Annotated in this window: 167 protein-coding genes and 2 pseudogenes; 100 read left to right on the forward strand and 69 right to left on the reverse strand. The window is 72.3% G+C overall.

All coding sequences use genetic code 11. The annotated features are described in order from the left end of the window. Positions 1 to 1,616 precede the first annotated feature (1,616 nt). On the forward strand, positions 1,617 to 2,168 hold the full coding sequence (locus tag ASG70_RS03390; RefSeq protein ID WP_156399800.1) for a hypothetical protein: 552 nt from the start codon (positions 1,617 to 1,619) through the stop codon (positions 2,166 to 2,168). Positions 2,169 to 2,203: 35 nt separating this feature from the next. On the opposite strand, the gene ASG70_RS03395 is transcribed toward ASG70_RS03390, so the two are convergent. The 8 genes from ASG70_RS03395 to ASG70_RS03430 all read right to left on the reverse strand — a co-directional run bounded on the left by ASG70_RS03395 (position 2,204) and on the right by ASG70_RS03430 (position 12,387). Beyond that, positions 2,204 to 3,100 carry a carbon-nitrogen hydrolase family protein gene (locus ASG70_RS03395; RefSeq protein ID WP_056882441.1) on the reverse strand — a complete coding sequence of 299 codons (897 nt, stop codon included), beginning with the start codon at positions 3,098 to 3,100 and terminating at the stop codon, positions 2,204 to 2,206. Next, a complete protein-coding gene (locus ASG70_RS03400; protein WP_056882442.1) occupies positions 3,100 to 3,759 on the reverse strand; it encodes a carbon monoxide dehydrogenase subunit G in 660 nt (219 codons plus the stop codon). The genes ASG70_RS03395 and ASG70_RS03400 overlap by 1 nt, the downstream gene beginning before the upstream one ends. Beyond that, on the reverse strand, positions 3,756 to 6,182 hold the full coding sequence (cutA, locus tag ASG70_RS03405) for an aerobic carbon-monoxide dehydrogenase large subunit (protein ID WP_056882443.1): 2,427 nt from the start codon (positions 6,180 to 6,182) through the stop codon (positions 3,756 to 3,758). Before cutA ends, ASG70_RS03400 begins: the two co-directional genes overlap by 4 nt. After that, the gene (locus ASG70_RS03410; protein ID WP_056882444.1) at positions 6,179 to 6,709 is read right to left on the reverse strand and encodes a (2Fe-2S)-binding protein; all 531 of its coding nucleotides are present in this window, start codon (positions 6,707 to 6,709) and stop codon (positions 6,179 to 6,181) included. The genes cutA and ASG70_RS03410 overlap by 4 nt, the downstream gene beginning before the upstream one ends. Further along, entirely contained in the window at positions 6,706 to 7,590 is an 885-nt protein-coding gene (locus ASG70_RS03415; protein ID WP_056882445.1) for a xanthine dehydrogenase family protein subunit M, read from the reverse strand. The genes ASG70_RS03410 and ASG70_RS03415 overlap by 4 nt, the downstream gene beginning before the upstream one ends. Beyond that, entirely contained in the window at positions 7,587 to 9,149 is a 1,563-nt protein-coding gene (locus ASG70_RS03420) for a uracil-xanthine permease family protein (RefSeq protein WP_056882446.1), read from the reverse strand. The genes ASG70_RS03415 and ASG70_RS03420 overlap by 4 nt, the downstream gene beginning before the upstream one ends. Before the next feature lie 369 nt (positions 9,150 to 9,518). Next, positions 9,519 to 10,334, reverse strand: a complete 816-nt coding sequence (locus tag ASG70_RS03425; protein ID WP_235531320.1) for a hypothetical protein — start codon at positions 10,332 to 10,334, stop codon at positions 9,519 to 9,521. A gap of 295 nt (positions 10,335 to 10,629) precedes the next feature. Continuing rightward, positions 10,630 to 12,387, reverse strand: a complete 1,758-nt coding sequence (locus ASG70_RS03430) for a CdaR family transcriptional regulator (protein WP_082590035.1) — start codon at positions 12,385 to 12,387, stop codon at positions 10,630 to 10,632. A gap of 163 nt (positions 12,388 to 12,550) precedes the next feature. On the opposite strand from ASG70_RS03430, the gene ASG70_RS03435 reads away from it, so the two are divergent. Genes ASG70_RS03435 through ASG70_RS03455 form a run of 5 tightly spaced genes read left to right on the forward strand, consistent with a single transcriptional unit; the run spans position 12,551 to position 17,437 of the window. Next, positions 12,551 to 13,303, forward strand: coding sequence for a DUF2877 domain-containing protein (locus ASG70_RS03435; RefSeq protein WP_162253886.1), 753 nt, complete (start codon positions 12,551 to 12,553; stop codon positions 13,301 to 13,303). After that, positions 13,300 to 14,850: an FdrA family protein gene (locus tag ASG70_RS03440; protein WP_056882448.1), complete on the forward strand. Its 1,551-nt coding sequence runs from the start codon at positions 13,300 to 13,302 to the stop codon at positions 14,848 to 14,850. The genes ASG70_RS03435 and ASG70_RS03440 overlap by 4 nt, the downstream gene beginning before the upstream one ends. Continuing rightward, entirely contained in the window at positions 14,847 to 16,253 is a 1,407-nt protein-coding gene (locus ASG70_RS03445; RefSeq protein ID WP_056882449.1) for a DUF1116 domain-containing protein, read from the forward strand. The genes ASG70_RS03440 and ASG70_RS03445 overlap by 4 nt, the downstream gene beginning before the upstream one ends. 52 nt (positions 16,254 to 16,305) lie before the next feature. Continuing rightward, positions 16,306 to 17,163: a bifunctional methylenetetrahydrofolate dehydrogenase/methenyltetrahydrofolate cyclohydrolase gene (locus ASG70_RS03450; protein ID WP_056882450.1), complete on the forward strand. Its 858-nt coding sequence runs from the start codon at positions 16,306 to 16,308 to the stop codon at positions 17,161 to 17,163. 4 nt (positions 17,164 to 17,167) lie between these two features. Beyond that, the gene (locus ASG70_RS03455) at positions 17,168 to 17,437 is read left to right on the forward strand and encodes a DUF3017 domain-containing protein (protein WP_056882451.1); all 270 of its coding nucleotides are present in this window, start codon (positions 17,168 to 17,170) and stop codon (positions 17,435 to 17,437) included. Between the two features lie 84 nt (positions 17,438 to 17,521). On the opposite strand, the gene ASG70_RS03460 is transcribed toward ASG70_RS03455, so the two are convergent. Continuing rightward, complete coding sequence (locus tag ASG70_RS03460; RefSeq protein ID WP_056882452.1) at positions 17,522 to 18,511, reverse strand: malate dehydrogenase; 990 nt, start codon at positions 18,509 to 18,511, stop codon at positions 17,522 to 17,524. Between the two features lie 136 nt (positions 18,512 to 18,647). Between ASG70_RS03460 and ASG70_RS20295 the strand changes: the two genes are divergently transcribed. From ASG70_RS20295 to ASG70_RS03480, 3 genes are all read left to right on the forward strand, one after another. After that, entirely contained in the window at positions 18,648 to 19,706 is a 1,059-nt protein-coding gene (locus ASG70_RS20295; protein WP_369818867.1) for a GNAT family N-acetyltransferase, read from the forward strand. A gap of 9 nt (positions 19,707 to 19,715) precedes the next feature. Beyond that, positions 19,716 to 20,204 (forward strand): hypothetical protein, encoded by a 489-nt coding sequence (locus tag ASG70_RS03475; protein ID WP_156399801.1) that lies wholly within the window; start codon positions 19,716 to 19,718, stop codon positions 20,202 to 20,204. A gap of 80 nt (positions 20,205 to 20,284) precedes the next feature. Next, the gene (locus ASG70_RS03480) at positions 20,285 to 20,686 is read left to right on the forward strand and encodes a DUF6855 family protein (protein ID WP_056882454.1); all 402 of its coding nucleotides are present in this window, start codon (positions 20,285 to 20,287) and stop codon (positions 20,684 to 20,686) included. 9 nt (positions 20,687 to 20,695) lie between these two features. Here ASG70_RS03480 and ASG70_RS03485 read toward each other — a convergent pair whose 3' ends face one another. Continuing rightward, positions 20,696 to 21,166 carry a DUF2867 domain-containing protein gene (locus tag ASG70_RS03485; RefSeq protein ID WP_056882455.1) on the reverse strand — a complete coding sequence of 157 codons (471 nt, stop codon included), beginning with the start codon at positions 21,164 to 21,166 and terminating at the stop codon, positions 20,696 to 20,698. A 101-nt stretch (positions 21,167 to 21,267) separates the two neighbouring features. Between ASG70_RS03485 and ASG70_RS03490 the strand changes: the two genes are divergently transcribed. Further along, the gene (locus tag ASG70_RS03490; protein ID WP_056882456.1) at positions 21,268 to 22,752 is read left to right on the forward strand and encodes a cryptochrome/photolyase family protein; all 1,485 of its coding nucleotides are present in this window, start codon (positions 21,268 to 21,270) and stop codon (positions 22,750 to 22,752) included. Positions 22,753 to 22,773: 21 nt separating this feature from the next. On the opposite strand, the gene ASG70_RS03495 is transcribed toward ASG70_RS03490, so the two are convergent. The 3 genes from ASG70_RS03495 to ASG70_RS03505 all read right to left on the reverse strand — a co-directional run bounded on the left by ASG70_RS03495 (position 22,774) and on the right by ASG70_RS03505 (position 27,870). Continuing rightward, on the reverse strand, positions 22,774 to 24,990 hold the full coding sequence (locus tag ASG70_RS03495; RefSeq protein ID WP_056882457.1) for an NADP-dependent isocitrate dehydrogenase: 2,217 nt from the start codon (positions 24,988 to 24,990) through the stop codon (positions 22,774 to 22,776). A 90-nt stretch (positions 24,991 to 25,080) separates the two neighbouring features. After that, a complete protein-coding gene (aqpZ, locus tag ASG70_RS03500; RefSeq protein ID WP_056882458.1) occupies positions 25,081 to 25,872 on the reverse strand; it encodes an aquaporin Z in 792 nt (263 codons plus the stop codon). Positions 25,873 to 26,316: 444 nt separating this feature from the next. After that, complete coding sequence (locus ASG70_RS03505) at positions 26,317 to 27,870, reverse strand: S10 family peptidase (RefSeq protein WP_082590039.1); 1,554 nt, start codon at positions 27,868 to 27,870, stop codon at positions 26,317 to 26,319. Positions 27,871 to 27,948: 78 nt separating this feature from the next. Here ASG70_RS03505 and ASG70_RS03510 point away from each other — a divergent pair, with 78 nt between their 5' ends. Next, complete coding sequence (locus ASG70_RS03510) at positions 27,949 to 28,752, forward strand: exodeoxyribonuclease III (RefSeq protein ID WP_056882459.1); 804 nt, start codon at positions 27,949 to 27,951, stop codon at positions 28,750 to 28,752. Here ASG70_RS03510 and ASG70_RS03515 read toward each other — a convergent pair. The 5 genes from ASG70_RS03515 to ASG70_RS03535 all read right to left on the reverse strand — a co-directional run bounded on the left by ASG70_RS03515 (position 28,737) and on the right by ASG70_RS03535 (position 34,335). Next, positions 28,737 to 29,153 carry a hypothetical protein gene (locus ASG70_RS03515; protein ID WP_056882460.1) on the reverse strand — a complete coding sequence of 139 codons (417 nt, stop codon included), beginning with the start codon at positions 29,151 to 29,153 and terminating at the stop codon, positions 28,737 to 28,739. The two genes, ASG70_RS03510 and ASG70_RS03515, sit on opposite strands and share 16 nt — an antisense overlap. A 112-nt stretch (positions 29,154 to 29,265) precedes the next feature. After that, the gene (gene galK, locus ASG70_RS03520) at positions 29,266 to 30,429 is read right to left on the reverse strand and encodes a galactokinase (RefSeq protein WP_056882461.1); all 1,164 of its coding nucleotides are present in this window, start codon (positions 30,427 to 30,429) and stop codon (positions 29,266 to 29,268) included. After that, positions 30,426 to 31,541: a galactose-1-phosphate uridylyltransferase gene (gene galT / locus ASG70_RS03525; protein ID WP_056882462.1), complete on the reverse strand. Its 1,116-nt coding sequence runs from the start codon at positions 31,539 to 31,541 to the stop codon at positions 30,426 to 30,428. Before galT ends, galK begins: the two co-directional genes overlap by 4 nt. After that, positions 31,538 to 32,350 (reverse strand): DeoR/GlpR family DNA-binding transcription regulator, encoded by an 813-nt coding sequence (locus ASG70_RS03530; protein ID WP_056882463.1) that lies wholly within the window; start codon positions 32,348 to 32,350, stop codon positions 31,538 to 31,540. Before ASG70_RS03530 ends, galT begins: the two co-directional genes overlap by 4 nt. Continuing rightward, a complete protein-coding gene (locus ASG70_RS03535) occupies positions 32,350 to 34,335 on the reverse strand; it encodes a beta-galactosidase (RefSeq protein WP_056882464.1) in 1,986 nt (661 codons plus the stop codon). The genes ASG70_RS03530 and ASG70_RS03535 overlap by 1 nt, the downstream gene beginning before the upstream one ends. A 363-nt stretch (positions 34,336 to 34,698) precedes the next feature. Here ASG70_RS03535 and ASG70_RS03540 point away from each other — a divergent pair, with 363 nt between their 5' ends. The 7 genes from ASG70_RS03540 (at position 34,699) to ASG70_RS03570 (ending at position 42,761) form a co-directional block, all read left to right on the forward strand. After that, entirely contained in the window at positions 34,699 to 36,045 is a 1,347-nt protein-coding gene (locus tag ASG70_RS03540) for an ABC transporter substrate-binding protein (protein WP_056882465.1), read from the forward strand. 70 nt (positions 36,046 to 36,115) lie between these two features. Beyond that, on the forward strand, positions 36,116 to 37,009 hold the full coding sequence (locus ASG70_RS03545) for a carbohydrate ABC transporter permease (protein WP_235531321.1): 894 nt from the start codon (positions 36,116 to 36,118) through the stop codon (positions 37,007 to 37,009). Then, positions 37,006 to 37,929 (forward strand): carbohydrate ABC transporter permease, encoded by a 924-nt coding sequence (locus ASG70_RS03550; RefSeq protein ID WP_056882467.1) that lies wholly within the window; start codon positions 37,006 to 37,008, stop codon positions 37,927 to 37,929. Before ASG70_RS03545 ends, ASG70_RS03550 begins: the two co-directional genes overlap by 4 nt. Beyond that, complete coding sequence (locus ASG70_RS03555; RefSeq protein ID WP_056882468.1) at positions 37,926 to 40,088, forward strand: alpha-galactosidase; 2,163 nt, start codon at positions 37,926 to 37,928, stop codon at positions 40,086 to 40,088. The genes ASG70_RS03550 and ASG70_RS03555 overlap by 4 nt, the downstream gene beginning before the upstream one ends. A 21-nt stretch (positions 40,089 to 40,109) precedes the next feature. Next, complete coding sequence (gene trpS / locus ASG70_RS03560; RefSeq protein WP_082590041.1) at positions 40,110 to 41,141, forward strand: tryptophan--tRNA ligase; 1,032 nt, start codon at positions 40,110 to 40,112, stop codon at positions 41,139 to 41,141. Positions 41,142 to 41,150: 9 nt separating this feature from the next. Further along, a complete protein-coding gene (locus ASG70_RS03565; protein ID WP_056882470.1) occupies positions 41,151 to 41,663 on the forward strand; it encodes a 2'-5' RNA ligase family protein in 513 nt (170 codons plus the stop codon). 3 nt (positions 41,664 to 41,666) lie between these two features. Continuing rightward, on the forward strand, positions 41,667 to 42,761 hold the full coding sequence (locus ASG70_RS03570; protein WP_056882471.1) for a YihY/virulence factor BrkB family protein: 1,095 nt from the start codon (positions 41,667 to 41,669) through the stop codon (positions 42,759 to 42,761). A 21-nt stretch (positions 42,762 to 42,782) separates the two neighbouring features. Here ASG70_RS03570 and ASG70_RS03575 read toward each other — a convergent pair whose 3' ends face one another. The 7 genes from ASG70_RS03575 to ASG70_RS03605 all read right to left on the reverse strand — a co-directional run bounded on the left by ASG70_RS03575 (position 42,783) and on the right by ASG70_RS03605 (position 49,889). Next, complete coding sequence (locus tag ASG70_RS03575) at positions 42,783 to 43,724, reverse strand: DUF389 domain-containing protein (protein WP_056882472.1); 942 nt, start codon at positions 43,722 to 43,724, stop codon at positions 42,783 to 42,785. Between the two features lie 67 nt (positions 43,725 to 43,791). Continuing rightward, positions 43,792 to 45,117 (reverse strand): D-alanyl-D-alanine carboxypeptidase family protein, encoded by a 1,326-nt coding sequence (locus ASG70_RS03580; RefSeq protein WP_082590043.1) that lies wholly within the window; start codon positions 45,115 to 45,117, stop codon positions 43,792 to 43,794. Positions 45,118 to 45,132: 15 nt separating this feature from the next. Then, positions 45,133 to 45,900: a succinate dehydrogenase iron-sulfur subunit gene (locus ASG70_RS03585; protein ID WP_056882474.1), complete on the reverse strand. Its 768-nt coding sequence runs from the start codon at positions 45,898 to 45,900 to the stop codon at positions 45,133 to 45,135. After that, positions 45,900 to 47,684, reverse strand: a complete 1,785-nt coding sequence (gene sdhA / locus ASG70_RS03590) for a succinate dehydrogenase flavoprotein subunit (protein ID WP_056882475.1) — start codon at positions 47,682 to 47,684, stop codon at positions 45,900 to 45,902. The genes ASG70_RS03585 and sdhA overlap by 1 nt, the downstream gene beginning before the upstream one ends. Before the next feature lie 31 nt (positions 47,685 to 47,715). Then, positions 47,716 to 48,192 carry a succinate dehydrogenase hydrophobic membrane anchor subunit gene (locus tag ASG70_RS03595; protein WP_082590116.1) on the reverse strand — a complete coding sequence of 159 codons (477 nt, stop codon included), beginning with the start codon at positions 48,190 to 48,192 and terminating at the stop codon, positions 47,716 to 47,718. Between the two features lie 10 nt (positions 48,193 to 48,202). Next, positions 48,203 to 48,580 carry a succinate dehydrogenase, cytochrome b556 subunit gene (sdhC, locus tag ASG70_RS03600; protein ID WP_082590045.1) on the reverse strand — a complete coding sequence of 126 codons (378 nt, stop codon included), beginning with the start codon at positions 48,578 to 48,580 and terminating at the stop codon, positions 48,203 to 48,205. Positions 48,581 to 48,749: 169 nt separating this feature from the next. After that, entirely contained in the window at positions 48,750 to 49,889 is a 1,140-nt protein-coding gene (locus tag ASG70_RS03605) for a glycosyltransferase family 1 protein (RefSeq protein ID WP_082590047.1), read from the reverse strand. Positions 49,890 to 49,989: 100 nt separating this feature from the next. Between ASG70_RS03605 and ASG70_RS03610 the strand changes: the two genes are divergently transcribed. Continuing rightward, the gene (locus tag ASG70_RS03610) at positions 49,990 to 51,123 is read left to right on the forward strand and encodes a mannose-1-phosphate guanylyltransferase (RefSeq protein WP_056882476.1); all 1,134 of its coding nucleotides are present in this window, start codon (positions 49,990 to 49,992) and stop codon (positions 51,121 to 51,123) included. Positions 51,124 to 51,251: 128 nt separating this feature from the next. Here ASG70_RS03610 and ASG70_RS03615 read toward each other — a convergent pair whose 3' ends face one another. Together ASG70_RS03615 and ASG70_RS19820 are read right to left on the reverse strand one after the other, a co-directional pair. After that, on the reverse strand, positions 51,252 to 52,856 hold the full coding sequence (locus ASG70_RS03615; protein WP_056882477.1) for an ABC transporter permease: 1,605 nt from the start codon (positions 52,854 to 52,856) through the stop codon (positions 51,252 to 51,254). A 391-nt stretch (positions 52,857 to 53,247) separates the two neighbouring features. After that, positions 53,248 to 53,719 (reverse strand): annotated as a pseudogene (locus tag ASG70_RS19820) (ABC transporter ATP-binding protein); the annotation flags it as partial. A gap of 54 nt (positions 53,720 to 53,773) precedes the next feature. Between ASG70_RS19820 and ASG70_RS03625 the strand changes: the two are divergent. From ASG70_RS03625 to ASG70_RS03680, 12 genes are all read left to right on the forward strand, one after another. Beyond that, positions 53,774 to 54,271: a GbsR/MarR family transcriptional regulator gene (locus ASG70_RS03625; protein WP_056882479.1), complete on the forward strand. Its 498-nt coding sequence runs from the start codon at positions 53,774 to 53,776 to the stop codon at positions 54,269 to 54,271. A 76-nt stretch (positions 54,272 to 54,347) separates the two neighbouring features. Beyond that, entirely contained in the window at positions 54,348 to 55,943 is a 1,596-nt protein-coding gene (locus tag ASG70_RS03630) for a methylmalonyl-CoA mutase (protein ID WP_056882480.1), read from the forward strand. A gap of 57 nt (positions 55,944 to 56,000) precedes the next feature. Next, positions 56,001 to 57,218: an amidohydrolase gene (locus ASG70_RS03635; RefSeq protein ID WP_056882481.1), complete on the forward strand. Its 1,218-nt coding sequence runs from the start codon at positions 56,001 to 56,003 to the stop codon at positions 57,216 to 57,218. 124 nt (positions 57,219 to 57,342) lie between these two features. After that, positions 57,343 to 58,395, forward strand: coding sequence for a BMP family protein (locus tag ASG70_RS03640; RefSeq protein ID WP_235531322.1), 1,053 nt, complete (start codon positions 57,343 to 57,345; stop codon positions 58,393 to 58,395). Positions 58,396 to 58,464: 69 nt separating this feature from the next. Next, on the forward strand, positions 58,465 to 60,129 hold the full coding sequence (locus ASG70_RS03645; protein ID WP_235531323.1) for an ABC transporter ATP-binding protein: 1,665 nt from the start codon (positions 58,465 to 58,467) through the stop codon (positions 60,127 to 60,129). Next, a complete protein-coding gene (locus ASG70_RS03650) occupies positions 60,126 to 61,244 on the forward strand; it encodes an ABC transporter permease (RefSeq protein ID WP_056882483.1) in 1,119 nt (372 codons plus the stop codon). Before ASG70_RS03645 ends, ASG70_RS03650 begins: the two co-directional genes overlap by 4 nt. Further along, complete coding sequence (locus ASG70_RS03655; protein WP_056882484.1) at positions 61,241 to 62,509, forward strand: ABC transporter permease; 1,269 nt, start codon at positions 61,241 to 61,243, stop codon at positions 62,507 to 62,509. The genes ASG70_RS03650 and ASG70_RS03655 overlap by 4 nt, the downstream gene beginning before the upstream one ends. Further along, positions 62,509 to 62,961 carry a cytidine deaminase gene (locus ASG70_RS03660; RefSeq protein ID WP_082590051.1) on the forward strand — a complete coding sequence of 151 codons (453 nt, stop codon included), beginning with the start codon at positions 62,509 to 62,511 and terminating at the stop codon, positions 62,959 to 62,961. Before ASG70_RS03655 ends, ASG70_RS03660 begins: the two co-directional genes overlap by 1 nt. A 167-nt stretch (positions 62,962 to 63,128) precedes the next feature. After that, positions 63,129 to 64,034, forward strand: coding sequence for a DUF559 domain-containing protein (locus ASG70_RS03665; RefSeq protein WP_056882485.1), 906 nt, complete (start codon positions 63,129 to 63,131; stop codon positions 64,032 to 64,034). A gap of 123 nt (positions 64,035 to 64,157) precedes the next feature. Continuing rightward, complete coding sequence (locus ASG70_RS03670) at positions 64,158 to 65,447, forward strand: thymidine phosphorylase (protein WP_056882486.1); 1,290 nt, start codon at positions 64,158 to 64,160, stop codon at positions 65,445 to 65,447. A gap of 9 nt (positions 65,448 to 65,456) precedes the next feature. Continuing rightward, on the forward strand, positions 65,457 to 65,819 hold the full coding sequence (locus ASG70_RS03675; protein WP_056882487.1) for a cupin: 363 nt from the start codon (positions 65,457 to 65,459) through the stop codon (positions 65,817 to 65,819). Continuing rightward, the gene (locus ASG70_RS03680; protein WP_056882488.1) at positions 65,816 to 67,006 is read left to right on the forward strand and encodes an adenosine deaminase; all 1,191 of its coding nucleotides are present in this window, start codon (positions 65,816 to 65,818) and stop codon (positions 67,004 to 67,006) included. Before ASG70_RS03675 ends, ASG70_RS03680 begins: the two co-directional genes overlap by 4 nt. A gap of 51 nt (positions 67,007 to 67,057) precedes the next feature. On the opposite strand, the gene ASG70_RS03685 is transcribed toward ASG70_RS03680, so the two are convergent. From ASG70_RS03685 to ASG70_RS03710, 6 genes are read right to left on the reverse strand one after another with little or no spacing between them, the layout of a single operon-like run. Beyond that, positions 67,058 to 67,684, reverse strand: coding sequence for a uridine kinase (locus ASG70_RS03685; RefSeq protein ID WP_056882489.1), 627 nt, complete (start codon positions 67,682 to 67,684; stop codon positions 67,058 to 67,060). A gap of 3 nt (positions 67,685 to 67,687) precedes the next feature. Continuing rightward, positions 67,688 to 68,602, reverse strand: coding sequence for an aldehyde dehydrogenase family protein (locus ASG70_RS03690; protein ID WP_056882726.1), 915 nt, complete (start codon positions 68,600 to 68,602; stop codon positions 67,688 to 67,690). Positions 68,603 to 68,610: 8 nt separating this feature from the next. Continuing rightward, positions 68,611 to 70,059, reverse strand: a complete 1,449-nt coding sequence (locus ASG70_RS03695) for an aldehyde dehydrogenase family protein (RefSeq protein ID WP_056882490.1) — start codon at positions 70,057 to 70,059, stop codon at positions 68,611 to 68,613. Between the two features lie 27 nt (positions 70,060 to 70,086). After that, positions 70,087 to 71,106 (reverse strand): deoxyribose-phosphate aldolase, encoded by a 1,020-nt coding sequence (gene deoC, locus ASG70_RS03700; RefSeq protein ID WP_369818868.1) that lies wholly within the window; start codon positions 71,104 to 71,106, stop codon positions 70,087 to 70,089. Between the two features lie 16 nt (positions 71,107 to 71,122). Continuing rightward, entirely contained in the window at positions 71,123 to 72,865 is a 1,743-nt protein-coding gene (locus ASG70_RS03705; protein ID WP_082590053.1) for a phospho-sugar mutase, read from the reverse strand. A 14-nt stretch (positions 72,866 to 72,879) separates the two neighbouring features. Further along, positions 72,880 to 73,701 (reverse strand): purine-nucleoside phosphorylase, encoded by an 822-nt coding sequence (locus tag ASG70_RS03710; RefSeq protein WP_056882729.1) that lies wholly within the window; start codon positions 73,699 to 73,701, stop codon positions 72,880 to 72,882. 151 nt (positions 73,702 to 73,852) lie between these two features. Here ASG70_RS03710 and ASG70_RS03715 point away from each other — a divergent pair, with 151 nt between their 5' ends. Next, positions 73,853 to 75,259 (forward strand): NAD(P)H-quinone dehydrogenase, encoded by a 1,407-nt coding sequence (locus tag ASG70_RS03715; protein WP_056882491.1) that lies wholly within the window; start codon positions 73,853 to 73,855, stop codon positions 75,257 to 75,259. A 102-nt stretch (positions 75,260 to 75,361) separates the two neighbouring features. Then, the gene (locus tag ASG70_RS03720) at positions 75,362 to 76,192 is read left to right on the forward strand and encodes an antitoxin (protein WP_056882492.1); all 831 of its coding nucleotides are present in this window, start codon (positions 75,362 to 75,364) and stop codon (positions 76,190 to 76,192) included. Positions 76,193 to 76,306: 114 nt separating this feature from the next. Here the strand turns inward: ASG70_RS03720 and ASG70_RS03725 are convergent, their stop codons facing one another. Next, positions 76,307 to 78,112, reverse strand: coding sequence for a biotin carboxylase N-terminal domain-containing protein (locus tag ASG70_RS03725; protein ID WP_056882493.1), 1,806 nt, complete (start codon positions 78,110 to 78,112; stop codon positions 76,307 to 76,309). 212 nt (positions 78,113 to 78,324) lie between these two features. On the opposite strand from ASG70_RS03725, the gene ASG70_RS03730 reads away from it, so the two are divergent. Beyond that, positions 78,325 to 79,110: a tryptophan 2,3-dioxygenase gene (locus ASG70_RS03730; RefSeq protein ID WP_369818871.1), complete on the forward strand. Its 786-nt coding sequence runs from the start codon at positions 78,325 to 78,327 to the stop codon at positions 79,108 to 79,110. Between the two features lie 40 nt (positions 79,111 to 79,150). Here ASG70_RS03730 and ASG70_RS03735 read toward each other — a convergent pair whose 3' ends face one another. After that, positions 79,151 to 80,536, reverse strand: a complete 1,386-nt coding sequence (locus ASG70_RS03735; protein WP_056882494.1) for a glucose-6-phosphate dehydrogenase — start codon at positions 80,534 to 80,536, stop codon at positions 79,151 to 79,153. Between the two features lie 102 nt (positions 80,537 to 80,638). On the opposite strand from ASG70_RS03735, the gene ASG70_RS03740 reads away from it, so the two are divergent. Continuing rightward, positions 80,639 to 81,592: a PfkB family carbohydrate kinase gene (locus ASG70_RS03740; RefSeq protein WP_056882495.1), complete on the forward strand. Its 954-nt coding sequence runs from the start codon at positions 80,639 to 80,641 to the stop codon at positions 81,590 to 81,592. Here ASG70_RS03740 and ASG70_RS03745 read toward each other — a convergent pair. Beyond that, positions 81,589 to 82,608, reverse strand: coding sequence for an NAD-dependent epimerase/dehydratase family protein (locus ASG70_RS03745; RefSeq protein WP_056882496.1), 1,020 nt, complete (start codon positions 82,606 to 82,608; stop codon positions 81,589 to 81,591). The genes ASG70_RS03740 and ASG70_RS03745 overlap by 4 nt on opposite strands. A 206-nt stretch (positions 82,609 to 82,814) precedes the next feature. Here ASG70_RS03745 and ASG70_RS03750 point away from each other — a divergent pair, with 206 nt between their 5' ends. After that, positions 82,815 to 83,711, forward strand: a complete 897-nt coding sequence (locus tag ASG70_RS03750) for a hypothetical protein (RefSeq protein ID WP_156399802.1) — start codon at positions 82,815 to 82,817, stop codon at positions 83,709 to 83,711. Between the two features lie 106 nt (positions 83,712 to 83,817). Here ASG70_RS03750 and ASG70_RS03755 read toward each other — a convergent pair whose 3' ends face one another. Continuing rightward, the gene (locus ASG70_RS03755) at positions 83,818 to 84,240 is read right to left on the reverse strand and encodes a MerR family DNA-binding transcriptional regulator (protein ID WP_056882498.1); all 423 of its coding nucleotides are present in this window, start codon (positions 84,238 to 84,240) and stop codon (positions 83,818 to 83,820) included. Between the two features lie 117 nt (positions 84,241 to 84,357). Here ASG70_RS03755 and ASG70_RS03760 point away from each other — a divergent pair, with 117 nt between their 5' ends. Beyond that, a complete protein-coding gene (locus ASG70_RS03760; protein WP_056882499.1) occupies positions 84,358 to 85,539 on the forward strand; it encodes an acyl-CoA dehydrogenase family protein in 1,182 nt (393 codons plus the stop codon). 56 nt (positions 85,540 to 85,595) lie between these two features. Beyond that, positions 85,596 to 87,194 (forward strand): acyl-CoA carboxylase subunit beta, encoded by a 1,599-nt coding sequence (locus ASG70_RS03765; protein WP_056882500.1) that lies wholly within the window; start codon positions 85,596 to 85,598, stop codon positions 87,192 to 87,194. A 20-nt stretch (positions 87,195 to 87,214) separates the two neighbouring features. Here ASG70_RS03765 and ASG70_RS03770 read toward each other — a convergent pair whose 3' ends face one another. The 3 genes from ASG70_RS03770 to ASG70_RS03780 all read right to left on the reverse strand — a co-directional run bounded on the left by ASG70_RS03770 (position 87,215) and on the right by ASG70_RS03780 (position 91,622). Further along, on the reverse strand, positions 87,215 to 87,877 hold the full coding sequence (locus ASG70_RS03770) for a nucleoside triphosphate pyrophosphatase (protein WP_056882501.1): 663 nt from the start codon (positions 87,875 to 87,877) through the stop codon (positions 87,215 to 87,217). A gap of 31 nt (positions 87,878 to 87,908) precedes the next feature. Beyond that, positions 87,909 to 89,792, reverse strand: a complete 1,884-nt coding sequence (locus tag ASG70_RS03775; protein ID WP_056882502.1) for a Na+/H+ antiporter — start codon at positions 89,790 to 89,792, stop codon at positions 87,909 to 87,911. A gap of 126 nt (positions 89,793 to 89,918) precedes the next feature. Next, entirely contained in the window at positions 89,919 to 91,622 is a 1,704-nt protein-coding gene (locus ASG70_RS03780; protein WP_056882731.1) for a DUF885 domain-containing protein, read from the reverse strand. 85 nt (positions 91,623 to 91,707) lie between these two features. On the opposite strand from ASG70_RS03780, the gene ASG70_RS03785 reads away from it, so the two are divergent. Beyond that, the gene (locus tag ASG70_RS03785) at positions 91,708 to 92,379 is read left to right on the forward strand and encodes an MOSC domain-containing protein (RefSeq protein ID WP_056882503.1); all 672 of its coding nucleotides are present in this window, start codon (positions 91,708 to 91,710) and stop codon (positions 92,377 to 92,379) included. 19 nt (positions 92,380 to 92,398) lie between these two features. Here the strand turns inward: ASG70_RS03785 and ASG70_RS03790 are convergent, their stop codons facing one another. Continuing rightward, entirely contained in the window at positions 92,399 to 92,620 is a 222-nt protein-coding gene (locus tag ASG70_RS03790) for an acyl-CoA carboxylase subunit epsilon (protein ID WP_056882504.1), read from the reverse strand. Further along, positions 92,620 to 94,284, reverse strand: coding sequence for an acyl-CoA carboxylase subunit beta (locus ASG70_RS03795; protein WP_082590057.1), 1,665 nt, complete (start codon positions 94,282 to 94,284; stop codon positions 92,620 to 92,622). Before ASG70_RS03795 ends, ASG70_RS03790 begins: the two co-directional genes overlap by 1 nt. Positions 94,285 to 94,308: 24 nt before the next feature. Between ASG70_RS03795 and ASG70_RS03800 the strand changes: the two genes are divergently transcribed. The 5 genes from ASG70_RS03800 (at position 94,309) to ASG70_RS03820 (ending at position 98,992) form a co-directional block, all read left to right on the forward strand. After that, the gene (locus tag ASG70_RS03800; protein ID WP_082590059.1) at positions 94,309 to 95,088 is read left to right on the forward strand and encodes a biotin--[acetyl-CoA-carboxylase] ligase; all 780 of its coding nucleotides are present in this window, start codon (positions 94,309 to 94,311) and stop codon (positions 95,086 to 95,088) included. Positions 95,089 to 95,231: 143 nt separating this feature from the next. Beyond that, on the forward strand, positions 95,232 to 96,461 hold the full coding sequence (locus tag ASG70_RS03805) for an adenylate/guanylate cyclase domain-containing protein (RefSeq protein ID WP_235531324.1): 1,230 nt from the start codon (positions 95,232 to 95,234) through the stop codon (positions 96,459 to 96,461). Further along, complete coding sequence (locus tag ASG70_RS03810; protein WP_056882505.1) at positions 96,458 to 97,249, forward strand: enoyl-CoA hydratase/isomerase family protein; 792 nt, start codon at positions 96,458 to 96,460, stop codon at positions 97,247 to 97,249. The genes ASG70_RS03805 and ASG70_RS03810 overlap by 4 nt, the downstream gene beginning before the upstream one ends. 30 nt (positions 97,250 to 97,279) lie before the next feature. Next, positions 97,280 to 97,957, forward strand: a complete 678-nt coding sequence (locus ASG70_RS03815; RefSeq protein WP_056882506.1) for a response regulator transcription factor — start codon at positions 97,280 to 97,282, stop codon at positions 97,955 to 97,957. 9 nt (positions 97,958 to 97,966) lie between these two features. Beyond that, positions 97,967 to 98,992, forward strand: a complete 1,026-nt coding sequence (locus ASG70_RS03820; protein ID WP_056882507.1) for a sensor histidine kinase KdpD — start codon at positions 97,967 to 97,969, stop codon at positions 98,990 to 98,992. A gap of 310 nt (positions 98,993 to 99,302) precedes the next feature. Here ASG70_RS03820 and ASG70_RS03825 read toward each other — a convergent pair whose 3' ends face one another. Next, positions 99,303 to 99,803 (reverse strand): GtrA family protein, encoded by a 501-nt coding sequence (locus ASG70_RS03825; protein WP_235531325.1) that lies wholly within the window; start codon positions 99,801 to 99,803, stop codon positions 99,303 to 99,305. 105 nt (positions 99,804 to 99,908) lie between these two features. Here ASG70_RS03825 and ASG70_RS03830 point away from each other — a divergent pair, with 105 nt between their 5' ends. Together ASG70_RS03830 and purE are read left to right on the forward strand one after the other, a co-directional pair. After that, entirely contained in the window at positions 99,909 to 101,105 is a 1,197-nt protein-coding gene (locus ASG70_RS03830; RefSeq protein ID WP_056882509.1) for a 5-(carboxyamino)imidazole ribonucleotide synthase, read from the forward strand. After that, the gene (gene purE / locus ASG70_RS03835; RefSeq protein ID WP_056882510.1) at positions 101,102 to 101,623 is read left to right on the forward strand and encodes a 5-(carboxyamino)imidazole ribonucleotide mutase; all 522 of its coding nucleotides are present in this window, start codon (positions 101,102 to 101,104) and stop codon (positions 101,621 to 101,623) included. The genes ASG70_RS03830 and purE overlap by 4 nt, the downstream gene beginning before the upstream one ends. 2 nt (positions 101,624 to 101,625) lie before the next feature. Here purE and ASG70_RS03840 read toward each other — a convergent pair whose 3' ends face one another. Beyond that, positions 101,626 to 102,636, reverse strand: a complete 1,011-nt coding sequence (locus ASG70_RS03840; protein ID WP_056882511.1) for a hypothetical protein — start codon at positions 102,634 to 102,636, stop codon at positions 101,626 to 101,628. Between the two features lie 94 nt (positions 102,637 to 102,730). Beyond that, positions 102,731 to 103,186, reverse strand: a complete 456-nt coding sequence (locus ASG70_RS03845) for a CoA-binding protein (RefSeq protein ID WP_056882512.1) — start codon at positions 103,184 to 103,186, stop codon at positions 102,731 to 102,733. Positions 103,187 to 103,385: 199 nt separating this feature from the next. On the opposite strand from ASG70_RS03845, the gene ASG70_RS03850 reads away from it, so the two are divergent. The 7 genes from ASG70_RS03850 (at position 103,386) to ASG70_RS03880 (ending at position 112,272) form a co-directional block, all read left to right on the forward strand. Continuing rightward, positions 103,386 to 104,690, forward strand: a complete 1,305-nt coding sequence (locus ASG70_RS03850) for a nucleotide sugar dehydrogenase (RefSeq protein ID WP_056882513.1) — start codon at positions 103,386 to 103,388, stop codon at positions 104,688 to 104,690. A gap of 3 nt (positions 104,691 to 104,693) precedes the next feature. Then, a complete protein-coding gene (locus ASG70_RS03855; protein ID WP_056882514.1) occupies positions 104,694 to 105,293 on the forward strand; it encodes an acyltransferase in 600 nt (199 codons plus the stop codon). Then, on the forward strand, positions 105,290 to 106,384 hold the full coding sequence (locus ASG70_RS03860; protein WP_056882515.1) for a DegT/DnrJ/EryC1/StrS aminotransferase family protein: 1,095 nt from the start codon (positions 105,290 to 105,292) through the stop codon (positions 106,382 to 106,384). Before ASG70_RS03855 ends, ASG70_RS03860 begins: the two co-directional genes overlap by 4 nt. Then, on the forward strand, positions 106,384 to 107,379 hold the full coding sequence (locus tag ASG70_RS03865; RefSeq protein WP_056882516.1) for a Gfo/Idh/MocA family protein: 996 nt from the start codon (positions 106,384 to 106,386) through the stop codon (positions 107,377 to 107,379). The genes ASG70_RS03860 and ASG70_RS03865 overlap by 1 nt, the downstream gene beginning before the upstream one ends. A gap of 10 nt (positions 107,380 to 107,389) precedes the next feature. Next, positions 107,390 to 108,850, forward strand: coding sequence for a lipopolysaccharide biosynthesis protein (locus ASG70_RS03870; protein ID WP_056882517.1), 1,461 nt, complete (start codon positions 107,390 to 107,392; stop codon positions 108,848 to 108,850). Between the two features lie 75 nt (positions 108,851 to 108,925). Beyond that, entirely contained in the window at positions 108,926 to 111,064 is a 2,139-nt protein-coding gene (locus ASG70_RS03875) for an acyltransferase family protein (protein WP_056882518.1), read from the forward strand. Between the two features lie 41 nt (positions 111,065 to 111,105). Then, complete coding sequence (locus tag ASG70_RS03880; protein WP_056882519.1) at positions 111,106 to 112,272, forward strand: glycosyltransferase; 1,167 nt, start codon at positions 111,106 to 111,108, stop codon at positions 112,270 to 112,272. Between the two features lie 27 nt (positions 112,273 to 112,299). Here the strand turns inward: ASG70_RS03880 and wecB are convergent, their stop codons facing one another. Next, the gene (wecB, locus tag ASG70_RS03885) at positions 112,300 to 113,367 is read right to left on the reverse strand and encodes a non-hydrolyzing UDP-N-acetylglucosamine 2-epimerase (protein ID WP_056882520.1); all 1,068 of its coding nucleotides are present in this window, start codon (positions 113,365 to 113,367) and stop codon (positions 112,300 to 112,302) included. 98 nt (positions 113,368 to 113,465) lie between these two features. Here wecB and ASG70_RS03890 point away from each other — a divergent pair, with 98 nt between their 5' ends. The 4 genes from ASG70_RS03890 (at position 113,466) to ASG70_RS03905 (ending at position 120,342) form a co-directional block, all read left to right on the forward strand. Next, the gene (locus tag ASG70_RS03890) at positions 113,466 to 114,524 is read left to right on the forward strand and encodes an LLM class F420-dependent oxidoreductase (protein ID WP_056882521.1); all 1,059 of its coding nucleotides are present in this window, start codon (positions 113,466 to 113,468) and stop codon (positions 114,522 to 114,524) included. A gap of 112 nt (positions 114,525 to 114,636) precedes the next feature. Beyond that, positions 114,637 to 115,803, forward strand: coding sequence for an acyl-CoA dehydrogenase family protein (locus ASG70_RS03895; RefSeq protein WP_056882522.1), 1,167 nt, complete (start codon positions 114,637 to 114,639; stop codon positions 115,801 to 115,803). Positions 115,804 to 115,904: 101 nt separating this feature from the next. Beyond that, a complete protein-coding gene (locus ASG70_RS03900) occupies positions 115,905 to 118,655 on the forward strand; it encodes a helix-turn-helix transcriptional regulator (RefSeq protein ID WP_056882523.1) in 2,751 nt (916 codons plus the stop codon). A gap of 151 nt (positions 118,656 to 118,806) precedes the next feature. Further along, positions 118,807 to 120,342 (forward strand): MFS transporter, encoded by a 1,536-nt coding sequence (locus ASG70_RS03905; protein ID WP_056882524.1) that lies wholly within the window; start codon positions 118,807 to 118,809, stop codon positions 120,340 to 120,342. Positions 120,343 to 120,397: 55 nt separating this feature from the next. Here the strand turns inward: ASG70_RS03905 and ASG70_RS03910 are convergent, their stop codons facing one another. Beyond that, positions 120,398 to 121,690: an alpha/beta hydrolase gene (locus ASG70_RS03910; protein WP_200949177.1), complete on the reverse strand. Its 1,293-nt coding sequence runs from the start codon at positions 121,688 to 121,690 to the stop codon at positions 120,398 to 120,400. A 256-nt stretch (positions 121,691 to 121,946) separates the two neighbouring features. Further along, the gene (locus ASG70_RS03915; RefSeq protein ID WP_082590063.1) at positions 121,947 to 123,158 is read right to left on the reverse strand and encodes an LCP family protein; all 1,212 of its coding nucleotides are present in this window, start codon (positions 123,156 to 123,158) and stop codon (positions 121,947 to 121,949) included. A gap of 176 nt (positions 123,159 to 123,334) precedes the next feature. On the opposite strand from ASG70_RS03915, the gene ASG70_RS03920 reads away from it, so the two are divergent. The 12 genes and pseudogenes from ASG70_RS03920 to ASG70_RS20300 form a co-directional block, all read left to right on the forward strand. Further along, positions 123,335 to 124,879 carry an LCP family protein gene (locus tag ASG70_RS03920; RefSeq protein WP_056882525.1) on the forward strand — a complete coding sequence of 515 codons (1,545 nt, stop codon included), beginning with the start codon at positions 123,335 to 123,337 and terminating at the stop codon, positions 124,877 to 124,879. Next, on the forward strand, positions 124,876 to 125,901 hold the full coding sequence (locus ASG70_RS03925) for a glycosyltransferase family 2 protein (RefSeq protein ID WP_056882736.1): 1,026 nt from the start codon (positions 124,876 to 124,878) through the stop codon (positions 125,899 to 125,901). The genes ASG70_RS03920 and ASG70_RS03925 overlap by 4 nt, the downstream gene beginning before the upstream one ends. Positions 125,902 to 125,971: 70 nt before the next feature. Then, positions 125,972 to 129,442, forward strand: a complete 3,471-nt coding sequence (locus ASG70_RS03930) for a bifunctional glycosyltransferase family 2 protein/CDP-glycerol:glycerophosphate glycerophosphotransferase (protein WP_056882526.1) — start codon at positions 125,972 to 125,974, stop codon at positions 129,440 to 129,442. Continuing rightward, a complete protein-coding gene (locus tag ASG70_RS19475; RefSeq protein ID WP_056882527.1) occupies positions 129,439 to 131,559 on the forward strand; it encodes a DUF6077 domain-containing protein in 2,121 nt (706 codons plus the stop codon). Before ASG70_RS03930 ends, ASG70_RS19475 begins: the two co-directional genes overlap by 4 nt. Further along, positions 131,544 to 132,740 (forward strand): glycosyltransferase, encoded by a 1,197-nt coding sequence (locus ASG70_RS19140; RefSeq protein WP_056882528.1) that lies wholly within the window; start codon positions 131,544 to 131,546, stop codon positions 132,738 to 132,740. Before ASG70_RS19475 ends, ASG70_RS19140 begins: the two co-directional genes overlap by 16 nt. A 107-nt stretch (positions 132,741 to 132,847) precedes the next feature. Then, positions 132,848 to 133,660 carry an ABC transporter permease gene (locus ASG70_RS03945; RefSeq protein ID WP_056882529.1) on the forward strand — a complete coding sequence of 271 codons (813 nt, stop codon included), beginning with the start codon at positions 132,848 to 132,850 and terminating at the stop codon, positions 133,658 to 133,660. Continuing rightward, a complete protein-coding gene (locus tag ASG70_RS03950; protein ID WP_056882530.1) occupies positions 133,660 to 134,409 on the forward strand; it encodes an ABC transporter ATP-binding protein in 750 nt (249 codons plus the stop codon). The genes ASG70_RS03945 and ASG70_RS03950 overlap by 1 nt, the downstream gene beginning before the upstream one ends. Continuing rightward, positions 134,406 to 136,481 (forward strand): DUF5941 domain-containing protein, encoded by a 2,076-nt coding sequence (locus ASG70_RS03955; protein ID WP_056882531.1) that lies wholly within the window; start codon positions 134,406 to 134,408, stop codon positions 136,479 to 136,481. The genes ASG70_RS03950 and ASG70_RS03955 overlap by 4 nt, the downstream gene beginning before the upstream one ends. Then, a complete protein-coding gene (locus tag ASG70_RS03960) occupies positions 136,478 to 137,290 on the forward strand; it encodes a CDP-alcohol phosphatidyltransferase family protein (protein ID WP_056882532.1) in 813 nt (270 codons plus the stop codon). Before ASG70_RS03955 ends, ASG70_RS03960 begins: the two co-directional genes overlap by 4 nt. 3 nt (positions 137,291 to 137,293) lie before the next feature. After that, positions 137,294 to 138,310 (forward strand): hypothetical protein, encoded by a 1,017-nt coding sequence (locus ASG70_RS03965; RefSeq protein ID WP_156399804.1) that lies wholly within the window; start codon positions 137,294 to 137,296, stop codon positions 138,308 to 138,310. A 123-nt stretch (positions 138,311 to 138,433) separates the two neighbouring features. Then, positions 138,434 to 138,596: adenylyltransferase/cytidyltransferase family protein (locus ASG70_RS20185; RefSeq protein ID WP_255353790.1), on the forward strand; the 163-nt coding region annotated here is incomplete at its 3' end. Between the two features lies 1 nt (position 138,597). Then, a pseudogene (locus ASG70_RS20300) lies at positions 138,598 to 138,838 on the forward strand (glycerol-3-phosphate cytidylyltransferase); the annotation flags it as partial. Here ASG70_RS20300 and ASG70_RS03975 read toward each other — a convergent pair. Together ASG70_RS03975 and ASG70_RS03980 are read right to left on the reverse strand one after the other, a co-directional pair. Continuing rightward, entirely contained in the window at positions 138,788 to 139,180 is a 393-nt protein-coding gene (locus tag ASG70_RS03975; RefSeq protein WP_056882535.1) for a DUF2304 domain-containing protein, read from the reverse strand. The pseudogene ASG70_RS20300 and the gene ASG70_RS03975 overlap by 51 nt on opposite strands. Continuing rightward, a complete protein-coding gene (locus ASG70_RS03980) occupies positions 139,177 to 139,842 on the reverse strand; it encodes a glycosyltransferase family 2 protein (RefSeq protein ID WP_056882536.1) in 666 nt (221 codons plus the stop codon). The genes ASG70_RS03975 and ASG70_RS03980 overlap by 4 nt, the downstream gene beginning before the upstream one ends. A 209-nt stretch (positions 139,843 to 140,051) precedes the next feature. Here ASG70_RS03980 and ASG70_RS03985 point away from each other — a divergent pair, with 209 nt between their 5' ends. After that, on the forward strand, positions 140,052 to 142,133 hold the full coding sequence (locus ASG70_RS03985; protein ID WP_056882537.1) for a SpoIID/LytB domain-containing protein: 2,082 nt from the start codon (positions 140,052 to 140,054) through the stop codon (positions 142,131 to 142,133). Positions 142,134 to 142,197: 64 nt separating this feature from the next. Here ASG70_RS03985 and ASG70_RS03990 read toward each other — a convergent pair whose 3' ends face one another. Continuing rightward, positions 142,198 to 142,836 (reverse strand): CoA transferase subunit B, encoded by a 639-nt coding sequence (locus ASG70_RS03990; protein WP_056882538.1) that lies wholly within the window; start codon positions 142,834 to 142,836, stop codon positions 142,198 to 142,200. Positions 142,837 to 142,839: 3 nt separating this feature from the next. After that, positions 142,840 to 143,625: a CoA transferase subunit A gene (locus tag ASG70_RS03995; RefSeq protein ID WP_056882539.1), complete on the reverse strand. Its 786-nt coding sequence runs from the start codon at positions 143,623 to 143,625 to the stop codon at positions 142,840 to 142,842. 308 nt (positions 143,626 to 143,933) lie between these two features. On the opposite strand from ASG70_RS03995, the gene ASG70_RS04000 reads away from it, so the two are divergent. Next, entirely contained in the window at positions 143,934 to 145,568 is a 1,635-nt protein-coding gene (locus ASG70_RS04000; protein WP_056882540.1) for a peptidoglycan-binding protein, read from the forward strand. On the opposite strand, the gene ASG70_RS04005 is transcribed toward ASG70_RS04000, so the two are convergent. Continuing rightward, complete coding sequence (locus tag ASG70_RS04005) at positions 145,565 to 146,299, reverse strand: TIGR03089 family protein (RefSeq protein ID WP_056882541.1); 735 nt, start codon at positions 146,297 to 146,299, stop codon at positions 145,565 to 145,567. The two genes, ASG70_RS04000 and ASG70_RS04005, sit on opposite strands and share 4 nt — an antisense overlap. Before the next feature lie 34 nt (positions 146,300 to 146,333). Here ASG70_RS04005 and ASG70_RS04010 point away from each other — a divergent pair, with 34 nt between their 5' ends. Then, complete coding sequence (locus tag ASG70_RS04010; protein ID WP_056882542.1) at positions 146,334 to 148,451, forward strand: hypothetical protein; 2,118 nt, start codon at positions 146,334 to 146,336, stop codon at positions 148,449 to 148,451. Positions 148,452 to 148,514: 63 nt separating this feature from the next. Here the strand turns inward: ASG70_RS04010 and ASG70_RS04015 are convergent, their stop codons facing one another. Further along, a complete protein-coding gene (locus ASG70_RS04015) occupies positions 148,515 to 149,306 on the reverse strand; it encodes an inositol monophosphatase (protein WP_056882543.1) in 792 nt (263 codons plus the stop codon). A gap of 205 nt (positions 149,307 to 149,511) precedes the next feature. Here ASG70_RS04015 and ASG70_RS04020 point away from each other — a divergent pair, with 205 nt between their 5' ends. The 5 genes from ASG70_RS04020 (at position 149,512) to ASG70_RS04040 (ending at position 155,675) form a co-directional block, all read left to right on the forward strand. Then, positions 149,512 to 150,528: a type IV toxin-antitoxin system AbiEi family antitoxin domain-containing protein gene (locus ASG70_RS04020; protein ID WP_056882544.1), complete on the forward strand. Its 1,017-nt coding sequence runs from the start codon at positions 149,512 to 149,514 to the stop codon at positions 150,526 to 150,528. Between the two features lie 124 nt (positions 150,529 to 150,652). Further along, a complete protein-coding gene (locus ASG70_RS04025) occupies positions 150,653 to 151,789 on the forward strand; it encodes a glycosyltransferase family 2 protein (RefSeq protein ID WP_235531326.1) in 1,137 nt (378 codons plus the stop codon). A 10-nt stretch (positions 151,790 to 151,799) separates the two neighbouring features. After that, entirely contained in the window at positions 151,800 to 153,818 is a 2,019-nt protein-coding gene (locus tag ASG70_RS04030; RefSeq protein WP_056882545.1) for a glycosyltransferase family 4 protein, read from the forward strand. After that, the gene (locus ASG70_RS04035) at positions 153,818 to 154,798 is read left to right on the forward strand and encodes a lysylphosphatidylglycerol synthase transmembrane domain-containing protein (RefSeq protein ID WP_056882546.1); all 981 of its coding nucleotides are present in this window, start codon (positions 153,818 to 153,820) and stop codon (positions 154,796 to 154,798) included. Before ASG70_RS04030 ends, ASG70_RS04035 begins: the two co-directional genes overlap by 1 nt. 10 nt (positions 154,799 to 154,808) lie before the next feature. Further along, a complete protein-coding gene (locus ASG70_RS04040; RefSeq protein ID WP_056882547.1) occupies positions 154,809 to 155,675 on the forward strand; it encodes a class I SAM-dependent methyltransferase in 867 nt (288 codons plus the stop codon). A 65-nt stretch (positions 155,676 to 155,740) separates the two neighbouring features. Here the strand turns inward: ASG70_RS04040 and ASG70_RS04045 are convergent, their stop codons facing one another. Next, positions 155,741 to 156,442 carry a DUF3105 domain-containing protein gene (locus ASG70_RS04045; protein WP_056882548.1) on the reverse strand — a complete coding sequence of 234 codons (702 nt, stop codon included), beginning with the start codon at positions 156,440 to 156,442 and terminating at the stop codon, positions 155,741 to 155,743. A gap of 88 nt (positions 156,443 to 156,530) precedes the next feature. On the opposite strand from ASG70_RS04045, the gene ASG70_RS04050 reads away from it, so the two are divergent. After that, entirely contained in the window at positions 156,531 to 157,475 is a 945-nt protein-coding gene (locus tag ASG70_RS04050) for a DNA-3-methyladenine glycosylase (RefSeq protein WP_056882549.1), read from the forward strand. A gap of 24 nt (positions 157,476 to 157,499) precedes the next feature. On the opposite strand, the gene ASG70_RS04055 is transcribed toward ASG70_RS04050, so the two are convergent. Both ASG70_RS04055 and cofD read right to left on the reverse strand, forming a co-directional pair. Further along, entirely contained in the window at positions 157,500 to 158,585 is a 1,086-nt protein-coding gene (locus ASG70_RS04055) for a coenzyme F420-0:L-glutamate ligase (protein ID WP_056882550.1), read from the reverse strand. A gap of 3 nt (positions 158,586 to 158,588) precedes the next feature. Further along, complete coding sequence (gene cofD / locus ASG70_RS04060; protein ID WP_056882551.1) at positions 158,589 to 159,581, reverse strand: 2-phospho-L-lactate transferase; 993 nt, start codon at positions 159,579 to 159,581, stop codon at positions 158,589 to 158,591. 162 nt (positions 159,582 to 159,743) lie between these two features. On the opposite strand from cofD, the gene ASG70_RS04065 reads away from it, so the two are divergent. The 9 genes from ASG70_RS04065 (at position 159,744) to ASG70_RS04105 (ending at position 168,957) form a co-directional block, all read left to right on the forward strand. Further along, on the forward strand, positions 159,744 to 160,094 hold the full coding sequence (locus ASG70_RS04065) for a hypothetical protein (protein WP_056882552.1): 351 nt from the start codon (positions 159,744 to 159,746) through the stop codon (positions 160,092 to 160,094). Positions 160,095 to 160,448: 354 nt separating this feature from the next. After that, positions 160,449 to 160,715 carry a hypothetical protein gene (locus ASG70_RS04070; protein ID WP_056882553.1) on the forward strand — a complete coding sequence of 89 codons (267 nt, stop codon included), beginning with the start codon at positions 160,449 to 160,451 and terminating at the stop codon, positions 160,713 to 160,715. After that, positions 160,712 to 161,791: an FAD:protein FMN transferase gene (locus ASG70_RS04075; RefSeq protein ID WP_200949178.1), complete on the forward strand. Its 1,080-nt coding sequence runs from the start codon at positions 160,712 to 160,714 to the stop codon at positions 161,789 to 161,791. The genes ASG70_RS04070 and ASG70_RS04075 overlap by 4 nt, the downstream gene beginning before the upstream one ends. After that, positions 161,788 to 162,348, forward strand: a complete 561-nt coding sequence (locus ASG70_RS04080) for a ferric reductase-like transmembrane domain-containing protein (protein WP_056882554.1) — start codon at positions 161,788 to 161,790, stop codon at positions 162,346 to 162,348. Before ASG70_RS04075 ends, ASG70_RS04080 begins: the two co-directional genes overlap by 4 nt. Further along, a complete protein-coding gene (locus ASG70_RS04085; protein ID WP_056882555.1) occupies positions 162,345 to 163,448 on the forward strand; it encodes an NADH-ubiquinone oxidoreductase-F iron-sulfur binding region domain-containing protein in 1,104 nt (367 codons plus the stop codon). Before ASG70_RS04080 ends, ASG70_RS04085 begins: the two co-directional genes overlap by 4 nt. Then, the gene (locus tag ASG70_RS04090) at positions 163,426 to 163,683 is read left to right on the forward strand and encodes a ferredoxin (protein ID WP_056882556.1); all 258 of its coding nucleotides are present in this window, start codon (positions 163,426 to 163,428) and stop codon (positions 163,681 to 163,683) included. The genes ASG70_RS04085 and ASG70_RS04090 overlap by 23 nt, the downstream gene beginning before the upstream one ends. Positions 163,684 to 163,900: 217 nt before the next feature. Next, the gene (locus ASG70_RS04095; RefSeq protein WP_200949197.1) at positions 163,901 to 164,116 is read left to right on the forward strand and encodes a WhiB family transcriptional regulator; all 216 of its coding nucleotides are present in this window, start codon (positions 163,901 to 163,903) and stop codon (positions 164,114 to 164,116) included. Positions 164,117 to 164,149: 33 nt separating this feature from the next. Beyond that, on the forward strand, positions 164,150 to 167,470 hold the full coding sequence (locus ASG70_RS04100; RefSeq protein ID WP_056882558.1) for a glycosyltransferase: 3,321 nt from the start codon (positions 164,150 to 164,152) through the stop codon (positions 167,468 to 167,470). Continuing rightward, on the forward strand, positions 167,467 to 168,957 hold the full coding sequence (locus tag ASG70_RS04105) for a DUF5719 family protein (RefSeq protein WP_056882559.1): 1,491 nt from the start codon (positions 167,467 to 167,469) through the stop codon (positions 168,955 to 168,957). Before ASG70_RS04100 ends, ASG70_RS04105 begins: the two co-directional genes overlap by 4 nt. A gap of 42 nt (positions 168,958 to 168,999) precedes the next feature. Here the strand turns inward: ASG70_RS04105 and ASG70_RS04110 are convergent, their stop codons facing one another. Further along, positions 169,000 to 169,347 (reverse strand): metallopeptidase family protein, encoded by a 348-nt coding sequence (locus ASG70_RS04110; protein WP_056882560.1) that lies wholly within the window; start codon positions 169,345 to 169,347, stop codon positions 169,000 to 169,002. A 168-nt stretch (positions 169,348 to 169,515) separates the two neighbouring features. Here ASG70_RS04110 and ASG70_RS04115 point away from each other — a divergent pair, with 168 nt between their 5' ends. The 4 genes from ASG70_RS04115 to ASG70_RS04130 are packed head-to-tail and all read left to right on the forward strand — an operon-like array spanning position 169,516 to position 172,832. Continuing rightward, on the forward strand, positions 169,516 to 169,926 hold the full coding sequence (locus ASG70_RS04115) for a DUF3499 domain-containing protein (protein WP_056882561.1): 411 nt from the start codon (positions 169,516 to 169,518) through the stop codon (positions 169,924 to 169,926). A gap of 19 nt (positions 169,927 to 169,945) precedes the next feature. After that, a complete protein-coding gene (locus ASG70_RS04120; RefSeq protein WP_056882562.1) occupies positions 169,946 to 171,403 on the forward strand; it encodes a phosphomannomutase/phosphoglucomutase in 1,458 nt (485 codons plus the stop codon). Further along, complete coding sequence (locus ASG70_RS04125; protein ID WP_056882563.1) at positions 171,403 to 171,606, forward strand: Trm112 family protein; 204 nt, start codon at positions 171,403 to 171,405, stop codon at positions 171,604 to 171,606. The genes ASG70_RS04120 and ASG70_RS04125 overlap by 1 nt, the downstream gene beginning before the upstream one ends. A gap of 17 nt (positions 171,607 to 171,623) precedes the next feature. Beyond that, positions 171,624 to 172,832 carry an SIS domain-containing protein gene (locus ASG70_RS04130; RefSeq protein WP_056882564.1) on the forward strand — a complete coding sequence of 403 codons (1,209 nt, stop codon included), beginning with the start codon at positions 171,624 to 171,626 and terminating at the stop codon, positions 172,830 to 172,832. Between the two features lie 22 nt (positions 172,833 to 172,854). Here ASG70_RS04130 and ASG70_RS04135 read toward each other — a convergent pair whose 3' ends face one another. From ASG70_RS04135 to ASG70_RS04145, 3 genes are read right to left on the reverse strand one after another with little or no spacing between them, the layout of a single operon-like run. Then, entirely contained in the window at positions 172,855 to 173,382 is a 528-nt protein-coding gene (locus tag ASG70_RS04135; protein ID WP_056882565.1) for a YbaK/EbsC family protein, read from the reverse strand. Between the two features lie 10 nt (positions 173,383 to 173,392). Beyond that, positions 173,393 to 174,877, reverse strand: coding sequence for a hypothetical protein (locus ASG70_RS04140; RefSeq protein WP_156399805.1), 1,485 nt, complete (start codon positions 174,875 to 174,877; stop codon positions 173,393 to 173,395). A 17-nt stretch (positions 174,878 to 174,894) separates the two neighbouring features. After that, entirely contained in the window at positions 174,895 to 177,147 is a 2,253-nt protein-coding gene (locus ASG70_RS04145) for a hypothetical protein (RefSeq protein ID WP_056882567.1), read from the reverse strand. A gap of 106 nt (positions 177,148 to 177,253) precedes the next feature. Here ASG70_RS04145 and ASG70_RS04150 point away from each other — a divergent pair, with 106 nt between their 5' ends. Further along, positions 177,254 to 178,210: a cation diffusion facilitator family transporter gene (locus ASG70_RS04150; protein WP_056882568.1), complete on the forward strand. Its 957-nt coding sequence runs from the start codon at positions 177,254 to 177,256 to the stop codon at positions 178,208 to 178,210. Then, entirely contained in the window at positions 178,203 to 179,492 is a 1,290-nt protein-coding gene (locus ASG70_RS04155; protein ID WP_156399806.1) for a lipopolysaccharide biosynthesis protein, read from the forward strand. The genes ASG70_RS04150 and ASG70_RS04155 overlap by 8 nt, the downstream gene beginning before the upstream one ends. A 12-nt stretch (positions 179,493 to 179,504) precedes the next feature. Here ASG70_RS04155 and ASG70_RS04160 read toward each other — a convergent pair whose 3' ends face one another. From ASG70_RS04160 to ASG70_RS04175, 4 genes are all read right to left on the reverse strand, one after another. Continuing rightward, positions 179,505 to 180,476, reverse strand: a complete 972-nt coding sequence (locus tag ASG70_RS04160) for a GDP-mannose 4,6-dehydratase (protein ID WP_056882570.1) — start codon at positions 180,474 to 180,476, stop codon at positions 179,505 to 179,507. Beyond that, entirely contained in the window at positions 180,463 to 181,209 is a 747-nt protein-coding gene (locus ASG70_RS04165) for a class I SAM-dependent methyltransferase (protein ID WP_056882571.1), read from the reverse strand. The genes ASG70_RS04160 and ASG70_RS04165 overlap by 14 nt, the downstream gene beginning before the upstream one ends. A 103-nt stretch (positions 181,210 to 181,312) precedes the next feature. Then, positions 181,313 to 182,623 carry a class I SAM-dependent methyltransferase gene (locus ASG70_RS04170; RefSeq protein WP_056882572.1) on the reverse strand — a complete coding sequence of 437 codons (1,311 nt, stop codon included), beginning with the start codon at positions 182,621 to 182,623 and terminating at the stop codon, positions 181,313 to 181,315. Continuing rightward, positions 182,620 to 183,660, reverse strand: coding sequence for a glycosyltransferase family A protein (locus ASG70_RS04175; RefSeq protein ID WP_156399807.1), 1,041 nt, complete (start codon positions 183,658 to 183,660; stop codon positions 182,620 to 182,622). The genes ASG70_RS04170 and ASG70_RS04175 overlap by 4 nt, the downstream gene beginning before the upstream one ends. 215 nt (positions 183,661 to 183,875) lie before the next feature. Between ASG70_RS04175 and gmd the strand changes: the two genes are divergently transcribed. Genes gmd through ASG70_RS04190 form a run of 3 tightly spaced genes read left to right on the forward strand, consistent with a single transcriptional unit; the run spans position 183,876 to position 186,632 of the window. Continuing rightward, positions 183,876 to 184,895, forward strand: a complete 1,020-nt coding sequence (gmd, locus tag ASG70_RS04180; RefSeq protein ID WP_056882574.1) for a GDP-mannose 4,6-dehydratase — start codon at positions 183,876 to 183,878, stop codon at positions 184,893 to 184,895. Next, positions 184,888 to 185,679 (forward strand): glycosyltransferase, encoded by a 792-nt coding sequence (locus tag ASG70_RS04185; protein WP_056882575.1) that lies wholly within the window; start codon positions 184,888 to 184,890, stop codon positions 185,677 to 185,679. Before gmd ends, ASG70_RS04185 begins: the two co-directional genes overlap by 8 nt. Next, positions 185,679 to 186,632 (forward strand): GDP-L-fucose synthase, encoded by a 954-nt coding sequence (locus ASG70_RS04190; protein WP_056882576.1) that lies wholly within the window; start codon positions 185,679 to 185,681, stop codon positions 186,630 to 186,632. Before ASG70_RS04185 ends, ASG70_RS04190 begins: the two co-directional genes overlap by 1 nt. On the opposite strand, the gene ASG70_RS04195 is transcribed toward ASG70_RS04190, so the two are convergent. Both ASG70_RS04195 and ASG70_RS04200 read right to left on the reverse strand, forming a co-directional pair. Then, the gene (locus tag ASG70_RS04195) at positions 186,629 to 187,027 is read right to left on the reverse strand and encodes a DUF2304 domain-containing protein (protein ID WP_056882577.1); all 399 of its coding nucleotides are present in this window, start codon (positions 187,025 to 187,027) and stop codon (positions 186,629 to 186,631) included. The genes ASG70_RS04190 and ASG70_RS04195 overlap by 4 nt on opposite strands. Then, a complete protein-coding gene (locus ASG70_RS04200) occupies positions 187,024 to 187,758 on the reverse strand; it encodes a glycosyltransferase family 2 protein (protein WP_056882578.1) in 735 nt (244 codons plus the stop codon). Before ASG70_RS04200 ends, ASG70_RS04195 begins: the two co-directional genes overlap by 4 nt. Before the next feature lie 251 nt (positions 187,759 to 188,009). Here ASG70_RS04200 and ASG70_RS04205 point away from each other — a divergent pair, with 251 nt between their 5' ends. Next, positions 188,010 to 189,689, forward strand: a complete 1,680-nt coding sequence (locus ASG70_RS04205; protein WP_082590072.1) for a glycosyltransferase family 39 protein — start codon at positions 188,010 to 188,012, stop codon at positions 189,687 to 189,689. Positions 189,690 to 189,706: 17 nt separating this feature from the next. On the opposite strand, the gene ASG70_RS04210 is transcribed toward ASG70_RS04205, so the two are convergent. Next, positions 189,707 to 189,946 (reverse strand): hypothetical protein, encoded by a 240-nt coding sequence (locus ASG70_RS04210; RefSeq protein ID WP_056882580.1) that lies wholly within the window; start codon positions 189,944 to 189,946, stop codon positions 189,707 to 189,709. A 200-nt stretch (positions 189,947 to 190,146) separates the two neighbouring features. Here ASG70_RS04210 and ahcY point away from each other — a divergent pair, with 200 nt between their 5' ends. After that, a complete protein-coding gene (ahcY, locus tag ASG70_RS04215; RefSeq protein WP_056882581.1) occupies positions 190,147 to 191,577 on the forward strand; it encodes an adenosylhomocysteinase in 1,431 nt (476 codons plus the stop codon). Positions 191,578 to 191,833: 256 nt separating this feature from the next. Further along, a complete protein-coding gene (locus ASG70_RS04220; RefSeq protein WP_235531327.1) occupies positions 191,834 to 193,567 on the forward strand; it encodes a hypothetical protein in 1,734 nt (577 codons plus the stop codon). 3 nt (positions 193,568 to 193,570) lie between these two features. Here the strand turns inward: ASG70_RS04220 and ASG70_RS04225 are convergent, their stop codons facing one another. Beyond that, entirely contained in the window at positions 193,571 to 194,029 is a 459-nt protein-coding gene (locus ASG70_RS04225) for a GtrA family protein (protein ID WP_056882583.1), read from the reverse strand. 192 nt (positions 194,030 to 194,221) lie between these two features. Here ASG70_RS04225 and ASG70_RS04230 point away from each other — a divergent pair, with 192 nt between their 5' ends. Continuing rightward, complete coding sequence (locus ASG70_RS04230) at positions 194,222 to 195,895, forward strand: hypothetical protein (RefSeq protein WP_056882584.1); 1,674 nt, start codon at positions 194,222 to 194,224, stop codon at positions 195,893 to 195,895. Positions 195,896 to 195,972: the final 77 nt, after the last annotated feature.

Below are 195,972 nucleotides of genomic sequence, written 5' to 3' on the forward strand. Positions count from 1 at the left end.
GCACGCACTGCCGCCGTCGCGGGGCGGTTGAACCGGGCGCAGGCCGAGCTGGTCGACATCGCCGCCGAGCTCATCACCGACCGGCACTGGGGTGACGGCGGGTCGAAGACCCCCGAGCACTACCTGGTGGTGCGGGCGGGGTTGTCGCCGGCGCACGCCAAGGACGTGGTGGCGGTCGCGCGCCGCCGGGCCGAGCTGGTCGACGCCGCGTCCGCGTTGGATGCGGGTGAGCTGTCGTTGGACCAGGTCGCGGTCATCGCCCACGGCGTCCCGGCCGGCTACCAGGCCTCGGTCACCGCGTTGGCCCGGGAGGCGACGGTGCCGCAGCTGCGCCGGGCCGTGTCCCGGCATGCGTTCCCCGCCGCCGCCGTCGCCGAGGAGGCAGGTGGGGGCGCGGCTGCCGAGGCGGCCGAGTCCTCGCCCGACGACTCGACCGCAGACTCGGGTGTCGACCCGCGTGCGGAGGTGGAGCGTGCGCAGGAGGCTGCTCGGCAGTCGGTGGCCGAGCAGCGGGCGTGCGCCAGGCCCGAGCTGTCGATGAGCTACGACGCGGACGGCCGGTTCCAGCTGCGGTACTCCGCCCCGGCCACCATCGGCGCCCTGGTCGAGCAGGCGGTCAAGGAAGCCAAAGACGCGCTGTTCACCCGTCGCCGCGATGATGCCGCAGTCACGCGTGTGGAAGAGCGGCATGCGGGGTTGCCGACGTACGCCGATGCGTTGGAGGAGATGGCCACCCGCTCCCTCGCCTCGGTGACCTCGACCAGCCGGGCAGCGCACTACCGGGTCTACCTGCACCTGGACACGGGCGGCGCCTGGGTGAGCGGTGGGCACGCGATCCCGCTGAGGCTGCTCGGCCGGTTCATCTCCGACGGTGTGGTCCAGCCCGTCTGGGAGACCGACGGCACCCCCGTGTCGGTCGGCCGGGCGATGCGGATCCTGCCCGAACGCACCCGACGCCTCATCGCCGACCGCGACCGCGGCTGCCGGTTCCCCGGCTGCACCACCACCGCCTTCACCGAGATCCACCACCTGCACACGTGGGCCGACGGTGGGAGCACGGACATCGCCAACCAGGTCTCCTTGTGCACCGCCCACCACGACGGCATCGACCGCGGCGACCACACCATCACCGGCGACCCCAACACCCCCGACGGACTCGTCGTCACCAACCGCCACGGCCTGACCATCAGACCACCCCGACCAGCCGACACCGCCCCACCACCCGGCGGCGACCCCCAACCACCGCCCGGCACCTCCCAGCCACCCAGCGGCGGACCCATCACCTGGACCGACATCGAGGTCCCACCCGACAGCCACCTCGGTCAGCGACGCCTCACCGTGGTGCCACCAGCCGATCCGGCACCCAAAGTCCCGCAAGGCCTCTACTCCGAACCTGAACCGGAACCCGAACCAGCCTCCGTCTCCTGGCTCGACGACCCCGCCAACCCCGACCGCGGACTCATCCGCGTCCTCTGAGCCCCAAGGCCCGCGCTTGCGCTGGCATGACTGGGCGGGCCCGAGCGAACCCGCCACCCGCAGGCGCGTCGCATGGGAACCTGACCGTGTCTCCTCTCCGTCACAGAGGAGTCGAGCAGTCCGGCCCTGGGGGAGGCGGCATGAGGCGCAAACGGGTGGTCGCAACCCTGGGCGCCCTCGTGGTGGTCGCCGCCCTCGGCATGCTGGCGTCGTCCGCGGGGTTCCCGCCGGGGTCACGTGTGCGCATCGAGCTGTTCGAGCTCCCCGGGCCGAGCGGCGCACCGGTCGGGCCGGTCCGTGACGGCCTCCTCGTCGACCAGCTGGTCGAGGCGGACCCCTCTCACTGGGCAGGGTCGTTCGCCGATGGCCACAGCCTCGTGGCGACCTACGTCGGCGTCGACCAGGCCACCGCTCGGCGTGCGCTGACCGATGCGGGGGTGTCGTCGGCCGTCCGGCTGGAGGCGCGGTCCGTCAGCCGCGCGGACGCCGACGCGGTCCGCGACCTCATCCAGGGGAGCGGGCTGTGGGGAAGCCGCATCTCCGGCCTGGGCTTCGACCCCTACCGCTGCGTGGTGGAGGTCGAGGCGCGCAGGCCCAGCCTCGAGCTGGTGCGCCGCCTGGAGGAGGTCACGTCCGGGAGCGACGTGCCGGTCCGCATCCACTGGCAGCTCCACGCGCCGCGCGCTGTCTGACGACACCAGGCCGCGACCGGTCCGGCCCGGCCCGTCTAGTGGGGGAACGACGTCCGGGCGGGGCGTTCGAGGTCGTCGCGGTGGTTGCGGATGAGGTCGAGGTTGCGGTCGCGCAGGTGGTCGAACCCCTGCCCGATGTTGGATCCCGGCGTCAGGGACGCGAGCGCCGTTGCGGGGTCGAGCCGGGCCGAGACCCATCCCTCGTGCGACGCGGCCTTGGCGACGATGTGGCCGACGGGTGTGACGATGTGGGAGTTGCCGAAGTAGAGGACCCCAGCCGCATCGACCCCGGTGGCGTTGGCGCCGACGACGAACACGTGGTTGTCGTAGGCCCGCGCGCGAGAGGTCAGCTCCCAGATGTCGGCCGAGCGCAGCAGCGCCGACGGCCGCAGGATCACCTCGGCGCCCTGGACCGCCTGGATCCTGGAGAGCTCGGGGTAGTCGCCGTCGAAGCAGATGATCATGCCGATGCGCCCGAGGTCGGTGTCGACCACGGTCACCGTGTCGCCGGGGGTCACCCAGCCGCCGCCGTCGACGTGCTCGGTGCAGAACGGGTGGGTCTTGCGGTAGACGCCGACCACCTCGCCGCGGGGGTCGATGAGCACCGAGGCGTTGTGGACGACGCCGCGCTCGGGGCCGCGCTCGTACGTGCCGAGGCAGACATGGACACCGAGGTCACGGGCGACCTGCTGCACGGGCTCGGTGACGGGGCCCGGGATCTCCGAGACCAGGTCCCAGAGCTCCTCGGTCGAGCAGTCGGGCGTGAACCCGGTCGTCGCCGTCTCCGGCAGGACCACGAGCTCGGCCCCGGTGGCGTCGACGCACCGTCGGGTGAGGTCGACGCACTTGTCGAGGTTCTTGCGGACGACCTCCGGTGACAGCGGTCCCTGGACCGGCGCCAGCTGCACGGCCGCCGCGGTGAATGCGCGCATCAGCGTCGCCTCCCTAGGTTCCACCCGACGATAACCCCGGCGAGGGCCACAGCCCCACCGGTGAGCACGCCGTACGCCCAGCTGCGGTCCGGACCGCGCCCGGCCCCGGCCCTGCCCAGCTGGGCAGCGGGCGTCGCGGCCACTCCCGCATAGACGGGTGCCCCTGCGGGGGCGCCGGGTGCTCGGGTGAGCACGGGCGACTCGATGGGTACGGGGCGCACGCCGGCGATGTCCGCGTCCACGGACGCGAAGAACTGGGCTGCCATCTTGCGGGTGGCTCCCGCCAACATGCGCTGGCCGACCCCGCCGATCACACCACCGACGGCCGCGTCGGCGTCGTAGGCGAGGTCGGTGCCCCCCGCCGCAGCCGGGCTGAGGCGTACGACCACGTCCGCGTCCACCGTGCCCGGCGCCCCGGAGCCGGTGGCCTTCATGGTGAACTGGCCCGGCGGTCGGGGGTCCTGCAGCGCGACCTTGCCGTCGTACGTGCCCTTGATCGCCGCGACCCCGGCAGTGACGGTCATGGCGTACTCGTCCTGGCCCACCTGCGTGAGGGACTCGCACCCCGGCAGGCACCGAGCGAGGACGGCGGGGTCGTGGAACGCGTCCCAGACCTGCTCGGGCGTGGAGGTCAGGGTGGCCGTGCCGGAGATCTTCATCGGGGCTTCCTCGTCGTCGCGTCGTGGTTGCGCAGGGAAGGGATCTCGCCGGCCTCGTGGCGTCGGCGCAGCTCCCACAGCTCCACGGGGGAGATGGGCATCGAGGTGATCGCGAAGCCCTCGGCGTCGGAGATGGCCGAGGCGATGACCGCGCTCACCGGTATGCAGCCCGCTTCGCCGGCGCCCTTGATCCCCAAGGGGTTCAGCGGCGACGGCGTCTCGAGGTGGTCGGTCTCGATGTGTGGGACCTCGGAGGCGTAGGGCATCAGGAAGTCCATGAACGAGGCGTTGAGCAGCTGGCCCGACTCGTCGTAGACCATCCGCTCGTAGAGCGCGCCGCCGACTCCCTGCGCGACCCCGCCGTGCACCTGGCCCTCGACGATCATCGGGTTGATCATGGGGCCGCAGTCGTGGACCACGCAGTAGCGCAGGATGCGGATCTCGGCCGTCACCGGGTCGGTCTCCACGATGGCGGCGTGCATGCCGTTGGCGAACGTCGCCTGCGTCGGGGAGTAGAAGTCGCGGCCCTCCAGCCCCGGCTCGTCGTCCTCGGCGACCGGGGGGCGGTCGGGGTCGTTGCCGTGGGCGAACTGCGTGGCCGCCTGGGCCGCCTCGTCGAACGCGTAGCGCAGCGGGTTGGACATGACCGACACGGTGCCGAGCGACATCTGGGTGTCGGGGGCGCCCTTGACGCGGACGACGCCGTCGACGATCTCGAGGTCGTCGGCAGCCACCTCCAGAGCGTCGGCGGCGATGCGCAGCGCCTTGGCTCTCACCTGTCGTGCCGCGAGGGCGATCGCGTTGCCACTCATCACCGCCGCTCGCGACGCGAAAGTACCCACGGCGTAGGGCATCCGGCGGGTGTCACCGGTGGTGACGAAGACGTCCTCGATGGGGACGCCCAGCTCCTGCGCGACCACCTGGGCGAAGGCCGTCTCGTGGCCCTGGCCCTGCGACGTGAGCCCTGTCGAGACATTGACGCGGCCGCTGGTCTCGACCTGGATGTGGCCGCCCTCGTAGGGTCCCACCCCGGTGCCCTCGACGTAGCACCCGATCCCGAGCCCCACCCTGCGCCCGGCAGCCTCGGCCTCCATGCGGTACTGCGCGAAGTCGTCCCAGCCCACGAGGGCCTTGAGCTTCTCGAGCGTCGCGGGGAAGTCCCCCGAGTCGTACTTCAGCGGTCGCCCGTCCTGGAACAGCAGCCCGTGGTCGTAGGGCATGTCCGCCGGGAGGATGAAGTTGCGCGCACGCACTTCGGTGCGGTCGAGCCCGAGCTCGTCGGCGATGGCGTCCATCGTCCGCTCCATCGCGAAGCAGCCCTGCGGCCGGCCGGCGCCGCGGTACGGCGTGACGAGGACGGTGTTGGTGTAGAGCGACCAGAACTCGCAGCGGTAGGCCCCCGGCTTGTAGGGCCCGAGCAGCTGTGTGGAGGTGATGATCGGGACGATGATCCCGTACGGCGTGTAGGCGCCGTTGTCGTGCCAGAACCTCACGTCGAGGGCCAAGAGCCGCCCGTCGTCGTCGAAGCCGACCCGCACCTGCTGGAGCTGCCCGCGCTCGTGCGCCGAGGAGATGAAGTGCTCGCGACGGTCCTCGACCCACTTGACCTCCGTGCCGAGCGTCTTGGCGACCCAGGGGACGAGCACCTCCTCGGGCCACGGGTGGTTGATCTTCACCCCGAACCCGCCGCCGACGTCGGGGGCGATGCACTCGACCTTCGCCAGCGGCATACCGAGCTTGGCGGCCACCGCGGCGCGCACACCGGTGGAGGTCTGGGTCGAGGAGTAGATGCGCAGCTCGTCGCGGTCGGCGTCCCAGCGGGCGTAGACCCCCTTGCCCTCCAACGGCATGCAGGCGCTGCGTTCGATGGCGAGGTCGAGGTCGAGCACGTGGGGGGACGCCGCCAGCGCGGCCTCGACGTCACCGACCTCCTGGAGCATGTGGGCGGCGACGTTGCCGGGGACGTCCTCGTGCACGAGCAGGTCGCCCGTGCGGGCGGCCTCGAGGCCGACGACGGGCGGCAGCGGCTGGTAGTCGACGCGGATGCGGGCACAGGCGTCCTCGGCGAGGTAGCGGTCGCGGGCCACCACCATGACCACGGGCTCGCCGACGTGGTTGACCTCGTCCTTGGCCAGGGCGTACTGGGTGCGGCCGTGGGTCAGGGTGGGGTGCGGGATCAGCAGGGGGAGGGGCTCACCGACGCGGCCAGGGAGGTCCTCGTGGGTGTAGATCGCGACGAGGCCGTCGACGTCGAGGGCGTCCGTGACGTCGATGTCGACGACCTTGGCGTGGGCGTGGGGGCTGCGGACAAAGGCTGCAGCCAGGGCGCCACGACCCAGGTCGTCGAGGTAGCGGCCGCCGCCGGTCACCAGGCGCGGGTCCTCGCGGCGACGGATGGGCGCCCCGAACATCTGGGTGGTCACGCGGTGCTCCCGGCCGCCGGGCCCTCGGATGCGGATGCTTCTGCCTTGATCTCGGCGGCGCGCAGGACAGACTTGACGATGTTCTGGTAGCCGGTGCAGCGGCACAGGTTGCCCGAGATCGCCTCGCGCGCCTCGTCGGCCGTCGGGTCAGGGTGGTCCTCGAGGTAGGCGGTCACCGTGGTGACGAAGCCCGGGGTGCAGAAGCCGCACTGGAGCCCGTGGCACTCGGTGAACGCCTGCTGCACCGGTCCCATGGCCTCGACCGTCCCGAGCCCCTCGACGGTGGCGACCCGGTGGGCCTGGGCCGTCACGGCGAACATCAGGCAGGACCGCACGGGGGCGCCGTCGACGAGCACCGTGCACGCTCCGCAGACACCGTGCTCGCACCCGACATGGGTTCCGGTGAGCCCGACGTCGTGGCGGAGGAAGTCCGACAGCAGCCGGCGCGCCGGCACCCGGGCGTGGCGGGGAACGTCGTTGACCGTGACCGTCACGTCGAGCAGCACCTCGGGCACCGGTTCGCTCATGCGGCTGAGTCTCCTTGTGCGGCAACGGCATCCGTGGCGGCCTCGGCGAGCACGAGGTGGGCGAGCTGCGTGGCCAGCATCGCGCGGTACTCGGCCGTCGCATGGATGTCGTCCTCCGGCGCGAGGTGCTCGCGGACGAGGTCGTCGCAGGCCGACCAGTCGATTTCTCCTGGCGCCTGCCCGCGGCACGCCTCCGTCACGTCGAGGATGCCGGGCACGTCGGTGACGGAGACGAACGACAGCCGGGCCGAGGACACGACACCGTCCTCGACGGCGACCGCGGCGGCCACCCCGGCGAGCGCGTAGTCGCCGTGGCGACGAGCGCGCTCGGCAAAGGCCGTCCCCGTGGTGGCGCCGAACAGGGGGAAGCGGACGCCGACCGCCAGCTCGTCCGGCTCCAACGCCGTCTCCATGGGGCCGAGGAAGAAGTCGTGGCAAGGGATCTCGCGCGCCCCCCGGGCACTTGCCACCTCCACCACGCCACCGGTGAGGGCGAGGACCGCCGGCATCTCCCCGGCCGGGTCGGCGTGGACGATGGAGCCGACCGTCGTGCCGCGGTTGCGGATCACGGGGTGGGCCACGTGCCGCACCACGCGGCGCAGCAGCGGCGACGCGCCGTACACCACCTGGTCGTGCTCGAGCCGTGCGTGCCGGACCAGGGCACCCACCCGTACCGCGTCCGCGGTCACCGTCAGGTCGTCGAGCCCGCTGACGGCGTTGACGTCGACGAGGTGGGCCGGCGACGCGAGCCGCATGTTGAGGATGGGGATCAGGCTCTGACCGCCCGCAAGCACCTTGCCGTCGTGCCCGACCCGCGCAAGCACCTCCACGGCCTCCTCGACGGTGCGAGGCGCGTGGTGCACGAACGGTGCCGGCTTCACGAGCGGCCGTCCCGCGTCCCCTCCGTGCGCGACGCGTCCCGGTCTCCGACCCGGTCTCCGGCCTGGTAGAGGTCGTCGACGTCGCTCTCGCCGTAGGTGTCGCGCCCGAGCACGATGCCGGCGCCGCCGGGGCGGTTCGCACGGTCGCGCAGCTCGCGCGGGGCCACCGCCTTGGCCAGGTGGTAGCCGCCCACCGCGACGATGGTGCCGAGGGCGATGCCGCTCAGGGAGAAGTTGTCGGTGAACTTGATGGCGACGTTGCCGATGCCCATGATGATGCCGGCGGCCAGGGGCACGAGGTTGATCGGGTTGCCGAAGTCGACCCCGTTCTCCTTCCAGATCTTGGCGCCGAGCAGGCCGATCATGCCGTAGAGGACCACGGTGATCCCGCCGAGGACGCCGCCCGGCACCGAGGCGACCAGCGCACCGAACTTGGGGGAGAGGCCGAACAGGACGGCCACGAGTGCGGCGACGTAGTAGGCGGCTGTCGAGTAGACGCGTGTGGCCGCCATGACTCCGATGTTCTCGGCGTAGGTCGTGGTCGGGGAACCGCCGACCGAGGAGGCGAGGGCGGTGCCGATGCCGTCGGCGGCGATGGCGCGGCCCATGTAGGGGTCGAGGTTGTGGCCGGTCATCTCGGCGACGGCCTTGACGTGCCCGGTGTTCTCGGCGATCAGCGCGATGACGGCGGGGAGCACCAGCAGGATCGCCGTCATCGAGAACGACGGGGTGTGCCACCCGACGACCTCCTTGCCGTCGGCAGCGATCGTCGTCTGCGACGGGAAGCCGAACCACGCGGCCTCCTTGACGGCCCCGAAGCTCGTGCGGAAGTGCTCGAACGGGGTGGCGACGCAGTACGTGCCGGCCGCCTGGCAGGCCTTGCCGGCACCGTCGAGGAGGTTCTGCCCGGGCAGGGCGCTGGTGAGCTGGCCCGCGGTCTTGTCGAGGACCCACGACAGGACCGTGCCGAAGATGAGCGCGAGGAAGACGGCGATGCGGCCGATGAACCCGCGGAAGGCGACCGCGCAGACGATGGTGAAGACCATGACGAGCAGGGCGACCCACTGGTCCTGCGGCCAGTAGATCCCGGCGACGACGGGCGCGAGGTTGAAGCCGATGAGCATGACGACCGCGCCGGTCACCGAGGCCGGCAGCACGCGGTGGAGCAGGCCGGAGCCCAGGAAGTGGATGAGGATGCCGACCGCGGCGAGCACCAGGCCCGCGACGAGGATCGCGCCGGTGACCTCCTTGGAGTCCCCGCCCTGGGCGCGGATCGCCGCGACACCGCCGACGAACGACGCGGACGTGCCGAGGTAGCTCGGCACCCGTCCGGAGACGATGAGCAGGAACACGATCGTCGCGATGCCGCTCATCATGATCGCGAGCTGCGGGTTGAGGCCCATGACGATCGGGAAGACGAAGGTCGCCCCGAACATCGCCACGACGTGCTGGGCGCCGAGCCCGACCGTCTTGCCCCAGCTCAGGCGTTCGTCCGGCGCGACGACGTCGTCCGGTCCGGCGAGGTTGCCGTCGCCGTGCAGCTTCCAGCCCAGTGCCATGAGGACTCCTTGTCGACAGCCGCGCGGCGGCGAGACCCTTGCGAACCCTTCAGATCCTTCCGGACCCCCGTCGCCGGGGATAGGCGCAAACTACTGGGACCGGCAGGTCCCGCGTTGGGCAATTGTTGCTATCAGATGCCACGCATCTGGTGGACCTCGATGGCGATGGCGTGGCGGCTCACGGGGCGTCGAGGCGTGGCGGCGTCGGGGCGTCGCACCCGCGCCCAGTGATCACAGTGAGCGCTCGGGACTCCTCCACCGCCTCAGCACCCGCGCCGAGTGATCACAGTGACCTGCAGGGACCCCTGCGCCGCGTCACGCCAGCCCCCAGTGATCACAGTGACCGGTGCCGTCGCGCCGTGGGCCGGCTCAGCCGCGGCCGGGGAAGTGCCCGCGCCAGCCGTCGCTGGTCCGGACGACCAGGCCGCGCTGCCGCAGGGCGACCGCGACCCGGTCGACCGTGGCGCCTGGTGTGCCGAAGACATCCACTGACAGGGCGACGAGCAGGCGCCACCCGCGCCCGTCCAGGTCCTCCCGCCTCCGCACGTCCCTGACCCACTGTCGTGAGTCCTCGGAGTGCTGGCGTCCGTCGTACTCGAGTGCGAGCTTCACCTGCGGCCAGCTCAGGTCGAAGCGGTAGGTCCAGCCGCCGTTCTCGTCGCGGAGGACGTGGTTGACCACGGGTTCGGGGAGACCGGCGAGGACCACGAGCAGTCGCAACCGGGTCTCCATCGGCGAGTCCACACCGCTGCGCACGAGAGCCGCCGCGCGACGGGCCAGGGCTGCCCGCGGTCCACGGTGCTGCCGCGCCTGCTCGACCAACAGTTCTGGAGTGGTGCGTCGGGCGCGCACGAGCGAGTCACCGAGGACCACGAGGTCGACCAGGTCCAACCTCGTCGCCAGGTCCAGGAACGTGCGCTCCGGCCCGGTGACCGGGAGCCCCCGCAGCCTCAGGGCCGGCGGCATGCGTCGCGCCCTGCGCGCCTCGAGCTCGGGACGGCGTATCGGGCGGGCGTAGGGCACGGTGACCTGCACCCGGGACCGCGACGGGACGACGCCACCCCACAGCCGTGCGGCGGTCTCGTGGCTGAACACCGCGCCCTGCGGCAGGACGAGGAGCGCGGCAGCGCACCGCATACGCAGGGTGTCGTCCACGCAGTCCTGGACGTGGACGCCGCGGAGCACGCGCCGGAACCGTGGTCCGCGGAGGGTGCTCCGCGGCACCGGAGACCGTGACGTCTCGAACGGTGTCGCCTCTGGGGTCGCGGGAGCCACCACCCGAGGGTGGACCAGGTGGGACAGGCCCGTCGCCGTTGTCCACAGGCCCTGGGCTGCTCACTGTGATCAGCTGGGGCTGTCGACGGGACGTGGACGGCTCCTGCACTGCTCACTGTGATCAATGGGGGCTGTTGGCGACACGGTCCCAGGGACGGGAGTGTTCACAGTGACCAGCCCCGTCACCGCACCCACCGAGCTGCTGTCAGATGCCACGCATCTGGTGGACCTTGAGGGCGAGGGCCAGCTTGAGTCGCAGCTGCGGGTCGGAGGTGAACGGCCCGAGCATCCGTTCGAGCTTGGCGATCCGGTAGCGCAGCGTGTTGTAGTGGAAGAACAGGGTGCGCGCGGTCTCGGCGACGTTGAGGTTGGTGTCGAGGAGCACGCTGAGCGTCTGGCGCAGGTCGGCGTGATCGGGGACGTCGTCGGTGGCGAGCGGGCCCAGCGACTCCTCGACGAAGCGGCGCAGGTCCGCGCTGTCGGGGATGAGCGAGAGCAGCCGGAAGATGCCCAGCCCGTCGAAGTGGGTCAGGGCCGAGGCGCCGTGCAGCTGCCGCCCCACGCTGACGGCGCTGAGGGCCTCCTCGTAGGCGGCGCGCAGGTCCGCGACGGAGTCGATGGGTCGTGACACACCGGTCGAGAACGTCCGCCGACCGCCGCCACCGTCACCGCGGACCACGCGTACGACGTCGCCTACCGACCGCATGACCTCGTCGGTGTCCCAGTCGGCGGGTACGGCGTGCAGGGCCACGACCTCCTGGCTGAACCCCACGACCGCCGCCCGCGGGTCCCGCACGCCGACGGCCTGGATCCACGCGCGCGCGAACCGCTGCTGGAGGGACGCGACCTCCTCGGGCGCCCGGGTGGTGCGGCTGTCGTCCTCGTCGGTCTCGGCGACCACGACCACGAGCCGCCGGTCGAGGTCCCACCCGAGCGCGCTGGCGTGGGCGACGGCGTCCGCGGGTGTCCCGGCGCGTCCGGACAGGGCGTCCCGGAGGAACTCCGCGCGGTACTTGCCCTCCACCGCCGACACGGCCTGCTCCTTGGTGATGGCCAGTGCGGCCACCGTCGCTGCGCGCTCGAGCAGGTGCACGTCGTCGGACGTGAGGTCGCGGTCGACGAACGCCACGAGCAGCCCGTGGTCGAGCTGGCCCGCGACGATCCGGACGAGGGCGCGACCTGCGTTGCCGGTCCGGGGGTCGCGGATGCCCACGGGCTCGTGCTCGGTGATGAGGCGCCCGGTGCGGTCGAAGCAGTCGAGGGCCAGCGCGGCCGCCAGGTCGTCCTCGGCGCCGGCGCTCGCGACGAGCCGCCCGTCGGTGGTCGTCACCATGGTGGCGCCCCCGAGGAAGCCGGCGAGCCGCTGGCAGAGGTCCTGGAGGCCGCCGCCCGCGAGCACCACCCCGACGAGGATCTGGTGCGCCTCGTCGACGCGCTCGAGGATCTCGGCCTGCTGGTCGAGCAGCGCGCCGAGGACCTCGGTCACGACACGCTCGGCGCTCGGGGCTGCGGTCAGCACGACCGGGGTGCCGACCTGCTCCCCGAACGCCTGCCACCCAGATGCCCCCGCGCCGCCTCCACGCGTGACGACGAGCGCAGCAGCGGTACGCAGCGCAGCCACCGCAGCGGGGGAGCCGAGGTCCCGTGGGGTGACCGCGGAGGGGTCCACGCACAGGAGCTGGTGGTCGAGGCGGAGGTCCTGCACGGGTGCCGCGTTGGTGGGCGAGGCGTCGAGCAGGCGCGCCCGGGTGACGACCCGAGCCGCACTGGCCGAGGACCCTGTGATGGAGTCCGCCGTGTCCACGGGGTGCAGGGCGCCGTCGCGCAGCGAGGGCAGCTCGAGCAGCCGCTCGAGGGGCAGCCCGGTCACGAGCTCGCGGGCCTTGAGCGCGCTCGACGGAGGGCTCGCGGCGGCTGTCAACTCCGCGTCACGGACGCCCGCATCGTTGGCAACATTCACCATGAGGGGACTGTAACCGCACTGGGTAGCGTCGCACCGTCGGTCCCACCAGCCCGAGCCAGACTCTTGCACCGGAGGTCCTGTGGCGCAGCGCGAGCGGTCGTGGCCGGCGGCTGCCTCGTCGCGAGCCACTTCCGCGCTCGCCGGTCCACGCAGGGCCGCCACGGTGCTCGCCGCGCTCCCGCACGCTCTCTACCTGCGGTGCCACGACGGCTCGGTGCTCCCGGTGGTCACGGGCTCGGGCCTTCGCCTGCCGACCGCCCTCGTGCTCGCCTCGCCGGAGTCGCCGCACGGCTGGGACGTCCAACCCGGCGACCCCGTGTGGGTGGGGGACGGCGAGGTCCGGCTGCCCCGGGCGACGGTGCGTGCCGTGCGGACCTGGGCGCCGGTGCCCTTCGGCGCAGCCCTGGCCCCGCCCGAGGCGGTGTCCTTGGTCGCCGACGGCGCGAGCGGGCAGTGGCAGGGCGTGGCCCTGTCGCTCGCCCGCGTGGCCCTGCGTGGTGACGACGTCACGGACGCTGTTGCCGGCCTCGTGGGGAACGGCCCTGGCCTGACCCCGAGCGGCGACGACGTCCTGTGTGGCCTCCTGCTCGGCCTGCAGCCCGTGGCCCCCGCCCGGGACCGCGTGTGGGCGGCTGTCGCGCTGCGGCTCGGCGCCACGACGAGCCTGTCCGCCGTACTCCTCGGCGAGTCCGCTGCCGGGTATGCCGTGCCGGCCGTCCTGCGGCTCGGCTCGGCGCTGGTGGGTGGCTCAGCCGGGTACACCGACGACGCGCAGGTGCGTCGCGCCGTCCGGGAGGTCGTGGCCATCGGGCACTCGTCCGGCGCCGACCTGCTCGCCGGGCTCGCCGCGGCCCTCCGGGCCCTCGCCGAGCCCGTGCGACGGTGTCCCCCCGCCGCCGTGGGGGTGCCCGCATGAGCGACCACGTCGAGCTGCGCTCGGGTGTCTACGTCGACTCCGTCGGCCTCATGCAGGTCTCGCGGCAGGTCGCCACGACGCCCGGCGTGCAGGCCGCGCAGGTTGCGATGGCGACCGACCTCAACGTCGAGGTGCTCACCGGCATGGGTTTCACCGTGCCCGGGCACGCGACCCCCAACGACCTCCTCGTGGCGCTGCGCGCCGACGGCGAGGAGGGCATCGCTGCGGGCCTGGCCGCCGTGGAGGCGGCGTTCGCTGCCCTCCGTCCGGCCGACGGAAGGGCCGGCGGCGCAGGCGGCGCGGGAGCGACGTTCGGGCAGGTGCCGTCACCGCGCACCCTGGGGCGGGCGGTCGCCGCCGTCGACGCCAACCTCGCGCTGGTGTCGGTCCCCGGGCGCCACGCCGCGGTCGAGGCGTTCGACGCGGTCGACCGGGGCGTGAGCGTGATGGTGTTCTCCGACAACGTCCCCGTCGAGGACGAGGTGCGCCTCAAGGACGCGGCCGCTGCCCGCGACGTGCTCGTCATGGGTCCCGACTGCGGCACGGCGGTGGTCGGCGGGGTGGCCCTCGGGTTCGCGAACGTGGTCGCCCGCGGCCCTGTGGGCATCGTCGCCGCCTCGGGCACGGGCGCCCAGCAGGTCATGGCCCTGCTCGACGCGGCCGGCGTCGGCACCAGCCACTGCCTCGGCGTCGGCGGCCGCGACCTGTCAGCGGCTGTGGCGGGCCGGTCGACCCGCCAGGCCCTGGCCGCCCTCGACGCCGACCCGGGCACGAAGGCCGTCCTCGTGGTCTCCAAACCGCCGGCTCCGGAGGTCCTCACCGCCCTCGAGGGGTATGCCGCGGGGTTGGCCACTCCGGTCCACTGGGCCACCCTCGGCGCCGGGCGCCCCGACCTCACCGAGGCCGTGGAGGCGCTGCTCGTGGCCACGGGCAACGCCGTACCGGGGTGGCCGCGCTGGGCGCCGCCGGTCGACGGACACGGCCCTGGCCCAAGCGCCGCGCTGCCGCGAGGACGCCACCTGCGCGGGCTCTTCTGCGGCGGCACGCTGGCCGACGAGGCGATGCTGGTCGCCTCGAGCGAGCTCGGCGGCATCCGGTCCAACATCCCGCTGTCGCCCGAGCTGGCGCTGGGACCCGACCTGGCCGCGGACGGCCACACCGTGGTCGACTTCGGCGACGACACGCTGACGCGGGGCCGTGCCCACCCGATGATCGACCCCTCGCTGCGCCTCGAACGCATCGCCGCCGAGGCCCTCGACCCGTCCTGCGGGGTGCTGCTGCTCGACCTGGTGCTCGGGTACGGCGCGCACCCCGACCCCGGCCCCCAGCTGGCTGCGGCGGTGAGCAGGGCGCGTGCGGCCGCGCGGGCCGGCGGGCGCGACCTCCCCGTCGTGGTCTCGCTGACCGGCACCCGCGGCGACCCCCAGGGGCTGGACAAGACGGCTGATGCGCTGGCGGCCGCCGGCGCCGTCGTCCACCTCTCCAACGCCGCCGCGACGCGGGAGGCACTGGCCCTGCTGGCCGCCGGCCGTGAGGAGCAACCATGACCACGCCGTTGCACGGGCTCCTCGAGCAGGACCCGGTCGTCGCCACGGCCGGGGCGGGGATGTTCGCAGAGGCCCTGAGGGAGCAGGCGGTCGTGGTCAGCGAGGCCGACTGGCGCCCGCCGCCGGAGGAGTCCGTCGAGGCACTGGGTCGGGTCCTGGCAGACCGGCGCAGGGCCGAGGCGAACACCCTTGCGCTGCAACGCATGACCGCGGCCGGTGCCGACCTGGTCGACGTGCGTCCCGCGCGAGAGGCGCTCGGCCTGGAGCGAGGGACGTTCCTGCACGCCGGGCCGCCGATCGAGTGGGAGCGCGCGTCCGGGCCCCTGCGGGGGGCGCTCGTCGGCGCGGTCCTGCTCGAGGGGCTGGCCGACACCTCGGAGGAGGCGGAGCAGCAGCTCGCGGCCGGCGTGCACGCGCTCGAGCCCTGCCACCACCGCGACGCCGTGGGCCCGATGGCCGGCGTCGTCTCGCCGTCGATGTGGGTCTACGAGCTGCGCGACGAGGTGCACGACCACACGTCCTGGTGCTCGCTCAACGAGGGCCTCGGCAAGGTTCTTCGCTACGGCGCCTACGGCCCGGGGGTCATCGAGCGGCTGCACTGGATGAACACCGTGCTCGGACCCCTGCTCCAGGAGGCCGTGCGGGCGCGGGGACCGGTCGACATCAAGGCGGTCATCGCCCAGATGCTCCAGATGGGCGACGAGGGCCACAACCGCAACCGCGCAGGCTCCCTCATGCTCCTGCGCGAGCTGCTCCCGACCCTGATCACCGCCGACGGCTCCTCGGCCGACATCGCCGAGGCGGTGCGGTTCTCCGGGGCCAACGAGCACTTCTTCCTCAACCTCGGGATGCCTGCGTGCAAGCTGTCGACCATGGCCGCCGAGGGCATCCCCGGCTCGACCGTGGTGACGACCATGGCCCGCAACGGCACCGACTTCGGCATCCGGACGGCCGGCACGGGCGACCGCTGGTTCACCGGCCCGGCCAACACCCCGGAGGGCCTGTTCCTCGGCTCGTACGGCCCCGACGACGCCAACCCCGACATCGGCGACAGCGCCATCACCGAGACCGCGGGCATCGGCGGGTTCGCCATGGCTGCGGCCCCGGCCATCGTGAAGTTCGTCGGTGGCGACGTCCCGTTCGCGCTGCAGGCCACACAGACGATGTACGAGATCACCGTCGGCGAGCACACGGCCTACCAGGTGCCGATCCTCGAGTTCCGGGGCACGCCCACCGGCATCGACGTCGCCGCGGTGGTCCGGACCGGCATCCTGCCGCAGATCAACACCGGCATGGCCGGCCGGGTCGCGGGGACGGGCCAGGTCGGGGCCGGGCTGGTGAACCCGCCCGCGGAGTGCTTCACCGCGGCCCTCGAGGCGCTCGCCGAGCAGCCCGAGGCCTGAGGGCCCGCGGCGGCGGTATGGCGCTCGGGCGGGCGTGGCAGGATACGGGACCGTGACAGCGCGCATCCTCGACGGCAAGGCAGTCCTCGCGACCATCAAGGGGGAGCTGCGCGGCAGGGTCGACGCGCTGCGCGAGCACGGCGTCGTCCCCGGGCTCGGCACGGTGCTGGTCGGTGACGACCCCGGCAGCCACTGGTACGTCAACGCCAAGCACAAGGACTGCGCCGAGATCGGCGTCACGAGCATCCGCCGCGACCTGCCGGCCACGGCGACCCAGGCTGAGGTCGAAGCCGTCATCGACGAGCTGAACGCCGACCCGGCCTGCACCGGCTTCCTGGTGCAGCAGCCCACCGGCCTCGACGAGATGGCCCTGCTGTCACGGGTCTCGCCGGACAAGGACGTCGACGGCCTGCACCCCACGAACCTCGGGTGGCTGGCGCTCGGGAAGCCGGCCCCGCTGCCATGCACCCCGATGGGCTGCATCGAGCTGCTGCGCCGCCACGACGTGCAGATCGCCGGCGCCAACGTCGTCGTCATCGGCCGCGGCCTCACCGTCGGCCGTCCCCTTGGTCTCATCCTGACCCGCAAGAGCGAGAACGCCACGGTCACGCTGTGCCACACCGGCACCAAGGACCTCGGCGCCGAGGTGCGACGGGCCGACATCGTCATCGCCGCGGCCGGGGTGCCCGGCATCGTCACCAAGGACATGGTCAAGCCGGGGGCGGCGGTGCTCGACGTGGGCGTCAGCCGGGTCGACGGCAAGATCGCCGGTGACGTGGCCCCGGACGTCGCCGAGGTCGCCGGCTGGGTCAGCCCCAACCCCGGCGGTGTCGGGCCGATGACGCGCGCGCTCCTGCTGACCAACATCGTCGTCGCCGCCGAACGGCAGCTCGCCGCGGCCACGGCCTGACACCGTGACCGCGCCGCGCCTGGGCTGGTGGTGGGTCGCCGCCCCGGTGCTGCTCGTGGGGATCATCGCCTTCCAGCTCGGGCACGTCCGCTTCGCCGGCTTCACCCTCGCCGCCGGCCTCGGCTTCGCAGCGGTGCTGCGCCTCGTGCTCCCCAACGCCCTGAGCGGGGGCCTCGTGGTGCGGTCCCGGCTCGTGGACGTGTTCACCATGGCCGTGTTCGGCCTCGTCCTGGCCGTCATCACCTACAGCCTGGACCTCCACCCGCGCCGCTGACGGCAGACGCGTGACGGCAGACGCGTGACGGCCGGCCCCGGGTGACCCGGGACCGGCCGTCGCTGCGTACGGGGTGGAGGCGCCTCAGATGAGGCCCAGGCCCTTGACTGCGTCGCGCTCCTCCTCGAGCTCCTTGACGGAGGCGTCGATCTTGCCGCGCGAGAAGTCGTCGATGTCCAGGCCCTGCACGATCGACCACTGGCGGTCCTTCACCGTGACGGGGAAGGAGGAGATCAGGCCCTCCGGCACGCCGTACGAGCCGTCGGAGCAGACCGACATCGACACCCAGTCGCCGTCGGGGGTTCCGAGCGCCCAGTCGCGGGCGTGGTCGACGGTGGCGCTGGCGGCCGAGGCGGCCGAGGAGGCGCCACGCGCCTCGATGATCGCCGCACCGCGCTTGGCGACGGTGGGGATGAAGGTGCCGGCCAGCCAGTCCTGGTCGCCCACGGTCTCGGCGGCGTTCTTGCCCGAGACCTCGGCGTGGAAGAGGTCGGGGTACTGCGTGGCGGAGTGGTTGCCCCAGATCGTCATCTTGCGGATCTCGGTGACCGGCACGCCGAGCTTGGCTGCGAGCTGGGAGATCGCGCGGTTGTGGTCCAGGCGGGTCAGCGCCGCGAAGCGCTCGCGCGGGATGTCGGGGGCGTTGCTCATGGCGATGAGCGCGTTGGTGTTGGCCGGGTTGCCGGTCACGGTGACCTGGATGTCGTCGGCCGCGACCTTGTTGAGGGCCTTGCCCTGGGGGGCGAAGATGCCGCCGTTGGCCTCGAGGAGGTCACCGCGCTCCATACCAGGGCCGCGGGGGCGCGCGCCGACCAGCAGGGCGTGGTTGACGCCGTCGAAGACCTTCTCGGCGTCGTCGCCGATCTCGACCTTGGCCAGCGTCGGGAACGCGCAGTCGTCGAGCTCCATGACGACGCCCTCGAGCGCCTTGAGCGCCGGGGTGATCTCGAGGAGCCGCAGCTCCACGGGGACGTCCGGGCCGAAGAGCGAACCGCTCGCGATCCGGAAGAGGAGGCTGTAGCCGATCTGGCCGGCGGCGCCGGTGACGGCGACCTTGACGGGGGTAGTGCTCACGGTGGGCCCTTCACGTCGGTGGGGTGGGACAGCTGTCCCGACGCTAGCAGGGGCGGGGTGGTGCGTTCGCGGTGGTGCGCCCGCCGGGAGCACGCACGGGGCGCAGGGCTCGGGACCCCGTGGCTAGGGTCGTGGCATGCCCACTCCGGACTTCATCCTGGCCCTGCGCGACAAGGTCGGCACCGACCTGCTGTGGCTCACCGGCGTGAGCGCCGTCGTCCGCAACGAGCGCGGCGAGGTGCTGCTCGTCCGGCGAGCCGACAACGGCCAGTGGGCGCTGGTCAGCGGCATCCTCGAACCGGGGGAGCAGCCCGCCGAGGGCCTGCGTCGCGAGGTCGAGGAGGAGACGGGCGTCGTCGTGACGATCGACGCACTGACCGGGGTCTGGACCCTGCCGCCGATCGAGTACCCCAACGGTGACGTCGCGCAGTACCTCGACCTCTGCTTCCTCGCGACCCACGTCTCCGGCGACGCGCGCGTCAACGACGACGAGTCCCTCGAGGTCGGCTGGTTCGCCGTCGACGCCCTGCCGTCGATGCCGGAGCGGTCGCGCACCCGGCTCGACCGCGCGCTCGCCCACACCGGCCGGACCTGGTTCGCCGCGGATGCAGCCGGAGAGTCCGTTCCCGGCCCGGACGGGCCGGAGGCGTATGCCGCCGGGCCGGCCCGCGGTGCCGCCCTCGCCACCCTGCGCGACGGCGACCGCGAGGTGGTGGTCCGCCGCGCCCGTGAGTCCGACCTGCCCGCCGTCGTGCGGCTGCTCGCCGACGACCGGCTCGGGGCGACCCGCGAGGACGAGGGCGACCTCACCCCGTACCGGCGCGGGCTCGCGGCGGTCGACGCCGACCCGCACCAGCTCCTGGTGGTCCTCGACGACGGCGGCGAGGTCGTCGGCACGCTGCAGCTGACCTTCATCCCCGGCATCTCGCACGGCGGCGCCTGGCGAGCCCAGGTGGAAGGGGTGCGTGTCGCCTCGGACCGTCGCGGCAGCGGTCTGGGTGGACGGCTGATGGAGTGGGTCGCGCAGGAGAGCCGTCGGCGCGGCTGTGCGGTGGTGCAGCTCACCACGAACACGTCCCGCACCGACGCGCACCGGTTCTACGAGCGGCTCGGCTTCGTGCGCTCGCACGAGGGCTACAAGCTCAGCGTGGTGGACGCCCGCCCCGCTGCGCCGGCGGAGGTCGCTGCCCCCTAGGTTGGCGCCATGCGCGAAGTGGGGGACATGGTCGTCAAGCAGGGTTTCTACCTCCGGCCGAGGTATCGCAACTACCTGGTGCTGTGGCCGGTCGTCCTCACGGTCGCCGAGGGCCGGCTGCGCCTCGTCGACCACAAGGACCGGGTGCACCTCGACGCGCCGGCGCAGGAGGTGTCGGCGCGGTTCAGCCGGTTCGGACTGATGCACCTGTCCCACGCGGGCCGCCGCCTCCCGCTGCAGCGCCACGGTGCCAACTGGTCGCCGAACTTCACGACGCGGCAGGTCGAGGAGCTCGAGGCGGCGGGGATGCCCGTGCCGGGGCTCGCTGGAGGCATGTCGGGCGGCGGCGGTGACGGGTTGCTCGACGCGCTCGCCGGCCTCTCGGCGCTCGGTGAGGCGGCCGACGCCGCAGCGTCGCTGGGGTCCGGTGGACCGCTTCGACGCAGCTGGCCCCCGATCCTGACGGCCCTCGGCTGCCGGGTCGAGACGCGCGGCTGACGCCCGGGGCTCGACCGCCCCCCAGCGGGCGGCTGGGGGAGTAGAACTGTCCTGACGGCTGGCACGGACAGGTGGGTGCGATGGGCAGCGGAACCAAGGACGACCCGTGGGTGCTCAAGACCCCGCCGGGCACGGCTGACTACACGATGTACCGAGACGACGACGCCGACCCCGCGCAGCTGGTCTGCCAGGTCGGGTCGACACGACTGACGTACGACGCGCGCGTCGTCGAGGACCTGCACGTCTGGCTCCGTGAGCAGGGCGACTGGGTGTCCCTCGGATCTGCCGACGAGCAGAAGCCCGCCAGGGAGGGGACGGTCGAGGCGTGGGCCCGGTCCGCCGACAACCCGATCGGCGGGTGGTACGGGCTGCGCAAGGGGTACCGAGGTCGCGTGGGGATGTACCTGCCGCCACTTCTCGAGGAGCTCGGCCTGGCCGAGGTCGAGCACCTGCCCCGCAACAACCGGATGCGCGCGCTCTGAGCCGGAGCGTCAGCGTCGCGCGTGCTCCTCGGCTCTCAGGACCATGCTGCGGTGCATCCACGCGTACAGGGCCACGTCGCCGAGCCGGGTCGCCTCACCGTAGAGGCGGCCCGCCGTCCCTTCCGGCCTGAACGCGTGGCTCAGCTTCAGGCGGGACCCGTGGCCCTCGGGAGTGACCTCCAGCTCGAGGTCCATGTGGCCTGGCAGGCGCGTGTCGGGCTTCAGCACCATGCGGTGGCCGGCCTCCACGGCCGTGACGGTCCAGAAGTCCACCCGGTCGCCGACCCGCAGGGACCGGTCGGGGCGCCCGCGGCGACGCCCCGGGCCACCGATGAGCCGGTCCACCCCGCAGCGCGCCTGCCACACGAGCTCGGGGGTGAACCATCCGGTGTCTCCGCCGACCGAGGTCACGACGTCCCACAGGACTGCGACGGGCGCGTCGACGTGCGAGCTGCGTGTGCCACCGATGACCGTGTCCACCCGGTCCACGGTAGGCGGCCGGACGGCGGACCGCTCGGCTCGCCGCCGCCGGGTGGGTCGCCCAGACTGGGTCGGGTGACAGGGCTTCCGGAGGTGCACGCATGACGCGGCGGTGGCTGTTCGCCGACCAGCTCGGACCGCACTTCGATGTGGGGCGCGACGGGGTGCTGCTCGTCGAGAGCCGGGAGGCCCTCGGCCGTCGCCGCTACCACCGCCAGAAGCTCCACCTCGTCCTCTCGGCGCTGCGCCACCGGGCAGCCGAGCTCGGCGACTCCGCCGTCCTGCTGAGGACCGCCACCTACGGTGAGGCGCTGCGCGAGCTCGGGGAGCCGGTGCGCGTCTACGAGCCCACGTCGCGCTCGGCCGCCGACTTCGTCTCCCGCCAGCTCGAGGTCGGTGCCATCGAGGCGGTCGACGCGACGCCTGGGTTCTCATTGTCCCGCAACGACTTCCAGCGCTGGGCAGGCGACCGGCGACGGCTGCGCATGGAGGACTTCTACCGGTTCCAGCGCCAGCGCCTCGACCTGCTCGTCGAGGGTGACGGGCACCCGGTCGGTGGACGCTGGTCCTTCGACGAGGACAATCGCGAACCCCCGCCCAAGGGTGCGTCGCGCCTCGACGTGCCCGCGCCGTACCGGCCCCGCGAGGACGACATCGACGCGCAGGTGAGGGAGGACCTCGACCGCTGGGAGCGCGACGAGGGCCTGGAGACCGTCGGCCGCGACGGGCCGCGGCTGTTCGCGGTCACCCGGCGTGAGGCGCTCGCGGCGCTCGAGCGGTTCGTCACCCAGCGGCTCGGGGCGTTCGGGCCCCACGAGGACGCGATGCTGCGCGGCGACTGGGCGATGGCCCACAGCCTGCTGTCGCCGTCGCTGAACCTCGGGCTGCTCGACCCGGTCGAGGTGGCGGAGCGCGCGGTACGGGCCTACCACGACGGCGACGCCCCGCTCGCGTCCGTCGAGGGCTTCGTGCGCCAGGTCGTGGGGTGGCGCGAGTACGTCTGGCATCTCTACTGGCACTTCGGCCCGACCTACCGCAGCCGCAACGGGCTCGGCGCCCGCGAGCGCCTTCCGCAGTGGTTCGCCGACCTCGACGCCGATGCGGTCGAGGCCGCCTGCCTGAGGGACGTCCTCGCCGGCGTCCGCGACCGCGGCTGGGTGCACCACATCCCGCGGCTCATGGTGCTGGGCAACTGGGCCGCCGAGCGCGGCTACGACCCCGACGCGCTCACCGAGTGGTTCCAGACCAGGTTCGTCGACGGGTACGACTGGGTCATGCCGGCCAACGTCGTCGGCATGAGCCAGTACGCCGACGGGGGCGCGATGACGACCAAGCCCTACGTGTCGGGGGGCGCCTACATCAACAAGATGTCGGACTACTGCGGCGGCTGCCGCTACCGCCCGACGGTCCGTGTCGGCGAGGACGCCTGCCCCTTCACCGCCGGCTACTGGGCCTACCTCGACCGCACCGCCGACCGCCTCGAGGGCAACCCACGCATGGCGCGTCCGCTCCAGCAGCGCCACCGCCTCGCCGACCTCGACGCGGCCGTGGAGCAGGAACGGGCCAGGGGAGCAGCTGCCCCCTGACCCGTTCCGGTGCTGCGTGGCTCAGCGCAGGGCGGCCAGCGCCTCGTTGAAGGTCTGCGACGGACGCATCACGGCCGAGGCCTTGGCCTCGTCGGGACGGTAGTAGCCGCCGATGTCGGCCGGGTGCCCCTGCACGCCGAGCAGCTCGCCGTTGATGGTGTCCTCCTGCTCGGTCAGCGTCTGCGACACCTGCGCGAACGCCTCGGCGAGGGCCGCGTCCTGCGTCTGCTGCGCCAGCTCCTGCGCCCAGAACAGCGCGAGGTAGAAGTGGCTGCCGCGGTTGTCGATCTGGCCGACCTTGCGGGCCGGGCCCTTGTTCTCGTTGAGCAGCCGCTCGGTCGCCTTGTCGAGGGTCTCACCGAGCAGTGCCGCACGGGCGTTGTCGGTCGTGGTGGCCATGTGGCGCAGGCTCTCGGCCAGGGCGAGGAACTCGCCGAGGCTGTCCCAGCGCAGGTAGTTCTCCTGCACCAGCTGCTGCACGTGCTTGGGCGCCGAACCACCGGCCCCCGTCTCGAAGAGCCCGCCGCCGTTCATCAGCGGCACGACCGACAGCATCTTGGCGCTGGTGCCGAGCTCGAGGATCGGGAAGAGGTCGGTGTTGTAGTCACGCAGCACGTTGCCGGTCACCGAGATGGTGTCCTCGCCCTTGCGGATGCGCTCGACCGACAGCTTGGCCGCCTCGACCGGGGACAGGACCTGCAGGTCGAGGCCCTCGGTGTCGTGCTCGGGCAGGTAGGCCTCGACCTTGGCGATGAGGTTGCGGTCGTGGGCGCGCTCGCTGTCGAGCCAGAACACCGCGGGCGTCTTCGACGCACGGGCGCGGGTGACGGCCAGCTTGACCCAGTCGCGGATCGGGGCGTCCTTGGTCTGGCAGGCGCGCCAGATGTCGCCCGGCGCGACCTCGTGCTCCATCAGCACGTCACCGGCAGCGTTGACGACCTGGACGCGCCCCGCCTCGGCGATCTCGAACGTCTTGTCGTGGCTGCCGTACTCCTCGGCCTTCTGCGCCATGAGGCCGACGTTCGGCACCGAGCCCATGGTGGTGGGGTCGTAGGCGCCGTGCTCGCGGCAGTCGTCGATGACGGCCTGGTAGACGCCGGCGTAGGAGCTGTCCGGGATGACGGCCAGGGTGTCGGCCTCCTCGCCGTCCGGGCCCCACATGTGGCCGGAGGTGCGGATCATGGCCGGCATCGAGGCGTCGACGATGACGTCGCTCGGGACGTGCAGGTTGGTGATCCCCTTGTCGGAGTTGACCATCGCGAGCTCGGGGCCGTCGGCGAGGCCCTGCTCGATGGCGGCGCGGACCTCGTCGCGGGTGCCCTCGGGGAGGGCGTCGAACCCGTCGAGGATGGAGCCGAGGCCGTTGTTGGCGGACAGGCCCGCGGCGGCGAGCTCGGCGCCGTACCGGGAGAACACGTCGGGGAGGAACGCGCGCACGACGTGGCCGAAGATGATCGGGTCGGAGACCTTCATCATCGTGGCCTTGAGGTGCACCGAGAAGAGCACGCCGTCGGCCTTGGCGCGGGCGACCTGCTCGGTGAGGAACGCGTCGAGGGCGGCGGCACGCATGACCGTGGCGTCGACGACCTCGCCCTCGAGCACCTTCAGGCCGTCCTTGAGGACGGTGGTGCCGGCGTCGGTGACGAGCTGGATCGTCAGGGTGTCGGCGGCGGGGAGGACCACGGACTGCTCGTTGGAGCGGAAGTCGTCCTTGCCCATGGTGGCGACCTGCGTCCTGGAGTCGCGGCTCCAGGCGCCCATGGAGTGCGGGTGCTTGCGCGCGTAGTTCTTGACGGCGGCAGGGGCCCGACGGTCCGAGTTCCCTTCGCGCAGCACGGGGTTCACGGCGCTGCCCTTGACGCTGTCGTACCGTGCGCGGGCGTCCTTCTCCTCGTCGGTGCGGGGCTCGTCGGGGTAGGCCGGGAGGGCGTAGCCCTGCGCCTGCAGCTCGGCGATGGCGGCCTTGAGCTGCGGCACGGACGCCGAGATGTTGGGGAGCTTGATGATGTTGGCCTCGGGCGTGGTCGCCAGCTGCCCGAGCTCACCGAGGGCGTCGCCGACGCGCTGGTCCTCGGGGAGCAGGTCGTCGAACGCGGCGATGATGCGGCCACCGAGCGAGATGTCACGCGTCTCCACCTCCACCCCGGCGGTGGACGCGAAGGCCTCGATCACCGGCAGGAAGGAGTAGGTCGCCAGCATGGGCGCCTCGTCGGTGAGGGTGTAGATGATCTTGGCCATGTCGGCGGCTCGCTCCCTGGGCTCGTGGGCGCCCGCACCGTGCGGGCGAGGCCTGCTCAGGCTATCGAACGGCCTCCGCGCCGCGACGGGTCAGGTCGCGGGCGTGAGGTCCTCGGGGTCGACCATGCCGACGATGTCCTCGTCGCGGCGGTCGACGCCGGTGACCAGGTGGTACGTCGCGCCGGCGATCGCGGCGCCGACCAGCGGCGCCACCCAGAACGCCCACAGCTGGCCGGGGGCGCCGTTGCCGTTGAAGAACGCCACGGCGGTCGAGCGGGCGGGGTTGACGGAGGTGTTGCTGATGGGGATGGAGACGAGGTGGATCAGCGTCAGGCCGAGGCCGATGGCGATGGGTGCGAAGCCCACCGGGGCACGGTCGTCCGTGGCGCCCAGGATGATGTAGAGGAAGAAGGCCGTCAGGATCGCCTCGGCGACCAGCACCGCGACGAGGGTGTAGCCGCCCGGGGAGTGGTCGCCGTACCCGTTGGCGGCGAGGTTGCCGGTGACGTCGAACCCGCGCACCCCGCGCGCGATCCCCCACAGGGCGAGCCCGGCCAGCAGGCCGCCGAGCACCTGGGACACGACGTAGGCGGGGACGTCACGCCACGGGAAGCGCTTGGCCACCGCGACGCCGAGCGTCACCGCCGGGTTGAAGTGCGCCCCCGAGACGTGGCCCACGGCGTACGCCATCGTCATCACGGTCAGGCCGAACGCCAGGGCCACGCCGAGGAAGCCGATCCCGAGCTGGACGCTCTGGCCGGCGACGACGTTGGGGGCCAGGAACTTGGCGGCGAAGACCGCGCTGCCGCAGCCGCCGAACACCAGCCAGAAGGTGCCGAGCGCCTCGGCGCCCAGGCGCGAGGACAGAGGGGGAGTGCGCATCACGGTCTCCTGACGGTGGAGGGACCCCCGTCGGCCCCCGCTTGGGTCCATGGTGGTGGGGACGGCAGGCGCCCACAAGAGCGGCGCGCTGTGGCGCCTCCAGGGGGCGCACCTCGTCCGAACGGTCGAGGCCGGGGTCGGCCGTTGGTCCGGACCAGTCGGGCGAAAACGGCACGAAAGCGACGAGGTGCTCCGGGCGTCTTTACCGAGTGCTGGTGAAGCCGACGCGCGCGCTTTACCTTTCTGTCATGGCTCCCGGGCTTTCTTGGGGGAGAGCTCGGGAGCCATGGACTTTGGGATCTGGCTCCGCACATGGGGGTGTGCGTGGGTCCGGGCCGGGCGGCGCCCGACGTGGTGCCGCCCGACCCGGTCTCGCAGGGCACGAGGGGCGGTGGCGTCGCAGCGGCGACGGCACCGCCCCTCGTGGCGTCTGCGGTGGTCCGCTCAGCGCCCGCTGGCGCGGGTGACGAAGTCGGCGAGGTCGCGGCTCTGCTGCAGGCGCGACGGCTCGTGGACGTACATCATGTGCCCCGCCTCGTAGTAGGCGTGCTCGATGTTGTCCTGCAGGGCTGCCGGCACCTGCAGGTGCGCGACGACGTCCTGTGCCCCGTAGTACGGGGTGGCGCCGTCGTGGTACCCGTAGGCGATGTGCACCTTGAGGTGGGGGTTGCCGCGCATCGCCCGGGCGAGCTTGTCCGAGACGTCGACCGGCTTGCCCTCGAACTCCTTGTAGGACCAGTCCGTGGCCGCCTGCCGGGAGAAGACGGCGTAGGGCAGCTCGTTGCGGTAGCCGAGCTCGTCGCGCACGTAGTGGTTCCATGCCGCGGAGTAGGGCCCGAGGATCGCGTCCATGGACGGGTCGGCGTCCCAGGTCTCGGCGTTGCCCGACGCCAGGGGGCCGGTGAAGCGGCTGTCGAGGCGACCGGTGGCCAGGCCCTGGTCGCGCAGCAGCTCGGTGAAGAACCGCACGTGCTCGATCCGCAGGTCGGCCCGGTCCACGTAGGTCGGGGACAAGCCGGTCAGCGCAGCGACCTTCGCGACGTGCTCCGCGCGCTCGGTCGCGGTCAGCCGCGACCCGCGGGACAGGGCCCACGGGTAGTCGCGCGCTGCATACTCCTCGGCCTCGGCGAGCACGGTGCGCAGCGACCTCCGGCCGTGCTTGCCGTGGTGGTGCGCGGTGGCGGCGTACGTCGGCAGGTAGTCGACGTGCGCGCGGTCGTTCCTGAACTCGAACTCCACCGTGGCCAGGTCGAGCACTGAGCTGATGAGCATGAGCCCGTTGAGGTAGAGGCCGTGGCGCGCCTGCAGGTGCTCGGCGAGCGCGGCAGCACGGATGGTGCCGTAGGACTCGCCGGCGATGAACTTCGGTGACAGCCAACGGTTGTGGCGCGTGGTCCACAGCCGGATGAGCTCGCCGACGCTCTCGATGTCGGCCGTGAAGTCGTGGTAGTCCTTGGCCTTGCCGCCCTCGACGGCCCGGGAGTAGCCGGTCGAGACCGGGTCGATGAAGACGAGGTCCGACACGGCGAGCAGGGAGTCGGGGTTGTCGAGCAGGCCGTACGGCGGCGGGGTCGGGGACCCGGCGTCGCCGGAGTCGACCCGACGGGGACCGAGCAGCCCGAGGTGCAGCCACACCGAGCTCGAGCCGGGACCGCCGTTGAACGCGAACGTGACCGGTCGCTGCGTGGTCCCCGGGGTGTCGACGACGTAGGACGTGATGCTCAGCTCCGCCTTGGCGTGGTGGCCCTTGAACACGGAGTCCTCGAAGACCTCCTCGCGCAGGACCACCCGACCAGTCGTGGCGGTGTAGCGCAGGCGACGTCGTCCCACCGCGAGCGTGTGGTGGGTCTCGACGAGGTCGTCCTCCGGCGGGGCGGGGGTCGTCGTGACGGTCCGCGTGTCGGTGGTCGTCGTCACCGTGGCACCGGGCTCGGCGGCCGTGCCGGGGCCGGTACCGGGCGTGGTGGCGGACGGCTGGGCGGAGGAGTCCTCGGGCATGCGCGTCACCCTAGTGCGCGGGAGCGGCCACAGGGGGCCGGTCATGAGGTACCGGGTGGCCCGCGCCAGAATGGTCGGATGCGCCTGATCACCGCCAACGTCAACGGCATTCGCGCCGCGGCCCGCAGGGGAGGCGTCGCCTGGCTGGCAGCGCAGGGCGCCGACGTGCTGTGCCTGCAGGAGGTGCGGGCCGACGACGACCAGCTCGCTGCCGCGCTCGACGCGGACGGGTTCGCCGGGTGGCACGTGGCGCACACCGAGGCAGCGTCGAAGGGCCGCTCGGGCGTCGCGGTGGTCTCCCGTGACCCGCACCTGCGCGTCGGGACGTCGGTCGGGCCGCAGGAGTTCGACGGCCTGGGCCGCTGGCTGGAGGTCGACCTCGCCACCCCGGCCGGCCCGGTCACGGTGGTCTCGACCTACGTGCACACCGGCGAGGCAGGCACCCCACGGCAGGAGGAGAAGCTGCGCTTCCTCGATGCCGTCGACGCTCGGCTGCGGCGGTGGGCCGCGGATGGGGCCCTCGCCGTGGTCACCGGTGACCTCAACGTCGCCCACGCGGAGCACGACCTCAAGAACTGGAAGGGCAACCTCAAGAAGTCAGGGTTCCTGCCCGACGAGCGGGCCTACCTCGACCGGTGGTTCGCTGACGGCGAGTGGGCCGACGTGCACCGGACCCTGCACGGACCCGGTCCCGGTCCGTACACGTGGTGGTCGTGGCGGGGGAAGGCCTTCGACCACGACGCGGGCTGGCGGATCGACTACCAGCTTGCCAGCCGGCCCCTCGCGGACCGGGCGGTGCGCGCCTCGGTCGGCCGCGCGGCGGCATACGACCAGCGCTGGTCCGACCACGCGGCCGTGACGGTCGACTACGACCTCGCCTGACCCGGTCCGTCCTCGAGGGGTGGTGCGGCGAGTGATGCCAGCACGCGCTCGCGCAGGAGCTCGTACTGCTCGCGGTGGCGGCGAGGGCCCTCGGGCGGCCGGACGACCACCGTGCCGCCGACGACCTCCTCCTCGGGGAGGAACTGGTCGCCGGTGAGGTCGAGCTTCGCCCCGTCCGGCAGCACGTTCCAGTAGTGGTGGCCCACCTTGACACCGTCCACGTGGACCTCGGCGAGGACCAGGTCGCCGCCCAGCACGTCCTGCACGACCAGCGCCGTCATGCCGCACTGGTCGCGGGACGGGTTGTCCGGGCTCCACTCGTCCCGGCTGTCGGGGTAGCAGGTGTCAGGGCCCCAGGCCGACCGGAAGTGGGGGAGCAGGCCCTCGGCTGTCGTCGTCATGCCCGCACCCTGCCACCGACCCCCGACAGCGGTTCGGTCCACCGAGACCCCCGCTGGGGCGGGTCGCGTCCGAGCCAGGGGCATCCGGACGCGACCCGCGGTCAGGGATGGTTCAGAGGTCGCGACCGGCCGGGTCGGAGGCGGACACCACGAAGCACTCGGGGGCGGTGAACCCCCGGTCGGCGAAGGCCTTCTCGACGGCGGCCCGGGCCGCGTCGGCGTCCTCGCGGCGGACCAGGGCGATGGCGGAACCGCCGAAGCCGCCGCCGGTCATCCGGGCTCCCAGGGCGCCGGCACCGGTCGCCGCCGTGACGGCGGTGTCGAGCTCGGGGACGGAGATCTCGAAGTCGTCGCGCATGGAGGCGTGCGACTCGAGGAAGAGCTCACCGAGCCGCTCGAAGTCGTCGGCCCGCAACGCCTCTCGGGCAGCCTCGACGCGCGCGATCTCGGTGACGACATGACGGGCGCGACGCCGGAGCAGGTCGCCGGACAGCGAGGACAGCGCCTCGTCCAGGCCCTCGAGCGGGATCTCGCGCAGCGTCGAGACCCCCAGCTCGCGGGCCGCCCGCTCGCAGGAGTCGCGTCGCTCGGCGTACTGCCCGTCGACCAGCGCGTGCTCGGCGCGGGTGTCGACGACGAGCAGGGCCAGGCCGTGGGCGTCGAGGTCGAAGGGCACCTGCTCGGTGGAGTGGTCGCGGCAGTCGAGCAGCAGCGCGTGGCCGGCGGACGCGAGGAGCGCGGCCGACTGGTCCATGCCCCCGGTGGGCGCCTGGGCGACGGTGTTCTCGGCCTCCACGCACGCAGCGGCCAGGGCGGCGCGGCCCCGCGTCGAGTCGAGGAGCCCGAGCCCACCGGTGTCGCTGACCGCCGCGGCGACCGCGCACTCCAGCGCCGCCGAGCTCGACAGACCGGCGCCCAGGGGGACCCCGCCGTCCACGGCGACGTCGAACCCGCCCACCTCGTGGCCGGCGCGGGCGAGGGCCCACGGCACCCCGGCCACGTACGCAGCCCAACCCTCGGGCGAGCCGGGTCCGACCTCGTCGAGCGAGGTCTCGACCAGCCCGTCCCCCTGCGCCGACACCATGCGCAGCCGGCCGTCGTCGCGGCGGCGGAGGGCGGCATACGTGCGGTGGGGCAGGGCGATGGGCAGGCAGAGGCCGCCGTTGTAGTCGGTGTGCTCGCCGATGAGGTTGACCCGCCCCGGCGCCGACCACACACCCTCCGGCTCCTCGCCGAACGTCTCGCGGAACAGCTCGGCCGCGCGCTGGGCCGTCACGGGGCGACCTCGCGCAGGCGGGCGGCGATGCGCTCCGGCGGGATGTCGTTGACCCAGCCGCCGACCCCGGACTCCGAGCCCGCGAGGTACTTCAGCTTCTTGGGGGAGCGCAGCACCGACATCACCTGCAGGTGCAGGCGCGAGACGTCGCGGCCCTGCTTGGCCGGGGCCTGGTGCCAGCCGGCGATGTAGGGCAGCCGGATCGGCGACCCGTCCTTGGTCACGTAGTAGCGGTCGAGGCGCCCGAGCAGGTCGAGGTAGACCCGGGCGAGGTCGTCGCGCTCGTCGTCGGTGAGGGCGACGAGGTCCGGCACATCGCGTCGGGGGGCGAGGTGCACCTCCACCGGCCAGCGGGCTGCATACGGGACGTAGGCGGTCCAGTGCTCGGTGTCGATGACCACCCGCTCCTTGGCGTGCAGCTCCGCCGCGAGGATGTCGGCCCCGAGGAGCCGTCCGGTGCGGGCGTGGTGCTCGGTGGCCTGCGCCAGGATCGTGCCGCTGCGCTCGGGCAGGTAGGGGTAGGCGTAGATCTGGCCGTGCGGGTGGTGCAGGGTGACGCCGATCTCCTGTCCTCGGTTCTCGAAGCAGAAGACCTGCTGCACCTCGTCGACCGCCCCGAGCTCGGCGGTCCGGTCGGCCCAGGCGTCGATGACCGTGCGAGCCCGCTCGGGGGTGAGGTCGGCGAACGTCGACTCGTGGTCGCTGGTGAAGCAGACGACCTCGCACCGGCCCAGCGCGGGGCGGCTCTGGATGAGGTCGCCGTCGCGCACCTCGCCGGCCGAGTGCGCGGAGACCGGGGCGTAGGAGGGGAAGCGGTTCTCGAAGACCACGACGTCGTACGTCGACTCAGGCACCTCCGAGGGCACGCTTCCCGTGCCGGTGGGGCACAGGGGGCACTCGTCCTTGGGCGGCAGGAAGGTCCGGTTGCTGCGGTGACCGGCGACGGCCACCCAGTCGCCGACGAGGGCGTCGTAGCGGATCTCGCCGGAGGCGGCGCGCTCGCCGAGGGGGCGGGTGTCCTCGGCGGTCCGTCCGGGCGCACCCGGGGTGTCGTCGAAGTAGATGATCTCGCGGCCGTCGGCGAGCCGCCGGCTGGTGCGTCGCAGCGTCATGCCTGGCTCCTGGTGGTCCTGGCCGCTCGGGCGGTCGTGGGGGCGGCGAGGACGATCTCGACCCCGGCGTCGGTGAGCGCCTGCTGGGCCCGCGGGCCGAGGCCCGGGTCGGTGACCAGCAGGTCGACCGAACCCAGCGGGATGATGGTGCTGAGCCCCACCGTGCCCCACTTGCTGTGGTCGGCGAGGACGCACACCTGGCGGGCCGTCTGGACGAGGGCCTGGTTGGTCTCCGCCTCGACGAGGTTGGGGGTGGTGAGGCCGGCGCGGGCGTCCATGCCGTGGACGCCGAGGAACAGCCGGTCGACGTGCAGCATGCGGAGGGCGGCCACGGCGACCGGCCCCACGAGGGCGTCGGACGGGGTGCGGACACCGCCGGTGAGGACGACGGTCTGCCCCGGCGCGCCGGACTCGTGGAGCAGCTGCGCGACGGGCACCGAGTTGGTGACCACCGTGAGGTCCGGCACCGTGCGCACGGCCCGGGCGAACTCGTAGGTGGTCGTGCCGGCGGAGATGCCGATGGCGGCCCCGGGCTCGACGAGCTGTGCGGCTGCCATGGCGATGGCGTTCTTCTGGACCTGCATGAGGGCGGACTTCGCCGTGAAGCCGGGCTCCTCGCTCGAGCGGCCGCCGACGGCGAGCGCCCCGCCGTGGACGCGCTCGACGAGCCCCTCGGTGGCGAGCTGCTCGATGTCGCGACGGACGGTCATGTCGGAGACGCCGAGCTGCTCCACGAGCTCGGACACGCGCACAGCACCGCTGTCCTCGACGAGGCCGAGGATGGTCGCGCGACGCTGGCTGGCGAGCACTAGGCCTCCCTGACCACCGCGACGGCGCCGGGCGCGAGACCGGTGGTCGAGGTGAACTCGCGGTCGGCCACGAGGTCGTGGCCCTTGACCGGGACGTGCTGCTCGGTGCCGGTGTCGTTGACGAGGAAGACCCAGGAGCCGCTCTCGCTGCGGCGGCGCACTGCCTCCACGCCTGCGGGGACCTCGACCACCGGCGTGACGCTACCGGCCGCCGTGACCTGCTCGAGCAGCGCCCCGAGCGAGGCGTCGTCGAGCAGCGTGCTGAGGTACCACGCGGCTCCGGTACCGGTCGCGCGGCGCGTGAGCGCGGGGCGGCCGGCGAGGGGCCCGGAGGTGTAGCGCTGCAGCACCTCTGCGTCGACGGGGGTCACGTCCTCGGACCAGAGCCTGCCCGTGCCCGCGTCGAGGGCGACCTCCTCGCCGACGAGGAGGGGGAAGAACTCCTCGACGCGGACGCCGAGCAGGTCGCGGAAGGCCCCGGGGTAGCCGCCGAGGCGCACGTGGTCGTCCTCGTCGCTGATCCCGGAGAAGAAGGTCACCAGCACCTGGGCGCCCGCCTCGGCCGCGGCACCGACCGCGGCGGCGTGCTCGTCGCTGACGAGGTAGAGGGTGGGCACGACGACGACCTTGTAGGCCGTGAGGTCGGCGCTGGGGTGGACCACGTCGGCCGTGATGCCCCGCTCACGCAGCAGCCGGTGGACGGCGTGCGGGGTCGTGGCGTAGCCGAGGGCGCTCGACGGCATCGCCGGACCGGAGGCGGCCCACTGCGCCTGGTAGTCCCAGAGGATCGCGACCTCGGCCTCCACGCGGGAGCCGAGGGCCTCACCGAGCCGCTGGGCGACCCGGCCGAGCTCGACGACCTCGCGGAACCGCGCGCTGTCCCGACCCGCGTGGGGCACGAGGGCGGAGTGGAACTTCTCCGACCCGGAGCGCGACTGCCGCCACTGGAAGAAGCCGAGGGTGTCGGCTCCGCGGGCCACGTGGGCCAGGCTGTCGCGCAGCGTGCCGCCGGGGACCTTGGCCGGGTTGACCGGCTGCCAGTTGACCGCGCTGGTCGAGTGCTCCATGAGCATCCACGGCCGGCCGCCGGCGAGCCCGCGGGTGAGGTCACCGCTGAAGGCCAGCTCGGCCCTGGGGTCCTCGAGCGCGGCGACGACGTAGTGGTCCGTGCTGACGACGTCCTGCTCGCCCGCCCACTGGTGGTAGTCGAGGTGGTCGAAGTGGGCCAGCGTCATGAAGTTCGTCGTCACCGGGACGCCGGGCGACAGCTCGTTCAGCACCGCCTTCTCGCTGCGGTAGAAGTCGAGCAGGGTGTCCGACTGGAACCGCTTGTAGTCGAGCACGTGCGTGGGGTTGGCGAAGGTGGTCGTCAGCCGCGGCGGGAGGACCTGCCCCCAGTCGGTGTAGCGCTGGCTCCAGAAGGCCGTGCCCCACGCGTCATTGAGCCGCTCGAGCGTCTCGTGCCGCCGCTGCAGCCAGACCCGGAAGCCGGCGGCGCAGGTGTCGCAGTAGCAGGGGATGTTGTGGCAGGCGTACTCGTTGGAGACGTGCCACATCGCCAGCGCCGGGTGGTCGTGGTAGCGCTGGGCGAGCTGCGTGGTCAGGGCCAGGGCGAAGTCGCGGTAGACGGGCGAGCTCGGGCACCAGGCCTGCCGGCTGCCGGGCCACAGCGTGTGCCCCTCGTGGTCGACGGGGAGGATCTCCGGGTGCGCCGCCGACAGCCACGGGGGAGGGGTGGCCGTGGCGGTGGCGAGGTCGACCGCGATGTCGTTGGCGTGCAGCATCTCCATGATGTCGTCGAGCCAGGCGAAGTCGTACTCGCCCTTCGCGGGCTCGAGCCACGACCACGAGAAGACTCCCAGGGTGACGAAGGAGACGCCTGCCTCGCGCATGAGCTCCATGTCCTCGGACCAGACCTCGCGCGGCCACTGCTCCGGGTTGTAGTCGCCGCCGAGGGCGACCTGACGGTTCGGCCATGAACGCATGCGGCACAGTCTCGTCCCGCCCACAGGGCGATGTCAACAAAAACCAACATGTGCGTCCGTGGCTGCGGAAGGCCTTGACCAGCGGCGGTCGGCGGGGCGGTTGCGTCCGAGCGACCCCTGCCCGTTCTGCACCATTGCTGCAGGCTTGTTCTCCCGTGGTTGAGCCATATTCGGCGGTATCGAGCCCATGCCGACCGTCGTCGGCGGCCTCGTCGGGCGCGGCGCCACATCGTGATGGGCAAACCCTTGACAGGCGCTGGTCGGCAGCGCCATCCTCGGAACTTGTTGATGGTTTTTGATCGAATCTGTCGGATGACGGAGTCAGCCATCGCACCGGTGCAACCGTGTCAAAGGAGACCCGAAATGACCCGCCCGACCTCTGAGGCCGAGTACCTCGCCAGCCTCGTCCCCGCCTCCGTCCGCGGTGTCAGCCGTCGGACCCTCCTGCGCGGCGCCCTGGGCGCCGGCACCCTCCTCGCCGCCCCGTCCCTGCTCGCAGCCTGTGGTGGTGGCGGCAGCACCTCGACCGGCGGCAAGGCCACCGGCACCGTCACGATCGGCTCGAACCAGTCCGACGCCGTGCCGAAGGCCGCCATCCAGGCCGTGATGGACGCCTTCCAGAAGGCGAACTCCGGCCTGACCACCAAGATCAACACGATCGACCACAACTCCTTCCAGGAGAACATCAACAACTACCTGCAGGGCTCGCCCGACGACGTGTGGATGTGGTTCTCCGGCTACCGCATGCGGTTCTTCGCCTCCAAGGGACTCGCCGGTGATGTCTCCGACGTCTGGAAGGACCTCGCGGGCATGTCCGACGCGCTGAAGAAGGCGTCGACCGGCGACGACGGCAAGCAGTACTTCGTGCCCTCGACCTACTACCCGTGGGCGATGTTCTACCGCAAGAGCGTCTTCGAGAAGTTCGGCTACACCGAGCCCAAGACGCTCGACGAGTTCAAGACCCTCGGCACCCAGATGAAGAAGGACGGCCTCGTCCCGATCGCCTTCGGCGACAAGGACGGCTGGCCCGCGATGGGCACCTTCGACCAGCTCAACCTGCGCGTCAACGGCTACCAGTTCCACGTCGACCTCATGGCCGGCAAGGAGGCCTGGAACGGCGACAAGGTCAAGAAGGTCTTCGACACCTGGGCCGGCCTGCTCGACCTGCACCAGCCCGACGCCCTCGGCCGCACCTGGCAGGAGGCCGCCCAGACGCTCCAGCAGAAGAAGGCCGGCACCTACCTGCTCGGCTCGTTCGTCGCCCAGCAGTTCAGCAAGGGTGCCGAGCAGGACGACCTGACGTTCTTCAACTTCCCCGAGATCGACTCGACCATCGGCGCCGACGCGATCGAGGCGCCCATCGACGGCTACATGATGGCCAAGCGCCCGAAGAACGAGGCGGGCGCCAAGAAGCTCCTCGGCTACGTCGGTTCGGCGGACGCCCAGAACATCGTCGTCAAGGCCGACCCGAGCGTCATCGCGACGAACGACAAGGCCGACCAGGCCTCCTACACCGCCCTCCAGAAGAAGTCGGTGGAGTTCGTCTCGCAGGCCAAGTCCATCGCCCAGTTCATGGACCGCGACACCCGGCCCGACTTCGCCTCCACGGTGATGATCCCGGCCATCCAGTCCTTCCTGAAGAACCCCAAGGACATCGACGGCCTGGTCAACAGCATCGAGAACCAGAAGAAGAGCATCTTCAGCTCCTGAGACCTGGGTCTGGGCAGGACGCCCCGGCATCCTGCCCAGACCCGTCGCCGCCCCCACCGAGGAGGTTCTCGTGGCGAGACGCAAGTACAAGGGCATCGACCACCTCAGTTCCGTCGACCGGGTCGTGGTCGCCCTGATGGTCGTGGTGCCCACCCTGCTGGTCCTCTGGCTGGTCTGGTTGCCGGCAGTCGGGTCGGTCCTGCTGTCCTTCACCAACTGGGACGGGATCGGGCCCATCTCCTCAGCCAAGGTCATCGGGCTGAAGAACTACCACGACGTGGTGACGATCTACCCACCGTTCTGGCCGGCGGTGCAGCACAACCTCATCTGGCTGGGGGTGCTGTTCCTCGTCGCGACGCCCTTCGGGCTCTTCCTCGCCGTCCTGCTCGACCGCGAGCTGCGGGGCTCGCGGGTCTACCAGACCGCCATCTACCTCCCGGTCGTGTTGTCCCTGGCCCTGGTCGGCTTCATCTGGCAGCTCATCTACAGCCGTGACCAGGGCCTGATCAACCAGGTGACCGGCGGGACGATCGACTGGTACGGCGACCAGCGCTACAACCTCTGGGCAGCGCTCCTGGCGGCCAGCTGGCGCCACGTGGGCTACATCATGCTGCTCTACCTGGCGGGCCTCAAGGGCGTCGACCCGACGCTGCGCGAAGCGGCCAAGGTGGACGGCGCCAACGAGCGCACGACGTTCTTCCGCGTCGTCTTCCCCGTCATGGCGCCCATCAACGCGATCGTGCTCGTCGTGACGGTGATCGAGTCGCTGCGCGCGTTCGACCTCGTCTGGGTCATCAACAAGGGCCGCAACGGGCTGGAGCTCATCTCGACGCTGGTCACCAGCAACATCGTCGGCGAGGCGAGCCGGATCGGGTTCGGGTCGGCCATGGCCACGATGATGCTGCTGATCTCGAGCGTCTTCGTCGCCATCTACCTCCGCTACACCTTCAAGGAGCAACGATGAGTGCCGTCGTCGAGCCCAACGCCACGACCAAGGCGCTGCTGGGCCAGGGTGGTCGGCCCAAGCCCGTGGGCGGTGGTCGAGGGCGGCTGGCGACCCAGATCTTCCTCGCCGTCGTGGCGCTGATCTGGATCTTCCCGGTGGCGTATGCCGTCCTGGGCAGCTTCCGTGACTACGACTACACGAGCAAGCACGGGTACTTCTCCCTCGGCGGGTTCACGCTCGCCAACTACAAGGACGCGTGGCAGCAGGCGAACTTCACGCACACGATGCTCAACTCGGCCATCATCACCGTCCCGGCCGTGCTGCTCACGCTGTTCCTGTCCTGCTGCGTCGCGTTCGTGGTGGCCCGGTTCTCGTGGCGCTTCAACCTGGCCCTGCTCGGTCTCTTCACGGCGGCCAACCTGCTGCCCCCGCAGGCGCTGCTCATCCCGGTCTACCGGATGTTCCGGGCCATCGAGGTGCCGTTCTGGTTCAGCGACTCCGGCACGCTGCTCAACAGCTACTGGGGCCTGATCGCGGTCAACGTCGCCTTCCAGACGGGGTTCTGCGCCTTCGTGCTCTCCAACTACATGAAGGCCCTGCCGCGCGAGCTCTACGAGTCGGCGGTGGTCGACGGTGCCGGTGTCCTGCGACAGTTCTTCCAGCTGACCCTGCCGCTGTGCCGGCCCCCGCTGGCCGCCCTGGCGACGCTCGAGGTCACCTGGATCTACAACGAGTTCTTCTGGGCGACCGTGCTGCTGCAGTCCGGTGACAAGTACCCCGTCACCAGCTCGATCAACAACCTGCGTGGCCAGTTCTTCACCGACAACAACCTGGTCGCGGCGGGCTCGGTCGTCATCGCCCTGCCCACCCTCATCATCTTCTTCCTCCTGCAGAAGCAGTTCGTCGCAGGCCTGACGCTGGGAGCCACCAAGGGATGACCTCGACCGCCACCTCCACCATGACCCTGCGGTCCGCGGGCACCTGCCTGGTCATGGAGGTCCCGGACGAGGGGCTGCCGAGGGTGCTCCACTGGGGCGCCGACCTCCCCGACGCGGCCGTCGCGGAGCTGCCCGGCCTGCTCGACGGCCCGGTGCCGCACAACGCCCTCGACGAGCCGTGGCCGCTCACCGTGCTGCCCACGGGAGGCGACGGCTGGCTCGGTACCCCGGCATTCGCCGCCCACCGCGCCGGTGGCGCCGCGGCGCCCCGCTGGGTGGCCAGCACGGAGCAGCCGGGCGAGCGCGAGCTCGTGACCACGGGCGAGGCCGGTGCGACCCAACTGGTCGTGCGCCACCGCCTCGACGACCACGGTGTCCTCCGCGTGAGCCAGTCGGTCACCAACCTGGGTCCGGAGGGCGACGCAACGGCCCTCGACCTCGCTGCGCTGCGTGCGGTGCTGCCGCTGCCCTCCCGCGCCACCGAGGTGCTCGACCTCACCGGGCGCTGGTGCCGCGAGCGGGCACCGCAGCGCTCGCGCCTTCGTGACGGCACCCACCTGCGGGCCTCGCGCCGCGGGCGGACAGGTCACGACGCGACGCTGCTGCTCACCGTGGGCACGCAGGGCTTCGGCTTCCGCTCGGGCGAGGTGTGGTCGGTCCACGTCGCGTGGAGCGGCAACCACGAGCACCTCGTCGAGCGGCTGCCCGAAGGGGCTGGTGCCCACGCGGCGGTCCTGGGTGGCGGCGAGCTCCTCGAGGCGGGTGAGGTGCGGCTGGCGCCGGGGGAGACCTACAGCGCTCCAGACGTCGTCTTCCTCCACTCCACCGACGGGCTGGACGGCCTCTCGCGACGGCTGCACCGCAGCCAGCGCGCGACCGCCGCGCACAGCAACGACCCGCGCCCCCTCGTGCTCAACACGTGGGAGGCCGTCTACTTCGACCACGACCTCGACCGGCTCACCGCGCTGGCCAACACCGCGGCCTCGATCGGCGTCGAGCGGTTCGTCCTCGACGACGGGTGGTTCGGCAGCAGGCGCGACGACACCAAGGGGCTCGGCGACTGGGTGGTGTCCACCGACGCCTGGCCCCGTGGCCTGCAGCCGCTCGTCGAGCACGTCAAGCGGCTCGGGATGGAGTTCGGGCTCTGGTTCGAGCCCGAGATGGTCAACGCCGACTCCGACCTCCTGCGCGCCCACCCGGACTGGGTGCTGGGCCCGCGCTCCGGCCTGCCGAGGGCATCGCGCCAGCAGCACGTCCTCGACCTCGCCAACCCCGAGGCAGCGGCCCACGTCGAGGGCCAGATTAGTGCCCTGGTGGGCGAGCTCGGCATCGACTTCGTCAAGTGGGACCACAACCGCGACCTCCACGAGGCGGTCCGGTCCGACGACCGCGGAGTCGACCGCGCCGCGGTGCACGAGCAGACCGTCGCCTTCTACGCGCTGCTCGACCGGCTGCGCGCCGCCCACCCGGACCTCGAGATCGAGTCGTGCGCCAGCGGCGGCGGCCGGGTCGACCTCGGCGTGCTCGCGCGCACGGACCGCATCTGGACCAGTGACTGCAACGACGCCCTCGAGCGGGCCTCCATCCAGCGCTGGACCTCCCTGCTCGTGCCGGCCGAGCTCATGGGCACCCACATCGGCCCGGCGACGGCCCACACGACGCACCGGACCCTCGACCTGCCCTTCCGGATGCTCGTCGCCCTGCAGGGCCACGCCGGCCTCGAGTGGGACATCGAGACCTGCACGCCGGAGGAGCTCGACGCCCTGCGGGAGTGGTCCGCTCTCTACCGCGAGCTGCGCCCGCTGCTGCACACGGGCGACCTCGTACGAGCCGACCTCGCCGAGGAGCAGGGGCTGCTCGTGACGGGCACGGTGGCCGCGGACCGCGCCGAGGCGGCGTACACCGTCCTCCAGGTCCACACGGGGCCGGCCGCCGTACCCGGTCTGGTCGTGTTCCCGGGGCTCGACCCCGAGCGCACGTACACGGTGCGGGTGCGCCCGCAGGCAGGGCTTCCGGCGACGGTGCAGAAGCGGGGCCCGCGGTGGTGGGACGAGGCTCTCGCCGACGGCGTCCGCGTGAGCGGGGCGCTGCTCGGGCGGGTCGGCCTGCCCATGCCGGTGCTCGCCCCCGCCCAGGGGCTGCTGCTCCACCTCACCTGACGCTGCAGCCCACCTGACACAATGACGGGCATGCCTGAAACGCCCGCCCCCGCGGTGCTGCCCCGGATCCTGTCCGGCATGCAGCCCACCAGCGACTCCCTGCACCTCGGCAACTACCTCGGGGCGCTGGTCAACTGGGTGGCGCTGCAGGACACCTTCGACGCCTACTACTTCGTCGCCGACCTGCACGCGCTGACCGTGCCGACCGACCCTGCGGTGCTGCGCCACCGCACGCGGGTCACCGCTGCCCAGTTCATCGCCGGCGGGGTCGACCCGAAGCGGTCGGCGGTGTTCTGCCAGAGCCACGTCACCGAGCACGCCGAGCTCGGCTGGGTCATGAACTGCCTCACCGCCGACGGTGAGGCCCGGCGCATGACGCAGTTCAAGGACAAGGTGGCCAAGGGCCAGAACGCCAACGTCGGGCTGCTCACCTACCCCATGCTCATGGCGGCCGACATCCTCATGTACGACGCGGCCTACGTGCCCGTGGGCGAGGACCAGCGCCAGCACCTCGAGATCACCCGCGACCTCGCCGAGCGCTTCAACACCCGGTTCGGCGGCGGGCTCGTCGTGCCCGACGCCTACATCGTCAAGGGCGCCGCGAAGATCATGGACCTGCAGGACCCGACGTCGAAGATGAGCAAGACGGGTTCGTCCCCCAAGGGCCTCATCGACCTCATGGAGGACCCCGCCAAGATCGCCAAGAACATCCGCTCGGCGGTCACCGACACCGAGGCCGAGGTCCGCTACGACCCCGACGCGAAGCCGGGCGTCTCCAACCTCCTGGTGATCCACTCGGTGCTGTCCGGGACCCCGGTCGAGCAGGTGGCGCTGTCGTTCGAGGGCAAGGGCTACGGCGACCTCAAGAAGGAGGTCGCCGAGGTGGTGGTCGAGCGGCTGACGCCGTTCCAGGCGCGCATGTCCGAGCTGCTCGACGACCCGGCCGAGCTCGACCGCATCCTCGCCGACGGGGCCGACCGGGCTCGCGAGGTCGCTCGGGCCACCATGGCGCGGGTGCGCGACCGGGTCGGGCTGCTCCCCAGTCTTCGATAGGGTCGAACCGTGCCCACCATCGGCGTCTCGATCGCGATCCCGTCGCCCCATGCGGAGATGCTCCAGGCCAAGCGCGCGTCCTTCGGTGACCCCCTCGCGGAGTGCATCCCGACCCACGTGACCCTGCTCCCGCCGACCGAGGTGCCGGAAGGGGAGCTCGAGGCCGCGGTGAAGCACCTCGAGGAGGTCGCTGCCCAGGGCCACCCCTTCCCGATGGTGCTGAGGGGCACCGGCACGTTCCGCCCCACCTCGCCCGTCGTCTTCGTCCAGGTGTCCGGCGGCATCGCCGACTGCGAGCTGCTCGAGAAGGCTGTGCGCCAGGGGCCGCTCGACCGGCGGCTGGACTTCAACTACCACCCGCACGTCACCGTCGCCCACCACGTGCCGGACCCCAACCTCGACCGCGCGTTCACCGAGCTCTCGGGCTTCGAGTGCGCGTTCGAGGTCGAGGAGTTCCACCTCTACGAGCACGGCGACGACGGTGTGTGGCGACCGGTCCGCTCGTTCGCCCTCGGCGGCTGACACGTGCAGACCCTCAAGAGGTGGTGGGCCCGCCTCCAGGCCACCCACGCGTGGCAGGCCTGGAAGCGCTATGGCGACCACCGCGGCAACGTGCTCGCCGGCGGCGTCGGCTACTTCGCCTTCTTCTCCATCTTCCCCGCGGTGGCGCTCGCCTTCACCATCGGCGGCATCGTCCTGCGCGGGCACCCCGAGCTGCTGACCGAGGTCCGCCAGTACGTCGACCAGACGCTGCCGGGGTTCGTGCGCGACGAGCAGCACAAGACCGGGGTCATCCCCATCGCCATCCCGCAGAAGAACGCCCTGACCATCACCGGTCTGGTGGGCCTCGTCGGCCTCGTGCTCGCCGGCCTGGGCTGGCTCGGGGCCCTGCGTGACGGCATCCGCGCGGTGTTCGAGGCTCCCGGCCAGCCCGGCAACGCGGTCATGCTCAAGCTGCGCGACCTCGGCGTCATGGTCGTGCTCGGCTTCGGCGTGCTCGTCTCGGCCGTCGTGACGGTGGCCGCGGGCGGGGTGGCCACCAAGGTCGCCGAAGCAGTCGGCCTGGGCTCACAGTCCTGGGTCGTCGGCGTGGTCGGCTTCGCGATCGGGGTCGTGCTCGACACCGGGTTGACGGCGCTGATGCTGCGTGTCCTCAGCGGCGTGCACATGCCGTGGACCGCACTGCGCAACGGTGCCGTCTTCGGCGGCGTGGCGCTCACCGTCCTCAAGGTCGGTGGCTCGCGGCTCGTGGCCGGCACCACCGGCAACCCCCTCTTCGCCTCCATCGCCGTGGTCGTGGGGTTGCTCGTCTGGCTCAACCTGATCTCCCGGGTGATGCTCGTGGCTGCGGCCTGGGCGGCCAACGACGTGGCGGCGCAGGACGCGGCAGCCAAGGACGCGGCGCGGCTCACCGGGGCGCAGAGGGACAAGCTCGTAGAGGGTCCGGCACCCGAGCCCCTGGACAGCATCCGCGACCGCACCGACGCGGGGCTGCCGACGTTCGGGCAGCGCGCCGCCGACCGCACCTCCGTGGCCGCCGGGGCGGTGCTCGGCGCCGTGGGCACGGTGGCCGTGGGCTCGCTCGCCGGTGGCGTGCGCCGCCTCCTGCGCCGCCGCTGAGGGTCCCTCCGGAGGGAGGGATCAGGCAGGCACCGCCGTACGGCGTCGGAGCCGGTCCCAGAGCGCCCGTTGCAGCAGCAGCGTGAGGACCCCGGCCACCGTCATGCCGACGATGTTGACGCCGAGCTGGGCCGCGGCGCCCCCGAGCTGGCTCCACGCCCCGGAGGCGAGCGCGACGGAGAAGTCCCCGGCTGCGGGCACCGTCGTCACCGAGATGAAGACGCCGACCAGGGCGTTGCTGCGACCCGCCGTGGTCGACAGCACGCCCGCGGCCCCGGCGAGGACCGCGACCACCAGCGACCAGCGGTCCGGCCGCCAGATGAACCCGGTCAGCGGCCGTGGGGAGGCGACCGTCGACGCGTCGATCCACCCGGCGGCGACGGCGGCCAGCGCGATGAGGGTGGTGAGGGCGATGGCGATGACGAACCCGCGCACCAGCAGCCCGAGGGCTCGGGCGGCGAGGCGCCGACGGCCGAGCGCCAGTCCCACGGACAGTGAGGCGACGGCGCTGAACTCCGGCCCCACGACCATCGCCCCGACCACGAGGATCGCCGAGTCCGTCACCACGGCGACCGACGCGATGAGCGTGGCCAGGCACAGGAACGCGTAGTAGGACCACGAGCCGTGCGACTGGCCCTCGGCGGTGTCGCGCACCGCGTCCCAGACCACGGCGTCGTCGGGGGCGCCGGGTGCGTGCTTCTCGGCGGCGACGGCGTTGCGTGACGGCGACGCCTCGACGGCGAGGATGGTGATGCCCCCGCGGTCGTGCAGCCCCAGCCGGTCCAGAGCCCTCAGCAGGTCGTCGGTGGCCTCCCGGGCCACATCCGCCTCCACGAGGTCACCGGCCGGCTTGAGGCTCCCGCCGCGGGTGAGTGCGAGGTTGGCCACGGCGTGGTTGGGCTCGAGCAGCGCGAGCACGTCGTCGGACAGGTCGGGCGGGACGGCCAGGCGCAGGTGCAGCACCCAGCGACCCTAGCCGCAGAGCCGGAGCGCTCGGGCAGCCGGCGCCATTCCCGGCGGAGCGGTGCCGTCAGTGGCGGGCGGCGCGACGCCTGGCGGCAGCGCGCGAGCCGAGGACGCCCAGCAGGGCGGTGATGGCTGCCAGTACCCCGACGCCGAGCCACGGGGCCTGCTCGCGAGGGGCCAGGCCGATGCCCGGCAGCGCCGCGGCTGCTGCGGTCGCCCGGGACTCATCGGGCTCCGGCGTGGACCCAGCAGCTCCGGCTACCGCGGCGGGGGAGGGCGCCGGGGCGGGCGGCGTCGTCACGGTGCCGGGAGCCACCAAGGTGCCCACGGGCCGGGCCTTCGCGGCGTAACGGAACGCCCAGTCGTACATCGCCGCCTGGGGTCGCCACGAGGAGTCCAGCCCGTACATCTCGGTGAGCAGGTAGGTCCTGCCGCCGCGGGTGACCGCCGAGATGTAGGTGCGGTGCGCCGCCTCGGTGTAGCCGTTCTTGACGCCGATCGTGCCCTCGTAGTTGTAGAGCAGCTTGTTGTGGTTGTTGATGACGTAGGAGGCGCGCTTGTGGGTCCTGGGGTCGCGTCGACCCGGGAACGGCGCCTGCTTCGTGGTGACGTAGGTGCGGAAGTCCTGCAGCTTCAACGCTGCCCGGCCGATCAGGGCGAGGTCGTAGGCACTCGACGTCTGGCCCTTGGCGTCCAGGCCGGAGGGGTCGACAGCGACGGTGTCGTGGGCGCCGAGCTGGTCGGCCATGGCGTTCATGGCGGCGATGGTGGCCGTCCGGCCACCGGCCGCGGCAGCCAGGGCGTAGGCCGCGTCGTTGCCCGACGACATCAACAGCGCCTGGAACAGCTGGCGCCCGGTGTAGCCGAGGCCGGGCACGAGGCCGACCCTGGTGCCGTCGGCGTCGGCGTCGGTGTTGGTCGCGACGACCACGCGGTCGGGGGACACCTTCGGGATGAGCGTCAGGGCGGTCAGGGTCTTGAGCGTGCTCGCCGGCCTCAGCCGCGCGTGGGGCGCCTTGGCCGCGATGACCTGGCCCGTGTCGAGGTCGGCCAGCAGCCAGGAGACGTCGCGCAGCGCGGGCGGCCGCGGGACCCCCGGTGGCAGGTCGGCGACCAGTCCGGTGGAGGCGAGGCGGGGACCGCCGACGGACAGCTCGGGCCGCACTGTGTCACGGGGGACGGGCAACGGCGTCGTCGTCGGCTTCGGCTTGGCCGCCGTCACCCGTACGGGCGCGACGGCTGCTGGGGCGACAGCGGCTGGTGCGACAGCTGCGGGCGCGGCGACGGCGGAGGGGGGACCGGCCGCCTGCGCGCCGGGTCCGAGGACGACGACGCCGCCGACCGCCAGCACGAGGCTGGCAGCGGCGGCGGGGGTACGTCGTCGGGGCACGCGGAGAAGTGTGCCTCAGAAGCGGCTGGTCAGGAGGGCTCTCTTGACCTCTTGGATCGCCTGCGTCACCTGGATGCCACGCGGGCAGGCGTCGGTGCAGTTGAAGGTGGTGCGGCAGCGCCACACGCCTTCCTTGTCGTTGAGCACCTCGAGGCGCTGGCTGCCACCCTCGTCACGGCTGTCGAAGATGAAGCGGTGCGCGTTGACGATCGCGGCCGGGCCGAAGTACTGGCCGTCGTTCCAGAACACCGGGCAGCTCGTGGTGCACGCGGCGCACAGGATGCACTTGGTCGTGTCGTCGAAGCGGTCGCGGTCCTGCTGGCTCTGGATCCGCTCGCGGGTGGGCTCGTTGCCCGTGGTGATGAGGAACGGCATCACCTCGCGGTAGGCGTCGAAGAACGGCTCCATGTCGACGATGAGGTCCTTCTCGACGGGAAGGCCCTTGATCGGCTCGACGGTGATGGGCTTGTCCGGGTTGACGTCCTTGATGAGCGTCTTGCAGGCGAGCCGGTTCTTGCCGTTGATGCGCATGGCGTCCGAGCCGCAGACGCCGTGGGCGCAGGAGCGACGGAACGACAACGAGCCGTCCTGCTCCCACTTGATCTGGTGCAGGGCGTCGAGCACGCGGTCGGTGGCGTGCGCGGTGACCTGGTAGCTCTCCCAGTGCTGCTCGCTGTCGACCTCGGGGTCGTAGCGCGCGATGCGGAGGGTCACGGTGAACGTCGGGACGGCGCCGACCTTGCCCTCGGTCCCCTCGGTCTTGGCTTCCACGGTGGCGGTCATCAGTACTTGCGCTCCATCGGCTGGTAGCGGGTCACGGTCACGGGCTTGTAGTCGAGGCGCACCTCGTCGGCGAACAGCGCCGACTCGGCCCCGAAACCCTCACCGGCGAGCGGGGCGCGGTAGGCCATGGTGTGCCGCATGAAGTTGACGTCGTCGCGGGCCTCGTAGTCCTCGCGGAAGTGGCCGCCACGCGACTCCTTGCGCGCCAGGGCGCCGAGGGTGATGACCTCGGCGAGCTCGATGAGGAACCCGAGCTCGACCGCCTCGAGCAGGTCGGTGTTGTAGCGACGGCCCTTGTCCTGCACCACGACGTTGGCGTAGCGCTCCTTGAGCTCGTCGATGACGCCGAGCGCCTCCTTCATGGAGCCCTCGGTGCGGAACACCTGGACGTTGCGGTCCATGGTCTCCTGCAGCTCGCGGCGCAGGTCCGCCACGCGCTCGCCGCTCTCGCGGCCGCGGATGCCCTCGACCATGCCGTCGACCAGCGAGGCGGGGTTGGAGGGCAGCTCCACCCAGGCGGCGTTCGCGGCGTACTCCGCGGCGGCGATGCCGGCGCGGCGGCCGAACACGTTGATGTCGAGCAGGCTGTTGGTGCCCAGGCGGTTGGAGCCGTGCACCGACACGCAGGCGACCTCGCCGGCGGCGTAGAGGCCGGGGACGACGTCGGTGTTGTTGCGCAGCACCTCGGTCTCGACGTTGGTCGGCACGCCACCCATGGCGTAGTGGGCGGTCGGGTAGACCGGCACCGGCTCGGTGTAGGGCTCGACGCCGAGGTAGGTGCGCGCGAACTCGGTGATGTCGGGGAGCTTGGCGTCGATGTGCGCCGGCTCGAGGTGGGTCAGGTCGAGCAGCACGTAGTCCTTGTTGGGACCCGCGCCGCGGCCCTCGCGCACCTCGTTGGCCATCGAGCGGGCGACGATGTCGCGCGGTGCGAGGTCCTTGATGGTGGGGGCGTAGCGCTCCATGAAGCGCTCACCGTCGGCATTGCGCAGGATGCCGCCCTCACCACGGGCTGCCTCGGACAGCAGGATGCCGAGCCCGGCGAGGCCTGTCGGGTGGAACTGGAAGAACTCCATGTCCTCCAGCGGGATGCCGCGGCGGAAGGCGACACCCATGCCGTCACCGGTGAGGGTGTGGGCGTTGGACGTCGTCTTGAAGACCTTGCCGGTGCCACCGGTCGCGAAGACCACGGACTTGGCCTGGAACACGTGGATCTCGCCGGTCGCGAGCTCGTAGGCGACGACGCCGGCCGCGTGCTCGACGCCGTCGGCGCCGGTGTTCATGAGCAGGTCGAGGACGTAGAACTCGTTGAAGAACTCCACGCCCTGCTTCACGCAGTTCTGGTAGAGCGTCTGCAGGATCATGTGGCCGGTGCGGTCCGCGGCGAAGCACGAGCGGCGGACCGCGGCCTCACCGTGGTTGCGCGTGTGCCCACCGAAGCGGCGCTGGTCGATCTTGCCCTCGGGCGTGCGGTTGAACGGCAGGCCCATCTTCTCGAGGTCGATCACGGCGTCGATCGCCTCACGGCACATGATCTCCGCAGCGTCCTGGTCGACGAGGTAGTCGCCACCCTTGACGGTGTCGAAGGTGTGCCACTCCCAGTTGTCCTCCTCGACGTTGGCGAGGGCTGCGCACATGCCGCCCTGGGCCGCGCCGGTGTGGGACCGGGTGGGGTAGAGCTTGGTGAGCACCGCGGTACGCGTGCGGGTCGAGGACTCGAGCGCCGCGCGCATGCCGGCGCCGCCGGCTCCGACGATGACGACGTCGTACTTGTGCGTCTGCATCAGGGTTGGTTCCTTCGGTTTTGCAGGGAGGTCATCGTCCGGTGCACACGGAGAGCGTGGACGAGGGGTCGACGCACGGGTCGAAGGTGAAGATGACCAGCGTGCCGAGCACCAGCACCAGGACGGCGCTCGCGACGAGCAGGCCCTTGAGCACCCAGCGCGTGCTGTCCTTCTCGGTGTAGTCGTTGATGATCGTGCGGACGCCGTTGAAGCCGTGGACCTCGGCGAGCCACAGCATCAGCAGGTCCCAGGTCTGCCAGAACGGGCTGGCCCACTTGCCGGCGACGAAGGCGAAGTCGACGCCGTGGATGCCCTCGCCGAGCATGAGGTTGACGAACAGGTGGCCGAAGACCAGCACGAGCAGCAGGACACCGCTGCCGCGCATGAAGACCCAGGACCAGAGCTCGAAGTTGCCGCGGCCCTTGGAGACCCGGCGGTAGCGCGAGGTCTTCGCGGAGACCGCGTCCGGACCGGCGTGGTAGTTGGTCTCGCTGGTGGTGGCGCTCATCATCAGCCTCTCAGTGCGTGAAGACGACGGTCAGGTGGCGGATCGCGAACGGCGCGAAGAGCACCACGAAGCCGATGGCCACGGCCCAGAACATCTGGCGCTGGTACCTCGGGCCCTTGGCCCAGAAGTCGACCGCGATGATGCGAAGGCCGTTGAGCGCGTGGAAGATCACGGCAGCGACGAGGCCGGCCTCCGCGAGCCCGACCACTGGGTTCTTGTAGGCGCTCATGACCTCGTTGTAGGCGTCGGGGGAGACCCGCACCAGCGCCGTGTCGAGCACGTGCGCGAAGAGGAAGAGGAAGATCAGTACGCCGCTGATGCGGTGGGCCACCCACGTCCACATGCCTTCGCGGCCGCGGTAGAGGGTCCCGTTGGCTGCCTGCGCCACTGCGCGTCCCTTTCGAAGCAGGAGTTCGGTCACGGCGAGTCGCGCAGAGCGTCGATGGCCGTTCTTCGTCCGTCAGGTTATCTGTCGCCGCAGGTCGGCCGCGCGCGGGCCTCCTGTGAGAAACCAGACAAGCCGGGTTACCGGCGGGTACCCAGCGCCGCCGGCGACCTCAGCGGGCGGCGGCGCGCGCCGTGCGGACCGAGTCGTAGTGGTCGAGGAGCTCGTCGGTGACGCCGGACCACGAGCGGTGCTCCACCTGCTCCCGTCCCGCGCGACCGAGAGCCTCGCGCTTGGCCCGGTCGCCGGCGAGGTGCGCCACGGCGTCGCGCAGGCCGTCGGGCGAGTCCGGATCGAAGAGCAGTCCGGTGCGGCTGTGGTCGACCAGGTCGAGCGGCCCGCCGCGTGCCGGTGCGACGACGGGGAGCCCCGACGCGGCGGCCTCCTGCAGGGTCTGGCCGAACGTCTCACGGGTCCCGGTGTGGACGAACACGTCGAGCGCCGCATACGCCCGCGCGAGGTCGTCGCCGTCACGCCGGCCGAGGAACACGACGTCGAGCCCTGCCGCCGTGAGCAGGGCCCGGTCGTCGGCGCGGCTGGGTCCGTCGCCCACGACCACGACCCGGGTCCCCGGCACCGTGCGGAGGGCGGCGAGCCGGTGCAGCTCCTTCTCGGGTGCCAGCCGTCCCACGTAGCCGACCAGGACCTGGCCGTCGGGCGCGAGCGCGCGCCGCAGCGCGCGGGTGCCTGCGTCCGCCCGCCACGACGGGTGGAACGCGGCGGCGTCCACGCCGCGGGTCCACAGCGCCGTACGGGGCACGTCGTGCAGCGCGAGCTCGGCCAGGGCTGCGGAGGAGGGGGCCAGCGTGCGGTCGGCGAGGCCGTGCACGTGCCGTACCCACCGCCACGCCGCACGGGCGGCCCCGCGCCCGACCGGTCCGGGCGCGTGCTGGGCCAGGTAGCTGGGTACGTCGGTCTGGTAGACCGCGACCGACGGGATCCCCCGCCTGGCCGTCGCCGTGAGCGCGGCGGCGCCGAGGACGAACGGCGAGGCGACGTGGACGACGTCGGGGTGGAAGGCGGTGAGCGCCGCCTCCACCTCGCCGCTGGGCAGCCCCACCGCGAACTGGCGCACGGGGACGGACGTGAGGCCAAGCACCGGGTACCCGGCCCACTGCTCCGGAGCCGGTCGGGGGGCGAGGACCACCGCGTCGTGACCGCGGTCGCGCAGGCACTCCAGCACCCGGCACACGCTGGTGGTGACGCCGTTGACGCTGGGGAGGAAGGACTCGGTGACCATGGCGACGCGCACGGGACCAGCCTGTGCGGACCCGGTGTGGAGGCCGTGACGTCGCGGGGTGTGTCAGGTGAGCGGGACGTGACCACGAGGTGCGTCGGCTAGCGTTCGCGCCATGTCGAGTCCTGCCACGCGCCCCGAGGGTGCGGCCCCGACCACGTCCGGGACCAGCGCGCACGAGCACTTCTGGGCAGTCATCCCGGCCGGTGGAGCGGGGACCCGGTTGTGGCCGCTGTCGCGGCAGCGCTCGCCGAAGTTCCTGCACGACCTCACCGGCTCGGGCCGTTCGCTGCTGCAGGCCACCTGGGACCGGCTCACGCCGCTGACGGGTTCGCAGGTGCTCGTGGTCACCGGGGCCGCTCACGTGGACGCGGTCCGTGAGCAGCTCCCCGGCCTGCCCGCCGACCAGCTCCTCGCAGAGCCCTCGCCGCGCGACTCGATGGCCGCGATCGGCTGGGCCGCGGCCGTCCTTGAGGCGCGCGACCCCGAGGCTGTCCTCGGGTCCTTCGCGGCCGACCACGTCATCGGCGACGAGGAGGCGTTCCGCGAGTGCGTCACCGCCGCGGTGGCTGCCGCGGCCGACGGCCACGTGGTCACCATCGGGATCGAGCCCACCCATCCCGCAACGGGTTTCGGCTACATCGAGCTGGGTGAACCCCTGGGCGCCGGTCCGGCCCACGCAGTCAGCCAGTTCGTGGAGAAGCCGGACCGCGAGCGGGCGCGGACCTACCTCGCCACCGGCCGGTTCCGTTGGAACGCAGGCATGTTCGTCGTCAGGGCACGGGTCCTGCTCGACCTGCTCGCCGAGTGGCACCCCGAGCTCGCGGCCGGTCTGCGCGCGCTCGCGGCCGACCCCACGCGGCTGGAGCAGGTGTGGCCCGGGCTCGAGAAGATCGCCATCGACCACGCGGTCGCCGAGCCTGCGGCTGCGCAGGGCCGCGTCGCGGTCGTGCCCGGCGGGTTCGGCTGGGACGACGTGGGCGACTTCGCCTCCCTTGGGTCGCTGCTCGAGGACGCGGTCGGTATGCCGGGGGTGCAGGTCCTCGGGGACGCCTCTCAGGTGCGGCTCGTCGACTCCACGGGTGTCGTCGTCCCCGCGAGCGGGAGGCTGGTCGCCCTGGTCGGGGTGGAGGACGTCGTCGTCGTCGACACCCCCGACGCGCTGCTGGTCATGTCCAGGGAGCGCGCGCAGGACGTCAAGGGCGTCGTCGAGCAGCTCCACGTCCAGCGCCGCACCGACCTCACCTGAGCCCAGCCGCCCCGCCGAGGTCCCGGACTTCGGGGGAAGGGCACCGTCATGCGCCGAGGTCCCGGACTTCGGGGGAAGGGCGACGTCATGCGCCGAGGTCCCGGACTTCGGTGGGGTGGTGAGCTCGGTCAGGTCACGAGGTCGCGGTGCCGGAACGCGGCATACCCGGCCGCGCCGGCGAGCAGGGTCACCAGGAGGAGCCCCGCGAGTCCCGCGGCGTCGGCGTCCCCGCCGGGGAGGCTGCCCAGGTGGTCGAACGGCGACAGGCCCATCGCCCAGCCCGGCAGGCTGACGAGCGGACCCAGCTCGCCGATGAGGACGAACGCCGCGAGCAGGCCCCAGGCCGCCGGCGTCCACAGGGGGACGAGGCCGAACAACAGCACCGTCAGGGCGACGCAGACCAGCACGGCAGGGGCGGTGGCCACCGCTGCAGGGAGCACCTCGGCGACGCCCACCTCGCTCACCGCCCCGCCGGACAGGCCTGCGCTGAGGCCCATGACGACGAGCAGCCAGAGGGACCCCAGGACGGCGACGAGCACGTGGCTGGTCAGCCAGCGCCAGCGGCTGACCCTGGTCGCGAGCGCGACCTCTGCGCGTCCGCCGGCCTCCTCCGAGCGCAGCCGCAGCGCGGTCGCGATCCCGAAGGCGGCGGCGCCGACGGCGAGGAACCGGATCTCCGTGCCGAAGAAGACCTCGAGCAGGCTGCCGTGCCCCCCGCTCATCTTGCGGAACATCTCCTCGATGCCCGGGCTGCTGGCGATCTCGTCCACGGACCGGGCGATGCTGCCGATGACCAGGCCGAGCACGGCGTAGCCGGTGGTCCAGCCGAGGAGGGCGCCGCGGTGCAGCCGCCACGCCAGTCCCAGTGGCGACCCGAGCGCGGAGGACGCGCGGGAGGGCCCGGGGCGCGCGGCCCACAACCCCGAGCCGAGGTCGCGGCGCTGCAGCAGGAGGTCGGCGACGACGAGCAGGGCCGCCATCGTCGCCACGGCCGGGAGCACCAGCCACAGCCGGTTCTCCCCGAACGGGCTCACCCGCTCGGCCCAGCCGAGGAACGACGCGTAGGCCAGGTCGGCTCCGCCGGAGGGGTTCGTGGTGCCGCCGGAGGTGTCGGCGACGGCCCGGACGACGAAGGCCAGCAGCAGGGTCGTGAGGGCGATGCCGCCGGCTCCTCGCGCGGTCGAGGTGAGCTGGCAGGCGACCGCGGTGATCCCCACCATGACCAGGCCGGCGACGACCTCCACGACCCCGAGGGCCACCGAACCGGTGGCGTCGACGCCGGTCCCGACGAGGCTCAGGGCCGACAGCCCGCCGGTGGCCAGCACTGCTGCCGTGGCGAGCAGCACGGCGGCCGCGAGCGGGGCGCGTCGCCCGACCACGCCGCCGGCGACGAGCTCGAACCGTCCCTCTTCCTCCTCCGTGCGGGTGTGCCGGCGCACCAGCGCGAAGGCCAGGAAGGCGGTGAAGAGGCTGCCCAGCATGATCGTCTTGAGCACCCCGACCGCGGCCGCGGTGAGTGAGGGGAGCGGTCCGTAGAGCGCCGTGATCGAGGGGTTGTCGGCCATGACCCGCGCCCCGGCGGCCGCCTCGGCGTCGGTGGGGTAGAGCTCCAGGGTGGCCGCCATCGACGAGTAGGCCGTGAGCACCAGGGCCGCCACGCTGGCGATGACCACCCACCGGTCGCGTCGCCAGGCCAGGCGCAGCAGCGGCCAGGTGCCCGCGAAGGTGCTCACGCCCTGACCTCCTCGCCCACGGGGGACGGGGTGGCGAGGTCGTCGCGGTACTGCGAGAGGAACAGCTCCTCCAGCGTCGGGGGCTGGCACGTCAGGGCGAGGATGCCGTGGCCGCCGAGCCGCCCGACCACGTCGCCCACGGAGCTCGACTCGACCGACAGCACGAGGCGGTCGCGGTCGAGCCGGGCGCTGGAGACCCCCGGCCAGGCGCGGGCGTCGGCGAGGTCGGGGGTGTGTCCCAAGGTCGCGGTGACGCTCGTGCGGGTGAGGTGGCGCAGGTCGGCGAGGGTCCCGGAGTCGACGATCCGCCCGGCGCGCACGATGCTGACCCGGTCGGCGGTGGCCTCGACCTCCGACAGGATGTGGCTCGAGAGCAGCACCGTGCGCCCCNTCGGCTCGTCGAGGACGAGCAGCGGGACGTTGCTCGCGAGGGCGGCCACGAGGGCGACCTTCTGCCGGTTGCCCTTGGAGTAGGACCGGCCCTTCTTCGTCGGGTCGAGCTCGAAGAGCCGGAGCAGCTCGTCGCGGCGTCCGGTGTCGACGCCGCCGCGCAGCCGGCCGAGCAGGTCGATGACCTCGCCGCCGGTGAGGTTGGGCCACAGCACGACGTCGCCCGGCACGTAGGCCAGCTGCCGGTGCAGCTCGGTGGCGTCGCGCCACGGGTCGCGGCCGAGCAGGGTCACCGTGCCGGCGTCCGCGCGCAGCAGCCCGAGCAGGATGCGGATGGTGGTCGACTTGCCCGACCCGTTGGGCCCGAGGAAGCCGTGCACCTCACCCTCGTGGACGGTGAGGTCGAGTCCGTCGAGCGCGACGGTGGAGCCGAAGGTCTTGCGCAGGCCGGTGGCCTCGAGGACAGCTGCCATGGCCTCGAGTGTACGCAGTCTTCAGAAGATTCTGAATGGTCTAAAGTAATCGTCATGGTGAGCGCGCGGCAGCCGGAGGACGAGAGCCGCACCGGGCGGGAGCGGTTCGTGGAGCGGTTCGGCTCCGAGCTCACCGCAGCCGGTATGCAGCGGCTCCCCTCGCGCGTGTTCGCCTGCCTGCTCGCCGACGAGGACGGACGCATGACCGCGGCCGAGATCGGGGAGGCGCTCGCGGTGAGCCCGGCCTCGGTCTCCGGAGCGGTGCGCGCGCTGCAGCAGATGCGGATGATCCACCGGGAGCGCGAGCCCGGCAGCCGTCGCGACGTCTACGTCGTGGCCGACGACGCCTGGCACGACGTGATGATGAGCTCCTCGTCCACCTACGCGCCGCTGACGCAGACCCTGCGCGAGGGGGTCGAGCAGGTCGGGGGAGCCGGGTCGGGCGCCGGTGCGCGGCTGGCGTTGAGCGTGGCGTTCCTCGAGTTCGTCACCGAGGAGATGCAGCAGCTCTCGGAGCGGTGGGACCGGCGTCGCGCGGAGCTCGGCCACTGACCGCGTGACCCACCCCACGGTGAGGTCGGCCACGCACGGTGCTCGCGCGGCGTACCGGCTCACTATCGTGGCCCCCATGCCCGCTGACGTCCCCGAAGCACGCTCCGAGTCCGACCTCCCGATCAAGGCCGTTTACGGCGCGGACGACCTCCGGGGCTTCGACCCGGCCGAGCAGCTCGGCGCCCCGGGACAGTACCCGTACACCCGCGGCGTCTACCCGAACATGTACACCGGGCGCCCGTGGACGATGCGCCAGTACGCCGGGTTCGGCACCGCCAAGGAGAGCAACGAGCGCTACCACGAGCTCGTCGCCAACGGCACCGGCGGACTGTCCGTCGCCTTCGACCTGCCGACCCAGATGGGCTACGACTCCGACGAGGCCATCGCCAGCGGCGAGGTCGGCAAGGTCGGTGTCGCGATTGACTCCATCGACGACATGCGGACGCTGTTCGGCGGCCTGCCGCTCGGCGAGCTGTCGACCTCGATGACGATCAACGCCCCGGCCTCCACGCTGCTGCTCATGTACCAGCTCGTCGCCGAGGAGAACGGCGCCGACCCGGCCGCGCTCGCCGGCACGATCCAGAACGACGTGCTCAAGGAGTACATCGCCCGCGGCACCTACATCTACCCGCCGAAGGAGTCGCTGCGGCTCATCAGCGACATCTTCGCCTACTGCGCCAAGGAGATGCCGCGCTGGAACACCATCTCCATCAGCGGCTACCACATGGCAGAGGCCGGAGCGACGCCCGCGCAGGAGATCGCCTTCACCCTCGCCAACGCGAAGGAGTACGTGCGCGCCGCCCTCGCTGCAGGGCTCGACGTCGACGACTTCGCGCCGCGGCTGTCCTTCTTCTTCGTCGCGCGGACGACCCTGCTCGAGGAGGTCGCGAAGTTCCGGGCGGCCCGGCGCATCTGGGCCCGGATCATGCGCGAGGAGTTCGGCGCGAAGAACCCCAAGAGCGAGATGCTGCGGTTCCACACCCAGACCGCCGGGGTCCAGCTCACCGCCCAGCAGCCCGAGGTCAACCTCGTGCGAGTCGCGCTCCAGGGGCTCGGCGCCGTCCTCGGCGGCACCCAGTCGCTGCACACCAACTCCTTCGACGAGGCCATCGCGCTGCCGACCCAGAAGGCCGCCCGCCTCGCCCTGCGCACCCAGCAGGTCATCGCCTACGAGACGGATGTGACCAAGACCGTCGACCCGTTCGCCGGCTCCTACGTCGTCGAGTCGATGACCGACGACGTCGAGGCAGCCGCGCTCGAGCTCATCCAGGCCGTCGAGGACCGCGGGGGAGCGGTCGCCGCGATCGAGCAGGGGTTCCAGAAGTCCGAGATCGAGCGCTCCGCCTACCGCATCGCCCTCGAGATCGACAGCAAGGAGCGCACCGTCGTGGGCCTCAACCGGTTCGCCCTCGACGAGGAGGAGCCCTACGAGCCCCTGCGCGTCGACCCCCAGATCGAGCACGACCAGCGCGAGCGCCTCGCCGCGCTCCGGGCCGAGCGCGACAACGAGGCCGTGGAGCGCGCCCTCGAGGCGGTCCGTGAGGCGGCGCGCGGCACCGACAACGTGCTCTACGCGATGAAGGAGGCCCTGCGCCTGCGCGCCACGGGCGGCGAGATCAGCCACGCGCTGCGCGACGTCTGGGGCCTCTACGTCCCGCGCGAGACCTTCTGACGCCGGGCGGCGACCGGCGGGGTCGGACGGGGGCGCGCGAGTAGAGTGCGCCGTGACATGAGCGACCACCTGCTGCTTTCCGACCTCGGCCTCACCATCGACGCCCTCGCCCCCGAGCTCCAGGACCTGCAGCGGGACCTGCACGCCCACCCCGAGCTGTCCCGCGGCGAGGTCCGGACCACCGCGCTCGTCGACGCGAGGCTGCAGGCGGCCGGGATCCGCACCCAGCGCCTGCCGGTGACCGGGCTCGTCGCCGACCTCGGTGCGGAGCAGCCCGCCTACCGCGTCGCCCTGCGCGCCGACCTCGACGCCCTGCCCGTCGGCGAGCGCACCGGGCTCGCCTGGGCCTCGACGACCGAGGGCATCTGCCACGCCTGCGGCCACGACGTGCACGTCAGTGCCGCGGTCGGTGCGGCGCTGGCCCTCAAGGCCCACGAGGACCGGCTGCGCGAGCGCGGCGTCGCGGTGCGGCTGCTGTTCCAGCCCGCGGAGGAGGTCATCCCGGGTGGGGCCGTGGAGCTCGTCGCCGCGGGCGCCCTCGACGGTGTCGACGCCGTCTTCGCGGTCCACTGCGACCCCAGCCTCGACGTGGGCAGCGTCGGCCTCCGCGACGGCGCCATCACCGCGGCGGCCGACCGGGTCGTGGTCCACCTGAGCGGGCGCGGCGGCCACACCAGCCGCCCCCACCTGACCGAGGACCTCACCTTCGCGCTCGCCAAGGTCGTCACCGAGCTCCCCGCCGTCCTGTCCCGACGCCTCGACCCGCGGACGGCCTTCGCGCTGGTCTGGGGAGAGGTGCACGCGGGCCAGGCAGCCAACGTCATCCCCTCCAGCGGCACCGCCTCCGGCACGCTGCGCATGCTCGACGCCACCGCGTGGAGCACCGTGGGCCCCCTGCTCGCCGAGGCGGTCGACCACGTTGTGGCGCCGTACGCGGTCACGGCCGTCCTCGAGCACATCCAGGGCGTGCCCCCGGTGGTCAACGACGCGGAGGCGATCGAGGTCCTGCGCCACGCGGCGGAGGGTATGGGGCTCAGCCCCGTGGGGACGCCACAGTCGCTCGGGGGCGAGGACTTCGCCTGGTACCTGCGCGAGGTGCCCGGTGCGATGGCCCGGCTCGGGACCCGCAGCCCCGGCGGGCACACCTACGACCTGCACCAGGGTGACCTCGTCGTCGACGAGGGCTCGGTCGTCCAGGGCGCCCGGCTGCTGGCCGGTGCGGTGGTGGCCGGAGTGGTCAAAGCCGTGGCAGAACGGACAGTCGCGGATCGGTAACGGTTTGCAAGATGTGTGACCGAAGGCCCTAAATCCGCGCAGTTCTTGCGGCTATCCTCACGCCCTAGTGGCGCAGCACTGCGCCTCGCAGACCAAAGAACAGGAGACAGCCTTGCGTCACACGATGAAGGTTGCAGCGGTCGTGTCGGTGGCAGCACTGACGCTCGCCGCGTGCGGTGACTCGGGCTCGGACAAGCCCAGCTCCAGCGGCTCGAGCTCCAGCTCGAGCTCGAGCAAGAAGAGCGACATCAAGGTCGGCATGGCCTACGACGTGGGTGGACGCGGTGACCAGTCGTTCAACGACTCCGCCGCCGCCGGCCTCGACAAGGCGAAGTCCGAGCTGGGCGTGCAGATCAAGGAAGCCGCAGCCGTCAACGGCGAGAACGAGGCCGCTCGCGAGGAGCGCCTCCAGCAGCTGATCGACGCGGGCTACACCCACGTCGTCGCGGTGGGCTTCGCCTACGCCGCCTCCGTGGGCAAGGCCGCCAAGGACAACCCCGACGTCCACTTCGCGATCGTCGACGACGCGTCCCCCGACTCCAAGGGCGCCAACGTCGACCAGATCACCTTCGCCGAGAACGAGGGCTCCTTCCTCGTCGGTGCAGCTGCCGCGCTGAAGTCCAAGGCGGGCCACATCGGCTTCGTCGGTGGCGTCAACGTGCCGCTCATCAAGAAGTTCGAGGCCGGCTACATCGCGGGCGCCAAGGCCGTCAACCCCAACATCAAGGTCGACAGCCAGTACCTCACCCAGCCGCCGGACTTCGGTGGCTTCGGTGACCCGGCCAAGGGCAAGACCGCGGCCGAGGGCATGTACCAGGGCGGGGCGGACATCGTCTACCACGCTGCTGGTGGCTCCGGCGGCGGCGTCTTCACGGCGGCCAAGGCGGCCGGCAAGCTCGCCATCGGTGTCGACTCCGACCAGGCGCTCACGGCGCCCGCGGACGTCCGCCCCGTCATCATGACCTCGATGATCAAGAAGGTCGACGTCGCGGTCTACGACTTCATCAAGTCGGCTGCGGACGGCAAGGAGCTGACGGGCAACAACGTCTACGACCTCAAGGCCGGCGGCGTGGACTACGCCACCACCGGTGGCCAGGTCGACGACATCAAGACCAAGCTCGACGACTACAAGCAGCAGATCATCGACGGCAAGATCAAGGTGCCCACCACCCCCTGATCAACCCCGATCAACCACATGGTGGTCGTTCACGGCCCGGGCGGCGCGGTAGCGTCTGACCCGGGCCGTGTGCGTCTGCCGCACCACGGCCCAGCCGTCCCCGACCCGCGCGCCCGGTATGCCCGCCCATGCGCCGAACCGCCCGCACCGACGCGGGCCCGGACCAGGAGTGTCGCCATCACTGCCTCCCCACCGCTGACGCAGACCACCGCCTCGGGAACCCCGGCCGTCGAGCTCGAGGGCATCACCAAGCGCTTCCCCGGCGTGGTCGCCAACAAGGACGTCACCTTCTCGGTGCGCCGGGGGACCGTCCACGCGATCGTCGGGGAGAACGGCGCCGGCAAGTCGACCCTCATGAAGATCCTGTACGGCGTGCAGCGCCCCGACGAGGGGACGATCAAGGTCGACGGCAACGTCGTCAACCTGCACTCGCCGTCGGACGCCATCGCCGCCGGCATCGGCATGGTGTTCCAGCACTTCATGCTCGCCGACAACTTCTCCGTCCTCGAGAACGTCGTCCTCGGCGCCGAGAAGCTCCACGGCATCGGTGACGCCGCCCGCCACGAGATCCAGCGGATCTCCGACACCTACAAGCTCGGCATCGACCCCGACGCCCTCGTGGGCGACCTGGGCGTGGGCGCGCGCCAGCGCATCGAGATCCTCAAGGTCCTCTACCGCGGCGCCAGGACCCTCATCCTCGACGAGCCCACCGCAGTCCTCGTGCCGCAGGAGGTCGACGAGCTGTTCGGCCAGCTCGCGGACCTCAAGGACGAGGGCGTGACCGTCCTGTTCATCTCCCACAAGCTCGACGAGGTCCTCAAGGTCGCCGACTCGATCACCGTCATCCGGCGCGGCACCACGATCGACACGGTCGACCCGTCCACCGTCAACGCCCGGCAGCTCGCCGAGCTCATGGTCGGGTCCGAGCTGCCCTCGCCCACCACCGAGGAGTCCACGGTCACCGACCGTGTCCTGCTGCGCGTCGAGGACCTCGTCCTCGGCGGGGGAGGAGGCGGCCGGCCGGTCCTCGACGGCATCTCCCTGACCATCCACGCCGGGGAGGTGCTCGGCATCGCCGGCGTCGAGGGCAACGGCCAGGCCGAGCTCGTCGAGGTCATCATGGGGATGCGTGAGCCCACCTCGGGGCGCGTGTTCCTCGGCGACCGCGACATCTCCGACTGGGGCACCCGCGACATCCGCGAGGCCGGTGTGGGCTACATCCCCGAGGACCGGCACCGCCACGGCCTGCTGCTCGAGGCGCCGCTGTGGGAGAACCGCATCCTCGGCCACCAGACCGAGAAGCCCAACGTCAAGGGCCAGCTCATCGACGCCGCCTCGGCCAAGGCCGACACGGAGCGGATCGTCAAGGAGTACGACGTCCGCACCCCGTCGATCTTCGTCACCGCCGGATCGCTGTCCGGTGGCAACCAGCAGAAGCTCATCATCGGCCGCGAGATGAGCCACTCGCCGAAGGTGCTCGTCGCGGCCCACCCGACGCGTGGCGTCGACGTCGGCGCCCAGGCCTCGATCTGGGACCACATCCGCGCAGCCCGGCGGGAGGGGCTCGCGGTGCTGTTGATCTCGGCCGACCTCGAGGAGCTCATCGGCCTGTCCGACACCATCCGCGTCATCCTGCGCGGCCAGCTGTCCGGCGACTTCGACCCCGACCAGGTGACCGCCGAGGACCTCGGCGCCGCCATGACGGGCGCCGGCGAGAAGGAGCAGACCCGATGAACCGCCTCAGCCCGCGCCGGATCGGCCTCGCCCTGGCGGCCCCGGTGCTCGCCCTCCTGGTGGCGTTCGTCATCACCTCGTTGGTGCTCACCCTGTTCGGTGACCCGGTCCTGGAGGTGTGGAAGACGATCCTGCACGTCCCGAAGCCGCGCCAGACGGTGCAGATCGTCAACGCCGCGACGGTGTTCTACCTGTCGGCGGTCGCGGTGGCGGTCGGCTTCCGGATGAACCTGTTCAACATCGGCGTCGACGGCCAGTACCGCGTCGGCGTCTTTGCCGCCGCCGTGTTCGCGGGCCAGGCCTGGCTGCCGGGCGTGTTCAACGTGCTCGTCGCCATCGTCGTCGCGATGGTGGCGGCCGGCCTCTGGGCCGGCATCGCGGCATACCTCAAGGTGAGGCGCGGCGTCTCCGAGGTGATCTCGACGATCATGCTCAACGCCATCGCCACCGGTGTCGTGAGCTGGTTGTTCGCGAAGGTCGCCCAGCGGTCCGAGGGCAGCAACATCACCGAGACCAAGACCATCCCCGAGTCCTCGCAGCTCGAGGGCCTCAAGCTGATCCCCGGCGCCACCAACCGCGTGTTCACGCTCGTGGTGCTCGCCGTCATCGTGGGGGTGCTCTACTGGTTCGTGCTGGGCAAGACGCGGTTCGGGTTCGACCTGCGCGCCACCGGCCGCTCCGAGACCGCAGCCGTGGCCAGCGGCGTCAACGTGCCCCGGATGGTGATGACCGCGATGGTCGCGTCCGGGGCGCTGGCGGGGCTCGTGGGCATGCCGCAGCTGTTCGGCCAGGACCACAACTACGGCACCACGATCCAGTCGGGGCTCGGCTTCGCCGGCATCGGCATCGCCCTGCTCGGGCGCAACAACCCGATCGGCATCGCCGTCGCCTCGCTGCTCTGGGCCTTCCTGGACATCCAGTCCAACGCCCTGCAGATCGGCGTCGGCGTGGCCCAGGAGATCGTCTTCATCATCCAGGGCGTGATCCTCTTCGCGGTCGTCATCGCCTACGAGCTGATCCGGCGCACCGACATCAGGCTCGAGCAGCAGCGGGTGGCCCGGGAGCTGGCCGCCCAGCGACACTCGACCGCCGCCACGGAAGGAGCCCCGGCATGAGCGCCGCCGGACTCGAGATCGGCACCACGACCGTGACCGACCGGCCGCGCACGCGGCGACGCCTGGGCCTGCGCGAGTGGGCCGTCGTCGCCGTCGGTGCGGTGGCCGTCATCGCCATCCTGCGCGTCGTCAGCGGCGCCAGCGACATCGCCTCCTCGGGCGCCCTCGCCGCCGCGATCGGGCTCGCGGTGCCGATCGGCCTCGCCGGCCTCGGCGGCCTGTGGTCCGAGCGCGCGGGCGTGGTCAACATCGGGCTCGAGGGCATGATGATCCTCGGCACCTGGGGGGCGGGCTTCTGCGGCTACCAGTGGGGCCCGTGGGCGGGTGTCGTCGGCGCGATCGTGATGGGCATGCTCGGTGGCCTGATCCACGCGGTGGCCACGGTGACGTTCGGCGTCGACCACATCGTCTCGGGTGTCGCCATCAACATCATCGGCCTCGGCATCGCCAAGTACCTCTCGGTGCGGTTCTTCACCGGCAAGCCCGGTGGCGGCCCCACCCAGTCGCCGACCATCGACCCGCTGCCCGACTTCACCCTGCCCGGCGTCTCCGACGGCCTCGGCACCCTGGAGCGCAAGCACTGGTTCTTCGTCAGCGACCTCGCCGCGATCGTGCGCGCCGTCTGCACCAACCTGTCGGTGCTCACGGTCATCGCCGTGCTGCTGTTCGTCGGCACGTGGTGGGTGCTGTGGCGCACGTCGTTCGGCCTGCGCCTGCGCTCGGTCGGCGAGTCCCCGGTGGCCGCGGAGTCGCTGGGCGTCCACGTGCTGCGCTACAAGTTCCTCGCCGTGCTCATCTCCGGTGGCCTGGCGGGTCTCGGCGGTGGCTTCCTCGCCATCGTCGCGGCCAACATCTACCGCGACGGCCAGACCGGCGGCCGTGGCTACATCGGCCTCGCCGCGATGATCTTCGGCAACTGGCGACCCGGTGGCCTGCTCGCCGGCGCCGGCCTCTTCGGCTACACCGACGCGGTCCAGCTGCGCGGTGGCGGCAACGTCCACGCCTTCCTCCTGCTGTTCGCGGTGCTGCTCGTGGCGATCGGGATCTGGCAGGTCGTGCGCAACCACCGCACCGTCCAAGGCGTCCTCGCGGTCGTCGTCGGGGTGTTCGTCGGCTGGTGGTACCTCGCCGCCGACGCCGTCCCCGCAGAGCTCACCGGCACGACGCCGTACGTCACCACCCTGCTCGTGCTCGCCTTCGCCTCCCAGCGCCTGCGCATGCCCGCCGCCGACGGGCAGATCTACCGCAAGGGCGAGGGCCACTAGTGGCAGCAGGGGAGGGGCACAGCGCGGAGCAGGACGCGCGCCACACCTCCGAGGTCGACTGGGACGCCCTGCGCGCCCGGGCGGTCGAGGTCATGGGCAAGGCGTACGCGCCGTACTCCCGCTTCCCGGTGGGCGTCGCGGGCATCGTCGACGACGGCCGCGTCGTCGTGGGCTGCAACGTGGAGAACGCCGCCTACGGCGTGGCCCTGTGCGCCGAGTGCGGCATGGTGTCCGAGCTCGTCGCCACCGGCGGCGGGCGCCTCGTCGCGGTGTCCTGCGTCGGCCGCGACGGCGAGCCCCTCATGCCGTGCGGTCGCTGCCGCCAGCTGCTGTGGGAGCACGGTGGGCCCACCTGCCTGCTGCTGACGCCCGAAGGGGTGCTGCCGATGACCGAGGTGCTGCCCCAGGCGTTCGGCCCCGACAACCTCTCGATCGCCGCCCCACCCACCTGACCCCCGGGTCCTGGCGCCGCCCGCCCCGCCCACGGGCCGAACGCGCCTGATACTGCACGAATCGCCCCGGCGAGCCGTGGACAGGGGCGATTCGCGCCGTATCCGGCCCTGGTCGCGCCTGTGGACAGCGGCACCGGCGGGTCGGTCGCGTCGGGAACGCTGTGCGTATGGAGTCCTTACCACTGGTCTTCACCCGGTCCGAGGCGCTCGCGGCCGGGCTGACCGACAAGGCCCTGCGCGGCCCTCGCGTGCAGCGGGTCCTGCGCGGCACCTACGTCAGCGCTGGCGTCGAGCTCGATGCCCGCGTGCGAGCGCTGGCCGCCCTGCGCCTCGCCCCTACGGGATCCGTGGCCGCCCGCGCTACGGCCGCGGTCCTGCTCGGTGCCGTCGTGCCCCACGACACGCGCGTGCACCTGCGCATGCCGGCCGGCCAGCTGCGCCTGCCCGGCGTGGACGCGCGCGTGCGAAGGGGGCGACGGCCGCACGCGCTGGTGCGCGGCATACCGGTCACGACGGCGGAGGACACCTTCGTGGACCTCACCGCGGAGCTCGACCTGGTCGACCTCGTGGTCCTCGGCGACTCCCTGGTACGGCGCGGCCGCACCTCCCCGGAGCGCCTCGTCGCCGTTGCCGCGCGGCTGCGCGGCCGGCACGCGCGCCTTGCTCGCCGGGCGGCGGGTTTCGTCCGGGCCGGGGTGGACTCGCCGATGGAGTCGCGCCTGCGGATGCTGCTCGTGCTCGCCGGGCTGCCGGAGCCGGCGGTCAACCACATCGAGTGCGACGAGTGGGGGCGGTGGTTGCGCCGGTACGACCTGTCGTGGCCGGAGCTGCGGGTCGCCGTGGAGTACGACGGTCGCCAGCACGCGGAGTCGCAGCGGCAGTGGGAGCGGGACGTGGAGCGGCGGGAGGAGCTCGACCTCGACGGCTGGCGCATCGTCGTCGTCCTGTCCAAGGGCGTCTACCGCGAGCCCGAGCGCACCCTGGACCGGGTCGTGGCCGCCTTGCGGGCACGCGGCGTACGGGCGCGTGTCACCAGCGACGAGTGGCGGCTCCATTTCCTCGGCCGCGGCTGAGGGCGAGTCGCGCCGGAAGGCGCAGGAATCGCCCCGCGGGGGCTGGGGTCGGGGCGAATTGAGCCGCAAGCAGCAGTTCTCGCCCCGTGCCGGGGACAGGCCCGGATCTGACACGATGAGCGCATGAGTGAGCGCTTCGATGCCGTGGACGTCATCATCACCAAGCGAGGGCGCGGGGAGCTGTCCGACGCCCAGATCGACTGGGTGATCGACGCGTACACCCGTGGTGCGGTCGCCGACGAGCAGATGTCGAGCCTGGCCATGGCGATCCTGCTCAACGGCATGAACCGTCGCGAGATCTCCCGCTGGACCGCGGCCATGATCGCCAGCGGTGAGCGCATGGACTTCTCGTCGCTGTCGCGCCCGACCGCCGACAAGCACTCGACCGGGGGCGTCGGCGACAAGATCACCCTGCCGCTGGCCCCGCTCGTTGCCGCCTGCGGCGTCGCGGTGCCACAGCTGTCTGGCCGCGGCCTCGGCCACACCGGAGGCACGCTCGACAAGCTCGAGTCGGTGCCCGGCTGGCGCGCGGCCCTGAGCAACGACGAGATGATGCGCCAGCTCGAGGACGTCGGCGCGGTCATCTGCGCCGCCGGCGACGGGCTGGCCCCGGCCGACAAGAAGCTCTACGCCCTCCGTGACGTCACCGGCACCGTCGAGGCGATCCCACTCATCGCCTCCTCGATCATGAGCAAGAAGATCGCCGAGGGCACGGGCGCGCTGGTGCTCGACGTGAAGGTCGGCAGCGGCGCGTTCATGAAGACGGTCGAGGACGCCCGCGAGCTCGCTCGCACCATGGTCGACCTGGGCACCGACGCCGGCGTCAACACCGTCGCCCTCCTGACCAACATGCAGGTGCCGCTCGGCCTCACTGCCGGCAACGCCCTCGAGGTGCGCGAGTCGGTCGAGGTGCTCGCCGGTGGTGGGCCCGAGGACGTCGTCGAGCTCACCCTGGCCCTCGCCCGGGAGATGCTGGCCGCAGCCGGACGCGACGACATCGACCCTGCCGACGCGCTCAAGGACGGGCGGGCCATGGACGCCTGGAAGTCGATGATCCGCGCGCAGGGCGGTGACCCGGACGCCGAGCTGCCGGTGGCCAAGGAGACCCACGAGGTGCTGGTCCCGGCCGACGGGGTGCTGACCGAGCTCGACGCCCTCAAGGTCGGCGTGGCCGCCTGGCGCCTCGGCGCGGGTCGCGCACGCAAGGAGGACCCGGTGCAGGCCGGCGCCGGTGTCGAGATGCACGCCAAGCCCGGCGCCACCGTACGTGCCGGCGAGAAGCTGCTGACCCTGCACACCGACACCCCCGAGCGGTTCGAGCGGGCGCTGGAGTCCCTCGACGGTGCGTTCACCATCGCCCCGGAGGGCAGCCGGCCGGACCTGCTGCCCCTCGTCATCGAGAAGATCTCCTAGGGTGGGGCCGTGCCAGAGCTGATCACGACGCCCACGACCATCCCCGTCCCCGGGGGCAAGGTCATCGACGAGCACGTCGGCCGGGTCAACACCGGTTCCGAGGCGGTCTCCGTCGCCCACATGAAGGCTCCGGCCGACTGGACCGAGCCGTTCCAGACGCCGCAGTTCGACGAGATCACCCTCGTCCTCGCCGGCGCGGTCCTGCTCGACCACGACGGCGGCCGGCTGCGCGTCGAGGCCGGCCAGAGCGTGGTCACCCGGGCGGGGGAGCGGATCCGCTACTCGACCGGGTCCGAAGGTGCCGAGTACGTCGCGGTGTGCCTCCCGGCGTTCTCCCCGGAGACCGTCGGGCGCGAGGAGGAGGACGAATGATCTTCGGCCGCAAGGACAAGAGCGACACCACTTCGACGACCGCGCCCGAGCCGGGGTCGGTCGAGGACCAGATCCTGCGCGCCCCCAAGGCGCTCCTGCACGACCACCTCGACGGTGGGCTGCGTCCGCAGACGATCGTCGAGATCGCCGACGAGGTCGGGTACGGCGCGTTGCCGGCCACCGACGCGGAGAGCCTCGGCACGTGGTTCCGCGAGAGCGCGGACTCGGGCTCCCTGGAGCGCTACCTCGAGACGTTCGACCACACCCTCGCCGTGATGCAGACGGCCGACGGGCTGCGTCGCGTCGCCAAGGAGTGCGTCCTCGACCTGGCAGCCGACGGCGTCGTCTACGCCGAGAGCCGCTACGCCCCCGAGCAGCACCTGCAGGCCGGTCTGGCGCTCGAGGACGTCGTCGAGGCCGTCAACGAGGGTTTCCGCCAGGGCGAGAAGGAGGCGGCTGCCGCCGGCACGCCCATCCGGGTCACCGCCCTGCTGACGGCCATGCGCCACGCCGCCAAGAGCACCGAGATCGCCGAGCTCGCCGTCCGCTACCGCGACCAGGGCGTCGCCGGGTTCGACATCGCCGGGGCGGAGGCTGGCTTCCCTCCCACCCGTCACCTCGACGCGTTCGAGTACCTCCGCCGCGAGAACGCCCACTTCACGATCCACGCCGGTGAGGCGTTCGGGCTGCCGAGCATCTGGGAGGCGATCCAGTGGTGCGGCGCCGACCGGCTCGGCCACGGCGTGCGCATCGTCGACGACATCCTCGTCAACGACCGGCCGTTCGCGGCCGACCCCGCCAAGGCCCTCGCCGCTGACCGCGAGGACATCTACCTCGGCCTGCTCGCTGCCTACGTGCGTGACACCCGTATCCCGCTGGAGATGTGCCCGAGCAGCAACGTCCAGACCGGTGCAGCGGAGTCCGTTGCGCTGCACCCGATCACGCTGCTGAAGCGGCTGCGCTTCCGGGTCACGGTCAACACCGACAACCGCCTCATGAGCGGCACGTCGATGTCGCGGGAGATGGGGCTGCTCGTCGACGAGGCGGGCTGGACCATGGACGACCTTCGCTGGGTGACCATCAACGCCATGAAGTCGGCGTTCATCCCGTTCGACGAGCGCCTCGCCATCATCGACGGCGTGGTCAAGCCCGGCTACGACGCCCTGCTCCAGGCACCCACGGCCTGACCCCGCCGGCCTGACCCCGCGGCCGTCCCCCTGCGCCTCCGGGGGCGGCCCTCAGCGGGCCAGGGCCGACAGCAGCGGCTCGAGGTCCTTGGCGCGGGCCGGCGTGGCGCCGAGTGCCTCCTGCCGGGCCACGACGGTGGGCTCGGCGCGCATGAGGGTGAGCCCGCGCCGTACGAGGGTCCACGGCGGCTTGCGCCGCTCCCTCAGGTCACGGGCCAGGCGCCGGACGAACGTGACGAACGGTCGGTGGTGCACGCAGTACGCGGCCGCGAGCAGGCCGCACTCGCGCAGCTCGCCGATGATCTCGGCGGCGAAGATGCCCTCGGCGAGCACGAGGTCGTGGGGGCCGGCCTGCACCGTGGTCGAGGAGACCGCGCGGCTCAGCGAGATGTCGTAGACGGGGGTGCTGACCGACCCGGTGCCGACGAGGGTGGCCAGCGCCTGCACGGCCTGGCTGCGGTTCCACGAGTCCGGGTGGTCCCAGTCGACGATGCCCAGCTCCTCGCTGCGCGGCATGGCCGGGTCGTCCTCGTCGCGGTAGAAGTCGTCGAGCCGCACGATCGGCCAGCCGTGCGCGGCGTGCAGGCGCTCGGCGAGGCGGGACTTGCCCGCACCGCTCGGCCCCGCGAGGACGACCACCCGGGCGGAGGTGTGGTCGCCGGGGTGGTCGGCCGTCAAGGGTCAGCGGCCCTTGGGGTGCCAGACGGTCTTGGTCTCGAGGAACGCCGTGATGCGCGACAGGTCGGGGGTCCGGGTCCAGTCGGGCTCGACCGCCTCGACGCCCTCGCCGGCGGGCCGCAGCACGCGCTTGAGGTTCTCGGCCGCGGCGAGCTCGAGGTCGCCCCAGACCACGCCGTCCGCATCTGCCGCGCCCGCGAGGTCGATGGCGTTGACGTCGCGGTGCGAGGCCACCCACGGGGCCACCTCGGCGGTGCGGCCGGTGATGATGTTGACGACACCACCGGGCACGTCGGACGTCGCCAGGGCCTCGGAGAGCGTGACGGCCGGCAGGGGCCGCAGCTCGCTCGCGAGGACGACGGCGGTGTTGCCGGAGGCGATGACCGGCGCCACGACGGAGATGAGCCCCAGGAGCGAGGAGCGTTGCGGCGCAAGGACGCCCACGACCCCCGTCGGCTCGGGTGCCGAGATGTCGAAGTAGGGGCCGGCGACGGGGTTGAGCCCGCCGAGCACCTGTGCGAGCTTGTCGGTCCACCCTGCGTACCAGACCCACCGGTCGATGGCGGCGTCGACGACCGCCTCGGCCCGGCGCTCGGTCAGGCCCTCGCCCGCGCGCACCTCGGCGACGAACTGGGCGCGGCGGCCCTCCATCACCTCGGCGACGCGGTAGAGCACCTGGCCGCGGTTGTACGCGGTCGCGCCGGCCCACTTCGGGAACGCCGCGCGGGCGGCGACGACGGCGTCACGGGCATCCTTGCGCGAGCCCTGCGAGGCGTTGGCGAGGAACCGCCCACGGCCGTCGACGACCTCGTAGGAGCGCCCGGACTCCGAGCGGGGGAACTTCCCGCCGATGTAGAGCTTGTAGGTCTTGCGCACGTCGACGCGCGCGTCGGTGGCAGTCCGCTGGTTGGTCGGCATCGCGGAGATCACCCGTTGCTTTCGGTCGTGACGTAGGCGGACAGGCCGTGGCGGCCACCCTCGCGGCCGTAGCCCGACTCCTTGTAGCCGCCGAAGGGGCTGGTCGGGTCGAACTTGTTGAAGGTGTTGGCCCAGACCACACCGGCCCGGAGCTGGTCGGCCATCCAGAGGATGCGCGAGCCCTTCTCGGTCCAGACGCCGGCGGAGAGGCCGTACGGCGTGTTGTTGGCCTTGGCGACGGCTTCCTGCGGCGTGCGGAAGGTGAGCACCGACAGGACGGGCCCGAAGATCTCCTCCTGGGCGATGCGGTGCGTCTGGCTGACGCCGGTGAACACCGTCGGGCGGAACCAGAAGCCCTTGGCGGGCAGCTCGCAGCCGTTGTCCCAGCGCTCGGCGCCCTCGGCCTCGCCAGCGTCGGTGAGCTCGGTGATGCGGGACAGCTGGGCCTTGGAGTTGATGGCGCCCACGTCGGTGTTCTTGTCGAGCGGGTCGCCCACGCGGAGCGTCTCGAGGCGGCGCTTGAGGCGGCGCTCGACGTCCGCGGCGATGTTCTCCTGCACGAGCAGCCGGGACCCGGCGCAGCAGACGTGCCCCTGGTTGAAGAAGATGCCGTTGACGATGCCCTCGACGGCCTGGTCGATGGCGGCGTCCTCGAAGATGATGTTGGCGGCCTTGCCACCGAGCTCGAGGGTGGCCTTCTTGCGGGTGCCGGCGATCGAGCGGGCGATCATCTTGCCGACGCCGGTCGACCCGGTGAACGCGAGCTTGTCGATGTCGGGGTGGTCGACGATGGCCTGGCCGGTGGCACCGGCGCCGGTGACGATGTTGACGACACCCGGCGGGAGGTCGGCCTGCTGGACGACGTCCGCGAACAGGAGCGCGGTCAGGGGGGTGGTCTCGGCCGGCTTGAGAACCACGGTGTTGCCGGTGGCCAGGGCCGGGGCGATCTTCCACGCCAGCATGAGCAGCGGGAAGTTCCACGGGATGACCTGGCCCACGACGCCGTGCGCGCGGGGGTTGGTGCCGAGGCCGGCGTACTCGAGCTTGTCGGCCCAGCCCGCGTGGTAGAAGAAGTGCGCCGCGGCGAGCGGGACGTCGACGTCGCGGCTCTCCTTGATCGGCTTGCCGTTGTCGAGGGTCTCCAGGACCGCGAACTCCCGCGCGCGCTCCTGCAGGATGCGCGCGATACGGAAGAGGTACTTGCCGCGGTCGGCGCCGGACATCCGGCCCCAGGCGCCGTTGTAGGCGCGGCGGGCGGCGGCGACGGCGCGGTCGACGTCGGCGGCGCTGGCGTCGGTGACCTCGGAGAGCACCTCCTCGGTCGCCGGGTTGACGGTCTTGAACGCGGAGCCGCCCTGGCTCTCGGTGAACTCGCCGTTGATGAACAGCCCGTAGGAGGGGGCGAGGTCGACGACCGCCCGCGACTCCGGGGCCGGTGCGTACTCGAACTTGGCCATGTCTTCAGGTCCTCGAATTCGGAGGTGTCAGTAGAGGCTGGGGGAGTCGTCGGTGACGTAGTCGGCACCGGAGTAGGCGCCGATCCGCATCCGCTGACGCTGCAGCAGCAGGTCGTTGAGCAGGCTGGACGCCCCGAACCGGAACCAGAACGGGTCGAGCCAGTCGTCGCCGGCGACCTCGCTCACGGTCACGAGGAACTTGATCGCGTCCTTGCTCGTGCGGATGCCGCCGGCGGGCTTGACGCCGACCATCTCACCGGTCAGGTCGCGCCAGTCGCGGACGGCCTCGAGCATGATCAGCGTGACGGGCAGCGTGGCCGCGGGGGACACCTTGCCGGTGGAGGTCTTGATGAAGTCACCGCCGGCCAGCATCGACAGCCAGGACGCACGACGGACGTTGTCGTAGGTCACGAGCTCGCCGGTCTCCATGATGACCTTGAGGCGGGCACGGGTGCCGTCGGCGCGGGTGCAGGCCTCGGCGACCTGGGCGATCTCCTGGAAGACGCCGAGGTAGTTGCCGGAGAGGAACGCCCCGCGGTCGATGACCATGTCGATCTCGTCGGCGCCGGCCTCGATCGCGTCGCGGGTGTCCGCGAGCTTGACCGGCATCGATGCGCGCCCGGAGGGGAACGCCGTGGCGACGGCCGCAACGTTGACCGGTGCCTGGCCGAGGGCCTCTCGCGCGGTGGCGACCATGTCGCCGTAGACGCAGACCGCGGCCGGGCTCGGGGTGCTCGGGTCGGTGGGGTCGGGGTGCAGCGCCTTGGCGGCGAGCCCGCGGACCTTGCCGGGGGTGTCGGCGCCCTCGAGGGTCGTCAGGTCGATCATCGAGATGGCGGTGTCGATGGCCCAGGCCTTCGACGTCGTCTTGATCGAGCGCGTGCCCAGGGCGGCCGCGCGTCCTTCACAGCCCACCTGGTCGACCCCGGGGAGGCCGTGCAGCCAGCTCGTGAGGGCGGCGTTGGTGAGGCGGGAGACGCCGAGGAGGTCGCGGGCCCGGGCGGTCGCGTCGACCGAGGGTGCGGACGTGCTGGTGGTACTCACCACGGGAGTCTATCGGTGCTCAGACGGTGGTCAGGTCGCTCATCGCGGCCCGTATGCGGCCGAGGCGCTCGGCTGCGGTGGCGCGCGCGGCGGCGAGGGCGTCCGCACCGTCGACGGGCTCGATGACCTCGAGGTAGACCTTGAGCTTGGGTTCGGTGCCCGAAGGCCGCACGATGACCCGCGAGTCGTCCTCGAGGTGGTAGCGCAGGCCGTCGGTGGGCGGAAGCGCGTCGCTGCCGAGGGCCAGGTCGTCGGTGCGGGCCACCGCGAGACCGGCCACCTCGGTGGGCGGCTGCTCACGCAGACGGGCCATGACGGCGTCGATGAGGGACAGGTCGGCCACCCGGACCGAGAAGGAGTCGGTGGCGTGCACGCCGTGCTCCACGGCGAGGTCGTCGAGCACGTCGGTGAGCACCCGCCCCCGCGCCTTGAGCGTGGCGGCGAGCTCGGCGACCATCAGGCAGGCGCTGACGCCGTCCTTGTCGCGGACGTGTCCGGGGTCGACGCAGTAGCCGAGGGCCTCCTCGTAGCCGTAGCGCAGGCCCTCGACCCGGGCGATCCACTTGAAGCCGGTGAGGGTCTCCTCGTGCCGGATCCCTGCCTTCCTGGCCATCGCGGCCAGCAGCCGCGACGAGACGATGGAGTTGGCGAACACCGCGTCCGGCTCGACGCCGCGGGAGAGGATGTGGTGCCCGAGCAGGGCGCCCACCTCATCGCCGCGGAGCATCCGCCAGTCGGTGCCCCCGTCGTCCGGCCCACCCTGGACCGTGAAGGGCACGGCGACGGCGCAGCGGTCGGCGTCGGGGTCGTTGGCGAGCACGATGTCGGGCCCGATCTCGCGGGCGAGGTCGAGGGCGGCGTCGATCGCGCCGGGCTCCTCGGGGTTCGGGAACGACACGGTGGGGAAGGCGGCGTCGGGCTGGCGCTGGGTCTCCACGGGGACCGGCGAGGGGAAGCCGGCCCGCTCGAAGACGCGCAGCAGGGTGTCGCTGCCCACCCCGTGCAGGGCGGTGTGGACGACGTCGATGTCGCGCGGGCTGTCCGGGGCGACGACCGACGCGGTGGCGTCGACATAGTCCTCGAGGACGTCGTTGCCGAGGGTCTGCCAGCCGTCGTCGGCCAGGGGGACGTCGGTGACCGCCTGGACGCGGGCGATCTGGCCGGCGATGTCGCTGTCGGAGGGCGGGACGATCTGCGAGCCGTCGCCGAGGTAGACCTTGTAGCCGTTGTCCTGCGGCGGGTTGTGGCTCGCGGTGACCATGACGCCGGCGTCGGCGCCGAGGTGCCGGATCGCGAACGCCAGCACGGGGGTGGGCAGCGGGTGGGGGAGCACGGCCGCGTGGCCGCCGCTGCCGACCGTGACCGCCGCGGTGTCGCGGGCGAAGACGTCGGAGTTGGTGCGGGCGTCGTAGCCGACGACCACGAACGGCTCCGGCTTGCTCTGGCGCAGGTAGGCAGCGAGGCCGGCTGCCGCACGGATGACCACCGAGCGGTTCATCCGGTTGGGCCCCGCCCCGATGGCCCCGCGCAGGCCGGCCGTGCCGAACTCCAGCATCCCCGAGAAGCGGTCCTCGAGGTCCGCGACGGCAGCTGCGTCGCCCTCCTTGGCGCGGGCCAGCACCTGCCCGAGCTCGACCCGCGTCTCGTGGTCCGGGTCGTCGTCGACCCACTCCTGGGCCGCGTCGATGAGCTCTTGCGCTCGGCTGTCCGCGGACCCGCCCTCGCTGCCGTGTCTGGCCTCGTAGCTCGCCTCGTGGGTCATGGGCACTGGTCCTTTCAGAGGGAGGCGACGACGGCGGCGAGGAGGCGGCCGCAACGCCCGGCGGCGGCCTGCCCGGCCTCGATGACCTCGTCGTGGGAGAGCGGCTGGTCGCTGATGCCTGCGGCGAGGTTGGTGACCAGCGAGATGCCGAGCACCTCCATCCCGGCCTGGCGGGCCGCGATGGCCTCCAACGTGGTGGACATGCCCACCAGGTCGCCACCGAGCACCTTGGCCATCCGGACCTCGGCGGGGGTCTCGTAGTGCGGGCCGCGGAACTGGACGTAGACGCCCTCGTCGAGCTCGGGGTCGACGCTGCGGGCGACCTCGCGCAGGCGTGCGGAGTACAGGTCGGTGAGGTCGACGAAGTTGGCTTCCTCGATGGGGGAGTGCGCCGTCAGGTTGATGTGGTCGCTGATGAGCACGGGGGTGCCGGGCGCCCAGGCGGGGTTGAGGCCGCCGCTGCCGTTGGTGAGCACGATGGTCGAGCAGCCTGCAGCCGCGGCCGTGCGCACGGCGTGCACGACCGAGCGGACGCCCTTGCCCTCGTAGAAGTGGGTGCGGGTGCCGTAGACGAGGGCGCGGCGACCGGTGTCGGCGATCGCCACCGACCGCATGGTGCCCGAGTGACCGGCCACGGCTGTCTTGCCGAAGCCGGGCACGTCGGCGTTGTCGATGGTGGCGAGCGTCTCGCCGATGCGGTCGCCGGTCTGGCCCCAGCCGGACCCGAGCACCAGGGCGACGTCGTGGCGCTCGGCGCCGCTGCGCTCGGCGATGACAGCGGCCGCCGCGCGGGCCACTTCGAAGGGGTCGGTCGCGGGGTCCGCCAGGTCGGGGATGGTGCCAGGCGCTCGGGAGGGGGTGCCCGTGGCGGGGCCGGTCTGCTCAGTCACCGGGGCAGACTACCGACGCCCACGGGGTGCGACGTACCGCGACGGCATGAGGCGAGGGGGAGACCGGCCGACGCGGCCGGGATGGTTGGATGGTTGCGTGAATGCGCCTCAGTCCTCGGTGGTCATCCTCGGCGGCGGGCCGGGTGGCTACGAAGCGGCACTGGTCGCCGCCCACCTCGGCGCGGCCGTCACCGTCGTCGACCGCGACGGCCTCGGTGGCGCAGCGGTCCTCACCGACTGCGTGCCCAGCAAGACGCTGATCTCCACGGCCGACTTCATGTCGCAGTTCGAGACCGCCTCCGACCTCGGCGTCCACCTCGAGGACCACGAGGGCGACGAGGTCGCCGACTCCGTGGCGGAGCTGACCGCGGTCAACCGACGCGTGCTCGCCCTCGCCGCGGCGCAGTCGCGCGACATCGGCCGCCGGCTGGCCGCCGACGGCGTCGTGGTGCTCGAGGGCACGGGTCGCCTGTTGTCGCCCTCGCGGGTCGAGGCGACGCTCGCGGACGGCTCGACCCGTGAGCTCGAGGCCGATGTCGTGCTCATCGCCACCGGTGCCACGCCGCGCGTCATGCCCAGCGCCCAGCCCGACGGCGAGCGCATCCTCACCTGGCAGCAGATCTACGCCCTGCCCGAGCTGCCCGAGCACCTCGTCGTCGTGGGATCGGGTGTCACCGGTGCCGAGCTCGCCCAGGCCTACCTCGGCCTCGGGTCGAAGGTCACCCTGGTCTCCTCGCGCGACCGCGTGCTGCCCGGAGAAGACGCCGATGCCGCCACCGTCATCGAGGACGTCTTCCGCAAGCGCGGGATGGAGGTCCTCGGGCGCTCGCGCATGGCCTCGGTGGAGCGGCAGGGCGACGGTGTCGTCGTCCGGCTCGAGGACGGCCGCGAGGTCACCGGCACGCACGCGCTGCTCGCCGTGGGCTCGATACCGCAGACCGGCGGGGTCGGACTCGAGGAGGTCGGCGTCGCGCTGCGCGAGTCCGGCCACGTCACCGTCGACCGGGTCTCGCGCACGTCCGTGCGCGGGGTGTACGCCGCCGGCGACTGCACGGGGGTCCTGCCCCTGGCGTCCGTGGCCGCGATGCAGGGCCGGATCGCGATGGCCCACGCGCTCGGCGACGCGGTCGCGCCGCTCAACCTGCGCGCGGTCTCCGCCAACATCTTCACCGACCCCGAGATCGCCACGGTCGGCTTCTCGCAGAAGGACGTCGACGAGGGCACCATCGACGCGACGTCCGTGATGCTGCCGCTGGCCACCAACCCGCGCGCCAAGATGCAGGGCATCACCGACGGCTTCGTGAAGCTGTTCGCCCGCAAGGGGGTCGGGACCGTCGTCGGTGGAGTCATCGTGGCTCCCCGGGCCTCCGAGCTGATCTACCCCGTCACCCTCGCCGTCCAGCACGGCCTCACCGTCGACCAGCTGGCCGGCACCTTCACCGTGTACCCGTCGCTCAGCGGCTCGGTCGCCGAGGCGGCCCGTCAGCTCCACCCCACCGACTGAGGCGGCCCCGCCCGGGGTGCCGGGGCCGCGCGTGGTCGGTAGCGTGCTGGAGCGGCACGTTCCCCCGTGCCGCCCGACGACACCGACCCGAGAGGCAGTGCCATGGCCGGCGGATGGATGGACAAGTTCAAGGACTACGTCAAGGGCAACCCCGAGCAGGCGGGGTCTGCCATCGAGAAGGTCGAGGACCTCATCGACCAGCGCACGGGCGGGAAGTACGCCGACAAGGTCGACCAGGGGGGCGACGTGCTGCGCGACAAGCTGGGCCTCCCGCCGCAGGCCGACCAGCCCGCGGACCAGCCGGGTGCCCAGCCCGGTACGCCGCCCGCTACGCCTGCCGGTCCTGGACCGGTCGAGCAGTCGGGTCAGGCGCCCTCGGTGGACGGCCCGGCAGGGTCGCCCGCCGAGCACGAGCCCACCTCGACGCCGACGGGCCAGGTCTCCGAGGAACAGGTGATGCCGGCGCCACCCACGCCCGACACCGTGCCGGAGCCCGGCCCCTCACCGGTGCCCGAGCCGGGGCCGTCGCCCATCCCTGAGCCCGGTCCGGCGCCCGTCCCCGAGCCGAGCCCGTCCCCGATCCCCGAGCCCGGGCCGGAGCCGGCGCCGTCACCGGACGGACCGACCTCCAGCGGCGACCGGGACGCCGGCAGCACCCAGCCGGTGCAGGGGTCCGTACCGGTCCCGGAGCCGGACACCAACGACCCGCAGGAGCCGGGGTCGCTCGAGGAGGGGGCGCTCGTCCAAGGCGACGCCGACCGGGTGGGCCAGCCCGGGGGCCCGATGGACCCTGCGGGGGTCGAGCCGACCCAGCCGTCGCAGCACCGGGACGGGCTGCCCCAGGGTGGCACGACGCAGCAGGGCGAGCCGCAGACCGGCGACGCGGTGCCCGGTGGCAAGCAGCCTGACGACGGCGGTCCCGGCCGGGGCTGACCGACCGGTGCGCCCCGTACCCGCACGACGAAGGCACGACGAAGGCTGCACGACGAAGGCCCGGTCCCCTCGGGGGCCGGGCCTTCGTGCTGCGTGCGGGTGGGGTCGCCCGGGTCAGTCCTTGATCTCGGCGATGACGGCGCCGTTGGTGACCGTCTGGCCGACCTCGGCGGTGAGCCCGGTGACGGTGCCGGCCTTGTGGGCATTGATGGGCTGCTCCATCTTCATCGCCTCGAGCACGACGACCAGCTCGCCCTGGGCGACCTGCTGGCCCTCCTCGACGGCGATCTTGACGATGGTGCCCTGCATGGGCGCGGTGAGGGAGTCGCCGGACGCCGCGGCGCCGGCCTTGGAGCCGCCCGAACGGCGCGGAGCCTTCTTCTTCGCCGCCGCACCGCCACCGCCGAGGGAGAGCCCGCCGGGCAGGACGACCTCGAGGCGCTTGCCGCCCACCTCGACGACGACGCTCTGCCGCTCCCCGGACTCCTCGGGCAGCTCGGGAGCCGTGCCCGACCACGCGGGGATCTGGTTGTCGAACTCGGTCTCGATCCAGCGGGTGTGCACGGTGAACGGCTTGTCGCCCTTGGGGGCGAAGGCGGGGTCGGCCACGACAGCACGGTGGAACGGCAGGACCGTGGGCATGCCCTCGACGACGAACTCGGCCAGCGCGCGGCGCGAGCGCTGGAGCGCCTGGTGGCGGTCGCGGCCGGTGATGACGAGCTTGGCGAGCATCGAGTCGAACGCGCCGCCGATGACGTCGCCCTCGACGACACCGGAGTCGAGCCGGACGCCGGGGCCCGACGGCGGCTGGAACGAGGCGACGACACCGGGAGCGGGCAGGAAGTTGCGGCCGGCGTCCTCGCCGTTGATGCGGAACTCGATCGAGTGGCCGACGGGGGCGGGGTCGTCGTAGCCGAGGGCCTCACCGTTCGCGATGCGGAACTGCTCGCGCACCAGGTCGATGCCGGTGACCTCCTCGGAGACGCAGTGCTCGACCTGCAGGCGGGTGTTGACCTCGAGGAAGGAGATCCGCCCGTCCTGGGCGACGAGGAACTCGCACGTCCCGGCGCCGGTGTAGCCGGCCTCCGAGAGGATCGCCTTCGACGCGCGGACGAGCTCGGCGTTCTGCTCGTCCGACAGGAACGGCGCGGGCGCCTCCTCGACGAGCTTCTGGTGGCGGCGCTGCAGCGAGCAGTCACGGGTGGAGACGACGACGACGTTGCCGTGCTGGTCCGCCAGGCACTGGGTCTCGACGTGGCGCGGGCGGTCGAGGTACTGCTCGACGAAGCACTCACCGCGACCGAAGGCGGCGACCGCCTCGCGCGTCGCGGACTCGAACAGCTCGGGGATCTCCTCGATCGTGCGGGCCACCTTGAGGCCGCGACCGCCGCCGCCGTATGCCGCCTTGATGGCGACGGGGAGGCCGTGCTCCTTCGCGAACGCGACCACCTCGTCGGCGCCCTCGACGGGGTCGGGCGTGCCGGCCACCAGGGGGGCGTTGGCCCGCGACGCGATGTGGCGCGCCTTGACCTTGTCGCCCAGGGAGTCGATGGCCTCGGGGGAGGGGCCGATCCAGGTCAGCCCGGCGTCGATGACGGCCTGGGCGAAGGAGGCGTTCTCGGCGAGGAACCCGTAGCCGGGGTGCACGGCGTCGGCGCCGGACTTGCGTGCCACCTCGATGAGCTTCTCCTGCACGAGGTAGGAGTCGCCCGGGGTGGTGCCGCCGAGCGCCCAGGCCTCGTCCGCCACCCGCACGTGCAACGCGTCGCGGTCCGGATCGGCATACACGGCAACCGAACCGAGGCCGCTGTCGGCGCACGCCCGCGCGATGCGCACGGCGATCTCGCCGCGGTTGGCGATGAGGACCTTCGTGATGGGGCGGGGGCTCGGCTTCGTCGTCGAGTCGGGAGAGGGCACCATGCGGCGGAGCCTAGCCCGTTTCCCCGACGGCACCCCCACCTGCCGGGTGTGGCCTCGGCGACACCCCGCAGCAGGCGGGCCCTAGGGTGAGCGGCATGAGCACGGAGGAGCACGCCAGCGGGACCCCGGACGAGCTGACCGGCAGCGCCGTGGACGACGGCAGGTCGATCAGGCAGATCGAGGAGGGGGTCCAGCGCGACTTCTCCCAGTCGATGTCCTACGGCTCCTACCTCGGCCTCGACCAGCTGCTGGCGTCGCAGCACCCGCGTAGCGAGCCGCCCCAGCACGACGAGCTGCTGTTCATCATCCAGCACCAGACGTCCGAGCTCTGGCTCAAGCTGATGCTGCACGAGCTGCGCTCGGCGCGGGCGCTGCTCGCGACCGATGACCTCGCCCCTGCGCTCAAGCGGATCGCGCGCGTCAAGCACATCCAGCAGACCCTCACCGGCCAGTGGTCGGTGCTCGCGACGCTGACCCCGAGCGAGTACGCCGAGATCCGCCCCTTCCTCGCCACGAGCTCGGGCTTCCAGTCCTGGCAGTACCGCGCCGTGGAGTTCCTGCTCGGCAACAAGAACGCCGACATGGTGCGGGTGTTCGACCACGACGAGACGGCCCGGGCGATGCTGGCCGAGCTGCTCGACGAGCCGAGCCTCTACGACGAGTTCCTGCGCTACCTGTCCCGCCACGGGTACGCCGTCCCCGCCGAGCTGCTCGACCGCGACTTCAGCCAGCCCTACCGGCTCGACGAGCGACTGGTCGACACGTTCGCGGCGGTCTACGCCTCGCCGTCGGAGCACTGGGGCGTCTACGAGACCTGCGAGGAGCTCGTCGACGTGGAGGACAACTTCCAGCAGTGGCGGTTCCGCCACCTGCAGGTGGTCACACGCACGATCGGGCACAAGAAGGGCACGGGGGGCAGCTCGGGTGTGGACTTCCTACGCCGGGCGCTGGACCTGACCTTCTTCCCCGAGCTGTACGCCGTCCGCACCCGCGTCTGACGGCTGAGTTCTGGGCCGGGTCGGGAGGTCCGGTGCCGGGTCAGTCCCGGTCGGGGAGCCAGCCGTCCGGGCCGGTGGACCCGGCGGCGTACTCCTCGAGCGGGACGTTGCCCTTCTCCCAGGCCTCGATGACCGGCGCCATCACCCGCCAGCACTCCTCGGCCGCGTCACCCCGCACCGTGAGCAGCTGGCTGCCGTCGAGGACCTGGGCGAGCACCTCGCCGTAGGCCTGCATCCGGGGCGCCGCGAGCGTGGCCGTCAGGGTCTTCTGCTCCAGGTCGAGCGGGTCGCCCTCGGCGTTCATCGTCAGCGTGAGCGACACGGCACCCGGCTTGAGGTCGATGGTGAGGCGGTCGCTGCCGGAGCTGCCGGCGAACCCGGTGGGCAGGTGGGGCACGTCCCGAAGGTGGGCCACGACGTGCTTGCGCGGCGCCCCCAGGGCCTTGCCGCTGCGCAGCACGAACGGCACGCCGGCCCACCGGTTGTTGCGCACCTCGAGGGTCACCTGGGCGAGCGTCTCGGTGCCACGCCCGGGGTCGACACCCTCTTCTCCGACGTAGTCCGGCACCGTGCGCTGTCCGATCGTGCCCGCGGTGTACCGGGCGCGGCGTGAGGACCGCTTCGGGGAGCCGCCCCAGACCCGGGTGGCGCGCAGGACCTGGACCTTCTGGTCGCGCAGCTCCTGGGCGTCGAGGGTGGCGATCGACTCCATCGCGAACAGCGACATGATCTGCAGCAGGTGGCTCTGCAGCATGTCCTTGAGAGCACCCGCGCCGTCGTAGTAGCCGGCCCGGCCCTCCAGCGCCAGGTCCTCGTCGTAGACGATCTCGACCCGCTCGATGTGCTCGGCGTTCCAGATCGGCGCCAGCACGCGGTTGGCGAAGCGCAGCCCCACGAGGTTGAACACCGTCCCGACGCCGAGGAAGTGGTCGATCCGGAAGATGTCCTCCTCGCCGACGATCCGGTGCAGCAGCGCGTTGAGGTCGGCGGCGCTGGCGCGGTCGGTGCCGAACGGCTTCTCCAGGGCCAGGCGGGTGGTCTCCGGCAGGTCGAGGTGCTGCAGCAGCTCGCACACCTTGACCGTCACCTGGGGCGGCAGCGCGAAGAAGATCACCAGGGGGCCGTCACCGCAGTGGGTCACGAGGGCCTGCAGCGCGTCCTGGTCGAGGAGGTCGGTCTTGCGGTACTCCGCGTGCCGGGTGACCTCGCGCGTCACCGCCGCGGGCGCCTCGACGGTGGAGAACGATTCCTCGATCCGGGCCTGCCACTGGTCGGCGGAGAGGTCGACCCGGTCGGCGCCGACGACGCGGACCCGGCGTTCGCGCTCGACGGCGAGCAGGCTCGCGAGCCCGGGCAGCAGCAGCCGGTGGGTCAGGTCACCTCCTGCGCCGAGGATGAGCAACGTCGTCCCGGGTGCGGTGGCCATGCTCCCCACCTTGCCACCGGCTGCCTGAGCGCGCCGGTCGTGGGGCGCCGGTCGTATGGCGAGGGCGGCAGCGGAACGGTCGACGCGGCATACTCCCTCGGCATGGCCACCCAGGACGGGCAGCCGCGACGGCCGCGGCTCATCCACAGCGCCCAGGCGCTCGTCGACGAGGTCGTCGAGGTCGCGGCGCTGCCGGAGCGCGGCGGCAACGCGGTGGCAACGTCCTACAGCCGGTATGCCGGGGGAGCGGTCAACATCCTCGTGGCCGCAGCGCGCTCGGGCGCGGAGTGCGTGCACGCCGGGGCGGTCGGTACCGGCTCCAACGGCGACCTCGTGCGGGCGGCGCTCGCCGCGGACAGGGTCGCGATCAGCAGCCCCGCGGTCGAGGGCATCGACACGGGCATCTGCGTCGTCATGGTCGAGCCGTCGGCCGAGCGCACGTTCGTCACGACCCAGGGTGCCGAGCGCCACGTCACGGTCGAGAGCCTGCAGACCTCCTCGCCGCAGGTGGGCGACCTGGTCTGCGTGAGCGGGTTCTCACTCGTCGGGCGCACGCGGGACCCGTTGCTGGAGTGGGTGTCCGGGCTCGCCGAGGGCGTCGTCGTGGTGCTCGACCCGGGTGACGCGTTCGGTGGCCTCGAGGCCACGCTGCAGGACCGGGTGCTGGCCCGGACCACGGTCTGGACGAGCAACGCCGACGAGGCGCTGACGCTGACCGGGGTGCGCGTGGAGGACGACTCGGCCGCGGCGGTCGCTGCCCGGCTCCCCGCCGGGGCGGTGGCGGTCGTCCGCGACGGGGCGAAGGGGTGCCACGTCCACGAGGGCGGCCGCACGCAGTACCTGCCCGGCCACCCGCAGGAGGCGGTGGACACCAACGGCGCCGGCGACACCCACACCGGGGTGCTGCTCGCCGAGCGGGCCCGTGGCGCCGACTGGCTCACCGCAGCCCGGCGTGCCAACGCCGCCGGGGCCATCAAGGTGACACGCCGTGGACCGGCCACCGCGCCGACCTCGGCAGAGATCGACGCGTTCCTGGCAGCTCTCGCGAACGGCTAGAGCGCGCGGGGGCGGTAGGCCTCGAGGAGCCGGTCGTACATCGCGTCGAGGTCGCGGTCGACCCGCTGGCGGCTCTTGTCGGCGAGGTGCCAGGCGACCAGTTCGGCCGCCCCGCGACGGAACGGCACCAGCGCGCGCCAGCCCGGGGCGAGCGTGCGGAGCTTGGTGTTGTCGAACACCATGGAGTTGGACTTGTCGCCGACCAGGGAGGCGCCGATCTCCTTGTCCTGCGCGGCGATCGCGTCCGAGGCCACGTGCACGATCCGGGCCTCCACGCCTGCTGCCGCGGCAACCTCCTGGTGGATCTGGTCCCAGGTCAGCGCCTCGTCGGAGGTGATGTGGAAGGCCTCGCCGATCGCCTGGGGGCGGTCGAGCAGGCGCACGAACGCCCGGGCGAAGTCCTCGTGGTGCGTCAGGGTCCACCACGAGGTGCCGTCGCCGGGGACGACGACCTCGCGACCCTCGAGCATCCGCTGCACCACGGTCCAGCCGCCGGTGAACGGCAGCAGGGTGTGGTCGTAGGTGTGCGACGGGCGGACGATCGTCATCGGCAGGCCGTGGTCGCGGTAGCGCGAGACCAGCAGGTCCTCGCAGGCGATCTTGTCCCGGGAGTACTGCCAGAACGGGTTGCGCAGCGGCGTCGACTCGGTGACGGGTCCGTGGGCGGGCGGGGTCTGGTATGCCGAGGCGGAGCTGATGAAGACGTACTGGCCGAACCGTCCCTCGAGCAGGTCGAGGTTCGTCGTCAGCTGGTCGGGGGTGAAGGTCAGGAAGTCGACGACCACGTCGAACGCGCGCCCTGCGAGGACGCCACGCACAGCGTCGAGGTCGCGGACGTCGGCGGTGACGACCTCGGCGCCGGCGGCCGGCTCGTGGGTGCTGCTCGTGCCCCGGTTGAGCAGGGTGACCGCGAACCCCTCGGCCACGGCCGCGCGGGCGCACGCGGTGCTGATGACGCCCGTCCCGCCGATGAACAGGACGCTGCGGGCGGAGCCGGTGCCGCGGGTGGGAGCCATCCCCCAACCCTAGGCCGGGCCTCCTCGCGGCACCTCCGGCGTCGTCCCCAGGGGTGGGAAGTGGCGGCTTGCCGCGAGCGTGAGGCAGCCGTTTCCCACCCTTCGCGAGCCGTGCCGCCATCCACACCCGGAGGTGCGCGGGCCGAATACCCACAGGTGCCCCGGCTGGCCTCGTCCGTCCGGTTCGGTGCGGAGACGCTGCAGACGTGTCGAAGTCGCCCTCTCCCATCCCGGAGGGTCTCGTCCGCGGACCCTTCACCCATGCCGCCGGACGCGAAGCCGGCCTCAGCCGCGCGCGGATGCGGGCGCGCGACCTGCGGGCTCCGACGTACGGCGTGCGAGATCGGGCAGTGGGAGCCGTCTGCTTCGAGGGTCGCGTGCGAGCCTTCGCCCTCGCCCTGCCCGGTGACGTCGCGTTCTCCCACGTCACCGCCGCGCGAGTCCTGGGCCTTCCGATGCCGAGTACCTGGCTGCCCACCGAGCCGCTCGACGTCATGCGGGACTCGACGCGGCCGAGGATCGAGCGACACGGTGTACGCAGCCACCGGGGACTGGAGCATCGGTGCACCTGCCCTGTCGACTCGGCCCGGGTCACGGATGCCCTCGACACGTGGGCGGACCTGTCCACCCTGTTCGGACTGGGTGACCTTGTCGCAGCCGGCGACGTCCTGGTGGGTGCCAGGCACGAGCTCCGGCCGAAGGACCTGCTCCGCGCAGCCCAGGACCGGACCGGTCGTGGCGCCGTGCGGCTGCGTGAGGCGGCCGCGCTGGTACGGGTGGGTGCAGCCTCGCCGTGGGAGAGCAAAGCCCGGGTTGCCTTCGCGCGATGGCGGCTGCCGGAGCCGCAGCTCAACCTCGATCTGTACGACGCGTGGGGTCGCTGGCTCGCGCGACCTGACTTCGTCTGGAAGGAACAGCGGGTCGTCGGCGAGTACGACGGCGACCAGCACCGCACCGATCGCCGGGCCTGGCAGTACGAACGCGAGCGGAGGGCTGGCCTCGAGGACGAAGGTTGGACCTACGTGGAGATGACGTCGCTGAGCCTCACCGGCCCACGCGAGAGTGCCGCCCTGCGCGGCCGCCTCACCCGGTTGCTGCTCTAGCTCGCGCCGACAGTCGCGAGAGGTGGGAACCGGCTGGTTCCCCCGGGTGCGCAGCAGCCGTTTGCCACCCCTCGCGCCCGGCCGATCGGTCTGGTGGCAGGCGGGGTCAGGTGAGGCGGGCGAGGTCGGCGCGGCAGCGGCGCTCGAACTCGCCGAGCTCGGCCAGGGCGTCCTCGAGGTCGCGCCGCCGCTGCTCGAGGTCGGTCCGGCGCTCGTCGATCTGGTCCAGGACGTACTCGAGCTGGCTGGCCTTGCCGCGGGGCCGGTCGTAGAGGTCGATGATCGTGCGGATCTCCTCGAGCGGGAACCCGAGGCGCTTGCCGCGCAGGATCAGGGCCAGTCGCGTGCGGTCACGGCGGTGGTAGACCCGCGTGGTGCCGCGCCGCTCGGGGGAGATGAGGCCCAGGTCCTCGTAGTGGCGCACGGTGCGGTGGGTGACGCCGAACTCGTCCGCGACCTCCCGGATCGTCCAGCTGGGCGGCGACGCCGACGACGTCCGGTCGGACTGGTCGAGGTCGGGGGCTGGCATACCGGTGAGTATTGCTTTACGTTGACGTCAACGTCAAGAACCGGCGACGCGCCGCACACCCCACGGCACGCGCGCAACACCCCCACGGCACCACCCCTGATCCCACGAGGAGCACGCATGTTCGAGCTGTCCAAGGAGCACGAGGACTTCCGCAAGGTCGTCCGGGAGTTCGCCGAGGCCGAGGTCGAGCCGCACATCGCGCAGTGGGACAAGGACCACCACTTCCCGTCCGACCTCGTGCCCAAGATGGGCGAGCTGGGGCTGTTCGGGCTCGTCGTGCCCGAGGAGTTCGGTGGCATGGGCGACGACGGCGACTTCACGTCGCTGTGTGTGGCCATCGAGGAGCTGGGGCGGGTCGACCAGTCCATCGGCATCACCCTGTCGGCCGGCGTGGGCCTGGGCATCAACCCGATCCTGACGTACGGCTCGCAGGAGCAGAAGGAGCGCTTCCTGCCTGACCTCGTCGCCGGTCGCGCCCTCGCCGGCTTCGGCTTGACCGAGCCCGATGCCGGCTCCGACGCCGGTGCCACCCGCACCAAGGCCGTCCGCGACGGTGACGAGTGGGTCGTCAACGGCTCCAAGGCGTTCATCACCAACTCCGGCACCGACATCACCTCCGTCGTGACCGTCACCGCGCGCACGGGCACCAACGAGGACGGCTCGGCCATCCTCAGCGCGATCATGATCCCTTCCGGCACACCGGGTTTCACCGTCGAGCCGGCCTACGACAAGCTCGGCTGGCACGCCTCCGACACGCACGGCCTGACCTTCGAGGACTGCCGCGTCCCGGTCGGCAACCTGCTCGGCAACGAGGGGGAGGGCTTCAAGCAGTTCCTCAAGACCCTCGACGACGGCCGCATCGCCATCTCGGCGCTCGCCATCGGCATGAGCCAGCGGATGCTCGAGGAGACGACCGAGTACGCCAAGACGCGCAAGGCGTTCGGCAAGCCGATCGGCGTCAACCAGGGCATCTCGTTCCAGATCGCCGACCTCGCCGTCATGGTCGAGGCCTCCCGCCAGCTCACCTACAAGGCCGCGTGGCTCAAGGACGAGCTCGAGCGCGGGCGCCGTTCGGTCAAGGAGGTCAAGCAGGCCGCCGCGATCTGCAAGCTCTACTCGACCGAGGCCGCCGTCACCGCGACCCGCATCGCCACGCAGGTCTTCGGTGGCAACGGCTTCATGGAGGAGTACCCCGTGGCCCGCTTCTACCGGGACGCCAAGATCCTCGAGATCGGCGAGGGCACCTCCGAGGTCCAGCGCATGGTCATCGCCCGCCACCTCGGCCTGCCGACCGCGTGAGCGCCACCACCAGCGAACGTCCGGGTGCGGACGGTCCGGAGACAGTGCGAGAGGGTATGCCGGTGAGCCGAGCCGACGACGCCAGTCCAGCCTTCGCCGTGGCCGGGGACGCCGGCGCCGACCCCAAGGTGGGGGACGTGCGCAGGCGGCTCGCGGCGGCGTACGAGGCCTCGGCCTCCGCGCCCGAGAAGGCGCAGGCCAAGCTCGACGCACAGGGCAAGCTCTACGTCCGCGACCGCATCGCGCTGCTGTTCGACGAGGGGAGCTTCGTCGAGGACGGCCGGTTCGCGAACGCCACGGCCACCGGGCTGCCGGCCGACGGTGTCGTCACCGGTCGAGGCACGGTCGACGGGCGCCCGGCGGTCGTCATCGCGAACGACCCGACGGTCAAGGCGGGTTCGTGGGGATCGCGCACCGTCGAGAAGATCGTGCGCGCCACGGAGATGGCGCTGCGCGAGGAGCTGCCGGTCTTCTGGTTCGTCGACTCCGCGGGCGCCCGCATCACCGACCAGGTCGAGATGTTCCCGGGCCGACGCGGCGCGGGGAAGATCTTCCACAACCAGGTCGCGCTCTCCGGCAAGGTCCCGCAGATCTGCTGCCTGTTCGGCCCGAGCGCCGCCGGTGGCGCCTACATCCCGTCGTTCACCGACCTCATCATCATGGTCGAGGGCAACGCGTCGATGTACCTCGGCAGCCCGCGCATGGCCGAGATGGTCGTGGGGGAGAAGGTGTCGCTCGAGGACATGGGCGGCGCGCGCATGCACTGCACCGTCTCGGGCGTCGGCGACCTGCTGGTCTCCGACGACACCGAGGCGATCGAGCTCGCGAAGCTCTACTTCTCCTACATGCCGACGAGCTGGCGGGCCGACCTGCCGACGTATGCGCCGGAGGAGCCCTCGAAGCCGCTGACCCGCCACACCGTCCCCGAGCGCGAGAGCCAGCCGTTCGACATCCACGAGGTGATCGACGGGCTCGTCGACGACGAGTCGTTCTTCGAGGTCAAGCCGCTGTTCGCCCCCGAGCTCGTCATCGGCTTCGGCCGCATGGCCGGCGAGACGGTAGGCATCGTGGCCAACAACTCGATGGTCAAGGGCGGCGTGCTGTTCACCGACAGCGCCGACAAGGCCGCGCGGTTCATCTGGCTGTGCGACGCGTTCTCGATCCCGCTGCTCTACCTCGCCGATGTCCCGGGCTTCATGATCGGCTCCGAGGTCGAGCGCGGCGGCATCATCCGCCACGGGGCGAAGATGGTGCACGCCGTCTCCTCGGCGACCGTGCCGCAGTTCTGCGTGGTCGTCCGCAAGGCCTACGGCGCCGGGCTCTACGCCATGGGCGGCCCCGGCTTCGCGCCCGACGCGACGATCGCCCTGCCGACCGCACGCATCGCCGTGATGGGCCCCGAGGCAGCGGTCAACGCGGTGTACGCGAACAAGATCGCGGCCATCGAGGACGAGGCCGAGCGTGAGGCGTTCGTGCAGGAGAAGCGGCGCGAGTACGAGGAGGACGTCGACCTCGAACGGCTCGCCGCCGACCTCGTCCTCGACCAGGTCATCGAGGCCGACGCGCTGCGGGCCGAGCTGCTGCTGCGGCTGCGCTACTCGTCGAACCGCGAGCGCCACTTCGCGACCAAGCGCCGCGACGTCCCCCCGGTCTGACGCGGGCAGGCGGCCGCGGTTCAGTTGCCGCGGGCGGAGCTGGCGCTGCGCAGCGAGCGCCAGCTGATCCCGATCTCCTCGAGCAGCTCACGCAGCAGCGGCAGGCTGAGGCCGACGACGTTGCTCGGGTCGCCCTCGATGCCGGCCACGTAGGGCGACCCGAGGCCGTCCAGGGTGAAGGCGCCGGCGACGCGCAGCGGCTCACCGGTCGCCACGTAGGCCTCGACCTCCGCGGTGTCCAGGCGAGCGAAGTGCACGGTGGTGGAGGCGGTGGCCCCGAGCGTCGCCCCGGTGCCACCGGCTCCCGACTCGCGGGTGTCGACGACCCAGTGCCCGGTGTGCAGGACCCCGGAACGACCGCTCATGCGGGTCCACCGCTCGACCGCCTCAGCCGCGTCGGCCGGCTTGCCGTGGACCTCCCCGTCGAGCTCGAGCACGGAGTCGCAGCCGACGACGAGCACGTGCTCGATCTGGCCGGCGACGTCCTCGGCCTTGGCGCGGGCCAGCACGAGGGCGACGTCCTCCGGGGCCAGCTCGCCGTAGGTCTCCCGGGCTGCCGCCGTGACCGCGTCCTCGTCGACCCCGCTCACGACGATGCTGGGCTCGATGCCGGCCGCCAGCAGCAGCTTCTTGCGGGCCGGGGAGGCGGAGGCCAGGACGATGGTGGCGGTCGGGTTGGTCATGACCGGGACTGTAGCCCGACCCGGACCGGCCTCAGCCGAGCTGGTTGTCGACGAAGCACCAGCGCCACGACTCGCCGGGCTCGAAGCTGCGCATGACCGGGTGGCGGGTCTCGTGGAAGTGGGCGTCGGCGTGCTTCTGCGGTGAGGAGTCGCAGCAGCCCACGTGGCCGCACTGCAGGCACAGCCGCAGGTGCACCCAGGTCGTGCCGTCGCGCAGGCACTCCTCGCACCCGTGCGGGCTGGAGGGGGCCACGAACCGGTCGTGCGCGGCGGCGAGGTGCTGGCACTCGTCCTCGGCGCGCTCCACCGGGAGCATGGGCTCGTCCCGCAGGTCGGACGTGCGGCTCTCGATGCGGTCGAGCATCGACTCCTCGATGTCGAGCTGGTCCATGACATGGGCGAGCACCTCCTGGTCGGCCAGCCCCTCGTCACGGATCCGCAGGAGCTCCCTGCGCTCGGCGACGAGCATGACCATGCGCATGCGTCGGTAGGTCTCGCTGGGGGTCTCGGCGCCCTCGCGGCCCTGGCCGAGGCGTTCCCAGACGATGTTGGTGCGGTTCTCCGCGCGGGTGCGCAGCGTCTCGATGACCTCGGGGTCGGACTCGTCGCAGTCCTCCAGCGCCTTCAGGCCGGCGGCCACGGAGGCCTGAAGGATGGTGGCCTCCTGGAGGGCGTCCTCGCGCGGGTCCGGCCCGCGCACCCGCAGGGCGCGGGCGAGCAGCGGCAGCGTGGTGCCCTGCAGGAGCAGGGTCCCCACGGTCACGACCATGGCGATCCAGACGAAGACGCCGCGGTAGTGGGTGTCCGGCGGCAGCGTGAACGCGGCGGCGAGCGTGACCACCCCTCGCATCCCGGCCCACGAGATGATCGCGCTCTGGGCGTAGGGCCGCGCGGTCGGGCTGACGCCCTTGTCGAACCGGCCGAAGAACCAACGCGTCGGGAAGACGTAGAGCGGCCGCAGCACCACCACGGCGAGCAGGACCACCACCGACAGCACGACCACGCGCCCCCACCCGAGCCCTGAGCCCGACACGTCGGTGACGATGCGGCGCATCTGCAGGCCGATCATGAGGAAGACGGCGTTCTCCAGCAGGAACTGCACCGACGCCCAGTTGATCCGCTCGCTCAGGCGGGAGGCGGCGTTCTGGACCACCGGCGACTTGTGGCCCAGCAGCAGCCCCGCGACCACGACGCTGAGCACGCCGGAGGAGTGGTAGTGCTCGGCGGGGAGGAAGGCGAGGAACGGCACGATGAACGACAGCGAGGTGTCGATCGCGGGGTCGGTGAACGACCTGCGGACCAACCCCACCACGAGGGCCACGACGACCCCGAACCCGACACCGCCGACGACGGCCCAGGCGAAGTCGCCCGCCACCGAGCCCAACGTCACGGCTTCGGCGGTCCCGGCCGTGGTGAACGCCGCGATCGCAGTGCGCAGGGAGACCAGCGCGGTGGCGTCGTTGACCAGGGACTCGCCCTCGAGGATGGTCACCACCCGCCGGGGGAGCCCTATGCGCCGGGCCACCGCCGAGGCGGCCACGGCGTCGGGCGGCGCGACGACGGCGCCGAGGGCGAAGGCTACGGCGAACGGCACGGGCAGCAGCCACCAGGTCACGAGGCCCACGCCCGCGGCGGTGAACAGCACGAGGCCGACCGAGAGCGCGATGATCGAGGACGTGTTGGCGCGGAAGTCGACCAGCGAGGTCCGGACTGCCGCGGCGTACAGCAGCGGGGGCAGCAAGCCGTAGAGGACGACCTGCGGCGTGAGCACCGGTTCGGTGATGAACGGCACGAAGGACGCGGCGATGCCCGAGACGATGAGGGCCAGCGGCGGGGGGACAGCCAGCTTGCTCGCGAGCCCGGCGATGGCGATGACCGCGGCGACGAGGACCACCAGGGTCAGGGCGAGTTCCACGTCGGCATCCTCGCACCCCGGCGCCCACCCCGCCGATGGCGCATCAGGGGGCGGACGACCGGGGTGGACGACCGGCTGGGACGAGCTGGTGGGACGAGCTGGTGGACGACCTGGGTGGTCGCGGGATCAGCCCTGGGCGAGCTCTCCCAGCACGGCCTGTCGCAGGGTGTCGAGGCCGACGCCGCCGATGTCTAGGGCCTTGCGGTGGAAGTCCTTGAGGCTGAAGGCGTCGCCCTCGCGCAGACGGACCTGCTCGCGCAGCTGCAGCCAGAGCCGCTCGCCGATCTTGTAGGACGGTGCCTGGCCCGGCCAGCCGAGGTAGCGGTCGAGCTCGAAGCGCAGCCACGCTTCGCCCTGGTTGGCGTGGGCGGTGAGGTAGTCCCAGGCCTTGTCGTAGGTCCACTCGCCGCCGCCGACCTCCTCGGGGGCCTCGAACCCGCAGTGCACGCCGATGTCGATGACGACGCGGGCCGCCCGCAGCGACTGGCTGTCGAGCAGGCCCATCCGGTTGCCGGGGTCGTCCATGTAGCCGAGCTCGGCCATGAGCAGCTCGGCGTAGAGGGCCCAGCCCTCGCCGTGGCCCGACGTCCAGGCCAGGATCCGGCGCCAGCGGTTGAGCAGCTCGGAACGGAAGACCGTCTGGGCGACCTGGAGGTGGTGGCCCGGGACGCCCTCGTGGTAGACGGTCGTGAGCTCCTTCCAGGTGCCGAACTCGGTGACGCCCTTGGGCACCGACCACCACATGCGGCCCGGCCGGGTGAAGTCCTCGCTGGGGCCGGTGTAGTAGATGCCGCCGGTCTGGGTGGGCGCGATCATGCACTCGATCCGGCGCACCGGGTCGGGGATGTCGAAGTGGGTGTCGGCGAGGACCGAGATGGCCTCGTCGGCCTTGGTCTGCATCCACTCCCGCAGCTCGTCGGTGCCGCGCAGCTGGTATCGCGGGTCGTCCTCGAGGGCCGCGATGGCCTCCTTGACGGTCGCCCCGGGCTTGACCTGGTCGGCGACGGCCGCCATCTCGGCGGTGATGCGGGCGACCTCGTCCTGGCCCCACCGGTAGGTCTCCTCGAGGTCGACCTCGGTGCCGAGGAACAGCCGCGACCACAGCGCGTAGCGCTCGCGGCCGCAGGCGTCGGCCTCCGGGGCCCGGTCGAGGAGCTCGGCCTCGAGCCAGCGGCCGACGTCGGCATACGCCTCGCGGGCGGTGCCGACGGCGGACGCGAGCTCGGTGCGGGTGCCGTCGGTGAGCTCGGTGTCGTCGGCCTTCGCGCCCGAGAGCAGGCCCGCGAAGTAGCCGTCGTCGGCGGTGAGGTCGCGGCACTGCTGGATGCACGCCTGGACCTGGCGGCGAGGTGCCACGTCCCCGCGCCCGGCAGCGGCGGTCAGGCTCTGCTTCCACTGGTCGAGGGCCGTGGGCACCTTGGCCATGCGTCGGGAGATGACGCCCCAGTCCTCCTCGGTGGCGGTCGCCATGAGGTCGAAGCAGCCGCGGATCTCCTGCAGCGGGGAGGCGATGACGTTGAGGGACATCTCCTCCAGCCCGGCGGCGTGCACCTCCTCGGCGAGCCCGAGCCGCTCACGCATCGCGGCCAGCGTCACCCGGTCGATGTCGTCGACCGGCTCGGCGGACTCCAGCTTGGCGAGGGTCTCGCGACGCAGCCGCGAGGAGGCCTCCAGCCCGGCGGGGGAGAAGTCGTCGAGGTCCTCCTCGTGACCGGCGATCCCCAGGCTGGTGGCCGTGATCGGGCTGAGGTCGACGAGGGCGGCGAGGAAGTCGTCGGCGATCTGGTCGATGGCGGTGGCTGGGCGGGCGCTGGAGGTCTCTGGGCTCACCCGGGCGAAGGTACCCCAGCGCACTGACGACGTCACCGGAAATCCTGGCGGGAGATCCCGGTTGCCCAGTCCCTAGGGTGGGGCCATGAGCGCTCGCCTCCTGTCCCTCAACATCGGCCGCCCCGAGCCCAACGCCGCGAAGAAGGTGGGCGTCACGGGCATCGGCAAGACGCCGGTCGACAGCGCGGTGCTGCGCGCCCCGGGCCCGAAGCACGGCGGCCTCGGCAGCGGCCTCGAGGGCGACTTCATCGGCGACGTCCGGCACCACGGCGGTGACCAGCAGGCGGTCTACGCGTTCGCCCGCGAGGAGCTCGACCGGTGGGAGGAGCGCCTCGGGCGGCCCCTGGCCGCAGGGCTGTTCGGCGAGAACCTCACCACCGCCGGCCTCGACGTCGACGGCGCCCTGCTCGGCGAGCGGTGGGCCGTGGGCCACGAGGTCGTGCTCGAGGTCTGCGGTCCGCGGATCCCGTGCGCGACGTTCCAGGCGCGGATGGGGGAGAAGGGGTGGGTACGGCGCTTCACCGAGGTGGGCCGCTCCGGCGCCTACCTGGCCGTGGTGACCGGTGGGACCGTACGCAGCGGCGACGCCATCGAGGTCGTCTCCCGCCCCGACCACGACGTCGACGTCGTCGTCGCCTTCCGGGCCTTCACCGGCGACCTCGACGCGGCCCGCAGGGTGCTCGACGCCGACGCCCTCACCGGTCCGGACGCCGACGAGCTGCGCGAGGTGGTGGAGCGCCGTACCGCGCGCTCCTGAGCGACCGGGCGCGTGGGCCTCAGCGCCAGGCGGAGGCGCCCCAGGCGCCGGGACCCGGGGTGAGGGGGCGGCGCACCAGCCGCTCGCGCGAGGCCCACACCGAGGTACGGCGCGGGGCCGCCGGCTCCTCGCCGCCGGACGCGGCGGACAGCACCGCGAGCAGCGCGGCGATCTCCTCGGGGCTGGCGGCGCCCCGTACCAGCCGAAGCGGTGGCTGGTCGGTTCGGTCGTCGACGCCCATCAGAGTGGGATGTTCCCGTGCTTCTTGGGGGGCAGCGTCTCGCGCTTGCTCCGCAGCGCCCGCAGGGCCTTGGTGACGTTCATGCGGGTGTTGGACGGCGTGATGACGGTGTCGACGTAGCCGCGCTCGGCGGCGATGTAGGGGTTGGCGAGGGTGTCCTCGTACTCGGTGATGAACCGGGCCCGTGCCTCGTCGACGTTCTCGCCGGCGGCCTCGGCGGCGGCGAGCTGGCGGCGGTAGAGGATGTTGACCGCGCCCTGGGCGCCCATCACCGCGATCTGCGCGGTGGGCCACGCGAGGTTGATGTCGGCGCCGAGGTGCTTGGAGCCCATGACGTCGTACGCGCCGCCGTACGCCTTGCGGGTGATGACGGTGACGAGGGGGACGGTGGCCTCGGCGTAGGCGTAGATGAGCTTGGCGCCGCGGCGGATGATGCCGTCCCACTCCTGGTCGGTGCCGGGCAGGAAGCCGGGCACGTCGACGAAGGTCAGCACCGGCACGTTGAACGCGTCGCAGGTGCGCACGAAGCGGGCGGCCTTCTCAGACGCGTCGATGTCGAGGGTCCCGGCGAACTGCATCGGCTGGTTGGCCACGACGCCGACCGAACGGCCCTCGACACGCCCGAACCCGCAGATGATGTTGGGCGCGAACAGCGGGTGCACCTCGAGGAACTCGCCGTCGTCGACGACGGCCCCGATGACGGTGTGCATGTCGTAGGGCTGGTTGGGGCTGTCGGGGATCAGCGTGTCGAGGACGAGGTCGTCGTCGGTGACCTCGAGTGACGGCAGGTCGTCGTCGTCGGCGAACGACGGCGGCTCCTCGAGGTTGTTGCTGGGCAGGTAGGAAAGCAGTGCCTTGACGTACTCGATCGCGTCGGCCTCGTCGTCGCCCATGTAGTGCGCGACACCGGACTTGGTGTTGTGGGCGCGGGCGCCGCCGAGGTCCTCGAACGAGACGACCTCGCCGGTCACGGTCTTGATGACGTCAGGACCGGTGATGAACATGTGCGACGTCTGGTCGACCATGACGGTGAAGTCGGTGACGGCTGGGGAGTAGACGGCCCCGCCGGCGCACGGGCCCATGACGAGCGAGATCTGGGGGATCACGCCGCTGGCGTGCACGTTGCGGCGGAAGATCTCGCCGTAGAGCCCGAGCGAGACCACGCCCTCCTGGATGCGGGCGCCGCCGGAGTCGTTGAGGCCGACGACGGGGCAGCCGACCTTCATCGCGAAGTCCATGACCTTGCAGATCTTCTCGCCGAAGACCTCGCCGAGGGAGCCGCCGAACACGGTGAAGTCCTGGGCGAAGACGGCGACGGTGCGGCCGTCGACGGTGCCGTACCCGGTGACGACGCCGTCGCCGTACGGGCGGTTCTGCTCCTGGCCGAATGCGGTGCTGCGGTGGCGCGCGTACTTGTCCATCTCCACGAACGAGCCCTCGTCGAGCAGCATCTCGAGGCGTTCGCGGGCGGTCTTCTTGCCGCGGGCGTGCTGCTTCTCCACTGCGCGCTCCGACCCGGCGTGGGCCACCTCGGCCACGCGGCGCTTGAGGTCGGCGAGCTTGCCGGCGGTGGAGTGGATGTCGATGTCGGAAGGGACGTCGGTGCCGCCGGTGGAGACCGGTGCGCCGGCGTCCTCGCTGACGGGATCGGTGGTCTGCGCCATGGCCGGGAGCCTAGCCTTGACCCCATGCGCGAACCGCTCCAGCGTGAGGCATTGCACGAGGCGTTGGTCACGTCTGGTTCCCGGTGGACCGACGTCGACGTCCACCGCGAGCTCGGCTCCACCAACGCGGAGGCGGCGCGCATCGCGCGGCCGTTCCACGTCGTCGTGACCGACCACCAGCAGGCAGGCCGGGGCCGCCTCGGCCGCACCTGGGAGACCCCTCGCGGCACCTCGCTGACGTTGTCGGTGCTCCTGCCCGCGCCGGACAGCGGCCGGGAGTGGATGCCGCTGGTGGCCGGGCTCGCGGTCCGCGACGCGGTGCGCGACGTGGCCGGGGTCGAGGCTGTCCTCAAGTGGCCCAACGACGTCCTGCTCCCGGCCGACGGCGAGCGCAAGGTCGGCGGCATCCTCTGCGAGCTCCAGCCCGGCGGCATCGTCGTCGGGATCGGGGTCAACGTCGACCAGGAGCGTGACGAGCTCCCGGTGGACACCGCCACCTCGCTGCGGCTCGCCGGCGCGCCCGGGGTCTCCCGCGAGGACCTCGTCGTCGCGATCCTCACCCACCTCGCGCGCTGGCACGGTGAGCTGTGCGGCGACGCGCACGCGCGGGCCGGCGTGCACTCCGCGTACCGCGCCGCGTGCGTCACGATCGGCCGCGACGTCGAGCTCCACGTCGGGGCAGGCGACGTACGCCGCGTGCGCGCCACCGGTGTCGACGAGGAGGGCCGTCTCGTGGTCGCAGGGGGCGGCACGGAGTACCCGGTCGCCGCGGGCGACGTCGTGCACGTGCGACCCGCAGGCTGAAGGGGGTCCGGGCCCGACACGGGTGGTCCCGGACGGCGCGGCCCCCTCGCGCACGGCATGATGCGGGGTGAGGGGAGCGCGACGGTGCGCCCCGAGCAGCCCAGCCGTGAACCCTGCCCGAGGAGCCCGAGGAGGAGTCAGCCGTGTCCGAGGTCGGCCGACACCGGATCGTGCGCCCCGAGGACTTCGCCGCCCTCGGGCCGGACAACCTCGAGGCCCGCCTGCTCGGCAAGCCCGCGACCATGGCCCGCCGCGACGTCAGCCGCGGGGCCGAGGTGTCGCTGCTGTCGGCGCGCAAGTTCTGGCACGCCTTGGGGTTCCCGATCGTCGCCGACGACGACGCCATGTTCACCGAGGCCGACCAGATGGCCCTCATGGCCGTCGCGCGGCTGGTGCGCGAGGAGGAGCTCGACGAGCCCACCGCGCTGGCCCTGACCCGCGCGTTCGCCCGCACCACCGACCGCCTCGCCGTCTGGCAGACCCAGCTCATGGCCGAGGCGCTCGCCGCACCTGGCCTCGAGGCGGCGCTCGACGAGGCCGACGCGCGCGCCGTACCGGACCTCGCCGCGGCCAAGGCGGCCGCCCGCAAGCTCGCCGACATGGCCGACAGCCTCGAGCCCCTCCTGATCTACGCCTGGCGCCGCCACCTCACCGCCGCCATCTCGCGCATGCTCGCCGACGCCGACCCCCAGCAGTCGTCCCAAGGCGTACGTCGCGTGGTCGGGTTCGCCGACCTCGTCAGCTTCACCTCGCTGGTGCGGCGGATGACCGAGCGGCAGCTCGCGGTGATGGTGCAGCGGTTCGAGGCCCTGGCCACCGACATCGTCACGGCACACGGGGGCCGGGTCATCAAGACCGTGGGTGACGAGATCCTGTTCGTCACCCTCGACGCGGCGCCCGCCGCAGCCGTCGCGCTCGACCTCGTGGAGACCATGGCCGAGGACGACCTGCTCCCCGACGTGCGGGTCGGCATGGCGGTCGGGCCGGTGCTGTCGCGGCTCGGCGACGTCTTCGGCACCACCGTCAACCGCGCCAGCCGGCTCACCAGCGTCGCGCCCGGCGGCGGCGTGCTCGTCGACGACGCCCTCGCCTCGGCGCTCGCGTCGGTGTCCGGGTTCGAGACCACCGCCCTGCGGCGGCGGACTCTGCGTGGCATCGGGACCGTGACCCCCAGCGAGCTCCGTCGCGCGGCCGGCGGCCGGTTGGGCGGGCGGGCGCCCGAGACCGTCGCCGCCACCTCCGCAGCCTCCACGCTCGACGGCTCCGCCCTCAACGCCTCCACCCTCAACGCCTCCACCACCAAGGCCTCCACCACCAACGCCTCCACCACCAACGCCTCCAGCGTCACCGCTCCACGGAAGGACACCCCATGACCTCAGCACTGGTCCGCGTCGAGCGGCACGGCGAGGGCGGCCACGTCGCCGAGATCGTGCTCGACCGCCCCGAGGCGATGAACGCCGTCTCCACGGAGATGGCCCACGCCCTCGGCCGCGCGACCAAGGAGCTCGCCGAGGACCCCACCGTCCGCGCCGTCGTGGTCAGCTCGACCCACCCGAAGGCCTTCTGCGTGGGCGCCGACCTCAAGGAGCGCAACTCCTTCACCGACGACGAGCTGCGCGCGCAGCGGCCGCTGGCGCGGGCGGCATACCGAGGGGTGCTCGACCTGCCCGTCCCGGTGGTGGCGGCCGTCGACGGCTACGCGCTCGGCGGGGGGTTCGAGATCGCGCTGTCCTGCGACTTGGTCGTCTGCGGCGAGTCGGCCGTCGTCGGGCTGCCGGAGGTGTCTGTGGGCGTGATCCCCGGCGGCGGCGGCACTCAGCTGCTGACCCGTCGCGTCGGGTGGTCGAGGGCCGCTCGCATGGTGTTCACCGCCGAGCGCTTCTCGGCTGCCGACGCCCACGCCCTCGGGGCAGTCGACGAGGTGGTGCCCGCCGGCACCGCTCGCGACCGGGCGCTGGAGCTGGCCACCACCATCGCGGGCAACTCCCCCGTGGGTGTGCGCAACGCCAAGGCGGCCATGCGGCTCGGGTTCGACACCGACCTCGACGCCGGCCTGCACATCGAGGACGAGCGGTGGGCGGCCACCGCGTTCTCGGGCGACCGCGCCGAGGGCGTGGCTGCTTTCAACGAAAAGCGTTCTCCGGTGTGGCCCGGTCGCTGATCTGGCCCCCGGTTGCCTACGATCACCCCCATGACCCGAGTGCTGCTGGCCGAGGACGACCCTGCGATCTCCGAGCCCCTGGCCCGGGCGTTGCGCCGTGAGGGGTACGACGTGGACGTCCGTGCCGACGGGCGCGCCGCCCTCGAGGCCTCCGCGGAGAACCCCGACCTCGTGGTGCTCGACCTCGGCCTGCCCTACGTCGACGGCCTCGAGGTCTGCCGCCGCATCCGCGCCGAGGGACGCACGGTCCCGGTCCTGATCCTCACGGCTCGCGCAGACGAGGTCGACACCGTCGTCGGTCTGGACGCCGGCGCCGACGACTACGTCACCAAGCCGTTCCGGCTGGCCGAGCTGCTCGCCCGCGTGCGGGCCCTGCTGCGCCGCAACCCGACCGACGCGCCCTCGACCAACGAGCTGGTCCGCATCGACCCCGAGGGCCGACGCGCCTGGTTCCGCGAGGAGGAGCTGCAGCTCACCGCCAAGGAGTTCGACCTGCTGCGCGTGCTCGTCCGCGAACAGGGCAAGGTCGTCTCGCGCGAGCAGCTCATGCGCGAGATCTGGGAGACCGCGTGGTTCGGGTCCACCAAGACCCTCGACATGCACATCTCCGTCCTGCGGCGGAAGCTCGGCGACGACGCCGCGCAGCCCCGCTACATCGCCACCGTCCGCGGAGTCGGTTTCCGGTTCGAGCGCGGGGAAGAGGTCTGAGCGCCTGACATGCGCCAACAGCTGATCCGCTCGACGGTCCTGGCCGTCAGCCTGGCCATCCTCATCACGATGGCTCCCGTGGGTTTCGCGATCTGGCGGGCGACGGTGCGGGGACGGGGTGCCGTGGCCCAGTGGCTCGACGCAGGCACGCCGGCCTCGACGTCGATGCGCCTCGGCGGCGTCGTCATCGCCCTCGCCGTGCTCGCGCTCGGTGCTGGGGTGTTCGTCGCGATCCAGCAGGCGCAGCGGCTCTCGCGGCCCATGACGCTGCTCGCCGACAGGGCCGAGCGGCTCGGCGCGGGCGAGTCCCGCATCCAGCCGCTGCACACCGGCATCGCCGAGCTCGACCAGGTGAGCCAGGTCCTCTCGCGCAGCGCCCAGACGCTCACGAAGTCGCTGGCGTCCGAGCGCGACTTCGCCGCCGACGCCTCGCACCAGCTGCGCACGCCGCTCACCGCGCTGCTCATGCGGCTCGAGGAGATCGCCGCCACCGACGACCTCGAGGTCGTGCAGGAGGAGGCCAACATCGCCATCGCCCAGGTGGAGCGGCTCACCCGTGTCGTCGACGACCTCATGTCGCGCACCCGCCGCGGTGGCGACGAGCCCAAGGCGACCGTGTCGCTCGACTCGGTCATCGCGGCACTGCAGCGCGAGTGGCAGCCGGCGTTCGAGCAGGCCCGGCGCAGCGTCCGCGTCCACGGCGAGCGCGGGCTGGTCGTGCAGGCCACGCCCGTGGCCCTCTCGCAGGTCCTCTCCACGCTGCTCGAGAACTCCCTGGCGCACGGCCGCGGCACCGTCGACGTGCACGCGCGGCGCTCGGGCCCCTCGGTCGTCGTCGAGGTCAGCGACCAGGGCGAGGGAGTGCCGGCCACCATCGCGCCGCACATCTTCGAGCGTTCGGTCACCACCAGCGGCACCGGCCTCGGCTTGGCGCTCGCCCGCGACCTCGCCGAGTCCAACGGTGGCCGGCTCGAGCTCATCCAGGCCCAGCCGGCGATCTTCGCCCTGTTCCTCAGCGAGTCCGACGCCGGCTGACCCCGCTCTGCCCGCCGAGGTGCGCCTGGCCCACGAAGCTCCGTGGCCCAGGCGCCTTTTCGTAGGCAGGGCAGGGGAGGGCACGGCCGGGCGGGGCGGACGGGGCGCGCGGGGCGGCGTACCCGGTCCGGGAACTTTCGGCCCATGGGCCGGGAGTGGGCACGAGGCTCGGTACCCCGCCGGGAACTTTCGGCCCATGGGCCGGGAGCGGGCACGGAAGCGCGGTACCCCGCCGGGAACTTTCGGCCCATGGGCCGAAAGTTAGCCGGGGTGAGGGTGGCGCGGCGGATTGGAGAGCGCCGGGCTCGGCTCAGTCGGCGAGCGGGGAGGTGTCCTCGAGGGGCTCGTGGCTGAAGACGAAGCGGCGGTAGGCCCAGAAGCGGAACAGCGTGCCGAGCCCGATGCCGACGACCTTGGCGGCGTTCTCCGCGGCGAGGCTCGTGTGGCCGGGCACGATCTGGTTGGTGAGCCCGACGCAGGCGGCCTGGATCAGCAGTGCCACGCCGTTGGTGAGCGCGAACAGCATGGCCTCGTGGTGGACCGGGCGGTTGCGCCGGTGGCGGAACGTCCACATCCGGTTGCCGATCCACGCCGCGGCGGTCGCGACGGCGGCGGAGATGATGGTCGCGATGACGGCCCTCGACAGGACCCAGGTGCCCTGGCCGTGGAGCACGGTGGCGCGCAGGAGGTTGAACCCACCGATGTCGATGACGAACGCGACCGCGCCCACCACCCCGAACTTGATCATCTCGCGGTAGAGGACGTCGACGGTCCCGCGCAGGCGCGTGACGAGGGAGGGGCTCGCTGACACCAGTGGAGCCTATCGGCGGCCCCTGTGTGCTGCGTGCCGGCCACGCGCGGTCCCGACCGATGAGGTGGCGGCAGGGGTCCCGGCGGCGGCCGATATCCTCGCCGCGTGACCTCACCGCAGCGTGCTCCCGGAGGGTTCCCGGTCGTCGGCGTCATCGGCGGGGGGCAGCTGGCGCGGATGTGCGCCGGCCCCGCGGCCGAGCTGTCGGTGACCCTCAGCGTCCTGGCGGAGGCGCCGGACGCCGCAGCAGCGCAGGTCGTGCCGCACTCGCCGGTCGGTGACCACACCGACGTCGACGACGTGCTCGACTTCGCCAAGCACTGCGACGTCGTGACCTTCGACCACGAGCACGTGCCGCCGGCCGTCCTCGAGGCGCTGGTCTCGTCCAGGGTGCCGCTGCACCCGACCCCCGAGGCGCTGCACTTCGCCCAGGACAAGCTGGCCATGCGCGAGCGCCTCGGCGCCATCGGGGTCGCGTGCCCCCAGTGGGCCAGGGCCCGCACGGCCTCGGACGTCGAAGCGTTCGCCGAGCGGGTGGGCTGGCCGGTGGTCGCCAAGACGCCGCGCGGTGGCTACGACGGCAAGGGCGTGCGTGTCATCGACTCCGCTGCCGACGTCGCCGACTGGCTGGAGCAGGTGGGCTCGCCGGGCGCGCTGCGCGACGGCGTGCTGCTGGAGGAGAAGGTCGACTTCGTCCGCGAGCTGGCCGTCCTCATCGCGCGCAGCCCGTCCAACCAGGCTGCCGCCTGGCCGGTCGTCGAGACCGTCCAGACCGACGGCATCTGCACCGAGGTCCTGGCCCCGGCCCCCGACCTCGACGCCGACCTCGCCGCGGTCGCCACCGAGGCGGGCCTGCGGATCGCCGAGGAGCTCGGCGTCACCGGTGTCTTCGCGGTGGAGATGTTCGAGGTGCGCGACCCCGCGACCGGCGCGGCAGCGTACGTCGTGAACGAGCTCGCCATGCGCCCCCACAACAGCGGGCACTGGTCGATGGACGGCGCGGTGACGGGCCAGTTCGAGCAGCACCTCCGGGCGGTGCTCGACCTCCCGCTGGGCGCGCCCACGCCGCGCGCCCCGTTCACGGTCATGGCCAACGTCCTCGGCGGCGACTACCCCGACCTGTACCCCGCCTACCGCCACATCATGGCCAGGGACCCCGGGCTCAAGGTGCACATGTACGGCAAGTCCGTCCGGCCGGGCCGCAAGATCGGGCACGTGACCGTCAGCGGCACCGACCTGGAGGACCTGCGCGAGCGGGCCCGCCACGCGGCCGACTACCTCGCAGGAGTGATCACCGAATGAGCGACCAGCAGGCACCCCTCGTCGGGGTCGTCATGGGCAGCGACAGCGACTGGCCCGTCATGGAGCTCGCGGCGCAGGCGCTCGAGGAGTTCGGGGTGCCCTACGAGGCAGATGTCGTCTCGGCGCACCGCATGCCCGAGGAGATGATCGCCTACGGACAGCGCGCTGCCGACCGCGGCCTGCGCGTCATCATCGCCGGCGCGGGTGGCGCCGCGCACCTGCCCGGCATGCTCGCCGCCGTGACGCCGCTGCCCGTGGTCGGCGTGCCGGTGCCGCTCAAGCACCTCGACGGCATGGACTCACTGCTGTCGATCGTGCAGATGCCGGCCGGCGTGCCCGTCGCCACCGTCTCGGTCGGGGGGGCCCGCAACGCCGGGCTGCTGGCCGTGCGCGTCCTGGCCGCGGGGGAGGGCCCGTATGCAGCGGGGCTGCGCGAGGCCATGGCGCGGTTCCAGGGCGACCTGCGCGACCAGGCCCACGCCAAGGGCGCTGCGCTGCGGGAGCGCCGCACCCGCTGACCTCAGGGCTCGAGGGTCGGGATGTCCGACTCCCAGTAGGACGCCGTGAGCCTGGCGTCCCAGGCGCCGGGGACCTTGCTCAGCTGCTTGATCGTCGTCGACGTGCCGCGGTAGCCGAACACCTCGTAGACCCGGGCGACGTCGGTGCTGCTGTTCGTCGCCAGCAGGACCCAGGTGTTGCGCCCGCAGTTGTCGAGCGCCAGGCCGTCGAAGGTCCACGTCGAACCGCGCAGGAGCGTCAGCCTGGGGGCGAAGGCGCCGCTGCGCTTCATGGTGACGAGGTAGAGCGCGCCCTTCTTCGTCGTCATGAGCAGCGCGTCGACGGCCGTGGTGTCGTCCCAGGGCCGGTACTGGTAGGCCAGCGTCATCGCAGTCACAGCGCCGAAGCCGGCCTTGGCCCCCGCGGCGGCGACGGTCGGTGATCCCCAGGTCTTCTCGGAGACCTTGTAGCGGGCGAGGTTGCCGGTGCGCCCGCTGACGGCGTAGAGGTAGCCGCTCTTGGTCGACTCGGGATTGCGGTCCGACGCGTCGACCATCTTCGTGACGGCGCCCCAGCCGGTGCCGAACTTCTTCTCGGTGTAGGCCTTGGTCTGCTTGACGGTGTTGTAGTGCGTCGTCCCGAACACGAGCCGGTCGGTGCGGATCGCGAACTGCCTCGTGTAGAGGTAGCGGGGCGGGGAGTAGGTGCTGTCCCACTGGGAGCTGGCCCCCGCCATGGCGGTCACGTGTGCCGGGGCGGTGTAGATCCGCTCGGCGTAGGGCGCCTTGCTGTAGTCCGTGCTGTCGAAGACCTGCTGCGTGAGGTTCGCATCCGGTTCGACCGTGGTGGCCTCGAGGCGGCAGCCCGGGCTGCTGGGCGAGACCGCCGCCGTCGTCGCAGGAGCCGCGGCCGGCACGTGGGCGGGGGCCGCCGCACTCGAGCCGGCGGTGGCGAGCGCCGATGCAGCGAGTGCGGTCACTGCGGTGACGGCGGCCAGGCGGGCGCGGACGGACGTGGCGAGCACGGCGGACATGGGTTCCCCTCACGGTACGGCGCGGCGATCCCCCCGGCGTTCCCCTCGAACGCCCGTGTGCCGGGCCGGGCCCAGTGTGGCAGCCGCGGCGCCCTCAGCGGGCCATTCCGCCGGACCGAACTCCCCGCCACTCGATCTTGGGGCAGGTGTCCATGACGACCCCGAGCCCCGCCGCGCGCGCCCGCTCCGCTGCGGCCTCGTCCACCACGCCGAGCTGCATCCAGACCGCGTCGATGGTGAGGCGGTCCTTGTTGGCGATGGCGTCGTCGACCACGGCACCCACGTGCTCGGAGCTCACGAAGCAGTCGACGACCTTGATGTCGGTCCCGTCGGGGATGTCGGCGAGCGAGGCGTAGCCCTTCTCCCCGTGCACGGTCTCCGCAGCGGGGTGGACCGGGATGATGCCCTTGCCCAGCTCGACCTTGAGCCAGCGCGACACGTCGAACGCCGGCCGGTCCTGGTTGGACGACAGGCCCACCACCACCCAGGTGCCGGGGTCGGCCAGGAGCTCACGGACCAGCTCGGGGTCGTTCTGGTGCTTCAGCGTCATACCGGCAGCATCACACGTCCACCCGAGGGCGCAACCTTCGTCGGCGGTGCGTGCCCGGAGCCGCGCGCAGGCCGCGGCGGGCGGCGCTGTGGCCGCGGTCGGCGGCGACGTGCCCGCAGCGGGCCGCCGGCAGGCCCGGGCAAGGGCCTGGTGATCAGGCCCTAAGATCGTCCGCGGACCCCAACCGTGAAGGAACACCGTGAAGATCACCGTCGTCGGCCTCGGCAAGATCGGCCTGCCCCTGGCTGTGCAGTTCGCCAAGTCTGGACACGACGTCCTCGGAGCTGACGTGAGCCAGCCCGTCGTGGACCAGGTCAACGCCGGGACCGAGCCGTTCCCCGGGGAGGCGCACCTGGCTGAGTACCTCGCCGAGGTCGTGCCCGCCGGCAAGCTGAAGGCCACCACCGACACCGCCGCCGCGGTCGCCGAGAGCGACGCCGTCGTGGTCGTGGTGCCGCTGTTCGTCGACGAGGAGGCCCGCCCCGACTTCGGGTGGATGGACTCCGCCACCGACGACATCGCCCGCGGCCTCAAGCCCGGCACCCTCGTCATCTACGAGACCACCCTCCCGGTCGGCACCACCCGCCTCCGGTGGAAGCCGAAGCTGGAGCAGGGCAGCGGCCTGGCCGAGGGCAGCGACTTCCACCTCGTGTTCTCGCCCGAGCGCGTGCTGACGGGTCGTGTCTTCGAGGACCTTCGCAAGTACCCCAAGCTCCTCGGCGGCCTGTCCGATGCCGGTGCGGCCAAGGCCGTCGAGTTCTACGAGCAGGTGCTGCAGTTCGACGACCGCCCCGACCTCGAGCGCGGCAACGGCGTGTGGGACCTCGGCAGCGCGGAGGCCGCCGAGATGGCCAAGCTCGCCGAGACCACCTACCGCGACGTCAACATCGGCCTCGCCAACCAGTTCGGCGCGTTCGCCGCGAAGAACGGCATCGACGTCTTCCAGGTCATCGAGGCCAGCAACTCCCAGCCCTACAGCCACATCCACCGCCCCGGCATCGCCGTCGGCGGCCACTGCATCCCGGTCTACCCGCGGCTGTACCTGTGGAACGACCCGGACGCGACGGTCGTGCGCGCCGCCCGCGAAGCGAACGCCGCGATGCCGGCCTACACCGTGGGCCTGACCGTGGGTGCGGCCGGTGGCAGCCTCGCCGGCAAGAAGGTCGCCGTCCTCGGCGCCTCCTACCGCGGCGGGGTCAAGGAGACCGCGTTCTCCGGCGTCTTCGCCACGGTCGACGCGCTGCGCGAGGCCGGCGCGCAGGTCGTGGTGCACGACCCGATGTACTCCGCGGACGAGCTCGCGAAGTTCGGCTGGGACGCCTACACGCTCGGTGACCCGGTCGAGGTCGTCGTCGTCCAGGCCGACCACGCGGAGTACCGCGACCTGTCCGCCAAGGACTTCCCGGACGTGCAGGTCGTCGTCGACGGTCGCCGCGTCCTGGACGCCGACCGCTTCGAGGGCGTGCGCTTCCTCGTCGTCGGCCAGGCCGAGAAGGTCGGCTGAGGCATGGCGGTCCGGATCGTCGACTCGGCCGACGTCGCCGAGGGCGCGAGCATCGGTGACGGCTCGTCCATCTGGCACCTCGCGCAGGTGCGCGAGGGAGCCGTCCTCGGCGAGAACTGCGTCGTCGGGCGCGGCGCCTACGTCGGCACCGGCGTGCAGATGGGCGACAACTGCAAGCTGCAGAACTACGCCCTGGTCTACGAGCCCGCCGTCCTCGAGGACGGCGTCTTCGTGGGGCCGGCCGTCGTCTTCACCAACGACCACTTCCCGCGCGCCGTCAGCCCCGACGGCACGATCAAGACCGGCGACGACTGGGAGGCGGTCGGGGTCACCTGCCGCACCGGCGCGTCGATCGGGGCCCGCAGCGTCTGCGTGGCCCCGGTGACCATCGGACGGTGGGCCCTCGTGGCCGCCGGGTCCGTCGTCACCAAGGACGTCCCCGACTTCGCCCTCGTGGCGGGCGTCCCGGCCAAGCGCATCCGCTGGGTCGGCAAGGCGGGCGTCCCCCTCGAGCAGGACGAGTCCGGCACCTGGGTCTGCCCGCAGACCGGGGACCACTACACCGAGCACGACAACACCCTGACGGAGGCCGTCGCACCATGACCGAGTTCATTCCCCCTGCCAAGCCGCTGGTCGGCGACGAGGAGCGTGAGGCGGTCGACCGCGTCCTGCGCAGCGGCATGCTTGCCCAGGGCCCGGAGGTCAAGGCCTTCGAGGAGGAGTTCTCCGCGCACTTCGGCCTCGGGCGGGCGTGTGTCGCGGTCAACTCCGGCACCTCGGGTCAGCACCTCGGGCTGCTGTCCTCCGGGGTCAAGGCGGGTGACGAGGTGATCGTGCCGTCGTTCACGTTCGCGGCGACGGCCAACTCGGTCGCGCTGACGGGGGCGACCCCGGTGTTCGCGGACATCTCGGCCGACGACTTCTGCCTGGACCCGGCTGCGGTCGAGGCCGCGGTCACGGAGAGGACGGTCGGGATCATGCCGGTCCACCTGTACGGGCACCCGGCGAAGATGGACCAGCTGATGGCCATCGCGGACAAGCACGGCCTGCAGGTCTACGAGGACGCGGCGCAGGCCCATGGTGCGTCGCTGAACGGGACCCCGGTGGGTGCGTTCGGCACGTTCGCGATGTTCTCGCTGTACCCGACCAAGAACATGACGTCCGGTGAGGGTGGCATGGTGTCGGTGGCGAACGCGGAGGTCGAGCGCCTCATGCGCCTGTACCGCAACCAGGGCATGGAGAAGCAGTACCACAACGAGGTCGTCGGCTTTAACATGCGCATGACCGACATCCACGCCGCGATCGGGCGGGTGCAGCTGACCAAGGTCGGTGCCTGGACCAAGCAGCGCCAGGAGAACGCCGCGTTCCTGTCGGCCAACCTGGAGGGTGTCACGACGCCGCCGGTGGCCGAGGGCGCCGTGCACGTCTACCACCAGTACACGGTGCGGGTGCCGCAGGACCGTGACGGCCTGGCCGCTGCGCTGCGCGAGGAGTACAACATCGGCTCGGGCATGTTCTACCCCGTGCCGAACCACCGCCTGGCCCCGTTCGTGGGTGACGGCAGCGTCGACCTGCCCGAGACGGAGAAGGCTGCCGCCGAGTGCCTGTCGCTGCCGGTGCACCCGTCGCTGAGCCAGGACGACCTGGAGCGGATCGTCACTGCGGTCAACGCACTGGCGAAGGCCGGTGCCTGATGGCGAACCTGCGCGCGGGCCTGATCGGCCTGGGCATGATGGGCCGTCACCACGCCCGGGTCCTGGGCTCGTTGCCGGGTGTGGACCTGGTGGCGGTGGCCGACCCCGGTGGTGACACCCACGGTGTCGCGGGCGACCGCCCGCTGGAGGTCTCGATCGAGGGCCTGATCAAGCACGACCTGGACTACTGCATGGTGGCGGTGCCGACGGTCTACCACGAGCCGGTCGGGTTGGCGTTGGCTGCGGCCGGGGTGCACGCGATCATCGAGAAGCCGCTGGCTCAGGACACTCCGTCGGCGGTGCGCCTGGCTACCGCGTTCAAGGACGCCGGTCTCGTGGGTGCGGTCGGGCACATCGAGCGGTACAACCCGGCGCTGCAGAGCGCGAGGGCGCGCCTGGAGGCCGGTGAGCTCGGTGACGTCTACCAGGTCACGACGCGTCGCCAGGGCCCGTTCCCGGCCCGGATCGCCGACGTGGGTGTGGTCAAGGACCTCGGCACGCACGACATCGACCTGACCGCCTGGGTGACCCAGCAGTCCTACACCTCCGTCGCCGCGCGCACCGCGTACAAGTCGGGGCGCCAGCACGAGGACCTCGTCGCGGTCGTCGGGCAGCTCAGCGGGGGAGCGGTGACCAGCCACCTGGTGAACTGGCTGTCGCCGCTGAAGGAGCGGGTCACGATCATCACCGGTGAGCGTGGCACCTTCGTGGCCGACACCCTGACCGCTGACCTGACGTTCTACGCCAACGGCGAGATCGCCACGACGTGGGACGCGATCGCCAAGTTCCGTGGGGTGTCCGAGGGTGACGTCGTCCGGTATGCCATCGCCAAGCCCGAGCCGCTCCGGGTCGAGCACGAGAACTTCCGCGACGCGGTGCTCGGCAAGGACGCCGACATCGTCACCATGGAGCAGGGCCTGACGACCGTCCGCGTCGCCGAGGCCTGCATCGAGTCGGCCACCACCGGACAGACCATCTCGCTGACCCAGGCCTGAGGGCCCCTCGGTGCGGGGCCTGCTGGGCCACCTGAGGTTGCGCGTCCCCCCGACGCGTGAGGCCGCCGACCAGTCGATGGGCGGGCAGGCGGCCCTGTCGACCCTCGGGGTCGTCGTGCAGGGGGTCGTCAGGTTCGTCTACAGCGTCCTGGTCGGCAACACCTTCGGCAAGCTGGTCCTCGGCGCGGTCAACTCCGGGATCTCCCTCGCACTCTTCGCGAGCCTGCTCGTCCCCAGCGCCACGGCGATGGCGGCGAGCAAGCACGTGGCCCGTGCGCGCGGAGCCGGAGACCTCGAGGAGGGCGACCGGGTCGCGGGCTACCTGGGGCGCCTGACGCTGCTCGCGATGGCCGTGCTCGGCGTCGGGGCGGCGGTGCTCGCGCCGCCGCTGCTCGGGCTCGGGGTGCTGGAGTCCGTCCTCACCGGGGCGCTCGCCGTCACCTACTCGGGCTACGTCTTCGTCCGCGGCTTCCTCTTCGGGGCGGGCCAGGTCGTGCGGGCCACCGTCTGGGACGTCCTCTCGTCGGTGCTCGCGCTGGCCGGGCTCGCCGCCGTCGTCCTGGCCGACACCACCGCGTGGCTGCTCCTGCCGCTCGTGCTCGGGTACGGCGCGTACTGCGCCGTGAGCTGGCCCCGCGGGCGCTCCGGTGGCGTCGCCCCGGAGCTGCGGCGCGAGATCCGCGGCTTCGTCGTGCTCACCCTGGTCAACAGCGTCGCCACCGGCGGCTTCCTGCAGCTGACCATGGTCGCCGCCCAGTTCTGGGACCGCACCAACGCCGGGTCGTTCGCCGCCGCGCTCTCGCTGGCCACCCCGGCATCACTGGTGTCGCGGTCGCTGACCCTCGTGCTGTTCCCCAGCCTGTCGGCCGCCCACGGCCGCGGTGACCTCGTCGGTGCCCGGCAGCGGACCGACGCCGCCACCCGGGGCCTGGTCGTCCTCAGCCTCGCGACCTTCGGGCCGTTGATGCTGGTCAGCCCCCTGCTCATCGACCTCTTCTACCGCCGCGGCGGGTTCGACGAGGCCAAGCTGCTCCTGCCGGTGCTGCTCGCCGCGGTGCTCGTCACGAACGTCGCCGCCGGCGCCATCAACAGCCTGCTCAGCCGGGAGCACCGCTACAGCCGCATCGTGGTCACGGCCAGCATCGTCGGCGCTGTCGTCGGCATGACCTGGTGGGCGCTGCGCGCGCCGTCCGACGGCGTGGCGCAGGTCGCCACCGGGTTCCTCGTGGGGTCGGCCGTCGTGGGCCTGTGGCCGGTCGTGGCCGTCTGGGTGCTCGACCGGCACGCCTGGTCGGCCCTCACCCTCCGGTTCCTCGTGGGGTGCGGCGTGCTCGCCGCCGCCGTCTGGTGGCAGCAGTCCACCGACATGTCGGGGCTCGCCCAGGTCGGGACGGCAGTGGGGTTCGTGGCCCTCTGGCTCGCAGCCAGCGCCGGCGACGTACGGCGCCTCGCGGCCGCTGCACGCAGGTGACGGTGGAGGGGCGTTCAGGTTGCCGCTGCTAGCATCAGAACCCATGTCTGCGCTCTACCCCGCCCTGCCCTGCTGATGGCGCAGCTGACCGCCCCCACGGTCGAGCGCCAGGAGGACCCGGCCGCTCCGCCGCCCCTGGACCGCTCGCGGTTCCGCCCCGACATCGAGGGTCTTCGGGCCATCGCCGTCGGCAGCGTCCTGCTCTGGCACGCCGGGGTCCCCGGCATCCCGGGCGGGTTCGTCGGCGTCGACGTCTTCTTCGTCATCTCCGGCTACCTCATGACCAACCTGCTCGTGCGCGAGCTCGAGCAGCGAGGCCACATCTCGTTCCGCGGCTTCTACGCGAGGCGCGCCAAGCGGCTCCTGCCCGCCGCGTCGTTCGCCCTCGTCTGGGTCGCGATCCTCACGGTGCTGCTGCTGCCGAAGATCCGGTGGGCCGAGGTCGGAAAGGACGTCGTCGCCAGCGGCCTCTACGGCATCAACTGGCGGCTGGCCAACGGCTCGGTCGACTACCTCGCCGCGCACGCCGCTCCGAGCCCGGTCCAGCACTTCTGGTCGCTGGCGGTGGAGGAGCAGTTCTACTTCATCTGGCCGCTGGTGCTGGCGGTCATCGGCGTGCTGGCGCGTCGGCGGGCCTCCAAGCGGGGTCCGGTCGTCATCGGCCTGTGCCTCATCGCCATCCCGTCGTTCCTGTGGTCGGTCTACTACACCGCTGCGGCACCGGAGAAGGCCTACTTCGTCACGACGACGCGGCTGTGGGAGCTGGCGGTCGGCGGCCTCGTCGCCGTGCTCGCACCCACCCTGCTGCGGGTGCTGCGGCCGGTCGTCGCTGCCGCGGTTGGGTGGCTTGGACTGGTGGCGGTGGTCGTCACCATCCTCGTGCTCCAGTCGAGCGTGCCGTTCCCCGGCGCCATCGCTGCCGTCCCGATCCTCGGCACCGCAGCCGTCATCGCCGTGGGCCCCTCGGCGGGACGGCACGGCCCGGTCGCGGCGCTGCGCGCACCGGTCATGCAGTTCCTCGGCAAGCTGTCGTACTCCCTCTACCTGTGGCACTGGCCCCTGCTCGTGGTGGCGGCCGCGGTGCTGCTCGACAAGCCGGGGTCCCTCGACCCCTGGCGCGGCCTGCTCGTCGTGGTGCTGTCGGTCATCCCGGCGTGGATCTCGTTCAAGCTGGTCGAGGAGCCGGTGCGCCGTCGTCGTCCGTCGCCGACGTCGCCGCACACCTGGCCGCTGCGCCTGGGCCTGGTCTGCACGATCGTGTCGGTCGTGGCCGGGGTGGGTGTCTACACCGCCTCGTCGGTGGTCAACCGCCCGCTGAAGATGGTCGCGGGGCAGAAGTACGGCGCGCAGGTGCTGCCCGACCAGCCGCGCGACTCGGCGCAGGGGCAGCCGGTCGACGACCCGGGTCGTTTCCTGCCCGGCATCACCGCGGTCCGCAACGACATCCCGAGCGTCTACGCCGACGGCTGCCACGTGAAGGACAACGACTCCCCGGTCGCCAAGGGCTGCACCTACGGCAACCGCAACGGCAGCTTCACGGTCGCGGTGGTGGGCGACTCGCACGCCGCCCAGTGGGTGCCGACGTTCCAGGCCCTGGCGAAGACCAAGGGCTGGAAGGTCCTCGCCTACACCAAGTCGGGCTGCCCGCTGGCCGACGAGACGGTGCCGCTCGGCAAGGACGAGCGCCCCTACACCGGCTGCGACGGCTGGAACAAGGACGTCACCTCCAAGCTCCTCGCGGCCAAGCCGGACGTCGTGGTCACCTCCGCCACGGAGTACCCCGTCATGGACGGCACCAAGGTCCTCGGCAAGCAGGTCAGTGACACCCGCATGGTCCAGGGGCTGCGCCGCAGCTGGGGCAGGCTCACGACGGCCGGCATCCGCGTGCTCGCCGTCGCCGACACCCCCCGTCCCGGGTTCGACATGGCCGACTGCGTGTCGTCCCACGAGGGCGCCCTCACCGCGTGCGCGCTGCCCCGGACCAAGGCTTTCAAGCTGGCGGGCTCCACGATCACCAAGGCCGCGGCCGGACAGAAGGACGTCCGGCTCGTGAACCTCGGCGACTTCATCTGCCCCGACACCCGGTGCGCGCCGGTGATCGGCAAGGTGCTGGTCTACCGCGACACCGACCACCTCACGGCCACCTATGCCCGCACCCTCGCCGACCGCATGTACGCCGCGATGGGCCCCTTCGCCCAGCCGGCGGCCCGGTAGCGCGGGGAACGGCTCCGCGCGTCCTCGGTAGGGTGACGGCCGTGCCCAAGCCGACCGTCTGCATCGCCACCCGCCTGTTCACCCCGGAGGTCGGCGCCGCAGCCTTCCGCCAGCGGGTGCTGGCCGACTCCTTCCATGCCCTCGGCGCCCGCGTCGACGTGCTCACGACGGTGCCGCCGACCGGAGACATCGACGACGGCGACCTGCACGTCTCCCGGTGGCCCGCCTTGCGCGACGAGAACGGCAACATCCGCGGCTACGTCCAGTACCTCAGCTACGACCTGCCGCTGGCGCTGCGCCTGCTGTTCCGCCGGCGTCCCGCTCTCGTCGTCGCGGAGCCGCCTCCCACCACCGGCTTGGTGGTGCGGATGGCCGGCATGCTGCGCCGCACGCCGTACGCGTACTACGCCGCCGACGTCTGGTCGGACGGCGCCGCGAGCGTCGCCGCACCCAAGGTGCTCGTGTCCCTGCTGCGGCGGATGGAGTCGTGGGTCCTTCGCGGCGCGGTCCTCACCCTGGCCGTCTCCGAGGGCGTCGCGGAGCGGGTCGCGCTGCTCGGCGTGCCCGAGGACCGGATCCTCGTGGTGGGCAACGGCGTGGACACCGACGTCTTCACCACCGAGGGTGAGCGGGAGGACCTCGGGGACCCCTACTTCGCCTACACCGGGACGATGTCCGAGTGGCAGGGCGCCGACGTCTTCGTCCGCGCGCTGAAGACCGTTCGCGAGACCCACCCGACCACGCGGTTCGTCGTGCTCGGCCAGGGCAGTGAGCTGCCCGCCCTCAAGAGGCTCGCCGAGGAGCTCGTGCCCGGCGCGGTCGACTTCCGGGGCGTCGTCCCCCCGGCGGAGTCGGCGAAGGTGCTGCGTGGCGCGGTGGGCGCGCTGGTCTCTATCAAGCCCGGCCTCGGCTACGACTTCGCCAAGCCCACCAAGATCTACGCCGCCACCGGCTGCGGCACCCCGGTGGTCTTCGCCGGCGAGGGTGCCGGCCGCGCGCTGGTGACCGACGAGGAGCTCGGTTGGGCACCCGGCTACGAGGACGAGGCCGTGGCGCAGGCGTTGACTGCGGCCCTCGATGCCGCCGCGGCGGGACAGGTCGACCGTGACCGCCTCGCGGGCTGGACCCGCGAGCACGCGTCGCTGTCGGCGGCGGCACGCCACGCGGCCGAGGCCACCCTGGCGGCGGCAGGCGTCAGCCCGCGCTGAACCGGCGCCTCACCGGTGGGAGCAGCCTCAGCGGCGTGAGCCGGCGGCGATGGCCTCCACCGCGCGGGCGGCGGCGTGCCCGTCGCCGTACGGTGCGGACTCGGTGGGCTGGGGAGCAGGCCGGGTGACCGCGTCGGCCAGGGTGGAGACATCGGCAGCGAGGACGTTCCAGCCCAGGTCGACCGTCTCGGTCCACTCGGTCTCGGTGCGCACCGTGGTGCACGGCACGCGCAGGAGGAAGGCCTCCTTCTGCAGGCCACCGGAGTCGGTGATGACGCCGGCGCTCGACATCGCCGCGCGCACGAGCGCGGGGTAGGGGAGCGGGTCGGCGACCTCGACCGCACCCTGCGCCAGGTCGAGGCCCTGCTCGGCGGCGCGGGCCCGCAGCCGGGGGTGGGCGAGGAGCAGCACGGGGGCGTCGACCTCGGCCAGGGCCTTGACGATGCCAGCGAGGCGGTCGGGGTCGTCGGTGTTCTCGGCCCGGTGGAGCGTCGCGACGTAGTAGCGCCCTGCCGGGTCGATGGTCGACGGCAGGTCGGGCTCGCGCTCGGCCACGGTGTCGCGGACCTTGAGCAGCACGTCGGTCATGACGTCGCCGACGAGCACGCTGCTCTCGGAGAGGCCCTCGTGCGCCAGGTGGGCCATGGCGACCTCGGTGGGTGCGAGGCACAGGTCGGCGGCGTGGTCGGTGAGCACGCGGTTGTGCTCCTCGGGCATGCGGCGGTTGAACGAGCGCAGGCCGGCCTCGAGGTGGGCCAGCGGGATGCCCATCTTCACCGCGGACAGGGCGCCGGCGACGGTGGAGTTGGTGTCGCCGTAGACGAGCACCCAGTCGGGGCGGTGGGTCTCGAGGACCTCGTCCATCCCGGCGAGCATCGCCCCGGTCTGGCGGCCGTGCGTCGCCGATCCGACGGCGAGGTGCACGTCAGGGGCGGGGATGCCCAGGTCGCGGAAGAAGACGTCCGACATGTTGATGTCGTAGTGCTGCCCGGTGTGGACGATCACGTGCTCGTCACCGCGGGCGGTGAGCTGCTCGGCGATCGGGGCGAGCTTGACGAACTGGGGGCGGGCACCGACGACACTGAGGATCTTCACGAGTAGGCACCCTACTGGCCGCCGGGGCCCCTGCAGGGACGCACACCGCACCCTAGGGTTGGGGAGACCTCACCCCCCGGCTCGTCGCAGGAGTACGCATGAAGTTCGGACTGTTCGTCCCCCAGGGCTGGCGCATGGACCTCGTCGGCATCGACCCCGCCCAGCACTGGGGCGTCATGGCCGGGCTCGCCCGCCGCGCCGACGCCAACGAGGACTGGACCTCCATCTGGGTCTACGACCACTTCCACACGGTGCCCGAGCCCAGCGAGGAGGCCACGCACGAGGCCTGGACCCTCATGGCGGCCTTCGCGGCGGTCACCGGGCGCGTCCGGCTCGGCCAGATGTGCACGTGCATGAGCTACCGCGAGCCGACCTACCTCGCCAAGGTGGCCGCGACGGTCGACGCCATCTCCGAGGGGCGCGTCGAGATGGGCATCGGTGCCGGCTGGTACGAGCACGAGTGGCGGGCCTACGGCTACGGCTTCCCGCGGGCGGGGGAGCGCATCAAGCGCCTCGAGGAGGGCGTGGAGATCTTCCGCCAGATGTGGACGACGGGGTCGGCCACGCTCGACGGCGAGCACTACCAGGTCGACGGTGCGCTGTGCCGGCCCCAGCCGCTGCAGGGCACCACAGTGCCGGGCTCCAGGACCAACGGCATCCCCATGTGGATCGCCGGCGGCGGGGAGAAGAAGACGCTGCGGATCGCGGCGCAGTACGCCGACTACACCAACTTCGACGGGTCGCCGGAGGGGTTCGTCCACAAGAGCGAGATCCTCAAGGGCCACTGCGACGACCTCGGGCGCGACTTCGGCGAGATCGTGCGCAGCGCCAACTACAACGTCGTCATCGGCCGGGACGAGCGCGAGGTGCAGAACCGCCTGGAGTGGATCCGCGAGCAGTACCTGCGCGCCGGCCTCACCCCCGAGAAGGCCGACGACCAGGTCAAGGCGGCTGCGAGCGGACCGGCTGTCGGCACCCCGGAGCAGATCGTCGAGACGTTCCGCGCCATGCAGGACAAGGGCATGACCTACGCCATCACCTACTTCGCCGAAGCGGCCTACGACACCTCGGGCATCGCGCTCTTCGAGAGCGAGGTGCTGCCCGAGCTCGTCGACCGCGAGGAGCACGGCCACCTCTGGCACCTCGGACGCCGCTGACGAGGGTCGCCGCTGTCCCGGCCCGGCCGCGCCGGGACAGCACGGTGGGCGCGTGGCCGGGACCACACCGGGAGGCGGCGCCGAGCGGCATACCAGCGGGTAACCTGATCCTGTGAGCACTGGGACCCCCGACTTCGACCTCTTCCGGATCTCCGAGGACCACGAGGCGCTGCGTGAGGCGGTGCGCGCGGTCGCGGAGGACAAGATCGCGCCGTACGCGGCCGCCGTGGACGAGGAGGCCCGCTACCCGCAGGAGGCGCACGACGCCCTCGTGGCGTCCGACTTCTTCGCCCCGCACATCGCCGAGGAGTACGGCGGCGTCGGCGCGGACGCGCTCGCGACGTGCATCGTCATCGAGGAGGTGGCCCGCGTCGACGCGTCGGCCTCCCTGATCCCCGCGGTCAACAAGCTCGGCACCATGCCGCTGATCCTCGCGGCGAGCGAGGACGTGAAGAAGCGCTACCTCACACCCGTCGCGGCGGGGGAGTCGACGTTCTCCTACGGGCTGTCCGAGCGGGAGGCCGGTTCCGACACCGCCGCCATGCGGACCCGCGCGCGGCGCGACGGCGACGACTGGGTGCTGAACGGACAGAAGTCCTGGATCACCAACGCCGGCGTCTCCGACTACTACACGGTGCTCGCCGTGACCGACCCGGAGGGCCGCCGCGGCGCCAACGTCAGCGCCTTCGTCGTCGAGAAGTCCGACGCCGGCTTCACGTTCGGCGAGAAGGAGCGCAAGCTCGGCATCAAGGGCAGCCCCACCCGCGAGCTGCACTTCGACAACGTGCGCATCCCCGGCGACCGCATCGTCGGTGCCGAGGGCGAGGGACTCAAGATCGCCCTGCGCACCCTCGACCACACCCGCGTCACCATCGGCGCCCAGGCCGTCGGCATCGCCCAGGGCGCGCTCGACCACGCGGTCGCGTACGTCAAGGAGCGCAAGCAGTTCGGCAAGCACATCGCCGAGTTCCAGGGCATCCAGTTCATGCTCGCCGACATGGCCATGACCGTCGAGGCCGCCCGGCAGATGGTGTACGTCGCGGCCGCCAAGTCCGAGCGCGGCGACAAGGACCTGCCGTTCTTCGGCGCCGCCGCCAAGTGCTACGCCTCGGACGTCGCCATGCAGGTGACCACCGACGCCGTGCAGCTGCTCGGCGGCGCGGGCTACGTCCGCGACTTCCCGCTCGAGCGGATGATGCGCGACGCCAAGATCACCCAGATCTACGAGGGCACCAACCAGGTCCAGCGCGTCGTGATGGCCCGCCAGCTGCTCGGATAGGCAGCGAAACCGGCGCCCTGCACGCAGAGACCACTGACCGGGTTCAGCCGGGCGGCTGCGGGTCGTACCGGGGCGGCACGACCCGGCGGTACTGTCGACGGGTGCTGCACGGCCGTGAGCCCGAACGCGCGCGTCTTGCCGCCCTGGTGGACCAAGCACGCGCTGGCACCGGCGCCGTCGTGGTCCTGGTCGGAGAGCCCGGGGTCGGCAAGAGCGCCCTGTTGCACGACCTGACCACCGAAGGAGACCGCTCCGGTGGAGCTGGGGACGTCCGGGTCCTGCGCACTGCTGGCGTCGAGTCCGAGTCACCGCTGCCGTACGCGGCGCTGTACCGCCTGCTGCGTCCCGTCGTGAGCTTCGACCACCTGCCCGGCCCTCAGGCGAGGGCGTTGCGGGTCGCGTTCGGCCTGGAGGACGGACCTGCTGTGGAGCCGTTCCTCGTCGGGGTCGCCACCCTGTCCGTCCTGACGGACGCAGCAGAACCCGGTCACCCGCTGCTGGTGGTGGTCGACGATGCGCACTGGCTCGACTCGGCGTCCGCGGACGCGTTGTTGTTCGCCGCCCGTCAGCTGGTCGCGGACCCGGTGGCCATGGTGTTCGCCGCGCGCACCGGCGACACGGCAGGACGGGAGTTCGCCGCGGCCGGACTGCCGGTCCTGCAGGTCGACGGGTTGGATGACACGGCCGCCCGGCAGCTCCTCGACCAGCGTGCCGGAGAGCCCGTGTCGGGCGAGGTCGCCGAGCGCCTGGTCCGCGAGACCGGCGGGAACCCGCTCGCGCTGCTCGAGCTGCCTACCGGGCTCAGCAGCGAACAGCTGCAGGGAATGGCGCCGTTGCCGCCGCGGCTCGCGTTGACCGCAGGGGTGGAACGCGCGTTCCTCGACCGGTGTCGACGCCTGGCCCCCCGGGTGCAGACCCTGGTGCTGGTGGCGGCTGCCGATGCGACCGGACGGGTCGGCACCGTCCGGGAGGCGGCCGCCGCCCTCGGTGCCGACGCGGCCTCGTGGGATGACGCGGAGCGAGCCGGCCTGCTCTCGGTCACCGGGGACGTCGTGGCTGTCCGGCACCCGCTGGTTCGGTCGGCGGTGTACCAGGCCGCGACCAGCTTCGAACAGCGCCAGGTGCACCGCGCCCTAGCGGAGGCAGTCGGCGCCGATGACCCGGACCGGGCCACCTGGCACCGCGCCGCGGCAGCCGACGGACCCGACGCCGACGTGGCCGGCGCCCTTGCCGACGTGGCCGTCCGGGCCGAGCAGCGCGGTGGCCACCGAGCCGCAGCGGACGCGTTCGAGCGCTCGGCCGCCCTGACCGCAGACGAAGCGGACCGAGCGACCCGCCTGTTCGGCGCCGGGCGCACCGCATGGGCAGCCGGGCAGGCGGTCCGTGCCCGCGCCCTGGCGTCCTCCGCCCGCGAGCTCGCGGTCGACCCGTCGCAGCGAGCCGACGTCGACCGTCTCCGCGCCCGCATCGAGGTCAACGTCGGGTCCGCTGTCGACGCCCACCGCATCTTCACCGTCGCCGCGCGCACCGTTGCCGACCACGACACCGGGCGCGCCCTGGAGATGGCCTGCGCGGCCGCCCTGAACCGCACCTACGGCGCCGACAGCGGAGCCACCCTGGGTGCGGACGTGCTCACGCGGCTGCTGGCTCCGACCGAGCAGGACTCACCACGGACCACCTGCCTGCGGCTGCTGCTCAGGACCCTCACCGCGTCCGGGGACCAGGACTGGGGTCGGACCACTCCCGCCCTCGAGCAGGCCCTCGACGCCGGGCGGGAGGTGGAGGACCTGGACGTGATGGGCAACCTCGGCAACACCGCCCTGCACCTGGGCCATGACGGAGGAGCTCGCTTCTACTACTCGGCCATGGAGGCCGCCGCGCGCGAGGCGGGCGCCGGCATGGTCGTCATCTACGCCCTCGAACGAATCATGTTCGCCCAGCTCCCCACCGGCTCATGGACCCTGGTGGCAAGCTCTGCCGATGAAGCGCTCACGTTGGCGCGCAGCGTCGGCCAATGGCCGTTGACAGCCGCGCCGCTGGCCTGCCTGGCCCTGCTTGCGTCCCTGACCGGCGGCAAGGACTACGACCAGCACGTCGCTGACCTCGAGGACGTCGTCGCCCAGCACCCGTTGGGCATCATGACCGGCCCCGCACAGGACGTCAGCCGATGGGCCAAGGCAGCCCGCGCGACCGCGCACGGCGATGCTGCAGCAGCGCTGCACCACCTCTCGGGACTGAAGGTCCCTGCCCTGCACCGGCTCGCCACGGTCGACCGCCTCGAAGCCGCCGTACGGGCGGGCGACACCCCCCGAGCCCGCGCCTGGGTCGAGGAGCTCGCCCCTTTCGCCGAGGGAACCGGCCTCCCGTGGGCCCTCGGCGCCGTCCACCTCGGTCACGCCCTGACCGCGGTGGACCCGGCCGAAGCCACAGTGGCGTTCGAGCGGGCGGTCGGCCACTACCGCAACGCCGGACGACCCTACGACCTCGCACGGACCCAGCTCGCGTATGGGGAGTTCCTGCGTCGCAGCAACCACCGGGTCGACGCACGCACCCACCTGCGGCCGGCACTGGAGACCTTCACCGAGCTCGGCGCCAGCCCGCTGGTGGAGCGCGCCACCCAGGAGCTGCGCGCCTCCGGCGAGACCGCCCGCAAACGGGACCCGTCCACGCTGCTGGACCTGACCCCGATGGAGCTCAAGGTCGCCCAGCTGGTCAGCACCGGCCTGTCGAACAAGGACGTCGCCGCCCAGTGCTGGGTGTCACCGCGCACGGTGGCGTTCCACCTGCGCAACGTCTTCACCAAGGTCGGCGTCAGCTCCCGCACCGAGCTCGCCCTGCTCGACCTCAGCTGACCCTTCGCTGCAGCCCACGGCACCAGGCTCCTGCCGCACCCCGGCCATTTGACCGGCGCGAGCTGCGCGCGCTCGGACGACGGTGGTCATCGCCCCACCAACAGCCGGACCCGGTGGTGGGCCGCCAACCGAGACCGTCCAAGGAGTTGTCATGCACGCCAAGCCCACCGCTGAAGCGCTCGCGGTCCACACCGCGACCACCCAGCCCGCTCCGCACACCCCCACCAGCACCACCCGCCACCGTCACGCACCCGCACCTGCCCACCACGGCGTCGAAGCGCAGGGGCCGCGCAGGTCCTGGGTCGTCCTGGCCCTCGCCCTCGCCGCGCAGATCCTCGTCGTCCTGGACATCTCCGTCGTCAACACGGCACTGCCGACCATCGGGCGCGACCTGCACCTGGACGGGTCCGACATGCAGTGGGTGGTCACCGCCTACCTGATGATGTCCGGCGGGGGACTGCTGTTCGGCGGTCGCATCGCCGACCTGCTGTCCCGCAAGTGGGTGTTCCTGACCGGTCTGACCGTGTTCACCATCGCATCCATCGTCAGCGGATTCGCCGGCAGCGCAGGCGAGCTCATCGCCGCGCGCGCCGGACAGGGCCTCGCCGCAGCGCTGACGACCCCGGCCGCGCTGTCGATCATCATGACCACGTACTCCGGCGCGCAGCGCCGCCTGGCCCTGACCCTGTGGGGTGCTGTCGGGTCCCTCGGCGTCGCCGCCGGCGTCCTGCTCGGCGGAGCCCTCACCACCTGGGCCGGATGGGAGACCATCTTCTTCATCAACGCCCCGATCGGCGCCGTCGCCCTGGTCGCCGGGCTCAAGGTCATCCCGGCCGCCACCACCCCTGCCGTCACCCTCAAGCAGTTCGACGTCGTCGGTGCCGCAGCCGTCATCGGCAGCCTCGCCACCCTCGTCTACGGACTCGGAGCCACCGAGCAGCACGGCTGGCTCTCCGCCCGCGTGCTGGCCGCGTTCGCCGCCTCAGCGGTCCTCGCCGTGGCGTTCACGGTGCGGGAGGGCAGGGCCACCAACCCGCTCGTCCCGCCGCACACGTGGAAGGTCAAGTCCCTCGTGTCCGGCACCACCGTCATGCTCGGCGTCAGCGGCATCCTGGTCGGGACCGTGTTCCTCGCGTCCATCTTCGTCCAGACCGTCATCGGGTACTCCGCCATCCAGGCAGGCGTGGCGTTCGTCCCGTTCGCCCTGGCGATCACCGCCGGTACCGTCGTCGCCAGGCACGCCATGGCCCACGGCACCCCGCGGGTCATCGCCGCTGTCGGCCTGGTCATCGTGGCCGCAGGAGCGCTCCTGCTCTCCCAGGCGTCCGCCGGGTCCGCCTTCGCCACCGGCGTCCTGCCCGGGCTGGCCGTCATCGGCCTGGGCGTCGGCATGGTCTTCGCCCCCGTGTCCGTCACCGCCATGGCCGGCATCCCTGCGCAGCACGCCGGGATGGCGTCGGGGTTCCTCATGACCGGGCACGAAGTCGGTGCCGCCCTCGGTGTGGCCGTCCTGTCCGCAGTCGCCAGCACCGCCGGCAGCCTGGCCAGCGCCACCGGCGTCGTCGACGGCTTCGACCGCGGGTTCCTCGCCGCCGCCGGCATCGCCGTCCTCCTGGCCGTGTTCGCCTACCTGCGGATGCCCAGCCAGCGCGTCGAAGGCGGCGCCGGGATGCACATGCACCACTGAGCCGACCAGCAGCGCAGCACACTCGAGCGCGGACCCCCCCGGGTCCGCGCTCGAGCTACTTGCTGAGCTGGGTGTGGTGACGAACCGCTGACACCACATCCATGATGGCTTGGCTGCTCTGCGCCCCGTCAGGCTGCTTGGCCACCAGGTCCTCATGGGCCGCACCGACGACGGTGCGGTGCGCACTGTTCGTCGACAGGGCTGCCAGGCGGTCCTGCCTGGCAGCCCAGTCCGGGGCGCTTCCCTTGCCTGCTGTCACGACCACCAGTGGCTTGGCCCCGAAGTCGGTCAGATCCCCCGCCTGCTCCATCGCCCGGTTCGACTGGACGTACTCGTCGATCGTGCTCTTGACCGTGTTCGCCTTCGCGATGCTCGCGCGGACCTCGTCGCGCGACCTCGGCGGAAGGGTGCCCGCCTCCACGTGCGAGTACAACCGGCTGAACCCGACCTCCCCGAGCGTGGCGACCATCGCCGACAGGTGACTCATCACGTCGTACGACCCCGACCTCGTCACCTTCGTCAGGTTCGTCGCCGGCTTGGGTGCGGTGGAGTCGAGCAGCACCATCCCGACGACCTCGTCGGGGTACCGGGCGGCGAACGCCAACGTGTACAGGCCACCGAAGGAGTGACCGGCCACCACGTAGGGCCCGGCGACGTGCGCCCGCGCCAGCAACGTGTGCAGGTCGGTCACCAGGGCAGCACCGTCCTGCGGTGCATCCGCCGGGTCGCTCCACCCGCGCCCGGCCCGGTCGTACACGCACACCCTGGTCTGCTTGGCGACAGCCGGCGATATCCACCCGGTGTTCGAGGAGAACTCACCAGCACCGGGCTGCAGCAGCACGGTCGGCGTGCCGGATCCTGTGCAGCGCAGGTGCAGGCTGCGCCCGCCGACATCGACCAGCTGGCCGGGCATCGGGAACGCCTTCGCATCCGCCCACGCACCCACTGCCTGGTACACACCACCCAGCGACGTCAGCGCCAGCAGCACCAGCAGCGGCAGCACCAGCAACGCCCGGCTCCGACTGTGCAGGTGCCGACGCGTCTGCCTCCACGCAAAGAGGACCAACGCCAGCAGGACCGGTGGCCACACCCACGCCAGTGCACCCGTCACCGACCCGCCGAACGCCAGCAGCAGCACACCCCCAGCCCCCATGAACGCAGCAAACGCCCACGCCCACCGCTGCGGCTGGTCCGTGATCCGGGTGGACAGGCCCGCCAACAACGCCCACCCGAGCGCGTACCCGCACAGCAGCGCCCCCGTGACACGAGGAACCTCGGTCGTGACGAACGTAGCCACGGCCAGGAGCAGCGCGGCCAGCCAGCCGGCAGCCAACGACCCGACCACCACCAGCCACACCCGGTCGCGATCACCCGGACTCGAACCCGAAGTGATCCCGTCCCTGCGACGAGGAGCGCGATGCGATGCGGTCGAGGTAGTCGCCATGCCGGACTCGATTCCATGCACTGCTGGCGTCGCGCGAGTACGGCCACCCGTACTTGGGGCACGTGCCGTCACCCCACGGTAGGCGTCGCCGCCCAGCGCCTGAAACCCCCCATGGTGACCACTTCCACGGCAGGTCCTGGGCGAGCAGACGCAGGGGAGGTCAGCCGCCCGAGGGCTTGCCGTCGGTGCCGGGCGGCGGGGACTCCAGCGGCTTGTCCTCGCGCAGGTCGGTGAACAGCGCCTTGGCGCGGGCGGTGTCCCACTTGACCGAGCTGCCGGCGTTGGTCTGGTAGTTCAGGTCCTGGATCGGGACGACCAGGCTCAGCCCCTTGTCCTGCGACACCGCCCGCATCGCGAGCAGCACCCGGCTGGCGTCACGCATGGAGGTGTCCTCGCCGACGATGAGCCCCTTGGCGGACGCGTGGCTGAACGACCAGTACCGCGTCGGGACCAGCACCGTCGAGGGGGTGAGGGCCTTCTTCATGATGGCCGAGAGGAACTGGCGCTGGCGCTCTGCACGGCCGATGTCGCCGCGCGGGTCGGAGTAGCGGGCGCGGACGTAGCCCAGGGCGTTCCTGCCGTCGAGGACCTGGCAGCCCTTCTGCAGGTTGATGCCGGCCTTCTTGTCGTTCATGTGGAACGGCACGCAGATGTTCACGCCACCCACGCTGTCGACGACGGAGGCGAAACCGGCGAAGCCGATCTCGACGTAGCCGTCGATGTGCAGGTCGGTGACCTGCTCGACGGTCTCGACCAGCAGGTTGGGGCCGCCGAAGGAGAACGCGGCGTTGATCTTGTTGCTGCCCTTGCCCGGGATCGGCACGTAGCTGTCGCGGGGGAGCGACACCAGCGACGGCTTGCCGCCGCTCTGGGGCACGTGCACGAGGATGATCGAGTCGGTGCGCCGGCCGGCCGCATTGCCGGTGGCGTACTCCTTCTTCTGGGCAGCGGTCAGGCCCTCGCGGCTGTCGGAGCCGACCAGGAGGTAGTTGTAGCCCTTGCTCTGGGCGGGGCGGGTGCCGCCGGGGGTGGTGTCGACCTTGGTGACGGTCTTCCACGCGTGCCACGGGGTGTAGGCCATGAACGCCAGCCAGGCGACGAGCAGCAGCACCAGGACGCGGACGACGGGGAAGCGACGACGGCGCGGTGCGTGAGTCCCCTCCCGCGTGGAGCCGGACCCGGTGGCAGCGCCCCCGCCCGCGGCGCCGGCAGCGACGCCCCCCGTACCGGCTGCGGCGCGGTCGCGCTTGCGGCCGCGGACGTCGACGACGTAGACGTCATCGGGGTCGTCGGACCGCGGGGCGGTCCTGACGCCCTCGCCGCGCTGGGGGATGGGGCGTGCGTCGTCGGGCCCGGGGTGGCGTCCACTCATCCGGCCAGTGTCCGCTGTGACGGGGACGCGTGGCAAAACGCCACGACGGGCCGATGGCGACGAGCTGGCCCTTCCAGACGGCCGGCCCGACACGCCTGAGCAGTGCCTGAGGACGACACTCGGACAATCCCACACGTCACAGGAATCCCACGGGCCCCGCCCCATACTGGTCGACCATGAGCAGCACCCACGTCGCGCCCCGCGAGGACGCCGAGGCCGGCGTGTACGTGTCCGGCCGCCCGGACCGCAGCCTGGCCGACTCCGAGGTGCTCGCACCCCGGATGCGCCGCCGACGGGCGTTCACCCTGGTGCTGCTGACCCTCCTCGTCCCCGGCAGCGCGCAGCTGGTGGCAGGCCACCGGCAGCTCGGCCGGGTCGGCATCCGCGCCTGGCTCGGTGTGGTCGGCCTCGTCGTCGTGCTGGGCCTGCTCCTCCTCACCGACCGGTCGCTCGCGATCAGCGTCATCGGCCGGGCCTGGGTGCTCTCGTGCCTGGAGCTCCTCCTCATCGGTTTCGCGGCGCTGTGGGCGGTCCTGTTCGTCGACGCGTGGCGACTGGGTCGCCCCGGCAGCCTGCTCATCCGCGCCCGCCGCGTGCTCACGGCCGTGACCGCCGCGCTGCTCGTGGTCACCTCCGGCAGCCTCGTGTACGCCGCGAGCAGCGTGGGCGCCGGGCGCCAGGCCCTGGGCTCGCTGTTCTCCGACGCCGCCGCGGCCGGTGCGGTCAACGGCCGCTACAACGTGCTGCTGCTCGGTGCCGACACCGGCAAGGACCGCGTCGGCACGCGGCCCGACAGCATCCAGGTCGTGAGCATCGACGCGAAGACCGGTGCCCCGGTGACCTTCGGGTTCTCCCGCGACACCGAGAACATCGACTTCCGTCCCGGCTCCACCATGGCCCGGCTGATGCCCGAGGGCTGGAACTGCGGCGACCAGTGCCTGCTCAACGGCCTGTACACGTGGGGCCATGACCATGCCAAGCTCTTCCCGCCCGGCACCGCGGACCCGGGGCTCGTCGCCACCCGTGAGGCGGTCGAGGCGCTGAGCGGCCTGAAGATCCAGTACTACGTCATGGTCGACCTCAGCGGGTTCAAGCAGATGGTCGACGCCGTGGGCGGCCTCGACGTCACGGTGCGCTACCGCACGCCGATCGGCGGTGGCACCTCGCCGATCGTCGGCTGGATCGAGCCCGGACGCCAGCACCTCGACGGCTGGCACGCCCTCTGGTACGCCCGCTCACGCCAGGGCTCGACCAACTACGAGCGCATGGCGCGCCAGCGCTGCGTGCTCACGGCGATGGCCGGCCAGCTCGACCCCCAGACGGTCCTGCTGCGCTTCCAGAAGATCGCCTCAGCGAGCTCGGGCCTGATCCGCACCGACCTGCCGCAGTCCGAGCTCGGCCGGTTCGCCGACCTGGCGATGAAGGCCCGCTCGCAGAAGATCCGCAGCGTCAACTTCGTGCCGCCGCTGGTCAAGCCGTGGGCCTACGACCCGGCCGTCATCACCTCGACCGTCAGCCGGACCATCGCCGCGTCCGAGAAGGCGGCGAAGAAGCACACCGCGACGAGCAAGGCGGCTGCGCCGGCGGCCGCGAGGCCGAAGCCGTCCAAGGCCCCCTCGGCGCCCAAGGCGCAGCCCGGGACGGCCGTGCAGGACCCCGCCAAGGCAGCGGGCAACGCGGCGGAGGACGACCTGTCCTCCGTATGCTCTGCAACCTCATGACGAGCACGCCCCCCACCGACGCCCCCCGCCCTGCCGCCGACGCCGCTCCCCGCGTCGGGGTGGTCATGCCGATCCTCAACGAGGAGCGGCACCTGGTGGAGGCGGTCGACGCCGTCCTCGGCCAGGACTACGACGGACCGCTGCACCTCGTCCTCGCGCTCGGCCCGAGCCATGACCGCACCGACGCGCTCGCCGCCGAGCTGGCCGCGCGCGACGCGCGGGTCCGCACCGTGCACAACCCCTCGGGCCGCACGCCCGAGGCGCTGAACGCCGCCATCGCCGCCCTGGACCCGGACGTCGAGGTCGTCGTGCGCGTGGACGGCCACGGGGTGCTCGACCGCGACTACGTGGGCACGGCGGTCGACCTGCTCGCCGAGACCGGGGCGGCCAACGTCGGCGGGCTCATGGACGCCGAGGGTGTCACCTCGTTCGAGCGCGCGGTCGCCGCCGCCATGACCTCGCGGCTCGGGGTGGGCTCCGCCCGTTTCCACACCGGCGGTGAGCCCGGCCCCGCGGACACCGTCTACCTCGGCGTGTTCCGCAGCGAGTGGCTGCGCCGCACCGGCGGCTACGACCCGCGGTTCGTCCGCGCGCAGGACTGGGAGCTCAACCACCGCATCCGCGAGGCCGGCGGCTTGGTCTGGTTCTCGCCACGGTTGCGCGTCGCCTACCGCCCCCGCCCCACCCTGGCCGCGCTCGCGCGCCAGTACCGCGACTACGGCCGCTGGCGTCGCGTCGTCGCCCGGACGCACTCCGGCACCATCAACGCGCGGTACCTCGCGCCGCCGGCGGCGCTCGCCGGCGTCGTGGTCGGGCTGGTCGGCGGGTTCGTGTGGTGGCCGCTGTGGCTGGTGCCCGGCGTCTACCTCGCCGCGACGACGGTCGGTGGCCTCACCGTCCGCGACGACCGGCTGAAGGGCAGCGACCGGCTGTGGCTGCCCGTGGTGCTGCCCACCATGCACCTCAGCTGGGGCTGGGGCTTCCTCACCAGCCGCGTGCGCATCGAGGAGCCTGCGGCCTGAGCCGCCACGTCGGGCACCCGGTCCCACACCCAATACGATTGCGGGACCCCACGGAAAGGTTCCATTCCCCATGCCCTCGCTGAGTGTCGTCGTTCCCATCTACAACGTGAGCGACTACCTCGTTGCATGCCTGGAGTCCCTGCGTGCCCAGACCCTCGGCGACCTCGAGGTGATCCTCGTCGACGACGGCAGCACCGACGGCTCGGGGGAGCTGGCCGACGAGTTCGCCGCGGACAAGCCGCACTGGCAGGTGCTGCACGTCGAGAACGGCGGCCTCGGCCGGGCCCGCAACATCGGCATGGACCACTCGACGTCCGAGTTCATCGCCTTCGTCGACTCCGACGACCTCGTGCCCCGTGACGCCTACGAGCTGATGCTGCACGCCGTGAGCGAGAGCGGCTCGGACATGGTGGTCGGCGGCGTGCTGCGCTTCGACGGCGCCAAGACCTTCAACTCGCCGCTGCACCGCCGCGCCATCAAGCGCAACCAGATGCGCACGCACATCCGCAGGACGCCGTCGCTCGTCTACGACACCACGGCCTGGAACAAGGTCTACCGCCGGTCGTTCCTCGCCGAGCACAAGCTGCGCTTCCCCGAGGGCGTCTACTACGAGGACATCCCGCTGACGGTGCCGGCCCACTTCCTGGCCACCTCGGTCGACGTCCTCGCCGACCCCGTCTACCTGTGGCGTGAGCGGCAGACCGCGGTGCAGTCGATCACCCAGCGCCGCGCCGAGAGCAAGAACCTCGTCGACCGGATGGCGGCCGTCACCTCGGTCGACGACTTCCTCACCGGCCGCGGTGACACCGAGGGCAAGAAGATCCACGACGACAAGGTCCTCAAGGTCGACATCCCGCTGTTCATCGGGGTGCTCCACGAGGGCGACGACCTGTTCCAGCGGCAGGTCATCGAGCTCGTCGGCGACTACCTGCGCCGGGTGTCACCCAAGATGATCGCGAAGCTGCCGCCGGTGCGCCGGCTCGAGTACCACCTGATCTCGCGGGGGATGCTGCCCGAGCTCCTCGAGCTGCAGGAGTACTACCGGGTGCCGGCCAACCGCGGGAACTTCGTCCGGTCGGGCCTGCGCCTCTACGCCGACCTGCCCTTCCGCACCGACACCACCAAGGGGATCCCCGCGTCGGTCTACGAGGTCACCCGCTCCCAGCCGCTGCGCACCGGGGTGCGCGACGTGCGCTGGGACGGCAACGCGCTCGTCGTGGAGGGCCACGCGTTCATCCACCGGGTCGCCGACGCCACGCCGGTGTCGTCGGTGCGACGGTTCCAGCTGCGCCGGGTCGGCGCCAAGGAGCGGCAGCAGGTCCGGGCCCGGCGGGTGCGCCGCCTCGACCTCACCGCCCGCACGACCGGCACGGCGGTGTCCTACGACGCGGCCGGCTTCCGCGCGCAGGTCCGCACGTCCCAGCTCCTGCTGCAGCCGGGGGAGGAGCGGGCCGGCTTCGAGCTGCTCGCCCAGGTCGCGGCGCCGTCGGCACGTCGCGGCTCCAGCGTCGGCAACCCCGAGCTCGGCTCGGGGCGGCACCCGCGGCGGAGGCTCATCGCGCCGGACCAGCTCGCCGTCCCCGGGTACGAGGGCCGCCAGCTCGTGGTCAACGTCCACCGCGTCGGGGCCCTGCTCGAGTCGGTCGAGGTGGAGGGTGACGGGCTGCGCTTCACGCTGCGCCGCACCACCGGGCAGTGGGAGCCCACCGACCTGTTCCTGCGTCGCACCGACTCCCTGCAGGGCCTGCGCGTCCCGCTGGAGGTCGACGGGCGCACCGCGACCGCCCACGTGGGCGCCGGCGACGTGGAGGTCCGCGCGGAGTCCTTCGCCACCCGCGAGTGGGTCGTCGCGCTGTTGCCGTCGGGTGCGGACGAGGACGCCGACCCGCGGCCGCTGCACCTGGCGCCCGACACCGAGGACCTGTTCCTCACCCTCCGCGAGCGCTCGCTCGAGGTTCGGGAGGGCGTCGACGGCGGCGCCCGCATCCTCGACACCCGGCCGGGCCCGGTGCTGACGTCCTTCGACTGGCGCCCCGACGGCCTGCGGCTCGAGGGCATCACCGGTGGGGCCCCGGTCGAGTCACTGTCGCTGTCGACGAGCAGCGGTGCGGCGCACCAGATTCCGGTCACCGTCGACGGCGTCGACTGGCAGGCCACCATCCCGGCGAGGGGGGCGCCGGGCGAGGCCGTCCTGCGCTGGCTGCAGGGTGGGCGCTGGCTCGTCACCGTCACCACCGGCGACGAGGGGCAGCGCGACCGCGGGGTGCGCGTCTCCAGCACGGCCGAGGCGCACCTGGCCGAGCAGGGCGAGGTCGACGGGATGACCTACCTGCTGCGCTCCTCCGCCGCACACGAGCTGCAGCTCGTGGTCGACGCGTCCGGCGACTTCCGTGACCGGGGCGCGCTGCACCGCGAGCGCAACCGCAAGTACGTCTACCGCGTGCAGCGCCGCCTGCCGCTCAAGGACAGCATCTTCTTCGAGGCGTGGAAGGGCCGGCAGTTCTCCGACAGCCCGCGGGCCGTCTTCGAGGAGCTCCAGCGCCGCGGCGACCCCCGCGAGTGCATCTGGGCGATCCAGGACCACTCGGTCGAGGTGCCCGACGGCGTGGCCCGGGTCGTGGTCGGCAGCCGTGACTACTACCGCGAGCTGGCGCGGGCGCGCTGGGTCGTGAGCAACGACTCGATGCCCACCCACTACGTCAAGCGCGAGGGCAGCCGCTACGCCCAGACGTGGCACGGCACGCCGCTCAAGAAGATCGGGTTCGACATCGACACGATCCAGATGTCCAACAAGAAGTACCTGACGCAGTTCGCCCGCGACGTGGCCAAGTGGGACGCGCTGGTCTCGCCCAACCACTTCTCCACCGAGATCCTCGGCCGTGCCTTCGGCTACGAGGGCGAGGTGCTCGAGATCGGCTACCCCCGCAACGACGTCTTCCACCAGCCCGAGGAGGCCAGGAGGCAGGCCGAGGCGGCGCGTGCCCGGCTGGGGCTGCCCGAGGGCAAGCGGGTCATCCTGTACGCCCCGACGTGGCGCGACAACGACTACGACGCCCGGGGTCGCTACCAGTTCACGATGAAGCTGGACCTCGAGCGCATGTACCGCGCGTTCGGCGACGACAGCGTCCTGCTCATCCGCGGGCACCAGCTCGTCAGCTCGGGCATCGACGCGGCGATGTTCGGCGGCTTCGTCCGCAACGTCTCGAGCTACCCCGACATCCGCGACCTCTACCTGCTGGCCGACGTGCTCGTCACCGACTACTCCTCGGTGATGTTCGACTTCGTCAACACAGGCCGCCCGATCCTGTTCTTCACCTGGGACCTCGAGGACTACCGCGACAACCTGCGCGGCTTCTACTTCGACTTCGAGGCCGAGGCGCCCGGTCCGCTGCTCACCGAGTCCAGCGGGGTGCTCGACGCGCTCACCCGCCTCGACGAGGTGCAGGAGGAGTACGCGGAGCGCTACGAGGCGTTCCGGACCCGGTTCACGGGGCTGGAGGACGGCAAGGCCTCCGCCCGGTTCGTCGAGCGGTTCCTGTGAGCACCGCCGGACCGGTGCCGGCCGCACCGACGGCGTCGCCCACCCCGACGGCGACTCCTTGGGTGGCGGGTGCGGGGAGCCCACGCCCCGAGGACTCTCGGGAGGGCACCGTACCGACACGGGCCGCGCACCTGTCCGGCTGGCTCGAGCGGCTCACGGTGGGGCTGCTCGTCGTGGTCGTCGTGGGCTTCGGCGTCTGGACGCTGGCCTACCAGGTGGCGCTCGTCGTGGGGCTGCCCGCGACCCCCACCCTGCTGGTCGCGTTGGTCGTCGCGGCGGCGGCCTCGTGGCTGGTGCTCCCGGCCGCGGTGGGCGGCGGGACGGGGGAGCGCCCCAGCCGGGCGGCCACCGGGCAGGCCCTGGCCGCCCTGGCGCTCGGCGTCGTGTGCGCGTGGCTCGGCGGGGCGGGCAACCAGCGCGGCTACATGATGGTGCTGCTGGTGCTCGCCGGTGCCGCCTGGGTGGTCCTCACCCTGCGGCGCCGTCGCACGAGCCGGACCGTCCGCACCCCTGCTGGCCCGTCTGCCGCGACCTCTCGTCCCTCCACGCCGGTGGTCGACCCGGCTCGGGGCGCCCTGTGGCTGACGGCCTGGGCCTGGGCGCTCGTGTGCGCCGTCGTGGCCATGCGCTACGCCCGTCCCGACGGTGACGACGCCTACTTCGTCAACCTGTCGCAGTGGGTCGCTGACCGGGGCACGTTCCCGCTCAAGGACACCATGCTCGGCGACCAGGTGTTCCCGATGCTGAGCTCGCACAGCCCGCCGATCCACTCCTTCGAAGGCCTGCTCGGGGCGCTGGGCCACGTGACCGGGCTGTCGGCCGGCGTCGTGACCTACCTCGTCGCGACCCCGCTGCTCACCGCGCTCTGCGTGCTGGCGCTGGCCTGGCTGGTGTCGCTCAGCCGGATCCGCTTCGCCCCTGTCGCCCTGTCGGCGGCCGTGCTCTTCCTGCTCGCCTCGGGTGAGGCGGGGGCCGCGCAGGGCAACTTCTTCGCCCTGCGGATGTGGCAGGGCAAGGCGGCCCTGGCCTCCCTCTTCCTGCCGCTGCTCGTCGCCGTGGCCCTGGCCTACGTCGCCCGTGGTGGCCGTCGTCGCCAGCTGGTGCTGGCCCTGGCCGTGGTCTGCACCATCGGGGCCAGCAACACGGCCGTCTTCCTCGTCCCGGTGCTCGTGGCCGGGGTGGCGCTGGCCGCCTGGCTGCACGTGGGGGCCCGGCGCGCGCTCGGCGTGGCCGTGACGCTGGCCTACCCCCTGGCGTGCGGCGTCGCCGTCAAGCTCGTCGCGCCGCGGGCGTCCGTGGCGCCGGACCCCGAGGCCGCGGCGACCTGGGTGCTGCCGCCGCTGCAGGGCGTGATCGGCCAGCACGGCTTCTTCGTCGTGAGCATCGTCGCCGTCGCCGCGGGCTGGGCGGGCCTGCGGTCGGCCGCCGCCCGTGCCGTGCTCGTCTGCGTCGTCCTCGCGACCGCCGTGGCCATGCTGCCCCCCGTGACCGACGCCCTGGTGGCCGCCGCGAGTCTGCGGGCCGTCGTCTGGCGCATGTGGTGGGTCGTCCCCGTCCCGCTGCTCGTCGCCGGCCTTGTCGGTGCCGTGGCAGAGCTCGTCCACCGCCGCCTGCCGAAGGTGGTGGTGCCGCTCGCGGCGCTCGCCGCAGCCGCGGCGGTCGTGGTCATCCCCTTCTACGGGGGGCGGTGGATCTGGTCCCCAGTCAACCTGGCATACCCGGTCTCGCCCATGGCATGGAAGGTTCCGCCGCACGCGGAGGCGGAGGCCAAGGCCGCGCTGCGCGTCTCACGCGACGGTGACACCGTCCTCGCGCCGTGGGACGCCTCCCGCGTGCTCGCCGCGCTGTCGGTCGACGTGCACCCCGTGTCGGCCCGCGCCATCTACCTCAACGCCTACGTCGGCACGCCGTCTGCGCACGCCCGCGAGCGGATCGCCCTGCAGAAGTTCGCCGATTCGCGCACCCCACCAGTGGCGACCCTGCGGCACCTCGTCGACGTGCTGAGCGTCGACACCGCCTGTGTGTCGAAGGAGCGCGTCAACGCGGTCACCGCCCTGGAGCAGGTCGGCTTCAACGTGGCGGTCGGGGAAGGGCGGCTCGTGTGCCTGCGCCGGTGAGCCACGAGGGCACCGTCCTCCTGACCGTGGTCGTGGCCGTGTACGACGTGGAGCCCTACCTCCGGGAGTGCCTCGACTCCGTGGCCCGGTGCGTGCCCGAGGGCACCGAGGTCGTGCTCGTGGACGACGGCTCCCACGACCGCAGCGGCGAGATCTGCGATGCCGCCGCGCAGGGGCGTCCCACCTGGCGGGTCGTGCACCAGCCCAACGCCGGGCTGGGTGCTGCCCGCAACACCGGGCTCGACCTGGCCACCGGCGAGTTCGTCGGGTTCGTCGACAGCGACGACATCCTGCTCCCCGCCTACGCCACCCTCGTACGGCGCGCCGCCGAGGACGGCACCGACATCGCCACCGGTGCGGTGCTGCGCACCGACGGCCGCACGGACCGCCCGTCGGGCCTGCACGACCAGGCCCTGCAGGGCGTCGGCGCGGTCGGGGTGCTGGTCGAGGACCCCTCGCTGCTCTACGACACCACCGCCTGGAACAAGGTCTACCGGCGCTCGTTCCTCCGCGAGCACGGGCTGCGGTTCCCCGAGGGCGTCCTCTACGAGGACCTGCCCCTGACCGTCCCGGCGCTGCACCTCGCGGGGCGCGTGTCCGTCGTCCACGAGCCGGTCTACCGCTGGCGGGCACGCGAGGGCGACGCCTCGATCACGCAGCGACGCCACGAGCTCACCAACCTCACCGACCGGTTCGCCGCGGTGAGCGCGGTCGACCGCTTCCTGGAGCAGCAGCGCCTCGACGACCTGCGGGTGCACCACGACATCAAGGTGCTGCGCCTGGACCTGCCGCTCTACACCTCCGCCCTCCCCGAGGCCGACGAGGAGTACCGCGCCGCCTACCTCAGGTTCTTCCGCCACCTCGTGGACGGTCTCCCCGCCGAGCGTCGCGCCGCGCTTCCGCCGACGCTGCGGCTCTACGTCGAGCTCGCGGACGCCGGCCGGATGGACGACCTGGTCCGCGTGGTCCGGGCCCGCCGCGGGCCGCGGGCGTGGGCGCGCGACGACCGGGGCCGACTCGCCCGGGTCCGCGACAACGTGGGCTCGTTCAGGGTCGAGCGGGGACTGGGGCTGTCCAGCGACCGACTGCTCGCCCGCCGGCTCCTGACGAGCACGGCGAAGATCCTGCTGCCGGGCGGGGTGCGGCGACCGGCGGCGGGCCGTGCACGGGGAGCCGGCTGACCGGAGCGCACCCCCGTGTGGCGTACCCTCGGTCGGCGGGTCCGACGCGAGAAGATGGCCGACGGCAGCACCTCGACCACCCGCCGACCTCGACAGGCTAAGGACGTATGGACATCATCTCCCGGACGCGGGCCATCGCGGCCAAGCGGGGCGTGCTGTGGACGCTCATCGTGCGGGACCTGCGGGTCAGGTACTCCCGCAGCGTGCTCGGCTACGTGTGGACGGTCCTCGACCCGCTGCTGATGTCGCTCATCTACTTCGTCGTCTTCGTCTACATCTTCAAGAGGGGCGACGTCGGCCACAAGCCGTACTTCCTCTTCCTCGTCATCGGCCTGCTGTCGTGGCAGTGGTTCTCGGGCTCGCTCACGGACACCTCGCGAGCGCTGATCCAGGAGGCCAAGCTCGTCCGCTCGACCAACCTCCCCCGCGAGATGTGGGTGCTGCGCGTGGTGCTGTCCAAGGGGATCGAGTACCTCCTGTCGCTGCCCGTGCTGCTCGCCTTCACGGCGATCTACTTCTTCAAGAACGACACCCACCTCAACTGGATGCTGGTGCTGTTCCCCCTGGCGATCGTCGTGCAGGCGGTGGCGCTCGCCGGGCTCGGGCTGCTGCTCGCCCCCGTCACGGCGCTGGTCACCGACATGCAGCGCGTGATCCGGATCGTCCTGCGCATGCTCTTCTACGCCACCCCCGTCATCTACGCCGGCCGCGTCGTGCCGCACCCCTACGACAAGGTCACGTGGCTCAACCCCATGACCGGTGTGCTCGAGATGATGCGGGCCGGCTTCTTCTCCCACGAGGGCAAGCAGGCGGTGGTCTGGGGGTCGATCATCGCGTCCGTCGTCATCTCGGTCCTGCTGCTGCTCGTCGGCTCCGTCGTCTTCTCCCGGCTCGAGCGCCCCGTCCTCAAGGAGATCTGATGGCCGACCCCGTGATCTCCGTCCAGGACCTCGGCATCGAGTTCTTCCGCTCGCGCCGACGACGCATGCAGCTGCGCGAGATGCTCTTCCACGGCCGCAGCGGTGCACCCAAGGAGACCTTCTGGGCGCTGCGCGACGTCAGCTTCGACATCCAGCCCGGCGAGGCCGTCGGCCTGGTCGGGGGCAACGGCGGTGGCAAGAGCACGCTGCTCAAGATGATCGCCGGCGTCCTGCTGCCCGACGAGGGCTCGGTCACGGTCAACGGCGGGGTCGCCCCGCTCATCGAGCTCACCGGCGGGTTCGTCGGCGAGCTGTCCGCCCGCGACAACATCTACCTCACGGCCGGCCTGCACGGGCTGCCCAAGGCCGCCATCGAGGAGCGCTTCGACGACATCGTCGACTTCGCGGGCCCCGAGGTGCGCGCGGGGCTCGACACGCCGTACCGGCACTTCTCCTCCGGCATGAAGGTCCGCCTCGGGTTCGCCGTCGTGACCACGCTCGACGAGCCGATCGTGCTCGTCGACGAGGTCCTCGCGGTGGGCGACCGGGCGTTCCGTGAGAAGTGCTACCAGCGGATGGAGTCGCTGCTCGCCGACGGCCGCACGCTGTTCCTCGTGTCGCACTCGGAGAAGGACCTGCGCCGGTTCAGCACCCGTGGGCTCTACCTCAAGCGCGGCCGGCTCATGATGGACGCCCCCATGGACGACGTCCTCGAGCGCTACAACCACGACCTGGACTCCGGCGCGTGACCGCGAGCGCCGGGTCCCTCGTGGGCGACGACGCCGCCCGCAGGGTCCACGGGTTCTCCAAGGGGGCCGACGTCGTCCTCCTCGGGACGCCGGGGCCGACGCCCGGGTCGGCCATGGAGGCCAGCCTCCCCGACGTCGAGACCAGCCTGGCCGAGCTCGGCCTGCCCGCCCCGCTGGCCCGCCTCGCCGGGGCGCCCACGGACCAGCTGACCTGGCTGGCTGAGGCGCTCGAGCGCGGCGACGCCGTCCCGCTCGTGGTCGCCGCCCCTGACCTGCACATCTCCCACGTCGCCCTGCTCGACCTGCTCGACCGACCCGGGGTCCGCACCGCGGCGCTGGTCGCCGACCCCCACGCGCTCGCCGAGGGCGACGAGCTCGCCGGACGGGCGAGGGTGGGGCGCGACGGCAAGCAGCTCGAGTCGGTGGGCACCGCGCACCACACCGTCACCCGCCCCGACCGGGCGCTGCCCGGTGTCCTGCGCGTCGCCCCGCAGGACCGTGCCGGGGCCGCCCGCGCCCTGCGCGCCGCCGCGCCGCTCGCCGACACCTCCTGGGGCGAGGACGGCGTCGCCGCCGCGACCCTGGTCCTCGTCCGCGCGGGCCTGGTGGTGCAGGCCAGCGCCCTCGGGCCGTTCGACTGGAGCCGCGGGGGAGTGCGCGCCGAGGGCGCCGCCGGTGGCCCGTGGCGGCAGCGGCTGCGGGGCGCCTCCCGTGGGGGCGACGGCTTCTTCTCCACGTACGCCGTGCGGCCGGTCTCCCGGCGGATCACCGGCTTCGGGCTCGCGCACGGGTGGTCGCCCAACGTCGTGACCATGGTGTCGCTGGGCCTCGGCGTCCTCGCCGCGCTGTTCGTCGCCACGGGCGCCTGGTGGGCGTGGGTCGTCGCGGCCGTCGTGCTGCTGGTCGCCCTGGCCGTCGACTGCGTCGACGGGGAGATCGCCCGCTTCACCCGCCGCTTCAGCCCGCTCGGCGCCTTCCTCGACGCGGTGGGCGACCGGGTCAAGGAGTACGCCGTGCTGGCCGCGGTCGCCTCGGTCGCCGTCCGCGAGGGCGCCCCCGGGTGGCCGGTCGCCCTCGCCGCGATGACCGCGGTGACGGTGCGCCACCTCGAGGACTACGCCTACGAGGCGCGGCTGCGCCCCTCGCGCCTGAGCCGTCCGGACCTCCTGCCGGCCGACGCGCCGTACGACCGCGGACCGCAGGACGCCCGCACGACCTTCGGGCCCCCGCCGAGCCGACGGGCGCAGGCGGTGCACTGGACCAAGAAGGTCGTGCACATGCCCATCGCCGAGCGCTACCTGCTCATCTCGCTCACCTTGCTGACGCGCCGCCCGATGCTCGTGCTGTGGGCGCTGTTCGTCGCCGTGGTCGTCGCGGTGCTGTGGACCCAGGGTGGACGGGTCGCGGCGGTGCTGCTGCGCCGTGACCCGACGTGGTCCGCCGTGGTGCCGGCGACGACGCGCGGCGAGCTCGACGAGCAGCTCGACCTCGGGCCGCTGGCCCGGCTGGTCGGCCGCCTCTCCGGACGCGCGGCCCGGCCCCCGTTCGTCCTCGGGCTCGCCGGGGCCGCCGTGCTGGTGGTCGTGGTGTCCCTGCTGCTCTGGACGGACCACACGGGCACGGCCCTGGTGGCCGCCGCTGTCGGGAGCGCCCTCGTCGCCGTGGGCTGGCAGCCGCCGGTGCACGACCGCCTGGGGTGGCAGGCCCCGGCCGCGCTGTGGGTCGCCGAGGCGCTGGCCGTCGGCCTGCTCGTCCACCACACGCTCGGCGCGCAGACGGCCGCCGGCTTCGCCTACGTCGCCGCCGTCGCCTACCACCGCTACGACGTCGTCTACCGGCTGCGCGACACCGGTACGGCGCCGGCCGCCTGGCTCGCGACCGCCGGACTCGGCACCGAGGGTCGGATCCTCGGCCTGCTGCTGCTCGCGACGTTCGCACCCTCCGCCGTGGTCCCGGTCCTCTGGGTGGCCGCGGTGCTGCTGGCCGTCCTCTACCTTGCGGAGTCGGCCACCGGCTGGCGGCGCTGGATCGCGGCGCAGGGAGACCCGATGCCGACAGGAGCCGGCGCATGAGCGTCACCCACGACCCCAGCGACAACCACCCGACGCTGGCCGAGCTGCGCGCGGTGGCCCAGCCGCCCGAGCACATCGCCCGCTACAACGCCGAGCACTGGGCGGGCGCCCTCTACATCCGGCACCTGTCGGTCCACGCGACGAAGGCCATGCTCCCCACGGGCATCAGCCCCAACGGCGTCACCTGGCTGATGATCGCGGTCGGGGTGCTCGGCGCGTTCGCCCTGCCGCTGCCCGGCCTCGTCGGCCCGGTGCTGTGCGTGGTCGCCATGCAGCTGCAGATCCTGCTCGACTGCAGCGACGGGGAGGTGGCGCGCTGGCGGCAACGGTTCTCCCCGGCCGGCATCTACCTCGACCGGATCGGCCACTACGCGACCGAGGCCGCCATCCCCGCCGCCCTGGGCCTGCGCGCCGACGGCTGGTCGCTCGCGCACCCGCTCGAGGTCGGCGGCTGGACCGTGCTCGGTCTGCTCGTCGCCGTGGTGGTGCTCATGAACAAGGCGTTCACCGACCTGGTCCACGTGGCCCGCGCCAAGACCGGCCGGCCCATGCTCGAGGACGTCGCAGCCACCACCCGGTCGCGGGTGTCGAGACTGGCCGCGGTGCGCCGCGCCCTCGGCTACCTGCCCGTCTTCCGTGCGTTCGTCGCCGTGGAGGCCTCGCTGCTGGCCCTGGCCGCGGGCGTCGTCGACGTCGTGCGCGGCGACCTGCTCGGCACCCAGGTGCTCGTCGTCGTGATGGTGCCCCTGGCCGTCATCACCGCCGGTGGGCACCTTCTCGGGGTCCTCACCAGCTCCCGGCTGGACTGACCCGTGACCCCTCCTGGCCCGGCGAGCGGCCATGAGACCGGCCATGAGACCGGCCCGGCCACGCGCGTGCTGCAGTGGGCGCAGGAGCACGGCGAGGTCGGCGGGGTCCACGCCAGCCACCGCCAGCTCACCGCCGCCCTGCGCGCTGAGGGGTGCGACGTCCGCTACGTCGACACCGGGGACCCCGGCCGGGCGGTGCGCGCCGCGCCGGCCCTCTGGCGGCGCCGGACGCTGCACCTGTTCCACATCACCCGGCTGTGGCGGGCCATGCTGCTCGCCCCCGTCTTCGCCCTGGTCCCCGGACGGACGGTGCTGGTGCTGCACTCCGGCTCGACGGCCGGCCAGGTCCGCCGGATGGGGGGCCCCGCTGCCGGGGCCCTGCGGCTGGCGCTGCACGCCTACGACGAGGTCTGGGCGGTCAACGACGAGATCAGGTCCGTGCTGCCCGCGGGGCTGCGCGGGCGCGTCCGGGTCGTGACCCCCTATGTCCCCGTACCGCGTACGGCGCCCGCCCCTGCACGCGCCCCGCACGCGCTGTCCGTGGCCACGAACGCCGGGCTGGCCCACTACCACGCCGACCTCGCCGTCGACGCGGTCCGCCTGCTGCGCGCCGGGGCCTGGCCGGACGCCACGCTGCGCGTCCTCGCCTACGGTCACGACGGTGCGGAGCTGGCCGCCCTGCGGTCCTCGGTGGCGGGGGAGGAGTGGGTGGACGTCACGTTCGACGCCTCACCGCAGGAGGTCCGTGACGTGCTGGCGTCGAGTGCGGTCTTCCTGCGCCCCACGGCCTGGGACGGCGACTCGGTCATCGTCCGCGAGGCGCTGGCCGAGGGAGCCCGCGTGGTCGCGGGCGACACCTCGCCGCGACCGCTGGGGGTGGAGCTCAGCGCGCTGTCCGCCGCGGACCTCGCCGCCGCCGTCAGCGAGGGCGGCCGGCGCAGCGACGGCAGCGGGCTGGCCGAGCGCTCGATGCTCGACGCCGCCCGGGCCGCGCTGGACGCGGTGGTGGCCAGGGCGTAGGCCTCGGGTCCGGCCGAGGGGCGGACTGCGGGGCGGACGGAGGGGCAGACCGAGGGGCGGACCCGCACTCGCGAGGCGTGCGGTCGGGCGGGTGACCGGGCGGTAGCCTCTGCGGGACGCCGCGTGACCCACCGCGCGGCCCGCGTCGCGGCCGGCACACCGCCGACCGGCACCCGAGGAGTCCCGTTGAGCAGTCGCACCGTCATCACCTTCGGCACGTTCGACGTGCTCCACGTCGGCCACATCCGCGTGCTCAAGCGGGCTGCCGAGCTCGGGGACCGGCTGGNGGACGAGCGGGTCGAGATCATCAGCAGCCTGAAGATGGTCGACGAGGTCTTCGTCGAGGAGTCGCTGGAGAAGAAGCGCGACTACATCCTCGAGCACGGCGCCGACGTGCTCGTCATGGGCGACGACTGGACCGGCAAGTTCGACTGGGTCGGTGACGTGTGCGAGGTGGTCTACCTGCCGCGCACGCCGTTAGTCTCGACCACCGGGCTCATCGAGCACATCGCCAAGATCGCCCCCTGAGGCCGGGTACTGCACGGCGGCCTCGTCGAGCGCGAGCCGGCGGGCGAGCTTGGTGTAGCGGGTCTCGAGGTCGCGGAAGCGCAGGTAGGTCGTCACCGTGAAGCTGAGGAACGCCACCACGAGCGCGTAGAGCACCATGTCGGTGCCGCGGCCGACGCCGACGAGCTGGGCGATCCGGTTCCACACCGACGGGAACAGGATCGAGACCACCGCGAAGGCGGCGAAGAGCAGCAGGCCGAGGCGGCGGATGGCCTGCGCCCGCGCACCGCGCGAACGGAAGAGCCGCGCCACCACCGCGATGACGACGACGATCAGCAGGATCTGGATGAGCACGATCTTCATCGCAGGATCAGCTCCACGAGGATGTTGACGGCGTTCCAGAGCGACTGGCCCTTGGAACGTGAGTAGTCGGTGTAGAGCACGTGGACCGGGCTCTCGCCGTAGCGGATGTCGAGCGCCCCGATCTGGGCGACCAGCTCGGAGGCGTGGGCCATCCGGTTCTGGGTGATCGACAGCCGTGACACGACATCGCGGTTGATGACGCGGAGCCCGTTGTGGGCGTCGGTCAGGCGCGTCTTGGTCGTGAGGTTGGTGTAGGCCACGGCCATCCGCAGCACCAGCTTCTTGAGGGCGCCGGCTTTGGTGCGCTGGTCGAGGAACCGCGACCCGAAGACCACGTCGAGGTTCTCGGCCCGGGCCTTCTCCAGCATCTCCAGCACGTCGGACACCTGGTGCTGGCCGTCGGCGTCGAACGTCACCACCCAGCGCATGCCGGGGTCCGAGAGCGCGTACTCGAAGCCGGTCTGCAGCGCCGCGCCCTGGCCGAGGTTGACCGGGTGGCGCACGACCACCGCGCCCGCGGCGTCGGCGGCGGCCGCCGAGCCGTCGGAGCTGCCGTCGTCGACGCAGACCACATGGGGGAACGTCCGGCGCACGTCGCGCACGACGTCAGCGATCACCTGTTCCTCGTTGAACAGCGGGATCACGAACCATGTGTCCTGCACTCGTACTCCTCGACTCGCCCGGCAGACCGCGCATCAGTCTATGGGGCCGGTGGAGGTCACAAATCGGTCGACACTCTCGCCAACCCCCTGACACCTGCGTGGTCGGTGGGGCATGGTGGGCCCTTGTGGCTGGTGCCCGTTTCCACACGGGCGAGCCCGACCACCTACCGACCACTGGTTGAGGGCACGCCGGGAGCGAGGAGCACGTCATGTCAAGGGTCAGCACACTGAGGCCGCGCCGCTGGGCGTCGCTCGGGGCGGTCGCCGCCGTCGTGGTCGCGATGGGTGCCGTCACGGCCCTGCCCGCCCAGGCCGACGAGGTCTACCCTCGGCCGCCGTCGGGCACGATCTACCTCACCGGCCACGGCTGGGGCCACGGCCACGGCATGTCCCAGTACGGCGCGTACGGCGCCGCGCTGCAGGGCCTCACCTGGCAGCAGATCGTCGACTTCTACTACCCCAACACCGCACGGACGGCGATCGGGAACCCCACCATCCGGGTCAACGTCACCGCGCACCTCGGCAACACGACCCGCGTCGCGCCCGAGGCCGGCCTGAGGGCCTCGTTCGGCACCGCCTACGACCAGGCCGGCTCCTTCGAGCTCAACAGCACCACCTGGGACAAGATCGCCATCCGCGAGTGGCGGGTCGTGCGCCCGACCCTCCAGCCGGGCGTCGCCAGCAAGCCGGTGCTGCAGTACGTCCTCTCGACCGGTGAGGTCCGCACCTCCCCGAAGGTGGCGACCGGACCACAGGTCAACATCTCCAACCCGACGACTGGCCTGGTGAAGGCGCTCAACAGCACGGGCAGCTACACCTACCGGGGCGAGGTGCGCGGCACCCTCATCGGTGCAGCTGGCGCAGAGTCGCTCGTGCCGGTCGTGGCCCTGCCGATGGACTCCTACCTGCGCAGCGTCGTGCCCAGCGAGATGCCGGCGTCCTGGTCGGCCGCTGCGCTCGGCGCGCAGGCCGTGGCAGCCCGCAGCTACGCCAACTACGGTCGCGAGCACCCGCAGAACGCCGCGTTCTACGACACGTGCCCGACGACCGCCTGCCAGGTGTTCAGCGGCTACCAGCGCACCTCAGGTGGGAGCACGACGACCTACGAGTACACCTCGACCAACACCGCGGTCACCGCCACCGGCGGGACGGTGCTCACCTACAACGGCGCCACCGCGTTCACCGAGTTCAGCTCCTCCAACGGCGGATGGAGCTCCGACGGCGGCAAGCCCTACCTCATCGCCAAGCAGGACCCCTACGACGGCGTCTCGGCCAACCCCAACCACACCTGGCGCACGTCGGTCTCGGTGGCGGGCCTCGAGCGGCAGTGGCCGTCCATCGGCAGCTTCCAGCAGCTGGCCATCACCGCGCGCGACGGCCACGGCGACTGGGGCGGCCGGGTCCGCAGCATGGTCATCACGGGCAGCTCCGGCTCGGTGACGGTCTCGGGGTTCACCTTCCAGGCGCGGTTCGGGCTCAAGTCGGAGTGGTTCAAGCCCGACCAGACGGTCTCCGCGCCCTCGTTCCCGCGTGACCTGTCCGGCGACGGGCTCGGCGACGTCGTGGCCGTCCACGGCAGCAAGGGAGCCCTGTGGCTCTACCGCGGCAAGGGGGACGGGAGGGTGACGTCGGCGACGGCGATCAACAGCTCGGACTGGCGCGTCATGCGGCTCACCTTCACCGCCGGCACCTGGAACGCCGACAAGCTGGCCGACGTCATGGCGGTCTGGCCCGACGGGTCCCTGTACGTCTACCCCGGCAAGAGCGGCGGCGGCATCTCGAGCGGGTCCAAGGTGGCGTCGGGGTGGCAGGCATACAACCTCGCCTTCCCGGTCGGCGACTTCGACGGCGACGGCTGCACCGACATCATGTCCCGGCGCGTGGACGACGGGACGCTGTGGCTGCACAGCGGCAACTGCGTCGGCGGCATCAAGGGAGAGCTCAAGGTCGGCAGCAGCGGCTGGGGCGCCTTCACCCAGGTCTCCAGCGCCGGCGACTTCAACGGCGACCGCCGCCCCGACGTGCTCGCCCGCTCCTCCGGCGGGACGCTCTACCTGTACCCGGGCAACGGTGCCGGCGGCTTCGGCTCGCGCACCATCGTCTCCAGCGGGTGGAACACCTACGACGCCCTCTTCTCGGTCGGCGACGCCGGCCGCGACGGGCACGCCGACATCTACGGTCGCGACTCCGCCGGTGTCCTGTGGGTGGTGCCCGGCAACGGCAAGGGCGGCGTGGGCAGCCGGTTCAAGGTGAGCAGCGGCTGGACCGGCCTCTACACCCTGCTGCGCTGACCTGCTGCACGACGAAGGGCCCCGCACCGGCCGGTGCGGGGCCCCTCGTCGTGCCGGTAGTGGGTCAGGCGAGGTCGGTCGTGAAGGCCGGCTCGGTCTTCTCGCGCACCTCGTCCTCGGTCACGCCCTCGGCGAGCTCGCGCAGTACGAGACCCTCGTCGGTGACGTCGAAGACGCACAGGTCGGTGATGATGCGCTGGACGACGCCGCGGCCGGTGAAGGGCAGCGAGCACTCGTCGACGATCTTGTAGGACCCGTCCTTGGCGTTGTGCTCCATGAGGACGATGACCTTCTTGGCTCCGTGGACGAGGTCCATCGCGCCGCCCATGCCCTTGACCATCTTGCCGGGGATCATCCAGTTGGCGATGTCGCCCTTGGCGGAGACCTGCATGGCCCCGAGGATCGCGGCGTCGACCTTGCCGCCGCGGATCATGCCGAAGCTCTGGGCCGAGTCGAAGAACGACGCCCCACGGCGCAGCGTGACGGTCTCCTTGCCGGCGTTGATGAGGTCGGGGTCCTCCTCGCCCTCGTAGGGGTAGGCGCCCACACCGAGGATGCCGTTCTCGGACTGCAGCACGATCTCGACGTCGTCGGGGACGTAGTTGGGGACCAGCGTCGGCAGGCCGATGCCGAGGTTGACGTAGGAGCCGTCGGTCAGCTCCCGGGCGGCGCGGGCCGCCATCTGCTCACGGGTCAGGGCCATGGCTCAGGCCTCCTGGGTCGGGCGGGGACGGGTCGTGTGGCGCTCGATTTTCTTGTCGGCTGCCTGCTCGGGAGTGAGCGGGAGTACGCGGTGCACGTAGATGCCGGGGAGGTGGACGGTGTCGGGGTCGAGCTCGCCGGGCTCGACGAGCTCCTCGACCTCGGCGACGGTGACCCGGCCGGCCATCGCGGCGAGCGGGTTGAAGTTGCGCGAGCTCTTGCGGAAGACGAGGTTGCCGTGCCGGTCGCCCTTCCAGGCGCGGACGAGCCCGAAGTCGGTGACGATGGCGCGCTCGAGGATGAACTCCTTCTCCTGGCCGTCGACCTCGAAGACCTTGCTCTCCTTGGCCGGCGAGGCCTTGGCGACCGAGCCGTCGGCGGCGTAGCGCCAGGGGAGGCCGCCCTCGGCGACCTGGGTGCCGGCACCGGTCACCGTGTAGAAGGCGGGGATGCCCGAGCCGCCGGCGCGCAGCCGCTCGGCCAGCGTGCCCTGCGGCGTCAGCTCGACCTCGAGCTCGCCGGCGAGGTACTGGCGTGCGAACTCCTTGTTCTCGCCGACGTAGGAGGAGACCATGCGCGCGATCCGCTTGTCGCGCAGCAGGATGCCGAGGCCCCACTCGTCGACGCCGCAGTTGTTCGACACCGCCTCGAGGCCGCTCACCCCCGAGTCGTGGATCGCGGTGATGAGCACGCTCGGGACCCCGCAGAGCCCGAAACCGCCCACCGCCAGGGAGGAGCCGTCGACGATCCCGTCGATGGCCTCGGCTACGGAGGAGACGACTTTGTCCATGGCCGGGACTCTAGCCGCCGGGCGACGGCGGCTGTGCGTGGTCCCTCCCCACCAGGTCCGCGGGTCCGCGTGGCCGCGCCACATGCCGGGCCGGGGCCGGACGGGTGGGTCGGGTCGGCCGTACGGCGGAGGCGCGGCGGAACTCCACGGTTGTAGTTCGTCACTTCCGCTTGTGGCGGCTGATCACCAGTGGGACAAATGCTCTGCCTGCTCCGGAAGTGACCTCTGGGACAGGAGTCCGACCCGTCCCGCCGCGCCCCGCTCACGCCGTACCCCGGTATGAGGGGCGCCGTCCCCTGGAGGCTGCTGTGTCGCGTGCCACCCGTGCCCTCGGTGTGCTGAGCATCCCCGTCCTCACGGTGCCGCTGGCGGCTGCCGGTGCCCAGGCCGCGACGCTGCCCAAGCCGCCGAGCAAGGCGCTCCCGTCGGCGCTCGACGTGGCCTCGCCCTACCAGGCGCAGCGGCTCTGCGACCCCGTGGCCAAGCCCGGCGTCACCGCGTTCGCGAAGCTCCTCTCGAGCCACTACGGGCTCGGCACGTCGTCCTACGGCATCATCCGCAACTGCAACAGCGGCGTCACCGAACACTCGGAGGGGCGCGCCTGGGACTGGATGCTCAGCGTCGACAAGCCGAACGAGAAGGCCGTCGCCGACTCGGTGACGGCCTGGCTGTCAGCCCCCGACGCCCAGGGCCGTCCCGGCGCCATGGCCCGTCGCTTCGGGATCATGTACATCATCTGGAACAAGAAGATGTGGCGCGCCTACGACCCCGGCCGGGGCTGGGCGCCCTACACGGGCTCGGCCCCGCACACCGACCACATCCACTTCTCGTTCTCCTGGGACGGCGCCTACGGCCGCACGTCCTGGTGGACCGGCAAGGCCCTGTCCACCGTCAGCCCCGGCCCGTCGGCATCCACGCCGACCTCCACCACCCCCGGTGTCCCGACCACCCCGGCGACCCCCACCAGCTACCCGACGCTGGCCCAGGGGTCGACCGGCCCGGACGTCGCGCTGGCCCAGAAGGTCATCGGTGCCACGCCGGACGGGGTGTTCGGACCGAGGACGGCGGCCGCGCTGCGGACCTGGCAGTCCGCCCACAGCGTCAAGGTCACCGGCGTGCTCGACGCAGCCACCTGGGCCCGGATGGTCGCGCTGCGGCTGGTGCCGGCCCGGGGGACCGCGGTGACACCCGCGCCCGCTCCGGTGCCCGAGCCCGCTCCCGCGCCGACCCCGGCGCCGAGCACCTCCACCGCCAGCCCGCTCGCGCCGTACGCCCGCACCACCCTGCGCCGCGGCTCCACCGGCGCCGCCGTCGTGGCGCTGCAGAAGGCCCTCAAGGTGACGGCCGACGGCGCGTTCGGGCCGCAGACCGAGTCGGCCGTCAAGGCGTTCCAGACCCGCCGCAGCCTGCCTGACAACGGTGTCGTCGGCCCCAGCACCTGGGCAGCCCTCATGGGTAGCACCGCCGCCCCGACCGCGCCGTCGCGCTCGACGCCTGCGCGGGTGACGACGGCGTACACCCCGCTCATGTCGACGGTCCTGCGCACCGGCGCGAAGGGCGCCGCGGTCAAGACCCTGCAGCGCGCCCTGGGGGGCCTGGCCGTCGACGGGTCGTACGGCGCGCGCACCGCGAGCGCGGTCGGCGCGTTCCAGAAGGCGCACGGCCTCAAGGCGACCGGCGTCACCAACGCGCACGTCTGGGCGGCCCTGGAGAACCGTGACTACCCGCTTCGCGCCTACTACTCGACGGTGCTGCGGCAGGGTTCGCGCGGTGCGGCGGTGACGGCTCTGCAGAAGGCGCTGCGCATCACCGCCGACGGCGACTTCGGCCGGGCGACGGCCGGCGCCGTCAAGGCGCTGCAGGGGCGCGCGAAGATCGCGCGCACGGGGACGGTGGCCACGGTGACGTGGAAGGCGGTCGAGGCCGAGCTGCGCCACCGCTAGGGCGTCAGCGTCACGCCCTCGACCGCCTCGCGGCGAGCCTGGTCGTCGGCCGGGAGGGTACCCCGGGACAGGACGACGGACCCGTCCCCGGCCCACGCGGCCAACGCCTGGGTCAGGACGGTGCCGAGGTCTGTGCCGAGGTCGGTGCCGCGCAGGTGCACCCGCGACCCAGCCGGCCAGCCGAGGTCGGCGACGACGTCGGAGTACGGCGTGCGGACCCCGTCGACCTCGAGCGCGACAGCCTCGTCGACCGGCTCCTCCCAGGCCACGAACTGGTCGCCGTGCGTCGACAGCTCGCGGGCCTCGTCCATGGCGTCACCGGTCGGCACGGCCGCCTGGCGCGCGAGGGCGGCGAGGGTCACGACGACTGCCTGCAGCTGGTCCGCAGCGAGGGCAGGGTCGTCGGTGACGACGAGGTCGAGCCTGTCCAGCGCCGCCTCCCCGGGAGTGCGGCCGACCACGACGGTGCCGCCCACGGACCACACGGCCAACGCCCAGTACAAGGCGCGCCAGTGGGGCGGCAGCGCGAGCAGGACGCGCGAGCCGGGCGCCACCTCGAACTCGTCCTGCAGCGCGTTGGCCGCCTTGCTGACCCAGTTGGCCAGGACCTTGGCGCTGAGCTCGATGCGCTCGCCGCGGGTCGGGCCGTCGGTGTCCTCGTAGAAGGTGACCCGCGGGCGAGCGGGGTCGGCGCGGAGCATGGCGGCGAGGACGTCCGGCGGGGTGGGCATGGCCCCACAGTAGGGGCCGATAGCGTTGCGACCCGTGACCAGCCGCGAGCCCCGCAGCTACCCGTCCATCTCCGACCCCGGCGACCTCCCGCTCCTGCGCGGTGAGGCGTGGAGCGGCTGGCTCGTCACCCGGGTCGTCGTGGGCTCGGCCCTGTGGCTGGTGCTCGGCGCGACCGCGGCCGCGGTCCTCGCGCTGGTGGGCCTGTGGCAGCCGTGGGTCGCCCTGCCGGTCCTGGTCGTCCTGGCCCTCGTCGCCGGCTTCCTGTCCGGCAAGGTCCCCGTGAGGCCGCTGCCCGTGTGGTCGGGCGCGCTGCTCGTCACCCTCGCGCTCGCCTCCACCGTGTGGGTCGGGCTCACCCACTCCGAGCAGGTGCTGCCGCGGCGCGACTCCGGGTCCTACCTGCAGTCCTCCATCCAGCTCGCCACCGGCCACGCCCGTCCCGTCGACCTCGCTGCGGACTCGGTCGGCGGCCCCGACGTGCTGCGCATCGACGGCATCACGCTGGCCAGCCCGGCGTTCTACGCCACCGGTTCACCCCAGCACCCGACCATCCAGCCGCAGTTCCCCGTCGGCACCTCGGCCTGGTACTCCGTGGCGTGGTGGCTCGGCGGCGCGACCGCGCTCTTCTGGGCACCCGCGCTGCTCTGGGGGCTCGCCGTGCTGTCGATCGGCCTGCTGGCCTCGCTGCTCACCGGTCCACGCTGGGGGCCGCTGGCAGCGCTCGGTACGGCGGTGGTGTTCCCGCTCGTGCACGTCGCCCGCGCGACGTACTCCGAGCCGGTCGCCCTGCCGGTCCTCGCCGGCGGCCTCGTCGCCCTCGTGCTGGCGGCCCGCAGCGCCCGGGTGGGGGAGGCCGCCGCCGCCCGGTCGGCGGCCCTCGCCACCGGGGTCCTCATGGGCGGTGCGGTCGTCATCCGCGTCGACGCGCTGCGCGAGGCGATCCTCGTGGTCCCCGTCGTGGCGCTCGCCCTGGTGCAGCGGCAGGCGCACGCGCGGGTGCTCGGCTGGGCCACGGCGGGCTCGGCCGTGGTGTCGTTCGGGCTGACCTGGCTCACGTCGAGCGAGTACCTCGGCAGCATCGCCGGGTCGCTGCTGCCGCTCGTGGCCCTCGGCGTCGTGCTCTTCGTCGTGGCCGCGGTCGTCGTCGCCGGCGCCCGGCGCGGGTGGTCGGCCGGCTCGCTGGTGCAGGCATGGCTGCCCCGGGCGCTCGCCGGGCTGTTCGTCGTCATCGGGGTCTTCCTGGCGTCGCGCCCGCTGTGGCAGACGGTGCGGCAGTCGGCCGCCGACCCGGGGTCGCGGGTGGTCGCCGGGCTCCAGGCGCGGCAGGGACTCCCGGTCGACGGGGGCCGCACCTACGCCGAGCAGTCGGTGGTCTGGATGGCCTGGTGGGTGGGCCCCGTGGCGCTGGTGATCGCGCTGGTGGCGGTCGCCGTCCTCGCGCACCGCGCCGCCTCGGCCTGGGTCGACGGACGCGAGCTCCCGGCGTGGGCCGGGCCGGCCGTCGTCGCGGCTGGGTCCACACTGCTCACGCTCTACCGCCCGGGCATCACGCCCGACCACCCGTGGGCCGACCGGCGGCTCGTCATCGCGTTGCCCACCGTCGTGCTCCTCGTCGTCGCAGCCGCAGCAGTGGCCTCCCGCTGGTCGACGCGACGCCTGCCGTACGCCGTCAACGTGGCCGTGAGCATCGGCATCGCGGCCGCGCTGCTCGTGCCCAGCGCCGTGGCCACGCTGCCCCACCTCGGTGAGCGCGTCGAGCTGGGCGAGCTGGCTGCGGTCGACGAGGTCTGTGCCCAGCTGCACCCGGGTGACGTCGTGCTGATGGGCGACAGCAGGGCGGCGAACGAGTGGCCGCAGGTGCTGCGCGGCTACTGCGGCGTGCCGGCGCTGTCGACGACCTCGGCCCTGCGGAACGACCCCGCGCGGTTCGCGGCCGCGGTCGACCAGGTCGCCACGGCCGTCGACGCGCGCGGCGGTCGCCTCGTCCTGCTCGCGGCCGACTCGACCGACGCCCTCACGAAGCTCGGCCTGGCCCACGCGGTGGTCGGCACCGACCGGCGGGTCCGGGAGGACGCCCGGCTGCTCGAACGCCGCCCCGACCACCTCGTCGAGCTCCCCGTCCAGGTGTGGCTGGGTACCCCGAAGCCGTAGTCGCAGGGGGCGCCGCGTTCGCGCCCCAGTTTTCGGCCCTTGGGCCGGTATCCGGGCGAAGTTCTAGCTGCGGCGGGCGAAGGCGTCGGCGGCGAGGCGGCGCACGGCGGCATACGTGCCCTTGTCGGCAGCCACGATGATGCCGGGCGTGAGCGCGGTGGGGGAGTAGGGCGTGCCGTCCGGGTGGCCGACGACGCCGCCGGCCTCGCGCACCATGAGCGCACCGGGGGAGTGGTCCCAGGGGCTGTTGCGGGCGTACAGGATGTAGTCGGCCGCGCCCTCCATGAGCCGCGGGTAGTCGACGCCGCAGCAGACCCACGAGCCGACCAGTGCGGGCAGCGAGCCGAGGGAGTGACCGCGCAGCGGCCAGATCGAGGTGACGCCCCTCGGGGGCACGTCGTCGGGCACGGGTTCGCGGACGACTCGCTCGCCGTTGCGCCAGGTGCCGGAGCCCTTCTCGGCGACCCAGGCCACCCCGTGCTCGGGCTGCCAGATCCAGCCGCGGACGGTCTCGCCCCGGCGGATCTCGCTGACCATGACCGCGTGGTCGGGGGAGCCGTGGACGAAGTTCTTGGTGCCGTCGACCGGGTCGACGGTGAACGCGTGCTCGGCCTCGACGTAGCGGTCCAGCGTCGTCGGGTCGGTCGAGGTCCGCTCCTCGCCCAGGACGAACGCGTCGGGGAACGCCGCCGACAGCTCCCGCGTGAGGATCGCCTCGGACTCCTGGTCGGCGACGGTCACCAGGTCTCCGGGGTTCTTCTCCATCACCTCGCCGTCGGCGAGCGATCGGAACCGCGGCGTGATGACCTCCGCCGCGACGGCCTTCATCAGGTCGAGCACCTGGTCCGTGTCCACGTGCCCACCGTTCCACAGGTCGCCGTGCCAAGCGAAACCAGTCGCCCCGACCCCCACTCCGACCCGCCCCGTACCCGCCCAGCCAGGAGTCTTTGAGCGGTTCACCCGGTGATGGCCGGGTCAACCGCTCAAAGACTGTGGGGTGGGACGGGAGGGTGTGGACAAGTCGACGTCCCACGGGGCTCGAGTCGGCAGGGTGGCGGTCATGGCCACCGACTGGCACCGGCTGCGGGTCCTCGCCGACCAGCAGCGCGACCTCCTGACTCGCCGGCAGTGCCTCGCCGCGGGGATGAGCGCGCACGCCGTCGAGTGGCGGGTGACGAGTGGGCGGTGGGTGGCCGTGCAGCACGGCGTCTACCTGACCCGGCCCGGCCGCGACGACTGGGTCACCCGGGCAACGGCCGCACTCCTGCGATGCAGCTCGGGCGAGCCCGTGGCCGACGCAGCCCTTCGGGGACGGTCTGCCGCCTTCCTGTGGGGTCTGGTGGCTGTCGCCCCGCCCGCGGTCGAGGTCGTGGTGCCGCAGCGGCGTCAGGTCCGGACCGGCGCGGGGATCCGCGTCAGGCGCTCCATGCGGTGGGACGACTTGGTCGACGAGCGGGCCTGGCCCTGGCGGACGACGGTCGCCGCCACCGTCCTCGATGTCGGCACGAGCGGCTCGGCGATCGATGCCGTGGCCCTCGCCGCGCGAGCCGTCCAGAAGGAGCTGGTCTCGGCAGCCGAGCTGCGCCGCGAGCTGCGCGCTCGGGGCGGCCACCGCCACTCAGCAGTCATGGGTCTGGCCCTGGCGGACGTCGCAGCCGGGGCGCAGAGCGGTGCGGAGCTCCTCTACCTGCGCGACGTGGAACGCGCCCACGGCCTGCCTCGCTCGGTGTCGCAGTCGCCGTCGGACCTCGGGAGGCGACGGTGGCACGACCACGAGTACACGGCGTACCGGCTCGTCGTCGAGGTGGACGGCCGCCTCGGTCACGAGCAGTGGTCGGACCGCGTCCGTGACGGGCGGCGCGACCGGCTGCTGTTGGGCCAGGGCCGCACCACCACGCGGGTGTTCTGGAACGACGTCGCTGTGACGCCGTGCCAGACCGCCCACGACATCGCGGCGATCCTGGGCGCCCGCGGGTGGAGCGGTACGGCGCGGCCCTGCCGCCGCCACGGGTGCGCGGTGGGAGTGGGCCCGTGGGCGGCCCGTGGGTGGACCGAGCCCGGGTCTTTGAGCGGTTGACCCGGTCAGGGGCGGGTCAACCGCTCAAAGACCCGGGTATGGCGCAGGGTGAGGCGCGGGGGTGCGGCGCGGGGTTGCTGCCTGTGCGTCGTGGGGGCGGGTGGCGGGTAGGCTCGGCGCCGAGATGAGCGAGCACACCAACACCGGTCAGGCCGTCCCCGTCGCAGGCCCCGCGACTGCCTCGGCGACGAGCCCGGAGACCGAGATGATCCCGACCGCGCCGAGCCCCGAGACCGAGATGATCCCGGCCGCGCCGAGCGGCCAGGAGCAGGGTCCGGTGACCACGGCGGACGGGCAGCTGGCGGTGCACCCGGCCGACGCGGCATACCTGCCGAGCACGGCGGCGACCCCGCAGAGCGCGCAGGACGCCGACAAGCCGTACGTCACCATCGTGCTGCCCTGCTTCAACGAGGCCGAGCACGTCCTGCAGGAGATCGACCGCATCACCACGGCGATGAACGCCAGCGAGTTCACCTACGAGCTGCTCTGCATCGACGACGCGTCCACCGACGACACCCTCGAGGTGCTGCACCAGGCGGCCCGCGACTACGCGAACATCCGCGTCATGCCGTTCCGCCGCAACGGTGGCAGCGGCACGGCCCGCCGGATCGGCACGCAGCAGGCGTACGGCGAGATCGTCGTCTGGACCGACGCCGACATGACCTACGAGAACGAGCGCATCCCCGAGCTCGTGCGGATCCTGCGCGACGACCAGTCCTACGACCAGGTGGTCGGCGCCCGCACCACCGAGGAGGGCACGCACAAGTGGGCCCGCGTCCCGGCGAAGTGGCTGATCCGCAAGATCGCCGAGAAGCTCTCCAACCAGAAGATCCCCGACCTCAACTCGGGCCTGCGCGCGTTCCGCCGCGAGGTGTCGCTTCCCTACCTGCGCCTGCTGCCCCCCGGCTTCAGCTGCGTCACGACGATCACGCTGGCGTTCCTGTCCAACCAGCACGACATCAAGTACGTGCCGACGAGCTATGCCAAGCGCGCGGGCGTCAGCAAGTTCCACTTCGTCCGCGACGCCTACCGCTACATCCTCCAGGTGCTGCGGATGGTCATGTACTTCGACCCGCTCAAGGTGCTCATGCCCCCGGCCCTGTGGCTGGTCGTCATCGGCGTCCTCAAGGCCGTCGTCGACATGGTGCGCCACCCGTTCTACTTCCCGGCGAGCACGGTGCTGCTCATCGTCAGCGGCATCATGATCGGCTCGCTTGCGCTGCTGTCCGACCTGGTCGTGCGCTCGCGCACGGGCGTGTGACGACGCTGCGGTGACGCCCATTGCCGCGCTGAAGGTCGCCGTCGTCGGTCCCACGCACCCCTACAAGGGCGGGGTGGCTGCCCACACGACGAGCCTCGCGCACGAGCTGGCCGAGGCCGGCCACGACGTCACGCTGGTGTCGTGGTCGCACCTGTACCCCTCGAAGCTCTACCCCGGTGAGCAGGCCGTCCCCGGGGGCGCGCCCGACGTCGAGCCGTTCCCGCGCACCGTCCGGGCGCTGAGCTGGGCCCGCCCCGACACCTGGGTGCGGGCCGGGCGTCGCCTGCGCGGGTTCGACGTCGTTGTGGTGGTCCACGTGATCCCGGCGGTCGTCCCGGCTCACCTGGCGCTGCTGCGCGCCGCAGGGGCGGGCCGTCGCGCCACGTCGGCGGCTCTGGGTACGCGTCGACCCGGCACGCGTCGACCCGGACCGCGCACCGTCGTGATCGCCCATAACGTGCTGCCCCACGAGACGCACCTCGGCGACCGCGAGCTCATGCAGCAGCTGTTCGAGCGCGTGGACGCGGTGCTCGTGCACAGCGACGAGCAGGCCCGGCTGGCGCACGAGCTGCACGCGCCTCGCGTCTCGGTCACCGACCTGCCGCCCCACCTGCCCGGCGGCGCCCCCGTCGAGCGCACCACCCACGACGGCCCACCGCGGCTGCTCGCGCTGGGGATGGTGCGCGACTACAAGGGTGTCGACCTGCTCATGGAGGCGCTGGCCCAGGTGCCGGGCCCGACCCTGACGGTCGCGGGCGAGATGTGGGGCTCCAGCGGCGAACGCGTCAAGGAGCTGGCGCAGGACCCGCGGCTGCGAGGCCGCGTCGAGGTGCACGGCGGCTACGTGCCTGCCGACCGGCTGGCCCCGCTGCTGGCGTCGCACGACGTGCTGGCCCTGACCTACCGCAGCGCCACCGCCTCCCAGAACGCCCTCCTCGGCCGCCAGCACGGCCTGCCGGTCCTCGCCTCCGACGTCGGCACGTTCGGCAGCCAGGTGCGCCACGGTGTCGACGGCCTGCTCGTGCCACCCAACGACAAGGACGCCCTCGTGGAGGCGCTGCGCCGCCTCGCCGACCGCGACTACACCGAGCAGCTGCGCGCTGCCGTGCGGCCGCCGGACCTGTCGGGGCCGTGGGCCAACTACGTCGGCACCATCGAGGCGCTCGCCGCCGTCGAGCCGGCCGAGACGGACGACAACGACACCGACACCCGTGGCACCGACACCCGCGGCACCGGCACCGGCACCGCCGGTGCCCGCGCCAGCACCGACGTCCCGGGCTCCGGCGACCACACGGGCGGCACGGGCCCGGCGGCAGTCGTCGGCCACCTGCGCCACCGGGTGTCCTCGGCGGTGCGCGGCCTGGTCGCGGCGTCACGGCCCGAGGTCGAGCTCGGCCGCGCCGACCTCCCCGACTGGATCCACCCCTCCGACATCCTCGCCGACGGGCACGACGCCGACGAGGCGAAGGCGTTCGCCCGGTCGCTGGGCCTGCCGCGCTGCAGCGACGGCATCGCCGCCTGGGCCGCGCTCGGTGCCCTCGCCGCCATCGTCCGAGTCCGCGACGACGGCCGTCGCAGCGCGGTCATCGTCGACGAGTCGGGCGCCCGCTCACCCCTGTCGCGGTGGGCCAGGGCGATCGGGTTCGCCCCCGTCGAGCTCGAGCTCACCGGCCACCGCTCCAGCGTCGAGGTCCTCGACGTCGACACCGCGTCGCTCGACGTCATCGTCCGTCTGCACCCCGGCGGCTGCGACGCCGACGACGTCGACGAGGCGATGAGCCAGGCGTCGTGGGCGCTGAAGTCCGGTGGGCTGCTGTGCACCACCCTGCCGATCGGCCCGGGCAGCGCCGAGGGCGCCCTCGGACCGGCCGACGTCCGGGCCGTCCTCGCCCGGGCCCACGACCTCGGCTTCGTCCTGGTCGGCGACCTCGACGGCGACATCACCGGGCGGATGCGGCAGGCGTCGGGCACCTCCACCCGCGCCGACACGGCATACGGGCTGCTGCGGCTGACCCTGAGGAGGCGTTGATGAGTCGCGCCCGCGTCTCCACCGTCCTGCGCATCGTGCTCGCCCTGCTCGTCGTCGCAGCCGTCGCGGTCGCGGTCGCCCGCAACTGGGCCGACGTGTCCGCCGACATCGACAAGGTCGAGGGCGGCACCTTCGTCCTCGCCGCCGCGCTCGCCTGCATCCCCCCGGTCCTGACCATGCTGGGCTGGCGCGTCCTGCTGGCCGAGCTGGGCTCGCCGCTGCACGTCGCGCCGTCCGGTGGGGTGTTCTTCGTCGGGCAGCTGGGCAAGTACCTGCCCGGCGCCGTGTGGAGCATCGTCGCCCAGGCGGAGATGGGGGCTCGGCTGCACATCCCGCGCCGGCGCTCGGCGGTCGTGGCGTTCCTCTCCGTGGCCATCGCCGCGATCTGCGGGCTCATCGTCGGCCTCCCCGCGGTGCCGCTGCTCATCACCGGGAGCGACTCCTCGACGGCGGGGTGGCTGGCGCTGGTCGCCGTCCCCGTCCTCGCGGTCGCCTTCTACCCGCCCCTGCTCAACTGGGGGGTCGCCACCGTGCTGCGTGTCCTGCGGCGCGAACCCCTCGAGCGGCAGCTCTCCGGCCGCGCGATCGCCAAGGCGAGCGGCCTGTTCGTCCTCACGTGGATCTGCTCCGGCCTGCACGCCCTCGTCCTGCTGCGGGCCACCGGGGCGACCGCCGACGTCTCGGGCCTGCTCGTCGCGACGCTGTGCGGGTTCGCGCTCGCCTCGTCGCTGGCGATGTTCAGCGTCGTCCTGCCCGCCGGGGTCGGGGTGCGCGAGGGCCTGCTGGTGCTCATGCTCGCGCCGGTCAGCTCGACCTCGGCCGCCACCGCGGTCGTCGTGCTCTCTCGGTTCCTCACCGTGCTGGCCGACGTCCTCTTCGCGCTGCTCGGGTGGGCCTACGCCCGCCGCCACCACCTGCTCACCTCACGCGAGGAACGCGAGCGCGACCACGTCGTCGTCGACGACGCGCCCGCGGGATAGGTTGGCGCCCATGACCACACCAGACGAGGCGTCTGCCTCGGGCCAGGTGGCCGCACCGCCCGGGGGACCCCTGCTCGCCGTCGCCAAGCGCGCGGCCGAACGTGTCCTGTGGGCCCGCGTCGCCGTCCAGCGTCGTGCCGAGTCACGGCGCGGGTATGCCGCCAACCGCCCGGTCCCCACCACCGTCGCCCCCACCGCGGTGCTGCGCACCGCCGCCGACTGGGAGGCAGCGGTCGCCGAGGGCCGGCACCTGCGACTGCCACTGCACCGCGACCTGCCGAAGAACTGGGACGCGCTCGGTGCCGTCGGTGCGGTGCTGCGCCTCGCCGACGACGGCACGCGCTCGGCGAGGGTGATGGACGCCGGCAGCGCCCGCTACTCACCCGTCCTGCCCTGGCTGCGGCTCTACGGCCTGGGCGAGGCGCCCGGGTCGCTGCTCGGGATCAACCTCGAGTTCGGCGCCGAGGTGCACCGCGACGGCGTCGTCTTCCGGCACGGTGACGTGACCGCCACCGGGCTGCCCGACGGCTCGCTCGACGCGGTCACCTGCATGTCGGTCATCGAGCACGGCGTACCCGTGGCGGCGTTCCTGCACGAGACCGCCCGCGTGCTGCGCCCCGGCGGGGTGCTGTGCGTCTCCACCGACTACGACCAGTCGCCGCCCGACACCACCGGCCGCACGGCGTATGGCAGCGAGGTCAAGATCTTCGGTCCCGAGGACATCCGAGAGCTGGTCGCGACGGCCGACGCCGCGGGCCTCGAGCTCGTCGGCGACCTCGCCACCTCGGACGCCCTCTCGCACGCCGAGCGCCCGGTGCACTGGGACCGCGTCGGGCTGGACTACACGTTCATCCTGCTCACGTTCCGCCGTCGCTGAGCCGGACACGAAAGGCGCCGCCCCGCAAGTGGGCGGCGCCTTCGTCGTGAGGGCAGGGAGGGGCGTCAGGCGGCGCCGGGCTCCTGGGTGTCGCTGGCCGGGTACTTCTTCACGAAGTCGATGACGGCCTGGCCGGACAGGTCGCCGCACATCTGGCGGTGGCCTGCGTCCTTGGCCCAGTGCGCGAGGGCGTAGGGCTTGCCGGCCGGGAACGCGCCACGGCTGGCGTCCCACTCGACGACCTTGAACTTGCCCGAGGACTCGGGGAGCTTGTCGGCCTTGTCGGCGACGTCCTTGAGCAGCGCGGTGTCCTTCACCTTGCTGCCGTCGTACCAGAGGATCGTGTAGCCGTGCTCGAGGTTGTGCACGAGGGTCTCGAGCGGCGGGCGGTCGGCCGCGGTGTAGAAGCCGCGTCCGCTGACGTCGGGGGTCGCGAAGTGCGGGCCGTGGCTCGGCGGGACGGTGTCGTACTTCACCGAGGTCTCGTCGGGCTTGTTGGTGCCCGGGCCGACGTGCTCGCCGCTGCCGCCGCCGGCGTCGGTGGTGACCGGGTCGCAGGAGGCCGCGGCCACGGAGACCCCGAGGTTGGGCAGCTGACCGGACTTGGCGTCGTCGACGGCATACGCCACGACACCGCCGAGGCCCAGCAGCAGGACGACGAGGGCGATGCCGATGCCGGCCTTGACCTTGCGCTCCTTGGCCTTCTGCTGGCTCTGGATCTCGGCCAGGCGCGCCTTGCGGTCCTGGCTGACTCGCTTGTTGCTCACGGGTTCCTCGGTGGCTCGGGGTCGGGTCGCGCAGAGTCTACGGGCCCCACCTTGGGTCGTTGTCACCCGAACGCGCGACACTGGCCGCATGTCCCCGAGCCCGTCGACGACCGCAGAGCACCGTCGCGTGTGGCGCTCGCCGCGGCCGGTGTCGGTGGGCCTGCTCATCTCGATCCTGCGTCGCGGCGGCGGCGACCCGACGTTCCAGCCCGACCGCGGCGACGGCTGGTGGCTGGGGCTGCCGACGCCCGCCGGCCCGGCCACCCTGCGCCTCGAGCAGCGTGACGACCTCGGGGAGGTGGTGGCCACCGCATGGGGCCCCGGTGCCCAGTGGGTGCTCGCGCAGGTGCCCGAGCTGCTCGGGGACGCCGACGACGACAGCGGCTTCGTCGCCCACCACCCGCAGGTCGAGCGTGCGCAGCGCCGGTATGCCGCGTGGCACGTCCCGCGGTCCGGCCTGGTCATGCACGCGCTGGTGCCCGGCATCATCGAGCAGAAGGTCACAGGGCAGGAGGCCTTCGGCGGCTACCGGCGGCTCGTGCACCGGTTCGGGTCGCGCGCTCCCGGGCCGGGGCAGGAGCGGCGCCTGTGGGTCGCCCCCGACGCGGCGACCTGGGCGACCGTGCCGTCGTGGGAGTGGCTGCGTGCGTCCGTGGACGGGGCCCGCTCGGCGACGGTGGTGCGCGCGGCCAAGGTCGCCGGACGGCTGGAGGAGTGCGTCGGGCTCACGGCGACGCAGGCGCGGGCCCGGCTGCGCGCCGTACCCGGCATCGGCGTGTGGACGTCGTCGGAGGTGGCGCAGCGAGCGCTCGGCGACGCCGACGCGGTGAGCTTCGGCGACTACCACGTGGCCAAGAACATCACCTGGGCGCTGCTGGGCGAGGCCCGCGACGACGACGTCCTCGCCGAGCTGCTCGAGCCCTACCGCGGGCACCGCTACCGCGTGCAGCGGCTGCTCGAGCTCGACGGCCACTTCCGGCCGCGCCGAGGGCCCCGGATGGCGCCGCGCACCCACCTCCCCGGGCGGGTCTGACGCGCCCGCCAGGCGACGGCGTCGTCAGGTCCAGCGGCGTTCGGTGACGGTGAGGGTGGCCTCGAGCCCGTCGACCTCTGCAGGGGCCCCGGCGTGCAGGGACTCGCCCCACAGCGCGACCTGCAGGCGGGCCACGGCCACGCCGAGCTCGTAGCCGCTCGGGGCACTGACGCGCAGCTCGTAGGTGTCGGCCGCGGTCGCGGCCCCCGTGCCTGTGCTACCGCGGCTCCCGACGTCGACCCCGGCCTCGGGGGCGCCGCGCAGGGCCACGGCGACGGCCCGGCCGAGGCGGTCGGCCACGGGTTCGGGTGCCACTGAAGGGATCCCGTCCTCGAGGGCGGCAGCAGTGCCGGGCGCCGTGCCGAGCGCCGAGCGCACGGCCTCGACGCTGCCCAGCCCGAACCAGTCGGTGGGGCCGTGCCGCAGCAGGGCCCGCGCGCCGGGCCCGGCGTCGGCGCTCGCCCACCGCGACCCGCGGACGACCGCGGCAGGCACGGCGTCGGTCTTGCCCTTGACGAGGTCGGCCGCGGCGGCGAGCTCGTCGGCCACCGCCCGCGCGGTGACGTGCAGGGGGCGCTCGTCCGCGTCGACGCCGCCGCGCAGGTCGTCGAGCACCTCGAGGCCACTGGCGCCCAGGGCGAAGTCGGTCTGCCCGCCGCGCCACGGACGTCCGGCAGTGTCACTGAGCACCACCCCGAGGCGCTGCAGCCCCGTGGCGGCGAGCAGCGTGAGCCGCAGACGGTCCGCCTCGGCGTCGGGGTCGGCCGGCAGGACCAGCACGTCGTCGCGGCCGCCGGTGTTGGAGGCGTCGACACCGGCGGCCGCCATGACCGGCCCGGCGACCGCCTGCACGACCTGCGTGACGCGGTCACCGGCACGGCGCTCGGCCACGACGCGCACCGTCTGAGCAGCGACGACGGCGGTGTGGTCGGCGCCGTCCGCCCAGAGGCCGAGCGACTTGGAGACGACCTTGCTGGAGACGACGAGCACGTCACCGTCGACGAGCTCGAGGCCGGACGAAGCCAGCGCCGTGAGCAGCAGGTCGGCGAGGTCGTCGTCGGTGTGGACCTCGGGGACCCCGGTCACCGGCAGCAGCGTCAGGCCGGCCACGGTTCAGTGCCCAGCGGCGGCACCGGGGCCGGCGAGCTCGAGGGCCAGGTCGAGGGCGGCGCCGGCGATGTCGGCGGCGGCGTCGCGGTCGGTCATGAGCAGCGGCCGGGCGCGGACCGTGGCGCGGGGGAGGCGCACGCCGGCGGCGTCCTCCTGCGAGACCAGCCACCCGTCGAGGAAGTCCTCGTAGAGGCCGGCGACGGCAGAGGCCGTGGTGTCGACCCCGATGGCGGCCAGGCAGGCGTCGGCGTGGCCGCGCACCGGTAGGCCGCCGATGAGGGGGGAGACGCCCACGACGGGAGCAGCGGTGCCCCGCAACGCATCTCGCACACCCGGCACGCCGAGGATGATGCCGATCGAGACCACTGGGTTGCTCGGCGGGAGGAGGACGACGTCGGCCTGCCGGATGGCGTCGAGGACGCCCGGGGCCGGGGTGGCGCGGTCCATGCCGACCGCGATGAACCGCTGTGCGGGGATCGAGGCCTGGTGCCGCACCCACCACTCCTGGAAGTGGATCGCGCGCTGGCCCTCGTCGTCCTCGACGACGACGTGGGTCTCGACGGGGGAGTCGGTCATCGGCAGCAGCCGGACGTGCTGGTCGGGCAGCCCCCACCGTTGCGAGAGCCGGGCCGTGACCTCCGAGAGCGAGACGCCCTGGCCGAGCCACTGCGAGCGGACGACGTGGGTGCCGAGGTCGAGGTCGCCGAGCCCGAACCACTGGGGCACGGCGCCGTACGCCGCGAGCTCGCCCTGCACGCGGTGGGTCTCCTCCGCGCGCCCCCAGCCCTGGCCCTCGTGGATCCCGCCGCCGAGGGTGTACATCAGCGTGTCGAGGTCGGGGCACACCCGCAGCCCGAACAGGCTGATGTCGTCGCCGGTGTTGCCGATGACGGTCAGCTCGGTGTCGCCGAGGCCGGGGGTGCGGTCGAGGTGGGTGCGGAGGCCGCGCAGGAAGCGTGCGCCTCCGACGCCACCGGCCAGTGCCGTGATGCGCATGAGCTGCAGTCTTCCAGCAGGTCCACCGGCGCGTCCCCCGGGCCCATCCGCGGGGCCGCCTGTCGGGGCCGCCCGCGAGGGGACGCGCCCGGAGCCATGCCGGCGGAGCAACCCCCAGCCCGGCCACAGGGTGCCCACAGGTGGCCGCCGCACCGTCGGGGTATGAGATCACGAGACCCCCAGCGCGTCCTCCGCGCGATCCGCCGCACCACGGTCGGGTCGCTGCTGGCAGCCCTCGTCGGCTCCGGCTTCGTGGCGGTCCACCTGGCCGGCGACCACGCGAGCGCCGCCGCGGCCGCCGCGACCCGCGCCTCCGACGACCGTGCCGTCCGTGACGAGCAGGTGCCCCAGCCGGAGCCCACGCCGCAACCGGTACGGCGCCCGAGCACCAGGACCCGGCACCACACGACGCGCAAGGCCCCGGCCCCGGCGCCGGCGCAGCAGGGCTTCCAGCCGGTGGCGCCGGTGCAGCCGAGCACCGGCCCCGCGCAGTCCGGCAGCGGCGGCTCGTGAACCCCTGCCCGTCACCCGTCGTCCTCTGTGCTGCGGGTCTTTGAGGTGCTGCGGGTCTTTGAGCGGTTGACCCGGTCAGGACCGGGTCAACCGCTCAAAGACCCCACCAACACCAGGGACCAACACCAGGGACCAGCACCAGGGACCAGCACCAGAGACCAGCACCAGAGACCAGCACCAGAGACCAGCACCAGGAGACCAGCACCAGGGGACGGGGCTGGCGAGGACGCACTGCAGGTCCACAGGAAACCCACATCCGCCCCGGACCGGCTCCGTAGCTGCCGCACAGGAACCCCACAGCGGCCGACGCGAGTGTCGGAACCGAACAGCCACCCACGAGAAGGGACCGCCCCGATGAGCTCCCCCCGCAACCCCCTGAGCCTGGCCCGCCGCTGGACGGCCGGCGTCCTGCTGGCCTCCACGCTCGGCGCGGGGGCCGTCGGCGTCCACCTGGCGCAGGACCAGGGCACCACGACGGCCGGCTCGACCGGCACCAGCGGATCCGCCTCCGACACGAGCAGCTCGGGCTCGTCAAGCAGCACGGGGTCCACCGGCTTCAGCGCCGTCCCCGGGGTGTCCTCGGGCACCGGCTCCGCCCAGACCAGCACGAGCGGGTCGTGAGCGCCGTGCACACCGACACCGCCCGCGTGGGCCAGAACGTCTTCACCGCGTCCGCCTCCTTCGAGGCCATCGGCACCCACCACCACCTCATCGTGACCCGGCCGGAGACCCTCGGCGTGGCCATCTCCGCCGCCCGCGACCTCCTGGCGGAGCTCGACGCAGCGGTGTCGCGGTTCCGTCCCGACTCGGAGGTGAGCGCGCTCGCCCGGCAGCACGCCGACCGCGACGCCACCGCGCTGGTGTCGCCGGTGTTCGCCGCGAGCCTGGCTGCGGCGCTGCGTACGGCGCGGCTGACCGACGGACTCGTGGACCCCACCGTGGGGGGCGCCGTCATCGCCTCCGGGTACGACGCCGACCTGGCGGTCGTCCGCGCTCGTGACCAGCGCGACGACGGCGCGCGCGACGACGACCCGCGCGACGACGACCCGCGCAACGACAGCGCGCGCCGGGACGACCCGCGCGACGACGACCCGCACGGCACGCGCGGGCTCGTGGAGCACGCGGTCGTCCCGGGCTGGCGCACCGTGGAGCTCGACCAGTCGCTGCGCCAGGTTCGCGTCCCGGCCGGCACGGTCCTCGACCTCGGCGCCAGTGCCAAGGCGTGGGCGGCCGACACCATCGCCGCCCGGCTTGCCGCGTCGCTCGACGGCGGTTTCCTGGTCAACCTCGGTGGCGACCTCGCCGTCTCGGGCGACCTGCCCGCCGACGGGTGGCAGGTCGCCGTCGAGGGCACGGCGGGCGAGGTGCGCCAGGTCGTGGCCGGCCACGGGCAGGCCTTCGCCACCTCCTCGACCGGCCGGCGCACCTGGGCCCACGAGGGCCACCCCCGCCACCACATCGTCGACCCGCGGACCGGTCTCACCGCGCCCGCCGTGTGGGAGCAGGTGACCTGCGCCGGGGCCACCGCAGTGGAGGCCAACGCCGCGTCGACGGCCGCCGTCGTCCTCGGGCGGGAGGCGCCGGCGTGGCTGGCTGCCCGCGGCATACCGGCACGGCTCGACCCGGCCGGCGGCGGACCCGTCGTCACGACGCCCGGCTGGCCACAGCCCGGCGCGAGCGGGAGGAGCGCGGCATGAACGAGCTCCTGTGGTTCGTCTCCCGGGCGACCGGCACGGCGAGCATCGTCCTGCTGACCGCGGTGCTCGTCCTGGGGGCGCTCACCGCCGGCCGCCGCAGCCGCGCCCTGAGCCAGACCGTCGTGGTCGGGCTGCACCGGTCGCTGGCCCTCGGCACGTCGGCGTTCCTGCTCGCGCACATCGGCACGGCGGTCCTGGAGACCTACGTCAGCATCGACTGGGTCTCCGCGTTCGTGCCCTTCACCGCCGGCTACCAGCCGCTGTGGGTCGGGCTCGGCACCCTCGCCTTCGACATCGTGCTGGCCGTGGTCGCGACGTCCCTGCTGCGGCACCGGCTCTCCCGGCGCGCGTGGAAGGCCGTCCACCTCACGGCATTCGCCCTCTGGCCGCTCGCCCTCGTCCACGGCTACGCCATGGGCACCGCGAACGAGCCGCTGCTGCGCCTCGTACCCGTCGCCTGCGCCGTCGTCGGCGGCCTCGCCCTCACCTGGCGCGCCGTCGCGCGCCACGCCGACCAGGACCGCCGCCAGGCGATCCTCACCCAGGAGTGGTCATGAACCTCGTCCAGCTGCTCGAGCAGTCCGGCCTCACCGGCCGTGGTGGTGCGGCGTTCAGCACCGCCACCAAGGTCCGCGCCGCCCACGAGCACGGTGCCGCGCTCATCGTGAACGCCTGCGACGGCGAGATCGGAGCCATGAAGGACGCGTACGTCGTCGAGCACCACCTCCCGGAGCTGGTCCGCGGCGCCACGCTCGTCGGTGGCCGGCGCGTCCGGTACGCAGCCCACCGCGGGTCCGCGACCGAGGCCCGGCTGCGCTCGGCAGGGCTCGACGTGCTCTCGGCACCCGCGCGGTACGTGTCGTCGGAGGAGACGTCCCTCATCTCGCTGGCCCAGGGCGGGCTGGCGCGGCCGATGACCAAGCGGCAGCCGTTCGTCATGGGCGGCGCAGACAGCGAGGGACGGCGCATCAGCCCCACGGTGGTGCTCAACGCCGAGACCCTGTGGCGGGTCGCCCAGGTCGTCGAGCACGGGCCGCAGTGGTTCCGGTCGCAGGGCCTGCCGGACGAGCCGGGCCCGCGCCTGGTCGGCGTCGGCGGTGCGGTCTCCCGCCCGGGCGTCATCGCCACGAGCGCCGGGATCGCCCTGCGCGACATCGTGGCGGCAGCCGGGGGCGACCTCGACCACAGCGGCCCGGTCATCGTCGGCGGCCTCGGCGGCGTGCTGCTCAGCCGCGCCGAGGCTGCCTCGGCCACCTGGTCGACCGAGGGCCTGCGGGCGTTCGGTGGGCGTCCGGGGTCGGGCGTCGTGCACGTGCTCGATGCCGGCGACTGCCCCGTGGCGCAGCTGGCCCACTGGTTCGACCACGCGGCGGGGGAGAGCGCCGGCCAGTGCGGTCCGTGCATGTTCGGCCTGCCGTCGATCGCCGCCGACTGGCACGAGCTGGCCGTCGGGAGCTCGCCCGTCGCCCGCGAACGCCTCCAGCGCCGGGCCGCCTCGGTCACCGGCCGCGGTGCGTGCCGCTTCCCCGACGGCGTCGCAGGGCTGGCCACCTCGGCCCTGCGCGTGCTGTCCGACCACCTCGCCGACCACGCCTGCGGCCGCTGCGCCGAGGGCCACCCCTCCAGGAGCAGCCATGACCGCGTCCTCGCCCACTGACCGCCGCGACCGTCCCGCGCTCGCCGGCCACCCCACCGTCAGGGTCGACCGGGTCGCCTGCACCGGGCACGGCGTGTGCGCCAGCCTTCTCCCGGGAAGCGTCCGGCTCGACGAGTGGGGCTATCCCGTCGTGCTCACCGCCGCCGAGGGAGGCGTCGACGACGGGGAGAGCGCACGGGCTGCGGCGGTCCGTCTCTGCCCGGCCATGGCCCTGTACGCAGAACGCCGGAGCTGACCTACGGTCGATGGTGGACGCCCCGTGCTCGGGCGCCGCGTCCCTATCAAGGTTCATCTGATCGGGCAAATATCAGACTTCCGCTTGACGAACCACGTATGACACGCGTGTAATTCCATTGTTGTCATCGGGCCGGTGGCGACAACGGCACCGGGTCGAGGAGGAAGCCGTGCACGAACTTCAGTTGGTCGCCCTGGACGGCGGCGACGACACCGAGATGTCCTGGCAGGAGCGTTCGCTCTGCGCCCAGACGGATCCCGAGGCGTTCTTCCCCGAGAAGGGCGGCTCGACGCGCGAGGCCAAGAAGGTCTGCGTGGGCTGCGAGGTGCGCTCCGAGTGCCTCGAGTACGCCCTGGCGAACGACGAGCGCTTCGGCATCTGGGGCGGGCTGTCCGAGCGGGAGCGCCGCAAGCTCAAGAAGCGTGCGGTCTAGTCGCCGGACCGGCGACCCCCTCGTGACGAGCTCATGACGCTGGCCCCGCCCCACCGCACGACCGACGCCGGATCGGCCCCCCACCCCGGCTCCAGCCAGAGCTCCCACGCGGGTGCCGCCCCCGGCGCCGAGACGACCGGCGTCGCGGCCGCCGTGACCGCGGTGCTGGTGCTCCGCGGACCCGCGTCCGCGCTGCCGCAGACCTTGGACTCCCTGGCCCGGCAGACGCGTCTCCCCGACCGGCTCCTGGTCGTGGACCCCGGCCTGGACGGCAACGCCGTCGAGGTGGTCCGCGCCCACCGGGCCCTCGCCGACGCCGTGCCGGACGCCGCGTACGTCAGCGTCGCCGACGCCGCCACGCTCACCGAGGCCGTCCGCGCCGCCCTCGCACAGGTTGGCGAGCACGCGGCTGCCGCCGGTGGCGAGCACCGCTCCGTCGCGGGCGAGACCCCGGCGGTCCCGGACGACACCGCAACCGTCGCCGACGAGACCCCCGCTGTCGAGCACCTGTGGGTGCTCACCTGCGACAGCGCAGCTGCGCCCACGACGCTGGCCCGGCTCCTCGACGCCGTACGCCGCTCGCCCTCGGTCGGCGCCGCCGGCCCCAAGCTCCTCGACTGGACCGTCCCTGGTGCCCTGCGCTCCGTCGGCGTCCAGCTGACCCGCAGCGGTCGGGTCATCCCGTCCCCCGCGCCGGGTGAGCCCGACCAGGGCCAGTACGACCGCCGCTCCGACGTCCTTGCGGTGCCGGCGACGGGGATGCTCGTCGAACGGGCGGTCTTCGACGGCCTGCGCGGTCCCGACCGGGCGTTCGGCGACTTCGGCGCCGACGTCGACTTCTCCTGGCGCGCCCAGCAGGCCGGCCACCGGGTCGTCGTCGTGCCCCGGGCCACGGTGTGCACCGGCGCGCCACTGGGTGACGACGACCGGAGCCCCTCGGGCTCGGGGGACACCGCCACCCGCATGCGGCGCCAGGCCCGGCGGGTCGCGCTGGCCCGGTGCGCCTGGTGGGCGCTCCCGTTCCTCGCCGTATGGGTGGCCCTGACCAGCCTGGCCGCCGCCCTCGCGCTGCTGGTCGCCAAGCGGCCGCGCGCCGCCTGGGCCGAGCTGTCCGACCTCGGTGCCGTGCTCACGCCCGGCCGCGTGCTGGGCGCCCGGTGGCGCTCACGGGGCACGCGCCGCGTACGCCGTCGTGACCTCGCCGGGCTGTTCGTGCCCGCCTCGACCGTGCTGCGCCACACCGGCGACCTGGTGCACGACCAGGTCGCCTTCGACGACGGCCGCGTCCTCGAGACGACCACCGAGGTCGTCGAGGCCGGTCCGGTGCCCGACGAGGCGCAGGACCTGCACGTGCTGGGCTCCACCTGGCTCTCGCGCGCCGCTCGCAACCCCGGCCTGCTCGCCTTCCTCCTCGCCACGGTGACCGCGCTCGTGGCCACCCGGTCCATGGGCGGCGGCCTGTTCGAGCGGCTCGGGTCCGGCGTCGTCGGTGGGGAGCTGCTCGGCGGCCGCGCCACCACAGGGTCGACCTGGCACCTGTGGCTCGACGGCTGGCACGGAGCCGGCCTCGGCCAGTCCGGGGAGCAGGGCCCCCACCTCGTGGTCCTCTCCGCCCTCGCCTGGCTGGTCACCCACCTGCCCGTCGTCGGTGCCCCCGCGTCGCCGGTGGGATCGGCGGTCGCGCTGCTCGTGACCCTCGCCGTCCCCGCCTCGACGCTCGCTGCCTACCTCGGCGCCCGCGTCATCACCCACTCGCGCTGGCCGCGGGCCCTGGTCGCCCTGGCGTGGGGGAGCACCGCGGTGCTGACCTCCGCCACTGCGACCGGTCGGCTCGGCGGCCTCGTCACGGGGATGCTGCTGCCCCTCGTCGCCGCCGGGTTCGCCCTCGCCGCCCGGAGGGGTGGCTCGACGACCGTGACCGCCGCGACCGTGCTGGCCACCGCGGTGCTCGGGGCGTTCGTCCCGGCGTTCCTGCCGCTGGCGGCGCTGGCCGCGGTGCTCGTCGTCGTCCTCGGCCGCGGCGGTGCGCGCCTGCGGGGGCTGGCCCTGCTCGTCGGACCCGCCCTGCTGCTCGGGCCGTGGGTGCAGACGCTCGTCGAGCGACCCATGCTCCTGCTCGCCGGGCCCGGACTCACGGTGTGGGGCGCCGACCAGGCGCTGCCGTGGCAGCTCGTGTTGCTGCACCCGGGCGGCCCGGGTTCGTACCCCGTGCTGCTGTCCGCCCCCGTCGTGCTGGCCGGTGTGCTGGGTCTGTTGCGGGCCGGCCGCCGCGGCTGGACCGCCACGGTGCTGTCCTTCACCGGCCTCCTCGGCCTCGCCTACGCCCTGCTGGCACCCCGCCTGGTGCTCGCGACCGTGCCCGCGGGCTCGCCCGACGCCGGCGCCTCGGTCACCGCGTGGTCCGGCACCGGACTGGCGCTGCTGGCCCTCTCGCTCCTCGCGGCAGCGCTCCTGGGTGCCGACGGGCTCGCGGTCTCGCGAGCCCGCGGTGGCTGGGTGGCACTGACCCGCTGGCCCGTGGCCGCTGCGCTCATCGTCGCCGTGGTCGCCGGGATCGGCTGGACCTCGTGGAAGACCCTCGGCGACACGCTCGGTACGTGGACCGATCCGCGCCCGGCCGTCGCCGTCGACCAGGCCGAGAGCGGTGTCGGCAACCGCATGCTCCTGCTGCAGCCCGAGGGCACTGGGCTGTCGTTCGACCTGCTGGGGCGCGAGCCCTCCGACCTCGCCCGGTCCCTGCCGCCGACGGCCGCGGACCGCCCTGACGAGACCGCGCTCGCGACCGCGGTCGGCCAGCTGTTCCAGCAGGGCGCCGCACCCGGTGAGCTCGACCCCGCCAAGGCGCTGTCCGACCTCGCGGTGGGGTTCGTCGGCCTGCGCACCGACGACACCGATCCTCGGATCCGGGCGCTGGACGCCACCGCCGGCCTGGGCCGCCTCGGCCAGCACGACGGCGTGACGTTCTGGCGGGTCCTCCCCGGCGGCTCGAGGGCCGACGACGGGTCCCTGGCCCCCTCCCGCATCCGGCTCGTGACCGCCCGCTCCGCGCAGGCACTGTCCGTGGACGGCGACCACGGCCGCCTCGTCACACGGGCAGTCGTGCCCCAGGGCGCCTCCCTCGTCCTCGCCGAGCCCGCCGGGTGGGTCCGGCACGCCCGCGTGGAGGTCGACGGCCACGTGGTGGCGCCGGCCGACGAGGGCGTCGCCTACCCCGTACCCGCGGGCGCGCACACCCTCACCGTCGAGGTGCTGCCCTCCGACGCCACCTGGCGCTGGGCCCAGGGTCTCGCCCTCCTGCTCGTGGTGTTCCTCGCCATCCCCTTCGGCAACCGTGCCTCGAGGAGGCGGTCGTGAACGTCTCCGTCAGCGGCATCGTCCGGACGGTGCTCGTCGCCGCGGCCGGCGCGGGCCTCGTGGTCGCTGCCACGCAGAGCCAGGGCGCGATCGCCCTCGGGTCGAGGACGGCGGACGACTCGCGCGTCAGCGGCTCCACCGACCCCGTACGCGGCTCGACCGTCGTGTGCCCCGGCCCCGAGCTCAAGGGGGTCCCCGGCGTGGACGACCTCCCACTGGGGGTAAGGGTCGCGGCAGCTGCCGCCCCCGCGTCGGTCCTCAGCGGGGTCGCGCCCGTGTCGACGCCGGGCAGCGTCGTGCTCACGGCAGTCCCCGGCGGCCCCGCCAAGGACACGGCGACGACGCGCGGCGACCTCGCCGCCGCCGACGTCGGTGGTCGCTCCGGCGTCCTCGCCGAGGCATCGCAGGCGCTGGCTCCCGGCCTGGCCGCGGCGCAGTCCTGGCTGGTGGCCTCCGGCGACCAGCGGGCGCTCGCCTCGAGCCCCTGCACCCAGGCCGGGTCGGACTTCTGGGTCCTGGCGGGCGGAGGCGCTCCGGGCCGCCAGGAGCGGCTCGTCCTCACCAACCCGGGCGGCAACGCGGTCACCGTCGACCTGACCCTGCACGGCCCCGACGGCGAGCTCGCGTCACCGCAGGGCAAGGGCATCGTCGTCCCGGCTCGCGGCCGCACGTCGTTCCTCGTGGACTCCATCGCCGGCGACGTCGCGTCGCCCGCCCTGCACGTGGTCGCCGAGGGTGGGGTCGTCTCCGCGGCGGTCAACGACTCGTGGCTCGACGGCACGCGCCCGGCCGGCTCCGACGACGCCGTACCCACCGCACCGCCGTCACGAGACCAGGTCATCCCCGCGGTCCAGGTCGCCGGCCCGGCCGTGCTGCGCGTCGCCGTACCGGGTGACTCCGAGGCCGTCGTCCAGGCCAGGGTGCTCACCGCGACCGGGCCACGCGCCCTGCCTGCCGGTGGTGTCACGCGCCTCGACGGCGGACAGGTCCGCGACATCGACCTGTCCAAGCTGCCGTTCGGCACCGTCGGCATCCAGGTCCGGGCCGACGTCCCGGTCGTGGCCGCGGTCATGGTCAGCCGAGGTGCTCCCGGTGCGCCGAGCGACTTCGCCTGGTCGTCGTCCACCCCGGCGCTCACCGGTGTGGCCGGGCTGCCGTTGATGGACCCTGCAGGCTCGCCGAAGCCCCTGGCCCGTGGCCTCGGGCTCAGCGCCACCGGCGACACGGCCGTGGTCGACGTGGTCACTCTCGGCGCGGGCGGGGCGGAGAAGACCCAGCGCGTGACCGTGGCCCGCGACAGCTCGTCGACGGTCAACCTCACGGGCGCGAGCTCGGTGTGGGTGCGGCAGGTCTCCGGCAAGGGCCTGCTGCACGGCGGGGTCATCTCGGCCATCTCCGTCGCCGACGGCACCCTCATCACCTCGACCCCGCTGCTCGACACGGCCCTGCGGACGACGAGCGTGAGCCTGCGCGAGGTCCGCCACTAGGCCCGAAACCGGTCAGCCGGGGACGGTGTGGCCTCGGGGCGGTCAGTCGTCGCCGGTGTCGTAGCGGGGGTCGAGGTCGCCGGGCGCCATGCCGAAGAGTGCGGCAACCTGCTCGACGACGACGTCACCGACGATCGCGGTCAGCTCGCGCTGGTCCTGGGCACGCGCCTCGATCGGCCTGCGGTAGATGACGATCCGCGCCGGCTGCCTGCCGTGGGAGGGAAAGACACGGCCCAACGGGACGCCGTCGCGCTCCCACGGCGCGGGGTCGGTGGTCGGCACGTCCTCGACGGCGAACTCGACCTGCTCGAACCGCGGTCCCAGCCGTGGTTCGAGCCTGGCCGCGCTGTCGAGCACCAGGTCGTCGAACTGCTGGCGCCGAGTCACCATCGCGGGCACGGCAGGCCATGCCAGCGGGCCACGGACGCCGCGGCCGCGGCGGTCCCGGCGTGGTCCGCGGCGGGCGGCGGGCGAACCGGGGGAGCCGGACGAAGTCACGCGACCACCCTACGGCGTGCCGGGTCGGCGGCCGCCGGGTCGTCGCATAGAGTCCCCGTCGTGAGTCTGTCCAGGAGGTGCTCCCGCACCGCGTGCCCCAAGGCCGCCATCGCGACGCTCACCTACGTCTACGCTGACCAGACCGCGGTGGTCGGCCCGCTCGCCACCTTCGCCGAGCCGCACACCTACGACCTGTGCCTCGACCACGCCGAGGGGCTCACCGCCCCGCGCGGGTGGGAGATCGTGCGGCTGTCGGGGGAGTACGTCGAGCCCGAGCCGTCGCACGACGACCTGCTGGCGCTGGCCAACGCGGTCCGCGAGGCGGGGCGTCCCCGGCTCGGTGAGCAGCCGCTGGCACGCACGGCCGGCCACCCCACCGGGCACACCACGGTGCGGGCGGACGACGAGGGCGCCTCGGGTGCCGTCGAGACCGGTCGTCGCGGGCACCTGCGCGTTCTGCGCGACAGCTGACCCCGGCTAGGGTTGCGGCGTGTCCACGCCCCACCTCGCCGACTTCGTCAAGGCCTATGACGTCAGGGGCCTGGTGCCCGAGCAGCTCAACGTCGACGTGGCCTGGGCCCTTGGTTCGGCGTTCGCCCAGGCGGTCGTCATCCCCGAAGGTGCCACCGGCGTCGTCATCGGCCACGACATGCGCCCCTCCTCGCCGGAGCTCTCCCGCGCCTTCGCGGCGGGCATCACCGCGCACGGCCTGGACGCCACCCTCATCGGCCTGTGCAGCACCGACGGCCTCTACTACGCCAGCGGGGCTCTCGACCTGCCCGGGGCGATGTTCACCGCGAGCCACAACCCCGCGCAGTACAACGGGATCAAGCTCTGCCGCGCGGGCGCCCGGCCGGTCGGGCAGGACTCCGGCCTCGCCGCGGTCCGCGACCTCGCACAGGAGCTGCTCGACTCCGGCACCAGCGCCGGCCCGGCCGAGGTCGCGAGCGGTGAGGTGGGCGAGCGCGACCTGCTCGCCGACTACGCCACCTTCCTGCGCGGACTGGTCGACCTGTCGGGCAGCCGCCCGCTGAAGGTCGTCGTCGACGCCGGCAACGGCATGGGCGGCCACACCGTCCCGGCCGTCCTCGGCTCGGGTGCTGGCCTTCCCCAGCTGCCGCTCGAGGTGGTTCCGCTGTACTTCGAGCTCGACGGCACCTTCCCCAACCACGAGGCCAACCCCCTCGAGCCCGAGAACCTGCGCGACCTGCAGGCCGCTGTCGTCGAGCACGGCGCCGACCTGGGCCTGGCGTTCGACGGCGACGCCGACCGGTGCTTCGTCGTCGACGAGCGCGGCGAACCCGTCAGCCCCAGCGCCGTCACGGCCCTCGTCGCGACCCGCGAGATCGCCCGCGAGGTGGCCGCCGGCGCCAAGGCCGAGGACGTCGCCGTCGTCTACAACGTCATCTCCTCCGCCGCCGTCCCCGAGATCATCGCCGAGCAGGGCGCCCGCGGCGTCCGCACCCGTGTCGGCCACTCGTTCATCAAGGCGGAGATGGCGCGCGAGGACGCGGTGTTCGGCGGCGAGCACAGCGCGCACTACTACTTCCGCGACTTCTGGTTCGCCGACACCGGCATGCTGGCCGCCATGCACGTCCTCGCGGCGCTGGGCGAGCAGGACGAGCCGCTGAGCGGGCTCACCGCTGCCTACACCCGGTATGCCGCGTCCGGCGAGATCAACTCGACGGTCACCGACGCCGCAGCGGCCACCGCGCAGGTGCGCGACTGGGCTGCTGCGCAGGGCGCCGAGTTCGACGAGCTCGACGGGCTGACCGCGACCCATGCCGCGGCCGAGGGGGCCGACGCGACCGGTGACCGCATGTGGTGGCTCAACCTGCGCGCGTCCAACACCGAACCGCTGCTGCGGCTCAACGTCGAGGCCGCGGATGTGGCCACCATGGAACGGGTGCGGGACGATGTCCTCGCCCTGGTGAGAGGAGAAGGCTGATGGCCGAGCAGACCACAGGAGCCCCGATCGAGCCCTGGCTGCGCGAGATCCTGCGCTGCCCGGCCTGCCGCTCGGGGCTCGCCGACGCTGACGGTGCGGCCGGTCCGGAGCTGCACTGCACCAACGCCGACTGCGGCCTGCAGTACCGCATCGACGACGGCGTGCCCGTCCTGCTGGTCGACGAAGCCCGCAAGCCGGCCTGACCCGGAGGCGGCGACCGATGGCTCCCTACCTCGACGAGGCTCGCATCGACAGCGAGGAGGCCATCGCCGTCCTCGACAGCCACCAGACGCTGCGCGGCCTCGCCACTGCGGGCGCGCAGGTGCGCGAGGCCATCAGCCTCTCCGCCGAGGGCGGCATCACGCGGGTCGCGGGCGGTGAACGTCCGCGTTCCGTGCTGGTCGCGTCGTTGGGCGGTTCGGGCGTGGTGTGCGACATCCTCGACCTGCTGGCCGAGCCTGGTTCGCCCGTGCCGGTCAGCGTGCGGCGCAACGTGCCGCTGCCGGGGTGGGTCGGACCCCTGGACCTGGTCATCGCCGTGTCCCAGTCCGGCCGCGCCGCCGGGCCGCTCGCCCTCGCGGCCGAGGCCGCCCGGCGTGGCGCCTCGCTGCTGACCGTCGGGTCCGCCGACTCACCGCTGGCTGACGTCGCGGCGCAGGCCCGCGGGGTCCACATCGACATCGGCCGCGGCCGTACCACCTCCCGCACCGCACTCTGGTCGCTGCTGGCCCCGGTGCTGCTCGCCGCCGGAGGCCTCGGCCTCGTCGACGTGGGGGAGCAGGTGCTCCTCGAGACCGCCGACCGCCTCGACGAGGTGGCCGAGGCATGCCGTCCCTCCTCGGAGTCGTTCGTCAACCCCGCCAAGGTGCTTGCCGTCGACCTCGCCGAAGGAGTGCCGGTCGTCCTCGGCGACGGCCCCCTCAACGGCGTCGCCGCCGGCCGCGCCGCGTCGATGCTCGCCCGGACCGCGCGCATCCCCGCCATCCACGGCGAGCTCCCCGACGACGCCGCCCAGATCGTGGCCTGCCTCGACGGGCCGTTCACCACCGCGTACGGCGCCTCTGCCGGGGCCCTCGCGGGGGGCGGCTCCGGGGGCGCCTCGGGGGGTGCGGACATCTTCGCCGACCCGTTCCTGGACGGGCCGGTCTCACCGCGGCTCGGGCTGCTGATGCTCCGCGACGCGGTGCCGGACCCCCTGACCCGCGAGGCCGCCGAGTCCGCTGCCGTGGCCGATGCCGTCGCCGAGGCCGCGCGCGAGGCCGGGGCCCGGGTCAGCGAGGTCACGGCGCTGCCCGGCCACCCGCTGACCCGCCTCGCCGGGCAGCTCGCGACGACCGACTTCGCGGCCACCTACCTGGCGCTCGGCCTCGGCCTCGACCCGGCCGTCTCGCCGCACGTCACGGACCTGCGCAACCGCACCGGCCGCTGACGACGGGCCGCTGACCCACCCACTACTGGGCCAGGGCGAGGACCTCGGCGGTGGGAAGGGTCGCGAGCTCGGCGGCGTCGACGACGAGCTTGCTGGCGCGCATGCCGCTGCCGATGACGACCTGGCCGGCTGCGACCACGGCCTCGTCAACGAGCACCGGCCAGTCGGCCGGGAGGCCGACGGGCGTGATGCCGCCGAACTCCATGCCGGTGAGCTCGACGGCGTCCGCCTGTGGCGCGAAGCTGATCTTGCGTACGTCGAGGTGCCGCCGGACCACGCCGTTGACGTCGGCGCGGGTGGAGGCGAGCACGATCACGGCCGCGTAGCGCAGCTCGCCGCCGCGCTTGCCGGCGACGACCACGCAGTTGGCCGAGTGCTCGGGCGCGCTCTCGTAGGCCTCGCAGAACGCAGCCGTGTCGGCCAGCGTCGGGTCGATCGGCGCGACGCGCGCGCTCGGTGCCAAGGACAGTGCCTGGGCCACAGGCGGCGCGAGCAACTCGGGGTGGTCAGCGGCGGGGGACCAACTGAGGGTGCCTTCTGCGCGGTTCACGCCAGCGAGGCTACCGACCCGTGGCCGGTTCGAGCAGGACGTACCCGGCGTCGGTGCCGCGGGTGCCCCAGCCCCGCGCCTCCAGCGCCGCGACGAGGGGTGCGTCGCGCTCCACGAGGGCGGCGCGGGCACCGTACTGGTCGAAGTCCTGCTCCCAGCCGGGCTCGGTGCTGAGCACCCGCAGGTAGGCCCGGGCGCGGGCGGGGCCGTAGATCTCGGCCCGGGTGTCGGCGGTGTGGCGCAGCTCCGGGTGGGCGTACATCAGCCAGCCGCCCAGCAGGTCGGTGTTCCAGACGACCGTGCCGGGGGCCAGCGCCGACAGCGAGGCGTCGAGCCGCGACGGGACGCCCTGCGGCTGCTCCGGCCCGGTGGACGCGAGCAGGCCCGCGAGACCGAGCGCCAGCACAAGCCCCGCGCCGACCAGCACGCGTTCGGCTGCGGTGCCCTGGACGCGGGCACGGCCGAGGGCGCGGTCGAGAGCCCGGGCAGCCAGCGGAGCCACGATGACGGCGCACAGGCCCACGGTGCGCATCGACGACACCCCCCACGCGACCGCCACCAGCCACAGCAGACCCTCCGACCACCGAGGCAGGGTCCGACGGGCCGCCCAGAGCAGCGGCACGAGCAGCACGAGGGCGAGGGTGACGAGCACCGACGGGCTGTCGAGGGTAGGGCGGCGCCACTCGAGGATGTAGGGGCTGACCGCCCGCACCGTCGCGAAGCTCTCGTAGAGCCGCAGCCCCAGTGGTGTCAGGGCGGTCGCGGCCGCGCTCGCCACCACGACGCCGGCGAGCCGCACGACGTCGCCACGGGTGGCACGCGGGCCCCGGCTGGGTTCTTGGCGGCGTCCATCGTCCCGAGCCGGTCGAGGACTCCGGCCATCGAGCGCGACACCGAGGACCACGGCCGCGCCCACCGTCACCCCGACCACCCACGTCCCGTGGCAGCACGCCCACAGCCAGGTCACGGCGACGAGCCACCATCGCGGCCTGAGGTCCCGGGCGGTGCGCAGCCAGGCGCCGATAACCACGGCCAGCAGGACGAACCCCACGAGCTGCGGTCTGGGGCTCAGGCTGTCTGCGGTCCCGAGCACCGCGGCCCCCGCGACGAGCGCAGCGGCCAGCGGCCCGGCGACGCCGCGGCAGAGCGCGAGCAGGGAGGCGCACACGGCGAGCTGTCCGGCCGAGGCCAGCCAGGCGACGGCCGGCAGCCCGCCGAGGTGGTGTGCCCAGGCCATGGCGAGCTCGGGGAGCCACTGGTTGAGCACCCACGGCTGGGTCGTGAAGGTGGAGTACGGGTCGGGGCCGGCGAAGTCGTGGGTGCGCCACAGGTGCTCGCCCGCCAGGACGTGCCACAGGGTGTCGGGGTCGCTGATGCCGGACCCGGCGTGCCGGGCGAGCGCGAGCAGCAGCAGGACGAACGCCACGAGCGGACCCCACCGCAGCACCGCCGGGGCGGGTGTGGATGACGTCTCCTGCGCGGGACGCGCGTCCACGGGGGCCGAGTGGGACGTCACCGCAGCGACGGCGGTGAGGCGGCGGCGTACTCCTGCAGGCTGGCGGCGTTGACGCCCGAGGTCGTCGTCACCTGCAGGTCGGACACCTGCAGCGACGCCTGGTCACGCCCCTGGCTCCCGGCGATGGCGGTGATCCCGCCGGTTGCCTCGAGGCGGACCTCGGTGCGCCCCCGGGGGAGGGTCAGCGGCACCGTCACGGTGCGCGGCTGGTCCTGGGCGACGGTGACGCTACGGGTCGGCCCACCCGGCGCGGAGACCGTCACCGTGCGTTGGGCGTCGCCGTTGCCCGCGACCTCGAAGCTGACCTGCACCTGCACCGGCGTGGTGCCGAGGTTGCTGGCGGTGACCACAGCCGTGGGGCCCGTCCACTGCGACGGTCGGCCGGAGGTGGTGTCGACGAGGGATCCCGCGAGGCTGACGACGATCGGGCGCAGCACCGCGTCGCGGCGACGAGCGAGGCCGTCCTCGCCGAGGGAGGCGCTGAGCGACGCACCCAGGGCTCGAAGGTCGTAGGCGACGAGGTCGGCGCGGTCCGCAGTGGCGACCGGTGATCCGAGGCGCTCCTGGAGGGCGTCGGTCGGGTCGTTCGCGCCGGCGTACCCGTCACGGTCGACCTCGACGGCGCAGAACCCGGCCGCTGCAAGGTCCTCGACGAGCCGCTGGTGGTCGGTGATCGGGAGCGCGAGCTGCCAGTCGGCCCGCGACGTGCCGCGGATCGCTCCGTAGCTCCACGCCAGCGAGGCGGGGGAGGCGGTGCTGGGCAGCAGGTGGTCGTAGTCGCCCATCGACCCCGGCGGGGTCTCCTCGGGGTAGGCGACGACGGGTAGCTGGAAGACGGGGCAGCTGCGCCCGACGTGGCCGGCGATGTCACGGGTGAAGGAGGCCAGCTCGGCCTGCTCCCGGGCGAGCGCGTCGTACCGCGGGGCCACGCCGGGGTTGGTCTGGTCGAGAACGCCCAGACCCAGGACGACGGCCGCGGCCACCCAGGCGGTGCGGCGGCCGTGGCGGCGCCCGAGCCGGCTCAGCCACAGGCCGACCGCGAGCAGGCCGAAGAGCGCGATCAGCACGACGAACCGGGACCAGGTGCGGATCTGCGGGGTGAAGAACAGGGCGACGACCGAGCCGAGGCCGGCGCGCGTGTAGAAAGCCAGAGAGACGAGGGTGAGGACGGCCAGCAGCCCCCACAGCCCGGTGGACCGCCGACCGAACGCCAGCGAGGCCAGGGCCACCCACAGGATCGCCACCACCCCGGCCAGGGCGACGAAGCCGAGCGCCGGGCGCTCCACGCTGGGAGGGGCGGCCACGCCGTACGCGAAGGAGAGGAAGCGTAAGGGGGCCGCGCGGTGCTCGTACCAGGGCAGGACGAGCTCGATGATCTTGCCGGCGTAGGTCTCGGACTCGCCGATGACTCGCTGCGCAGGCAGGGCACCGGTGACGAGGTCGCCGGCCCGGCCGCGGGTGGCCGCGAAGAGCGAGCCGCCACAGAGCAGCCCGAGCACCGCCGCGGCCGCGGCGCCCGGTGCCAGCGCAGCCGCACGCGTCCCGGTGCCCAGCCGAAACACGAGCACCACTGCGAGGAGGATGAGCGTGAATGCGACGTAGTAGACGTCCGAGAGGCCGACCACGAGCAGGACGGCGACCGTCCTGGCCACCTCCCAACGCGCCCGCCGGGCGACCACACCGCCCGCGCGCAAGGCGGACCGAGGAGGCAACAGAGACTCCCCGCGTGCGACCCGGACGACGACCCACACCGCGAGCGGCACCACCCAGTACGCCGCCAGCCACAGGTGGGCGAACCACTCCTGGTGCCCGGGGATGACGGAGAACAGGACCCCGGTGACGACGGCTGCCGGGCGGGTCGCGCCCAGCTCGCGCGCGAGCCAGTAGGCGGCCAGGGCCGCAGCCGGGAAGCCGAGCACGAAAAACACTGCGCTCGCCGTCGCCGCGGAGTCGGTGAACAGCCCCAGTGCCTTGATGCCGGCGAAGTTGAGCACGTCCGCCGTCGAGTAGAACGCCTGGTTGAGCCCGAACGGCGCGCCGACGTGGTCGTTCACCCGGTACCAGTCGCTGCGCAGGATCGCCCGCGTCTGCACGAGCACCTGCGGCGCGTCTCCCGACAGTGACAGGGGGATGCCAGGACGCCAGCCCCATAGGCGCAGGGCCTGCGCAGCGGCAAGGAGGGACAGGACCGCCGTGATCACCGGGCCCGCGGCGGAGCCCGCGAACGCACGGATCCGCGGCGAGGTCACCAGAGGAGTATGGGGGAGCCCGCGCGGGCCGCCGGTCCCCGGCGCGCAGGTTCGGCCGAAGGGACGACTCGGGCGGCCGCCCGATCCCGCCTATACGCTGTCCGCCATGTCAACCGAGGGTGGGACCAGGGCGATCCTGGCGGCGCTAGCCGCCAATCTGGGGATCGCGGTCACGAAGTTCGTCGCGTTCCTGCTGTCGGGGTCCAGCTCGATGCTGGCCGAGTCTGTGCACTCGTTGGCCGACTCCGGCAACCAGGGCCTGCTGCTCCTCGGCGGCAAGAAGGCCAAGCAGGAGGCGACGCCGGAGCACCCGTTCGGGTTCGGCCGCGAGCGCTACGTCTACGCGTTCATCGTCAGCATCGTGCTGTTCAGCATCGGTGGCCTGTTCGCCCTGTACGAGGCCTACCACAAGTACCACGAGAGCCGGCTGCACGGCGGGGCGATCGAGAGCTGGCAGTGGCTGCCCGTGGCGGTGCTGCTCGCGGCGATCGTCATGGAGGGGTTCTCCTTCCGCACGGCGGTCAAGGAGAGCAACCACTCGCGCGGCAAGCGCTCGTGGAAGGAGTTCATCCGGTCAGCCAAGGCCCCCGAGCTCCCCGTGATTCTGCTGGAGGACTTCGCCGCGCTCGTCGGCCTCGTGTTCGCCCTCATCGGCGTCTCCCTGACGCTCATCACGGGCAGCGGCGTCTGGGACGCGTTCGGCACCGGTGCCATCGGCCTGCTGCTGGTCAGCGTCGCGATCGTGCTCGCCATCGAGATGAAGTCGCTGCTCATCGGCGAGTCCGCCAACCCCGCTGCGCGGCGCCGCATCGAGGAGGCGCTGTCCTCGCCCGCCGGCATCGAGCGGGTCATCCACGCGAAGACCATGCACCTCGGCCCCGAGGAGATCCTCGTCGCCGCCAAGCTCGCCGTGGCGCCCGGCTCCGACGCGGCCGCCATCGCCGACGCCATCAACCAGGCCGAGGCCGCAGCCCGCGCCACCGAGCCGGACCTGACCCTGCTCATGTACCTCGAGCCCGACATCGACCTCGCGGCCCGTGGAGACGCTCCTGCGCGTGGGTGAGGCGCGGCGCGGCGGCCTGCGGCAGCGCTTAGTGCCCGGTCGGCCGACCGCGGTGGTCGTAACCATCACGGCCGGCTACGTCGCGGTCGCCGTGTCGTCCGTGGCACTGCTCGGCGCGGGACCGCGAATCCTGGGACCCGCGGCGTTCAGCACCCTCGCGCTGGTCTGGACGCTGAGCAGCGTCTTCGGCCTCGGCCTGGGCACGCCCACCGAGCAGGCGGTGACCCGGCGGATCAGCGCCGGTGAGCCCGGTGCGCTGCGCCCACTGGGCTGGCTGTTGCTGTGGGCGGGAGTCGTCGTCCTCCTGTTGCTCCTGCTGGGCGACCGCCTGCCCGCCGCCAGCACCGGGAGTGGTCTGGTCCCGGGCGCGGTGCTCGCGGTCGTGGGCTGGGTCGGCGTCACCGCCGTTCGGGGTCGCCTCGCCGGTCAGGGCCACCTGACGAGGTATGCCGTGGTGCTGGGTGCGGAGGCGCTGCTCCGGATGGTCTTCGTGCTGCTGGCCGTCCTGCTCCCGGAAGCGACTGGTTCGCTACTTGCGGCCTCCGTCGGTGGCCCGTTGGCCCTGTCCGCGGCCATCGGCGCCGTGGCTCTGCGTCGGCTCCCCGTCCCGTCACCCAGCACGACCGACCCTGAGCGCGGTGACGGTTCCCACGGCAAGCACTCCGGCGAGCACCTCCAGTTCGGGGTTGTCTCCATCGCGTACCAGGTGTGCCTCAACGGACCGGCGCTCGCCCTCGACTGGAAGGTGGGGCACACCCAGCCGGCCCTCGTCGGGGCCTTCGTGGCCGTGAGCACGGTGCTCCGCTCCCCGAGCCTGCTGGTCGGTGGTCTGTCGACGCAGGCGCTGGTGACGCTGAGCTCGGCGTGGGCGTCGAGGGACCTGTCCTCCTACGCCGCGTCCACTCGGGTGCTCGCTCGTCGCTGGGCGGCCCTGGTCATGCCGACGACCTTGCTGGTCCTGGTCCTGTCGCCATGGCTGCTCCCGCTCTACTACGGCTCCTCGCTTGAGGTGTCCGCAGCGGTGGTCGTCTCGCTGGCCGTCTCGACGCTGGTCGCGACGGCGGCAGCCGTCGGCACCGGACCGCTCTTCGCCGCAGGCCGTGGTCGCACGGCGGCGGTCGCCTGGGCAGCCGGGGCCGTCGTCACGACGGCCCTCGTGGTCGCGTCCGCCGGGGACACGACCGTGCTCGTGGCAGGTCTGGTCTGCGGCCCGTTGGTGGCCGGCGTCATCGTGCTGCGCGCCGTGGCCCTGACGATCCGGTCCAGCGAGCTGCAGGGCTGACCCGGCCTGCGATCACGCCGAGGCGAGGGCCCGAACGTCCGCGTCGACCATGAGGTCGATGAGCTCGTGGAAGCCCACCGTCGGTTCCCACCCGAGATCACGCTGCGCGCGGCTTGGATCCGCCACGAGATCGGGCACGTCTGCTGTGCTGCGCACGAGGCCCTGGTCGAACCTCACGTGGTCCTGCCATCGCCGCCCTACGCGGTCGAAGGCGGCCTCGAGGACCTCGGCCACGGAGTGCAGGATGCCGGTGCCGATGACGTAGTCGCGCGGTTCGTCGACCTGCAGGGCCCGCCAGGCGCAGTCCATGTAGTCGGCGGCGTACCCCCAGTCCCGTCGGGCCGACACGTCGCCCAGTTGGAGGACCTCGTCGCTGCCGGCTGCGATGCGCGCAGCGGCAGCGGTGATCTTGCGGGTGACGAACCGGGGGGAGCGCCGTGGTGACTCGTGGTTGAACAAGATGCCGCTGACGAGGAAGAGCCCGAACTTCTCGCGGTAGGCGCGGAGGAGGAAGTCGCCGTACGCCTTGGTGGCGCCGTAGGGGTCGGAGGCGCGGTAGGGCGTCTGCTCGTCCTGAGGCGACACCTCGGCCTGGCCGAACACCCACGAGGACGACGAGTGGAAGACCCTGGTGGTGGGCGAGTGGTCACGGATGATGTCCAGCAGGCCGACCAGGGCCACCGCACCCACCTGTGCTGTGGCGGCGGGGTCGGCCCAGGCGTCCGGGCCGAAGGACACGGCCGCGCAGTTGTACAGCTCGTCCGGGCGGTGCTGGGTGACCAGTGCGTCGAGCGCGCCGGTGTCCCGGACGTCGATGCGGTGCAGGGCCACGCGGTCCGCGACGGCGGCGAGGTGGGCGTTGGTCGTGCCCCGGACCACGCCGACCACGTCGTACCCACGACCGACGAGCTGCTCTGCGAGGTAGGAGCCGTCCTGGCCGGCGCAGCCGAGGACCATGGCCCGACGCGGGCTAGCCGTCCCCATGGGCCCGCTCGTGGCCGGGGGGCTGCTTGGTGAGCACGAGGTAGACCACTCCGTGGTCCTGTCCCACCAGCAGCTCGGGGGTGCCGGACACCGCGAAGTTGCCCGGGCAGACGAAGCGCAGGAGCGGGCCGACGACGTAGCTCCAGGGGGTGTGGCCGTAGAACCAGCGCTCCACCTCTGGCCTGCGTTGTGCGGCGAACTCACGGTGGGAGACGACCCACCGGTCGTGCGCCAGCATGGCCACGAGCTCGTCCACGGCGTAGTCGTGCTTGAAGAAGTACTTCCCGTCGTTCCCGGCCTCGGACGCCTCGCCGTAGATGGCGTCCCCGACCATGACGTCCCGGGCTTCGGTGGCCACGTCGGTGGTCAGGTGCAGCGTCCCGCCGGGGCGCAGCACCCGCCACATCTCGTGCAGAGCAGCGGCGTCGCCACCGTGGCCGATGTGCTCGAGGACGGACAGGCAGACGACGTGGTCGAAGCTCTCGTCGCCGTAGGACAGCGAGGTAGCGTCCTCGACCGCGAGGGTCAGGGACGGGTCGAGGACGGCCCAGTTGTCGACCTCCGTGCTGAACAGGTCGACGGACGTCCACCGACCACGGCCTTCCCGCTGGAGGAGCGAGGGCAGGAGCTTGGGGCTCGACACGTCCAGGCAGTCGCCGGAGAACTCGCCGTCGGCGACCACCCCCATCTCGTAGTAGCGCCACGGGTCGAGGGGGACGAGCAGCCGAGCCATGCCCGCACGCCGGGCGGGCCACCCCCGCACGGCCGTTCGGCCCAGCCAGGAGAATCCGATGCGGTAGCTGTGCCTCCAGAGGCGACGCCAGCCCGGGTCGGACTTAGCCTTCCCGATGCTGACCATCGATGAGCCGTACGTCGGGCATGGGGATGATGAACTGGCCGCCGCGTCCGAGGAACTCGGCCTCGCGCTCCAGCATCTCGTCGAGGAAGTGCCAAGGCAGCACCAGGTAGTAGTCCGGTGCGAAGGCACGGGACTCCTCCTCGGACACGATCGGGATGCTTGTGCCGATCGTCTCCCGCCCCCACTTGTCGGGGTTGCGGTCCGCGGCCATCGGCACGAGGGAGGAGTCGATGCCGGCATACTGGAGGGTGGTGTTTCCCTTGGTCGACGCGCCGTAGACGTGCACCGTGCGCCCGTCAGCGACCAGGCGGGTCAGCGTGTCCCGCAGGTCGGTCCGCACCCGCTCGGAGCGTTCGGCGAACGCGGCATACGGGGCCGCGGTGCCCAGCCGAAGCCGCTCCTCTTCCGCGCGCATGGCGGCCAGGTTCTCGGCGTCGGCCGCCGAGGCGGTGGTGTGCTCTGCGTGGCCGACGAACAGCCGGATGCTCCCGCCGTTGACGTCGTTGAGCTCTGCGCGCAGGACGTGCAGCCCGGCCGACTCCATAACCCGCTCGATCACCGCCAGGGAGTAGTACTCCAGGTGCTCGTGGCACACCGTGTCGAAGCTGTTCATGGTCAGCATCGTGGGCATGTAGGAGAATTCGCTGACCCACACCCCGTCGTCCTGCAGCGAGTCGGCGATCTCGCGGACGAACTGGCGCGGGTTCTCGAGGTCGTAGAACATCGCGATGGCGGTGATGACTTTCGCCTTGCGGTCGCCCGCGAAGGAGGCGACCGCCTCGTGGCTGAAGAAAGTGTTGACGACGTCGTACCCCTTCTCGACGGCGTACCGCGTGACGTCCGAGGGGTCGACGCCCAGGTAGGTGACGCCGCCCGGGGCGAGGGGCCGGTAGCCGTCCAGGAGGGTGCCGTCGTTGCACCCGACGTCGATGACCAGGTCTCCCTCCGAGAGGCCGCCGACGAGCTCGGCGGCCTGCCGGGCGATCTCGTGGAGGTTGTCGGTCATTGTGCGATTGATTCCGCTGCGGTACCAGTAGGCGTCGTACAGCAGGTGGCCGTTGAGCGAGTGGCGCAGCTGGACGAGACCGCAGGCGGACGGGTCCGCCTCGACGTCGCAGCGGACCAGCTCGAGCGGGAACCGCTGGGCGTCGCGTCCGGTGCCTATCGGGGGGAAGGCCCCTGCCACGGCCTGGGAGCCGAAGTCCATCACGGGGACGAGGGCGGTGTTGCCGCAGACGCGGCAGTCCTTGCGCTCGGTGATCTGTCCGGTGTCGAGGGCGTCACTCATGCCTGGTGGCTCTTTCTTCCGCTGGCTGGCTGGGAGGGATGAGGGGTAGGGACGGTGCCGGCAGCGGCTCCGGCACGCCGTCGGTGCTCGTCGAGCGAGTGGTGGTCGCGCTGGTAGTCCAGGCGCCAGTGGTCGAGCAAGGCAGCCATGGCCGAGGCATAAGCACGAGGTCGGCGCCGGGCATCGGTGCGCCCCAGCGCGAGCTCGCACAGGGCCAGCCGTCGCTGCCCCAGGGTGCGCAGGCGCTCGGCACCCGGCACGCCGCGCTCGGCCCACCACGACCAGACGCGATATTGGTTGAAGGTGTACTGCCAGCGCATCTGCCACATGTGCTCGCGTCCGCCGCGTCGGGTCATGCTGGAGGACGAGTCGACGAGGGTGACCAGGCGCTGGCCCACGAGTTCCACGCCGTCGCCCTCGGACGCCAGCTCGGACAGGAACCCCACGTCGTTGCCGTAGGGGAATCGGTTGTAGTCGATACCCAGTGGGTTGTCGAAGCGGATGTGGCGGTCGAAGACGCGCCGGGCAGCGTCGGTCCGGTAGACCGCGCAGATCTGGGTGAGGGGCATGCGGCGGGTGAAAATCGCCTCCGAGTACTCGCAGGCCGTGAGGATCCCGGCCTCGTCGGAGTAGTAGGGGCGCAGCTCGCCGTGGCTCTCGACCTGACCGCTGCAGGAGACGATGGCCCGGCCGTCGCGTACGGCCCTGCCGGCCGCCGCCATCATGACCTCGGAGTACCGCTCCGAAAGCACGTCGTCCGCCCAGACGAAGGCGCACCAGCCACCCGTGACGTCGTGCAAGATCACGCGCCAGGCCTCGACCGGGCCGGAGTTGTCGTCCGACGTCAGGAAGCGCGTCGCAATGTCGTCCGGGGCGTCGGCGAGCACGCGTTGGACGATCGATCGGGTGTCGTCCTGACTGGCCTCGTCGTAGACAACCACCTCGAGCGGTCGGTAGCTCTGAGCCAACACGCTCGACAAGGTGCGCTCGATGGTTTCGGCGCTGTTGAACGTCGGCACCATGAGGGACAATTTCACGGTTGTGATCTCGCTTCCAGTTCAGCCTCGCCGTTCAATGCTCTGGACGACTATGTCAGGCGCCCGTCGCCGGATGGCTAGTCTCCGCCCGAGAGTTGGACAAAGGGACGACCTTTCGGTGAAAGGAACCTCGGTCGGGCGAACGTGCACAGGTATCGTGACGCCGTGCCGGATGCGTGTGCCGGTTCCGACCATCAAAGAATTGAGGTCCACGAGTGACGAAGCGAGCCCTGATCACGGGCATCACGGGTCAGGATGGCTCCTACCTCGCCGAGCTGCTGCTGTCCAAGGGCTACGAGGTGCACGGCCTCATCCGCAGGGCGTCGACCTTCAACACGACGCGGATCGACCACCTCTACGTTGACCCCCACGAGTCGGGCGCCCAGCTCTTCCTCCACTATGGCGACATCACCGACGGCTCTCGCCTGGTCACGCTGCTCAACGAGGTGCGGCCCGACGAGGTCTACCACCTGGCGGCCCAGTCGCACGTTCGTGTCAGCTTCGACGAGCCCGAGTTCACCGGCGACACAACAGGTCTCGGCACCATTCGCCTCCTTGAGGCGATCCGCATGATCGACTTGGAGTGCCGGTTCTACCAAGCCTCGAGCTCGGAGATGTTCGGGGCCTCGGCGCCACCTCAGAACGAGGACACTCCCTTCTACCCCCGCAGCCCCTACGGCGCGGCAAAGGTCTACAGCTACTGGGTGACACGGAACTATCGCGAGGCCTACGGACTGTTCGCCGTCAACGGGATCTTGTTCAACCACGAGAGCCCACGCCGTGGTGAGACCTTCGTGACGCGCAAGATCACGCGTGCTGTCGCGCGCATCAAGGCCGGGCTCCAGGACGACGTCTACCTCGGGAACCTCGACGCCGTGCGTGACTGGGGTTATGCGCCTGAGTTCGTGGAGGCCATGTGGCTCATGCTCCAGCACGACACTCCGCAGGACTACGTGGTTGCGACAGGAAGCGCCTACTCCGTGCGTGACTTCGTGCGGCTCTCCTTCGAGCACGCAGGTTTGGACTGGGAGAAGTACGTGCGGTTCGACGACCGCTACCTGCGCCCCACGGAGGTCGACGCCCTCATCGGTGACCCGTCCAGAGCGGCCGAGGCACTGGGCTGGACACCCAAGGTCCACACGCCCGACCTGGCCGCGATCATGGTGGACAGCGATATCAAGGCCCTGGAGACGGAGGGCACCCCCTGGGTGCACCGGGCGTGGTCGCGTGTCTGACGGCGGCTCAGTCCTCGCCGTCGTGCCCACTCTGGGCGAGCGGGTCGACACCTTGGGTGCAGCCCTGGCCAGCGTGCGTTCGCAGGAGGGCGTGGACGTCAGGTTGGTGGTGGTCGTCCCGCAGGACGCCGCTGAGGCCCGTGAGATCGCCGCGCAGTACCAAGCGGTGATCATCGACGATCCCAAGCGAGGGTTGTCCGCTGCGGTCAACGCGGGCATCGCCGCGGCGCGAATGGAGTCCTACTTCTCCTGGATCGGTGACGACGACGAGCTGCGGCCCGGCGGCCTCCGCGCGCTCGTCGACCTGATCGAGCGGGAGTCAGCGGTCGTTGCGTTTGGCGCCTGCGACTACATGGACGGCGACAACCACGTCTTTGCGGTGAGCCGGGCGGGTGACTGGGCCACCCGGGTCCTGGCCTGGGGGCCTGACCTGATTCCTCAACCGGCCTCGATAACGAGGCTGGCAGACATACGTGCGGTCGGTCCTTTCGACGAGACCCTGCGCTTCGTCATGGACTTGGACATGTTCCTGCGGTTGCGTCGTCGTGGCCGCTTCGTCAGTACCCCCAAGACTGTGGCGTCCTACCGCTGGCACCCGGATGCCTTGACCGTCGCGAACCGAGACGTGTCGATCGCTGAGGCGGAGTCAGTCAAGCGCAAGTACCTGCCCGCGCCGTTGCGTCCATTGGCCCCTGCATGGCACTTGCCGGTTCGTCTGGCAATCAATGTTGTGTCGAGCCGACTGTCCAAGCGTGCGCGAGCTCGGGTACGGGTGTCGCTTTGATGGCTGTCGAAACGCTCGACAGGTCAGCGCCCTTTTACGTTGCGGGACACCGAGGGTTGGCGGGGGGTGCCGTCTGGCGCCACCTGCAGGACCAGGGTTTCGACCACCTCCTCGGGCGGAGTTCGACCGAGCTGGACCTGCGAGACCGGGACGCTGTGTTCGAGTTCTTGCGCCGCGAGCGGCCGCGCTACGTCGTCATGGCGGCCGCCCGGGTGGGCGGCATCGGCGCCAACAGCACCCACCCCGTCGAGTTCCTCTCCGACAACCTGCAGATGCAGACGAACGTCCTTGATGCCGCCCACGAGATCGGCGTCGAGCGACTGCTCTTCCTCGGCTCCTCTTGCATCTACCCGAAGTTCGCGGAGCAGCCGATCAAGGAGTCCTCACTTCTCACCGGAGCACTCGAGCCCACCAATGATGCCTATGCGATAGCGAAGATCGCGGGTGTCATGCATGTACAAGCCATGCGTCGCGAGTACGGGCACCGCTGGATCAGCGCGATGCCGACGAACCTCTATGGCCCCGGCGACAACTACGACCCGAGCTCCTCGCACGTGCTGGCGGCGCTCATTCGCAGGTTTGCGGAGGCGGTGCGGGATCAGGCTCCCAGCGTGACCAACTGGGGGACCGGTACACCGCGCCGGGAGTTCCTCCATGTGTCGGACCTCGCGTCTGCCGTGCTGCACTTGATGCAGACGTATGACGATCCCTCGCCCATCAACGTCGGAACCGGTTCCGACCTCAGCATCAAGGAGCTCTCCGACCTCGTGGCCCAGGTCAGCGGGTTCGGCGGGACCGTCGAGTGGGACGAAAGCAAGCCGGACGGAACCCCACGCAAGGTGCTCGACGGCTCTCGGCTCGCAGGCCTGGGTTGGCGCGCCCGAGTCGGCCTGAGCGAAGGGCTCAGCGAGACATACTCTGCATACGTCGAGGGGGCCCCCGCCGCCTGCTAGCGGGGAGAGTCCTGGTCGCGGTCTTCGGCGGCGATGGATCGCGCACGGGGCTCGTCAGCGGACCCGACAAGAGTCCTGAGCAGCGCAACCTCCTCGGCCAGCACCCGAGTGCGCTCCCGCAGGCGGCCGGCCTCCGCGCTCAGCTGCATGATCATGATGAGCATCGCGATGCTGCCGAGGAAGAGCAACAGGTTGAGGGGAACCGTCACCCCGAGCGCGGTGGCAGCCCGTTCGAGCAGGCGGGGGAAGAGGGCCAGCAAGATTGCGCCGACGCCCAAAAGGATCCACACCAGGGCAAAACGCCCACGGAGATAGCGACGCCGGACCATCTCGATGACGACGCCGACGACGACGAAGCCACTGGCCACGCCCAACCAGTACGCGTCACCGTTCACGGTGAGGAGTCTGCAATGACCGGCCACTCGCGGACAAGGCCGAGCATCACCACGCACCCTGCACGGAGGAGCTCGACTGAGGAACGGGCACTGCCGTGGCTGGGACGGCCCGTGTTCCGGTGACGCATGGCGACCGGTACCTGGGTGACGGTCAGGCCGGACTTCCGGGCGATGACAAGCGTCTCCAAGGTGTCGCCAAGGTACTCGGCCGGGTAGTGCTGGGCGTACACGGAGATGGCCCGCGGTCCGCAGGCACGAAAGCCCGAGGTCGCGTCATCGAGCCGTGTGGTCATGAGGGCAGACATGCCGGAGGCAAGGCCACGCATGGCCCACCGCCTCGGACCGCGGACGACGTAGTCGCCGGTCCCGGCGAATCGCGCACCTACCGCGACGTCGTGGTGCTCCAGGGCTGCCAAGAGCTGCGGGATGAAGGCCGGGTCGTGCTGGCCGTCGCCGTCGACCTGGACGACTGCGGAGTAACCCTCACGCTTGGCGTGGCGGAAGCCGGTGCGCATCGCGCCGCCCACACCGAGGTTGAACGGGAGTGTCGCAACACGGGCTCCGGCCGCCCGAGCCACGGCGGACGTTGCATCGCACGACCCGTCGTCCACGACGAGGATGTCGGCAGTTGGCACGGCGCGCGTCACACTCGCGACCACGCCGGCAATCGCCTCGGCCTCGTTGTAGGCAGGGACGACGACGAGGACCTTTCCCCGGCCTCTTGTCCCCATGTTCGGTGCCCGCCCCCGTCAGCGATCTCGACGTACGCCCTTGCGACGCGTTGACAGGGTTGCAGGGGAGGACGCTGCCGTGGAGGCCTCGCCATCTCAACTGGCCGAACGGCTGAGGCGATCCGGCCTGAACGAGTGTGGTGACTGGGGCCGGATCTGGCGAACAGGCGCTGGGGTCGACCCCTCGAGGGCGCCCGCGGGCGAGTGGTCAAGGCACAGAAGCATCGGGCCAGCCGGGTACTCTCGTCCCCATGTCTACCGAGGTCCCGGCCCATTCTCGCGTCGCGTCGACCGCCGGAGACTCCGCCCGTGAAGGCTCCCAGCCCGCCGCCGGGACGCATCCTGACCGCGAGGTCACTGCGACCGCGGCAGAGCCGGGAAGTCACTGGCTGAGCGGCCGCCCCTTCCGCCGCACCCACCTGCTCGAAGCAGCCGTCATCGGGCTCGCGGTGATCGCGCTCGCCTACGTCTACCGCTCGATCGTCGTGCCCACCGACCCGTGGCACTACGTGCGCTCGGCGATGTACTTCCCCAGCGACGGGTGGGTCGCCCTGGGCTACACCCGCTACGGCATGGTCCTGGCCAACCTCCCCACCGTGTGGCTGTTCGGCAACGCCCAGGCCACCTACTACTTCTGGCCCATCCTGTCCTCGGGCCTCATGGCCGCGGGCGTCTACCTCATCGGCCGGCGCTTCTGGGGACCGGTCGCCGGCCTCGCCGCGGTGGCGCTGCTCATCTCCAACCGCGTCATCTTCTACAACCTGTCCCGCGGCTACCCCGACATCATGTCGATGGCCCTGTTCGTCGGCGCCATCCTCTGCGCGCTGGCGGCCCGCGACCAGCAGGCCAACTCCCGCCGCGCGTGGCCCTGGCTGCTCGCGACCGGCTTCCTGCTCGGCTGGGGCTTCGAGGTGCGCGAGACCTCGATGCTGGTCTGGCCGCTCATCGCCGTGATCCTGGTGCAGCGCCGCCACCTGCTGCGGACCATCGCGCTCGTGGTCCTGCCCATCGTCGGCTGGGCCGCTCTCGACGTCCTCATCAGCTGGGTCGCCTACGAGGACCCCCTGCTGAAGTTCCACGTCCTCACCGGCCTCGACGTGAGCCTGGCGGAGACGGCGACCGGCGAGGTCAAGAACGCCGCCATCCTCAACCAGCCGCGCAGCTTCTACGTCACCTACATCCCCGACCGCGCCCTCCAGAGCGAGGGTGGGCTGTGGATGGTCCTCATGGGGGCCCTGACACTCGTCGGCCTGTTCGTGCGCAACCACGCCGTGCGGCTCATGAGCCTGTGGTTCCTGCTCGCCTACGGTCTGACCGTCCTCGCCGGGGGCGCCCTCGACCCCGCGCACCCGCGCGGCCTGCTCCACGTGGAGCGCTACTGGATCCCGTTCGTCCCGGCCATGGCCCTCGCGAGCGCGGGCCTGGTGGCCGTGACGGTGCAGTGGGTCGCCCGTCACTCGCCCCTGCGTCGGGCATCACGGATCCTCGGGGCGGCGCTGGGTACGGCGCTCGCGGCCGTGCTCTGCTTCGGCCCGGTGGCGTTCGCGGTGCAGTACGCCTCCGCCAACCCGGCCTTCGCGCCCGCGGGCGGGGCGGCGCTGGAGGAGCTGCGCAGCGAGCTGGACCGGCGTGACTTCCAAGGCGGGCGCATCTTCTCCGACTGGGAGACGGTGCGGATCTTCGAGGCCTACCAGCGGCCGTTCTTCGGGGGAGCCAAGGAATACCCGGGGGAGGCGCGCAGCATCACCGGAGGCCCCCAGCCCCAGCCGGGTGACTACGTGGTCCTGTGGCAGAAGAACTCCAAGACGTGCGGCTTCTGCTCCAACGCGCTCAAGCCGTGGACCGCGAAGCACCCCGACGGCCCGCCGTCGTCGTGGAAGGTCGACTACACGACCAGCCACGGCATCCTGACGCTCTACAAGGTGCAGTAGCAGCAGGCGGGGGAGGGTCAGCCCTCGAAGGACTGGCCCTCGTCGACGCCTTCGTCGTCCGCGCCTGGCAGGCGGTCCTCCTGGTTGTCGGGGTCGACCTGGTAGTCGGACTTCACCTCGTCCCAGGCCTCCATCTTCTCCTCGTCGACGTCCAGCTCGACCCGCTCAGGCTGCTGCTCGTCGACCGTGGTCGCCTTCGCCTCGTCGACGTTCGCGTCCGCGATCTCGCTCGGGACTCCGCTGCTCGGCTCGGTCATGGTTGTACCTCTCGCTCTGTGGTCCGGACCACACCTTCCTACTGCACCGCTGCGGCACGCGCACGACGGATGTGGTGCTCGACGGCGGAGTCGGTAGACTGGGCGGTCGCCGGCGTGGGTGATAACCCGCTCCTTCGATGTTCGCCCAGATGGGCTGCGCCGGGTCCGCAAACCAGCAAGTCAACTTCAGGAGTTCTTCCATGTCCTTTGACTACAAGGTTGCCGACCTGAGCCTCGCCGAGGCCGGCCGTCACCAGATCCGCCTTGCCGAGCACGAGATGCCCGGCCTGATGTCCCTGCGCGAGGAGTTCGGGGCGGCCCAGCCGCTCAAGGGCGCCCGCATCGCCGGTTCGCTCCACATGACCGTGCAGACCGCCGTGCTCATCGAGACGCTCACCGCGCTCGGTGCCGAGGTCCGCTGGGCCTCCTGCAACATCTACTCGACCCAGGACGAGGCGGCCGCTGCGGTCGTCGTCGGCAAGGGCACCCCCGAGGACCCGCAAGGTGTCCCCGTGTTCGCCTGGAAGGGCGAGACGCTCGAGGAGTACTGGGAGTGCACCGAGCAGATCCTCACCTGGCCCGGTGAGGGCGCCAACATGATCCTCGACGACGGTGGCGACGCCACGATGCTCGTCCACAAGGGTCGCGACTGGGAGGCCGCCGGTGCGGTGCCCGCGACCGACGAGCAGGACTCCGAGGAGGTCGGCGTCTTCAAGGAGCTCGTCCGCAAGACCCTCAAGGCCGACCCCACCAAGTGGACCAAGGTCGCGGAGCAGATCAAGGGCGTCACCGAGGAGACCACGACCGGTGTGCTGCGCCTCTACGAGCTCGCTGCCTCCGGTGACCTGCTCTTCCCGGCCATCAACGTCAACGACTCGGTCACCAAGTCCAAGTTCGACAACAAGTACGGCGTGCGCCACTCGGTCATCGACGGCCTCAACCGCGCGACCGACGTGCTCATCGGCGGCAAGGTCGCCGTCGTCGCCGGCTTCGGCGACGTGGGCAAGGGCTGCGCCGCCGCGCTGGCCGGTCAGGGTGCTCGCGTCATCGTCACCGAGATCGACCCGATCTGCGCGCTGCAGGCCGCGATGGAGGGCTACCAGGTCGCCCGCCTCGAGGACGTCCTCGACATCGCCGACATCTTCGTCACCACCACCGGCAACTTCAACATCATCACCGCCGAGCACATGACGCAGATGAAGAACAAGGCGATCGTGTCCAACATCGGCCACTTCGACAACGAGATCGACATGGCCGGCCTGGCCAAGGTCCCCGGGGTCACCAAGACCCAGATCAAGCCGCAGGTCCACGAGTGGACGTTCGACAACGGCAACTCGATCATTGTGCTGTCCGAGGGGCGCCTGATGAACCTCGGCAACGCGACGGGTCACCCGAGCTTCGTGATGTCCAACTCCTTCGCCAACCAGACGATCGCCCAGATCGAGCTCTTCACGAAGAACGACGAGTACGCCAAGCAGGTCTACGTGCTGCCCAAGCACCTCGACGAGAAGGTCGCCCGCCTGCACCTCGACGCCCTCGGCGCCAAGCTCACCGAGCTGACCAAGGAGCAGGCCGCCTACATCGGGGTCGACGTCTCCGGCCCCTACAAGTCGGAGCACTACCGCTACTGAGGTCCCGCCGCGGCGTCAGCACCACCCGGTATGCCGCCCGCTCACCTCGAGCGGGCGGCATACCCGCGTCAGGGGGTGTCGTGGCCGGAGTCGACCAGTTGGTGTGGCACCGTTGGCCGTCGTGGGGGAGAGGACTGGCAACGCGACAGGCCGTGGTCGACGGTCTGCACCGGTCTGGGGGCTGCTACCGGCCCTGCTCGTGTCGATTGCGACTGTGGTCGTGGAGCTGGGGGCCGCGGGCCGTGGGCTCGACCTCATGGACGAGAGCTACCAGCTCCGTCTCATCGAGAACCCCGGCGCCTCGCGACCCGTCGGTGAGGTCTACCTGTTCTCATTTCTCGTGCACCCGGTGTTCGTTGCCGTGGGGCACGACATCGCTTGGTTGCGCGTCACCGGCATCGTGGCCCTTGCGGCGACGGCAGCGTGGACGTGCTCGGAGGCTATGCACCTGTGCGGCGTGAGCGATATGTCGAGTTCGGGTCTGCGGAGGTCGGAGCGCGCCCGCACCGTCACTGCAATGGCTTGTGCATCGGCCGCCTCGATGCTGGTGTTCACCCTCGGCGTTCGCGTTCCCGGATATCGGGCCGTTGCGCTCTTGGGACTACTGCTCGTCGCGGGCGGTCTGGCCAGGTACCTGACCAGATCCCGCCGAGGGGGACCGCTGTTGGTGGGCATAGGTGTGTGGCTGACCTTCGTCGGCAAGCCGCCGTCCGCGGTCGCCGTTGCGGTGGTCCTTCTGGTGATGCTGTCGGCTCGTCGCGCGCTGTCGGTGCGCGCTCTGGGCCAAGGACTCGCTGGTGCAGCCGTCGCAGCCGTCGTGACACTCCTGGTCGCGAGGCTGAGCCCCGCGGATGCCCTGCGCTACCTGAAGGGGGGAGCGCGGCTCGTGAGTCTCCTCGGGGACCACTCCAGCCTGCCCCAGATGCTCGGGTGGTCGCGGATGGAGGTGCGGGGTCTACTGGTGTTCGGCTTGCCCTTCCTGCTGGTGTTCGCGGGCTACCTCGTCTTTAGTCGGGACACCATGCGGGATCCCGCGCGTGACCCCCGAGTGGTAGGTGCCTTGAACGCGGTCCTGGTGCTGCTGGGCCTTGGGACAGGCGTGCTCGGGGTCCGAGCTCTCGGAGCCGTCGGTCAGGGCGCCCAAGCGCTCTCGGTGACCCTGGTGTTGGGGCTATTCGCCATCGCGGGGGCAGCGGGTGTGCTGGTGGTCGGCACCAGCGAGGGCGGGTTTGGCCAACGCGCTCGGCATCCGGCTGACCTGCGCGCCTTCCTCGTGGTGCTCTGCGTCCTCCCTTGGGCCTACGCCGTGGGGTCGAACGTCTCGCTCACGTTCTCCATGGCGCAGGCCGCCGTCTTCTGGGTGATCGTCCTCGTGGCCGTCGAGGCGCGCAGTAGGCAGGCGATCGGAGGGCGGTCGCACTGGTCTGCCCTCTCGGTGACGGGTTGCATGTGCGCATGTCTCGCCGCGTCCGTGACCTGGGTGAGCCTGCACGACGGGCGGAGCGCGATACCGCCTCCGCGTGGCGCCGAGGCCGTTCAGGTCCTCGGCGGGTCCGTGGTGCTGGACCACGACACGGCAGTCATCGGCCATGCGCTGCGGGCGGCGGCCAAGAGCGAGCGGATGGATGACAGGACGCCCGTCGTCGACGTCACGGGCATGGGTGCGGGCTACGCCCTCATCCTTGGGGGGCGTCCCCTGGGACGCGCGCACTTGTACGGGACCTGGTCCGGCCGAGTCCCCTCCGCTCGCTTCGCCCTCAGCCAGGTGCCATGCCCCGACCGCGCCACCGCCTACGTGATCCACGCCCCTTCCAACCCCTCGGATGTCAGCCCTGCCCTGTCGGTCGGTGCGACGGTGGACGTGCTCGAGGACTACGACACGGTCCTCGAGTTCACGTCGCACCAGTACGACAAGGACTGGCGAATGGCCCTGCTGCGACCCAGACCCACCCTTGCGGCGAAGCTTGGCTGTCCTGGCGCCGTCCGTTAGCCGTCAGCGGTCGCGAAAGATCCAGAAGCGCATCGCCAGGAAGCGCACGACGGTCGACCCGACCATGGAGCCACCGACGACGATGGTCTGCATCAGGGCCGGCGGTTGGGTGGTAGTCGAGTGCAGAAGCCACAGGGCTGCAGCGGACAGTGCCCAGGTCAGGGCGAACAGGCCGAGTGACTGCAGGTGCTGCCGCGCCACGCCTTCGGTGCCCGTGACGCCGAAGGTCCACCGGCGATTGGCAGCGGTGTTGGCCACGGTCGCCAGCAACAGGGCGCCGAGGTTCGCTGCCTGGCTGTACGGCAGCGCCTGTAGGAGGCCTGCGAAGAGCCCGAGGTGAAGCACGGTGCTGCCTATGCCGACGCAGGCGAACCGCACGAGTGCAGGGTCGAGGAGGCGAACGGTGCCTGGAGTGAGGGCGCGCGGCGGCGCGACCTCGCTCAGCAACGGCGTGGCTGCCATCTAGTCCCCCTCAGGCTCGACTTCGGCGTCAGGAAGACCCTAGGGAGGCGAGTACCGCGTCGGAATGGCCGAGGCAGGCTTCGACACGAACAGACCCCTGCGGGTCGGCCGAACGGAGGACGTCGGCAACGTTCTGTGCGCGAGATCCCACCAACGCCACCTCAACGACATTCCTCGTCTACCCTCCGAGCCATGACCAGCCATGCCCGCGGGATCCGGCCGCGGTGGTCGCGCCAGTTCGGACGCGTGGTGGAGGCGCTTCCCGATGGTCTGCTTGCCGTGACTGCGTGCGCGGCCCTGCTAGGCGCGGTCACCGACTGGGCGGGCCTGCGTCCGCTGTCCAGCTCGGGTGCCTCCAGGGTGGTGGTGCTGCTGCTCGTCGCGGTGGGTTGCGCCACCGTTGGCGTCGGGAGAGGCGATCGTCGGACTGGGGCGAGCGTCCTCCCCAGCCTGCCGGGGTTGGTCCTGGGGGCATACGCGATCGGTCTGCGGTTTCGGTCTCCCGGTGACCGTGCTGAGTGGTTCCTCGGAGGGGACCACGTCCGTCACCTGATCTTCGTCGCGGAGGAGCAGGTACAGGGCAACCTCGACTACGGCTCCCAACCTTATCCGCACGCATGGCACACGGTCGTGACCGCAATCTGGTCCGCGAGCGGTGCTCGCATCGACGCTGCCGGACTGCGCTCGCTGGTCGACATCATGTCCATGGCTGCGTGGTGCCTGCCCGCAGTTCTCAGCATCGCCACCGGGTCGCTCACCGTTGCGTTCGCGCAGCGCTGCGGTGCCTCACGAGCGCAAGCCGATGCTGCCGGTCTGGGGGCGGGGGCCGTCATCTTGTTGCCACCTTTCCTCGGCTTCTACCAGGCCTCGGGCTTCGAGAACTCCTACATCGGGGCCATCGTCCTGGCGGTCGTCGCCCGTGAGGTACTGACCGTCGGCGACCGTAGGCGCGGCTCCGCCATCGCGCTCACGTTGGTCGGCACCGTGGTGTGCGCCCACAGCTGGCAGCTCCTCCTCCCTGCTTGCGGGGCAGCCGTCGTCCACGTCGCATGGCCGGTGGTGAGGAACGGGAGTCTGAGCGGCCGGTGTGGTCTGGCGCTCGGATCGGTCGTGTGCATCGTGGCGGCAATGCCTGCCCTTTTGGCGCTCTTCACCACCATTGGCATCCAGCACGCGACCGACTCGGGGGTCGAGGCACCCTTCCCAGTCGCGCTGCTGGTCGTCGGCCTGGGAGCTGCCGTCGCGCTGACGCTGCGCCACCGTCGTGACCGAGCACTGTCAACCCTGCTCGTGATCGCGGTCCTCCCGGCGCTGACGGCCATCTTCGTCGCCCTTTGGGTAGGCATCCCGTTGAGCAACTACTACCCGAGCAAGCTGTTCTGGCACTCCGCCGTGCTGACCCTCTCGCCCCTCGCCGTGCTTGCCGTCATGGTGTGGGGTTGGTCGCGGACCCGAGATTCCTCCAGGGCGCTGCAGGCCTGCCGCGGCGTGGCCGGGGCGCTCGCGACGCTGGTCCTCGTGTACGCGTTGGTCAGCCCGGTGGCTGCGTATGTCGGCGCCTGGTCGACGGTGCGGGGCCCCCTGGTCTTGGACGCCATCACCGCGCCAAGGGCTGGGGAGGCCCAAGTCGTGTGGCTGGGCACCATCGGTGACGACACCATCGGCCGGATCTTGCTCGACTTCTACCGTGTGCCGGCAACCCGCGATCGTACGCCGCAGAAGCCGCTCGACGTCGCCGATGAGTGTGAGGTACTGCGCGCTGCTCCTCGGCCGACGGTGCTGAGTGACCGCAACCCCGCGGACGTCCGCAGGCGCTACGCATGTGTCCCCGACATCACGGTGATCCGGTCGGAGTCAAGGCGTTAAACGCGGGGTGGGCTCCTAGCTGTACTGACCTGACAGGTTGGTCAAGCGGGTGATGGGTGGCTTGTTCCCGCAGGCGG

Source organism: Phycicoccus sp. Soil748, from assembly GCF_001428025.1.
Taxonomy (GTDB): Bacteria; Actinomycetota; Actinomycetes; order Actinomycetales; family Dermatophilaceae; genus Pedococcus.

Excerpts from the sequence above, each read along its gene's own strand:
- ASG70_RS03610 (WP_056882476.1), top strand. The coding sequence starts at position 49,990 with ATGTCGAGTCCTGCCACGCGCCCCGAGGGTGCGGCCCCGACCACGTCC.
- ASG70_RS04050 (WP_056882549.1), top strand. The coding sequence starts at position 156,531 with ATGTCCCCGAGCCCGTCGACGACCGCAGAGCACCGTCGCGTGTGGCGC.
- ASG70_RS03815 (WP_056882506.1), top strand. The coding sequence starts at position 97,280 with ATGACCCGAGTGCTGCTGGCCGAGGACGACCCTGCGATCTCCGAGCCC.
- ASG70_RS03430 (WP_082590035.1), bottom strand. The coding sequence starts at position 12,387 with ATGGTGAATGTTGCCAACGATGCGGGCGTCCGTGACGCGGAGTTGACA.
- ASG70_RS04035 (WP_056882546.1), top strand. The coding sequence starts at position 153,818 with ATGAGTCGCGCCCGCGTCTCCACCGTCCTGCGCATCGTGCTCGCCCTG.
- ASG70_RS03755 (WP_056882498.1), bottom strand. The coding sequence starts at position 84,240 with ATGCCAGCCCCCGACCTCGACCAGTCCGACCGGACGTCGTCGGCGTCG.
- ASG70_RS04095 (WP_200949197.1), top strand. The coding sequence starts at position 163,901 with ATGTCCTGGCAGGAGCGTTCGCTCTGCGCCCAGACGGATCCCGAGGCG.
- ASG70_RS04160 (WP_056882570.1), bottom strand. The coding sequence starts at position 180,476 with ATGGGGACGGCTAGCCCGCGTCGGGCCATGGTCCTCGGCTGCGCCGGC.
- ASG70_RS04130 (WP_056882564.1), top strand. The coding sequence starts at position 171,624 with ATGGCTCCCTACCTCGACGAGGCTCGCATCGACAGCGAGGAGGCCATC.
- ASG70_RS03635 (WP_056882481.1), top strand. The coding sequence starts at position 56,001 with ATGAGCGACCACCTGCTGCTTTCCGACCTCGGCCTCACCATCGACGCC.
- ASG70_RS04085 (WP_056882555.1), top strand. The coding sequence starts at position 162,345 with ATGAACCTCGTCCAGCTGCTCGAGCAGTCCGGCCTCACCGGCCGTGGT.
- ASG70_RS04200 (WP_056882578.1), bottom strand. The coding sequence starts at position 187,758 with ATGGGGACAAGAGGCCGGGGAAAGGTCCTCGTCGTCGTCCCTGCCTAC.
- ASG70_RS03505 (WP_082590039.1), bottom strand. The coding sequence starts at position 27,870 with ATGCCCGAGGACTCCTCCGCCCAGCCGTCCGCCACCACGCCCGGTACC.
- galT (WP_056882462.1), bottom strand. The coding sequence starts at position 31,541 with ATGACGCTGCGACGCACCAGCCGGCGGCTCGCCGACGGCCGCGAGATC.
- ASG70_RS03540 (WP_056882465.1), top strand. The coding sequence starts at position 34,699 with ATGACCCGCCCGACCTCTGAGGCCGAGTACCTCGCCAGCCTCGTCCCC.
- ASG70_RS20295 (WP_369818867.1), top strand. The coding sequence starts at position 18,648 with ATGCCCACTCCGGACTTCATCCTGGCCCTGCGCGACAAGGTCGGCACC.
- ASG70_RS03705 (WP_082590053.1), bottom strand. The coding sequence starts at position 72,865 with ATGACCCACGAGGCGAGCTACGAGGCCAGACACGGCAGCGAGGGCGGG.
- ASG70_RS04165 (WP_056882571.1), bottom strand. The coding sequence starts at position 181,209 with ATGGCTCGGCTGCTCGTCCCCCTCGACCCGTGGCGCTACTACGAGATG.
- ASG70_RS03735 (WP_056882494.1), bottom strand. The coding sequence starts at position 80,536 with ATGGCCACCGCACCCGGGACGACGTTGCTCATCCTCGGCGCAGGAGGT.
- ASG70_RS03495 (WP_056882457.1), bottom strand. The coding sequence starts at position 24,990 with ATGGCCAAGATCATCTACACCCTCACCGACGAGGCGCCCATGCTGGCG.
- ASG70_RS04070 (WP_056882553.1), top strand. The coding sequence starts at position 160,449 with ATGAGCTCCCCCCGCAACCCCCTGAGCCTGGCCCGCCGCTGGACGGCC.
- sdhA (WP_056882475.1), bottom strand. The coding sequence starts at position 47,684 with ATGCAGACGCACAAGTACGACGTCGTCATCGTCGGAGCCGGCGGCGCC.
- ASG70_RS03445 (WP_056882449.1), top strand. The coding sequence starts at position 14,847 with ATGACCACGCCGTTGCACGGGCTCCTCGAGCAGGACCCGGTCGTCGCC.
- ASG70_RS03740 (WP_056882495.1), top strand. The coding sequence starts at position 80,639 with ATGGCCACCCAGGACGGGCAGCCGCGACGGCCGCGGCTCATCCACAGC.
- ASG70_RS04025 (WP_235531326.1), top strand. The coding sequence starts at position 150,653 with ATGAGCGAGCACACCAACACCGGTCAGGCCGTCCCCGTCGCAGGCCCC.
- ASG70_RS03890 (WP_056882521.1), top strand. The coding sequence starts at position 113,466 with ATGAAGTTCGGACTGTTCGTCCCCCAGGGCTGGCGCATGGACCTCGTC.
- ASG70_RS03640 (WP_235531322.1), top strand. The coding sequence starts at position 57,343 with ATGAAGGTTGCAGCGGTCGTGTCGGTGGCAGCACTGACGCTCGCCGCG.
- ASG70_RS04110 (WP_056882560.1), bottom strand. The coding sequence starts at position 169,347 with ATGGTGACTCGGCGCCAGCAGTTCGACGACCTGGTGCTCGACAGCGCG.
- ASG70_RS04005 (WP_056882541.1), bottom strand. The coding sequence starts at position 146,299 with ATGCCCACCCCGCCGGACGTCCTCGCCGCCATGCTCCGCGCCGACCCC.
- ahcY (WP_056882581.1), top strand. The coding sequence starts at position 190,147 with ATGTCCTTTGACTACAAGGTTGCCGACCTGAGCCTCGCCGAGGCCGGC.
- ASG70_RS03680 (WP_056882488.1), top strand. The coding sequence starts at position 65,816 with ATGATCTTCGGCCGCAAGGACAAGAGCGACACCACTTCGACGACCGCG.
- ASG70_RS04225 (WP_056882583.1), bottom strand. The coding sequence starts at position 194,029 with ATGGCAGCCACGCCGTTGCTGAGCGAGGTCGCGCCGCCGCGCGCCCTC.
- ASG70_RS03595 (WP_082590116.1), bottom strand. The coding sequence starts at position 48,192 with ATGAGCGCCACCACCAGCGAGACCAACTACCACGCCGGTCCGGACGCG.
- ASG70_RS03515 (WP_056882460.1), bottom strand. The coding sequence starts at position 29,153 with ATGACGACGACAGCCGAGGGCCTGCTCCCCCACTTCCGGTCGGCCTGG.
- ASG70_RS03905 (WP_056882524.1), top strand. The coding sequence starts at position 118,807 with ATGCACGCCAAGCCCACCGCTGAAGCGCTCGCGGTCCACACCGCGACC.
- ASG70_RS03860 (WP_056882515.1), top strand. The coding sequence starts at position 105,290 with ATGACCGAGTTCATTCCCCCTGCCAAGCCGCTGGTCGGCGACGAGGAG.
- ASG70_RS03655 (WP_056882484.1), top strand. The coding sequence starts at position 61,241 with ATGAGCGCCGCCGGACTCGAGATCGGCACCACGACCGTGACCGACCGG.
- ASG70_RS04125 (WP_056882563.1), top strand. The coding sequence starts at position 171,403 with ATGGCCGAGCAGACCACAGGAGCCCCGATCGAGCCCTGGCTGCGCGAG.
- ASG70_RS04150 (WP_056882568.1), top strand. The coding sequence starts at position 177,254 with ATGTCAACCGAGGGTGGGACCAGGGCGATCCTGGCGGCGCTAGCCGCC.
- ASG70_RS03670 (WP_056882486.1), top strand. The coding sequence starts at position 64,158 with ATGAGTGAGCGCTTCGATGCCGTGGACGTCATCATCACCAAGCGAGGG.
- ASG70_RS03585 (WP_056882474.1), bottom strand. The coding sequence starts at position 45,900 with ATGACCGCCACCGTGGAAGCCAAGACCGAGGGGACCGAGGGCAAGGTC.
- ASG70_RS03810 (WP_056882505.1), top strand. The coding sequence starts at position 96,458 with ATGACCTCAGCACTGGTCCGCGTCGAGCGGCACGGCGAGGGCGGCCAC.
- trpS (WP_082590041.1), top strand. The coding sequence starts at position 40,110 with ATGACGGGCATGCCTGAAACGCCCGCCCCCGCGGTGCTGCCCCGGATC.
- ASG70_RS03695 (WP_056882490.1), bottom strand. The coding sequence starts at position 70,059 with ATGGCCAAGTTCGAGTACGCACCGGCCCCGGAGTCGCGGGCGGTCGTC.
- ASG70_RS03550 (WP_056882467.1), top strand. The coding sequence starts at position 37,006 with ATGAGTGCCGTCGTCGAGCCCAACGCCACGACCAAGGCGCTGCTGGGC.
- ASG70_RS04220 (WP_235531327.1), top strand. The coding sequence starts at position 191,834 with ATGGACGAGAGCTACCAGCTCCGTCTCATCGAGAACCCCGGCGCCTCG.
- ASG70_RS03730 (WP_369818871.1), top strand. The coding sequence starts at position 78,325 with ATGTCCTACGGCTCCTACCTCGGCCTCGACCAGCTGCTGGCGTCGCAG.
- ASG70_RS03865 (WP_056882516.1), top strand. The coding sequence starts at position 106,384 with ATGGCGAACCTGCGCGCGGGCCTGATCGGCCTGGGCATGATGGGCCGT.
- ASG70_RS03665 (WP_056882485.1), top strand. The coding sequence starts at position 63,129 with ATGGAGTCCTTACCACTGGTCTTCACCCGGTCCGAGGCGCTCGCGGCC.
- ASG70_RS03820 (WP_056882507.1), top strand. The coding sequence starts at position 97,967 with ATGCGCCAACAGCTGATCCGCTCGACGGTCCTGGCCGTCAGCCTGGCC.
- ASG70_RS04090 (WP_056882556.1), top strand. The coding sequence starts at position 163,426 with ATGACCGCGTCCTCGCCCACTGACCGCCGCGACCGTCCCGCGCTCGCC.
- ASG70_RS03490 (WP_056882456.1), top strand. The coding sequence starts at position 21,268 with ATGACGCGGCGGTGGCTGTTCGCCGACCAGCTCGGACCGCACTTCGAT.
- ASG70_RS03390 (WP_156399800.1), top strand. The coding sequence starts at position 1,617 with ATGAGGCGCAAACGGGTGGTCGCAACCCTGGGCGCCCTCGTGGTGGTC.
- cofD (WP_056882551.1), bottom strand. The coding sequence starts at position 159,581 with ATGCGCATCACGGCACTGGCCGGTGGCGTCGGAGGCGCACGCTTCCTG.
- ASG70_RS03795 (WP_082590057.1), bottom strand. The coding sequence starts at position 94,284 with ATGGCGCAGACCACCGATCCCGTCAGCGAGGACGCCGGCGCACCGGTC.
- ASG70_RS03975 (WP_056882535.1), bottom strand. The coding sequence starts at position 139,180 with ATGAAGATCGTGCTCATCCAGATCCTGCTGATCGTCGTCGTCATCGCG.
- ASG70_RS03395 (WP_056882441.1), bottom strand. The coding sequence starts at position 3,100 with ATGCGCGCATTCACCGCGGCGGCCGTGCAGCTGGCGCCGGTCCAGGGA.
- ASG70_RS03915 (WP_082590063.1), bottom strand. The coding sequence starts at position 123,158 with ATGAGTGGACGCCACCCCGGGCCCGACGACGCACGCCCCATCCCCCAG.
- ASG70_RS03440 (WP_056882448.1), top strand. The coding sequence starts at position 13,300 with ATGAGCGACCACGTCGAGCTGCGCTCGGGTGTCTACGTCGACTCCGTC.
- ASG70_RS04205 (WP_082590072.1), top strand. The coding sequence starts at position 188,010 with ATGTCTACCGAGGTCCCGGCCCATTCTCGCGTCGCGTCGACCGCCGGA.
- ASG70_RS04080 (WP_056882554.1), top strand. The coding sequence starts at position 161,788 with ATGAACGAGCTCCTGTGGTTCGTCTCCCGGGCGACCGGCACGGCGAGC.
- ASG70_RS03510 (WP_056882459.1), top strand. The coding sequence starts at position 27,949 with ATGCGCCTGATCACCGCCAACGTCAACGGCATTCGCGCCGCGGCCCGC.
- purE (WP_056882510.1), top strand. The coding sequence starts at position 101,102 with ATGAGCGACCAGCAGGCACCCCTCGTCGGGGTCGTCATGGGCAGCGAC.
- ASG70_RS03725 (WP_056882493.1), bottom strand. The coding sequence starts at position 78,112 with ATGGTGCCCTCTCCCGACTCGACGACGAAGCCGAGCCCCCGCCCCATC.
- ASG70_RS03555 (WP_056882468.1), top strand. The coding sequence starts at position 37,926 with ATGACCTCGACCGCCACCTCCACCATGACCCTGCGGTCCGCGGGCACC.
- ASG70_RS03720 (WP_056882492.1), top strand. The coding sequence starts at position 75,362 with ATGGCCGGCGGATGGATGGACAAGTTCAAGGACTACGTCAAGGGCAAC.
- ASG70_RS03950 (WP_056882530.1), top strand. The coding sequence starts at position 133,660 with ATGGCCGACCCCGTGATCTCCGTCCAGGACCTCGGCATCGAGTTCTTC.
- ASG70_RS03760 (WP_056882499.1), top strand. The coding sequence starts at position 84,358 with ATGTTCGAGCTGTCCAAGGAGCACGAGGACTTCCGCAAGGTCGTCCGG.
- ASG70_RS03785 (WP_056882503.1), top strand. The coding sequence starts at position 91,708 with ATGAGCGCTCGCCTCCTGTCCCTCAACATCGGCCGCCCCGAGCCCAAC.
- ASG70_RS04100 (WP_056882558.1), top strand. The coding sequence starts at position 164,150 with ATGACGCTGGCCCCGCCCCACCGCACGACCGACGCCGGATCGGCCCCC.
- ASG70_RS03960 (WP_056882532.1), top strand. The coding sequence starts at position 136,478 with ATGAGCGTCACCCACGACCCCAGCGACAACCACCCGACGCTGGCCGAG.
- ASG70_RS03745 (WP_056882496.1), bottom strand. The coding sequence starts at position 82,608 with ATGGCTCCCACCCGCGGCACCGGCTCCGCCCGCAGCGTCCTGTTCATC.
- ASG70_RS03945 (WP_056882529.1), top strand. The coding sequence starts at position 132,848 with ATGGACATCATCTCCCGGACGCGGGCCATCGCGGCCAAGCGGGGCGTG.
- ASG70_RS03920 (WP_056882525.1), top strand. The coding sequence starts at position 123,335 with ATGAGCAGCACCCACGTCGCGCCCCGCGAGGACGCCGAGGCCGGCGTG.
- ASG70_RS03630 (WP_056882480.1), top strand. The coding sequence starts at position 54,348 with ATGCCCGCTGACGTCCCCGAAGCACGCTCCGAGTCCGACCTCCCGATC.
- ASG70_RS03845 (WP_056882512.1), bottom strand. The coding sequence starts at position 103,186 with ATGACGCTGAAGCACCAGAACGACCCCGAGCTGGTCCGTGAGCTCCTG.
- ASG70_RS04190 (WP_056882576.1), top strand. The coding sequence starts at position 185,679 with ATGGCTGTCGAAACGCTCGACAGGTCAGCGCCCTTTTACGTTGCGGGA.
- ASG70_RS04040 (WP_056882547.1), top strand. The coding sequence starts at position 154,809 with ATGACCACACCAGACGAGGCGTCTGCCTCGGGCCAGGTGGCCGCACCG.
- ASG70_RS03480 (WP_056882454.1), top strand. The coding sequence starts at position 20,285 with ATGGGCAGCGGAACCAAGGACGACCCGTGGGTGCTCAAGACCCCGCCG.
- ASG70_RS03410 (WP_056882444.1), bottom strand. The coding sequence starts at position 6,709 with ATGAGCGAACCGGTGCCCGAGGTGCTGCTCGACGTGACGGTCACGGTC.
- ASG70_RS03925 (WP_056882736.1), top strand. The coding sequence starts at position 124,876 with ATGACGAGCACGCCCCCCACCGACGCCCCCCGCCCTGCCGCCGACGCC.
- ASG70_RS03930 (WP_056882526.1), top strand. The coding sequence starts at position 125,972 with ATGCCCTCGCTGAGTGTCGTCGTTCCCATCTACAACGTGAGCGACTAC.
- ASG70_RS03990 (WP_056882538.1), bottom strand. The coding sequence starts at position 142,836 with ATGGCCCTGACCCGTGAGCAGATGGCGGCCCGCGCCGCCCGGGAGCTG.
- ASG70_RS04210 (WP_056882580.1), bottom strand. The coding sequence starts at position 189,946 with ATGACCGAGCCGAGCAGCGGAGTCCCGAGCGAGATCGCGGACGCGAAC.
- ASG70_RS04065 (WP_056882552.1), top strand. The coding sequence starts at position 159,744 with ATGAGATCACGAGACCCCCAGCGCGTCCTCCGCGCGATCCGCCGCACC.
- ASG70_RS03800 (WP_082590059.1), top strand. The coding sequence starts at position 94,309 with ATGCGCGAACCGCTCCAGCGTGAGGCATTGCACGAGGCGTTGGTCACG.
- ASG70_RS03475 (WP_156399801.1), top strand. The coding sequence starts at position 19,716 with ATGCGCGAAGTGGGGGACATGGTCGTCAAGCAGGGTTTCTACCTCCGG.
- ASG70_RS03855 (WP_056882514.1), top strand. The coding sequence starts at position 104,694 with ATGGCGGTCCGGATCGTCGACTCGGCCGACGTCGCCGAGGGCGCGAGC.
- ASG70_RS04170 (WP_056882572.1), bottom strand. The coding sequence starts at position 182,623 with ATGAGTGACGCCCTCGACACCGGACAGATCACCGAGCGCAAGGACTGC.
- ASG70_RS03875 (WP_056882518.1), top strand. The coding sequence starts at position 108,926 with ATGGCGCAGCTGACCGCCCCCACGGTCGAGCGCCAGGAGGACCCGGCC.
- ASG70_RS03400 (WP_056882442.1), bottom strand. The coding sequence starts at position 3,759 with ATGAAGATCTCCGGCACGGCCACCCTGACCTCCACGCCCGAGCAGGTC.
- ASG70_RS03535 (WP_056882464.1), bottom strand. The coding sequence starts at position 34,335 with ATGCGTTCATGGCCGAACCGTCAGGTCGCCCTCGGCGGCGACTACAAC.
- aqpZ (WP_056882458.1), bottom strand. The coding sequence starts at position 25,872 with ATGCGCACTCCCCCTCTGTCCTCGCGCCTGGGCGCCGAGGCGCTCGGC.
- ASG70_RS03690 (WP_056882726.1), bottom strand. The coding sequence starts at position 68,602 with ATGCCGACCAACCAGCGGACTGCCACCGACGCGCGCGTCGACGTGCGC.
- ASG70_RS03770 (WP_056882501.1), bottom strand. The coding sequence starts at position 87,877 with ATGACCAACCCGACCGCCACCATCGTCCTGGCCTCCGCCTCCCCGGCC.
- ASG70_RS03995 (WP_056882539.1), bottom strand. The coding sequence starts at position 143,625 with ATGGACAAAGTCGTCTCCTCCGTAGCCGAGGCCATCGACGGGATCGTC.
- ASG70_RS03420 (WP_056882446.1), bottom strand. The coding sequence starts at position 9,149 with ATGGCACTGGGCTGGAAGCTGCACGGCGACGGCAACCTCGCCGGACCG.
- ASG70_RS03625 (WP_056882479.1), top strand. The coding sequence starts at position 53,774 with ATGGTGAGCGCGCGGCAGCCGGAGGACGAGAGCCGCACCGGGCGGGAG.
- ASG70_RS03765 (WP_056882500.1), top strand. The coding sequence starts at position 85,596 with ATGCCGGTGAGCCGAGCCGACGACGCCAGTCCAGCCTTCGCCGTGGCC.
- ASG70_RS03650 (WP_056882483.1), top strand. The coding sequence starts at position 60,126 with ATGAACCGCCTCAGCCCGCGCCGGATCGGCCTCGCCCTGGCGGCCCCG.
- ASG70_RS04020 (WP_056882544.1), top strand. The coding sequence starts at position 149,512 with ATGGCCACCGACTGGCACCGGCTGCGGGTCCTCGCCGACCAGCAGCGC.
- ASG70_RS03985 (WP_056882537.1), top strand. The coding sequence starts at position 140,052 with ATGTCAAGGGTCAGCACACTGAGGCCGCGCCGCTGGGCGTCGCTCGGG.
- ASG70_RS04230 (WP_056882584.1), top strand. The coding sequence starts at position 194,222 with ATGACCAGCCATGCCCGCGGGATCCGGCCGCGGTGGTCGCGCCAGTTC.
- ASG70_RS03790 (WP_056882504.1), bottom strand. The coding sequence starts at position 92,620 with ATGGGCGTCGACGACCGAACCGACCAGCCACCGCTTCGGCTGGTACGG.
- ASG70_RS03840 (WP_056882511.1), bottom strand. The coding sequence starts at position 102,636 with ATGTCCGCCGTGCTCGCCACGTCCGTCCGCGCCCGCCTGGCCGCCGTC.